The sequence below is a fragment of the Marinomonas sp. THO17 genome (genome assembly GCF_040436405.1).
In the GTDB taxonomy this organism is placed as follows: domain Bacteria; phylum Pseudomonadota; class Gammaproteobacteria; order Pseudomonadales; family Marinomonadaceae; genus Marinomonas.
On record NZ_AP031575.1, the window covers coordinates 2,830,920 to 3,061,605 of the forward strand.

At 44.2% G+C, this 230,686-nt stretch carries 223 protein-coding genes, 1 tRNA gene and 1 pseudogene (2 of these 225 only partly in view); 152 read left to right on the forward strand and 73 right to left on the reverse strand.

Features of this window, described 5'->3' with window-relative positions; all coding sequences use genetic code 11:
* Positions 1 to 439, forward strand: partial view of a hypothetical protein gene (locus ABXS85_RS13470; protein WP_353667037.1) — the 3' portion only. Its footprint begins 146 nt before the window's first position; only the last 439 of its 585 coding nucleotides appear in the window; its start codon lies beyond the left edge, outside the window; its stop codon occupies positions 437 to 439.
* A gap of 115 nt (positions 440 to 554) precedes the next feature.
* Here ABXS85_RS13470 and ABXS85_RS13475 read toward each other — a convergent pair whose 3' ends face one another.
* The 3 genes from ABXS85_RS13475 to ABXS85_RS13485 are packed head-to-tail and all read right to left on the reverse strand — an operon-like array spanning position 555 to position 3,425.
* Positions 555 to 1,463, reverse strand: coding sequence for a DMT family transporter (locus ABXS85_RS13475; protein WP_353667038.1), 909 nt, complete (start codon positions 1,461 to 1,463; stop codon positions 555 to 557).
* Complete coding sequence (locus ABXS85_RS13480) at positions 1,435 to 2,199, reverse strand: 2OG-Fe dioxygenase family protein (protein ID WP_353667039.1); 765 nt, start codon at positions 2,197 to 2,199, stop codon at positions 1,435 to 1,437. The genes ABXS85_RS13475 and ABXS85_RS13480 overlap by 29 nt, the downstream gene beginning before the upstream one ends.
* A gap of 17 nt (positions 2,200 to 2,216) precedes the next feature.
* Positions 2,217 to 3,425, reverse strand: a complete 1,209-nt coding sequence (locus ABXS85_RS13485; RefSeq protein WP_353667040.1) for an argininosuccinate synthase-related protein — start codon at positions 3,423 to 3,425, stop codon at positions 2,217 to 2,219.
* Positions 3,426 to 3,523: 98 nt separating this feature from the next.
* On the opposite strand from ABXS85_RS13485, the gene ABXS85_RS13490 reads away from it, so the two are divergent.
* The gene (locus tag ABXS85_RS13490) at positions 3,524 to 4,438 is read left to right on the forward strand and encodes a LysR family transcriptional regulator (RefSeq protein WP_353667041.1); all 915 of its coding nucleotides are present in this window, start codon (positions 3,524 to 3,526) and stop codon (positions 4,436 to 4,438) included.
* 96 nt (positions 4,439 to 4,534) lie between these two features.
* Here ABXS85_RS13490 and ABXS85_RS13495 read toward each other — a convergent pair whose 3' ends face one another.
* Positions 4,535 to 6,220, reverse strand: coding sequence for a reverse transcriptase domain-containing protein (locus ABXS85_RS13495; RefSeq protein ID WP_353667042.1), 1,686 nt, complete (start codon positions 6,218 to 6,220; stop codon positions 4,535 to 4,537).
* Positions 6,221 to 6,560: 340 nt separating this feature from the next.
* On the opposite strand from ABXS85_RS13495, the gene urtA reads away from it, so the two are divergent.
* The 15 genes from urtA to ABXS85_RS13570 all read left to right on the forward strand — a co-directional run bounded on the left by urtA (position 6,561) and on the right by ABXS85_RS13570 (position 22,393).
* Positions 6,561 to 7,844, forward strand: coding sequence for an urea ABC transporter substrate-binding protein (gene urtA / locus ABXS85_RS13500; RefSeq protein WP_353667043.1), 1,284 nt, complete (start codon positions 6,561 to 6,563; stop codon positions 7,842 to 7,844).
* Between the two features lie 129 nt (positions 7,845 to 7,973).
* Entirely contained in the window at positions 7,974 to 9,530 is a 1,557-nt protein-coding gene (urtB, locus tag ABXS85_RS13505) for an urea ABC transporter permease subunit UrtB (protein WP_353669779.1), read from the forward strand.
* Complete coding sequence (gene urtC, locus ABXS85_RS13510; protein WP_353667044.1) at positions 9,527 to 10,660, forward strand: urea ABC transporter permease subunit UrtC; 1,134 nt, start codon at positions 9,527 to 9,529, stop codon at positions 10,658 to 10,660. Before urtB ends, urtC begins: the two co-directional genes overlap by 4 nt.
* On the forward strand, positions 10,657 to 11,514 hold the full coding sequence (gene urtD / locus ABXS85_RS13515; RefSeq protein WP_353667045.1) for an urea ABC transporter ATP-binding protein UrtD: 858 nt from the start codon (positions 10,657 to 10,659) through the stop codon (positions 11,512 to 11,514). Before urtC ends, urtD begins: the two co-directional genes overlap by 4 nt.
* 4 nt (positions 11,515 to 11,518) lie before the next feature.
* A complete protein-coding gene (gene urtE, locus ABXS85_RS13520; RefSeq protein WP_113875315.1) occupies positions 11,519 to 12,208 on the forward strand; it encodes an urea ABC transporter ATP-binding subunit UrtE in 690 nt (229 codons plus the stop codon).
* Positions 12,205 to 13,077, forward strand: a complete 873-nt coding sequence (locus tag ABXS85_RS13525) for an urease accessory protein UreD (RefSeq protein ID WP_353667046.1) — start codon at positions 12,205 to 12,207, stop codon at positions 13,075 to 13,077. Before urtE ends, ABXS85_RS13525 begins: the two co-directional genes overlap by 4 nt.
* 19 nt (positions 13,078 to 13,096) lie before the next feature.
* Positions 13,097 to 13,399, forward strand: a complete 303-nt coding sequence (locus ABXS85_RS13530) for an urease subunit gamma (RefSeq protein ID WP_353667047.1) — start codon at positions 13,097 to 13,099, stop codon at positions 13,397 to 13,399.
* A 15-nt stretch (positions 13,400 to 13,414) separates the two neighbouring features.
* The gene (locus ABXS85_RS13535) at positions 13,415 to 13,738 is read left to right on the forward strand and encodes an urease subunit beta (RefSeq protein ID WP_353667048.1); all 324 of its coding nucleotides are present in this window, start codon (positions 13,415 to 13,417) and stop codon (positions 13,736 to 13,738) included.
* Positions 13,738 to 15,444 (forward strand): urease subunit alpha, encoded by a 1,707-nt coding sequence (gene ureC, locus ABXS85_RS13540; protein WP_353667049.1) that lies wholly within the window; start codon positions 13,738 to 13,740, stop codon positions 15,442 to 15,444. Before ABXS85_RS13535 ends, ureC begins: the two co-directional genes overlap by 1 nt.
* Before the next feature lie 89 nt (positions 15,445 to 15,533).
* Complete coding sequence (gene ureE / locus ABXS85_RS13545) at positions 15,534 to 15,974, forward strand: urease accessory protein UreE (protein ID WP_353667050.1); 441 nt, start codon at positions 15,534 to 15,536, stop codon at positions 15,972 to 15,974.
* On the forward strand, positions 15,955 to 16,632 hold the full coding sequence (locus ABXS85_RS13550; RefSeq protein ID WP_353667051.1) for an urease accessory UreF family protein: 678 nt from the start codon (positions 15,955 to 15,957) through the stop codon (positions 16,630 to 16,632). The genes ureE and ABXS85_RS13550 overlap by 20 nt, the downstream gene beginning before the upstream one ends.
* Positions 16,633 to 16,778: 146 nt before the next feature.
* Positions 16,779 to 17,426 (forward strand): urease accessory protein UreG, encoded by a 648-nt coding sequence (ureG, locus tag ABXS85_RS13555; protein WP_353667052.1) that lies wholly within the window; start codon positions 16,779 to 16,781, stop codon positions 17,424 to 17,426.
* Between the two features lie 13 nt (positions 17,427 to 17,439).
* Positions 17,440 to 18,024, forward strand: a complete 585-nt coding sequence (locus ABXS85_RS13560; protein WP_353667053.1) for a HupE/UreJ family protein — start codon at positions 17,440 to 17,442, stop codon at positions 18,022 to 18,024.
* A gap of 38 nt (positions 18,025 to 18,062) precedes the next feature.
* Positions 18,063 to 21,467: an ATP-binding protein gene (locus ABXS85_RS13565; RefSeq protein ID WP_353667054.1), complete on the forward strand. Its 3,405-nt coding sequence runs from the start codon at positions 18,063 to 18,065 to the stop codon at positions 21,465 to 21,467.
* 11 nt (positions 21,468 to 21,478) lie between these two features.
* The gene (locus ABXS85_RS13570; protein WP_353669780.1) at positions 21,479 to 22,393 is read left to right on the forward strand and encodes a response regulator transcription factor; all 915 of its coding nucleotides are present in this window, start codon (positions 21,479 to 21,481) and stop codon (positions 22,391 to 22,393) included.
* Positions 22,394 to 22,409: 16 nt separating this feature from the next.
* On the opposite strand, the gene ABXS85_RS13575 is transcribed toward ABXS85_RS13570, so the two are convergent.
* Entirely contained in the window at positions 22,410 to 23,495 is a 1,086-nt protein-coding gene (locus ABXS85_RS13575) for a PA0069 family radical SAM protein (protein ID WP_353667055.1), read from the reverse strand.
* A 72-nt stretch (positions 23,496 to 23,567) separates the two neighbouring features.
* Here ABXS85_RS13575 and ABXS85_RS13580 point away from each other — a divergent pair, with 72 nt between their 5' ends.
* Complete coding sequence (locus ABXS85_RS13580; protein WP_353667056.1) at positions 23,568 to 23,708, forward strand: hypothetical protein; 141 nt, start codon at positions 23,568 to 23,570, stop codon at positions 23,706 to 23,708.
* Positions 23,709 to 23,712: 4 nt separating this feature from the next.
* Here the strand turns inward: ABXS85_RS13580 and ABXS85_RS13585 are convergent, their stop codons facing one another.
* The 3 genes from ABXS85_RS13585 to ABXS85_RS13595 form a co-directional block, all read right to left on the reverse strand.
* Positions 23,713 to 25,332: a methyl-accepting chemotaxis protein gene (locus tag ABXS85_RS13585; protein WP_353667057.1), complete on the reverse strand. Its 1,620-nt coding sequence runs from the start codon at positions 25,330 to 25,332 to the stop codon at positions 23,713 to 23,715.
* 624 nt (positions 25,333 to 25,956) lie between these two features.
* Positions 25,957 to 27,576 carry a methyl-accepting chemotaxis protein gene (locus ABXS85_RS13590; RefSeq protein ID WP_353667058.1) on the reverse strand — a complete coding sequence of 540 codons (1,620 nt, stop codon included), beginning with the start codon at positions 27,574 to 27,576 and terminating at the stop codon, positions 25,957 to 25,959.
* A gap of 238 nt (positions 27,577 to 27,814) precedes the next feature.
* Entirely contained in the window at positions 27,815 to 28,345 is a 531-nt protein-coding gene (locus tag ABXS85_RS13595; protein WP_353667059.1) for a heme-binding protein, read from the reverse strand.
* 157 nt (positions 28,346 to 28,502) lie between these two features.
* On the opposite strand from ABXS85_RS13595, the gene ABXS85_RS13600 reads away from it, so the two are divergent.
* Both ABXS85_RS13600 and ABXS85_RS13605 read left to right on the forward strand, forming a co-directional pair.
* Complete coding sequence (locus tag ABXS85_RS13600) at positions 28,503 to 29,177, forward strand: response regulator transcription factor (protein ID WP_353667060.1); 675 nt, start codon at positions 28,503 to 28,505, stop codon at positions 29,175 to 29,177.
* Positions 29,158 to 30,741, forward strand: a complete 1,584-nt coding sequence (locus ABXS85_RS13605) for a HAMP domain-containing sensor histidine kinase (RefSeq protein ID WP_353667061.1) — start codon at positions 29,158 to 29,160, stop codon at positions 30,739 to 30,741. Before ABXS85_RS13600 ends, ABXS85_RS13605 begins: the two co-directional genes overlap by 20 nt.
* A 91-nt stretch (positions 30,742 to 30,832) precedes the next feature.
* On the opposite strand, the gene ABXS85_RS13610 is transcribed toward ABXS85_RS13605, so the two are convergent.
* Complete coding sequence (locus ABXS85_RS13610; RefSeq protein ID WP_353667062.1) at positions 30,833 to 31,444, reverse strand: glutathione S-transferase family protein; 612 nt, start codon at positions 31,442 to 31,444, stop codon at positions 30,833 to 30,835.
* A 142-nt stretch (positions 31,445 to 31,586) separates the two neighbouring features.
* Here ABXS85_RS13610 and ABXS85_RS13615 point away from each other — a divergent pair, with 142 nt between their 5' ends.
* Both ABXS85_RS13615 and ABXS85_RS13620 read left to right on the forward strand, forming a co-directional pair.
* A complete protein-coding gene (locus ABXS85_RS13615; RefSeq protein ID WP_353667063.1) occupies positions 31,587 to 32,429 on the forward strand; it encodes a LysR family transcriptional regulator in 843 nt (280 codons plus the stop codon).
* A gap of 21 nt (positions 32,430 to 32,450) precedes the next feature.
* On the forward strand, positions 32,451 to 33,044 hold the full coding sequence (locus ABXS85_RS13620) for a DJ-1/PfpI family protein (protein WP_353667064.1): 594 nt from the start codon (positions 32,451 to 32,453) through the stop codon (positions 33,042 to 33,044).
* 4 nt (positions 33,045 to 33,048) lie between these two features.
* Here the strand turns inward: ABXS85_RS13620 and ABXS85_RS13625 are convergent, their stop codons facing one another.
* On the reverse strand, positions 33,049 to 33,330 hold the full coding sequence (locus ABXS85_RS13625) for an antibiotic biosynthesis monooxygenase (RefSeq protein ID WP_353667065.1): 282 nt from the start codon (positions 33,328 to 33,330) through the stop codon (positions 33,049 to 33,051).
* Between the two features lie 105 nt (positions 33,331 to 33,435).
* On the opposite strand from ABXS85_RS13625, the gene ABXS85_RS13630 reads away from it, so the two are divergent.
* The gene (locus tag ABXS85_RS13630) at positions 33,436 to 33,870 is read left to right on the forward strand and encodes a MarR family transcriptional regulator (protein WP_353667066.1); all 435 of its coding nucleotides are present in this window, start codon (positions 33,436 to 33,438) and stop codon (positions 33,868 to 33,870) included.
* Between the two features lie 143 nt (positions 33,871 to 34,013).
* A complete protein-coding gene (locus ABXS85_RS13635) occupies positions 34,014 to 34,436 on the forward strand; it encodes an organic hydroperoxide resistance protein (protein ID WP_353667067.1) in 423 nt (140 codons plus the stop codon).
* A 68-nt stretch (positions 34,437 to 34,504) separates the two neighbouring features.
* Here ABXS85_RS13635 and ABXS85_RS13640 read toward each other — a convergent pair whose 3' ends face one another.
* Complete coding sequence (locus ABXS85_RS13640) at positions 34,505 to 35,278, reverse strand: helix-turn-helix transcriptional regulator (RefSeq protein ID WP_353667068.1); 774 nt, start codon at positions 35,276 to 35,278, stop codon at positions 34,505 to 34,507.
* Positions 35,279 to 35,481: 203 nt separating this feature from the next.
* On the opposite strand from ABXS85_RS13640, the gene ABXS85_RS13645 reads away from it, so the two are divergent.
* Entirely contained in the window at positions 35,482 to 36,495 is a 1,014-nt protein-coding gene (locus tag ABXS85_RS13645) for an alpha/beta fold hydrolase (protein WP_353667069.1), read from the forward strand.
* 16 nt (positions 36,496 to 36,511) lie between these two features.
* On the opposite strand, the gene ABXS85_RS13650 is transcribed toward ABXS85_RS13645, so the two are convergent.
* Positions 36,512 to 37,591 (reverse strand): helix-turn-helix domain-containing protein, encoded by a 1,080-nt coding sequence (locus tag ABXS85_RS13650; protein WP_353667070.1) that lies wholly within the window; start codon positions 37,589 to 37,591, stop codon positions 36,512 to 36,514.
* A gap of 190 nt (positions 37,592 to 37,781) precedes the next feature.
* On the opposite strand from ABXS85_RS13650, the gene ABXS85_RS13655 reads away from it, so the two are divergent.
* From ABXS85_RS13655 to ABXS85_RS13670, 4 genes are all read left to right on the forward strand, one after another.
* Entirely contained in the window at positions 37,782 to 38,147 is a 366-nt protein-coding gene (locus ABXS85_RS13655; protein ID WP_353667071.1) for a DUF805 domain-containing protein, read from the forward strand.
* 10 nt (positions 38,148 to 38,157) lie between these two features.
* The gene (locus ABXS85_RS13660; protein WP_353667072.1) at positions 38,158 to 38,706 is read left to right on the forward strand and encodes a hypothetical protein; all 549 of its coding nucleotides are present in this window, start codon (positions 38,158 to 38,160) and stop codon (positions 38,704 to 38,706) included.
* Positions 38,707 to 38,861: 155 nt separating this feature from the next.
* Entirely contained in the window at positions 38,862 to 39,854 is a 993-nt protein-coding gene (locus tag ABXS85_RS13665) for a helix-turn-helix transcriptional regulator (protein WP_353667073.1), read from the forward strand.
* A 61-nt stretch (positions 39,855 to 39,915) separates the two neighbouring features.
* Positions 39,916 to 41,040, forward strand: coding sequence for a class II histone deacetylase (locus ABXS85_RS13670; RefSeq protein ID WP_353667074.1), 1,125 nt, complete (start codon positions 39,916 to 39,918; stop codon positions 41,038 to 41,040).
* Between the two features lie 74 nt (positions 41,041 to 41,114).
* On the opposite strand, the pseudogene ABXS85_RS13675 reads toward ABXS85_RS13670, so the two are convergent.
* Positions 41,115 to 41,270 (reverse strand): annotated as a pseudogene (locus tag ABXS85_RS13675) (IS3 family transposase); the annotation flags it as partial.
* 335 nt (positions 41,271 to 41,605) lie between these two features.
* Here ABXS85_RS13675 and ABXS85_RS13680 point away from each other — a divergent pair.
* From ABXS85_RS13680 to ABXS85_RS13690, 3 genes are all read left to right on the forward strand, one after another.
* Positions 41,606 to 42,664 (forward strand): hypothetical protein, encoded by a 1,059-nt coding sequence (locus ABXS85_RS13680; protein WP_353667075.1) that lies wholly within the window; start codon positions 41,606 to 41,608, stop codon positions 42,662 to 42,664.
* 15 nt (positions 42,665 to 42,679) lie between these two features.
* Positions 42,680 to 43,114, forward strand: coding sequence for a phosphate ABC transporter substrate-binding protein (locus ABXS85_RS13685; RefSeq protein ID WP_353667076.1), 435 nt, complete (start codon positions 42,680 to 42,682; stop codon positions 43,112 to 43,114).
* 229 nt (positions 43,115 to 43,343) lie between these two features.
* A complete protein-coding gene (locus tag ABXS85_RS13690; RefSeq protein ID WP_353667077.1) occupies positions 43,344 to 44,963 on the forward strand; it encodes a methyl-accepting chemotaxis protein in 1,620 nt (539 codons plus the stop codon).
* Between the two features lie 91 nt (positions 44,964 to 45,054).
* Here ABXS85_RS13690 and ABXS85_RS13695 read toward each other — a convergent pair whose 3' ends face one another.
* The 4 genes from ABXS85_RS13695 to ABXS85_RS13710 are packed head-to-tail and all read right to left on the reverse strand — an operon-like array spanning position 45,055 to position 47,883.
* Positions 45,055 to 45,783, reverse strand: coding sequence for an amino acid ABC transporter ATP-binding protein (locus ABXS85_RS13695; RefSeq protein WP_353667078.1), 729 nt, complete (start codon positions 45,781 to 45,783; stop codon positions 45,055 to 45,057).
* Positions 45,770 to 46,420: an amino acid ABC transporter permease gene (locus ABXS85_RS13700; protein ID WP_353667079.1), complete on the reverse strand. Its 651-nt coding sequence runs from the start codon at positions 46,418 to 46,420 to the stop codon at positions 45,770 to 45,772. The genes ABXS85_RS13695 and ABXS85_RS13700 overlap by 14 nt, the downstream gene beginning before the upstream one ends.
* On the reverse strand, positions 46,417 to 47,079 hold the full coding sequence (locus ABXS85_RS13705; protein ID WP_353667080.1) for an amino acid ABC transporter permease: 663 nt from the start codon (positions 47,077 to 47,079) through the stop codon (positions 46,417 to 46,419). The genes ABXS85_RS13700 and ABXS85_RS13705 overlap by 4 nt, the downstream gene beginning before the upstream one ends.
* A 9-nt stretch (positions 47,080 to 47,088) precedes the next feature.
* Positions 47,089 to 47,883: a transporter substrate-binding domain-containing protein gene (locus ABXS85_RS13710; protein ID WP_353667081.1), complete on the reverse strand. Its 795-nt coding sequence runs from the start codon at positions 47,881 to 47,883 to the stop codon at positions 47,089 to 47,091.
* A 324-nt stretch (positions 47,884 to 48,207) separates the two neighbouring features.
* Between ABXS85_RS13710 and ABXS85_RS13715 the strand changes: the two genes are divergently transcribed.
* The 7 genes from ABXS85_RS13715 to ABXS85_RS13745 all read left to right on the forward strand — a co-directional run bounded on the left by ABXS85_RS13715 (position 48,208) and on the right by ABXS85_RS13745 (position 55,626).
* Complete coding sequence (locus ABXS85_RS13715) at positions 48,208 to 49,026, forward strand: MurR/RpiR family transcriptional regulator (protein WP_353667082.1); 819 nt, start codon at positions 48,208 to 48,210, stop codon at positions 49,024 to 49,026.
* Positions 49,027 to 49,128: 102 nt separating this feature from the next.
* Positions 49,129 to 50,328, forward strand: coding sequence for an amidase (locus tag ABXS85_RS13720; protein ID WP_353667083.1), 1,200 nt, complete (start codon positions 49,129 to 49,131; stop codon positions 50,326 to 50,328).
* Positions 50,329 to 50,330: 2 nt separating this feature from the next.
* Positions 50,331 to 51,908: a gamma-glutamyltransferase gene (locus ABXS85_RS13725; protein WP_353667084.1), complete on the forward strand. Its 1,578-nt coding sequence runs from the start codon at positions 50,331 to 50,333 to the stop codon at positions 51,906 to 51,908.
* 30 nt (positions 51,909 to 51,938) lie between these two features.
* Positions 51,939 to 52,757 carry a sulfite exporter TauE/SafE family protein gene (locus ABXS85_RS13730; RefSeq protein ID WP_353667085.1) on the forward strand — a complete coding sequence of 273 codons (819 nt, stop codon included), beginning with the start codon at positions 51,939 to 51,941 and terminating at the stop codon, positions 52,755 to 52,757.
* 9 nt (positions 52,758 to 52,766) lie between these two features.
* Positions 52,767 to 53,999 carry an alanine--glyoxylate aminotransferase family protein gene (locus ABXS85_RS13735; protein ID WP_353667086.1) on the forward strand — a complete coding sequence of 411 codons (1,233 nt, stop codon included), beginning with the start codon at positions 52,767 to 52,769 and terminating at the stop codon, positions 53,997 to 53,999.
* The gene (locus ABXS85_RS13740) at positions 53,999 to 55,231 is read left to right on the forward strand and encodes an allantoate amidohydrolase (protein WP_353667087.1); all 1,233 of its coding nucleotides are present in this window, start codon (positions 53,999 to 54,001) and stop codon (positions 55,229 to 55,231) included. Before ABXS85_RS13735 ends, ABXS85_RS13740 begins: the two co-directional genes overlap by 1 nt.
* A 26-nt stretch (positions 55,232 to 55,257) precedes the next feature.
* Positions 55,258 to 55,626 (forward strand): cupin domain-containing protein, encoded by a 369-nt coding sequence (locus ABXS85_RS13745; RefSeq protein WP_353667088.1) that lies wholly within the window; start codon positions 55,258 to 55,260, stop codon positions 55,624 to 55,626.
* 69 nt (positions 55,627 to 55,695) lie between these two features.
* Here the strand turns inward: ABXS85_RS13745 and ABXS85_RS13750 are convergent, their stop codons facing one another.
* From ABXS85_RS13750 to ABXS85_RS13770, 5 genes are all read right to left on the reverse strand, one after another.
* Positions 55,696 to 56,781: a methyl-accepting chemotaxis protein gene (locus ABXS85_RS13750; RefSeq protein WP_353667089.1), complete on the reverse strand. Its 1,086-nt coding sequence runs from the start codon at positions 56,779 to 56,781 to the stop codon at positions 55,696 to 55,698.
* Positions 56,782 to 56,879: 98 nt separating this feature from the next.
* Positions 56,880 to 58,277, reverse strand: coding sequence for an APC family permease (locus tag ABXS85_RS13755; RefSeq protein ID WP_353667090.1), 1,398 nt, complete (start codon positions 58,275 to 58,277; stop codon positions 56,880 to 56,882).
* 52 nt (positions 58,278 to 58,329) lie between these two features.
* A complete protein-coding gene (locus ABXS85_RS13760; protein ID WP_353667091.1) occupies positions 58,330 to 59,622 on the reverse strand; it encodes an FAD-binding oxidoreductase in 1,293 nt (430 codons plus the stop codon).
* A 50-nt stretch (positions 59,623 to 59,672) separates the two neighbouring features.
* Complete coding sequence (locus ABXS85_RS13765; RefSeq protein WP_353667092.1) at positions 59,673 to 60,089, reverse strand: Rid family hydrolase; 417 nt, start codon at positions 60,087 to 60,089, stop codon at positions 59,673 to 59,675.
* 61 nt (positions 60,090 to 60,150) lie between these two features.
* Complete coding sequence (locus ABXS85_RS13770) at positions 60,151 to 61,290, reverse strand: tyramine oxidase subunit B (RefSeq protein WP_353667093.1); 1,140 nt, start codon at positions 61,288 to 61,290, stop codon at positions 60,151 to 60,153.
* 241 nt (positions 61,291 to 61,531) lie between these two features.
* Between ABXS85_RS13770 and ABXS85_RS13775 the strand changes: the two genes are divergently transcribed.
* Positions 61,532 to 62,365: a helix-turn-helix domain-containing protein gene (locus tag ABXS85_RS13775; RefSeq protein ID WP_353667094.1), complete on the forward strand. Its 834-nt coding sequence runs from the start codon at positions 61,532 to 61,534 to the stop codon at positions 62,363 to 62,365.
* Positions 62,366 to 62,440: 75 nt separating this feature from the next.
* On the opposite strand, the gene puuE is transcribed toward ABXS85_RS13775, so the two are convergent.
* The 5 genes from puuE to ABXS85_RS13800 form a co-directional block, all read right to left on the reverse strand.
* Complete coding sequence (puuE, locus tag ABXS85_RS13780) at positions 62,441 to 63,376, reverse strand: allantoinase PuuE (protein ID WP_353667095.1); 936 nt, start codon at positions 63,374 to 63,376, stop codon at positions 62,441 to 62,443.
* A gap of 164 nt (positions 63,377 to 63,540) precedes the next feature.
* The gene (locus tag ABXS85_RS13785) at positions 63,541 to 63,705 is read right to left on the reverse strand and encodes a hypothetical protein (RefSeq protein WP_353667096.1); all 165 of its coding nucleotides are present in this window, start codon (positions 63,703 to 63,705) and stop codon (positions 63,541 to 63,543) included.
* Between the two features lie 2 nt (positions 63,706 to 63,707).
* Positions 63,708 to 65,066, reverse strand: a complete 1,359-nt coding sequence (locus tag ABXS85_RS13790) for an ammonium transporter (RefSeq protein ID WP_353667097.1) — start codon at positions 65,064 to 65,066, stop codon at positions 63,708 to 63,710.
* A gap of 161 nt (positions 65,067 to 65,227) precedes the next feature.
* Positions 65,228 to 66,082 (reverse strand): ethanolamine ammonia-lyase subunit EutC, encoded by an 855-nt coding sequence (gene eutC, locus ABXS85_RS13795; RefSeq protein WP_353667098.1) that lies wholly within the window; start codon positions 66,080 to 66,082, stop codon positions 65,228 to 65,230.
* A complete protein-coding gene (locus ABXS85_RS13800) occupies positions 66,082 to 67,500 on the reverse strand; it encodes an ethanolamine ammonia-lyase subunit EutB (RefSeq protein WP_353667099.1) in 1,419 nt (472 codons plus the stop codon). The genes eutC and ABXS85_RS13800 overlap by 1 nt, the downstream gene beginning before the upstream one ends.
* Before the next feature lie 203 nt (positions 67,501 to 67,703).
* Between ABXS85_RS13800 and ABXS85_RS13805 the strand changes: the two genes are divergently transcribed.
* The 8 genes from ABXS85_RS13805 to ABXS85_RS13840 all read left to right on the forward strand — a co-directional run bounded on the left by ABXS85_RS13805 (position 67,704) and on the right by ABXS85_RS13840 (position 76,008).
* The gene (locus tag ABXS85_RS13805) at positions 67,704 to 68,684 is read left to right on the forward strand and encodes a helix-turn-helix domain-containing protein (RefSeq protein WP_353667100.1); all 981 of its coding nucleotides are present in this window, start codon (positions 67,704 to 67,706) and stop codon (positions 68,682 to 68,684) included.
* 242 nt (positions 68,685 to 68,926) lie between these two features.
* Entirely contained in the window at positions 68,927 to 70,324 is a 1,398-nt protein-coding gene (locus ABXS85_RS13810; RefSeq protein ID WP_353667101.1) for a DUF4856 domain-containing protein, read from the forward strand.
* A gap of 73 nt (positions 70,325 to 70,397) precedes the next feature.
* Positions 70,398 to 71,405, forward strand: a complete 1,008-nt coding sequence (locus ABXS85_RS13815) for a sterol desaturase family protein (RefSeq protein WP_353667102.1) — start codon at positions 70,398 to 70,400, stop codon at positions 71,403 to 71,405.
* Positions 71,406 to 71,462: 57 nt separating this feature from the next.
* Positions 71,463 to 72,362: an EamA family transporter gene (locus tag ABXS85_RS13820; RefSeq protein ID WP_353667103.1), complete on the forward strand. Its 900-nt coding sequence runs from the start codon at positions 71,463 to 71,465 to the stop codon at positions 72,360 to 72,362.
* Positions 72,363 to 72,496: 134 nt separating this feature from the next.
* Positions 72,497 to 73,342 carry an arylamine N-acetyltransferase gene (locus tag ABXS85_RS13825; protein WP_353667104.1) on the forward strand — a complete coding sequence of 282 codons (846 nt, stop codon included), beginning with the start codon at positions 72,497 to 72,499 and terminating at the stop codon, positions 73,340 to 73,342.
* A gap of 23 nt (positions 73,343 to 73,365) precedes the next feature.
* Positions 73,366 to 74,295: a DMT family transporter gene (locus ABXS85_RS13830; RefSeq protein WP_353667105.1), complete on the forward strand. Its 930-nt coding sequence runs from the start codon at positions 73,366 to 73,368 to the stop codon at positions 74,293 to 74,295.
* Between the two features lie 52 nt (positions 74,296 to 74,347).
* A complete protein-coding gene (locus tag ABXS85_RS13835) occupies positions 74,348 to 74,947 on the forward strand; it encodes a Crp/Fnr family transcriptional regulator (protein WP_353667106.1) in 600 nt (199 codons plus the stop codon).
* A 293-nt stretch (positions 74,948 to 75,240) separates the two neighbouring features.
* Positions 75,241 to 76,008 carry a coniferyl-alcohol dehydrogenase gene (locus ABXS85_RS13840; protein WP_353667107.1) on the forward strand — a complete coding sequence of 256 codons (768 nt, stop codon included), beginning with the start codon at positions 75,241 to 75,243 and terminating at the stop codon, positions 76,006 to 76,008.
* Between the two features lie 112 nt (positions 76,009 to 76,120).
* On the opposite strand, the gene ABXS85_RS13845 is transcribed toward ABXS85_RS13840, so the two are convergent.
* On the reverse strand, positions 76,121 to 77,884 hold the full coding sequence (locus ABXS85_RS13845; protein ID WP_353667108.1) for a sigma-54-dependent Fis family transcriptional regulator: 1,764 nt from the start codon (positions 77,882 to 77,884) through the stop codon (positions 76,121 to 76,123).
* A 263-nt stretch (positions 77,885 to 78,147) separates the two neighbouring features.
* Here ABXS85_RS13845 and ABXS85_RS13850 point away from each other — a divergent pair, with 263 nt between their 5' ends.
* A complete protein-coding gene (locus ABXS85_RS13850; RefSeq protein WP_353667109.1) occupies positions 78,148 to 79,608 on the forward strand; it encodes a benzaldehyde dehydrogenase in 1,461 nt (486 codons plus the stop codon).
* A 100-nt stretch (positions 79,609 to 79,708) separates the two neighbouring features.
* On the opposite strand, the gene ABXS85_RS13855 is transcribed toward ABXS85_RS13850, so the two are convergent.
* From ABXS85_RS13855 to ABXS85_RS13865, 3 genes are all read right to left on the reverse strand, one after another.
* A complete protein-coding gene (locus ABXS85_RS13855; RefSeq protein ID WP_353667110.1) occupies positions 79,709 to 80,362 on the reverse strand; it encodes a DsbA family oxidoreductase in 654 nt (217 codons plus the stop codon).
* Between the two features lie 161 nt (positions 80,363 to 80,523).
* Positions 80,524 to 81,366 (reverse strand): 2OG-Fe(II) oxygenase family protein, encoded by an 843-nt coding sequence (locus ABXS85_RS13860; RefSeq protein WP_353667111.1) that lies wholly within the window; start codon positions 81,364 to 81,366, stop codon positions 80,524 to 80,526.
* 95 nt (positions 81,367 to 81,461) lie between these two features.
* Positions 81,462 to 81,617: a hypothetical protein gene (locus tag ABXS85_RS13865; protein WP_353667112.1), complete on the reverse strand. Its 156-nt coding sequence runs from the start codon at positions 81,615 to 81,617 to the stop codon at positions 81,462 to 81,464.
* A gap of 265 nt (positions 81,618 to 81,882) precedes the next feature.
* On the opposite strand from ABXS85_RS13865, the gene ABXS85_RS13870 reads away from it, so the two are divergent.
* The 11 genes from ABXS85_RS13870 to ABXS85_RS13920 all read left to right on the forward strand — a co-directional run bounded on the left by ABXS85_RS13870 (position 81,883) and on the right by ABXS85_RS13920 (position 90,429).
* Positions 81,883 to 82,446 carry a YqgE/AlgH family protein gene (locus tag ABXS85_RS13870; RefSeq protein WP_353667113.1) on the forward strand — a complete coding sequence of 188 codons (564 nt, stop codon included), beginning with the start codon at positions 81,883 to 81,885 and terminating at the stop codon, positions 82,444 to 82,446.
* Between the two features lie 2 nt (positions 82,447 to 82,448).
* On the forward strand, positions 82,449 to 82,907 hold the full coding sequence (gene ruvX / locus ABXS85_RS13875; protein WP_353667114.1) for a Holliday junction resolvase RuvX: 459 nt from the start codon (positions 82,449 to 82,451) through the stop codon (positions 82,905 to 82,907).
* A gap of 70 nt (positions 82,908 to 82,977) precedes the next feature.
* Positions 82,978 to 83,475 carry a bifunctional pyr operon transcriptional regulator/uracil phosphoribosyltransferase PyrR gene (gene pyrR / locus ABXS85_RS13880; RefSeq protein WP_353667115.1) on the forward strand — a complete coding sequence of 166 codons (498 nt, stop codon included), beginning with the start codon at positions 82,978 to 82,980 and terminating at the stop codon, positions 83,473 to 83,475.
* Between the two features lie 226 nt (positions 83,476 to 83,701).
* Positions 83,702 to 84,709 carry an aspartate carbamoyltransferase catalytic subunit gene (locus tag ABXS85_RS13885; protein ID WP_353667116.1) on the forward strand — a complete coding sequence of 336 codons (1,008 nt, stop codon included), beginning with the start codon at positions 83,702 to 83,704 and terminating at the stop codon, positions 84,707 to 84,709.
* 1 nt (position 84,710) lies between these two features.
* Entirely contained in the window at positions 84,711 to 85,988 is a 1,278-nt protein-coding gene (locus ABXS85_RS13890; protein ID WP_353667117.1) for a dihydroorotase, read from the forward strand.
* Between the two features lie 114 nt (positions 85,989 to 86,102).
* Complete coding sequence (locus ABXS85_RS13895) at positions 86,103 to 87,209, forward strand: diguanylate cyclase (protein ID WP_353667118.1); 1,107 nt, start codon at positions 86,103 to 86,105, stop codon at positions 87,207 to 87,209.
* 84 nt (positions 87,210 to 87,293) lie between these two features.
* Positions 87,294 to 88,025 (forward strand): YggS family pyridoxal phosphate-dependent enzyme, encoded by a 732-nt coding sequence (locus ABXS85_RS13900; RefSeq protein WP_353667119.1) that lies wholly within the window; start codon positions 87,294 to 87,296, stop codon positions 88,023 to 88,025.
* A 53-nt stretch (positions 88,026 to 88,078) separates the two neighbouring features.
* Positions 88,079 to 88,897: a pyrroline-5-carboxylate reductase gene (proC, locus tag ABXS85_RS13905; protein ID WP_353667120.1), complete on the forward strand. Its 819-nt coding sequence runs from the start codon at positions 88,079 to 88,081 to the stop codon at positions 88,895 to 88,897.
* 23 nt (positions 88,898 to 88,920) lie between these two features.
* Entirely contained in the window at positions 88,921 to 89,466 is a 546-nt protein-coding gene (locus ABXS85_RS13910; protein ID WP_353667121.1) for a YggT family protein, read from the forward strand.
* 169 nt (positions 89,467 to 89,635) lie between these two features.
* Positions 89,636 to 90,121: a pantetheine-phosphate adenylyltransferase gene (gene coaD, locus ABXS85_RS13915; protein WP_353667122.1), complete on the forward strand. Its 486-nt coding sequence runs from the start codon at positions 89,636 to 89,638 to the stop codon at positions 90,119 to 90,121.
* Between the two features lie 56 nt (positions 90,122 to 90,177).
* Complete coding sequence (locus ABXS85_RS13920) at positions 90,178 to 90,429, forward strand: YfhL family 4Fe-4S dicluster ferredoxin (protein ID WP_353667123.1); 252 nt, start codon at positions 90,178 to 90,180, stop codon at positions 90,427 to 90,429.
* A 98-nt stretch (positions 90,430 to 90,527) separates the two neighbouring features.
* Here the strand turns inward: ABXS85_RS13920 and ABXS85_RS13925 are convergent, their stop codons facing one another.
* Both ABXS85_RS13925 and trmL read right to left on the reverse strand, forming a co-directional pair.
* Entirely contained in the window at positions 90,528 to 91,649 is a 1,122-nt protein-coding gene (locus ABXS85_RS13925; RefSeq protein ID WP_353667124.1) for an ion channel, read from the reverse strand.
* A 7-nt stretch (positions 91,650 to 91,656) separates the two neighbouring features.
* Entirely contained in the window at positions 91,657 to 92,133 is a 477-nt protein-coding gene (gene trmL, locus ABXS85_RS13930; RefSeq protein WP_353667125.1) for a tRNA (uridine(34)/cytosine(34)/5-carboxymethylaminomethyluridine(34)-2'-O)-methyltransferase TrmL, read from the reverse strand.
* A gap of 121 nt (positions 92,134 to 92,254) precedes the next feature.
* On the opposite strand from trmL, the gene ABXS85_RS13935 reads away from it, so the two are divergent.
* Positions 92,255 to 92,330, forward strand: a tRNA-Phe gene (locus ABXS85_RS13935).
* Between the two features lie 205 nt (positions 92,331 to 92,535).
* Here ABXS85_RS13935 and ABXS85_RS13940 read toward each other — a convergent pair.
* Both ABXS85_RS13940 and ABXS85_RS13945 read right to left on the reverse strand, forming a co-directional pair.
* Entirely contained in the window at positions 92,536 to 93,582 is a 1,047-nt protein-coding gene (locus ABXS85_RS13940; RefSeq protein WP_353667126.1) for a tyrosine-type recombinase/integrase, read from the reverse strand.
* Positions 93,569 to 94,012 (reverse strand): helix-turn-helix transcriptional regulator, encoded by a 444-nt coding sequence (locus ABXS85_RS13945; RefSeq protein ID WP_353667127.1) that lies wholly within the window; start codon positions 94,010 to 94,012, stop codon positions 93,569 to 93,571. The genes ABXS85_RS13940 and ABXS85_RS13945 overlap by 14 nt, the downstream gene beginning before the upstream one ends.
* Before the next feature lie 138 nt (positions 94,013 to 94,150).
* Here ABXS85_RS13945 and ABXS85_RS13950 point away from each other — a divergent pair, with 138 nt between their 5' ends.
* The 6 genes from ABXS85_RS13950 to ABXS85_RS13975 all read left to right on the forward strand — a co-directional run bounded on the left by ABXS85_RS13950 (position 94,151) and on the right by ABXS85_RS13975 (position 98,895).
* Positions 94,151 to 94,441 carry a hypothetical protein gene (locus tag ABXS85_RS13950; RefSeq protein ID WP_353667128.1) on the forward strand — a complete coding sequence of 97 codons (291 nt, stop codon included), beginning with the start codon at positions 94,151 to 94,153 and terminating at the stop codon, positions 94,439 to 94,441.
* A 12-nt stretch (positions 94,442 to 94,453) separates the two neighbouring features.
* Complete coding sequence (locus ABXS85_RS13955) at positions 94,454 to 97,090, forward strand: toprim domain-containing protein (RefSeq protein ID WP_353667129.1); 2,637 nt, start codon at positions 94,454 to 94,456, stop codon at positions 97,088 to 97,090.
* 483 nt (positions 97,091 to 97,573) lie between these two features.
* Complete coding sequence (locus tag ABXS85_RS13960) at positions 97,574 to 97,780, forward strand: hypothetical protein (protein WP_353667130.1); 207 nt, start codon at positions 97,574 to 97,576, stop codon at positions 97,778 to 97,780.
* Positions 97,781 to 97,914: 134 nt separating this feature from the next.
* Complete coding sequence (locus ABXS85_RS13965; protein ID WP_353667131.1) at positions 97,915 to 98,178, forward strand: hypothetical protein; 264 nt, start codon at positions 97,915 to 97,917, stop codon at positions 98,176 to 98,178.
* Positions 98,179 to 98,243: 65 nt separating this feature from the next.
* Positions 98,244 to 98,507 carry an AbrB/MazE/SpoVT family DNA-binding domain-containing protein gene (locus ABXS85_RS13970; protein ID WP_353667132.1) on the forward strand — a complete coding sequence of 88 codons (264 nt, stop codon included), beginning with the start codon at positions 98,244 to 98,246 and terminating at the stop codon, positions 98,505 to 98,507.
* Between the two features lie 28 nt (positions 98,508 to 98,535).
* Complete coding sequence (locus tag ABXS85_RS13975; RefSeq protein ID WP_353667133.1) at positions 98,536 to 98,895, forward strand: type II toxin-antitoxin system PemK/MazF family toxin; 360 nt, start codon at positions 98,536 to 98,538, stop codon at positions 98,893 to 98,895.
* Between the two features lie 64 nt (positions 98,896 to 98,959).
* On the opposite strand, the gene ABXS85_RS13980 is transcribed toward ABXS85_RS13975, so the two are convergent.
* Both ABXS85_RS13980 and ABXS85_RS13985 read right to left on the reverse strand, forming a co-directional pair.
* Positions 98,960 to 99,703 carry a hypothetical protein gene (locus ABXS85_RS13980; protein ID WP_353667134.1) on the reverse strand — a complete coding sequence of 248 codons (744 nt, stop codon included), beginning with the start codon at positions 99,701 to 99,703 and terminating at the stop codon, positions 98,960 to 98,962.
* Positions 99,700 to 99,990, reverse strand: a complete 291-nt coding sequence (locus ABXS85_RS13985; protein ID WP_353667135.1) for an ogr/Delta-like zinc finger family protein — start codon at positions 99,988 to 99,990, stop codon at positions 99,700 to 99,702. Before ABXS85_RS13985 ends, ABXS85_RS13980 begins: the two co-directional genes overlap by 4 nt.
* Before the next feature lie 247 nt (positions 99,991 to 100,237).
* Between ABXS85_RS13985 and ABXS85_RS13990 the strand changes: the two genes are divergently transcribed.
* The 25 genes from ABXS85_RS13990 (at position 100,238) to ABXS85_RS14110 (ending at position 122,684) form a co-directional block, all read left to right on the forward strand.
* Entirely contained in the window at positions 100,238 to 100,708 is a 471-nt protein-coding gene (locus tag ABXS85_RS13990) for a phage tail protein (RefSeq protein WP_353667136.1), read from the forward strand.
* A complete protein-coding gene (locus tag ABXS85_RS13995; protein WP_353667137.1) occupies positions 100,705 to 101,439 on the forward strand; it encodes a hypothetical protein in 735 nt (244 codons plus the stop codon). The genes ABXS85_RS13990 and ABXS85_RS13995 overlap by 4 nt, the downstream gene beginning before the upstream one ends.
* Positions 101,440 to 101,459: 20 nt before the next feature.
* Complete coding sequence (locus ABXS85_RS14000; protein WP_353667138.1) at positions 101,460 to 102,569, forward strand: DUF2586 domain-containing protein; 1,110 nt, start codon at positions 101,460 to 101,462, stop codon at positions 102,567 to 102,569.
* A gap of 1 nt (position 102,570) precedes the next feature.
* Entirely contained in the window at positions 102,571 to 103,023 is a 453-nt protein-coding gene (locus ABXS85_RS14005; protein WP_353667139.1) for a phage protein, read from the forward strand.
* A gap of 21 nt (positions 103,024 to 103,044) precedes the next feature.
* A complete protein-coding gene (locus ABXS85_RS14010) occupies positions 103,045 to 103,584 on the forward strand; it encodes a glycosyl hydrolase 108 family protein (protein ID WP_353667140.1) in 540 nt (179 codons plus the stop codon).
* Complete coding sequence (locus ABXS85_RS14015; RefSeq protein WP_353667141.1) at positions 103,581 to 103,805, forward strand: hypothetical protein; 225 nt, start codon at positions 103,581 to 103,583, stop codon at positions 103,803 to 103,805. The genes ABXS85_RS14010 and ABXS85_RS14015 overlap by 4 nt, the downstream gene beginning before the upstream one ends.
* Before the next feature lie 11 nt (positions 103,806 to 103,816).
* Entirely contained in the window at positions 103,817 to 104,059 is a 243-nt protein-coding gene (locus tag ABXS85_RS14020) for a hypothetical protein (RefSeq protein ID WP_113872813.1), read from the forward strand.
* Positions 104,060 to 104,087: 28 nt separating this feature from the next.
* Complete coding sequence (locus ABXS85_RS14025) at positions 104,088 to 104,414, forward strand: putative phage tail assembly chaperone (protein ID WP_353667142.1); 327 nt, start codon at positions 104,088 to 104,090, stop codon at positions 104,412 to 104,414.
* 141 nt (positions 104,415 to 104,555) lie between these two features.
* Positions 104,556 to 106,022 carry a hypothetical protein gene (locus ABXS85_RS14030; RefSeq protein WP_353667143.1) on the forward strand — a complete coding sequence of 489 codons (1,467 nt, stop codon included), beginning with the start codon at positions 104,556 to 104,558 and terminating at the stop codon, positions 106,020 to 106,022.
* Positions 106,022 to 106,333: a DUF2590 family protein gene (locus tag ABXS85_RS14035; RefSeq protein ID WP_353667144.1), complete on the forward strand. Its 312-nt coding sequence runs from the start codon at positions 106,022 to 106,024 to the stop codon at positions 106,331 to 106,333. Before ABXS85_RS14030 ends, ABXS85_RS14035 begins: the two co-directional genes overlap by 1 nt.
* Complete coding sequence (locus ABXS85_RS14040) at positions 106,330 to 107,481, forward strand: baseplate J/gp47 family protein (protein WP_353667145.1); 1,152 nt, start codon at positions 106,330 to 106,332, stop codon at positions 107,479 to 107,481. Before ABXS85_RS14035 ends, ABXS85_RS14040 begins: the two co-directional genes overlap by 4 nt.
* A 2-nt stretch (positions 107,482 to 107,483) precedes the next feature.
* Positions 107,484 to 108,014 (forward strand): phage tail protein, encoded by a 531-nt coding sequence (locus ABXS85_RS14045; protein WP_353667146.1) that lies wholly within the window; start codon positions 107,484 to 107,486, stop codon positions 108,012 to 108,014.
* A 24-nt stretch (positions 108,015 to 108,038) separates the two neighbouring features.
* A complete protein-coding gene (locus tag ABXS85_RS14050; RefSeq protein WP_353667147.1) occupies positions 108,039 to 109,514 on the forward strand; it encodes a phage tail protein in 1,476 nt (491 codons plus the stop codon).
* Positions 109,515 to 109,526: 12 nt separating this feature from the next.
* Entirely contained in the window at positions 109,527 to 110,225 is a 699-nt protein-coding gene (locus tag ABXS85_RS14055; RefSeq protein WP_353667148.1) for a hypothetical protein, read from the forward strand.
* 2 nt (positions 110,226 to 110,227) lie between these two features.
* The gene (locus tag ABXS85_RS14060; RefSeq protein ID WP_353667149.1) at positions 110,228 to 111,922 is read left to right on the forward strand and encodes a phage tail protein; all 1,695 of its coding nucleotides are present in this window, start codon (positions 110,228 to 110,230) and stop codon (positions 111,920 to 111,922) included.
* Positions 111,922 to 112,455, forward strand: a complete 534-nt coding sequence (locus tag ABXS85_RS14065) for a phage tail assembly chaperone (protein WP_353667150.1) — start codon at positions 111,922 to 111,924, stop codon at positions 112,453 to 112,455. The genes ABXS85_RS14060 and ABXS85_RS14065 overlap by 1 nt, the downstream gene beginning before the upstream one ends.
* A 91-nt stretch (positions 112,456 to 112,546) precedes the next feature.
* Entirely contained in the window at positions 112,547 to 114,364 is a 1,818-nt protein-coding gene (locus ABXS85_RS14070) for a phage tail protein (RefSeq protein ID WP_353667151.1), read from the forward strand.
* 25 nt (positions 114,365 to 114,389) lie between these two features.
* The gene (locus tag ABXS85_RS14075; RefSeq protein ID WP_353667152.1) at positions 114,390 to 114,758 is read left to right on the forward strand and encodes a hypothetical protein; all 369 of its coding nucleotides are present in this window, start codon (positions 114,390 to 114,392) and stop codon (positions 114,756 to 114,758) included.
* A gap of 14 nt (positions 114,759 to 114,772) precedes the next feature.
* The gene (locus tag ABXS85_RS14080) at positions 114,773 to 116,605 is read left to right on the forward strand and encodes a phage tail protein (RefSeq protein ID WP_353667153.1); all 1,833 of its coding nucleotides are present in this window, start codon (positions 114,773 to 114,775) and stop codon (positions 116,603 to 116,605) included.
* Positions 116,606 to 116,622: 17 nt separating this feature from the next.
* Positions 116,623 to 116,976, forward strand: a complete 354-nt coding sequence (locus tag ABXS85_RS14085; RefSeq protein WP_353667154.1) for a hypothetical protein — start codon at positions 116,623 to 116,625, stop codon at positions 116,974 to 116,976.
* Positions 116,977 to 116,990: 14 nt separating this feature from the next.
* Positions 116,991 to 118,697, forward strand: a complete 1,707-nt coding sequence (locus ABXS85_RS14090) for a phage tail protein (protein WP_353667155.1) — start codon at positions 116,991 to 116,993, stop codon at positions 118,695 to 118,697.
* Between the two features lie 78 nt (positions 118,698 to 118,775).
* Positions 118,776 to 120,698 carry a phage tail protein gene (locus tag ABXS85_RS14095; protein WP_353667156.1) on the forward strand — a complete coding sequence of 641 codons (1,923 nt, stop codon included), beginning with the start codon at positions 118,776 to 118,778 and terminating at the stop codon, positions 120,696 to 120,698.
* Between the two features lie 36 nt (positions 120,699 to 120,734).
* Positions 120,735 to 121,268 carry a DNA-binding protein gene (locus ABXS85_RS14100; RefSeq protein ID WP_353667157.1) on the forward strand — a complete coding sequence of 178 codons (534 nt, stop codon included), beginning with the start codon at positions 120,735 to 120,737 and terminating at the stop codon, positions 121,266 to 121,268.
* A gap of 1 nt (position 121,269) precedes the next feature.
* Positions 121,270 to 121,959, forward strand: a complete 690-nt coding sequence (locus ABXS85_RS14105) for a hypothetical protein (RefSeq protein ID WP_353667158.1) — start codon at positions 121,270 to 121,272, stop codon at positions 121,957 to 121,959.
* Entirely contained in the window at positions 121,944 to 122,684 is a 741-nt protein-coding gene (locus ABXS85_RS14110) for a hypothetical protein (protein ID WP_353667159.1), read from the forward strand. The genes ABXS85_RS14105 and ABXS85_RS14110 overlap by 16 nt, the downstream gene beginning before the upstream one ends.
* A gap of 994 nt (positions 122,685 to 123,678) precedes the next feature.
* Here ABXS85_RS14110 and ABXS85_RS14115 read toward each other — a convergent pair.
* Both ABXS85_RS14115 and ABXS85_RS14120 read right to left on the reverse strand, forming a co-directional pair.
* Positions 123,679 to 124,743 (reverse strand): Fic family protein, encoded by a 1,065-nt coding sequence (locus ABXS85_RS14115; protein ID WP_353667160.1) that lies wholly within the window; start codon positions 124,741 to 124,743, stop codon positions 123,679 to 123,681.
* A 294-nt stretch (positions 124,744 to 125,037) separates the two neighbouring features.
* Positions 125,038 to 125,274, reverse strand: coding sequence for a hypothetical protein (locus ABXS85_RS14120; RefSeq protein WP_353667161.1), 237 nt, complete (start codon positions 125,272 to 125,274; stop codon positions 125,038 to 125,040).
* 56 nt (positions 125,275 to 125,330) lie between these two features.
* Between ABXS85_RS14120 and ABXS85_RS14125 the strand changes: the two genes are divergently transcribed.
* The 8 genes from ABXS85_RS14125 to ABXS85_RS14160 all read left to right on the forward strand — a co-directional run bounded on the left by ABXS85_RS14125 (position 125,331) and on the right by ABXS85_RS14160 (position 135,561).
* On the forward strand, positions 125,331 to 128,492 hold the full coding sequence (locus tag ABXS85_RS14125; protein ID WP_353667162.1) for a CHASE domain-containing protein: 3,162 nt from the start codon (positions 125,331 to 125,333) through the stop codon (positions 128,490 to 128,492).
* Positions 128,493 to 129,053: 561 nt separating this feature from the next.
* On the forward strand, positions 129,054 to 130,355 hold the full coding sequence (gene ugpB / locus ABXS85_RS14130; protein WP_353667163.1) for a sn-glycerol-3-phosphate ABC transporter substrate-binding protein UgpB: 1,302 nt from the start codon (positions 129,054 to 129,056) through the stop codon (positions 130,353 to 130,355).
* An 82-nt stretch (positions 130,356 to 130,437) separates the two neighbouring features.
* Positions 130,438 to 131,313, forward strand: coding sequence for a sn-glycerol-3-phosphate ABC transporter permease UgpA (gene ugpA / locus ABXS85_RS14135; protein WP_353667164.1), 876 nt, complete (start codon positions 130,438 to 130,440; stop codon positions 131,311 to 131,313).
* Complete coding sequence (ugpE, locus tag ABXS85_RS14140) at positions 131,313 to 132,161, forward strand: sn-glycerol-3-phosphate ABC transporter permease UgpE (protein WP_353667165.1); 849 nt, start codon at positions 131,313 to 131,315, stop codon at positions 132,159 to 132,161. The genes ugpA and ugpE overlap by 1 nt, the downstream gene beginning before the upstream one ends.
* 3 nt (positions 132,162 to 132,164) lie before the next feature.
* Positions 132,165 to 133,229, forward strand: a complete 1,065-nt coding sequence (ugpC, locus tag ABXS85_RS14145; RefSeq protein WP_353667166.1) for a sn-glycerol-3-phosphate ABC transporter ATP-binding protein UgpC — start codon at positions 132,165 to 132,167, stop codon at positions 133,227 to 133,229.
* Between the two features lie 7 nt (positions 133,230 to 133,236).
* The gene (locus ABXS85_RS14150) at positions 133,237 to 133,983 is read left to right on the forward strand and encodes a glycerophosphoryl diester phosphodiesterase (RefSeq protein WP_353667167.1); all 747 of its coding nucleotides are present in this window, start codon (positions 133,237 to 133,239) and stop codon (positions 133,981 to 133,983) included.
* A gap of 9 nt (positions 133,984 to 133,992) precedes the next feature.
* A complete protein-coding gene (locus tag ABXS85_RS14155; protein ID WP_353667168.1) occupies positions 133,993 to 134,751 on the forward strand; it encodes a DeoR/GlpR family DNA-binding transcription regulator in 759 nt (252 codons plus the stop codon).
* Positions 134,752 to 134,757: 6 nt separating this feature from the next.
* Positions 134,758 to 135,561 (forward strand): HAD-IIB family hydrolase, encoded by an 804-nt coding sequence (locus tag ABXS85_RS14160; RefSeq protein WP_353667169.1) that lies wholly within the window; start codon positions 134,758 to 134,760, stop codon positions 135,559 to 135,561.
* A gap of 4 nt (positions 135,562 to 135,565) precedes the next feature.
* Here ABXS85_RS14160 and ABXS85_RS14165 read toward each other — a convergent pair whose 3' ends face one another.
* The gene (locus ABXS85_RS14165) at positions 135,566 to 136,333 is read right to left on the reverse strand and encodes an IclR family transcriptional regulator (RefSeq protein WP_353667170.1); all 768 of its coding nucleotides are present in this window, start codon (positions 136,331 to 136,333) and stop codon (positions 135,566 to 135,568) included.
* A 125-nt stretch (positions 136,334 to 136,458) separates the two neighbouring features.
* Between ABXS85_RS14165 and ABXS85_RS14170 the strand changes: the two genes are divergently transcribed.
* From ABXS85_RS14170 to ABXS85_RS14185, 4 genes are all read left to right on the forward strand, one after another.
* Positions 136,459 to 137,643: a GAK system CofD-like protein gene (locus ABXS85_RS14170; RefSeq protein WP_353667171.1), complete on the forward strand. Its 1,185-nt coding sequence runs from the start codon at positions 136,459 to 136,461 to the stop codon at positions 137,641 to 137,643.
* A 137-nt stretch (positions 137,644 to 137,780) separates the two neighbouring features.
* Positions 137,781 to 138,800 carry a response regulator gene (locus tag ABXS85_RS14175; protein ID WP_353667172.1) on the forward strand — a complete coding sequence of 340 codons (1,020 nt, stop codon included), beginning with the start codon at positions 137,781 to 137,783 and terminating at the stop codon, positions 138,798 to 138,800.
* On the forward strand, positions 138,797 to 139,255 hold the full coding sequence (locus ABXS85_RS14180) for a hypothetical protein (protein WP_353667173.1): 459 nt from the start codon (positions 138,797 to 138,799) through the stop codon (positions 139,253 to 139,255). Before ABXS85_RS14175 ends, ABXS85_RS14180 begins: the two co-directional genes overlap by 4 nt.
* A 247-nt stretch (positions 139,256 to 139,502) precedes the next feature.
* The gene (locus tag ABXS85_RS14185) at positions 139,503 to 140,423 is read left to right on the forward strand and encodes a D-hexose-6-phosphate mutarotase (protein WP_353667174.1); all 921 of its coding nucleotides are present in this window, start codon (positions 139,503 to 139,505) and stop codon (positions 140,421 to 140,423) included.
* A 107-nt stretch (positions 140,424 to 140,530) separates the two neighbouring features.
* Here the strand turns inward: ABXS85_RS14185 and ABXS85_RS14190 are convergent, their stop codons facing one another.
* Positions 140,531 to 141,307, reverse strand: coding sequence for an exodeoxyribonuclease III (locus ABXS85_RS14190; protein ID WP_353667175.1), 777 nt, complete (start codon positions 141,305 to 141,307; stop codon positions 140,531 to 140,533).
* A gap of 117 nt (positions 141,308 to 141,424) precedes the next feature.
* On the opposite strand from ABXS85_RS14190, the gene pyrE reads away from it, so the two are divergent.
* A complete protein-coding gene (gene pyrE / locus ABXS85_RS14195; RefSeq protein WP_353667176.1) occupies positions 141,425 to 142,072 on the forward strand; it encodes an orotate phosphoribosyltransferase in 648 nt (215 codons plus the stop codon).
* Between the two features lie 32 nt (positions 142,073 to 142,104).
* Here the strand turns inward: pyrE and slmA are convergent, their stop codons facing one another.
* The 4 genes from slmA to coaBC all read right to left on the reverse strand — a co-directional run bounded on the left by slmA (position 142,105) and on the right by coaBC (position 145,698).
* Positions 142,105 to 142,698 carry a nucleoid occlusion factor SlmA gene (gene slmA, locus ABXS85_RS14200; RefSeq protein WP_353667177.1) on the reverse strand — a complete coding sequence of 198 codons (594 nt, stop codon included), beginning with the start codon at positions 142,696 to 142,698 and terminating at the stop codon, positions 142,105 to 142,107.
* Positions 142,699 to 142,756: 58 nt separating this feature from the next.
* Complete coding sequence (gene argB / locus ABXS85_RS14205) at positions 142,757 to 143,665, reverse strand: acetylglutamate kinase (RefSeq protein ID WP_353667178.1); 909 nt, start codon at positions 143,663 to 143,665, stop codon at positions 142,757 to 142,759.
* A 335-nt stretch (positions 143,666 to 144,000) separates the two neighbouring features.
* Positions 144,001 to 144,459 (reverse strand): dUTP diphosphatase, encoded by a 459-nt coding sequence (dut, locus tag ABXS85_RS14210; protein WP_353667179.1) that lies wholly within the window; start codon positions 144,457 to 144,459, stop codon positions 144,001 to 144,003.
* A gap of 18 nt (positions 144,460 to 144,477) precedes the next feature.
* Entirely contained in the window at positions 144,478 to 145,698 is a 1,221-nt protein-coding gene (coaBC, locus tag ABXS85_RS14215) for a bifunctional phosphopantothenoylcysteine decarboxylase/phosphopantothenate--cysteine ligase CoaBC (protein WP_353667180.1), read from the reverse strand.
* Between the two features lie 95 nt (positions 145,699 to 145,793).
* Between coaBC and radC the strand changes: the two genes are divergently transcribed.
* The 10 genes from radC (at position 145,794) to ABXS85_RS14265 (ending at position 154,666) form a co-directional block, all read left to right on the forward strand.
* Complete coding sequence (gene radC, locus ABXS85_RS14220) at positions 145,794 to 146,468, forward strand: DNA repair protein RadC (RefSeq protein ID WP_353667181.1); 675 nt, start codon at positions 145,794 to 145,796, stop codon at positions 146,466 to 146,468.
* 108 nt (positions 146,469 to 146,576) lie between these two features.
* Complete coding sequence (locus ABXS85_RS14225; RefSeq protein WP_353667182.1) at positions 146,577 to 147,650, forward strand: dienelactone hydrolase; 1,074 nt, start codon at positions 146,577 to 146,579, stop codon at positions 147,648 to 147,650.
* A gap of 189 nt (positions 147,651 to 147,839) precedes the next feature.
* A complete protein-coding gene (rpmB, locus tag ABXS85_RS14230) occupies positions 147,840 to 148,076 on the forward strand; it encodes a 50S ribosomal protein L28 (RefSeq protein WP_353667183.1) in 237 nt (78 codons plus the stop codon).
* Between the two features lie 11 nt (positions 148,077 to 148,087).
* On the forward strand, positions 148,088 to 148,258 hold the full coding sequence (gene rpmG / locus ABXS85_RS14235) for a 50S ribosomal protein L33 (protein ID WP_011978459.1): 171 nt from the start codon (positions 148,088 to 148,090) through the stop codon (positions 148,256 to 148,258).
* 112 nt (positions 148,259 to 148,370) lie between these two features.
* A complete protein-coding gene (gene mutM / locus ABXS85_RS14240; RefSeq protein WP_353667184.1) occupies positions 148,371 to 149,189 on the forward strand; it encodes a bifunctional DNA-formamidopyrimidine glycosylase/DNA-(apurinic or apyrimidinic site) lyase in 819 nt (272 codons plus the stop codon).
* A gap of 208 nt (positions 149,190 to 149,397) precedes the next feature.
* The gene (locus ABXS85_RS14245; RefSeq protein ID WP_353667185.1) at positions 149,398 to 150,387 is read left to right on the forward strand and encodes a BMP family ABC transporter substrate-binding protein; all 990 of its coding nucleotides are present in this window, start codon (positions 149,398 to 149,400) and stop codon (positions 150,385 to 150,387) included.
* A gap of 218 nt (positions 150,388 to 150,605) precedes the next feature.
* Positions 150,606 to 152,162 (forward strand): ABC transporter ATP-binding protein, encoded by a 1,557-nt coding sequence (locus tag ABXS85_RS14250; RefSeq protein ID WP_353667186.1) that lies wholly within the window; start codon positions 150,606 to 150,608, stop codon positions 152,160 to 152,162.
* Entirely contained in the window at positions 152,159 to 153,280 is a 1,122-nt protein-coding gene (locus ABXS85_RS14255) for an ABC transporter permease (protein ID WP_353667187.1), read from the forward strand. Before ABXS85_RS14250 ends, ABXS85_RS14255 begins: the two co-directional genes overlap by 4 nt.
* A gap of 12 nt (positions 153,281 to 153,292) precedes the next feature.
* Positions 153,293 to 154,261, forward strand: a complete 969-nt coding sequence (locus ABXS85_RS14260; RefSeq protein WP_353667188.1) for an ABC transporter permease — start codon at positions 153,293 to 153,295, stop codon at positions 154,259 to 154,261.
* Positions 154,262 to 154,666 (forward strand): cytidine deaminase, encoded by a 405-nt coding sequence (locus tag ABXS85_RS14265; protein WP_353667189.1) that lies wholly within the window; start codon positions 154,262 to 154,264, stop codon positions 154,664 to 154,666.
* A 79-nt stretch (positions 154,667 to 154,745) separates the two neighbouring features.
* Here the strand turns inward: ABXS85_RS14265 and ppk1 are convergent, their stop codons facing one another.
* The 3 genes from ppk1 to ABXS85_RS14280 form a co-directional block, all read right to left on the reverse strand.
* Positions 154,746 to 156,977: a polyphosphate kinase 1 gene (gene ppk1 / locus ABXS85_RS14270; protein ID WP_353667190.1), complete on the reverse strand. Its 2,232-nt coding sequence runs from the start codon at positions 156,975 to 156,977 to the stop codon at positions 154,746 to 154,748.
* 142 nt (positions 156,978 to 157,119) lie between these two features.
* Positions 157,120 to 158,109, reverse strand: coding sequence for a porphobilinogen synthase (gene hemB, locus ABXS85_RS14275; protein WP_353667191.1), 990 nt, complete (start codon positions 158,107 to 158,109; stop codon positions 157,120 to 157,122).
* 118 nt (positions 158,110 to 158,227) lie between these two features.
* Positions 158,228 to 160,162, reverse strand: a complete 1,935-nt coding sequence (locus ABXS85_RS14280; protein WP_353667192.1) for an ATP-binding cassette domain-containing protein — start codon at positions 160,160 to 160,162, stop codon at positions 158,228 to 158,230.
* Between the two features lie 200 nt (positions 160,163 to 160,362).
* Between ABXS85_RS14280 and hslO the strand changes: the two genes are divergently transcribed.
* Positions 160,363 to 161,238 (forward strand): Hsp33 family molecular chaperone HslO, encoded by an 876-nt coding sequence (gene hslO, locus ABXS85_RS14285; RefSeq protein WP_353667193.1) that lies wholly within the window; start codon positions 160,363 to 160,365, stop codon positions 161,236 to 161,238.
* Positions 161,239 to 161,281: 43 nt separating this feature from the next.
* Here the strand turns inward: hslO and ABXS85_RS14290 are convergent, their stop codons facing one another.
* Positions 161,282 to 161,686: a CBS domain-containing protein gene (locus ABXS85_RS14290; RefSeq protein WP_353667194.1), complete on the reverse strand. Its 405-nt coding sequence runs from the start codon at positions 161,684 to 161,686 to the stop codon at positions 161,282 to 161,284.
* A 422-nt stretch (positions 161,687 to 162,108) separates the two neighbouring features.
* Here ABXS85_RS14290 and mqo point away from each other — a divergent pair, with 422 nt between their 5' ends.
* Together mqo and ABXS85_RS14300 are read left to right on the forward strand one after the other, a co-directional pair.
* Positions 162,109 to 163,587, forward strand: coding sequence for a malate dehydrogenase (quinone) (mqo, locus tag ABXS85_RS14295; protein WP_353667195.1), 1,479 nt, complete (start codon positions 162,109 to 162,111; stop codon positions 163,585 to 163,587).
* A 74-nt stretch (positions 163,588 to 163,661) separates the two neighbouring features.
* Entirely contained in the window at positions 163,662 to 163,925 is a 264-nt protein-coding gene (locus tag ABXS85_RS14300; protein WP_353667196.1) for a hypothetical protein, read from the forward strand.
* Between the two features lie 76 nt (positions 163,926 to 164,001).
* On the opposite strand, the gene ABXS85_RS14305 is transcribed toward ABXS85_RS14300, so the two are convergent.
* Positions 164,002 to 164,730, reverse strand: a complete 729-nt coding sequence (locus ABXS85_RS14305) for an NAD(P)H-flavin reductase (protein WP_353667197.1) — start codon at positions 164,728 to 164,730, stop codon at positions 164,002 to 164,004.
* Positions 164,731 to 164,840: 110 nt separating this feature from the next.
* Positions 164,841 to 166,106, reverse strand: a complete 1,266-nt coding sequence (rho, locus tag ABXS85_RS14310; RefSeq protein ID WP_353667198.1) for a transcription termination factor Rho — start codon at positions 166,104 to 166,106, stop codon at positions 164,841 to 164,843.
* 490 nt (positions 166,107 to 166,596) lie between these two features.
* On the opposite strand from rho, the gene ABXS85_RS14315 reads away from it, so the two are divergent.
* Positions 166,597 to 168,114, forward strand: a complete 1,518-nt coding sequence (locus ABXS85_RS14315; protein ID WP_353667199.1) for a Ppx/GppA phosphatase family protein — start codon at positions 166,597 to 166,599, stop codon at positions 168,112 to 168,114.
* Positions 168,115 to 168,153: 39 nt separating this feature from the next.
* Here the strand turns inward: ABXS85_RS14315 and ABXS85_RS14320 are convergent, their stop codons facing one another.
* Positions 168,154 to 168,462, reverse strand: coding sequence for a hypothetical protein (locus ABXS85_RS14320; RefSeq protein WP_353667200.1), 309 nt, complete (start codon positions 168,460 to 168,462; stop codon positions 168,154 to 168,156).
* 363 nt (positions 168,463 to 168,825) lie between these two features.
* On the opposite strand from ABXS85_RS14320, the gene ABXS85_RS14325 reads away from it, so the two are divergent.
* The 9 genes from ABXS85_RS14325 (at position 168,826) to ABXS85_RS14365 (ending at position 180,842) form a co-directional block, all read left to right on the forward strand.
* The gene (locus ABXS85_RS14325) at positions 168,826 to 170,856 is read left to right on the forward strand and encodes a hypothetical protein (RefSeq protein ID WP_353667201.1); all 2,031 of its coding nucleotides are present in this window, start codon (positions 168,826 to 168,828) and stop codon (positions 170,854 to 170,856) included.
* A gap of 161 nt (positions 170,857 to 171,017) precedes the next feature.
* Entirely contained in the window at positions 171,018 to 171,254 is a 237-nt protein-coding gene (locus ABXS85_RS14330) for a Trp family transcriptional regulator (RefSeq protein WP_353667202.1), read from the forward strand.
* A complete protein-coding gene (locus ABXS85_RS14335; RefSeq protein WP_353667203.1) occupies positions 171,244 to 172,647 on the forward strand; it encodes a chorismate-binding protein in 1,404 nt (467 codons plus the stop codon). Before ABXS85_RS14330 ends, ABXS85_RS14335 begins: the two co-directional genes overlap by 11 nt.
* On the forward strand, positions 172,644 to 173,309 hold the full coding sequence (locus ABXS85_RS14340) for an aminodeoxychorismate/anthranilate synthase component II (RefSeq protein WP_353667204.1): 666 nt from the start codon (positions 172,644 to 172,646) through the stop codon (positions 173,307 to 173,309). The genes ABXS85_RS14335 and ABXS85_RS14340 overlap by 4 nt, the downstream gene beginning before the upstream one ends.
* Positions 173,310 to 173,582: 273 nt before the next feature.
* The gene (locus tag ABXS85_RS14345; RefSeq protein ID WP_353669781.1) at positions 173,583 to 175,100 is read left to right on the forward strand and encodes a methyl-accepting chemotaxis protein; all 1,518 of its coding nucleotides are present in this window, start codon (positions 173,583 to 173,585) and stop codon (positions 175,098 to 175,100) included.
* Between the two features lie 45 nt (positions 175,101 to 175,145).
* Positions 175,146 to 176,819 (forward strand): lipoxygenase family protein, encoded by a 1,674-nt coding sequence (locus tag ABXS85_RS14350; protein WP_353667205.1) that lies wholly within the window; start codon positions 175,146 to 175,148, stop codon positions 176,817 to 176,819.
* Positions 176,820 to 176,883: 64 nt separating this feature from the next.
* Positions 176,884 to 179,025 (forward strand): di-heme-cytochrome C peroxidase, encoded by a 2,142-nt coding sequence (locus tag ABXS85_RS14355; protein ID WP_353667206.1) that lies wholly within the window; start codon positions 176,884 to 176,886, stop codon positions 179,023 to 179,025.
* A gap of 74 nt (positions 179,026 to 179,099) precedes the next feature.
* On the forward strand, positions 179,100 to 179,948 hold the full coding sequence (gene dapF, locus ABXS85_RS14360) for a diaminopimelate epimerase (RefSeq protein ID WP_353667207.1): 849 nt from the start codon (positions 179,100 to 179,102) through the stop codon (positions 179,946 to 179,948).
* 30 nt (positions 179,949 to 179,978) lie between these two features.
* Positions 179,979 to 180,842: an AraC family transcriptional regulator gene (locus ABXS85_RS14365; protein WP_353667208.1), complete on the forward strand. Its 864-nt coding sequence runs from the start codon at positions 179,979 to 179,981 to the stop codon at positions 180,840 to 180,842.
* On the opposite strand, the gene ABXS85_RS14370 is transcribed toward ABXS85_RS14365, so the two are convergent.
* Positions 180,807 to 181,397, reverse strand: coding sequence for a LysE family transporter (locus ABXS85_RS14370; RefSeq protein WP_353667209.1), 591 nt, complete (start codon positions 181,395 to 181,397; stop codon positions 180,807 to 180,809). The genes ABXS85_RS14365 and ABXS85_RS14370 overlap by 36 nt on opposite strands.
* A 173-nt stretch (positions 181,398 to 181,570) precedes the next feature.
* Here ABXS85_RS14370 and ABXS85_RS14375 point away from each other — a divergent pair, with 173 nt between their 5' ends.
* The 4 genes from ABXS85_RS14375 to ABXS85_RS14390 all read left to right on the forward strand — a co-directional run bounded on the left by ABXS85_RS14375 (position 181,571) and on the right by ABXS85_RS14390 (position 185,292).
* Positions 181,571 to 181,891: a hypothetical protein gene (locus tag ABXS85_RS14375; RefSeq protein ID WP_353667210.1), complete on the forward strand. Its 321-nt coding sequence runs from the start codon at positions 181,571 to 181,573 to the stop codon at positions 181,889 to 181,891.
* 16 nt (positions 181,892 to 181,907) lie between these two features.
* Positions 181,908 to 182,483 (forward strand): cysteine hydrolase family protein, encoded by a 576-nt coding sequence (locus ABXS85_RS14380; protein WP_353667211.1) that lies wholly within the window; start codon positions 181,908 to 181,910, stop codon positions 182,481 to 182,483.
* A 281-nt stretch (positions 182,484 to 182,764) separates the two neighbouring features.
* Positions 182,765 to 184,630: a DUF294 nucleotidyltransferase-like domain-containing protein gene (locus tag ABXS85_RS14385; RefSeq protein WP_353667212.1), complete on the forward strand. Its 1,866-nt coding sequence runs from the start codon at positions 182,765 to 182,767 to the stop codon at positions 184,628 to 184,630.
* The gene (locus ABXS85_RS14390) at positions 184,630 to 185,292 is read left to right on the forward strand and encodes a 3'-5' exonuclease (RefSeq protein ID WP_353667213.1); all 663 of its coding nucleotides are present in this window, start codon (positions 184,630 to 184,632) and stop codon (positions 185,290 to 185,292) included. Before ABXS85_RS14385 ends, ABXS85_RS14390 begins: the two co-directional genes overlap by 1 nt.
* Positions 185,293 to 185,339: 47 nt before the next feature.
* Here the strand turns inward: ABXS85_RS14390 and ABXS85_RS14395 are convergent, their stop codons facing one another.
* The 4 genes from ABXS85_RS14395 to ABXS85_RS14410 all read right to left on the reverse strand — a co-directional run bounded on the left by ABXS85_RS14395 (position 185,340) and on the right by ABXS85_RS14410 (position 189,455).
* A complete protein-coding gene (locus ABXS85_RS14395; RefSeq protein ID WP_353667214.1) occupies positions 185,340 to 186,140 on the reverse strand; it encodes a UDP-2,3-diacylglucosamine diphosphatase in 801 nt (266 codons plus the stop codon).
* Positions 186,141 to 186,230: 90 nt separating this feature from the next.
* Positions 186,231 to 188,000: a GGDEF domain-containing protein gene (locus ABXS85_RS14400; protein WP_353667215.1), complete on the reverse strand. Its 1,770-nt coding sequence runs from the start codon at positions 187,998 to 188,000 to the stop codon at positions 186,231 to 186,233.
* A gap of 273 nt (positions 188,001 to 188,273) precedes the next feature.
* Positions 188,274 to 188,459, reverse strand: a complete 186-nt coding sequence (locus ABXS85_RS14405) for a hypothetical protein (RefSeq protein WP_353667216.1) — start codon at positions 188,457 to 188,459, stop codon at positions 188,274 to 188,276.
* Positions 188,460 to 188,561: 102 nt separating this feature from the next.
* A complete protein-coding gene (locus ABXS85_RS14410) occupies positions 188,562 to 189,455 on the reverse strand; it encodes a helix-turn-helix domain-containing protein (RefSeq protein WP_353667217.1) in 894 nt (297 codons plus the stop codon).
* 374 nt (positions 189,456 to 189,829) lie between these two features.
* On the opposite strand from ABXS85_RS14410, the gene pobA reads away from it, so the two are divergent.
* A complete protein-coding gene (pobA, locus tag ABXS85_RS14415; RefSeq protein WP_353667218.1) occupies positions 189,830 to 191,026 on the forward strand; it encodes a 4-hydroxybenzoate 3-monooxygenase in 1,197 nt (398 codons plus the stop codon).
* 72 nt (positions 191,027 to 191,098) lie between these two features.
* On the opposite strand, the gene ABXS85_RS14420 is transcribed toward pobA, so the two are convergent.
* The 8 genes from ABXS85_RS14420 to ABXS85_RS14455 all read right to left on the reverse strand — a co-directional run bounded on the left by ABXS85_RS14420 (position 191,099) and on the right by ABXS85_RS14455 (position 197,939).
* A complete protein-coding gene (locus ABXS85_RS14420; protein WP_353667219.1) occupies positions 191,099 to 192,118 on the reverse strand; it encodes an LPP20 family lipoprotein in 1,020 nt (339 codons plus the stop codon).
* Positions 192,118 to 192,744, reverse strand: coding sequence for a penicillin-binding protein activator LpoB (locus ABXS85_RS14425; RefSeq protein ID WP_353667220.1), 627 nt, complete (start codon positions 192,742 to 192,744; stop codon positions 192,118 to 192,120). Before ABXS85_RS14425 ends, ABXS85_RS14420 begins: the two co-directional genes overlap by 1 nt.
* A 71-nt stretch (positions 192,745 to 192,815) precedes the next feature.
* Positions 192,816 to 194,495, reverse strand: a complete 1,680-nt coding sequence (locus ABXS85_RS14430) for a hypothetical protein (protein WP_353667221.1) — start codon at positions 194,493 to 194,495, stop codon at positions 192,816 to 192,818.
* A 234-nt stretch (positions 194,496 to 194,729) separates the two neighbouring features.
* Complete coding sequence (secB, locus tag ABXS85_RS14435) at positions 194,730 to 195,194, reverse strand: protein-export chaperone SecB (RefSeq protein WP_353667222.1); 465 nt, start codon at positions 195,192 to 195,194, stop codon at positions 194,730 to 194,732.
* A gap of 67 nt (positions 195,195 to 195,261) precedes the next feature.
* Entirely contained in the window at positions 195,262 to 195,516 is a 255-nt protein-coding gene (gene grxC / locus ABXS85_RS14440; RefSeq protein ID WP_353667223.1) for a glutaredoxin 3, read from the reverse strand.
* An 8-nt stretch (positions 195,517 to 195,524) separates the two neighbouring features.
* Complete coding sequence (locus ABXS85_RS14445; RefSeq protein WP_353667224.1) at positions 195,525 to 195,944, reverse strand: rhodanese-like domain-containing protein; 420 nt, start codon at positions 195,942 to 195,944, stop codon at positions 195,525 to 195,527.
* A 132-nt stretch (positions 195,945 to 196,076) separates the two neighbouring features.
* On the reverse strand, positions 196,077 to 196,877 hold the full coding sequence (locus ABXS85_RS14450) for a DUF1338 domain-containing protein (protein WP_353667225.1): 801 nt from the start codon (positions 196,875 to 196,877) through the stop codon (positions 196,077 to 196,079).
* Between the two features lie 192 nt (positions 196,878 to 197,069).
* A complete protein-coding gene (locus ABXS85_RS14455; RefSeq protein ID WP_353667226.1) occupies positions 197,070 to 197,939 on the reverse strand; it encodes a LysR family transcriptional regulator in 870 nt (289 codons plus the stop codon).
* 176 nt (positions 197,940 to 198,115) lie between these two features.
* Between ABXS85_RS14455 and ABXS85_RS14460 the strand changes: the two genes are divergently transcribed.
* The 12 genes from ABXS85_RS14460 (at position 198,116) to ABXS85_RS14515 (ending at position 212,668) form a co-directional block, all read left to right on the forward strand.
* Positions 198,116 to 199,660 (forward strand): aldehyde dehydrogenase family protein, encoded by a 1,545-nt coding sequence (locus ABXS85_RS14460; protein WP_353667227.1) that lies wholly within the window; start codon positions 198,116 to 198,118, stop codon positions 199,658 to 199,660.
* 48 nt (positions 199,661 to 199,708) lie between these two features.
* A complete protein-coding gene (locus ABXS85_RS14465; protein WP_353667228.1) occupies positions 199,709 to 200,980 on the forward strand; it encodes an FAD-binding oxidoreductase in 1,272 nt (423 codons plus the stop codon).
* 145 nt (positions 200,981 to 201,125) lie between these two features.
* Entirely contained in the window at positions 201,126 to 202,034 is a 909-nt protein-coding gene (locus ABXS85_RS14470; RefSeq protein WP_353667229.1) for a LysR substrate-binding domain-containing protein, read from the forward strand.
* A gap of 91 nt (positions 202,035 to 202,125) precedes the next feature.
* Positions 202,126 to 203,652: a 2,3-bisphosphoglycerate-independent phosphoglycerate mutase gene (gpmI, locus tag ABXS85_RS14475; protein ID WP_353667230.1), complete on the forward strand. Its 1,527-nt coding sequence runs from the start codon at positions 202,126 to 202,128 to the stop codon at positions 203,650 to 203,652.
* 7 nt (positions 203,653 to 203,659) lie between these two features.
* On the forward strand, positions 203,660 to 204,793 hold the full coding sequence (locus ABXS85_RS14480) for a peptidoglycan DD-metalloendopeptidase family protein (RefSeq protein ID WP_353667231.1): 1,134 nt from the start codon (positions 203,660 to 203,662) through the stop codon (positions 204,791 to 204,793).
* Between the two features lie 21 nt (positions 204,794 to 204,814).
* Complete coding sequence (locus tag ABXS85_RS14485) at positions 204,815 to 206,086, forward strand: S41 family peptidase (protein ID WP_353667232.1); 1,272 nt, start codon at positions 204,815 to 204,817, stop codon at positions 206,084 to 206,086.
* A gap of 59 nt (positions 206,087 to 206,145) precedes the next feature.
* The gene (locus tag ABXS85_RS14490; RefSeq protein WP_353667233.1) at positions 206,146 to 207,243 is read left to right on the forward strand and encodes a divergent polysaccharide deacetylase family protein; all 1,098 of its coding nucleotides are present in this window, start codon (positions 206,146 to 206,148) and stop codon (positions 207,241 to 207,243) included.
* A gap of 444 nt (positions 207,244 to 207,687) precedes the next feature.
* The gene (locus tag ABXS85_RS14495; protein ID WP_353667234.1) at positions 207,688 to 208,803 is read left to right on the forward strand and encodes a branched-chain amino acid ABC transporter substrate-binding protein; all 1,116 of its coding nucleotides are present in this window, start codon (positions 207,688 to 207,690) and stop codon (positions 208,801 to 208,803) included.
* A gap of 85 nt (positions 208,804 to 208,888) precedes the next feature.
* Complete coding sequence (locus ABXS85_RS14500; protein WP_353667235.1) at positions 208,889 to 209,800, forward strand: branched-chain amino acid ABC transporter permease LivH; 912 nt, start codon at positions 208,889 to 208,891, stop codon at positions 209,798 to 209,800.
* On the forward strand, positions 209,800 to 211,080 hold the full coding sequence (gene livM / locus ABXS85_RS14505; protein WP_353667236.1) for a high-affinity branched-chain amino acid ABC transporter permease LivM: 1,281 nt from the start codon (positions 209,800 to 209,802) through the stop codon (positions 211,078 to 211,080). Before ABXS85_RS14500 ends, livM begins: the two co-directional genes overlap by 1 nt.
* On the forward strand, positions 211,077 to 211,958 hold the full coding sequence (locus ABXS85_RS14510) for an ATP-binding cassette domain-containing protein (RefSeq protein ID WP_353667237.1): 882 nt from the start codon (positions 211,077 to 211,079) through the stop codon (positions 211,956 to 211,958). Before livM ends, ABXS85_RS14510 begins: the two co-directional genes overlap by 4 nt.
* A complete protein-coding gene (locus tag ABXS85_RS14515; RefSeq protein WP_353667238.1) occupies positions 211,955 to 212,668 on the forward strand; it encodes an ABC transporter ATP-binding protein in 714 nt (237 codons plus the stop codon). The genes ABXS85_RS14510 and ABXS85_RS14515 overlap by 4 nt, the downstream gene beginning before the upstream one ends.
* Positions 212,669 to 212,798: 130 nt before the next feature.
* Here the strand turns inward: ABXS85_RS14515 and ABXS85_RS14520 are convergent, their stop codons facing one another.
* The 5 genes from ABXS85_RS14520 to glnA form a co-directional block, all read right to left on the reverse strand.
* Positions 212,799 to 213,356, reverse strand: coding sequence for a Sua5/YciO/YrdC/YwlC family protein (locus ABXS85_RS14520; protein WP_353667239.1), 558 nt, complete (start codon positions 213,354 to 213,356; stop codon positions 212,799 to 212,801).
* Between the two features lie 115 nt (positions 213,357 to 213,471).
* A complete protein-coding gene (locus ABXS85_RS14525; protein WP_353667240.1) occupies positions 213,472 to 213,852 on the reverse strand; it encodes a DUF3461 family protein in 381 nt (126 codons plus the stop codon).
* Between the two features lie 146 nt (positions 213,853 to 213,998).
* Positions 213,999 to 215,432 (reverse strand): nitrogen regulation protein NR(I), encoded by a 1,434-nt coding sequence (ntrC, locus tag ABXS85_RS14530; protein WP_353667241.1) that lies wholly within the window; start codon positions 215,430 to 215,432, stop codon positions 213,999 to 214,001.
* On the reverse strand, positions 215,429 to 216,514 hold the full coding sequence (glnL, locus tag ABXS85_RS14535; RefSeq protein WP_353667242.1) for a nitrogen regulation protein NR(II): 1,086 nt from the start codon (positions 216,512 to 216,514) through the stop codon (positions 215,429 to 215,431). The genes ntrC and glnL overlap by 4 nt, the downstream gene beginning before the upstream one ends.
* 202 nt (positions 216,515 to 216,716) lie before the next feature.
* Complete coding sequence (glnA, locus tag ABXS85_RS14540; RefSeq protein ID WP_353667243.1) at positions 216,717 to 218,123, reverse strand: glutamate--ammonia ligase; 1,407 nt, start codon at positions 218,121 to 218,123, stop codon at positions 216,717 to 216,719.
* Between the two features lie 335 nt (positions 218,124 to 218,458).
* Between glnA and thiI the strand changes: the two genes are divergently transcribed.
* The 5 genes from thiI (at position 218,459) to ABXS85_RS14565 (ending at position 225,009) form a co-directional block, all read left to right on the forward strand.
* Complete coding sequence (gene thiI, locus ABXS85_RS14545) at positions 218,459 to 219,910, forward strand: tRNA uracil 4-sulfurtransferase ThiI (RefSeq protein ID WP_353667244.1); 1,452 nt, start codon at positions 218,459 to 218,461, stop codon at positions 219,908 to 219,910.
* 325 nt (positions 219,911 to 220,235) lie between these two features.
* Positions 220,236 to 222,584 carry a hypothetical protein gene (locus ABXS85_RS14550; RefSeq protein ID WP_353667245.1) on the forward strand — a complete coding sequence of 783 codons (2,349 nt, stop codon included), beginning with the start codon at positions 220,236 to 220,238 and terminating at the stop codon, positions 222,582 to 222,584.
* Positions 222,585 to 222,960: 376 nt separating this feature from the next.
* Entirely contained in the window at positions 222,961 to 223,209 is a 249-nt protein-coding gene (locus tag ABXS85_RS14555) for a type II toxin-antitoxin system Phd/YefM family antitoxin (RefSeq protein WP_353667246.1), read from the forward strand.
* 85 nt (positions 223,210 to 223,294) lie between these two features.
* Complete coding sequence (locus ABXS85_RS14560; protein WP_353667247.1) at positions 223,295 to 224,419, forward strand: AAA family ATPase; 1,125 nt, start codon at positions 223,295 to 223,297, stop codon at positions 224,417 to 224,419.
* A complete protein-coding gene (locus ABXS85_RS14565; RefSeq protein WP_353667248.1) occupies positions 224,413 to 225,009 on the forward strand; it encodes a DUF4276 family protein in 597 nt (198 codons plus the stop codon). Before ABXS85_RS14560 ends, ABXS85_RS14565 begins: the two co-directional genes overlap by 7 nt.
* Before the next feature lie 67 nt (positions 225,010 to 225,076).
* Here the strand turns inward: ABXS85_RS14565 and modF are convergent, their stop codons facing one another.
* Positions 225,077 to 226,519 carry a molybdate ABC transporter ATP-binding protein ModF gene (modF, locus tag ABXS85_RS14570; protein WP_353667249.1) on the reverse strand — a complete coding sequence of 481 codons (1,443 nt, stop codon included), beginning with the start codon at positions 226,517 to 226,519 and terminating at the stop codon, positions 225,077 to 225,079.
* A 95-nt stretch (positions 226,520 to 226,614) separates the two neighbouring features.
* Positions 226,615 to 228,087: a ketol-acid reductoisomerase gene (gene ilvC, locus ABXS85_RS14575; RefSeq protein ID WP_353667250.1), complete on the reverse strand. Its 1,473-nt coding sequence runs from the start codon at positions 228,085 to 228,087 to the stop codon at positions 226,615 to 226,617.
* A gap of 215 nt (positions 228,088 to 228,302) precedes the next feature.
* On the opposite strand from ilvC, the gene ilvY reads away from it, so the two are divergent.
* Positions 228,303 to 229,199 carry an HTH-type transcriptional activator IlvY gene (gene ilvY, locus ABXS85_RS14580; RefSeq protein WP_353667251.1) on the forward strand — a complete coding sequence of 299 codons (897 nt, stop codon included), beginning with the start codon at positions 228,303 to 228,305 and terminating at the stop codon, positions 229,197 to 229,199.
* 143 nt (positions 229,200 to 229,342) lie between these two features.
* Positions 229,343 to 230,551 (forward strand): sugar transporter, encoded by a 1,209-nt coding sequence (locus ABXS85_RS14585; RefSeq protein WP_353667252.1) that lies wholly within the window; start codon positions 229,343 to 229,345, stop codon positions 230,549 to 230,551.
* On the opposite strand, the gene ABXS85_RS14590 is transcribed toward ABXS85_RS14585, so the two are convergent.
* Positions 230,548 to 230,686, reverse strand: the final stretch of a protein-coding gene (locus ABXS85_RS14590) for a GGDEF domain-containing protein (RefSeq protein WP_353667253.1). It continues 1,478 nt past the right edge of the window; only the last 139 of its 1,617 coding nucleotides appear in the window; the start codon falls outside the window, past its right edge; it ends in the stop codon at positions 230,548 to 230,550. The genes ABXS85_RS14585 and ABXS85_RS14590 overlap by 4 nt on opposite strands.

The window sequence follows — 230,686 nt, forward strand, 5'->3', positions numbered from 1 at the left end:
TGGCATTGATGGTGAAACCGATTTTTTCACTATCTTAACAAAAGTGCATAAATGCATAGGTAAATGTTGTAAAAGGAAGTGGGTGGTGTATGGGAGTAGTCCGAATATTCCCAGCAAGTATACCTTAGAAGTGTCTAAAAAAGTGCTGATTGGTGTTGGTCGAGTTCCTCACCCTGAAAACAAAGGTGACCTGCATTTCTACGTAGTCACCCAGATCAATGGTGATGGACAAAGTATCGATGCCATGAGTAATAGCATTCAAGCTTGTCAGTTGCACTTCAATAAGGACAAGCACCATTACGAACTTATTCAATATGTTGGCCGTCATTCTGATCACCCGGTCCATTATGAATTTCTTGGTTTCTTCACTACCGGACTTCTTCCGAGTGAAACTAGTATCGAAAAAGCGCAATATTACCCTGCTTATCAAATGTCCTAATCATATCAATTACAGCAAAAACACATGGTGATTGTGAGCTTGAATGTACAAACATAATCTAAAGCCACAATGAAAAGCGTGCAGGCGAAACAGTTGGCACGCTGCTTCGCCAACCCTAAGTACGCTGCAAAGATGTAACAATCACACTGAGTAAAATAAAGCCTGCCCCTATGATCTGAGTTAGGGAGAGAGATTCATTCAGCCAAACTAGGGCAAAGATAGCACCGAATAGTGGTTCGCTTCCCATCAATAGAGCAACCCGAGTTGGTGAGGTTCTTCTGACGGCATAATTCTGCACATAAAAAGCGAATAAGGTACAAAATAACACTAGGTAGATAAGGGTCAGCCAAAAGGCCAGTTCATCAGGAAGAGTCATCTTACTGTCCGGTAAGATGATGAGTAGTAGGATGGCCACGCTGGCAACAACGAATGATTGAATGGCCGTCAGTGTTGTGGTCGATATGGATTTATTCTCGGTAAAACGTTTTGTGAATGTAACCATGCCAGCACGCAGTAAAGCTGCCCCTAAAATAAAGTAATCTCCTTTATTGAGCGAAAAAATGTCGCTTTGCTTTCCTGTCAACAGGAAGACACCGAATACACTGATACTGCAAAGCAGCATTAACCACAGCCACTGCTTGAGTTTCTGTGGTGTCATTAAGGCTTCCAAAATCGCTGTGAAGAGTAACGACAAACTGATTAAAAATGCGGCGTTTGAAGCCGTTGTGTTGGCCACACCAAATACTTCACAAAAAAAGATGGCGGAAAGAATCAACCCTGTTGGCAGAGCAACTTGCCAATCCTTGTTTCGACCTAAACGAAAATCTCTTAGTACCATTGGCAGCAAGCACAAAAAGGTCATGGAAAAGCGAATGGAAATAAACACCAACACACTAGTGTAAAGCAAAGCGCTTTTGGTGAGCCCATAGCTGGTTCCCCAGAAAATGGCGACTAATAATAGCAAGCATTCTGTGATGGGGAAGGAGTGCTTGTGTTTATTGAATAGTTTGGCTGTCATTTCCATGTTGCGCTGCCTCCAGTTTTGTAAATGCAATGACTAACACATCCCGATAGGCTTTTGTGGCAGTGTCTTTGATGATGATAGGGGTTACCTTATGTAGGGTTTTTTCATCATCGGCAAGCAATAAATCGAACTTCTGTTCTAGGGTAGTTTGGATTAAATGGTGGCCATCGTTATTCACTAGAATGCTCTTGCCACCGACAATATTGACTCGATTAATTAACAAAGTGGCGATATAAGTAACACCATCACGATGCAGGCCTTCAGGGGTGGGTTTGCCCAATTCTTGACGATTGGCGAGGATGCGATAAGGGTGTAAACGAATGTTCCAGTCTGTGGCTTGCCCTTCCACTTCATCATAGATGTCACACATATATGTCAATAGCTTGGTCGTAATTGAGGATTCAATAAAGTCTTTGGTAAGAGGATCAAAATGACGCTCGATATCGCCATTAAGATAATTGATATGGGCCGGTTGAACGTAGGCCTCATGTGGTAATTGCGTTAACCTTTCATTCCCTTTGGATTTTAAAAACTGACCATAGCGACGATAGCGGTAAGTGCCGCCATCGCCCATATACTTATCAAGTGTTAGTAGATCCCAACAGGCGCAAAAATCCTCGATGACGTGACCATCCACCTGTAGGTCGTTGAGGACTTGCTCACCACTAATAAGCGCATAATGTTGCTTTTTTAAGGCTTCTGAAACAGACGGGTTAAGATTTTGCTTACGATGCATAAGGTGATTCCATGTCCCTAAATGGTTTCTATTATTTTGTTTTCATTACGAGGCAGGCTTCTCAAACTGCGTTGCTGAGCAATTTGAACTTCCCAATCATCACGATTGCAAAGGTATTTGGCATGACGCCCTACAATACGTTTTGCTATGGCATTTCCTCTGGAAAGCTGAAAGGTCACATGGCCGGTAATTTGGGTTGACGTGTGCTGAATAAAGGCATAGCTTGCCTCTTTTAAGACACTTTCCCATCTCCCTTCCACGGCTTCTTGAGTCCAAATGTCATTGTGTAGAGATTTTGTTCTTAGTACGTCGGTCGGCAAGATGGCGGTTTCGAGTAGTTTATAAGCTCGCATTAATAGGGTGGCAGCAGGCGCTTCCCTGATTTCCAGCACTTTTTCATCGTTATCAAGGTGGTCAAAACCCACATAACGTCCCATTTCATAAGCACCAGCTCGACTGTTAAGGGTAGATATGATTTGGATCAGATCCATAGGGTGGTTGTTGATGGTGACGGGGTAGCCTTTAAAAAAGCCAATATTGACCTGATGGTGATCGAAATGCTGTAGGGGATCCCATTTTGACCAAGTAAATAATGATTCAGGCAAATTAAAATTCTCTGGATCATCAAGAATGCCGGATTCAAATTCACGGCACCAAAGATTCTCATCACCACTAACATTACGTGATTTAAAAGACACTAATCCAGATGCCACTACGGCATTGCTTTTCTCTTCTCTGGTGAGGGCGGAGTATTCATAAGGCGAGCCATAAAAACCGTCAAAAGTACTGGATTCAATCGCGCCATTTAGACGTCGTAAGCTGTTTTGAGATTGATTGGCAGAATGAATAATGGCATCGCAGTTGAGTTCTTGCGCCACCTCTACGGCTTTTTTCACTATGCAGGGACGTGATAGGGAGGAGCTGACAGGATAGTCACCTAAATACAGTGCTTGTGACCGTATTGCTGCCACAATAGCGCCTTCTACCAAATCGTTTTTTGCATCCACTATGCGCAGGTCAATATCATAATGTTTGCTAATAAGCCCAAGGGAAGAAACATCGATTTCAGCACCAAGATCGACCACTAAGGCTGTGACTTTTACGTCTTTCTTGCTTAGAAGTTCCAGTATATAGGTGCTGTCTAAGCCACCACTGAATAAGGTGAGGACATGCTGTGCTGAGTCACAAACGGTATCCAGATCCTCAATACTTCTTAACTTCTTCATTATATTTCGTTTTTCCCTTTTAGAGAGGTTGACTCAAAGAGTATCTATAATTAGTTTCAGGTAAACAATATGGCTAATTCGCAAAGGATTTTTGCATTATGGATATGAATAGATTGATCCCTTTGTTATCGGAATTGGCGATTTTTGTCAGTGTGGTGGAGGCAGGTAGTTTTTCAAAAGCATCAATCAAATTGGGCATGGCGACGTCTTCTGTGAGTCGCTCTATGACGCGTTTGGAAAATACGTTAGAAGAGAAGTTACTGAAAAGAACCACCCGCAAGATGACGTTAACCGACACAGGTCAAGAGGTGTATTATCTGTGTCGAGATATGCTGCAATCTGCTCAGTTGGCTGTGTCAGCAGCACAGGTGGATAAAAGCCAAGTATCCGGGGTGTTGCGAGTGGCGGCTCCTAAAGCTTTGTCTAGGCAAATACTCATGCCTATGGTGCTGGAGTTTATGCAGACTTTCCCACAAGTGATGTTGCAGCTTAAAGTGGTTGATCATTATATTGATCCTATCAGTGATCAAGTGGATGTGATTATTCGTATTACAGATAACCCAGAGCAAGGTTTAATTGGTCAGGTGCTCGGACAATGCCGATTAATGGTTTGCGCTACACCAGACTATCTTGAAAAACATGGTGTACCAGCTCATCCTGATGAGCTGATTGGGCACAATTGCCTATGTCTTGGTGAAAGCCCACTCGATCAGGTGTGGCAATTTACCAAAGGGACGGTTAAGAAGTCAGTTCAAGTACAAGGCTCAATGAGTGTGAATCACTCTGAAATACGTCGTGAAGCGGTACTGCAAAACATGGGTATTTCGGTGTTTCCTGAATTTTCCATTCAACCGTATCTTGAGACAAACCAAGTTGTCGAACTCTTCAAAGACTGGCACATGAAGGGTAATTATCAAGGTGACATTATCGCTCAATATGTTCAGTCTAAATACATACCCATGCAGATTAAAACCTTCGTCGATTTTCTTAAACAGAGGTTCTATTCAGTTTGATGTTGTAAGTATTGATTCACTTGGTAAACAAACTGTTAATTCAGTTTTATACATAACGTTTCTTACTAAGGTTAGGCTGCTCGCTTCTGTCATATTTCATTTTAGTGGAGGTTTAGAGAAGAGTTCGCTAGTCACAGAGTTCAACTCAAGAAATGGGGTTTTAAAATGTCTAGCTGAGATGAAGGAATTTTCTCCATCAATGATAAATTCTTCCTCATCTTGCTCAACGGTTCTGCCTTGAAGAGCCATCCCAATAACCTCGCAATATGCATTTAACAATGGAGCTCCACTGGCTCCACCCTCTATATCTTTATCTACTCCCATATATTCTGCATGGTGACGTTTATAACTTGATTTAATAACTTTCATTTCTATGAGGCTTAGCTGCGCGTGGTAATCGGCGTATTTGGGAAAGCCTGCTAGCAGTAGTTCATAACCTGAGTTAATTGTCTTGAGTTTTTGGGAGATCGAAAGTGGTACAATCGTTTCTGTAGCGGGGGTGTTTGTTTCAAGGCGAAGAAAAGCGATATCGAATCGATCAATCCTACTAATTATCTTAGCATGAAATTTGTCGTGACCACTTGCAAACTTTAAGAAACATCCTTTCGTTGCACCAGATTTTTTGAATGTATGTGCTGCCGTGACGAAGATATTTTTTGCTATACAGAATGCGCTCCCTTGGACAAATTCGTCTATTTCATTGTTTTCTTGATAGCCTTCGAAACTTACTACTAAAATTGCTTTTTGTAGCAAGTTTATTTTCGATTTGTAAACTGTATTAAAGTTGATTTTTTGATCATTCTCTGTCGATAGTTTTATGCGTATATTTAGTCCAATAGTATTGAAGTTAGAGGCTAGGGTTCTGTATACACTGGAGTGTTTGCCTTTTACCATACCTATATACGTGATTCTGCCATGTACAACATTATCTAGGCTGGCTTTATGCTCTGGATATTTGGATCGAAATTTTTCCCTAGCATTGTCTAAATCTAGAGTCATTGAATGAACCATTGCTCTTGTGGTACGTATATATCGACGGTCAATATTGATCTTACGGTTAACTTTCAAGCCTGTTACAACTTGTCTTTCGTTTTTGTATTGCACGCGAGTCTTTTGCTGATTGATTTTAAAACCGTGTTGAGTAATCAAAGCTGTTAAATCTGAACTCGGATCTCTGTTTTCAGTAAAAATATTTTGCGACGATAAATGAGAGAATGAGAATGTTATATCATCGGCATATCTAGAATAGTAAGCGCTATTTTGCTTCGCTAAATGGCTCATATCTCGATCAAATGAACGACAAATTAAGTTTGATACTAATGGGGATGTAGGTGCACCTTGTGGGAGCTTTCGGTCATAGCAACATAGATTTGCTATGAGTCTAGCAGTTTCAGATTGAAGTGAATAAGGCGGAGCTATAAACATTCCGTATATTCGTCCAAAGTGAATTGAACCAAAAAAATCTTCTAAGTCGATATTAAATACGGCTGTTTTTTTTAAATGTTTTTTTGCGTTGAAAACTATACCTTTTTCTTTAATAAATGCTGTTGCCGCAGAATGGGGAGAGCTACTCTGCTCTAGTAGATCCACTAATTTGCGTTGAACTGCTTTTAGAGGTCTGTTAGGGGCAAGAATAGTTCTCGTTTCACCATTCTTTTTCTCGATTTCAAATGACTCGTAAGAATCTAATAATTGTTTTTTATAAACTATGAAATTTAGCCATTGAAGCTTTACATTAAGCAGGTTTGCTAATTCTTGGGGGGATGTCGAAGGTGTAATCAAAAGTGCTCGTCCCTAATTTCACATTGCGCCGTGTCACTATCGTCAACATTAAACAACTACCATATTGGCGATAAAGTCTAACCATATTGTCTTTTGGTAGCATTTTAAACCACCGAGATTAATTCCAAGGACGAGCCTAATCAAGATTAAACTCAGAATGATCTTAAGTAAAGTACTTAACTACGTCATTTAACCTAGGTCCATAGGGTAATTAGCGCATACCCTGTGAGGTGTTTTTTTTGAATACTGAATGGACTGCTCACTAGGTCATAACCATATGATAAAGCGCCTAAGTGATCAGTTTGTACGCATCAAAAAATCACAATAGGACGACTCAATCATGAAAATTAAGACGCTTGCTTCTGCGATTGCGCTGACCAGTGCGACGCTTATTGCTTTCCCTTCTCTGGCTGCTGACACCATTAAAGTCGGTGTTTTGCACTCTCTTTCAGGCACCATGGCTATTTCAGAAACGACTTTGAAAGACACAGTTCTGATGATGGTCGAAGAACAGAATAAAAAGGGCGGTTTGCTAGGTAAAAAACTTGAAGCAGTGGTGGTTGACCCTGCATCGAACTGGCCTTTGTTTGCGGAAAAAGCCCGTGAGTTATTAACGGAAGATGAAGTGGATGTCATTTTTGGTTGCTGGACGTCCGTATCGCGTAAGTCTGTCTTGCCAGTTATCGAAGAGCTCAACGGTTTAATGTTCTACCCAGTGCAATATGAAGGTGAAGAATCTTCTAAAAATGTATTCTACACAGGCGCTGCGCCAAACCAACAAGCCATTCCTGCGGTTAACTACTTAAAAGACGAGTTGGGTGTAGAGCGTTGGGTATTGGCAGGTACGGACTATGTTTATCCGCGTACCACTAACAAGATTCTAGAAGCCTACCTGAAAGACATGGGTGTCGCAGAAGAAGACATCATGATTAATTACACGCCATTTGGTCACTCTGATTGGCAGTCTATTGTTTCCGATATCAAAAAATTCGGTAGTGCAGGCAAGAAAACCGCTGTGGTATCGACCATCAATGGTGATGCAAACGTGCCTTTCTACAAAGAATTGGGCAACCAAGGTATTTCTTCAGAAGACATTCCAGTGGTGGCCTTCTCTGTGGGTGAAGAAGAGCTATCTGGTTTAGACACTGCGCCTCTAGTAGGGCACTTGGCCGCTTGGAACTACTTCCAAAGTGTAGAGAGTGATGAGAATGAAGAATTCATTACTCAGTGGCGCGCTTTCACTAAGAATCCTAAGCGCGTAACCAACGACCCAATGGAAGCGACTTACATTGGTTTCAACATGTGGGCCAATGCTGTGACTGAAGCCGGTACAACTGACGTAGACGCGGTTGAACAAGCCATGATAGGTCAGGAAACCCCTAACTTGACGGGCGGAACTGCAGTGATGAACAAAAACCACCACTTGAGTAAGCCAGTGTTAATCGGTGAAATCCAAGACGATGGTCAATTTGAAGTGGTCTGGGAAACTGACGGTGTGGTGCCAGGTGATGCTTGGTCTGACTTCTTGCCAGGTTCGAAAGACCTGATTGCTGATTGGACCGACCCAATTAACTGTGGCAACTACAACACTAAGACCAAAATGTGTTCTGGGCAAAATTACTAATTTGACCACCCCCAGGGTTGAAACTTGGCTTCCAGCAAGTGCTGGAAGCCTTTTTTGTCACTTATGTTCGACTGCTTCTGGAGATATTTCGTGAAACGTATTTTGCGTCTCTGCCTGATAGGGATTTTTATGGTTTCACCCACTTGGCTGATGGCGGTGGAAACCAAAGACTTGCTGTCTGAGCTTACCCAAACCAAGTTATCCAAAATGCCGGCTATGTTGGCGCAACTGGAAGCGCAGGGCGATGAGTCATTGCTGCCTGTGTTTAAAGCTTGGTTGGATGGCGATTTATATTACACCCGAGAAGGGCGTCAGCTAGTGGTGAAAACCAAGCTGGATGGTAAAACAGCCTATGTGGATGTGTTCAGTCTTGCGCCTCAGCTGGAACTTACCAGTAAAAAAGTGCGCAAAATAAAGGTCAATAATAAGTTACGTGGCATGTTAAGAGGCACCATTGCGGGTTTGCAATTAACCTCAAAAGACCCTGAATTACGAGAAAATGCGGTGCGTGAATTGTTAGCAGATCTGGATAGTGACACCTTTGCTACCCTAGAAGCACTGTATCCACAAGAAACCCATTCGAGGGTACAAGAGATGATGCAAACTGCCTTGTCTTTGTACACAGCAAAAGATGTTGAACAGAGTCAAAGTGCTCGTTTAGCGGCCATTGAGTTTTTGTCCAGTAGCTTGGAAAACGATGTGCGCAATGGTTTGGTAACCTTAAGCCAAGATGCGAATAATGTGATTGCGTCGGCAGCGACTCAGGCACTTGAGAAGATCAATCAAAGTATACAGAGATATGCGTTTGTTGATCAGTTGTTTTTTGGCTTGAGTTTAGGTTCCGTGTTGTTATTGGCGTCAATTGGTTTGGCCATCACCTTTGGGGTGATGGGGGTTATCAATATGGCGCACGGTGAAATGATAATGTTGGGTGCCTATACCACTTATGTAGTGCAATTGATCATGCCTAATTACATAGATTATTCCATCTGGGTGGCCATTCCAGCGGCCTTCTTAGTATCGGGTTTAATGGGTGTCTTGATTGAACGCTTGGTGATTTGTCGTTTGCACGGTCGACCATTGGAAACCCTGTTGGCCACCTTTGGTATCAGTCTGATTTTACAGCAGCTGGTACGTACTATTTTCTCTCCTTTGAATCGTCAAGTGTCCACCCCAAGTTGGATGAGTGGTTCATGGGAAATCAACCCCGTCTTGTCTTTGACGTTAAATCGTCTGTATATTTTAGCTTTTGCCTTATTGGTATTCATCGCCTTGGTGCTGATTTTAAAGAAAAGTTCACTGGGCTTGAACGTGCGTGCAGTATCGCAAAATCGCAACATGGCCAAAGCCATGGGGGTGAAAACCGAGTGGGTGGATGCCATGACCTTTGGGTTAGGGTCAGGCATTGCCGGCATTGCGGGCGTGGCGCTATCTCAGCTCACCAACGTAGGGCCAAACTTGGGTCAAGCTTACATTATTGATTCCTTTATGGTGGTGGTGTTTGGCGGTGTGGGCAATCTGTTGGGCACTTTAGTTGCCGCGTTCACCTTGGGTATTGCTAATAAGTTCTTAGAGCCGACCACGGGTGCTGTGTTAGCGGCGATTCTGGTGCTGGTGTTTATCATTCTCTTTATTCAGAAACGTCCTAAAGGACTCTTTCCACAAAAAGGTAGGGCTGCAGAATGAGTAAGTTATTGCATTGGTTTAGCGCAGGGCGCACGTCTGGCAAATACACCTTGCCCTTTGTGATTTTGTTATTGGGGATCACCTTATTGGCATCGGCCGCCAATTTACTCTTACCAGAAAGCTCGGCCCTGTATGTGAGTACTTACAGTATTACCTTATTGGGTAAGTATCTCTGCTATGCCATGTTGGCTTTGGCAGTGGATATCATTTGGGGTTACTGCGGTATTTTAAGCCTAGGGCATGGGGCATTTTTTGCCCTAGGTGGTTATGCCATGGGTATGTATTTGATGCGCCAAATAGGTGACCGTGGTGTCTATGGTCATCCCATTTTACCGGACTTTATGGTGTTCCTTGATTGGCAAGAGCTGCCTTGGTTCTGGTTGGGTATGGATCAATTTTGGTTCGCTATGATAATGGCCGTATTGGTGCCGGGCTTATTGGCTTTCGTGTTTGGTTGGCTGGCTTTTCGTTCCCGTGTTACCGGGGTGTATTTGTCAATCATGACACAAGCCTTAACCTATGCTTTGTTGTTGGCTTTCTTCCGCAATGAAATGGGTTTTGGTGGCAATAACGGACTAACCGATTTTAAGGAAATTTTAGGCTTTGATTTGCAGTCTGATGCCACAAGAGTGTCGCTGTTTATCATAACGGCCTTGTTGTTGGCTTTGGTCTTGTTGCTCAGTCAGCGCATTCTGTCTTCTCGCTTGGGTAAGGTGACTTTAGCAATACGAGATGCGGAGGCCCGTACCCGTTTTATTGGCTATCGCACGGAACGTTATAAGGTGTGGTTGTTTGTCTACTCGGCGGTGATCGCTGGGGTGGCAGGCGCCTTATATGTACCACAAGTGGGCATCATTAACCCAGGAGAGTTTTCTCCCATCAATTCTATTGAGATTGTTATTTGGGTCGCCGTTGGAGGCCGAGGTACTTTGATTGGTGCCATCATAGGCGCTTTATTGGTGAACTACGCTAAAACCCGTTTTACCGCCATTATGCCAGATGGTTGGTTATTTGCCTTAGGCGCGTTATTTGTCTTGGTGACCCTGTTCTTACCCAAAGGCTTGATTGGTCTATACGGACAGCTTAAATCGAAACGCCAAACCCTACCGACACAGGAGGCGTCATCATGAATGCCATAGATCAATCACTACAAAGTCTAAGGGACACCTTCCGTCGTGATCAGGTATGGCCATTTTTAGCGCCAGAACAAGGGACTAAAGTGGATGTTTCAAATCAGATGATTCTTTATGTAGAAGGCTTGAATTTAAGCTTTGATGGCTTCAAGGCGTTGAACGACTTAAATTTGTATGTGAAAGACGGAGAGCTGCGTTGCCTGATTGGTGCCAATGGCGCGGGCAAAACCACTTTGATGGATGTGATTACCGGCAAATCTCAGCCCGATTCTGGTTCGGTGTTTTTTGGTCAAACCCATAACTTGCTGAGCAAAGACGAAGCGGACATAGCCCAGTTGGGGATTGGACGTAAGTTCCAGAAACCTACGGTATTTGAAGAGCAAAGTGTGTTTGACAACTTAGAGTTGTCTTTGAAAACGGATAAGCGAGTACTACAGACTCTATTTTCTCGATTGTCACCCAGTGAAATTGATCGTATCGATGAGGTGCTGAAAATCATAGGTTTGAGTGAGCAGCGTTTTATGCAAGCTGGCGCTTTGTCTCATGGGCAGAAGCAATGGTTGGAAATAGGCATGCTTCTTGTATCCGATCCTAGACTTTTACTGATTGATGAACCCGTAGCTGGCATGACGGCTCAGGAAACGGAACGCACCGCGGAGTTGCTGACGTCCTTAGCCGGAGAACGTACCGTTATTGTGGTGGAGCATGATATGGAGTTTGTGCGCAGTATTGCTCGCACTGTGACTGTGCTGCATCAAGGCTCTGTGTTAGCAGAAGGCACCATGGATCAGATTCAGAACAATAAAGACGTCATTGAAGTCTATTTAGGCGAAGAAGCGGTGGAGGCCTAACCCTATGATCAGCATGAAAAAAGTCAGCCAATTGTATGGTGGAACACAAATTTTATGGGATCTGGATTTAGACATAGTACCAGGCTCCATTACATGCATTATGGGCCGCAACGGTGTGGGCAAGACCACCTTGATGAAAGCCATTATGGGTTTGTTGCCCATTAAAAGCGGTGAAATTTTACTGAACCAGCAAGCCTTGCATAAACAAAGTGCAGAACGACGTGCTTACGCAGGCATTGGCTATGTACCTCAAGGCCGTGATATTTTTCCCATGTTAACGGTGGAGGAAAATTTGCGTATTGGCCTGCCAGTACAAAAGAAAAAAGCCATACCGGAAAAAGTCTTTGAACTCTTTCCGGTATTGAAAGAAATGTTGCATCGTCGTGGTGGCGATTTGTCGGGTGGTCAGCAGCAGCAATTGGCCATTGGGCGGGCTTTGGTATTGGAGCCAAAAGTTTTAATCTTGGACGAACCAAATGAGGGGATCCAACCTAATATTGTTAAACAAATAGGCGATGTGATTCTTAAACTGAATGAGGAAGAAGGTTTAACCGTGATCCTAATCGAACAAAAATTGGGCTTTGCCCGTCGCGTGGGCAAGGAGTTTCGTCTCATGGAAAAAGGTCGAATTGTCGCCGCAGATAAGATGGAAAACTTGAACGATGATCTCATTAAACAGTATTTAGCCGTATGACCCTCGCTCTGAGTCGTCCCAGTAATGAGCAAACAGCCAGTCAATGGCAAGCCTATTTGCGCTTGGGGTTTGCATATGGCGCTCGTGGAACTGTACTGAAAACCTGTGATCATAAAGGGCCTTTGTATGTGCAAAAGCCTTTCTATCCTGAAGGCCAAGACACGGCACATGTGTATTTGCTGCACCCACCAGGCGGCTTGGTGTCGGGGGATGAATTGGTCATTGAATCACGTCAACAGCCGCATACTCATGTATTGATCACCACACCCGGAGCGGGTCGGGTTTACCGTGCTCGGCCAGACAAATTATTACAGCGTCAAACAACCCATTTGCACGTACCAAACCACGCCATCATGGAGTGGTTGCCACAAGAAACCATACTGTACCCCGATGCCAATACAGCGTTAGTGAATCAGATTCACCTTGACTCTGGGGCGCGTTTTATCGGTTGGGAAATCACCTGTTTTGGCTTGCCCGCTAATCAATTGGACTTTGCTCAAGGACGCGCTAACCAAAGTTTTCAGATCAATGTGGATGGTCGTATCAGGCTGCGCGAGCGGTTACGCATTGATAAAGATTCCGCAGCGGTAATGAATTCGGCGGCTGGCTTACAAGGACAAGCGGTAAATGGTTTGTTGGTGGCTGGGCCTGTTACGGATTTATCAGACGAGGCCTTAACTGTCATACGTGACTTATGTGCCGAATTTTCTGGATTAGCAGGCGTGTCTTTGGTGGATGAGTTTATTTTGGTGCGCGCTGTGCATGGTGACAGCGAGCAAATGAAACATTTGTTTATTCAGTGTTGGCAACAATTGCGACCTGAACTGATGCAGCGCAATGCCTGTGCGCCACGTATTTGGGCGACCTAATGATGAAGAGGCTTTGAATATGGAATTACTACCAAGAGAAAAAGACAAACTGCTGGTGTTTACCGCTGCCTTATTGGCTGAACGTCGCTTAAATCGCGGCTTAAAACTCAATTATCCTGAAGCCATGGCCTATCTCACTATGGAGATTATCGAAGGCGCGAGGGATGGTAAAAGTGTTGCAGAATTAATGGCTTACGGTAAAACCTTATTGAGCGCAGAGCAGGTTATGGATGGCGTAGCGGATTTGATTCATGAGGTTCAGGTTGAGGCAACCTTTCCTGATGGTACTAAGCTGGTAACGGTTCACAACCCGATCAATTAACTGGGGAGAAGCAAGATGATTCCAGGAGAAATACAGGTTAGCGAAGGCGACATTGTACTGAATCAAGGACGCAAAACCTTGAGAGTTCGAGTGGAAAACACGGGGGATCGCCCAGTGCAGATAGGTTCCCATTACCATTTTTATGAGGTGAATCCAGCGTTAGTCTTTGATCGACCTGCCACCAAAGGCTATCGCCTTAATATTGCTTCCGGGACGGCGGTGCGCTTCGAACCCGGTCAGGGACGAGAAGTAGAACTGGTGGCATACGCTGGCAGCAAAAGCATTTATGGTTTTCGTGGTGATGTGATGGGCAAACTGGCGACAGAGGAGACAGACTGATGGCAAGCATGGACCGACAAAGTTACGCACAAATGTTTGGCCCGACCACTGGCGACAGAGTGCGGTTAGGCGACACCGACTTATGGATTCAAGTGGAGCAGGATTTCACTACCTATGGGGATGAAGTGAAATTTGGCGGCGGCAAGGTCATTCGTGATGGTATGGGGCAAAGTCAGTTGACCAATGAGGTCGCCGTTGATTTGGTGATTACCAATGCCTTGGTACTGGATCATTGGGGCATAGTCAAAGGCGATGTTGGGGTCAAAAACGGCCGTATCTTCAAAGTGGGTAAAGCCGGTAACCCAGATGTACAAGATAATGTGGACATTGTCATTGGCCCAGGTACTGAAGTCATTGCTGGGGAAGGTTCTATTCTTACCGCGGGCGGTATCGACGCGCACATTCACTTCATTTGTCCACAACAGATTGAAGAAGCCCTTACCTCAGGTGTGACCACCATGATAGGTGGTGGTACGGGTCCGGCGACGGGCACCAATGCCACTACCTGTACGCCGGGGCCTTGGTATTTGGGCAAAATGCTGCAAGCCACCGACAGTATGCCAATGAATTTGGGCTTCTTAGGAAAGGGCAATGCCAGCTTACCTGAGGCCCTTGAGGAACAATTAGAGGCGGGTGCCTGTGGCTTGAAATTGCATGAAGATTGGGGCACCACACCTGCGTCTATCGATTGTTGTTTGTCGGTCGCGGAAAAATACGATGTACAGGTAGCGATTCATACCGATACCTTGAACGAATCAGGCTTTGTCGATAGCACCTTGAGCGCCTTTAAAGACAGAGTGATTCACACTTATCACACGGAAGGGGCGGGTGGCGGTCATGCGCCGGACATTATTCGTGCTGCTGGACGGGCTAATGTACTACCATCTTCGACCAATCCGACCCGTCCTTATACCCAAAATACCGTCGATGAACATCTGGACATGCTGATGGTATGTCATCATTTAGACAGTAATATCCCTGAAGACGTGGCCTTTGCCGACTCTCGTATCCGTAAGGAAACCATTGCCGCGGAAGACATTTTCCATGATCGTGGTGCTTTCTCCATGATCTCATCCGATTCACAAGCCATGGGACGAGTGGGTGAAGTGGTCACTCGAACTTGGCAGACTGCGCACAAAATGAAGCAGCAATTCGGCTTGTTACCAGAGGATACGGCATTAGGCGCGGACAATTTTCGCGCCAAACGCTATATCGCTAAATACACCATTAACCCTGCCATTGCGCATGGTGTCAGTCATGAAGTGGGCTCCATTGAAGCGGGTAAATTGGCGGACCTGGTATTGTGGAAGCCAGCGTTTTTTGCGGTTAAACCCTCTTTAATTATCAAGGGCGGCATGATTGCCAATGCGCCCATGGGGGACCCCAATGCATCGATACCCACACCGCAGCCTGTGCATTATCGTCCTATGTTTGGCTCCTTTGGCAAGGCCAGTGCGGCAACCTCGGTGACCTTTGTATCACAGGCCTCATTAGACAATGGGATTAAGCAAAGTTTGGGATTAGAACGCAGTTTAGTGGCCTGCAAAAACACCCGCAACATTGGTAAATCTGACATGGTCCACAATGACTGGATGCCGGAGATTACCGTGGATCCCCAGACTTATGAAGTCAGGGCGGATGGCGAGTTACTGACTTGTGAACCGGCCAAAGAGCTGCCTTTAGCGCAGCTTTATAACTTGTTTTAGCTTGTCCAGAGCAAGGTGAAAATTTTGAGTGTCTTTATAGCCTTTTATAAAACATCGCTAATAAAAAGGCGTGGAGAGGAGAAACGAATTTGGATATTTATACGCGTTTAGGAACCCATTGCCATGACCCTGTGTTTACTACAGTCACCTTGGATGCTGAGCAGCGTGAGCGTGGTCGCCTGAAGTTAACGGGTGCCAATGGTGACACGGTTCGAGTCTTTTTGGAGCGGGGTAAACCTTTATTGGTCGGGGAATTTTTGCGTTCTGAGTGTGGCAAGATCATTCAAGTAGAAGGTGCGTTAGAAGCTGTTGCCCATGCCAGTTGCGACAATTGGACGGTATTTTCTAAAGCCTGTTATCACTTGGGCAACCGTCATACCAAGGTAGAAGTGGGTGAACGTTGGTTACGCATTAAGCCGGATCATGTATTAGAAGACATGTTGCATTTATTGGGCTTAGTGGTTAGCCATGAAGAAGCGGTGTTTAATCCAGAATCTGGAGCTTACAGTCATGGTCATCACCACCACTGATCAGTCCTTGCTACGCTTGCTGCAGTTAAGCAGTGTCAGCTTGCCCGTGGGTGGTTACGCCTTTTCTCAAGGCTTGGAATACGCGATTGAGAAAGCTTGGCTGAGCAAACAAGCGGATGTGGCACAGTGGACGCAAGTGCAATTATTGCATGCTTTTGCTCGGGTGGATTTGCCTATTTTACGTTTGGCCATGGCCGCTTGGTATGAGCAAGATGACAGCAAGCTGGTGGCCTTGAACGACTTGGTATTGGCTTGTCGCGAGACCAAAGAACTGAGATTAAACGATACTGCCATGGGGGAAGCCTTAGCGCGTCTGATGCGCAGCTTGTCGATTGCAACCCCGTTTCAGCGCATTGAGCAAGTCAGTTTTGTGATCTTGTTTGCGGTGGCCGCCTGCCACTGGAAAATCGAGTTCGATACCGCGGCATTGGGTTTTACTTGGTCTTGGCTGGAAAACCAAATTGCGGCGGCTACTAAGTTAGTTCCTTTAGGGCAAACGCAAGCGCAACAATTGTTAGGTGAGTTACAACCCGTGATCTCAGAGGCGATTCAGATAGCAAAACACATAGAGGAAGATGACATAGGGGCAGGTTTACCCGCTTTGGCCATCGCCAGTAGTTTGCACGAAACCCAATACACAAGGTTGTTTCGTTCATGACTTAGGATTGGGCTGCGAAACTTAGCCATTTAAATAGATTAGCCGTTTAAATAGATTTAGCCGTTTAAATAGATGTAGTCGCTTAAATTGATAAAGCCGTTTAAATAAAAAGTGCTCAGATAAGCGCACAAAAGAGGACGTATTTTATGACAAAACCAAAACAAACTCTGCGGGTGGGTGTGGGTGGCCCTGTGGGGTCAGGAAAAACCGCCTTGTTACGCTCTTTGTGTTCTGCCATGCGTGAGCATTATCAGATCGCAGTGGTCACCAATGATATTTATACACAAGAAGACGCGAAATTTTTGACGCGCCATGAAGCCTTAGAGGCGGATCGTATTATTGGTGTGGAAACGGGAGGATGTCCACATACGGCCATTCGCGAAGATGCTTCTATGAATCTGGCGGCCATTGATGAATTGGTTGAACGTCACGGTGAGTTGGATGTGGTGTTTGTGGAATCGGGTGGGGACAACTTGAGTGCCACTTTCAGTCCTGAATTATCTGATTTAACCCTGTATGTGATCGATGTGTCAGCAGGCGATAAAATTCCCCGTAAAGGTGGCCCTGGCATTACCAAATCGGATCTTTTGATCATCAATAAGATAGATTTAGCGCCATTAGTCGGTGCCTCTTTAGAGGTGATGGACAAAGATGCCAAGGCGCAGCGCGGTGCTCGTCCTTTTGTCTTTTCAAACTTAAAAGCGGCTCAAGGTCTGGACGACATTATTCAATTCATTGTCTCAGAAGGCATGTTGGAAGCGAAAAGCTTGCCACCTGCCAAAGCGGTTGTGTAAGGGGAGAAACATTATGAAATATCTCATCTCGAAATCTTGTGTGGCCTTGGTTCTGGTTTTGTCGACAAACCTGACATTAGCGCATTCGGGGCATGGCGAAGGCATGCTTGGATTAGCTGGTTTTGTGCATCCTTTTACCGGCTTGGATCACTTATTGGCCATGTTTGCCGTGGGCGTTTGGGCGACAAATTTGGGTGGCCGTGCCTTGTGGGCGGTGCCTTTGTCTTTTATAGCAATGATGTTGGGCGGTGGAGTATTGGCTTTCATGGATGTGAATGTGCCTTTCATTGAGCAAGGCATTGTGATGTCGGTGATGGTATTCGGTATCTTGTTGCTTGCCGCTAAACATTTACCTTTATGGTGCAGTCTTCTACTTACCGCCAGTTTTGCCGTATGCCACGGTGCGGCACATGGTTTGGAAATGCCAGTGACGGCTTCTGCTGGCTCCTATACTTTGGGCTTTGTTTTAGCAACGGCTTTGATTCAGGCTGTTGGCCTAGGGGTTGGGCGCTGGTTTCAGCAACAGGGTATGCAGCGGCTTAATCAAGTATTAGGTGGCGTTATTGCGGGGACCGGTATGGCTTTGGCTATTATTTAACACAGTAATTATAACAGCTACCATTTTACACAGGGATTATGACAGCTACGCAGAAAATCTATAAGGTACGGCGACACTACAACAAGTGGGTCGCTGACCAAACATTGGAAGATTATGCTTTGCGTTATACTGCGAAGGGTGGTCATACCATGAGCATCGAAAGGGTGGGGCATACCGCATTGGGAGCCGCCGCCTTTTTGGCGTTAGAAGGATTGGCTGCGGTGATCACCCTAGGCTATGGCTTTACCAATGCGGTAGCGGCCATTTTGGTAGTGCTGGCGGTGTTTTTTGTTACCGGTTTTCCGATTGCCTATTATTCGGCAAAACATGGCTTAGACATTGACTTACTGACTCGCGGAGCGGGTTTTGGTTATCTTGGTTCCACCATCACCTCGCTTATTTATGCCACCTTTACCTTTATCTTCTTTGCCATTGAGGCGGCCATTTTGGCGTCGGCTTTGGAAGTGTTATTAGGGATTCCATTGGCTTTGGGTTATGCCTTGTCTGCCTTGTTTGTCATCCCCATTGTGACGCATGGTATTCGCGCCATCAGCCGTTTTCAGAATGGCACACAATGGATCTGGTTGGTGTTGCAAGTGGCTGCTATTGGTGTGGTGGTAAGTCAGGAGTACCAAAATTTTTCTGGCTGGTCTGAGTTTGTTCCGCAACATTTACCTCAATCGACCCAGTTTGATTGGGTACTGTTTGGTGCGGCGGCGTCGGTATTGTTTGCCTTGATGGCGCAAATAGGCGAACAAGTGGATTACCTGCGTTTTTTTCCGAAGAAGGACATAAGTAATCGTCGTCGTTGGTGGTTTTGGTTGATTTTGGCTGGCCCAGGTTGGGTGTTTATTGGCGCCATTAAAATGCTGTTGGGATCCTTCTTGGCGTATTTGGCCATTACCGATGGGGCCACTGCTGTGCAAGCCACCGACCCAACCTATCTGTATCAGCGCATCTTTTTGTTTCTTACCACGCCTTCTACGGCATTGATTCTCGCCGCTGTATTTGTGTTTATTTGTCAGATGAAGATCAATTTGACCAACGCTTATGCCGGTTCCATTGCTTGGTCGAATTTCTTTTCCCGATTAACTCATTCTCACCCCGGTCGAGTGGTTTGGCTGGTGTTTAATGTGACCATTGCTTTGTTATTAATGGAGCTGGGTATTTATCAAGCGCTTGGGGCTATTTTGAGCGTGTTTGCCATCAGTGCGGTGAGTTGGTTGTCGAGCTTGTCTGCGGATTTGCTGATTAACAAACCATTAGGTTTGAGCCCCAGTGATGTGGAATTCAAACGCGCCCATTTGTATGACATTAATCCTGTGGGTACTGGCTCTATGTTGGTGGCGACCAGCTTAGGCCTATTGTGCTATCTGGGCTTGTTTGGTGAGGTGGCGAAGAGCTTGTGTCATTTCATTTCCATTGCCACCTGCTTTGTATGTGTGCCACTGATTGCTTGGTTGACTAAGGGCAAGTATTACATTGCGCGACAGAGTCCAGAATTGGTGCCTTTGGTGGAAGCGGCAAAACCTCGTCACAGTTTAGTGTGCGGTATTTGTGAGAATGCCTTTGAAGTAGAAGACATGAGTTATTGTTCGGCTTATCAGCTACCCATTTGTTCTCTCTGTTGCTCTTTGGATGCTAGATGTTTGGACAGTTGTAAGCCGAAAGCCAATATTTCCCAGCAGAGTGATTATTTTCTCAAATTATTTTTACCTAGGCGTATGGCCAAGGCCATCAGTAGCCGTTTGGGACGTTTCGCTTCCTTGTTGATCATGATCAACATCATCAATGGTGCTTTGATGATGCTGATTTATCGCCAAATGTCGCCCACTAATGACAGCGAAGCCCTGTTGTTGCAAGAGACCATGTGGGCGTTGTTTTTTACCTTGTTGATTGTGTCTGGTGTATTGTCGTGGCTGTTTTTATTAGCCCATGAAAGTCGTGTGGTGGCGCAGAAAGAATCCAACCGTCAAACACGCAAACTGACACGAGAAATTGAGGCGCACCAAGAAACGGATCGAGCGTTACAAGGGGCGAAGGAACAAGCCGAGCAAGCGAATGAGGCCAAAAGTCGTTATCTGAGTGGGATCAGCCACGAATTACGCACGCCGTTACAGTCTATTATTGGTTATGCGCAATTGTTGTCAGACAAACAAGACACCCCATCTGGGCATCAAAATGGCTTGGATATTATTCAACGTAGTGGTTTGTATCTTGCTGATTTGATTGAAGGTTTACTGGATATATCGAAGATAGAAGCAGGCCGTTTTGATTTGTATCGTAATACGGTGAACCTGCCCAAACTGATTGATGAACTGAACAGTGTGTTTGCTATGCAGGCGCGCGCCAAAGGCATTCAATTCCAGTCGAAAATTCTTGCTCCATTACCCAATCACGTGGTGACGGATGAAAAACGACTCCGTCAAATACTGATTAATCTGCTTTCTAATGCAGTCAAATACACGCCGCAAGGCAGTGTGCAGTTTGAAGTGAATTATCGTAATCAGGTGGCGGAGTTTGTGATACGTGATACTGGGTTGGGCATTAAGCAAGAGCATTTGCAGCGGATTTTTGATCCTTTTGAGCGCGTTCGTGATTTGTCTACGGCTAACCTGCCGGGTACGGGCTTGGGTCTGACGATAGTGAAACTCTTATCAGAGATTATGGGCGGAGATTTGCAAGCCAAGTCGATACCGGGTGAAGGCAGTGAATTTAAAGTATCGCTGATGTTGCCTTGGGTCAGTGAAGGGGATGTCGGTTTGACTTCCAATCGTCGTATTGTGGGTTATCAGGGCTATCAACGCAGTATCTTGTTGGTGGACGATGATCCCGTTGTGCGTGGCTTATTGTCGGATATTTTGTCGCCATTAGGCTTTCATGTACAAGAAGCGCCGGACGCAGAAACCTGTTTGCGAGACTTAGCAAACACTTCACCAGACCTGTTTATTTTGGATGTTTCCATGCCGGGAATGGATGGACTCAGTCTGGCCAAGGAGTTGCGCCAGCAAGGGTATTTGGTGCCTATTATTATGCTGTCAGCGGATGTTCAGGAAAGTCAGCGTCAGCCTGATGAACAAAGGGTATTCAATCAATATTTAGTGAAACCGATTAAAAATACCGATTTGTTGGAGGCCATTCAAGATTGGCTAGCGGTTCAGTGGATTTATCAAGATACTGATCAATTATCGTCATTAACTGATACACTGAGTCAGCAGCAAACCATGGAAGTATCCAGTGAAACGCCCATTGAAGATCATGAAAGCATACGTGAACTGATCGCTTTTGCTCAAATGGGTTACAAAAAAGGCGTGCGCGAATGCCTTGATCAGATTACCACAGAGGACAGATTAGACGCCCACCATTTGGCGCAATTGGAACTGTTATATCAAGGCTTCCAGTTTGATGGCATTGCGCACTATATACAACAGCGAAGTATATGAGATAACAGTTGATGAAGAGTGAGAATCATAACAATGACATAGTGCTGGTCGTAGATGACTCGCCTGATGCATTAAGTTTGATACACGATACCCTCGAACAAGCTCATATGGATGTACTGGTTGCCCTAGAGGGAAAGCAAGCTTTAACAATCGCCAAGCGTATTCGTCCAGATATTATTTTAATGGATGCCATCATGCCAGTAATGGATGGTTTTACGGCCTGTAAAGCCCTCAAGCAAGATCCCGCCTTAGCGAATATCCCGGTGATCTTTATGACGGGCTTGAATCATACGGATGACATAGTGCGAGGCTTGGAAGCGGGTGGCGTAGATTATCTCACCAAGCCCATTCAGCCTAATGAATTGCTGGCGCGTATGAAGGTGCATTTATCGAACGCACGCTTAAGCAATAATGCCCAGTTTGCTTTAGACAGCATGGGTCAAAATTTGATGACTTTTGACCGTACCGGTGCCATTGCGTGGGCCACACCACAGACCCACGCCTTGATGGCCAAAGCTCGACTTACACCAGATTGGCAGCAGGATCAGCTGAGTCATCTGGTAAAAGATTGGTTGCTTCACTCACCACAAGAAGGCAATCGATTGCCTTTATCCCACCTCGATTACCCTTTGACACTGAAGTTTCTGGGTATGACGGAACAGGGTGAAGCGCTGGTGAAACTGGAAGATGGTGAGCGCTTATCGGGGGCGGAACTGTTGCGTAACCGTTTGTCGTTAACCGAGCGTGAATCGCAAGTATTACATTGGATCGCTAATGGCAAAACCAATCGTGAGATTGGCGAGATTCTGGCCATGAGCCCGCGTACGGTAAACAAGCATCTAGAACAAATTTTTCCCAAGCTTGGGGTAGAAAATCGAACTTCGGCAGCCGGAGTGGCGCTCCGTATTCAAGCTAACGCCGAATAAATTGAGCCGATTTCGCTCAAAACAAGCCAAGTTGATCGCCAGTTTTGGGCGGTAGGCTGAACCTAGAGCAATCTAAATAACCATGACGCTGATCACTCAAGCCGTGTTTGTTGCGAGCGATACGAAAGCGCTGGCGAATAATATCAGCAAATAAACCATCTCCTGTCATACGTTTGCCAAATCGACTGTCGTATAGCTTGCCACCGCGCATGTCCATAATACGTTGTAATACATGGTCTGCCCGTTGTGGAAAATGTTGCTGCAACCATTCCTCAAACAGCGGCGCCACTTCGTAAGGCAAACGCAGCATGATGTAATGAATAGAGTGAGCGCCAGCCTGCGCACTCGCGGCCACTATGCTTTCCAGCTCATGATCATTAATAAAGGGAATCACTGGTGCGGCCAGTACAGTAACAGGAATGCAAGCCTCGGTGAGTGCCCTAATGACGTCTAGGCGCTTACTGCCAGAGGCCGTTCTGGGCTCTAAAATCCGTTTCAAATCCTTATCTAAGGTAGTCACACTGATGGCAACATGAACCAGTCGGTGTTTTGCCATTGTCGCTAAGATGTCTATGTCGCGAAGAATCAAGGCGCTTTTGGTGATCAAGGAAATGGGTTGTTTGTGCGCTAAGGCCACTTCCAGCAAAGCACGGGTGAGTTTTAAGTCTTTTTCAATGGGTTGATAGGCATCGGTATTGATGCCCAAGGCAATGGGTTCACATTGATAGTTAGGGTGAGCTAACTCTTTTGCTAATAATTCAGCGGCGTTGGTTTTTGCCACCAATTTGGTTTCAAAGTCCAAGCCTGGAGACAAATCCAGATAGGCGTGAGTAGGTCGTGCAAAACAATAAATACAGCCATGTTCGCAACCTTGGTAAGGATTGATAGAAAGATTGAAAGGCACATCGGGTGAGTGGTTGCGACTGATGATGCTGTTGGCTTTGGAGAAGTGTACTTGAGTCTGCGGATGCCATGACTCACGAGCGATTAGCGTCTCCTCGTTAATGTCTTGACTAAGCTTTTGTTTGCTAAAGCGCCCGGCCATAAGATTACTGGTGCCGTAGCCTTTTAGAGGTGAATTTAATGGGTTTGAGGACGACATAGCAAAGCCTAAAATACTGTTTATATATACAGTATTTTAGGCTTTTTCAGTGTGTTTGCAAGGGATCATAAATTGATTGTTAACAGCAGTCATCTTGATCATGCAGACATCCGGCGTTGCGTTACGCTTCATCAGACTCTGGGTTATGCTAAGCCAACTGACGATCAGGAGTCGTCGGTTGGCGAATGGTCGAGCAGTAACTGTGTCGAGTAGAAGTTTAGACAGTAAAACGCTTCACTCTACCAGCCAGTTCGTTTGAATTGGATAAGGTCTCATTGACCGAGTGACTGATACGTCGCGATACTTGCATAACTTCTTTCGACATATCGGATAAGGCGGATAAATTTTCATTGATTTCATCGGTCACCTTACTTTGTTGTTCGGTCGCGCTGGCAGTCTGTGTGGTAAAGTCATAGATGCGATCGGCTGATTGTTTAACTGTATTGATGGCCGCCATGGTTTGATGGGACAGACTTGCGCTAGATCCCGCCATTTCAACACTTTCTCCAATGACTTTAACTGCATTGTTAACGCCTGATTGTAGATCGCTTATCATGCTTTGGATGTCTTCGGTAGAGGCTTGGGTCTTGCTAGCTAACTCACGAACTTCATCTGCTACAACGGCAAAGCCTCGTCCTTGTTCTCCTGCTCTGGCGGCTTCAATAGCGGCATTTAATGCCAATAGATTAGTCTGTTCTGAAATGCCCAGTATTACATCAAGCACAGAAGCAATGCGATCTGATCGCATAGACAGCTGATCAATTACTGAAGCTGCACCTTTGATTTGTTCTGCTAAGGAATCTAACTGTTGAATTGCTTGGTTCAATTGTGCAACGCCATGATCAGCAGACTTATTTAGGTCTTGTACTTCGGTGACCGTTTGGTTGGCATTTTGTGCCACATCACGAGTGGCGCCTCCCATTTCTTCCACCGCCGTGACGACAAAGTCCAGAGATTGATGTTGACGTTCACTGAGATCGGCTGATTCAGTTGCAGATTGACCAAGATGAGCCATTTCTTCACGAATGTGCTCACAACCAGAGCGAACTTCTCCTATAAGATTGCCAAGTTTGCCGACGAACATATCCAGTTCACGACTGAGTTCACCGGTTTCATCTTTTTTGTTGCTGTTGATGCGCCGGGTCAGGTCGCCATCACCAGCGCTGATTTCATGAACACCAATAGTGACACGTTTAATCGCATTGGAAATATTGCGGGGAGCAAACCAAGCTAAACCAATACTTAAGGTCAGAACAAAGATGGCAAGAATCGCGACAAAGAGTTTAAAATTTTCTACATAGACATGAATTTCTTGTTGTTCGATTGCCGAGATTTTGGAAATTAAGCTTTCAGATTCATCATAAAGGTTACGTAATACAGAGAAGCTTTGCTGATTTTCTCTCGTTAATTTTACACTAGCGGTTTCATACTGATATTGTTTGGTGAGCAGTATGATGAACTCAACTTGTTCAAACCATAGTTGATATTGTGCCTCGAAATTTGACAAGAGTTCGTTGACCTCATCAATCTCCATGGTCAGAGATTGAAATTTTTTCATTCTATCGTAGGCTTGCTGAGCATTTTCCATGACAGCTCTTTCTTTGTCTGCCACATCCACACCATGTTTTGCAAAAACCATGGAGGCCAAAGCCAATCTGGATTGATAAAGATCTCGGTCAGCGTTTTGTATGAGAGAAGCGCCATTGGCATATTTTCCCATATTGTTTTGTAGATAGTGCACTAGTCCTTCCGCTGTAATGACTACCATTAAAAAGGTGATGGCCAAGCCGCCAAAAGCACAGGTATAACGTCCACGAATTGTCTGGAATAGCATCATTGGATCATCCTTTAGTATAAAACTTAGATAAGTCAAAAGATTAAGGAAGGTGCGAATAAGTCTTCTGAACGACCCGAAGGAGACCTACATGGATGTAGGGGGAGCAACGCAGGAGCAGCTTGCCCTAGTCAGTGTACTTGTTCGTAACTTCCTTAACTTCCTTGCTATACAACTGTCTTTACATCTCGGGGCGAGATAATTAAAAACATTAGAGGATTTTATAAAGGTGGCTGGGGTTTTATGAATGTGCAGAAAAAGATTGTAACTTTTTTTTAACATAACTTTTCATAAGACGAGTTGATTGTCATAAATTAAACTTAAATCATTGTTTTAAATTGTAAAAATAAGTTCAATATGGCCAGCTTTATTGCAAACAGTTATTTTTGTAAAAAAGGAATAATGTGTTTTTTTGCTTGTATATTGCATGTTCAACAATAAATATGCGGATATTGTGTAAAGGAAGGTGCGAATAAATCTTCTGAACATCTTGGCAATATGCTTATTGGAAAGCAGGCCAATATCCGCAGATCTGATTGAGAAATTAAGAAGGGTATATAGCTATCAGCTAAGACTGATTGATGTGAGTATCCTATACTGTGATCAAATCAGTCTTTGGTCGATTTTTTATAGGGTAAAGCGCTTAACGAGATTAGACAGATCGTTGGAGTTGTTTAAGGTATTAGTGACGGAATCACTAATACGTTTGGATACGTCCATAACTTGTCGCGACATATTAGAAAGCGCAAATAAGTTTTCATTGATCTCATAGGTAACTTTATTTTGTTGTTCCGTCGCGCTGGCGGTTTGCGCAGCAAAATCGTAAATCTGGTTAGCAACTTGAGTGACGGAACGTATGTTTTTCATTGAGTCTTGAGTCAAATCAACGCTTGTATTTGCTATTTCTACCGTTTTATTAATGGCTTTAACTGCGTTTTTCACTCCGGATTGTAAGTCATTAATCATGACATGGATGTCTTCGGTTGAAGCTTGAGTTTTGTTTGCTAACTCACGAACTTCATCGGCGACAACAGCAAAACCTCGACCTTGCTCACCAGCTCTGGCAGCTTCAATAGCAGCATTTAAGGCCAATAAATTGGTTTGTTCTGAAATGCCCAAAATCACATCCAGTACTGAAGTAATTTGCTCAGAATGAGTTGATACTTGGTTGATAGTGGAAGCCGCTCCTTGGATTTGCTCTGTCAGTAACTGCAATTGTTCAATGGAGAGGATGAGTTGGTCTGAGCCATGCTTTGCGGTTTGATTCAAGTTTTGTACTTCATTTACCGTTAGTGCAGCATTTTGTGCCACTTCTTTGGTTGACCCTCCCATTTCTTCCACGGCTGATACCACAAAGTTGAGCGCTTGGTTTTGATCTTCACTTAATTGGGCTGATTCGGTTGCGGAAGAACCAAGCTCTGTCATCTCTTTTTTTATATCTTCGCTGCCAGAGCGAATTTCACCGATTAGACTGGCAAGTTTGTCGACAAAATGATCTAGCTCTCGACTCAGTTCACCCGTTTCATCTTTTTTAGGGCTATTGATACGACGGGTTAAATCACCGTCTCCTGCACTGATTTCATGGACACCTGAAGTGACAAGCTTGATGGCGCGAGAAATATTACGTGGAGCAAACCAAGCAAGTGACACACTGAGCAAGATAACAACAATAGCAAAAATCAAGGTGGCTAATTTAAAGTTCTCGGTAAAGTTATGAATATCTTGTTGTTCTTGTGAAGAATACTTATTAATAAGTTCTTCAGAATGGTCGTATAGGCTTCTTAATTCAACAAAGTCAGTGTGATTTTGAGCAGATAATTCTGCGCTTGCTAGATCGAGCTTATCTTGCTCAACCAATTTAATAATGTTTAAGGTTTGTTGGTACCAATGCTGATATTCGCTCTCATAGTTTTTAAGTAAGGTATTAACTTCCTGAATGTCTGAGGCGATCTTTTGAAAACCCTTCATTCGATCATACGCTTGTTGTGCATTTTCTAAGATTGCCGATTTAAGCTCTGCTGGTGATCCGTTTTGGGGTAGTAAGACAAAAGAAATTAATGCGATACGAGACTGGTATAAATCTCGATCTGCATTCTGTATTAAGGAAATGCCTGGTGAGTATTTTCCCAAGTGATTTTGCAGGTAATTAATCAGTCTTTCGGAGCTTATTATAACAGCGATAAAAGTAAGGGCTAATGCGCTAAAGGTAAAGGTATACCGTCCTCTTATGGTCTTAAAAAATGCCATAATCTTAATCCTTTGTAGTTTTGTAATTTTTTGTAATTTAGTTCGGATTTTATACATTGACCTGCTTTTATCTCAATAGATAATGTGTAAACAAGATGAAATGAAATGAGTATAATTTTTAACGGAATACAAAGGACAATGAACTAGGGCAACGCAGGAGCACGTTGCCCTAGTCAGTGGACTTGTTCGTACCTTTCCTAGGACAACGCAGTAGCACCTTGCCCAACTTGCTTGTAGCTTATTTAACTTTTTTCTTCTTTATCACTTTTTGAATTGCTGCTTCTGCGCATGCTACATCTAGGTGACCGCCTGGGGCGCCACCAATACCAATACCACCGACAATTTGGCCATCAATTGTGATTGGCAGACCGCCTGCTAGGAACAATAAGTTTTCATCCATATTTTGTAATGGTGCAAGGACTAGCTGATCTTGAATTAACTTGGCTAGATTTTCTGTCGTACGCTTCATACTAACGGCGGTAAAGGCTTTTTGGCGAGAGCTTTCAAGACTGTGTGTGGTCGCATTATTGTCTCTAAGTTGAACCAGTACACGGCCTGATAAATCGACCACAGTGGTTGTCACGTTATAGCCATCTCGGGCGCATTCCTCCACAGCGGCAACTGCTAGATCCTTGGCCGTCAAATAGGATATCTGGGTGAAAGTGTGAGTGTATTTTGACGTAGGAGTGTATTGTGACTCTTGCCCTATGGTTAGACCTGACATGAGAGCGAGAGACACGCCTGTAATTTGCTTGATGATTGATTTCATATGACACATTTCCTCTTAAAGTGTGTATTGCTTTGACCTCGGTACCCAGTCTATCTGGCTCAACTTGCAACCACCTTGCAGTAAGATTGCAGCTTTGTAATGCAGGGATTGGCTTGAGGCGTGTTAGTCTTAGAGGTTGCTGAGAAAGAGAGAATCTATGCGAATTTTAGTGATTGAAGATAACCCACATATCAGGAATTTTTTACAACTCGGCTTCGAAGAGCTCAACTACCAAGTAACCGTGTGCGCTGATGGTTATGAAGGTTACCAGTTAGCAAATAGTGAAGAGTATGATTTGCTCATTTTAGATTTAATGGTGCCAACTTGGAGTGGTGAGAAAGTATTGAGGTATTTAAGAGGAGAAGGTCATGACATTCCTATTATCATTCTCAGCGCAAAACATACAGTTGAAGAGAGAGTAAAAGGCTTAGAGTCTGGTGCTGATGACTATCTCATCAAACCTTTTGCGTTTGCCGAATTAGTCGCCCGTTGCCACATCTTATTGACCCGACAAAAAAAAGGACAAGTGACCAATCAGCTTGTTTATCATGGGCTTAGGCTAGATCTTTTGAGTCGTAAAGTATATCGAGATGAGAAGGAAATTGTTCTCAAGCAAAGAGAGTTTGCTTTGATGCAGTTATTTTTACAGCAACCAGAGCGAGTATTTTCAAAAACTATGATTTTAGAAAGCATATGGGGGTATCGATTTGACCCTCAAACCAATGTAGTGGATGTGCTGGTTTGTAGGCTCAGAGCTCAGTTAGATAAAGATTTTGACTCTTCTATGATTCATACCATTAGAGGCGTGGGTTATGTCCTTAAAAAAAACTAGGGGTGAGGATGTAAACCAAGGTGGCATTGAAACAACGACTCGTCTCGCCCAAAGACAATTATTCTCACGTTTTGTACTCACTATGATATTTTGCTTTGTTGTTATTCAGGGATTAGTGATGGCGCTATTAATCTATCAACAAAACGTCCAAGCTAATCAAATGATGACAAGTCTTAAAGCTGAGTATCAAAGATTTTTGATTTTTGAATCCAGCGATGAACTTGAACAGGTCCTGTTAAGTTATCCGGAAAAGCTGATCGACAATGGCTTAAGCGTCATTAAGCGGACTGGCCAAGCTAACCAAGACTTTATTGCAGGTTTGGCTGTTGATCAAACGCCTGTTTCTCTCGACGAGTTTCTTTTATCTGATTCCAGTTGGTTAGATTTTCTGCTTGCTCAACCTTATTTGTCGATGAAATTAAGTCCCGAAAAAGCGTCATTTGAAGAAGGCAAGCAACAGCTAAATGATGCTGAATACTGGTTGGTTTTAAATGTGCCCGCTAAGCTTTCAGCCTTAATTGAAAAGTGGGTGTTTGTCGGCTTGATACTAGCGTTACTATCCATTTTTATTAGCTTTATTGTGTGGCGTTTAATTGGCGATACTTTACAACCTCTACATGCTTTAGCCAAAGGCTTGGATAATCATAAAGTAGGGCAAGGCATATCAGAACAAGAAGTAGAACAAGAAGTAGAGCAAGAAGCGCTTTTAGATAGGTCCGTTTTTTCTGATGAGGTTAAATTAGAAGCGAAACAACGTCACCATACTAACAAAGGATTGGAGGCGCTAAACCAAGGGGTTAACCAAGTTATGTATAGCTTAAAGGAGGCAAACTTAAGTATGTCTCATACTTTAGACGCGATCGCACATGACTTAAGGACGCCACTGTCTAGGATATTACTGAGCACGGAAAAAGCCTTAGCTGCTCCTCTTTCCGATCTTTCAGATGAAACTGAGTATCACAAAGAGGAGATTTCACGGCTGGTTACTGCTTTATCTGATTGCGCTGAATCGGCATCACAAGCAACTGGGTTGCTAACGACTTTGATGAAAATTAACGATGAAGCCATAGGTCGGCATGAGATAGTAAAAGAAAACATCTCTTTAAAAGAGCTAAGCTTAAATGTTATCTCCTGGTATCAAGAAATAGCAGAAGAAAAGGGCATTGGACTAGGTGCTCATCAATCGCCTGATATTGTTTGTTTTACAGATCCAAAACGCTTAACGCAAATACTGGTTAACCTGGTCGATAATAGTATTAAGTACAGTGAAAAAGGCGATGAGATTCAATTGTGCTGGGGTATGACAGGCCATGATTGTTTTATTAGCGTGAAAGACACAGGTATCGGCATTGAAGCTGATAAACAAGCAGCGATATTTGAGCGCTTGTATCGAGTAGACCACAGCCGTTCACAGGCGGGTTATGGTCTTGGGCTGGCCATGGTTAAGGTTATGCTGGATAGCTTAAATGCCAGTATTAGCGTTTCATCAGAGTTGGGGAAAGGGAGTGAGTTTTGCGTTTTGCTTACTCAGCCAGCCAGCCAGCCAGCCTCACTCACTAGCTAGCTAGCTTATAGAAAGACAAAGATAAAACGAGAGCTAAAAAAAACCGCCAAAACGTAGAAAGTTTGCGCGGTTTTTAGACCATTGCAATGGTTTATCTTTGAGAAATAGGAATAAACCATTCTTGCTTCTGAATGCTTTCTATCCAGCGCTGGATGTTTGGGTAATGGGATAGTTGATAAGCGCCGCCTTCTTCTGCGACATGGGTATAGGCAAACAGACAAATATCCGCCAGTGTTAGTTGGTCACCCGCTAAAAAAGTGTGTTTTGCAAGCTGTTCATCCATGAGTTTGAGTGCGGCGTTACCTTGTGCAATGCGTTCTGGCAACATACTTTCTTTCAACTTTGTCATGGCGTTATGGGTCAACCAAAAACGTACGGCTGCAATATTGGGCTCATGGCTGTATTGCTCCCAAAATAGCCATTTATACACTTCTGCTTTCTGTAAGGGGTCTGATGGCAAAAGGTCGCTATGATATGTTTCCGCTAAATATAAGATGATGGCATTACTTTCACTTAAGCTGTGACCACTATCCAATTGCAAAAAGGGAATTTTACCGTTTGGGTTGAGTGCTAGAAATGCCTCGGTACGAGTTTCACCTTTAGTAATGTCGTATTCTTTTAATTCGTAACTGAGTCCCAGATGAGCGCAGGTAAGGCGAATCTTATAACCGTTCCCAGATGGTAAAAAATCGTGCAATATCATACTAATACTCCATAAAGTGAAACTGTAAGCTGGCTTCATGATGGCGTGAGCCGAGATGAATGAAAAGCGAATTTTATTGATGCTACAGTTAAGTCATTTTGATGTGTTGTTGGTGACAATAAGGCGTAAATAGAGGTAAATAGTGGATACGGAATTACTCAAAACCTTAGTGGCGATTGTCGATCATGGCAGTTTTCAGCGTGCAGCCATGCAGACTTTTCGAACGCCTTCTGCCATCAGTATGCAAATGAAGCGTTTGGAAGAGCAAGCGGGTACGCCTTTGTTTATCAAACAAGGTCGTGAGCAAGTACTGACAGAAGATGGACAGCGTTTAGTGCATTACGCAAGGCGCATTTTGCAGCTTCAGGAGCAGGCCTTACTGTCACTCAAAGGCCCACAACAAGGTGTATTGATTAACCTTGGTTGTCCAAATGATTATGTGGCGAATTTATTGCCTTTGATCATGGCGACCATGGAAGAGATGGTACCAAAACTCAGATTTCGTATTCGCACTGGTACTTCCATTGAGTTGCGAGACATGATGGACAAGGGAGAAGTGGATCTGGCTTTGGTGACGCGCACCCCAGGCAGTGATGAAGGGTTATCCTTGTATCAAGATACGGGGGTATGGGTGGCCAAAAAAGGCTTTGATTGGCAAAAACATCTGTCGCCATTGAGTTTGGCCTTGTACGAGCCAGGGTGTAAATTTCACTCCAGTGCCATCGATGGTTTGCAAAAGAAAGGTGTTGATTATCACCTGTATTGTGTCACTTCTAATCTGGCGTTAATCGAAAGTTTATTGGTCGCTGAAAAAGCCATTTCCGCCATTGCGAGTGTCAGTGTTAGCGATCAGCTAGAAATCATTGATAGCGATGTATTACCGCATTTACCTGCCATTGAAATCGCTTTCAGTCGCTCGGCAGCGGCACCAGAGTGGCTCACCATCAAATGGATTGAAGAAGTCATCGTCAAGATACAATCTTAATATTGAGGCAAAAGGGTTACTGTGAAGAGCATTAAAGTAGGCATTTATCTGTATGAATGGGCTGAGGTGTTGGACTTTTCTGGCCCATTCGAGGTGTTCACCACCGCATCCAGAGTCAGTAAAGAGACGCCTTTTGAGGTGTATCTTATTAGTGAAGATGGGCAAAGGGTTTCTGCCCGAGCAGGTTACAAGGTGCTAGCGGATTATAGTATTGAAAATCATCCTGAGCTGGATGTACTGATCGTCGTGGGAGGGGATCATACTCAGGAAATGCATAAAACCCCTGTGCTGGAATGGATAGCACAGCAAGCATCGCAAGTGACTTGGCTAGCTTCTGTGTGTACGGGGGCGTTTCTATTGGCCAATGCGGGGGCGTTACGGGATAACAAGGTTACCACCCATTGGGATGATATTGCGGACTTACGCAAATTGCATCCACAGCTTGAGGTAATAGAAGGTGTGCGTTGGGTGCAGCAGGGCAAACAGCTAACCTCAGCGGGCATTTCCGCTGGTATCGACATGAGTTTGCAGATGGTTAGCTTGTTACACAGTGAAGCATTGGCCGAAAAAACCGCTCGAGTGATGGACTTTGACTGGACAAAAAATGCTCGCTAATGAATTACTCACTGTGTGAAACACTATAAAAACGTTCCACATTACGGGCAACGTCTCCCCAGTGAGATTCTTTGACGCGGGCCTGATGAAGGTCAAAAGCGGCCTGATCAATAAATTCTTCATAGACCTCGTAACGCAACGGATTATGTTGATTAGGGGTGACCTTAAACGTCAGGCAGCCAGCTTCTTCTCTTGTTAGCTTAATGTGTTCTTCTAAGGCTTGTTGTACATCTGCTAAATCTTGTTGTGGCACTAAGATGTGCCCTGATAATGTAATTTTTGTCATTTTGATACCTATTTATTCTTACTCTTCATTCTAATGCGTCGACATGAAAGTTTCGTTAAACTTACTATTCTTATTGCAATAACTGACGATAAAATTTGAGTATCAATGAAATCAGATAACCCATTATTACTGGATAATCAGCTGTGTTTCGCCTTGTATTCTACGTCTCTGGCGATGACTCAGTTCTATAAAGAGCCCTTGGCTAAGATAGGATTAACCTATCCACAATACACCATAATGCTGATTTTGTGGGAACAAGATGGTGTTAGCTTGAAACACATTGGGCAAGCATTAGGACAGAAATCTGGTGCGCTGACTCCCGTGATTAAGCGTATGGAAGCCGATGGCTTGGTAAAGCGTTTACGTGGTGTTGAGGACGATCGCAGCCTGAGTATCGCCCTTACAGAAAAAGGTATTGCCTTACGTGAACAAGGTTTGGAAGTGAATCGATGTGTCGCAGAAGCTTGCGGCATTGAAATGCGTGAAGTGATTGCCTTGCGAGAGCAGTTAAATCGATTAAAAGCACAATTAATAAAATAAAGGTTGTGTGATTATGATTATCGCGATAACATAAATCCATTAGCTCAACTTTTGAGCTTTTATTTTACACTTATTATTATCGCGATAACTATTTTTGAGATAACCATTTCTAGATAGTTTTTTCTTAATTAAGGAGTCATGTTATGCAAGCAGTATATAAAGCAACAGCTGTTACTACCGGTGGTCGTGATGGCCGTTCGGTCTCTTCTGATAACCGTCTTGATGTCGCCTTGAGCACACCAAAAGAATTGGGTGGTGCTGGTGGTGAGGGTACTAATCCAGAGCAATTGTTTGCGGCGGGTTACTCAGCTTGTTTTATTGGGGCATTAAAGTTAGTTGCCGGTCAGCAAAAAGTGGCATTGCCAGCAGATTTAACGGTGACAGCCACCATTGGTATTGGTCCAAATACCAAAGGCGAAGGTTTTAGCATCAGTGCTGATATGGAAGTTAATCTTCCCGGCATCGCAAAAGACCTTGCTGAGCAATTAGTGGAATCGGCTCATAAAGTATGTCCTTACTCTAACGCGACACGTGGCAACATTGATGTGAATTTTGACATCAAATAAGACTTCGATGTCTTTAACATCCCTCTTAAAATCCCCTAAGAACTCACCTTCTTAGGGGATTTTAGCGATCATTTTTGATTTAAAATGGCTTTTAAATCGTCACTGGAGGTCGGAACTAAAGACACTTTGAGCTGAAACGGTTTAAACATCTTATTGATGATTTCCGCTGTATAGTTGCCTTTATCGTTTTCCACTTCTGATAGGGTCTTACGTGAGACACCGGTTAATTCAGTGTAGGCTTCTTGTCTTAAACCTAAGACTTTAACGCGCAATTCTCTTAAGGCTTTACCTTGGCTGATATCACCTGTGAGTAAACGCCTTACTATATCTTGTGTGGCAATGCTTTGTTCTTGCTCTGTTAAGGCGGCTAAATTTTTGGAAGCCCGTTGGCGATTGGCATTGTCCACCAAGGCTTGAATATCCTCGACCGTTGGCTTGCGACGAGAACGGCGGACGGTTCGACGAGGTGAGCTTGTTTCATTAGTAGAGGTGGTCTCATTCGCAGAGGTAGCCAAGTTTTTATCCACTTGAATGGGTTCCGCGGTATGATCGACCACCTCGATAGCAGGTGCATCCTTGTCGTTTATTACTGGTGTGTTTGTGGTGGTCAGGAGCGGTTTGTCTTGTGGTGTAGCTTGGCTTGGCTTGGCTTTTTTGTTTTTTTTATGGGATGCCGTGGTATTTTTTACCGCTGACTTTTTTTCTTTATCCGCCTTTTTAGCCTTTTCTTCTTTTTTGGCTTTCAGCTTGGCTTGTTTCTTTTTCTTCACTTCTGCCTTTTTGCTTTTGACTTTTGGCTTTTTCATCGGCTGAGGGCTATCGAGTTGATCTTTCATTTTCATACTTGCTGCACTCCATTCAGATGGTTTAATTACCTAAGGCTAAAAGAATAAGATGACAAATAAGTAACAAAACAAAGTATATATCATGAAAAAAATCTTGCTCATTACGTCCTTGATCCTGATTTAGGACGTCAGATAGGATTTTTCACATCATATTCCTCCTATTCATGAAGAGTTTGGTGATGTTTTTAAGAGGGCATGTGATGAAAACGATAACCTGTGTAATTGCAATTTTAATCTCGAGTCTGGCTTTTGCTAAGGGCTCAATAGCCGTTGGATTTGATCAGATCATTTTGTATGCAGACAGTGATAGACCATTAAAAACCAGCCTTTGGTATCCAACCACTGAGTCCTTTCCAAAGGACTTGATTGCGGATAATAGAGCGTTTGCTGGTACTAGGGTGGTGCGTATTGGTCAACCAGCGAATGGCTCTTATCCTTTGGTGGTCATGTCACATGGTTATCGGGGCAATTGGCGCAATCAGAACTGGTTGGCTATGAAGTTGGTGCAAGCGGGTTATATCGTTGCGGCAGTAGACCATCCGGGCACGACATCCTTTAATCATGATCCCAACTTGGCTAAGCAATGGTGGGCAAGACCCGGTGATATCTCGCGCTTGTTGGATTGGTTATTAGAGCGTTCGGATTTAAGGCGTCATCTTGATCCTCAACGTATTTCAGCTATTGGGCATTCATTAGGCGGTTGGACCGTGATGGCATTAGCGGGGGCTAAAGTTGATATTGAGCAACTTGCTGAGGCTTGTCGGCCAACTCCAAATTCTCGTGTTTGTGGTTTGCGTGGCGAGTTTGGCATGTTGGAAGCTTCAGAGTCGGCTCATAATAACTTGAAAGACTCGCGCATAAAAAAACTTGTGTCGCTGGATTTGGGCTTAGCAAAAAGCTTTTCTTTACAAAGTTTGTCCGAGCTAACAAGACCAACGCTTATTTTGGCCGCGGGTATCGACATAGGGGATTTGCCCCAGCAGCAAGAATCGGGTTTTTTGGCCCAGTACTTACCACAACAAACGACCCAATATAAGGTGTATTCAAACGCCTCGCATTTTAGTTTTATGCAGTTGTGTAAACCCGGTGCGATTGAGTTACTGGAAGAGGAAGTGCCCGGTGACGGTATTATTTGTTTAAATGAGCCGAATACCTCGCGTGAGGCGTTACACGATACTATTTTCCAAGACATATTGGCCTTCCTGTCTTCTTGATCATCCTTTTACCTGATTAGTTTGGGCTTGCCTCATCATCCAGTGAACATGAGCGTCGAAAGGCGCTTGGTGTTTGCTGAGTCACCCGAGCAAATTCCCGATTAAAGTTGGATTTGGTTTGAAAGCCAGAGTCCAGATAAACCTGAGTAATGCTCTTATCGCTTTCCAGTAATAATTGCTTGGCTCGTTCAATGCGATATTCATTGACTACCTGCGAGACATTGCGGCCATGTATTTGATTCACCGCCATGGAAATCTGTCGCGCAGGTATCACCATCTTTCGTGCCAACCTATCCAGTGTTAAATCAGGATCCAGAAAACTTTGTTGAGAGGCAAAAAGAGCATCGAGCTGATCAACTATCTTTTGTGCCTCTGCTGAGGTCAAACTCAACGCGGTTTTTTCTTTCTCATTAGCTTGACCTGTTTCCGTATTGGGTGCTGACTTGACGTCCTGCTCATTGGTGTTGGTTACCATACTTTGGCTGAATAAAATCACTGAACAGGCCAAAATAGGCAGCAAGGTAGCGTGACCAATGGAGAGAATAACAATGGCATGCTGGCCTTGAAACAGGACGAAATCGAGTGCCAAGGCGGCGTCGATGCAGGCCGATATTAATAGCATGATACCTGCTGCACGTTCTGCCCCTATGGCTTTACTCATATCGGAAAAGCGCACTTGTTGCGGGAGGTCATTTGATGACAGCGACCTTCTTAATAAAGCAATGCCATAGACACAATATAAAAAGGTTAGAAATGGGTCGATCGGTACGTGCCAAGCGGGATAACCAAATGATGCCATTGATACTAACACTGGAGGTAGTAAATGTAGCCATGTTGTAAAACGAGGCGGGTTCTGTCCAAAGCGACGAAAACAAAACCAGGCTGTCATGGGAATACAAGCTGCCAAAATGGGTTGCAGTAGACGAAAAATTGGCCATTCGAAGGTCCATCGTAAACCGACGATTGTGGTGGTGACGGCACACAAGCTGACAAAGATAAAAGCCAACCCAGTGGTGTCTTCCCGTCGAATAAACAGCAAGATGGCCAGTATGCCCAGCAAAAGAGCAACAACAAAGGGTAATGGTATCGCAATCATCTCTTATTTCCCAGGTGACATCAGATGATGGCCATTATGACCTAAAACCTGATTCAGTACGTCCTAAATCCTGATCTAGGACGCCTAACGCACTCTGTCTCCTTATCTTTTAGTGACACCAGCAAGCCAAAGCGTGTTTGTCACCAAGGTGTTGCTGATGATTCTACTTTGTTTGTTAAGGAGAAGAAAAATGCTGTCTTTTTATTTTGATGCTTGGGTTAAATACTGTGACTTTTCTGGCAAAGCATCACGTCAGGCGTTTTGGATGTTTGTCTTAGTAAATCTAATGATTTCTGCTGTGCTGAGTTTGTTGGAATGGACTTGGCCATCCGCTTGGCGATTAGAGGCGCTTTATGGTCTGGCTATTTTTCTGCCTATGTTGGCCATTACCGTTAGAAGATTAAGAGATACCCAACGTTCGGCTTGGTGGTTGGCCGTGATCATGATACCTGCATTTGGCATGCTCATATTGTGGATACTTCTGGCCATGCCCGGTCAGTCTGACTCAGCAAAGCCTAAGCAAGATACTTTTCCACAAAATTCGTCTGTTCAGTAAGGAGGCTATTATGTTTTATGTGAACAAAAGTGCCCACTTATCCACTCGGTTATTCTCTATTTTTCTATTAATTGGGCTAACGGCTTGCCAAGCTGAGAGTGACACGGCATTGGTAGAAAAAACATTTCAAAATCCACAACTGCAAGCTGTGATTCATATTCCTGAACCTAAGATGGGCAGCTTGTTCAACTTACGAGGTATGGCCGGAAAAGGGGAGTTAATTGCCAGAAGCATTTCACAGACGTGTGTAGCCATGCCAGTGCGATTTGCCGCTGGAGATTTTGGCGGTAACACTGTGTCCGTTGCACAGGGACAAAATTTAGAACTGCACATTTACGATAGAGAATTGGTTGCTAAACTGTTGGCGGGCAATAAAATCACCAGTGAAGATTATCACCTGACCGCAGCAAGCGATCCTCATAGTATACAAACAGGAATGCAGATAGAAGCAGGCATAAGCAGAGATTTTGGCTTTGTCATTAACCCTAGGAAATGGTCTTGGACTGGCTTATTTGGCATTAATAAGCGATCAGTCTCCTGTGAGCAATTATCGTTTTAACTCAATTATCGTCTTAAGTCTGGTAAATAGGCGTTGAACATAAGCCATTATGATTGATGGCTTATTTATCATAATCTCCCCGCCCATATGTACGGTGCTTTTCTTTGGTTGCTTGGGTATGCTGGAAGGGAATTTCTTAGTCATTAGGTGACAAGATGTCCACAAATCAAGACAACAAAACCCTATCCGCTGAGCATTTGTCTGCGTTCAGTACGTGTGTGTTTGATTTCTATCAGATTGCCAGACAAGTGCCATGCGATGAGTTTCAACATGTGGTGTTGCAACGATTATCCAAATTAGTAAATTTCAGTTCCGCATGGTGGGGAAGAAGTAATGTCTTGATGGATCGACCTCGTTATTTACACAGTGCTTTTCTTTATGCGCTACCGGATTCTTACCTAGATGATTGGGAGAGGATTCAGCAGTATGACGCGACGATTGACCGTGCATTTGAACAGCCTGAGAAAGCGATTTTCATTGATTTAGCAAACGACACGTCTATCTCATCGGAATTGGTTGCATTAGGGAAATGTCATGGTTTTGATCAGATTGCTTGCGTTATGCAATTTGAGGAATTGATGTTGAATACCCGTCATTTAAGTTTATATCGAAAGGGAGATGCTTTCTCGACAGAAGAATTAGGCTTGATTGAAAACCTTATGCCTCATTTGATCTTAGCCTTAGAGATGAATCAGATACGAAGCACTTATATGTCGGTATTAAGTGCCAATCAGCGTTCGCCTGTGGCCCTAGCAGTCACTTCCCCAGAAGGTCTGCTACAAAGCGCAGAACCTTCTTTTATACAAGCACTTCGAGGCGAATGGCCAAATTGGCGTGGGCCAAGATTGCCATTTTCCATTGAGTTAACCAAGTACCGTGGCAACACTTTATCTATTGATATTAAGCATACAGAAGAGCATTGCTTATTGCTTATTCGAATACATGAGATGGTAGAAAGGTTGAGCCAGCGAGAATTAGATGTGGCGCGTCTTTTTTCGTCGGGACGGACTTATAAAGAGATTGCTTCAGTACTGAGTTTGTCACCACATACTGTGCGTTACTACCTAAGGAATATATACAGCAAATTAAATGTGAATGGCAAAGCGGATCTGGTTCGTTTGATGGTGACTAAGGACGCTCTGCAGTAAAGGGTCTTACTAATTTATGGTTTTTTATTAACAATTAAAAAAGTAAAAGGAATCGATAGACATGTCTACAGAAACGGGTTTTTTTAGTGATGAAAAATGTTTTTGGCACATTGGCGGAAATTTTGTTGAAGTGTTACCTGTTGGTGGTTGGGTGCAACCTTCGTCGGGAAGCGGTTTGGCTGAGGCGCCAGAGACAAAACGTCGTTTTCGTAATCTATTGGAAACCAGTGGTTTACTAGAAAAGCTTGTTACAGGAAAAGCGGCTCCTTTGAATCAAGAAGATTTATTACGAGTACATACCAAACGATACTTAGATGAATTTAAAACATTAAGTGATCAAGGCGGTGGTGTACTTGATCCAACGGCTCCGATGGGGCCGGGAAGTTTTGAGATTGCAAAAACGTCAGCAGGATTGGTTTATGCGGCTGTTGAGTCTGTTATGAGAGGACAGTTAGCGAATGCTTACGCACTGTCGAGGCCCCCAGGTCATCACTGTTTACCGGATCAAGCAATGGGTTTTTGCTTTTTATCAAATATTGCCGTAGCAATTGAGAAAGCCAAAGCAGACTTAGGGCTACAAAAGGTCGCTGTTATAGATTGGGATGTGCATCATGGAAATGGTACACAAGCAGCTTTTTATGAGCGTGCGGATGTGTTCACTGTTTCCATTCATCAAGATGCTTGTTTCCCACCAGGTTACAGTGGTGATAAGGAATTTGGGGAAGGAGCTGGCAAGGGTTATAACCTGAATATTCCGCTTCAGCCTGGTGCAGGTCATGAGGTTTATCAATACGCATTTGAAACTATGATACTGCCTGCTTTGCGTGAGTATAAGCCAGATTTGATTTTGGTTGCTTCTGGTTTTGATGCCAGTGGTTTGGATCCATTAGCAAGAATGTTATTGCACAGTGAATCTTATCGCTGGATGACTGAAGCAGTAAAATCAGTTGCTGAGGAAGTGTGTAACGGACGCTTAGTGATCGCTCATGAAGGTGGCTATTCTGAAGCCTACGTGCCTTTTTGTGGATTGTCTGTTGTAGAAACATTAGCGAACACAAAAACACAAGTAGAAGACCCGGCTTTAGCATTGCTGAAATTGCAACAGCCGAGTGACCGTTTTAATCGCTTTCAAAAAGACTTGCTTGATGAGCAAGTAAAACATTGGCAGGCGGTTAAATTCGGTTAAAGACGAAAGAAGGCGCGAACAAGGTCATCAGACTTGTTCGCGTAATCCTGCCCTTTTTTAATGCATCTCAAAAGAGCCATTAGAGGTGGCTTACCTGTGTTGGCTGTATGTGGCTTTTCTTATGGTAAAACCATAGCCATTTTGTTGCAGAGTCTTGTACTCCTTCAAGGGAATCAAACAACCCATCCATATCTTGCCGTTCGATTATATTGCTGAGCATTTTGCTGAGGATTATCTGCCTGAATAAGACAAAGGGTAGCTGAATTTTTATGTTTCTTTAATGAATTTACACCGAATTTTAAGTGAAAAAATTAATTTACTTTATATTGTGAATTAAAAAATTCAGTACTGATCAAATAAATAATGAGAATGATTGATATTAAATTTGTTTTAACTTCATGGTTTACTTATGTTTTTAACTTTTAGCCATTAAAAATTTCAAATTATTATATTAATGAACATAACCTAATATAAAAATTACATTTATTATCCATGTTTTTGCACTATCTATACTAAACTCAAAGTGGAAATTATCAAAAACCATTATAGCTTAGGAGTTAAGCTCATGGATAAAAGAAACTTGAAAAGACTGGTTACACTTTTGAGCGTCCCTCTCGTATGCAGTCTTCCAATTAATGTTACTGCTTCAGATAAAATAATTTGGGGTGGCTACTTTTCTGCTGGTGTTGGTAAAACAAATAAAGAGGATACTTCTTATAATACTCCCGTCGGTGGTACCGATTTTGATGACAGTGTGTCATTTGAACCGCTCACCAGAATAGGTTTACAAGGCATTATACCTATCGATGATAATATGAGAGGAACTTTTCAGATAACGGGTCGTAACGACAGTGTTACCAGTACTTCTAGCACGAATGGCAAGAAATTTAATGCGGAGTTTGAGTGGGCAAATATCACATATGATGTTTCTGATGAATTATCTCTCCAAGCGGGTAAGTTTGTCTTGCCAGTTTATTACTATTCCGATTTCTATAATGTGGGCTTGGCTTACGATTGGGTTGCACCACCTGCAGAAGTGTATGTAGCTCCCAGTGCAACGGAAGGTGTATTAGCTCGTTACAGCACTTATGTGGGGGATTATGAACTCACTGCACAGGCCTGGAGCAGTGCTTACACAGGTGTCGGTATTCAAGAGAGAGATGTCCTTGGTATGGCTTTATCCTTTGGGAAAGAGGAGTTGTTATTCAGATTTATGACGCTTGAGGGCGAACTGAAATTTAACGCTGCCGGTGATTATACTGATTTTCAATATACAGCATTTGCTCTTGTATCAGAAATCGGCAATTTTAGATTTGTGAGTGAACTTGCAACGGCTGATGTTGATAATAATACAGACGCAAGAGACAGTTGGTATGCATCCGTAGCTTATCGTTTGGGTAAATTTACCCCTGTCCTAACTTACAGCACTAATGAAGATAATCCTTTCTTAAGCTCTCAATCACCTTCTTATTTTTATGCTAAAGAGGCTTACACTTATGGTTTATCTTATGAGTTATCAATACAGTCCAAGCTTAAGCTAGAGTACAAAGATATTAAGATGGATGATGAATCGGAAAATGCATCGCATAATTTGATTTCAGCTTCTATTGATACAGTATTTTAAAGGGAGGGGGGAAAAATGAATAAGTTTAAATTAAGCTGTTATTCAATAGTAGTCAGCGCTGCACTTACTGTTTTTTCAACATTTAGCTTTGCTGAGGTTGTGGTGATTGTAAATCAAAATAACGCCAATACCCTAAGTGAATCTGATGTTGAAAAACTATTTTTAGGTAAAACAAAGAGATACCCAAGTGGTGACACAGCTATTCCAATTAACCTTCCTGAAGGCAGTGCTAACAGAAGCTTTTTTAACAATAAGCTTATTGGCAAATCGGATAGTCAAATGAAGTCATATTGGTCAAAAATGGTATTTTCAGGTAAGGCCGTTCCACTCACAGAAGTGGACACGGATAAAGAAGTTGTTGATCTTGTCCAGTCTAATCCAAATGCTATTGGTTACATTGATTCTGCTAGTGTGACGGACGGTGTTAAAGTTGTCTTATCACTAGAATAACAGAATGTTAAAGAAAGGTGCGCATAAGTCGTCTAAGCTCGTTTTATTCTTTGTTAAGTGACTCGTAAATATGTTCAATATTTACGAGTCACTTGCTTCGAATAAAACAAATTATCCACACGCTGCAGAAAGAGGCTTATTCTCACCTTCCTAAATATGAAAGCGAAGGGATTTGCCAAGCACTTATGGATTTATCAAGTGCCCAAGGAATATTGTATAAGGTTACGATATGTTGTTATTTAATAAGTTATCAATATCAAAGAAATTGTTGATTATCCCATTGTTAGGTTCATTAACATTTTTGATTTATCTTGGTGTGATTACTCAAAGTTCGCTAGCAAATATTGCGCTTTTAAAAAACGTAGCCGATGTCGAGTATCCAGCATTAATGGATAGTAAAAATGTACTCTTTCAATTGGAGAAGGTGAGAGATAATTTAAGTAATGCGGCGATTACTGGAGATGAAGATACATTAGCCACAGCGGCGGAACAAGCCGAACAGATTCGATCCATGCTAAGTGGTATAAAACAGATTAACCCGTCATTAGTATCAGGGGCAGATTTGTTGCTAGAAGACTTTGCCAAGTATTACGACTTAGCATATGGCGTGTCTGACGCTATGGTACAAAACACGTTTGACTTTGCCGAAGGCCAACAGCAAATTCAAGCCATGAATCAGAACTATGACTCGATTTATCAGGCTGTACAGGCATTTCAGGATGAACGCTTGAATTCGTTTCAGTCCTCCATTGCTGCCACTGAAAAGGCCAGTGAACGAATGATCATAGTCGGAGTCATTATGGCCGTCATAACCATGGCGATCATGTTTGGTGCCTCTATACCCATAGTTGCTAGTCTGAAAACCAATCTCAATAAATTGGTTAAATCCCTCAAAGATATTGCCCAAGAAGATGGTGATTTAACGGTTCGGTTAAAAACACGCAGTAAAGATGAACTTGGGGATCTTGTTTATTGGTTCAATCAGTTTATGGGGAAATTACAGGGCGTTGTTAAAGATATTGTGGATACGACCGCGCCGCTTTCTAACCTAGCTGCTAATCTGCATTCATTAACTCGTTCCGCTCAACAGACAGTGGATATTCAACGAGAGTCTACTCGTAATGCGAAAAAAGCGGTCGATGACATGAATGAAAGTGTGGCCAGTATTGCTGAAAATGCGAATATTGCGACTCAGGCAACAGGTGATGCTTCTAAAGCGACGGATGAAGGACAACAAACGGTTAAAAAAACCATCGATCAAATTTTAGAATTGGATAAAAATATTACGGAAACAGAAGCAACGGTAAAACAACTTGAAGCGGGTTCAAACCAAGTTGGGGACGTGTTAGATGTGATTAAAAGCATTGCTGAGCAAACCAATTTGCTGGCGCTAAATGCTGCCATTGAAGCTGCCAGAGCGGGTGAGTCTGGTCGTGGTTTTGCAGTTGTTGCCGATGAGGTGAGAAATTTAGCCTCAAAAACACAGGAATCAACGGATCAAATACAAGATACCATTCAGCAACTCCAGTCAGCCGCAATGACAGCAACAAATGGAATTACACAAAGCTCTAAGTACGCAAGTTCAAGTGTCGAAACCGTTAATATGGCGGGCGACAGTCTTGAACAGATTACAGAGTATATGGGCAAAGTAGCTTCTGTTAACAAACAGATATTTACATTGACTGCTCAGCAGCAGAATGTTGCAAAACTGATTAATGACAGTGTGGATGATATTGACAGTCGTACCAAAGAAACCTCGCGCAGTTCAAGCGAATTGTCGTCATTAGGGGCGGAACTTGCTGAATATGCGAAACACTTAGACCATGTTGCTGGCCAATTCAAAGTATAGGGTTTGATCTAATAAAGTGGGCTCAACCCATCTGCGTGAGACTGAAACCAACATCTAGTTTATTGGTTTCAGTCTCACCGTTTTTGGTTAGTTACAAAACCGCGCCAATAAATTGTTTTAGCTCATCCGTTTGTGGACTAGACAATAATTGCTTGGAATCGCCTTCTTCCCATACTTTACCTTGATGCATAAAGACGACTCGGTTGCCCACATCACGTGCAAAGTTCATTTCATGGGTGACCAAAATCAGCGTCATACCCTCTTCAGCCAGTTGTTCCAATACCTTTAATACTTCACCAACTAATTCAGGATCAAGGGCTGAAGTGATCTCATCACACAGTAAGACTTTGGGAGACATGGCAAGCGCCCGAGCGATGGCAACACGTTGCTGTTGACCCCCAGACAGCTTCTCTGGATAGCTGTCGAACTTCTCGGCTAAGCCCACTTTTTCAAGCATGGCTTTAGCGATTGCAGCGGCTTGTGTTTTACTTTTCTTCAAGACAATGGTTGGCGCTAACATAATGTTCTCACCGACTGTCATATGTGGAAAAAGGTTAAAGTTTTGGAAGATCATCCCCACACTCAAGGCCAAACGACGAACTTGAATGTCTTCGCTGGTGACTTCATTGCCATCAAGGGTGATGCCACCTTGTTGGTATTCTTCTAGCCCATTGATGCAGCGTAATAAGGTGCTTTTGCCGGAGCCGCTTTTGCCTATGATGGACACCACTTCACCCGCTTGAATATCGAGATCAATGCCTTTAAGAACATGGTTGTCACCATAATATTTATGGACCTGGTGCAAATTAACGAGAGACATGGAATTTTTTCTCCAAATGCTTGCTGTACAGAGAAAGTGGGTAGCAAAGGGCAAAATAAATCAGTGCCACAAGAGCAAACACTTTAAAAGGTTCGAAGGTCGCATTATTGAGCATGGTACCAACCTTGGTGAGCTCAACGAAACCGATAATGGACGCCAAGGCTGTGCCTTTTATGACCTGCACAGAAAAGCCAACTGTAGGCGCTAAAGCCACACGAATGGCTTGTGGTAAGATAATAAAACGCAAGGTTTGTAAGAAACTCAATCCTAAACAGCGACTGGCTTCCCATTGACCTTTGGGTAAGGTATCGATGCATCCTCGCCATATCTCCACCAAAAAGGCGCTGGTGAAGAGGGTTAAAGAAAGAATCGCTGCGCTCCAAGCAGATATTTCGTAGCCCAGCATAGATAAGCCGAAGAAGCAGAGAAACATCTGCATCAATAGAGGCGTGCCTTGGAATAGCTCGACATACAGGTGAACGCACTTTTGTACCAGTGAGTTACGCGTTAATCGTGCGGCAGTGAGTGCTAGGGCCACACTGGTGCCACCCACAAAGGCCGCTAATGACAGCAAGATGGTCCATTGGGTTGCGAACAACAAATTGCTAATGATGTCGTAATTCGAGAACTGAATCATTTCACCTCCCGATACGCAAACAAGCGTTTGCCAATTTGATTGAAGATAAAACGTAGAGCAATGGCGAGCACCAAATACAGCAGGGCGGTGACTAAATAGCTTTCGAAAGCTCGAAAGTTACGCGATTGCACCAAATTGGCTGCGTAAGTTAGATCTTCTACCGAAATTTGTGAAATGACCGCGGAACCTAGCATCACAATGATGCATTGACTGGTGAGAGCAGGGTAAATTTTCTCAAACGCGGGAGTGAAAATAACCCGAGTCAGGGTTTGTCGAAAATTCATGCCCAACACCTTAGCGGCTTCGATTTGGCCTTTAGGAATACTACTCAGGCCAGCACGAATAATTTCTGTGCTGTAAGCCCCGAGATTGATGGTCAAGGCGATCATACTGGCTTGCCAAGGGGTCAATTTTAGACCAATGGCGGGTAAACCAAAGAAAATAAAGAAAAGTTGTACAATAAAAGGTGTATTACGAATTAATTCAACGTAAACGGCAACAGTACGCTGGCTGACTTTGTGGCCGTATTGGCGAATGGCTGCGCAGCCCGTACCGAGTGCAATGCCTAACGCTGTGGTTAAAATGGTGAGTTCAACAGTGGTCAAAAGACCACTGAGGAACACGTCTGTGTATTGCAATAGGTCAGAAAAATGCAACATGTCTGAACCTTAAGCACCAAAACCTTTTGGCAGTGGGGCTTTAAGCCATTTCATGGAGATTTTATCCAATTCACCTGAGACTAGGGCTTGTTGAATCAGTTCATTCACTTTCGCTTGTAGAGCGGTTTCACCTTCGGCCATACCGATATAGCAAGGAGAATCTTTCAACATGAATTTGGCTTCAGGGGCTTTGCTTGGTTGACGTTTTGCGATTTCTGTTGCAACCAAGTTGCCCGTGGCAATCAGGCTTACCTGACCGGATAAGTAGGCGGTTAGGGTTGTGTTGTTGTCCTCAAAACGACGAATGTTTACCGACTTAGGTGCATTTTTTTCCAATTCCAAGTCTTCAACTGAGCCGCGCGTTACGCCCACCGTTTTCCCTGCTAGGCCGGCCATGTTGTCGACCATTACCTTTTTGTCACCAAATACGCCTAGGAAGAAAGGGGCATAAGGAGTAGAGAAGTCGATGGCTTTTTCACGTTCAGGGTTTTTGCCTAAACTGGAAATCACCAAATCCACTTTTTTAGTTTGTAGATAAGGGATACGGTTCGCACTGGTGACGGGAATAATTTCCAGTTTCACATCAAGTTGGTCGGCAATGTAGTTTGCCATGTCTACATCTATGCCTTGTGGTTTTAGGTCCGTACCAATGGAGCCAAATGGCGGAAAGTCTTGTGGTACGGCAATACGAATGGTGTTGCGCTCTTGAATATCTTGCAGCACATCTGCATTCGCAATAATAGCGGTGCTAAAACAAGCGGTTAGAAAAAAGGTTTTACTAAGTAATTTAACAATGCGTTTCATGGATTAGGGGTCCTTATTTAGTTTTGTTTCAGTTGATTGAATGCCTGAAACGCAATTTGCAACACTTGTGCCAAAGTGAAACAAAAGTTTCTTAAAACTTGGTTTCTGTAACAACATCATCATTTTTGTTTTTAACAAAACCAATAAAGTGCGGTCTCATGGTCTGATTTGAGCCCTTAATAGGTGGTTTTTGAGTTTTATTGGTGCGCATGGCTTTAAAATGGTGCAGATTCTTTTAAGGCGATTTAAAGTCTGTCTTGTTGTTGGCAGTCAAACGAGAATCGATTAACTTATTGGCAATATTGATAAGATTGAGGTGTCCAAGTGACCACAAAGCAGGATGTATTATCCCTGATCGAAAAGAATTATCCTTCGTTATCATCGTCGGCTCGTGCCATTGCCAATTACCTTCAACAAAATCCCTTGGCAATTGTGAGTCAAACCTCTGCCGAGATTGCGGACAATACCAACACCTCAAAAGCCACCGTCAGTCGTTTCTTTCGTCAGCTTGGTTATGATTCACATCAAAGTGCCAAGCAGGCGCAATTGGCTTTGCGTGAAAGTGGCGTCCCCATTTTTACCCAAGGCTCGTCGCTGGATCAGACGGAACAAGAGCTGAAAAATTTGTCTTTGACCTTTGAGGGGTTGCGTTCGGAAAGCTTAAACGAGATTTGTCATCGTCTTGCGCATGCCAGTCGCGTTACCTTGATTGGTTTTCGAAATGCTTATCCACTGGCGCTGCATTTTCGTCAGCAACTGCAGCAAGTACGTCAATCGGTACGTTTATTGCCTCAGCCTGGACAAACCTTGGGTGAAGATCTGCAAGACATTCTTGATGATGAAGTCATTGTGTTGCTTGGTTTTCGTCGTCGAACCCGTCAGTTCAAACAGATAGTCGATGCATTAGAAGGTCGAACAACGCTTTTGATTACGGATCCGACTGGGCAAATTTATAATCAGCAGGTGACGCATGTGTTGGTGTGTCATTTGGGTAATGAGAGTCCGTTCGACAGCTATGCGGCGCCCATGAGCTTGATTTCCATGCTGTGCAATCGGGTGTATGCCAGTTTAGGCGATCATGCCCGTAAACAGACTAAAGACATTTCTGCCTTATATGAAAAGCTCGATGAACTGGAGCCTTAATTCTTTGCTGACGAAACAGTAAAAGTGATTAAGAGGTTTTCGTTTCAGTTGACAAATCTCTGAAACGATTGTTTCATAGATTCTATAGTTAAGAGGAAAGCTATGAAACATTTCATTGTACCAAATCCATTTCTAGACCTAGACGAAAGTGCTTTTGTCGCGCCTGAAAACAGAGTCGGTCAAGGTATTTTGTCGGGTCTGAAGCTGGCTGTGAAAGACTTGTTTCATATGCAAGGATTGCCGACTACGGCAGGCAATCCGACTTGGCTGGCAACTCATCCTATTGCCGATAAAACCGCTTCCAGTGTGAGTCAATTATTAGCTCATGGCGCGCAATTTGTCGGCAAAACCATTACTGACGAATTGGCATACAGTCTCAATGGACAAAATATTCATTACGGTACGCCAGAAAATCCGCTGAGTCCTAATCGTTTACCCGGAGGTTCCAGTTCTGGTTCGGCGGTTGCCGTGAGTCTAGGTTTGGCCGACATAGGTTTGGGGACGGATACTGGCGGATCCATTCGAGTTCCAGCCAGCTATCAAGGTTTGTTTGGTTTACGACCAACGCATGGTGTGATTGCGGCGGATAACATGGTCGCCTTAGCGCCCTCGTTTGATACTGTGGGTTGGGTGTGCAAGTCTTTGAATGTTATGATAAAAACAACCCAAGTCTTGCTGCCAAAAAGTGCTCAAACTCTCACCGATAAATCCGCCTTTAAAGGCATCTTGATCGCCGATAATTTGCTGCAACAAGCGGCTCATCATGACGCGTTACAAACCTGTCTACAAACTTGGCGCGATGCGGGTAAATTACCCACCGAAGACAATATTGAAATTGACACGCAAACTTGGCAAGCCAGCGCTACCTTTCGCACCTTGCAAGGGGCGGAAATTCGTCAAGAGCACAGCCAATGGATTGACGATGTAAAACCTGTGTTTGCCCCGGATGTGGCAGGGCGTTTTGCATGGTGTGACACCTTATCTGAGAAAGAAATTGAACAAGCTAACAAGCAACGAACCGCGTTTTCTGAGTGCTTGTGTCAGCAGCTAGAAAATAAGGTGTTGATGCTTCCCACAACGCCGGGTCTGGCGCCATTATTTTCCGCTTCAGATCAAGAGCTTGCAGATTACCGTAATCAATTAATGGATCTGACTGCCATTGCAGGGTTAGCGGGTTTACCGCAATTGCATTTGCCGGTATGTGAACTGGATGGTGCACCTTGTGGCTTGTCTTTAGTTGGCCCGAAAGGTAGTGAGCTTGCTCTTATCGACATGGCACAGTATTTATTGGAGACACAATAACAATGACAAGATCTCAAGTTGCCTTTACCGCCCCGCATTTTAAAGCGGCTCAGGCAGGTCAAAATATTCTTCAGCAAGGCGGCACAGCAATCGAAGCCATGGTCGCCGCTGCCGCTACGATAGCTGTGGTCTACCCTCACATGAATGGTTTAGGCGGTGATGGTTTCTGGTTAATCAGTGAACCAGGTAAAGAGCCCATTGCCATTGATGCGGCCGGCGTATCGGCGCAGCTGGCAACAAGAGACTTTTATCAAGGTGAGCATGTTATTCCAAGTCGAGGGGGTAAAGCGGCTTTGACTATGGCTGGTGCTGTGGCAGGTTGGCAAGAAGCCTTAACCATGAGTGCTAATTGGCAAGCGAGTTTGCCCTTAGAGGCTTTGTTGGCGGATGCCATTCATTGGGCTAAAGCGGGCAGTGAGGTCACTGAGAGTTATGTGGCCGCTGGTAATAAAACCCATGCCGATTTATCACCTTTTGCAGATTTTGCTGCTTTTTTAAAGCAAGGTGAAAAGTATGAAGTGGGCGATTTGTTATGCATGCCCAAACTGGCTGAAACCTTAGAAACCTTGGCAGCAAAAGGTTTAAGCGATTTTTATCAAGGAGAGATTGCAGCGTCTTTGGCGAAAGACCTAGAAGCAGCGGGTTCTCCAATTCGTTTGGCCGATTTTCACCAATACCGCGCTCAGCGAGTGACACCTTTGAGCGTAACGACCAGTCAAGGTAAGTTATACAACTTACCTGCACCCACCCAAGGCATTGCCTCGCTGTTAATTCTCGCCTTGTATGATCGTTTGTATGAGCAAGCCAATGACGATGTTGATATGGCGCATTTGCTGATCGAAGCCACCAAACAAGCCTTTATCGCTCGTAATAATAATGTGACCGATGTAACGCGCGTACCTACTGACTTAGCCACAATGTTAAGCGAAGCGTCATTAGAGACCATGTTACAGGAAATCGCTTTAAACAAAGCGCAAGCTTGGCCCCATGTAGCCAAACCGGGTGACACCATTTGGATGGGCGCATGCGACAGTGAAGGACGCATGGTGAGTTACATCCAAAGTTTGTATTGGGAATTTGGCAGCGGGGTAGTAAGCCCTGCCACGGGGATTGTTTGGAATAATCGTGGCTCATCTTTTTCTTTAGACGCAAATTCGTTGCAAGCTCTTGGCCCTAATTTGAAACCTTTCCATACATTGAACCCTGCTTTTGCTGAGTTGAAGGATGGTCGTCGTATTAGCTATGGCACCATGGGAGGAGAGGGGCAACCACAAACCCAAGCGGCCTTGTTTAGTCGCTATGTGTATCATCATTTGCCTTTGGAGCAGGCCATTAGCCAAGGTCGCTGGTTGTTAGGGCGCACTTGGGGAGACGAAAGTCATAACTTAAAACTAGAACAGGATTTTGCTAACCGTGCTGCCAGTATCTTAGAAGATCGCGGTCATGATCTGGTTGTGGTGGAATCTTGTAATGAATTAATGGGGCACGCTGGTGCCGTGGTATTACACCCAAGTGGTGATGCTGAAGCCGCGACAGACCCAAGAAGTGATGGCCGCGCCATTGTTAGTAATTTAGCTTAGTAATTATTTGATTTAGGAGTAAAGAGCAAAATGTCATTCATAATGGAAAACTATGCCATGATTCTCGCCATGATGGCCACGGGTGTAGTGGGCGGAATTTTAGCCGGTCTACTGGGGGTTGGTGGCGGTATTGTCATAGTGCCGGTGTTGTTCTTTCTCTATCAAGGGTTAGGTGTCAGCGCTGATACAGCTATGTTGGTCGCTACCGCCACCTCCTTGGCCACCATTATTCCGACTTCCATCAGTTCGATTCGCGCTCACAAAGCAAAAGGTAATGTGGATTTTGATCTGTTAAAACGCTGGGGATTCTTTATTTTTGCCGGTGTTATGGTGGGCAGTTTCTTAGTGACTCGTGTCGAGGGGGAATGGTTAACCCTCTTGTTTGGCGTGATCGCCACCTTGTCAGCGTTGAACATGCTATTGGGCAAAAAAGACAGCCTGTTTAAATCCTTGCCGGGTACGGCAGGTCAAAGTGTCATGGCCACCTGTGTTGGCTTTTTCAGTTCTATGGTAGGGATTGGCGGCGGTACGCTTACTGTGCCTATGCTGACGTTTTGTAATTACCCTGCGCATCGTGCGGTTGGTACGGCGGCAGCAGTGGGTTTGATTATTTCCTTGCCAGCCGCATTAACCATGTTGATCTTTGGCCAAACGCCTATCGACTCGCCGTTCGGTACCGTGGGATTGGTAAATCTTATTGGTGCGGCTTGTATCATTCCGCTGACTGTCTTGTTCGCGCCTGTTGGTGCTGGTTTGGCCCATCGTTTGGACGCCGCTAAATTGAAGAAAGTATTCGCCATCGTGCTGATTTTTACTGGCATCAAGATGCTTTACCAAGTTTTGGTGTAGGAGTTTATTATGCAACCTTTGACGCTTCCTCCTAGATTGTTAATGGGCCCAGGCCCAATCAATTGTTATCCGCAAGTCTTGTCGGCGATGTCGACGCAACTGGTTGGTCAGTACGATCCGACCATGACTCGCTATATGAATGAAGTCATGTCCTTGTATCGTCAGGTTTTTAACACGCAAAATGAGCAGACTTTTTTGATTGATGGTACGTCTCGCGCAGGGATTGAAGCGGCTTTGGTGTCTTGTCTTGAACCGGGCGATAAGGTGTTGATTCCGATTTTTGGCCGCTTTGGACATTTATTGGCGGAAATCGCAGAGCGCGCCGATGCGCAAGTGCACACCATTGAAGTACCTTGGGGGCAGGTATTTGACCCTCAACACATTGAAGATGCCATTAAGCGAGTGAAGCCTAAGCTGTTGGCCATAGTGCAAGGTGATACTTCCACGACAATGTTGCAGCCTTTGGAAGAACTGGGTGCGATTTGTCGTGCCCACGATGTGTTGTTTTATACGGATGCCACCGCGTCTATTGCAGGCAATCCATTTGAGACCGATGCTTGGCAAGTGGATGCGGTCACCGTGGGTTTGCAGAAATGCCTGGGCGGCCCTTCTGGCAGTGCGCCAATCTCCATGAGTGAGCGCTTTGTGGATGTGGTGCGTAAGCGTCATCATGTGGAAGCGGGCATTCGAGACAGTCACCATCAAGATGCGCAAGGCCCGCGCATCCGATCTAACTACTTTGATCTCTCTATGATTATGGATTATTGGGGTGAAGAGCGTCTTAATCATCATACCGAAGCGGCAACCATGCTGTTTGGTTCCCGCCAATGTGCCATTGAGTTGCTGCGTGAGGGGCAAGATGCTGTGTTGAAACGCCATCAAGTGGCAGGCGATGCTATGTTGCAAGGCATTCAAGCTATGGGGTTGCAAGCTTATGGGGATTTGCAGCACAAGATGAGTAACGTGGTTGGGGTTCATATTCCTGAAAAAGTCGATGGGGAACGCATCCGTCATGACATGTTGCAGATTTTCAACATCGAAATTGGCACCAGCTTTGGCCCGCTAAAAGGCAAGGTATGGCGCATTGGCACCATGGGTTATAACGCCCGCCAAGACGCTGTATTGCATACCTTGCAGTCTTTGGAGACCGCATTGCGTCGCGCTGGCTTTGGTCTTGTTGCTGGCGCGGGTGTGGATGCAGCCATGGCCGTTTATGCCGCGCAAACTCATGGAGAAGCGTGATGATGGATTATGCCAAAATCGCTGAGCAAGTGATGTTGCGTTGCGATGAACTTGGTAAGATCAGTCAATCGGATGAGTATTTGGATCGTCGTTATCTGACGACTCAACACCAGCAAGCGAATGATTTGGTGGCGAGCTGGATGCAGCAAGCTGGCATGAGTACTTGGCAAGATGCGGCGGGTAATTTGTGTGGTCGATTGGCATCGAAACAGCCAGATGCCCCTACTTACTTGTTAGGCAGTCATTTGGACACGGTTCCCAATGGTGGTAAGTACGATGGCATGTTGGGGGTGTTGGCACCACTTTGTTTGCTGCAGGCTTGGCATCAAGCGGGTGTAGAGCTGCCTTTTCATTTGGACTTAGTCGGTTTTGGTGACGAAGAGGGCACGCGTTTTCGTTCTACCCTGTTGGGCAGTCGTGCTTTAACTGGCCAATGGCCTGAGAGTTGGGCTGAGTTGACCGATCAAGATGGCATTAGTCTGCGTCAGGCCATGCAAGCGTTTGGCTTGGCGTTTGATCAGGTACATCAAGCCAAGATCGACACAACATCTTTATTAGGCTACTTGGAATTACATATTGAACAAGGCCCTGTGTTGGAAGACAAAAATCTGCCTGTTGGCGTGGTAACCGCCATTGCTGGTGCCAAGCGTTATGCGTTAACTGTCACTGGGATGGCGGGACATGCAGGCACAGTCCCTATGGCCTTGCGTCAAGATTCTTTGTGTGCGGTCAGTGAAATGATCTTGACGGTAGAAAAAATTGCTCTGCAACATGGCATAGTGGCGACGGTCGGACAAATTAACAATCGCCCTAATGGTGTTAATGTTATCTCAGGTTCGACGCAGTTTTCCCTCGATATCCGCAGTGAATTTGATGATCAGCGTGATGCAGCTCTACAGCAGATTATGACAGCAATGGAAGCCATTGCGGCACGACGTAAAGTGCAACTCAGTATGGAGCAAACTCATGCGGCCAACGCCGTACATTGTGATCCAAGATTACAAGATGTTTTGTCGAACGCTATTCAAGCAACAGGCTACGAGGCGCTTACTTTGCCTTCAGGCGCTGGGCATGATGCCATGGCCATTGCGGATATTTGCCCGGTCGCTATGTTGTTCATGCGTTGCGATAAAGGGATCAGCCATCATCCGGCTGAAGCCGTTTTAGAGGAAGACGTGGCCGTGACCCTTGCCGTCTTAGATAAGGCTATTCGACAATTACCCATTGAGTAAATTGGCTTTTTTAAATAGGAGTTTTTATGAAGATCACGCGAATTTTTCATCAAGACGATGGTAAAAGTGAGTTTGCTGAATTGGCTATTGCCTTGCAAGACGGCGGCCCAATCGGTTTCCTGTCCGAGCGCTTTCCTGCGGGTGAGATTTTATTTCGTGAAACCCCCGGTGATTATGATTTTAAATGGCACCCCGCTCCGCAAAGACAATTACTCTTCATTATCAAAGGGCGTTGCGAGTTCATGGTTTCATCGGGTGAAACCCGCCAATTTGGCGCGGGAGATGTCTTGTTATTAGAGGATACGCAAGGACAAGGGCATTGCAGTAAGGCCCTTAATAATGAAGTTAGACACTCCATTTTCGTGACCTTGCCGGACGATATTGAACTGGTTTGAGTCATGAAATATGACCATGTCTATTTAGGATAGAAACACCAAAGGTTTTCTATCCTATTCCTAGAATGGTTATGTAATCTGACTCAAAATATAATTCTGTGTAGTCTCTAAACTCCTTTCAATGCTTTGCATTTGTGTTGCAAAGCTTTCTTCTAAAGCCATGATCTTATCTTTATCTTGCGATGGCTCAGTCATTTCTTTCATCAAACTATTTATGTGTGAAAGTTGGTCGCCAAGTTCAATAAAACTGGTGTGTTGACGAAAGTTAAATTCGTTGTCTGTGCCATTATAATACCAATCCCCTAGATACGTGGTTTTAATATCAATAACCTGATCCCTTGATGACTGCTGCCAAGCGCCGATGAACATTTGGTTATGCCATAAGGTTAAGTCCAATATACTGGTGGCAAGGTGTGCATGCGCCATGGATTGATAGCCAGAACTCATCAATTTTTGCGAATGTTGAGCGGTATGTTGAAACGACTCACTTAATTTTTCACATGATTGATTGGTGGCTAAGCTATCCGTATACAGTGCATCAATTTGTTGTCCGACTAGGTTGGTATGAGAATCAATTTTTTGCACTAGGGTAGAGATGTGTTCACTGGACTCACGTGCCTTATTGGCCAAAGTCCGAACTTCATCGGCAACTACGGCAAAACCTCGGCCATGTTCACCAGCTCTTGCTGCTTCAATGGCCGCATTTAATGCTAACAGATTGGTTTGTTCTGAGATGCTTTGAATGATATCGGTGAAGCTTTTGATCTCATTAGCGGTATGACGTAAGCCATTTACATCATCTAAGCTTTTTTGCGTCTTTTCAGCAATATGACTAATTGACGTTTTGAGCTGATGAATATCAGAGGTGTTTTGCTGTATTAATTTATCAGTACCTTCCGATTCGCTCATAGGTTCAAATAGCAGATCCAATATTTTGTTGTTCGCTTGTAATACAAAAGAAAAGCTTGGTTGAAGGTTTTTAAGTAGTCGAGGTGCTTCATCTGGCTGGGGTTTTTCAGCGCGAAGCGTGTGATTTTTTAGACGGCTAAGCTCAGTCTTGAGCTCGTTTAACTGTATTTCTAAGTGGTATTTTTCTGAATCGGATTTGGCTAGGGCATCTTCAAGTGCAAGCTGTTTTTTCTTTCCAAACATCATAGGAATAATGTCTCCATTTTGGGATGACGAGAAAATTAAAACTAAAACAGCACCTACATTGAGGTGCTGTTAACCATGAGGCTAAACTTAAACTTGAGTTAGTTCATATCGGCTTCAAATAGACCGCGTTTCATAAAGAACTTCACCCAAATGGCACCAATAATGGCGAGCAAAAGCAAGATACCTCCGGTAATGCTGTATACCATTTGTGTCATTTCAGGCGTCGGTGAGTTATTCAGAGCAATGTAAAGCATGCCTAATACACCGAGTATCTGTGGCAAGGGATAGAAAGGAGTGCGATAGGGGCGATTGTGATTAGGTAAACGTTTACGCAACACCATCACATTGATGTGTGCAACGCAGTACGCGAGAAGCCAGCTGGTGGTGGCTGCGATGACTAAAACAATCAGAGAGTCAATGCCAAATACAAAGAAAGGAATACTCGCTCCAATGGCAAGCATCAAAATGGCTACCCAAGGTGCATCAAATTTGTTTGTTGCTTTAAGCTGAGGGAATGCCTGACCTTGCTCGGCCATACCTTGAAGCATACGCGGCACTGCAGCAAGAACTGTATTCATGGTACTGCAAGTGGCGGCCAGTGCCATGATGGTGGCGATGATTAGTCCTGCTTGACCAAACACTGCATTAGCATAGTCAAGGTAAGGCAGCGGTGATTCTAAAAGACTGGGTATATCAAGATATAAACTTGCGCCATAAGTAAAGGCGAGGAAAATGAAAAAGATCATGAACAAAGATAAATGCATGGCGCGCGGGATATTTTTGTTCGGGCTTTTAACATCCTTTATCAATGGACAAATAAATTCCACACCAACCATAGTCCATAGGGCTAAGCCAACCAGACCAATAAAACTGCCATCCAGTACACCGCCAAAGCTCCAATCGACACTGGGCCCTGTTAGGGATGGTTGGGGCTCTCCAGTACCTGTAATGGCTACTAAGCCAATTAAAATCAGCGCACTGATCAGAACGAATGCGAGTAAATTTTGTACCTTCGCGAAGACGTCTGTACCAATCAAATTGGTAATGGTAAACAATCCTAATATCAGCAAAGGAGCTACTTTTTCAGGCAACAGTCCCGGCAATAACTGACCTAACATGGCGTCGACCAGAAACATTTCTACCGGCAGAGCTAAAATAGCAACCACAACGTAACCTGCGAATACAGAAACAATTGCAGGAAAGTGGCCGATGGCTTTTTGAGTGTAGGTGGCTAATGTGCCTTTCTCAGGAAACATCAAAGACAGTTCGGCAAAGCTCATGGCATTAAATTGCGCGAGAATCAAGGCAGTGATCATGGCGGCAATGAAGGCCATGCCACCAATTCCTGTGCCTTGTAAAGCCGAAATCATAGCACCTTGCACTATGACCAAACCAACACAAATCCCCATCATTGTTGGTAGGCCGAGTTTTTTTACTGAGTGAGTGGCGGCCGAAGCCGCGCTACTAACCGTTTGAGATTGAGAGAGATCTGACATTTTTTGTTCCTCTTATGGTTAAGCGTTTAAACGCTTTTTTTAGATATATTGTTTACAATCGATCAAATCGATAGGGTTTCGGGTCTATCAGGGGCGTAGCATTGGTGACTAAGTCCGCAGCAACCTGCCCGGCGGCTGGACCAGTACCAAATCCATGACCGGAAAAACCTGTTGCTATGGTTAAGCCTGGAAGAGCGTCAATACGATCAATAACTGGGTTTGAGTCTGGTGTGACGTCAATCAGTCCTGCCCAGGCTTCTTCTACTTCTGCTTCGGCAAATGCAGGCCATGCTTTGGTTAAATTATCCAAAGCATCTTGGTTGAGTTTGGGATTAAACTTGGGATTTCTGGTTCGAATTTTTTCGAAAGGCGATACTTGATTTGCTTTCCAGTGTTTTGGAAGCATTAATTCTTTGAAAAAATCTTTGCCAAAGGACACATTTAAAAAGCCGCCTTGGGCTTTTAATTGCTCCAAGTATTTGTGCCCAATAAGCAAGTGATCAAAGGTGATAGGCGCATCTAATTTGCCACGCTGGGTAATGATAAAGCCGCCATCTTTGTGTTTGCGAAAGGAAAAGTCTGGGCCGCCCACCGCGATATCGGTTGGCCCTTCCATAGGCTTGGTACGTAAGACGGAACAGATTAATGGTAAAGTCGGCAGAGCAATGCCATGATTACCAAGGAAACGACGAGACCAAGCGCCACCTGTGAGTAATACTTGGTCGCATTGTATTTCACCATGTTCAGTCACGACACCACTCACTTTTCCTGTGCTGGTGATCAAACTGCGGACCGCGCATTGTTGGATTAAGATTGCGCCTTTTTCAATGGCAGCTTTGGCCATAGCGCTTGTTGCAATGGCTGGTTCAGCACGACCATCGGAAGGCGTATAAATGCCACCTTGCCAATCGGCTTGCCCACCTGGTACATGTTGATCAATCTCTTTTGCGCTGAGCATTTTAGAGTCGAGATCTAAATGCTCAACAGATTTTAGCCAGCCTTCATGCATAGCGACTTGTTCTTCAGTTTTAGCAAGAAATAAAATACCGGATTGTTTATAACCTACTTCTTGCCCGATACGTTCAGGCATTTCTGCCCAAAGTTTGTCTGCGGCTGAGGCAAGAGGAACATCCGCTGCATGGCGACTGGTTTTACGAATCCAGCCTAAATTTCGAGACGATTGCTCTCCTGCAATGTGACCTTTTTCCAGCAGAACAACAGGAATATTGCGTTCTGCCAATGTCAGTGCGGCACTGATACCAACGATGCCGCCACCGATAATCACCACGGAGGTAGATTTAGGGATCTTGACTCCAGTGACAACAGTATCGAGAAGTTTTGTCATATGTGTTTACCTTGCAATGACGAGGCTGTCAGGTAATCCCTCATCAGAGATTAAAGAGAAATTCTTTGGGTTGGCGCTTTATCGGCACCGCGATAAGCCGTTACTTCCAGTTCAACCTTGTATTGTGTTGAGCCGAGTGGCGGGCAAGTTACCGTGGTCGCTGGATCAATGCCTTGAAATTTAGAGCCTACGAACTCCATGACTTTGTGCGTGTCGGCTGGGTCTTGAATAAAAACGCGCGACATGACAACGTCAGCAAGACAGGAATCAACCGCTTCGAGTGCTGTTTCTATGTTGTTAAAAACTTGCTCAGCTTGCTCTAATACGTCGACTGGGATTTCTTTAGTAATAGGATTTCGTCCCGCGGAGTTAGAGACAAATATCCAATTGTCGACGGCGACAACACGTGAATAACTGCCGATTTCTTCGAACTTGGAACCTGTTTTTAGCTTGATGATGTTTGCCATTGTATTGCCTCAATATCGAAAAAGTGCTTCCTTGGCATGGGTTTGCCAAGGAAGGTAAAAATTATCTAAGTACTGGGGTATCCCAAAGATTGAGTTTGACGCCGATGCCTTTTTCTAAAGCGTTACGATAGATTTTGGTTGCCCAAGCAACGTCTTCTACAGGCATGCCGCCGACAGATAGAATGATGATTTCTTCATCGTTTTGGCGGCCCTGAGTGTCCCCTGCGACGATAGCGCCAAGGTCTTCAAGATCGTCTTTAGTGATTAATCCTTGCTCTACCATGTCCATAAAACGCACACCAGGTAGAGGAATGTGGTTGTGGGCAGGTTTGGGAACTTCTTCAAACCAAGCTTCATAAAGACCGGTATTGTCTAGTACTTTGCGCACGTCTTTACGTTCCATGTCTTCATCTAGGCTGCAGTAAGCTGGCATGGCTAAATAGGTGCCAGGTTTCACCCATTCACGCTTAACAAGAGGGTATTTAGATGGGTCACCGGTTTCACCAGAGTTGCAGTAAGTGACGATGTCAGAACCGCGTACCACTTCTTCTATGGTGTCTACCACTTCAATCTTGGTGACTTGTGGGTAGTTTTCTTGTGCCCAAGTAATGAAGTCGTCAATGCTTTTCTGACTGCGCCCTTTTACTTTGATGGTGTCAATTAGTGGGCAGGCGGCGATAAAGGCGGCTACTGATGTTTTACCCATCACACCTGGGCCAAGTAAACCCACTACTTTGGAATCTTTGCGCGCCAAATGGCGAGCGCCCACACCCGGAATGGCACCAGTACGGTAAGCGGAAAGCAAGTTGGCTGACATGTAGGCAAGAGGAGCACCAGTGTCTATGTCGTTCAAGATCATCATAAGAATTGAACGTGGTAGACCTTTTTCACGGTTAGCAATATTAGAGCCGTACCATTTGACACCACAGGTTTGAAAGTCTCCACCAAGGTAAGCTGGCATGGCCATCAAGCGGCGGTCAGCAGTTGGTTTAGGCATATTTGGAAAAGGAGATTCTTCTGGAAAGGTGATCATGGCACCGTGAGAATCACTGTTTGGGCCTGCCATGCGGTAATCACCTGTATGCAGCAGTGCAAACATTTCTTCCATGGTGTCTACGCATTTTGGCATGTCCGTTACGCCAGCTTTAATCATGTCTTGTTCAGAAAGATAGATAAAATCAATTTTAGTATTGTCTGACATTAAAGATGCCTCGGTTGAAAAAGTGTTGTATTGATATCGCTCAGGCTAGTTTTAATAAGCGAATAGGCCGCTATTAATGACCTAAGAGGTAAAAAAGACAGCGGATTCTTTTAATGTAAATTCATATTTGTCATTCGTATTGAACTTTTGCGACATTATCATTACATTCCTTTTCAACTGAATATTGGCGTTATTTTTGCTTTACATTTAGACTGACTTACCTTCAACAGAGGTCTGAATTGTGCCGCCAACTTCTATTATTGATCGAGTTTCATGTATCCATTCGAAACAGCCTTGGTTTGTCTTGAGTGCTGCGCAGGATTTTTCTGTCAGTCCTTCTATGCGCCCTGAAATTTCTCATTACTACAGTTTTGAGGCCGATAAATCAGCCGAGTCCGCTTTTGCGATTCCAGATGGGTGTGTTGATATTGTGTTCGATTGCGATGAGTCAAACCCTGTTGCGAATGTTTGTGGTACCGCATTGGAAGCTACTAACCCATGTTTTATTCATCGCCATAAATATTTTGGCGTGCGTTTTGCGACGGGAGTGATTTCAGAGTTGTTTGATGTGTGCGCGGAGGATTTGGTTCAGCATCAATATAATTTGTTGGATATGGCACCTAAAGCAAAACAAATGTTTGAGCAAGTTGTTGATGAGCAATGTTTTTCTAAGCAGGTATCCATTGCTGAGAGATTTTTTACTGGTCAAGGAGCGCGTGAATTTTCTGCATTGACGGCTATGGTTGTTCAGCATATCTGTGAGCAAAAAGGTAATTTAAGAATGGAAGAACTGGAGTGTTTGACCGGTTATACCTTACGTACGATACAGCGTATATTTCGTGATGAAGTTGGTATGTCACCAAAAATGTTTTGTCGCATTGTGCGCTGCCAATCGGCGATCTACGATATTAACCATAATGATGATGTCACTTTTTCAGATCTAGCGTGTGATCTAGGGTTTAGTGATCAATCTCATTTCCTGCGCGAATTTAAAAGATTGGTAACAGCGACGCCGTTAAATTACCAGCATCAAGTCAAAAGCGACTCTTACCAGAATCGCATTCGTTATTATTAAAACAGTTTTCGTGATCCAAAAAAGGGCAAAATGTCATTTTTAAAGCCCTTTTTTGATGCTCAAAAGGTGAGAATACTAGTTCTTTTGCGGTGGGTGGTGTTCGATCCAATGGTTGGCAATGTCACAGCGGCGGGTGATCCAGACCTTGTCATGAGACTGAACATAATCAAGGAATTTCTTTAGGGCCATAAAACGACTGGGCTTACCAAGTGTACGACAGTGCATACCAATGGACATCATTTTAGGGGTTGTTTGGCCTTCTTCGTAAAGACAATCAAAGTTGTCTTTTAAGTATTGGAAAAATTCCTCTCCATGACTGAAACCATAAGGTGACGAAAAGCGCATGTCGTTGCAATCTAATGTGTAAGGCACAATAAGATGCGGTTTCGTCTGACTGGCGTCTTCATGGTGTGGGACTTTGACCCAATAGGGCAGATCGTCACCATAATTGTCGGAGTCGTATTTTAGCTGTGTATGTTCGGCAACCAGTGCACGGGTATTGGGCGAATCTCGTCCTGTATACCAACCCATTGGTTTGACGCCTGTGAGGTTTTCGATCAGCGCTAAGGCTTCCTGCATATGGCGTCTTTCTTCTTCGATTGGCATCTCTTGATAATGAATCCATTTTAATCCATGACAGACAATCTCATGATTGGCATCGACAATGGCTTGTGCCACTTCAGGATTACGTTGCAGAGCGGTGGAAACCGCAAAGATGGTGAGTGGTAGGTCACGGCGTCTAAACTCATTGAGAATCCGCCAAACCCCAGCACGAGAGCCGTACTCGTACAGAGATTCCATACTCATGTGCCTGTCTTTATAGGCTTGAGCGCCAAACATTTCAGATAAGAAGGTTTCAGAATGCTCGTCACCATGCGCCACACAGTTTTCACCGCCTTCTTCAAAATTTAGTACAAACTGAACGGCAATACGGGCGTCATTTGGCCAATTGACCTTGGGTAACTGATCGCGACCGTAACCTGCAAAATCTCTTTCTAAATAATGTTTCATGTGTTGTGAGCTACCTAAATGAATCAGTTAATAGAGGATACTTAGATTGTATGCAAAAACTTTGCTAATTTTGACCTTTCGGTTGAATTTTTAGCAGACAAACAAAAACGCCCCCATGACATTCGTCATGGGGGCGTTTATTTACCTTAGCTAATCAGTCAATGTTATTTATGATTATCAAAGGCTTTTGTTTCATGCTTCATAATGAAACGAATAAGACCAACAACAATGCCAGCCACGCCTAGGCTGAATAGCATTAACAAAATTGGGCTATCAGCAAAAGTAAAGTAAGCTGATACGTTTTCCCATGAAGTAATTGATGTACCCATAATTAAGCTCCTTTCGCTTCTAGATCACCAGATTCAGTTGTGTTGCCTTTAGCAGGTACGCTCTCTGGATAAGGGTGAGCTAAGATTTCAACTTCGTCCAGACCCAATACTTCTACATTTTCTGGCACACGTAGTACGTTGAATTTCTTCAAGATGTAAGACACAAGGTAACCAGGAACAAAACCAAGTACCGCCATCACAATGGCACATACTGTTTGGCCGTATAGGCTGATTGCTGGGTTGCCACCAACGTTTGGCGTACCGCCTGCAAATACCCCTACTAGGATGACCGCAACCACACCAGTTACACCGTGAACGGAAACGGCGCCAACAGCATCATCAATGCCTTTTTTCTCAAGGAATTTGGCTGCACCAACCGCAATGAAGCTTACGCAAGTTGCGATGATGAAGGCCAAACCTGGATCGTATAGATCAAGACCTGCGGCAACAGAAATGATACCAACCAGACCACCAGACATGGTCCAGAAAGGATCGCGAGTTGCGATGTAACAACCGATTACGCCACCTGCAAAGCCCATTAGAGTATTGAACGCAAAAGCAGACAAGTTAGTTGGGTTGTTGTAGATGGTTGTCCAGCCAGTGTCGCCACCGTTGAAGATGATACAACCGCCTAGGAAACCGAAGAAACCAAAGATGATCATCATCAAACCAATCAGGGTCATTGGTAGGTTATGAGCACGGATTTGTTGTGGTACACCATTGATGAATTTGCCCACACGAGGTCCTAGATTGATTAGAACACCCAAAGTAAAGAAGCCGGCAATAGCGTGTACAACACCAGATGCACCTACGTCATGGTAACCCATTTCTGTCAGCATCCAGCCGTCTGGGTGCCAGCCCCAAGCGCCAGCAAGAATCCACACAGCACTACCAAGGATAACGGTTAGGATAAGGAAAGCACTAACGCGAATACGCTCGATTACTGCACCAGACATGATAGAGCCAGTCGTTGCACCAAATAGTGCGAAGGCAGCCCAGAAGATACCTGTGCCCATGTCTTGAACGTCAGGCCCCATGCTTTGTGACCAAGGCAAAGCGCCAGACGCTTCTGCTGGAATGATACCACCAGGGAAAGCATTGTAGATCCACCAGCCAAATAGGTAGAAAGTTGGGATGATAACGGCCAAGGCTAAGATGTTTTTGACACCAGCTGCAAGGGCGTTTTTACTACGAGACGCACCCATTTCGTAGGCTAGGAAGCCTGCGTGAATCATTACCATGATGGCGGTACACCACCAGTAGAAAACTTCTACATTCATGGATTGGTGCATATTAAAGATCGCTTGCTGAGCATCGAGAGACGCTTGCAAGGACTCCAGAGTTGGGGTTTCTGTTGCCATAGTTTTCTTCCTTTTAGTGAAGTAGTTAGCTTTATAAGTGACCAAAGTCATTATTTATACAACGTCTTAGTGCGCTGCTTTTTTATATGTCAATCCATGATATTTCGGTTTGTCTAAGACAAACTTCTACTGTTTTACCAGTAGAGTCCTTGGACGTTTCTTTATGAAACTAAAAAGTTCTCCGTTGATTGGGCGTTATGCTCAAGTAAATCGTCATCCGATCTGTCTTTTAGTTTGACGCCGGATAATTTTAGTGTGCGTGCTTCGTTTAACAGATAAAAAGCTTTCCGTGCTGCTTCTGCATAAATCAGGCCAGCTGGACGAATATTAGAAATACAGTTGCGGTAAGCGTCTGTGTAACCCACTTTTCCACCCCAGGTTAAATACAGGCCTAAACTGTCTGGAGAGCTTAATCCAGGGCGTTCACCAATGAGCACGATGACGCACTTAGCATTCAGCCTTTCGCATATGTCATCGCCGATGGCAACACGGCCTTGTTCTACAAAACAAAGGGGGGCAATTGACCAGTCTTGCTGATTAAGTGGATTTTGAGGCGATAAATAACCAAATAATGCTTCTAAAAAGGGCATGGTATTTTGTTCGACTGCTAAAGATGACAATCCATCCACGACGGCAATAGCCAAATCGTATTCTGTTTTTGCTGTTTGAAAGTGTTGATCTAAGCGCTCAGCTGACGCTTGATCTAAGCGACGACCAAAATCGGGTCGCTGTAAATAAGTAGCGCGGTCCATCGCGCGACTGTGCAAGAATAGGGGGGCACAGTTTGGGGCCCAATCCTGAGCCATAATTTTTTGCGCGAGCTGTGGTGCATTAAGTTGGGTATGCACTGCATCAATGGCTTGTGCATGAGCCAGTTGAAAGGCCAATAAATGCTGGGTTGGTGTACTGACTCCTGAGCGGCCAAGGCCAACACGCGCATCGGTAAAGGTCTTAAGCTTTTGCCAGCTGTTTTCCGTCACGGCGCTTTCTTGTTGAGGTGATTTATCTTGCGCCATTACAGACCTCCTATTAAGCGTTGAAGGGAAGGCTGGAAGGCTGATGGTAATGTTGAATTCAAAGTGAACTGTTCGTTATTCTTGAAGATTTCCATCTTGGCTAACCATGCATCGAACTCAGGTGCGGGCTTTAGGCCTAAGGCGCGTCTTGCATAAAGGGCATCATGAAAAGAGGTGGTTTGATAGTTGAGCATGATGTCGTCAGAACCGGGAATGCCCATAATAAAAGTACAGCCTGAAACCCCTAATAACGTCAGCAAGTTATCCATGTCATTTTGATCGGCTTCGGCATGATTGGTGTAGCAAACATCGCAGCCCATTGGTAGACCTAGTAATTTTCCACAAAAATGATCTTCTAGGCCGGCACGAGTGATTTCTTTACCATCATATAAATATTCAGGGCCGATAAAGCCAACCACAGTGTTCACTAATAAAGGATCAAATTTACGTGCTACAGCGTAGGCACGGACTTCGCAGGTTTGTTGGTCTAAGCCATGATTCGCGTTAGCGGACAAGGCGCTGCCTTGGCCGGTTTCAAAATACATGACGTTGTTGCCAACCGTGCCTCGTTTTAAGGACAGGGCGGCGTCCTGAGCTTCGGCTAAGGTGGCGAGATTGAAGCCAAAACTGTCGTTAGTGGCTTGCGTACCGCCAATGGATTGAAACACCAGATCCACGGGCGCATCTTGTTCAATGCACTCAATAGTATTGGTGACGTGAGTCAGTACGCAGGATTGTGTCGGAATGTCATAATGCTGGATGACCTCATCCATCATCTTGATTAATCTTGTGGCTTGTTGAACATTGTCTGTCGCTGGGTTTATGCCAATTACTGCATCACCGTTAGCGTACAATAAACCGTCTAACATGCTGGCGGCGATGCCGGTTAAGTCATCGGTTGGATGGTTGGGCTGCAAGCGGGTAGAAAGGTGGCCCGGTAAGCCTATGGTATTGCGAAAAGCCGTACGCACATGACACTTCTTCGCCACTATAATGAGATCCTGATTACGCATGATTTTGCTTACCGCGGCGGCCATTTCTGGTGTTACGCCAGCCCGAATCGTTTTCAGCATCTCTGGGCTGGCCAAGTCACTTAATAACCAATCACGAAAACCGCCAACGGTAAGATGGGAGATAGGTGCAAAGGCTGTTTTGTCATGCTCGTCTATAATTAAGCGTGTGATTTCGTCGTCTTCGTAGGGAATCAAGGGTTGTTCAAGAAACAGTGTTAATGGCACGTCAGCCAAGGTCATTTGTGCGACGGCGCGTTGTTCAGCGGTTTCTGCACTGACCCCAGCCAAACGATCACCTGAACGTGCAGGTGTTGCTTTGGCCATAAGGTCTGCAAGATCAGCGAAGGTGAAGGTGCGCTCACCCAAAATATGACGAAATTGCGGTGCTTTGCGGTTTGGGCTCATGTATCGGCTCTTTAAACGGGTTTACTCACTGCTAAAAAACATAACACTGCTTTATTACGATGACGTGTAGAAAAGGCACAGGTTTTGCTCTTATCTACTTTATGGAAATTGCCGAAAAGGCGTTATCAAATAATGGCAAAATTAAATAACTATTAAAAATCAAATAGTTATTGGTTTTTCTGGATATGGAAGATGAGGTCGATATGTTAACCACAAACCCAATTGCACCAAATTGGAGCGGAAAAGTCCGGGTTTCTGAAGCGTATGATGCCGATTTGCATGCCAGTAACCTGACTGATTGGCAGCAAGAATACGATCAAACCAGTCGTGGTAACTTTTATGGCAGTATTGTCGAGTTGCCTTTTGATGGTTTGCAAGTATTTCGTGAGCATACCAGCCAAGCATTACAGCAAAAGTGTGTTGTCTGGCCGGACTCTGTTTGGTTAGGTATTCCTTTTGAAGCTCAGAAGGTCAGCCGTATCAATGGGTTAACCATTCATCCTAATACTATTATGTGTCGACCTGGTGACTGTGAGTTCCAGCTTTCAACGCCAGAAGAATATGATTTGTTTGGTTTGGTTGTGGATCAAGGTGTTTTAATGAAAGTCGCAGACATTCATGGCCTGGACTTGAATTGGAAGGAACTTACCGAGCATGGTCGTCTTGGTGTGCCAAACAAAACCTTAGAAGAAGTGCGTTTTTTACTGCAACGTTTGTTGTCGGTGGAGCAAAATGAAACCCCATCACGTCTGCAAAAAGATGTCGTCTTAATGGCCTTGCTGGAAGTGTTGAAGGTTGAGACCCCGCAACCTGCGCGAACACAAAGTTATCATAATCGTAAAAAAGTTGTGGATTGCGCCCGCAGTTTTTTGGATCAGCATATGGATGCACCGGTTACCGTTACGCAACTTTGTGAAGTAGCAAATGTAAGCCGCCGTACTTTGCAATACAGTTTTGAAAGTATTCTTGGAATGAGTCCAATTCAATATCTGCGTTTGTCACGCTTAAATGGTGTCCGTCGTGATCTTGTAAAAACCAGTTTGGCGAGCACAACGCAAAGGGTCAATATTAGTCAGGTAGCCGCGCAATGGGGATTTTGGCATCTTAGTCAATTTGCTAAAGACTATAAGCAACTGTTTGGAGAACAGCCTTCCCAAACACTGAACTGGCGGCACATAAGCTAAGCAGATTGATCTTGGCGAAAATTATACTTGTCTATACATTTTACACCCTTCTTAAGTTCATCAAATCACTTCATATATCTTATTTAAATTTTCATATGAGTTATAAATAAAAGTTATCGCATTATAGCTTTTTTTCATTAAGTAAAAATAAGAATCAATAGTATCTTTGTTGTCTCTTTGCGATTTTTTTGCATTTTTTATAATAACAAAATACTCAGCGTGAGTATGACTAGAGGTTCAATATGAAAAATAAATGGGTTTCATCTTTGCTGATGTTAAGTATGGCAGGAGCCGCACAGGCAGCAAAACCAACCTATGAATTTGGCATTACTTTAAAGGACTATCAGGGCGATAAAACAAGCTCAGTGTCATATGGCGGACAAATTGCGCGTCACGCATTGCATAACTCAATCAAGGTATTGAGTAAGCAAGGCAATGGGAAAGAGAATCAAGCTTTGCTGGATAACTTGAATCTGTATTTTTCAGGTACAGCGGCAGGTCGTGACATTATCGATCCTGTTACTAAGAAAGGTTTTGCGATCAAACAAAGCAAAATTGATGAATTGTCCTCCGGTAAAGACTTAGCAACCAGTGCCTATAAAGGTGTGGTCACTGGTTGGCCAGGTAATATGACGGCGGCGGAAGTACTGAACAGTATGATAGTACAAGCGGCGAAAACCAAAGGGGGCTTTGATCCAGTTAATGGCTATGACTATATCCAATTGATCTCGAAATTCTCTATGGGTGCTGTTTTCTATAATAAAGCGGTTAACCATTACTTGGATGAGAAATTAGGTGCCGATGTTCACCCTAATGATCAAGCCTATAAAGATGGCGTTGCTTACACAGGTAAAGAGCATGTTTGGGATGAAGCTTTTGGTTACTTTGGCGCGCCGATTCACGCTTTGAATTTAACGCCGCAAGAGGTTGTCGACATCACTAAAATGAAGCCAGAGGTGTTTGCTAAGGCGGATTACAACAAGGATGGCGTGATAGATCTTAAATCTGAGATGGCATTTGCTCACGCCTATTATGCCGCCAGTGTGGATGCGTCAGGTGGTACTCAATACTTCCAGACCATTATGCAAGCTTTCTATGATGGTCGTAAGCTGATACAAGATGCACAAGGAGAGAAACTCTCTACTGCTGAGCGTCAAAAGTTGCAGGCCTATGCTAAGGTCATTGCCGACAACTGGCAGAAAGTCATTGCAGAAGCGGCGTTTAAATACGCGGGCAGTGTCTACAAAGATATTGAAGCACTGCAACAAGCGGAAAAATCCAATGGTGATATTGCTAAGCCTTACCGTAACTATGTGAAACATTGGGGGGAGTTGAAAGGCTTCACCTTGTCATTGCAAGCGGCAGGCCGCGAATTGGGTGAAACGCAAGTTCAGTTGAATCGTTTGACGGGGTTCAGCCCAGTATTGTTTGGTGATTCACAAGTGGTTGCCGTAGGTGCTGATGGTGCATTCATTCAGGGTAAGAGTATTTCCATGAATGAGTACAAATTGAACATGCTGAAACTGCAAGTGCACTTGGCTGAGAAATTTGCGCTTAAAGCCAAGCTGAGTGACCGTACGGCAGGTATTTCCGATCTGATGGAAAACCTAAATACAGGCGTGAGTGCTGAAAACGACTAAGGTCGAACCATGATAAGAGAAGGCATTTTGCTTTCTCTTATCGTCATTTTTTTTCGTTTTTTCTTATGTTTTTATGACCTATCTTGATTGGTTGTTGAGTGTGTTGCTGCAGACGTTTGCCGATTTGCAAAGCGTGCAGAAGCGGGTATCTATTTGGTATTTGATGTCAGCTTTATTGGTGGCAATGGTGTTTTTTGGGTGGCGTTATCCCGGTCAAGTAAAAGCACGTCTACAACAATGCCTTTCGCCGACGATTTGGTGGCATAAATCCGCGCAAACAGATTACATAGTGTTTTTGATCAATCGCTTTTTAATGGCTCTGTTAACGCCTAGATTACCATCAAGTGTGTTATTAACGACTTGGGTCTACTACCAATGTCAATCCTTTATGCTGGAGATGTCTCCAATCAGACTGTCGACCAGTCTTGTGGTGGCGTTATTTACCGTGAGTTATTTTTTGCTCGACGACTTTAGTCGTTTTTATCTCCATCGCCTGTTGCATAAATGGCCCATTCTTTGGGCTTTTCATCGAGTTCACCACAGTGCCAAAGTGCTTACCCCCATGACGGTGTTTCGTACGCACCCAGTAGAAGGCATGCTGTTTTTCTTACGTGCCTCTTTGGTTCAAGCGGTTTGTATTGGCGTTTTTGTTGTGCTGTTTCCTGATCAGGTTTCCCTTTACACGGTTTGGGGAGTGTCTATTTTTACCTTTTTATTCAATCTGTTTGGCGCAAACTTGAGACATTCGCCTGTGGTATTAAGTTATGGAAAATGGGAGAAGTGGCTTATATCACCTGCTCAGCATCAGCGTCACCATTCTTCCAATATTGAGGATTATGACTGTAACTTTGGCGTGGTTTTAGCGGTTTGGGACAGGATGCTTGGGTCTTGGAAACAGGCCAGTAGTGATCAGACATTGTCCTTTGGAACCAATACTGCATTCGATCAACATCGTTTTGTTGGTCTATATCTTATACCTTGTTATCAGGTTTTGATGAGCCTTATGATAACAGGCAAAAGGATTGTACATCGCTTTCATTGGGTTATATTGTCAGTTGCATCGTTTTTATACGCGGCTTAAATGAGCTGCTGAGCAGTGAATGCTCTGTGTGTTTTAAGCCAATAAGGAACCGGTTTTATGCAATTGCTCTCCATATCAAGAACACAATTTGCGTCGGCGGTTGTGTTTATTGCCGCCTCTTTTTGGGGAATTTACTGGATGCCATTGAGATATTTAGAATCTCGAGGGGTAGATGGTATGACGGCTGTCGCCTTGTTAAATCTTCCTGCTATTTTGCCCTTGCTGTTATTGGTTGGGCTGACTTGGCGACAGTACCGCCCCTATTGGCGTCAAACTCTGTTGGTCGGTTTTTGCACTGGAATGGGTATTGCCTTGTATTCATCCGGTGTTATTTACTCCTCAGTCGTTCGGGCCACTTTGTTATTTTATTTAACCCCTGTTTGGGCCACTTTAATCGAAATTGTTTGGTTAAAAGAGCGGGTTGTATGGTCCCGTTGGTTGGCGGTTTTTATCGGCCTTTCAGGTATGGTCTTGTTGCTTTCGGAAGGTGATCTTGGTTCGCAGGGGAAAGGCGATTTACTGGCGTTTTTATCTGGTATCTTTTGGGCATTGGGTGCCTCAATGGTTCGACGTTATGATCAGATACCGATAGCAGGTATGGCATTGGGACAATTTTCTTTCACCGCATTAGGAGCCTTAGTCATTGGTTATCTGTTTGCCCCTCTCGCTCTGCTGCATCTTGAACTCACGCCTTCTATTGTTTTGGTGACCTGCTTGGTCTCCTTGTTGATTTTTATGCCGGTCGTAACCGCTATTTTTTGGGGGCAGAAGTTAATTAATCCAGGCCGAGCAGGTTTGCTTATGATGTCGGAGGTGGTGGTGGCGGTGACTTCCGCGAGCATCATTTTACCTGAAGAACGTATGGGAGTAATTGAATATATGGGGGCTCTCTTTATTATTAGTGCCTGTATTATAGAGGTTTTTTTGGCGATTCAGCCTAAACCCCGTCTTGTCTAAAAATGAGAGAAGGTTTGAATCAGTCCGTCGTTTTGCCTGCGTAGAAAAATTTGCGCCTTCTTAACCTAGGTTAATTCTTCTATTTTTCTTTCTCTGTATGATCCACTTTATTGCGAAATACAAAGGGAATCACCATGTCAGATTTACAGGCTTATTTAGACGATTTACAACTTACTGTTCCGACTAGCCAATCTTTGGACTTTGTTTGCTCCTTACAATCTCATCATATTGCACAGTACAGCTTTAATAATTTGGCCGTGTTATTGGGTGAGGACATTTCTTTAAATCTATCCCATATTCTCGACAAGATAGTCATCCAGGGGTTTGGTGGATATTGTTTTGAGCACAATAAATTGGCTTTTGAATTCTTGTCCCATCTTGGTTATGACGTACGATTGGTGATGGCGCGGGTATTAAATGGTCAATTATTAGATCGTCCGCGTACTCACAGAATTACTTTGGTCAGCATACAAGATGATGTGTATCTGGTTGACATGGGATTTGGAGCAGATTGTCCTACGCAACCATTGCGCTTAGAGCCAGACATAGAACAAACCATTGCAACGGATACCTACCGTATTGTGAAGAGTGCGGATGGGGAATTCGATTTGCAAATTTGGAAGCCGCAATCTAAGCAGTTTTATACCCTATATCGCTTTGATTTGGCCCATTACACAGATGAAGATTGTGTCTTGGGAAACTTCTATTCTTCAAAACATCCTAAAGCTGTCTTCGTGAATAATTTGGTAGCCAGTATTAAGGATGATAAGCGTACGGCGGGGATTCGTAATCATGTGTACTTTATCCGTCAAAACGGTACTGAAACCGAGTGTCTGATAGAGTCCGCTGAAGCATTACATAAGCTATTGGCTGAGGCCTTTCATATTCATGTAGAAAGCGTCATTGCAGAACATTTATTTGATCGTTTTATCGCTCCGAAACTAGCAGAAGTACATGCTTGTAATGCCATCAATCCATAGTCACTAAGACAAGGACCTTTGTTATGAACCCGCTGATTATGCTCTTTGTATGGGCCTTATTGATGGCATCATCTTTTGTGGTGTCGGGCAATATGGTGATGTACGCCAGCCCGATTGCGACAGCATTTTTTCGTTTTGTTTTTGCTCTAGTGTTGATGGCAGGTATCTTGTTCTTTAAGAAATATCTTGTTAAGACCGAGCATCATTTTCTGTTGCAGATGAAAGCCTTGTTTAAAGGGCCAACGATGTGGCATTACGCAATGATTAGTGGTTCTTTGGTTGGCTTTTTTATTGGTATGTTTATCGCTTTGCAATCGACAACGCCATTGCATACGTCCGTGCTTTATACTCTGGTCCCTTTAATGGGCGTGTTGATCGCTAAGTTCTGGTTAGATGAAGCAATGTCACCCGTTAAGGTATTTGGTTTTGTGCTGGGCTCTTTTGGGGCTATTTTAGTGTTGTTGGCGACACAAGGAAGTGGACCGTTTGTTTGGCACAAAGGTGACTATATTTTTCTTGCAGCCTCTGTTTTATTGGCCTTTCATGTGGTGTCGGTACAAAAATGGGGGAAATCCGTCGAGGCATTTGAAGGCGCCTTTCTGATCATGTTGTTTGGTTCTATATGGTTATTGCCCATTGTCTTGTGGTGGGGCGATCTGGCTAATGTGGCTTGGGGACAGCTAGGCTTTTGGCTAAACGCTTTATATCTCACGATTTTCACCACTCTGTTTACCTTTATGCTGCAACAGATATTGGTGCGTCGTGTGGGAGCGAATCGCATACTGGCTGCGTCTTATACTATTCCTGTTTGGGTTGCAGTTTATTTAGTCTTGACGACTTGGAACTGGTCTTTGCTACTGAATATGGGGTTTGCATTGGGGCTGGTGTGTTTGCTAGTGGCTTTGTATTTGATTGATCAACAAACTAAAATCAAACCATTGGTAGAAGGGTAAACTTTTATCTAATCATATTAGCCTAATGATATTTAGACGCAGTGGAAAGGGTATGGACAAGGCGCAACTAGAGATCGAGTTTCAACGTCACTTTACTGAGCAGGGTTTTGAGATCGATTGGCAAAGACTGTCTTTGCCGATGAGCTTTCATGCTGTGGCAAAAGGGGATTTTCTGTTTCGCCAAGGGGACTATGCTCAACGACTTTTCTTTTTGCATAAAGGTCTGGTGCGTTATGTGAAGATTTCCCAAGATGGCAAAGAATTTACTAAGGCCTTTGTACGAGCACCTAAGATTATTGGTTCCACTCGTGCAATGGTTGAAAACTCGGTGACCTTATTTGGTATACAAGCCTTACAGGATTGCGTAATTAGCTCTTATGATTGGCAAGAGTTTTATACTCAGATGCATCAAGACTTAGGTTTTTTGACCTATTACAGTCATTTCATGGAACAAATTTTTCTCACCAAAGACACGCGAGAAAGTGCCTTTGTTGAACACTCAGCAGAACGTCGTTATTTGGATTTTTGTGTTGAATATCCAGATTTAAAAGACACCATTCCTCAACAACAAATTGCCTCTTATTTAGGCATTACCCCTGTGGCATTAAGTCGTATTCGGCAGCGTCTGAAATTACAAGCACAAAGTGAATGACTAAGAGCGGTTGTCTTTTTCTTTTCTATATGATGAAGATCGACTGTCGATACTTTGATGGTTTTTCATCATATCGTTAAATTTTAATGACTATGTCCTTTCAGTATTCCGTGATTAATCAATTAAGTCGCTTAGATAAAATCAATTAAATCAATAATATAGTTTTTCATTTATGTCTCGCTCAGCATTTTTAGTCTTGTGGGCATGGTCCGTGCAATTCCTTTTCATCTATGACGGCGTTAGGTCGTGTCATTGATTTGCGATTTGAACAATAAAAATAAGGAGAAATCTATATGTCATTAGCCAACAAAACGATTGTGATTACTGGTGTGTCTTCTGGTATCGGCGCTGATGTTGCCAAGTTTGCTCGCCATCAAGGGGCGAGAGTGATTGGTATGGATAGAAACCCTGCTAGTTTGTCTTTGGACGATTTCATTCAGGTTGATCTGGGCGACATTAGCGCTATTGATCAAGCCATTGCGCACTTGCCTGAACAAATTGACGCTTTGTGCAATATTGCTGGTGTTCCGGGTACTGCAGAAGCAGAATTGGTAGGACGAGTTAATTATCTTGGCTTACGTTATTTGACTGAGTCCCTATTACCGCGTTTTAGCCAAGGAGCCAGTGTCGTCAACGTGGCGTCTATTTTAGGGGCGGAATGGCCAGAGCGTTTAACAGAACATAAAGCCTTGGCTGCGACCAAAGACTATCATGCAGGTGCCGAATGGTTAGCACAGCATCCTGTAGAGCAAGACACTTGCTATCAGTATTTTAAAGAAGCGCTTATTGTTTGGACCACACAACAAGCTCTGCCTTGGTTTAGAGATCATGGCGTGCGTATGAATTGTGTGGCGCCAGGCCCTGTTATGACTCCCATTTTAGGGGATTTTGTCAGCATGTTAGGGGAAGAAAGAGTACAAGCCGATGCTGATCGAATGTTGCGTCCTGCTTTTTCTGATGAAGTGGCGGATGTCATTACCTTTCTATGTTCGGAGCAAGCTCGATGGATTTGTGGTGCGAATATTCCTGTTGATGGAGGCTTGGCGTCTACCTACATTTAACTGCACACCTGGGTCTATGTTGAATAACAGCACACTTGGGTCTATGTTGAATAACAGCACACTTGGGTCTATGTTGAATAACAGCAAACTTGGGTCTATGTTGAAGAAGAAATCAGGGAGCGGATTTCTTCTTCAAACGATAGGCCAGTTGCGGTCTAGTCAGGCCAACCTTTCGTGCGGCTTCAGATAAGTTGCCTTGCGCCAATTCCACTGCCGTCTGTAGCAAATGATTTTCCAATTCTTCTAATGCTAGGTTACCTTGTCCCTCGGCAAATTGCTTAATCTGTTCTCCTAAATTGTCATTGGATACAGGTTTATTTGTTTGGCTAAGAGTGCCTTTTTGATTAACAGAATAAATGACTTCCTCTGGTATGCTTTCATTGCGAAACACATGATGAAGCTCGATTAGCTCATTTTCTTCTGCGGCAATCACGCCTCGTTCGATGAGATTTTGCAATTCGCGAATGTTACCCGGGAAGTCATAGTTGAATAAGCCACGTCGTGCATTCTGAGTGAAGCCTGTGGGGGATTTGTTATGTTGTTGGCAAAAGTAGCGATAAAAATGATTTACCAGCAAGGGGATGTCTGCTTTACGTTCTCGTAATGGTGGCAAATGAATAGGGAAGACATTTAGGCGAAAGAATAAATCTTCCCTAAATTCACCACGTTTGACCGCCTCTCGCAGATCGACATTGGTGGCAGCCACAACACGAACATTGACTTTTATAGGTGCTATGCCGCCCACCCGTTCAATTTCCTTTTCTTGTAAAGCGCGCAGTAATTTACTCTGCCCAGCAAGATTTAAGGTGCCGATTTCGTCGAGAAATAAGGTGCCATTGTTGGCTCTTTCGAAACGTCCTGGGCGGCTGTGCGAGGCTCCAGTATAAGCGCCTTTTTCTACGCCAAATAGCTCGGATTCTAATAAGTTTTCAGGTAGCGCCGCGCAGTTAAAGGCAACAAAGGGACCTTCTCTTTTGCTGAATTTGTGTAGCATACTGGCGAACAGTTCTTTACCGACGCCTGATTCCCCTGTAAATAACACAGTTGCGTTGGTGGGAGCCACTTTTTGTAAGGCATGATTGGCTGCGGTGAAGGTGGCTGATACGCCTATCATTGACGTTTCCTGACTTTCTTCTAGGTTGTCATCTGGTGAGGCTGTGTCAGCAGAAGCGGGATTTTTATTTGTCGTTGCTCTTGTATTGAGAAAGCGGATGTCTTCATCGACACTGTCCCATAGTTCAACGGATTTTCCAACAACACGACATACAGAATGCCCCATACACTGACATTCGACCTCACGAAAGACAACCAGTGAGCCGACTAAGCCAGATACATATCCGATAGCGTAACCAAGTTCCATCCAGCATACCGGCGAACTGCCGAAGCCATATGTGGCAATGTGCTCTTCTACTTCAGCACTGTGATGCCAGATAAATTCCCCATCATATAAACCTTTTTCGGTATCGAATTCAAAATGTAGGGTTTCTACTTTCACCAATCCTTCTAAACCATGAAGATGGGTGCCTGCTTCAAAGATGGCAGCTGCTTGTGCATCTGGCCAACGTTGGCGGATTAATTCAGCATCTCTAATGCCGGAAAGGTAACCTGTTCTGGTTAAAATATCGCGAGACTTGTCTAACCCAAGAGAATCAATCAGTTCTTGGCGTAACAAGCCAAATGAAGAGGTATGCAGGAGAATCATACGTTCTTCTTCTAGCCATATGCGTCCATCTCCAGGGGAAAAATACAGACATTCTGTTAGATCATCTATAGAAGGATATTGATGCGACGCCAATTCCTTTGAACTGCCTTTGAGTAAAACAGTATCGTCGTTTTTTGCCATGTCGGCCAATGAAATGCGAGAAGGATGCGTCATACTATGCTGTCTCAATTTGCCCTGATGAAATGGTTAAGCGTTTTTCTTAGTCTGAATGTTTTTTCATCATATGGTCAACTGTTTGCTTCATCCATTTTTTGCGACACCCCATTCGATTTTTGATTTTTAAGAGAAAAATTATTGAGAATCAGTTAATTATGTAAATAGCAATCAAGGAATTGAGTAAGCGGCATGAGGATTGCTCTGTCAGGCTAATCCATTTATTGGAGATCAAATAAAAATAAGACTTAGGAGAACATTTTATGTCTAACTCTGTATTAACATCACAAAAATGGTCAGGTCACTTTTTTAATGGTGATTGGGTTGCGGCGAAACAATCACAAGATGTCATTGAACCTGCAACTGGTGAGGCAATGAGCCAAGTGGGCATGGCGACAGCAGACGATATTTATCTAGCTTGCCAGCAAGCCAGCAAAGCCCAAAAAGAATGGCTGTCTGTACCACCAAGAGATAAGTCGGCAATGTTTCACAAGGCGGCGCAATTCCTACAGGAAAATTTCGATGATTTAGCCTTATATATTGCACGTGAAACGGGTGGTATTGTTCCTAAAGGTATGCATGAAGTGAAAGAAGCGATTGTCATTCTTCAGCTTGCAGCCAACATGACGTTGGAACCAAACGGTCTTACCTTACCTTCGACACCAGAACGCCAATCTTATGCGAAGCGTCAACCTTTAGGTGTCGTGGGGGTTATTTCTCCTTTTAATTTCCCACTTATCTTGTCTATTCGTTCTATTGCTCCAGCGTTAGCTACAGGTAATGCTGTGGTCACTAAGCCAGACCCACAAACACCAGTGACAGGCGGATTTATCTTAGCAATGGCTTTGGAAGCAGCAGGCTTTCCTAAAGGATTGTTGCAAGTTTTGCCAGGTGGTGTGGAAGCGGGTGAAGCACTTTGTGCCGCTCCTGAAGTGCAAATGGTGGCCTTTACTGGTTCCACAGCAGCGGGTCGTAAAGTGGGTGAAGCTTGTGGTCGTAACCTGAAAAAAGTTTCTTTAGAGTTGGGCGGTAAAAGCTCGCTAATCGTGTTGGAAGATGCGGATCTTGATGTGGCTGCGAGTAATATTGCATGGGGAGCTTACTTCCATCAAGGCCAAATCTGTATGGCATCTGGACGTATTCTTGTTCAGCAAAGTGTGGCTGAAGCATTGACGGCAAAAATTGTCGAGAAAGCCAAGCATTTGCCAGTGGGGAATCCTGCTACCAGTGAAGTGGCAATTGGACCTATTATCAATCCTCGTCAGTTAGAGAGGGTACATGCCATAGTGCAAGATACAGTGGCGGCAGGTGCGAAGCTAGAAGCTGGTGGTACCCATGAAGGGCCATTTTACCAGCCAACGGTATTGAGTGGTGTAAAACCTGGCATGCGCTCATTCGATGAAGAAATTTTTGGTCCAGTTGTGAATATCGTGACGTTTGACAAAGATGAGGACGCCATTGAGTTAGCCAATAACACAGAATATGGCTTAGCTGGTGCCGTGATTTCGAATAACTTGTCTCGTGCTCAGGCGATTGGTGCGCAATTGCATGTTGGTCTGTTGCATATTAACGACCAAACCGTGAACGATGAGTGCATTAACCCATTTGGTGGCTGTGGTGCTTCAGGTAATGGCAGCGCAGTGTGTGGCCCTGCAGACTGGGATTTGTATACTCACTGGCAGTGGATGACGGTAAAAGCCAGTGCGACGCCTTATCCATTCTAGGATGCCTTAACCATGTTAAATAGTTACTGAGCTGATAGACTTGTTCTGGTAACAAAATGCCCCGCACCTGCGGGGCATTTTTATGTCTTTGCCAAGTGTTTTATACGCTTTCTTTTGCCATGATTTCTTCTAATGCGTCTTTAAATATCTCTGCCGGCTGTCCGCCGGAAATCGCGTATTTATTATTGATGATTAGGGTTGGAACAGATTGAACGCCATTTTGTTGCCAGAAGGTTTCTTGTTCACGTACTTCGCTGGCATACAACTGACCTTCTAATACGGCTTTGGCTTCCGTTAAATCTAAATCCACACTGGCAGCTAGATTGGCTAGCACAGTGTAATCACTCACGTCTTGGTTGTGAGTAAAGTGTGCCTTAAACAGCGCTGCTTTTAGCTCCGCTTGCTTGCCTTGAATGCCTGCCCAATGAAGTAGGCGATGCGCATCAAACGAATTATACATGCGGCTGTCGTTGGTAAAATTGAAATCAAAGTCCACTTCTTGACCACGGGCTTTGATCATGGCGCGGTTTTGGTCGGATTCTTGTTCAGTGATGCCATATTTTTCAATAATATGTTCTTGGATATTTTGTCCTTCTGGCGGCATATTGGGATTCAATTCAAATGGCTGGAAGGAAATATCTACCGTTACAGAATCATCAAGCTGCGCTAGAGCTTTGTTTAAATTACCCAAACCCACTACGCACCAAGGACACATGATGTCTGAGACAAATTGGATATTAAGATTGCTGCTCATAATTGGATACCTAAAAAATGAATATTAAGAAGGTGCTATGGGCATTTTTAATAAATTAAAGGTAACTCGCTTAAAGAACGGATAATATGCGCAGAATTTGCACCCTTTTACAAAAAGAAAAGGACTTGTTCCTTGTCTGTTATGGAACAAGCCCTCATGGTTTAAATGACACCCAACTCTACAAGGCGTTCATGTAAGTAGCTTTGTGCCGTATAGCGATCGGATAATACGACTTCCGGTTTCGGGTGAAGGAATAGTGGTAAAGAAATACGTGATTTGGTTTTATCCGATCCTTCTGGATTGATTACTCGATGAGACGTGGAAGGAAAGTAACCGCCTGAAGCTTCTTGCAACATATCCCCTATATTGATGATTAGAGTGCCAAAATCACAGGGTACGTCCATCCAAGAGCCATCTTTGGCTTTGACTTGAAGGCCAGGCTCATTTGCCGATGGTAGAACAGTCAATAAGTTAATGTCTTCGTGGGCGCCAGCACGAATGGCACCGAGCTCTTCATCACCTTTCAAAGGAGGATAATGTAAGACACGTAGCAGGGTTTGATCGCTGTTTTCCACCATGCTGGAAAGAGACTGGGTGTAGTTTTTCGCAACGTCCGCAGGGGTGTGCGACTCGACCCATGACAGTAGTTCCGCAGCTAAGCTATTGGCTTCACTGTAATATTGGGCGAGCAAGGCTTTTTTGTCCGCTGGGCATTGACCCCAAGGGTAATAATGGAAATACTCCTTGATGTCTTTTTTAGTATGGCCTTTGGCCGTTTCAGAAACGTCAGCAGGGAAGAATCCGTCTTGAGTGCCTTTGTTATAAACAAAGTTTTGCTTGTCTTCACTGTTAAAAAAAGCTTGCCATTCTTGGTAGATCGCGCTGACAAGGGATTGTTGGATTGGGTGGTTTTTCAGTACCCCGAAGCCTGTTTCGTGCAGAGATTTAACGAAGTCTTGTTGTGCAGTAGGGCTAGTGTAGTCGATTGCTTTTAATGTCGTCATTGTGTTCTTTCACCATAAGTATTGAGTTGTTTGTTATTGTAGGCTGACACCAAAGTGGGGCAGCATTGAACAAAAAAATCGCAATATGGTAGGGACTAGGAAGACCAACCACTATGGAAAAAGTAGCGTAAATCTATGCTTTCCGCTTGATAATGTAATGACCAATTCATCAAACTTGCCGTTTTTAAACAAAGGTATGCCGGCTCATGTTCAGCAATAACCTGTTCAAAATGTGATGATGGCAATGACATTTGTTTTGAACCTATTAAGAAAACTTCATTAACAAAAGTGTTTGTGCCAACTAGTGTACTAACTGAGCGGGCAGTTTTGAAGGGATTTGGTAACAAAATGTGACTAACTCTAGGTAAATTCGAACTTTGTCCTATACTGACTGAAAGCAGCGACTGAATTTTGCCCGTTTTCTTTGCTCTTCTGTTTGTGTTCTTTTGCCAGGCTGGCGCAGGTTTTTTTTATTTTTAAATTGCGATTTCATTCCAGTTATAGAGGGCTATTGTTATGACTTTATTCGATTCATTTAAAAACCATTTTTTGATCTCAATGCCGCATCTCGATGACCCGCATTTTGAACATACTGTCGTGTACCTTTGTGAACATACGCCAGTTGGTGCTATGGGGATTATCATAAATCGACCTTCGAATATTGAGTTTCGGGAATTGGCAAAGCATTTAGCAATGACAATTGAAGATCCCAAGTTAATTACTGAGCCGATTTACACAGGTGGGCCAGTGGAAGCCGAGCGTGGTTTCATTTTGCACACAGCGGATAAAGAATGGGGTAATACGCTTAAGGTAACATCACAGGTGTCTTTATCGGCTTCGTTGAAAGCTTTGGAAGACATTGCTAAAGGCAAAGGTCCAAACGCCTTTTTGGTCACCTTGGGATGTGCTGGCTGGGATGCTGGACAGTTAGAGGCTGAGATTGCGAATAATGATTGGCTGGTATGTGAGGCGGATTTAGACGTATTATTTAATACCCCAAGTGAGTTGCAGTTTAGCGCGGCAACCAAAGTGCTGGGTATTGATATGACAAAGCTTTCACCAGATATAGGGCACAGTTAAAAATGACACAACAGTCGTCATCAGGAGAAACAGTAAAGCCCAATACGACACAGTCCGTATTGGGCTTTGATTTTGGTACCACACGAATTGGTGTGGCAATTGGGCAAAGTCTGACCGGTACTGCTCAGCCATTGTCACCAGTTAAAGCACAAGACGGTATACCAAATTGGCAAACGATAGAAAAAATTTTTACAGAATGGCAGCCTGATGCTGTAGTGGTTGGTTTGCCTTTGGATATGGACGGTACGGAAAATGAGATGTGTCTAAGAGCGCGTAAATTTGCCAGACGACTTCATGGTCGTTTTAATTTGCCTTATCACATGATGGATGAAAGATTGTCTTCTTATGAAGCAAAAGGTCAGGTCATTGCCGACGGCGGCAAGCGTAATTTTAAAGAGAACTCTGTGGACGGCTTGGCCGCTAAGATGATTTTGGAAACCTGGTTTGCTGAACAGTATTAACGTCTGTCAGACAGAGGTATGATAAGTCCAGACAATTAATCTAGGTAAATTTAAGCAGGTTAAACAAACAATGAAATTAGAGCTAGAGTCGTCACTTGCTAGGATGAGAACACAGTTGGCAAGCTATTGTCAGGAGAAAAGCATCAGCGATGCTATTGTGGTAGGTATTCACACTGGTGGCGTATGGGTTGCTGAGCAAATTATGTCGGCTGTACCGACAAAAGAGCCGCTGGCAACATTAGACATTACTTTCTATCGAGACGATTTTACTCGCGCAGGTCTCAATCCCAAGGTGAATCAAACATCCTTGCCCGCTATTGAAGACCGCCATGTGATTTTAGTGGACGATGTGCTGATGTCAGGGCGTACCATTCGTGCTGCGATGAATGAGATATTCGATTTTGGTCGTCCAGCCAGCATTAGTTTGGCTATCTTGTATGATCTTGGTCAACATGAGTTACCGATTGCGGCGGATATTGTGGGAGAAAACTTGACGCTTAATCCTGAGCAAAGGGTTAAGTTAATTGGCCCACAACCGCTTGCAGTTTCTGTGATTGAGACGGATTAATCTGCTTTTAAGGCTTTATTTTTTGGTGAACAAATACGACAATTAGTGTATGGATAAGTTTTATGAAAAAGTAACCAGCCGTATCTTGTGTCATCGAATCACAGGCGGTCTTGTTATTTGAAGTTATTAATGCCCGGTTACAGTCATTGTACCGGGCATTTTCTTATCAACCTAATTGATTCAAAGAGAAAGACATAAGGTCTTTGTAGCTTAAGGAAAGCAAACCATGATGCGATCCGAACCACGGGCATTACAATTAAACGATGACGGTCAGTTAAAGCACTTTCTAACACTAGACGGTCTCGATAAAACCATTCTTACGGAAATTCTTGACCGCGCCGACTCTTTTTTGACCATGGGGGAACAGTCCGTTAAAAAAGTACCTCTATTGCGAGGACGTACAGTGGTCAACCTGTTCTTCGAAAATTCTACTCGTACACGTACTACCTTTGAACTTGCCGCCAAGCGTTTGTCAGCAGACGTGATTAACCTCAATATTGAAACCTCCGCAACCTCAAAAGGTGAGTCTCTTCTGGATACCTTACAAAACCTAGAAGCCATGCAGAGTGATATGTTTGTGGTACGTCATTCCGATAGCGGTGCGGCACATTTTATTGCCGAGCATTGTACTCCTAATGTGGCCATTATTAATGCGGGTGATGGCCGTCATGCTCACCCGACACAAGCTATGCTAGATATGCTGACCATACGTCGTCACAAAGGCCAATTTACTGGTTTAAAGGTGGCTATTGTTGGTGATATTTTGCATTCTCGTGTCGCTCGTTCTCAATTACAAGCCTTAACTACCTTAGGGGTGGAGGAGGTGCGTTTGGTTGGACCTAAGACCCTAGTGCCGAGTTTCTTTGCTGAGATGGGGGCGCAAATTTGTCATGATTTAGAAGCAGGCATTCAAGACGTTGATGTGGTCATCATGTTACGCCTACAAAAAGAGCGTATGAAAGGTGCTTTATTGCCCAGTGAAAGTGAATTTTATCGCTTGTATGGTCTTACCGAAGAATCCCTGTCATGGGCAAAGCCTGATGCCATTGTTATGCATCCAGGACCAATTAATCGAGGTGTTGAAATTTCTTCAGAAGTGGCTGATGGAGAGCGCTCGGTAATATTGAATCAGGTGACTAATGGCATTGCTGTGCGTATGGCTGTGATGTCAATGGCCATGAGTGGTCAGTTGCAACAGGTGGACACGGCACAGGCAGGTGAGGGCGAGGCATAAAATGAAGTTGATAGTACAAAATGGACGTTTGATTGATCCGAGCCAAAATCTAGATGCTACGCTGGATCTATTTGTTGAGAACCAAAAAATTGTTGCTATAGGTGAGGCTCCAGCAGGCTTTGAAGATGCTGAACTGGTTGATGCCAGCGGTAAATGGGTATTGCCTGGTTTGGTGGATTTAGCGGTTGCCTTACGTGAACCTGGGCAAACACAAAAAGGCAGCATTGCCTCCGAAGGTCGTGCCGCAGTGGCCGGAGGAGTGACCACCTTGGTATGTCCTCCTGACACGAGTCCTATAGTGGATACTCCAGCCGTGGCGGCGTTAATTCAGGATAAAGCGGACGAAGCTGGTATGGCTAATGTGTTTCCGACTGGTGCTTTGACGCAAGGTCTGGCCGGTGAGCAATTGAGCAATATGGTGGCTTTGACAGAAGCTGGCTGCGTAGCGGTGTCCAATGGTCGTTATGAGATGAAGAACAATAAAGTCCTATCTAGAGCTTTGGAATACGCGGCGACTCATGATTTATTGGTGGTTTTTCATCCTGAAGACACTAGTTTAGCTGATGGTGGCTGTGCTCATGAAGGCTTGTATTCCACTATGCACGGTTTGACGGGTATTCCTGATACAGCGGAAACCGTTGCTTTAATGCGAGATCTATTGTTGGTTGAGAAAACGGGCGTGCGAGCTCACTTTGCGCGGTTATCTTGCGCTAAATCGGTTGAAATGATTGCCGATGCGAAGGCCACTGGTTTAGATGTGACGGCAGACGTGGCATTGCATAATATTTTGTTGAGTGATGACATTCTCAATCAATTTGACGGTCGTTTTCATGTTCGCCCCCCATTGCGCGGTGAGGGCGATCGTTTGACCTTGATCGAAGGCCTCAAACAGGGGGTGATTTCAGCCATTTGTTCTGATCATCAGCCCCATGAAAAAATGGCTAAGATAGCGCCATTTGCTGCCACAGAACCAGGAATGGCGAACGTAGAGGTATTGTTACCACTGGCGATGACCTTATTGGACGAAGGCGATTTGGATTTTGCTACTTTGTTGTCTTGTTTAACCTCTGGTCCTGCGGCGTGTTTTGGTTTGGAAGCGGGTTCTCTTGCTGTGGGCAGTTTTGCCGACTTTATTTTGTTCGACAGTACCGCAAGATGGTATTGGGATAGCTCAAAACGCAAAACCAAGGGCCATAATTCACCCTATTTTGGTGATGAATTCATTGGCCAGGTGACTGATACATACATATCAGGACAGCGTATTTACCAGTTATCCTAGTTAATTAGTATGATAAGTTGGTTTTTTTCCCAACTTATCTATACAAATTCTTTACTTTTTTTGTTTGGTGGTTAATCTAGCTAAACAAGGATTTGCTACTGGTTGTATTGTTTTATGTCTATTGAATCTACAAAATCCCTGCTGGATGAGCAGCAAATGTTGAGATCTCGTGTATCTTTTCTTGAAAAAGAGCGCGATTTCATCAAAAGCTTATACGTTGATATGGCCCAGATAGTTCAGGTCATTTCTAAGGGTGCTCCGCTCAGTTCGTTACTAACGCTTTTTCGTGAGAAAATAAAATCTCAGTTGGCGCAGTCGTATTGTTTGTTTCTTGAATGTGACAAAGATTGCCTGCAATGGCGTTTGCAATACTCGGATCTTATTAGTGAATCCTTGTTGAATGACAAAGGTTTATTAACAAATGTGCCCCAGTCTTTGATTGCGTTTGCCGCGGCCCCGTCTGCTCAGAAGCGTCATGAATCTGAAATTCAAGACGCAGCAAACTGGTTGACGTGGAAAGATTTTTTGCTCACCAATAATTTTTCTGATGTGTCTATGGTCAGTAATTCTGATGAACATGGCACTGTTTACATCATGCTTGCTTTCCAAAAACGTCATCAGCTTTTGGAAAGTGAGTTGATGGAAGTGGCTTTGGACACTTATCATTCCTGGTTGGATGCATTGTTTTTACGTGAAAAAGCGGATCATCAATTATTAGAAGATAATCACCGCGAACCTCTTACGGGATTATTGCGACGTTTTAGTTTTGAGAATAGCTTTGGCATAGTGTTGAAGGACTCTCGTCGCCACTTTCAACGGGCTGCCTTGTTTTCTATTCAGTTATTATCAAAAAACAGCATTGCAGAAGCCGAACTTAAGGTGTTTGCTGAATTGCTATGTGATACGGTTCGTGAAAACGATTTGGTGGCACATTATGATGAGCGTGAATTAGTAATGGGCATTCGCATCCAAAACTTGTCAGATGCAGAAGTCGTAGCTAACAAATTGTTGGAATCCATTCAGCACGAATCTTATGCTAATAACCAATTGATTCGTGCTGGTGTGTCCATTGGTATTGCATTTTATCCGGAGCATTCCAGCTTAGATGCTTTGTATCAGGCAGCGCACTTTGCGGCCAATTCCTTGAAAAACACCTCTGGTTATCAGATTGAGTTCCATGGTGCCCTGTATGATTCCAGCAGTGAGTTTTATTCTTTATAAGTGAATTTCTATTAGTGCTATTATGTACCTCACATAGCGGATGGGCTGGTACCTGTTCGCCCAATGTACAGAACAGAGGCACATATGACACATGATACGAATCGCACTTATGCCGAACAGGTAAAACACAAGCTCCAACAGGTTAGGCAAGAAATACAGTCTCACATTAGCGATGCTCAGCGTAAAACGAACAGTGTGAGTTTGTTGGCGGTCAGTAAAACCAAGCCGATCGAAGCAATCCAAGCCGCTTATCAGGCAGGACAAAGGAAGTTTGGTGAAAATTACGTACAAGAAGCGGTTGATAAGCAGCAAACATTAAGAGAACTTAGCGAAATCGAATGGCATTTTATTGGGCCATTGCAATCCAACAAATCCCGTCAAATTGCTCAAACCATGGCATGGGTTCATTCTGTCGATCGTGAAAAAATTGCGCGTCGATTGAGTGAACAACGACCTGCTGATATGCCACCTTTGCAAGTCTGTATCCAAGTCAATATCAGTGGTGAAGAGAGTAAGTCTGGTATTGATCTGTCGCAGCTTCCGGCGATGGTGCAATTGATTAAAAGTCTGCCGAATTTACAACTTCGCGGTCTTATGGCGATTCCTGCGCCACAGCAAAGCTTTGAGCAACAGTGCCAAGTTTATAAGCCATTGCAGACTGCTTTTCTTGAATTATCTAAAACTGACAGCATGATAGATACATTATCCATTGGCATGTCTGGGGATTTGGCCGCAGCCATTGCTTCAGGCAGTACCATGGTGCGAGTCGGCACTGCTATTTTTGGTGCTCGTGATTATACTAAGACTAGCGAATAGTGAGCATCATTAAAGGCCAGCACGCTGTTTAAAACGATTTATTAGGACACAAAATGACACCAAGTATTGCCTTTATTGGCGTAGGAAATATGGCAAGATCCATTTTTAGTGGCTTGTTGAGCAGTGGATACCCAGCCGATAAGATTCTGGGCACCTCCCGTACGACTGAAAAACGCGCATTTTATGAAGCGGAATACGGCATAAAAATGTTGGCGGATAACCAGCAAGCTGTGCAACAAGCGGATGTCGTTGTGCTTTGTGTGAAACCAGCACAAATGCAAGCTGTGGTTGAGAATTTCGCAGCACAAGTGAATGCAGATCAATTGTTTATATCGGTTGCTGCTGGTGTTGAATTAGGGGCTTTGTCTCACTGGTTGAATGCTCCTGTGGCCGTAGTTCGTTGTATGCCAAATACGCCTTCGCAAATTGGCGCTGGTATGACTGGCTTGATTGCCAATGAGCGGATCACGGATGAGCAAAAAGGTTGGGTCAGTGAATTGTTCGCCAATGTCGGTGATTCTGTCTGGATTGAGGAAGAATCACAAATGCACGCAGTAACGGCTTTATCGGGAAGTGCTCCAGCGTATTTTTATCGTTTCGTTGAGGCCATGATAAAGGTAGGGTTAGAGCAAGGTTTAGATGAACAAAGTTGCCGTAAATTAGCCAGTCAAACCATGTTAGGCGCAGCTCGCATGATTGCGGAAGTGGATGAACCGATTGCGCAATTGCGTAACAATATCACTTCACCAAATGGCACAACAGAGCAAGCCTTACTGTCTTTTGAAGCCTCCCACATTGATCAGATTGTTGCCCAAGCAATGATGGCCTGTATGGAACGTTCAAAAGTGATGGCGCAAGAGTTTTCTGCTTAGCAAAATGAATTGAGGAAGAGTTGATGTATTCAAACCCATTTGAGATGTTGATTCAGGTATTAGGTAACCTGTATTTATTTATAGTGTTGCTGCGTATGGTGCTGCAGCTGACACGAGCGGATTTTTATAATCCCATTAGTCAAGCAGTCGTCAAGGCAACTAATCCTTTTGTTATTCCATTGAGAAAAGTCATTCCAGCAATAGGTCGTTTAGATACCTCTTCATTAGTGTTGGCTCTAGTAGTGCAATTTTTAACATTACTATTAATTAATATTGTTCTTGGTATAAGTGAGCCGCCTATGAAATACATTGTGACGAGTGGGGTTGGTGTTTTGTACCACTTGTTGGATTTGTATTTTTGGGCCATGTTAATCTCGGTGATTATAAGCTGGGTTGCGCCGGGGGCGAGCCATCCTGGAGCCCTCTTAATTGGACAGATTACCGCGCCATTATATCAGGCTTGTCAGCGAGTCATTCCCCCCTTAGGAGGCTTAGATTTGTCGCCTATTTTTATTTTCTTGGCGATTTCCTTTTTAAAACAAGCGTTGGCCTTTTATGGTTTAGGATAGACAATATTGATATGGGGCATCACGCTTATAAATAGCAATGGGAAGCGTGTGAATTGAGAAGATTGACATATTCCTATATGATGCGACCCCTAAATGGGAGTGAACATAGGCGAAATATCTTAATTTTGTCTTAGCTCCTTCTCCCTTGTTAATTTTTTGGATGAAAGCTATGAGTACGATTGCGGTTTATCCGGGGACTTTTGATCCTATCACAAACGGCCATACAGATTTGGTTGATCGCGCATCAAAACTATTCCCGAAGGTGATAGTGGCGGTGGCGGCGAGTCCAAAGAAGCGTCCGGCATTGTCCCATGAAATGCGTATTTCATTGGCGAAAAAAGTGTTGGCGCATTTACCGAATGTGGAAGTATTGGGTTTTGATAACTTGCTAACGGAATTTACGCGTTCGGTAAATGGCAAGGTGGTCATTCGTGGTTTACGCGCAGTATCGGATTTTGAGTATGAATTCCAGTTGGCAAATATGAACCGTGTTATCGCGCCAGACGTAGAAAGTATTTTCTTAACCCCATCTGAAAAGCACTCTTACATTTCTTCCACTTTAGTGCGAGAAATTGCCTCTTTGGATGGTGATTTTGGTCAGTTTGTAAATCCAGAGGTCGAAAAAGTACTTCGTGAGCATTATCAAACTCGATAAGCGCATGTTGGCTTGGGTAAGTGCTTTGTTAATGATAGTGATTTTGGAGAGAGTGAATGTCTCTAATTATTACCGATGATTGTATAAATTGTGATGTTTGTGAGCCGGAATGTCCAAATGAAGCGATTTTCCAAGGCGAAGAAATTTACGTGATTGAACCATCAAAATGCACAGAGTGTGTCGGTCACTTTGATGAACCACAATGTCAGCAAGTTTGTCCTGTTGACTGTATTCCGTTGGATCCAAATCATAAGGAAACGGAAGAAGAGTTAATGGAGAAATATCTCGTGCTAACAGGGCAACTTTAAGACTTAGATCCTTGTTCACTGCGATAAAAATGAATGAGCTTTTTAGCGGGCACTTTGTTGTTAATTGGCAAAGTGCCCGTTTTGTGTTCTGGCCTCATTCAAACGATAGAATTGAATTGGTTTGAGAAGAGTTGACGTATTCTGCTGCTTCCTGGAGTCGCTTGATTGTCGTTCACCAGAATGATCAAACCTTTTGCCTGAATTGTTTCTTTTGCGTTAGGGTGCGTCACAATGTCATTGTTTAGAGTGATGTAACCTAATGCTGTCCCCACGTCTTGTTGAATCAAGGTGGTCACTATGTCAGCCCAGACTAAATTTTCCAATTCAACGTCTAATCTGATGGTATGGTCTCCTTGATGACGAAATAAGTCTTCCAACACTTGCTCAGTTCCTGGCGCGATAAGTGAACGTACCAGCATTTCAGGATAAGCTCGAATAGGGCGAATCACAGCCTGCGCACCGGCGGATTTAAAGCGTAGACGATTATTGTCATTGATGGCTTCGGCTAGGATAAAGGCATTACTACCAATTTGTTTGATACGATGTAAAAGATCAAAAATCAAACTGTCACCGTGTGCATTACGGCTGTCGGGGGTTAATGCAATGATGTACTTGGCTTTATGAGCACCTGCAGATTCCAACATGCCGTCTTCTAAAGCGTCTCCTGTGTGATGTACCACTCCCTGAGAACGTAAGTTGACTGGTAAGCCTTCTGGAAAAGCTGTGGTTAAAATCTGAATGGGGGTGTCGGTTAATTCTGGTGTTTGGTTGATCTGATTAATCAGACGCTCAAGATAGCGTTCGGTATCGTATTTTGGTGTATTAATAATAAGAACATGATCTTGCATTTGATCCCACCTCATGCGGCCTTTTATGCGCATTTCTTTGCGCATTAGTCTAAGTTCAACGTAATCACTGGCAATTTGGGCTAACAAGGTAATGCCCATGCCATAAATCAGTACAATGGTACAGAATTGTCCCCAAAAGCTGGCGGCTGATAAGTCACCATAGCCTGTAGTACTGGCCGACGTCATCGTCAGCCAAAAAGCTTGCCACCAATTTAAGTCTTCAAAGAACACCATAGCAATGCTATGCACAGCTATGACGATTGCCAATAGCAGCAAACGTGTATTCAAATCATGGGTTTCATGAAGATGCACTTGCTGACGAAAACGACGGCGACTGTTTTTGCGTTTTAATAAAAGTCCGAGAGAGTTCATGTAAGTCCTATTCAATCACTTGATCTGACATAGCGTAGCCAAGTTGACGCCATGATTCGTACACCATTACAGCGACTGTATTGGATAAGTTTAAACTGCGTGAATTAGCTTGCATAGGTAAGCGCAAACGTTGTGCTGGTGGTAAGGCTTCAATAAATTCTATGGGTAGGCCTCGAGTTTCTGGGCCAAACACCAAAACATCATTTGGTGCAAACTCAGCTTCACTATGGGTATGACTTCCGCGGGTTGTCAGCGCGTAGACTGTGGCCGTCTTGTTTTGGTCTAAAAAGGCTTGAAAATCAGGGTAACGTTTTAGGCGAGTAAACTCATGATAATCCAAACCAGCACGACGCAGTTTTTTATCTTCTAACTCAAAACCAAGTGGCTCAATCAGATGAAGTTGATAACCCGTATTGGCACAAAGACGGATGACATTGCCAGTGTTGGGTGGAATTTCAGGTTGGTAAAGCACAATGTGTAACATGAATTTATCTCCTTGATATTTAGAGATAATACCAGACAATCATGGCAAACTAAGTTTTTATCGTATTTTTCAAAAAAAAGTATTGACCATCAAAAAGGTTTCTCTATAATACGCCCCACTTGCCCAGATAGCTCAGTCGGTAGAGCAGAGGATTGAAAATCCTCGTGTCGGTGGTTCGATTCCGCCTCTGGGCACCATGTTTAAGAAAGCCCGCTAGTTCACTAGCGGGCTTTTTTTATGCTTGGATGCTGTGGGGGGGTTGTTTTTAATTCTTTGATTTTATTGGTTTATTTTCTAATTTTTTGATCCTTTCGTATTCTTCCTTGAGACAATGTTGTCTTTCTTCTTTTTTTATCGATTTTTCTTTTTTGTCATTTTTGCTTTTTGCAGGTGAACAAAAGTTTAACTATTTTTTTTGTGTTGTATTTGTGCAATTGGGTTTTTAACTTTGGCGTCGGCCAGGTAGTCGGGGTGAAACTGTGCATAGCGCAGTGTCATGGCGAGGGTTTTGTGGCCGAGGATTTTTTGTAGGTCGAGGATGCTGCCTTTGGCGCGCATGAAGTGCACCGAGAAGGAGTGGCGCATGATGTGTGTGGCTTGGCCTTTGGGAAGGTCGATGTGGGCGTTGTTGCAGGCGGTTTTGAAGGCTTTGGTGATGCTGGCGCCAAACAGTTTGCCGCGGCGAGGACGATCTTGTTTGATGAGTTGATCGAGTTCTTGACTGATCGGCACGGCACGGGATTCGGAGTTTTTGGTGCGAGCAAATTGAATGACGCCGCCTTTGACTTGACTGTTTCTAAGGGTTTGCGCTTCGTTGATACGACAGCCTGTTTCCAAACAAATACGGCTGACTATATAGGCATCACGACTGGTACTTTGTTGCAGCTCTCTGAGAAAGCGATGGATTTCGCTCAGTTCCAGATAGCGTATTTCAGATTGTTCTAGGGTAAAAAGTTCTACTTCTTTGAGCGGATTGTCAGTGAGCTCTTTGAGTTTTACCAGTTTGTTAAACATGGCTTTGAGGTAGGCCAGGTCGTGGTTGACGGTATTGAGACTCAAACCGTTATCGAGGCGGCGTTGGCGAAATTCCATAAAACTGCGTGCACTGATGTTGTGGTATTCCGGGTTGCCCCACTCTTGGCAAAGAAAACGCAGTTTGGAGGTGCGTTTTACGCCGTCTTTGAGTTCCCGAGCAAACAGCATTTCCCAGGTGTCGATGAGGCTGGATAGGGTGCGTTTGTCGCGCTTTTTATGTGGGTTGAAGTCCGCATCGGCGGCTTTTTTGGCAAACAGTCCATCACGATAAATTTTAGCGGCTCTTAGGGTATCGTGGATTTTGCGGTGTAGCTTGCCATAACCCCCATCCAGTCTAAGTTCGACCAGATAGCGGTTGTCTTCCAGACGCCAGATGTGGTTGTCGGCTTTGGCGTTTTTTTTAGGGTATGCCATGTCGGTTTAGGCTCTCCTTAGCAGCGTTGGTGATGTCTTCCAAGACTTTTTGGGCGACGCCAAAGTCAGCGGGTTGGTGACTTTGGTAGTTATCCAGTTGTTGCTTGACTTGTTCGTCCGTCACTTCTTGGTATTTGTTGAAATCCGGGTTGCTTTTCTTCAATTCTTGCTTGATGTCTAACATGATGTCTGGGCTGATCTGACCAATACTGGGATAGCTGTTGCCTTGGAAAAACCACATCAGGTAGCGGGCGAAGCGGGGTTGTTGGAATATTTTGTGCAGTTGCGCGAAAGAGACGGTACCGTTTTGCTCAACATTACGGCAGGTGCCGACCGGAATATTTACTAGGTTCGCAAATTCATCTTGGGTCAGCCCTTCGGTTTTTCTCATCCATTTCAGTCGTTCTTTTACGAGGTCGTTTGAGGTCATAAATCACCATTTTTGGTTAATTTAATAAAATTACTTGTTTTTGGATAATTTTATAGGTTAGGGTTTTAAAAATATCTAGATTTGGCTAGATATTATATCACTATCCTAAACTGGTCAATTAATCGTAAGGAGATGACGATGACTGATAAACTTTTGGTGAATGAATCCAAGGCCACAGTAACCCTACCGATTGAGGCGTATAACGCTATGGTGCAAAGCCGCGAGGTATCGATTCCGCTGGTGACCTTGGAGAAATTTAGTGATTTAACCGGGTTAACCAACCGTGGCCGTGAAGGCTCTAAGCATCAATATGGGGTGGTCGAGGGCTTACGCCGCAATGGCTATTTGCCGACCATTAAGTTGGGCCGTCATGTGATGGTGAATTTATTTGCACTGCAAGAAGAGCTTTCGGAAAAAGATCGACTTTAAGAAGGCTCTGTTATGTCTGAACAACAATTGATTGATGATATTCATGCACGCTTAGCGTCTGAATTTGGTTTTAAAGTGTCTGGGCAGCATGTGCGAGGACGTTGCCCAAGTTGTGGAGAAAAGGAGGCATGGACCAGTGTGGCGGCGCCTTGGGTGGTTTTTTGTGGGCGTGCTAACAAATGCGGTGAAACCCATACCGCAAGAGCCTTGTTTGGCGATTTATTTGAGCATTTTTCAGCGCGTTTTCCGACCACGCCGGATGACCCCAATGCCACGGCAAGGGCGTATTTAACGCAAGAACGTCGCTTTGATTTGGCGGTGATTAAAGATGCCTGGCAACAGGGCTATTTGCCCTTAAAAGACGGTTCTCTGACGCCGACCGTACGGTTTCCCTTGTGGGGAAATGCCTATTGGGAGCGGGTGATTGATCGTTCGGCCATGAGCTTGTTACCCGCCAGCTGTCAGGGCAAAACCCATTTTAGTGCTGGCGCACGGTATCGCGGCAAAGGTTGGGCGGTGCCTGGGCAAGTATTGGAAAAGGGCGATCAGGTACTGATTGTGGAAGGAATTTTCCATGCGATTGCCTTGGCTATGGTGGGCGTCAAGGCGATTGCGGCGTTTTCTTGTCAAAATTTTCCTAGTGAATGGGTAGCGCAATATGCGCATTTGAAGCTCACTTGGGTGCTGGCTTATGACCATGATGACGCGGGCATCAAAGCTATTAAGAAGTGGCGACAAGTGTTGCAAGAACAAGGGTTGAAAACCAAGGTGATGCTCACCCCCAATAAGCATCTGGATTGGGATGACTGTTTGCGTAATCAGGCGTTTGAACAGGAAAAGTTTTGGTTAGATTGTGAATACCGCGGGCATTTGGCGGTGGCGGAAACGGCAATGGATTATGCTTTTCATCGTTATCGCAGAGGTCGCCAGAATTATATGTTGTTTGCTTTTGAGCACGCCTATTGGGTGTGTTACGCCGATGAGGTGCAAAAGGCTTTAGGAGAAACAGACATCCACAGCGCCAGTGGTCAAAGGGTGTTTGTGCAGGCCGCCAATGTGAAGAAGGTGTCCAACTGTTTGCCGCAGTTTCTGTATCAAGAAAGAGACGATGTAATGGGCGATAAGTGGTATGTCTTTAAGGTGTCCTATCAGAACAATCACGCGGATGAGCTGATCAGTCTGGAAGGCTCTAATCTGGAAAGTCCCTCGGCCTTTAATAAGAGTTTATTGAATAAGGCCGCCGGCGGGGTATTTAACGGCAGTAAAGCGGAGATGGACATCTTGCTGGACCGTTGGTTTAAGCAAATTAAGACCATTCATTCTATGCCTTATGTGGGTTATAACGCGGAGTTTTCTGTGTACGTGTATCAGTCGTTTGCGATTCACAAAGGACGAGAGATTCCGCTTAATGGAGAAGGCTATTTTGACCTGGGTTCCTTGGGGGTAAAAACCTCGATGAAGTCGCCAGCCATTGTATACGGCGAGCCCTTTACCGGAGAGTGGTTTGCGGATTTACAAGCGGCGTTTGGGGAAAATGGTTTAGTGGTGTTGGGGTTTTGGACGGCCACCTTATTTGTCCAGCAGATTCGTAAGCAGCATAAGTCCTTTCCTTTTTTGGAAATGACAGGGGAGCCCGGCGCTGGCAAATCGACCTTGATTGAAACCTTGTGGCATCTGTTGGGACGAGATTATGAAGGTTTTGATCCACAAAAAGCCACCAAAGCCGGGATTCGACGGGCCTTTAATCAGGTGTCGAATTTGCCTGTGGTGTTGATTGAAGGGGATCACATGGCGCAGGTGGATCATAAACAGCGGGGCTTTACCTTTGATTCCATTAAGCCTTTGTACGATGGTCGCGGCACCGGCACCTTGGGCATTGCCAAGCGTGGTAACGATACGGATGAACCCATGTTTAATGGTGCTTTGGTGATAGCACAAAATGCCTCAGTCACTGGCGAAGAAGCCTTGATGGAACGTATTGTACACCTTTTTTTCCGCACCGCGCCCTTGTCCACTCGGGCGCAAGCCATGCGTTTGCGAAATGCGTCTTTAAAGGAAATGGCGGGCTATTTGCCGCATGTATTGAAGCAAGAGCAGGCGTATTTGGCAGCCTTTTTTGCTTATACCGAGCGCTATGATGCGGCATTTCGCGCTGAGGAGGGCGTGGATCAAATCAAGCAGCGTTTGATTTTTAATCATGCACAGGTGATGGCATCGGTGGCGGCGCTGGGGTTGTTTTTTCCTCAATTAGAAACGGCCTTATCTCAGGTGTATGACTTGTTGTTGTCGCGTTTGCGTCAACGTCATCAAAGGCTCGCCGGAGACAGTGCATTATTGGAGCAGTTTTGGGAGATATTTCATTATATTGACGAGGGCGTGGCCACGGCGGACAGTCGTTTTGTGGCTGAACAGGCGACACGGCTCAATCATCATCGTCAGCCAGAACGCTATATTGCCATCAATTTGAATGACTTTTATGAGCAGTGTCGCAAGCACAATCAGCCTTTGCTGGAATTGCAGGAGTTAAAGCGTCAATTGCCCAGCTCACGGACTTATAAGTTTATCGAGCGCAAAAAGTACCGTTCAGCCTTAACGGAGAAGGTATCAAATTGTTGGTTATTTGCACGACAAACCTCGTCAGCAGGATGAATGCTGACCGAATTTGTCGGCTAGCTTCGGATCAGGGTAACTAGGGTAACATTTTGATAGGTAATTGATTTTCAATGGTTTTATGGATAAATAAGATAGCAACATGGTGGTAACTCAGTTACCCCAAAAACAAAGAAAATGTTACCTTTTGTTACCTAGGTGTTACCCAATTTTTAGTGTTAGTTACAAGCTAACTAATTGATAAATATGATTTTTTATTTTTGTTTCTAAGGTTACCCTCGACGCAGATATGGGATAAGGTTTTCTTAGGGCAAAGTAGATAGTTTGAAGGGCTTTATTTAGAAAACTAAATTGTTAGAATGCTGCTTGATGTTCTTATAAAAATGAATATTATCAATTAGTTAATTGGTTATAAGAGATATTCAATAAGTGATAATTATGGATAAAATGATAAAATCCATTGAAAGTTTATTAAAACGAACAAATAATCTAGACACAGCATAAATAAGTAAGGAAGTAGGCATGGATATGATTGATATTAAAGATAAAATCTCGGTGGCAGACGATCAATTGGCATTTTTAACGAAAGCCTTTAGCTATGGCATTGAGGTAAGTGAAAATGAAAGCCGTGGAGTAAGTCATTTTCTCAGCGCAGTGCGTGATGCGTTGCCGAAACAAGAATCAGCAGACGTTTTTCACCTAGAGACATCGAAGTCTTATTCTTCTTAATGGATAGCTTGGTGACGAGACAAGATCATTCTTTTTTTAAACGGTAAATCAGTTAGCGCCATAGTGCGTCTAACTGATTTTTTAATCTTCTCGTAGGCTTGTCGTAGAATCAGGCATTTATGTGAGTATTTGCTATGAAACAGTCCTATTCAGAACCCGTTGATCTATTAACCCATAACACGACAAAGGCTTTTCAAATAGAAGACGTTAATGCCCATTTAACTTCGGTAGCGGCCGCTTATGACATGCTGAGTTTTTTGCGCTCCAGTACCTATGAATTGTCCTATCAAAGAGAAGATCGTTCCGCTTCTTTTTATCGTGGTTTGAGTCTGTGTATTGAAGTCGTGCAGAACCAATTAGGTCAAGGCTTAGCGCCGTCAGAGGAGCAACAAGACTAAGCATTTTGCAATATGTATATCCAATGTATATACTTAGCTGATATTGTTAATATTGAGGTGAAGGTATGAACATTGATGCTGAAGTAAAAAAATGGGGTAACAGCCTGGCATTGCGCATCAATGCGGTAACGGCTGAAGCACTGAACCTACATCAAGGCAGTAAAGTGACCTATGAAATTTTGCCAGATGGTTTGTTGATCAAACCCGTGGTAGACACAAGCGCCAACACATGGCCTTATTCTGAGTCACAATTATTGGCTGGCATAGACAAAAGTAATGCTCACACGGATGAATTGGCAGCCCTTGATGATAGTGAATGGCTTGATTAATCCTATGAAGCGATAAAAGGAAACGAGAATGATGCAGAGCCATTATGTACCGGATCGAAAGGACATTATTTGGTTGGATTTTGAGCCAAAGAAAGGAAGAGAAATCGGTAAGTTACGGCCCGCATTGGTGTTGTCTTCACAGGTCTTAAATCGTCAGACAGGGATGATTATCTGTTTGCCGATCAGCACCAGTATTCGGGGTGGTATGTTGGAGGTCTCGCTTGGCGATGCCTTGAACAAACCTTCTGTGGTGGTTTCAAATGGTGTGCAAACATTGGATTGGAAACAACGCAAAGCCCAGTTTATTACTAAAGCAGAGGACCATGTCTATAAGGAAGCGGTATTAAAATTGGCCACTTTGATGGGTGTGGATCAGCTCTTGAGCTAACCCTGTTGAATAAAAAAACCGCCATATGAGTCTGCCGTTTGGCTTGCTCAAATGGCGGTTTTTTTTAGGCTTGTTTTAAGATGTTTGCCAACACAGTTTTTAACTCCGCGGTGGCGATTTTTTCAATCCAGACCAATAAACTTGCATCTTGTATCATGAGTTGCGCACTGACGGCGTTGGAGAATTGTTTGAAATCAAGGTACATCTGACTTAAGGCGGCTAATTCTTGTGCAATAGCCCCTTTGACCATCGAGATATAAGGGGTCAGTTGATCAAAAGCTTGTTGCAGTAAGGAATTCAGTTGTGCCAAGCTGTCTAGGGTGACGCTGGCTATATCAAAGGCTTGGATTTCAGCAATGATCTGTTCGAGCAATTGTTGCGCTTGATCCAAACTTTCATCCAATGTGCCGAAGGCACTGCCGACCATCTGTCGTATACCGCTGTCAAGGTCCTGATAAGCCCCTAATGAACGAATGGCAGAGGCCACACTGAGTTCATCCAAAAACTGATCCAACCTTTCTTCCACATGACTTCTCAATGCAGCGAGCTGTTGTTTGAACTCAAGCAGCAGTTTGCTGCCTGTGTCGAGCAAGAGTTGACTGGTGGTTTGACGAGCAGTTTCTAATTCGGTTAACACCTGGGTTTCATCTACTATCACGGGCGCCAACTCTGTGCCTAGTGCATTAAATTCGGTGTTGAGCTGGGTAATTTTCTGTTCAAGCTGATTAATTTTGTCTTGACAGCTACTGTGAAAACCATTGCCAGCCGCCAAGATGGCAAACAGTTGTTCATTGAGCAATGACGTCATAAGGGTTCTCCTAAAGGTAAGTTTTGTTGCTGTTCTTGTTTCAATAATTGTTTGGCCATGTCTAGTACATGACGACGAGGGGGCTGTACATAATGGCTGTGTGACACCCTAACCACCGAAGTGGCAAGGCATTCTGGGTTGCGACATTGGCAATACAAGTCCTTGGCAAAAATGCCATCCATGTCTTTGGTGATTTCGTTGCTGTACAGAATAACGGTAGGGGTATTGCAGTTTGGGCAGTGAACACGAAAGGCCATAGTTTGCGGATCCTGTGAATAAGTTGGCATTTATACATACTTTATCAACAATTAAGCATATATGCTTAATTTTCACTTTAGCAAAGTCTATTTTTGTTGTCACACCTTAAGATCCATTCCCACTCCTAGCTAGATAAATACCTATCTCCCCTGTGCAGAAAAATGCCGATTTTTGCCAAATCAGGTGTGGTCAAAATCACCCTGCTTGTTCCTTGTTTGGCCTCAGCTTATTGTCAAATCATCAACACCAAAACGAATTGATAAGAGCGACATCAAGATGGAAAAAATGACACAGCTGGCGAACTACCTAGCGTCACAAGATTTGTTTTCATCCGACCAGTTAAGCAACTGGATGGAAGAAGTCACGCTAAAAATTGGTGCCAAAGACGAAGGTGATCGCGTGTTGCTATATCGAATGCAATATCGTGCTGTGCTCTTGATTGAAAGCTACGACTACAACGCCAACTCCTTGGAAACCTTTCACGCTTATGTGGCCATTTGGCTGGCGGAAAATGATACAAGAAGTGATCTCAGTAGCCCACATCCCAATGTCGCGATTGATCTGTTAAGTGATCGTGAAGCCGATTTAGAACTGACTTTGTCCTTTGAAGAAGACATTTACATCAGTCGTTCTGATCAAGGTAGTTTGACTTATCAGAACGAAAATTGGTCGTTACAAAAAAGTGATTATGACGTTGCGGAATCCGCCACAGTGGAAGCCAGCGTTGCCGATGAGAGTTCGGCATGACAATCATGTTCAGTGCGTATTGGGGGAGTCAAGAGGCGCGTGAAATTGATCTTCACATGATGGCGCTGACTCCCCATCGTAAGCGACGCGCTATGGCGCAATTGAGCCGTGAAATCACCAAATTGGCCAGCCAAGGAGTACGGGTGAGAAATGCCTCAGAGCGTAATTTCAATTGGCGTGTTCGTAGATGGTCATGGCATCGAACATACAAGATTAGTAAAGGCTATTTACCTTATCGATACGATACGCAACGCAATAATTATCATGGAATTTTGACTCATTTCGGTGATAACCAATTGGCTGCTTTGGCGGAGAGTAATGACACTCAAACGAGCACGGATGGGTGGGATTGGAGAGACAGATGGGATCCCAGAAGAGGGAATCGCAAAAGTCGATCACAAAATTATAAAACCCGTGTTTTTGTGGGGCAACAAGCGTCCACAGTACAACAAAAGCAATGGTCATCCGAACCAACAAAACGCATACAAGCGCGACGCATGCAGCAGTTAGGGCTGCGCCGTGACCCAACAACACAAGACAAACGACCTGTTAGTCAAACATGGATCAGGCAACACATTAGTCAATTGCATGGCTTGAGCCTCTTGCTGGAACTGAATGACAGGGATAACGGAGCGCAAAGCGTGCTAAGCAATTGGTTACAGCGAGAGCGCTTTAGCAATGATCCGCAATGGGTGCGGGCAATAGCGGCAGCAGTAGTTGCCATTAATTAACAAACTAAGGCAGGTAAAACATGGCATTAGGTACAGTAAGCGTCAGCAGCCTTGATACTGGAAAGGGTGATTTTTCGACGCCTGAGCGTCAGTTTCTCTTCATCGGGTATGCAGGCAAAAACTCAGGCAGCACTTTGTACATTGACCAATCTTCGGATTTGGACGAGGTATTGGGTGTCAACAATAGCAAAATGAAAACGGCGATTGCCGCCGCGCGCAGTAATGCGGGCACAAACTGGACATGCGTGGCGATGCCGCGTGGTGCAGCGGGTGAATGGAAAACCGCGTTTGAAGAAGCAATGAACAACAATCTGTTGTGTGAAGCCGTGGTCATTACTGACGCCGTGGCCGAACAAGCGGAATTGGACGCTATGACAGCAGCGGCCAAAGACGTGGAAAACGAATACGGTCGTGCAGTGTTCTTCTTGGCAGCCTCTGAAGCGATGGATGGTTCAGCCACTTGGGCTACCTTCATTTCAGAATTCGATTCTCTACAAGACGGCGTGGCAGCAGAAAATGTCATGCTGGTGCCAGAAGTCTTCTCCGGCTGGTTAGGCACACTTTGTGGTCGTTTATGTAATGAAAGCGTGTCCATTGCGGATACTCCAATGCGCGTTAAAACCGGCGCTTTGGTCGGTATTTCAACCCTACCTTCTGATCAAGAGGGTGTGCAATTCAACATGAGTCACGCCAAAGCGTTAAACGATGCGCGCGGCACAGTGCCACAAGTGTACCCAGATTATGACGGTATTTACTGTTCAGATGGTATGACGTTGGCAGCCGAAGGCAGTGACTATGCGGTGATTGAAAACCTACGTGTGGTCAATCGTGTAAAACGCGAAGTGCGTTTATTGGCGATCAAACAAGTGGGCAACCGTGAAATGAACAGCACACCGGCGTCGATTGTTGCCAATCAAACTTACTTCATGCGTCCCATGATAGACATGAGCAAAAGCGTCGTGTCCAACGGTATTTACATGCCGGGTGACGTGAAGCGTCCTGAAGAAGGCGATGTCACCATTTCCTGGGCATCTCGAACCAGCGTCACTATTGCGCTTTTGGTACGTCCTTACAACAGTCCAAAGGCGATCCAAGCCTACATCGGACTTAACTTGAGCAACGAGGTATAACATGCAGCACATTACAGGTCTTGACGTTGATGTCATGTTTGGCACACAGCTTATCAACGTAAAGCAATTTACGGTCAATATTGAAGACGGTTCTAAGCCAGTTTCTACTCGCGGTGTGACGCATGGTTGGGTACGCGGTGCGGTAACTGCCAGCGGCGAAATGACGTTGGACACAGATAACTTCAAACTGATTTTGGATGAAGCGAAAAAGGCGGGTTCTTTCCAAGCCTTAGGAACCACCGACATTTCCGGCGTGGGTCGCACGGCGGATCGGGAATTCGAAGTTAAGATTTACGGCTGCAAATTGCGCATCAACAAGCTATTGGAAGTCGGCGGCGAAGGCGGTGAAAAACTGGAGCATACCATTCCATTTGACGTAACGGATTCTCGTTTCGTGGAAATCAATGGCGTGCCATACCTTGATAAAGATCACGTCGAAAGAATTGGCGTGTAACCCCGGTTGAGAGGAGCCACCATGGACCACTTTAATGCGGCACTGGCGGATGTACTAAAACACGAAGGCGGCTATGTCGATCACAAAGCGGACCTTGGTGGCGCCACTCACTTTGGCATTTCGTTACGCTTTATCAAACAGTTACCCGCTTTAGCGGGAGACGTTAATGGCGATGGACACATCAATGTGCTGGACATTCAACAGCTTAGCAAAGCCGATGCGGCGCAGATTTATCGTCAATATTTTTGGCTGCATTATCGTCTGGAGCAAGTGCAGAGCGAAAAAATTGCCATTAAATTACTGAATTTGTTCGTCAACATGCGTGGTAAAACCGCCGCGTTAATTGTGCAGCGAGCGGTGAACGACTTGTTGACCGAATCTCATCTGGTAGAAGACGGCATATTGGGCAATCAGAGCCTAGCAGCACTCAATCAAGTGTCTTCAGACGCCTTGTACGCTTGCTTGCAATACCAAGCTTGGCGAGTCTACCGGGCGATTGTGCAACATAACCCCAGTCAAAGTGTGTTTCTTAATGGTTGGCAGAGAAGGGCCTTTTCATGAACAGCATCATACTTGGTATTTTGAGCAATCTCGGCGCGACTTTATTGACCAAGACCTTTGGTATTTGGCTCGCCAAATTGGCGGCAAAAGCCACCAATACCATGGTGGATGACAATCTAGTATTGCTGCTCGAAGGCGGCCTAGAAAACGACGCGCAGAAAATAGAACAAGCGGCCAAAGACATTCTTAAAGAAGTGTCTGGACGCTTTACGCAAGATTAATAGGAGAGGAAATGGAATTGTCGCAAGCGACCATGACTGTCGTCATGTTTTTGTTGTCCTCGGTGACGGCAGGGTTGGCTACCTTTTTGACCTTCCTCTTTAAACGTACCGCGGCGAATGAGCGCGCCTTGATGCAGCACAAATTGGATGCGGCAGAAAAATACGCTCACAAAAATGAAATCAATGACCTTGGATTGCGCTTAGAAAGCAAAATCGAAGAGTTATTTAAAAAAGTCTACGAATCAAAACACTGAATAAACAACTTCCTTAAGGAGATATGACATGGCGCAAGTGATCGCATTGGGTGTGGGTACAGAAGCCTTTGAATTCAAAGTGACCAATGGAGAATACAACAAGTTTGTTGACCGTATGGCCAGCGGTAAGAGCGTACAAAGCGCGTTTAACTTGTTAACGGCAACGGTCGACATTAAACAACGTGCGACCTTAAAAGACCTCTTGGTGGATGAAGAAAATCAACCGCAAGCTAAGTTGGTGATGGACTTAGTGGGGGAATTAACAGACGCCTTTACCAGTGACTTGCCTGAAGTGGTAAAGCTGCAAACGAGCAGCTCGAATTCTGCCGACGCAATGGCTACGAGCAACTCGTAACACTCCGCCAACGCTGGTTGCCCTTCGCGGACGATCAGCCTGAACACCTCGGCCGCGCTCTTTGGTTAGAAGAGCGCGAGCTGGAACGAACCAGTGCCGCGATTGCGCGTGGCATCTCCAAAGCCTTTACGGGTAAATAATATGAACTCACTGGAAGAAATACAGCAAACCTTGGCGCTGTTGCAGCGCATTCAAGGTGTGACCAGCGCGTTACAGAAGCGCGTCCAAGCGGTGTCTTCACTTGCCCGTGGGGCATTGGATTCCGTAAAAACTCAAGGTCAGCAATTGTCTGTTGCAATGGACGAGGTACTAGACAAACTGAAGAGCGAGGTACAAGTCACCTGGCGGATCTTGGTTGAGCCCACATGGCAACCTTTGCCAAAGATGGCGATGAGTACACAGCTTGACGTCACCGCTCAAGTGAATCTCACACCTAAGCTGAATGTGTCTCCAGAGCTAAACATCACCCCCAAGGTCAATGTGGCGCCAGAGCTAAACATCACACCTAAGGTTAATGTGGCCCCTGAACTTAATATCGTGCCTAAGCTAAACATCGCGCCTAAGCTGAATGTGTCTCCAGAGCTGAACATCGCGCCTAAGCTGAATGTGTCTCCAGAGCTGAACATCGCACCTAAGCTCAATGTGTCTCCAGAGCTGAACATCGCGCCTAAGCTGAATGTGTCTCCAGAGCTGAACATCGCACCTAAGCTCAATGTGTCTCCAGAGCTAAACATCGCCCCTAAGCTTAATGTGTCCCCAGAGCTAAACATCACGCCTAAGATGAACATAAAGCCTGAGCTCAATATCGTTCCTAAGATGAACATAAAGCCTGAGCTCAATATCGTGCCTAAGGTGAATGTGAAACCTGAGCTGAACTTCGCCCCGACCTTAAACTTTAAACCGACCCTCAACATCGAACCTAAGATTCAGATTAAACCAAAGGTTTCGGGTGTTTCTTCTGTTCTGGATGGCCTGAAAAAATCCTTTAGCGGGTTGTTTGCTGTATTACGCGCTAGCGTGGTGGGCTTTTTTGGCATCTTACGTGTCGCCGTGATGTCGACCTTACCAGCCTTGTTTGCTTTCAGTGCGGCCTTGCTCGCTAACCCAATTACTTGGGTGGTGTTGGGCATAGTGGCTTTGGTGGCCGCCATTGTTGGTCTGATTGTCTATTGGGACCAAGTGACAGCCGCCGTGGGGCGCTTCTTTGAGGGATTATCGAATTTCGCCAGTGCCAACATCTTTGAGCCATTACGAACTTGGTGGGAGGAATTTATTGCTTGGTTGAGTTCGCTTAACCCATTTGCCTCCATCAGCAAAGGCATCAAAAAGTTTGCGGGTCTCTTCGGTTTCTCTTTTGGAGACGAAGATGAGTCCACAAAAGCCATTGAAAAATCCGTTATCGAACAAGAAGCCATGAATAAACAAGTGGCTTTGCCGGGCAATAAAACCGCGATGGAGCCCGGTCAGGACAACGTGATGCAGAGCATCAGTCAACAATTCGGTGGGCAGCAGAAGTCCACCAAGGTAGACAAGATTGAAGTGCACAATCACAGCAATGGTGTGCGTGGTGACGACCTGATGTATGAACTTGAGATGGTGGCAAGCTAATGGCAAGTATCGATCTATTAATTCAAAACGATGACCTAGTGCTGTCTGGCTTAGGCGAACCGGAATTGGTGTCTCTGTCCGACTGTGTTGCGCAGGACTTACGCCATATGATGCGTGAAAAAGGCTTCACCATCTTGATGGTGGGTGAGCGTAACCGCGTGTCTTTGACGGCCGCCGCCAAGGTCATTGAATTAGAAATTGAAAATGATTCCCGTATTTATCCTGGCACCGCCAGTGTGGAATTAAACGACGATGTGCTGACCTGTGTCGCACAAACCATTGACGGTGAATACATAGAGGTTTCCCTATGAGTGATTTTAAACAAGTACTGATTGACGCGGGTGTGCCCACCACGGAAGACGAGTTAAACAGCGAATTTAGCAAAACGGTCACCGAATCCGGCTCCACCATTTATAACAACTCAATTTACAGCCCGTTTTGGCGTGTGATCAGCAGCATTGCCACCAAGCCCGTGAATTGGTTGGTAGAGGCCTTGGCCAACCATGTGATGCCACAATTTTTCTTATCCACGGTTAGCGAAGCCTTTATTGAGTTATGGGGTGATCGCTACAACTGTACGCGGAAAGAAGCGCAGTTTCTTAAGGGCCGAGTGGTGTTTAGCCGGGCCGGACTTGACGGCGAAATTGTGATTCCGGCTGGCACAGTGGTGTACACGGATTTGATCAACAACACTGTGTATCGTGTGGTCACCGATGCCGAAGCCATGATCGAAGCAGACGAGTCTGGTGTTATCGTCGCGGTGACCTCAGAGCAAGCGGCCACGGCATACAACTTGGAAAGAAATTACTATAACCATTGTGATCTAGAGGGCGTCACAGTGACCAATCCGGAAAACTGGATTGACCAAGTGGGTGCGGATCTAGAAGACGTGGAATCCTATCGTCTGCGCATCCGTAACTCATTTAATACCTTAAGTCATTACCATACGGACGGTGTGTACAAGTATTTGATCTCCTCTTGGGCAGGGGTAAAAACCGACCAAATTTGGCTGGAGCACAATGCCCCACGTGGCCCAGGAACGGCCAATGCCTTTATCCTGTTTGACCTAAATGCACCGGCAGAAAGTTATTTGGAAACCATTAATCGTCAGTTATCGGAAGAAGGCTATCACGGCCATGGTGACGACATTGTGGCTTACGCCATGCCGGAAACCAAACACGATGTGACGGCGACCTTGTATTTCTCCGATACCTTGTTGGACGTGGAAAAAGAAACTATCAGCAAAGGCGTTTACAACGCTATTTATGCGGCGTTTCGTGGTAATTCCGCCTACGACATGACGAAAACTCAGCCCTATTCGCGCTTCTCTTTCACCCAGTTGGCGGGGGAGATTTTTGACCTGTTTGATGGTTTAGAAGACGTGGAGTTTAACCTCAACAGCATTGTTTCTGAGTTGTCCATTCCAACCCTGAACAGTATCACCATTGTGGAGGGCTAAGCATGGCACCAAGGTATCAATTGCCCGTCTGGATTCGTCGTGGCGAACAAGTGCAGAAGCTGCAAAACGCCCTTGCCACTTGGTGGAACAAGACGGAAAGCTGGATCAAAACGCCACTGGATCAAATGAATCCTGAAACCTGTAGCCCTTTATTGCTCAAGTACTACGCCTACCAAGCAGACATTGATCGTTTTACCGATGAACCAGACGACATGTTTCGTCGGCGCGTCATGTACGCCGAGAAAAACGCCATGGAAGCAGGTTCAACCACAGGCTTGGTGGAAGTGTTTGAGCGTCTCGGTATCGGTGAGATGCAGGTGGTGGAACGTGAAGACGAGGTCAATTGGGATGCCATTGCCTTGCTGCTCACCGACTCACAAATCGCCAGTAACACAGACCTACTTAACTACATTATTCAAACCTATGGTCGCACTTGTCGCCGTTACCAATTGACCGTGGTGAATGACATAGATATCGACATTCACCTAGGGGAATTTGGTTGTCAATGGGCGTTGGATGTGGCCAGTGCTTAAGCTGCAAAAAAAGGAAGTATTCGGATGTCATTTTTAACCCGCGCTGGTGAAGCGCAAATTGCCAACAAACAGGCTAATGGTGGCCATGTCAATATTACTCACTTTGTGTTCGCTTATTTGCCCGAACTCGGGGCAGAGCCAGAAGACAGAGTAGAGGATTTGCCAGCGTCCGAATTCATAGTGGATCGCCATCCTTATTTAAAAGTCGCTTATGTGAACGACAACCAAGTGGTGTATTCCGTGGTGTTGGATTCCACCATAGGGGATTACTCGTTTAACTGGATCGGCTTGGTGGATGAGGAAGAGGTATTAATCGCCACGGCCTACATTACCCCCATTGAAAAGCGTAAGACCAAAGGCAATAAGCGTGGCAACACCATTTCTCGTAACTTCTTATTAAAGTACGCTGGCATTCAAAAAGTGACAGCCGCTACCGTGCCGGCCGAAACCTGGCAGTTGGATTTTACTGAACGTTTTTTGGGCGTGGATGAACGAGAGCGTCAGGCCAATGTTGACCTGTATGCCCACGCCAGCTTTCTTGGTGAGGCTTGGTCCGTGCTAAAGCAAGAACAAGAGGCAGAGTATCTAGTGTCTTCCGGTGTCGGTTATCTAGGTGGGATACGTGTACAAAACCACGCCGCTGAGCCTCTTGCAGTGGACAGCTTACCGACCAGCGTCTGGTTAGAGGCCAGTCTGCAAGGCGACATCGCGGACAGACAGCCTGTGACTTCCTTGCGCTTGCAAACGGATACCCTTGATGCAGAGACACAAGATGCCAATGGCGTGACTTACTATCGCACCAAATTGGCCGACATCTCGGCGGACGGGGTCATCACAGACGCTCGGGTGATCTATGAAAACGTGGCCCAGCATGAAGCCAAAGCCGACCCGCATCCGCAATACATAGCCTACACCGACAGCAAAACCGCAACCACCTTAACCACGGCCAAAAGCGATGCCACGCGCAAAAGCAACGCGGCGCTGGCGTCGGCGAAAGACTATACCGATGAGCAAGTGGCGGACACCTTGGCGACAGCGCAAGCCTTTGTTGGCGACTTTGTGGGCAGCATTCATTTTTTCGCCACTTCGTCCGCCCCAGCAGGCTTTATTAAGGCCAATGGCGCGGCCATTTCCCGTACCACCTACGCCGCCTTGTTTAGCAAGATAGGCACTATGTATGGGGCGGGTAATGGCTCGACCACCTTCAATGTACCGGATTTGCGCGGTGAGTTTATCCGTGGTTGGGATGAAGGTCGAGGCGTGGATTCTGGAAGGGGATTGGGAAGCTGGCAGGGGGATGAGTTTAGGTCTCATACGCATAACCTGAGTATGGCTGGATCGACAAGTTCTCAATTTGGTGTCTCTCAAGGTGGAGAGGGTTGGAGATTAACCTTTCGTTTAGGGGGAACCACGCGTTCAGGTAATGTACATATTACTCATAATGGGTCAAATGAAACTCGCCCTCGCAACCGTGCCTTCGCCGCTTACATCAAATACTAAAGGATGAACACCATGACAGAGCAAACAACAGACAAAGTCGCTTACGCATACGATCCGCAAACCGGCGAATACCTTGGCGAAGTCTATGCAGACCCAGATCCCTTAACCCCAGACCACTGGTTATTACCTGCTCACGCCACCTTTGACGCGCCGATTGAAGTGGACGAAGACCAAGTGGCGGTATGGCAACAAGAGGGGCAAAAGCAAACTTGGCAAAGCTGTGTGGATTTGCGCGGCACCGCTTATTGGGACGAGGAAGGAAGCGCCTACGAAATCAGCGAGCTAGGGGAAAATTTACCCGATTGGGCCTTATTAAGCGAGCCAGAAGCACCAGCGACCTTAGAAACCCAAACCGCACTCGCCAATGATGAATGCACAAGGCGCATTGAGAGTAAATGGGATCAATTCGGCCAAATGAATGTGTCATTGGGCTTGTACACAGCGGAAGAACAGTTGGCTTGCAAACAATGGATCGCGGCCCACTTGGCGGCATTGGAGGTCCTATTGGCCCGTGAAGATTTACTGGATATTGATGTCACTGACGACGCCTATTGGCAATTGAATTTGGAGGCCTATTCTGAGCCTGCTGAAACGGAACAGGAAAGCGAGCAGGAAACGGAAAACGAAACAGAACAAGAGGCTAAGCAAGAAAGCGCAAGCGCAACCAGCGAAGAAACAGACAGCGAAGAAACAGACAGCGAGGCGACTTAATCATGTCTTTTCTCACACAAGCCGGCGAAGCACAAATCGCCAACAAACAAGGTAACGCCAGTCGCATGACGATGAGCCATTTCGTGCTGGCCAATGTGCCAGATCTGGGTTCAGAGCCCAGTGATCGCGTTGCCGAATTGCCAAGTGACGAACAGATAGTACAGACCTTGCCTTATACCAAACACAGCTATGTGAACCCCAATCAGGTGGTCTATTCCTTGATCATGGATTCCACCATAGGGGACTTCACTTTTAACTGGATCGGCTTGGTGGACGAAGAAGAGGTGCTGATCGCCGTGGCGCACATTACGCCCATTGAAAAACGCAAAAGCACCGAAGGAGTAGAAGGTAACACCATTGCCCGTAACTTCTTACTTAAGTACTCCGGTATTCAAAATGTCACTGGCGCTAATGTGCCGGCAGAGACGTGGCAGTTGGACTTTTCCGCGCGCTTTAACGGTATGGACGAGCGGGAACGCTTGTCCAATCTAGACTTGTACGGTCAAGCCAGTTTCTTGGATAGCGCTTACCAAGTCATAAAAGAAGGTGATCAATACCAATTGCAAGCAGGCGTGGGTTACGTGGGTGGCATTCGCAGCAAGTTGGCGGAACAAGAAACGTTAACTGTCAGCGACTTGCCTTGCTCAATTTGGCTCGATGTCAGCTTGCAAGGAGACGTGTCGGACAAAGCCACAGTCTGCCAAATACAAGTACAAACGGCTGCTATGAGTGGTTATGTCAGTGGTTTTGTCGGCAGTGATTATGTGGACGCCAATGGCGTAGCCCATTATGTTGTCAAACTCGCTAACATCACGGCCAATGGCGACATCATTGACCACAGGCTGAGCTATGACAATGTTGCCCAACATGAAGCCAAGGTCAATCCGCATCCTCAGTACTCAACCTTGACGGACAACCAAGCCTTGCTGGAACAATTCAAGCGCATTCCTATTTATCCGCACGTCATGACTGACACCAATCGATTGGCCATGTCTTTAGCAGGCAGTCAATTAAGCATAGAAGCAGGGCAAGTGATTCGTCTCTTTGGTTGGTTGGACATTAATACGTCCGATTACCCAGAGAGGTCTTTTACGCTGGATTTAAGCAAAACCTACCACCTGCGTTTTGATTTAACTCATGGCTTTCGTCTATTGAATTTGGCCAGCACAGAATATAACCCGGAGCAGCGAGAACAACATGACGAAAGTTTTGATGCCACGTATGACGATGTGCTGTTAGCCGCGGTGGTAAATGGCGAATTGACTTCGTATCGCAATCTGCAACATCTGCCAAAAGGTCAGTTAGCCTATTTTGAAACAATAGAATCTTACCCATTAACGGCTTCACAAGTGGTGATGAGCTTAGATTTTAGTAACGATTACAGCCGTTCATTCGATTATGTCAGTTCATATCAGGCCTTATTATGTTTTCACCAAGGTTATGCTTATGGCTATCTTATTTATTCTTTAAATGGTTTGGAAATTTACAAAACTCGTCGGATTCATGTGGGTAATACACCAGGCTATGTATATAGCGATTTGGCGAATGGCAGGCTGGCTGGTCGGGCAAATCGAACGGATTACAAATACGAAGTGATGTTTGTCTACGAATACAACAATATTTCATTCAATATGACCAGTGGTACGTCAGGTTGGACTACGACAGACCCTTCTTATATAGCAGTGGAGGTATATTGATGTACGCCATTATTAAAGACGATTTGGTGGTGGGTCGCACGACCCAAGTTCAATCCCATCATCTCATACTCAATACGGCACAATTTGCCCATCTAAGATTTAATGGCAGCACACTGGTGGACGCTAATCAGTTGGGGTACACCACCTTCTATGTGGATGGTGCTGGCATTAAACACATTACCCCGGCCGATGATCGCCAAGCTGTGTATTGTCACTTTAGCGACATTTTAACCTCTGAAGATGGGGTTTGGATAACACCCGCTGTCGAAACAGAATCAGCAGTAGAAGCAGAAACAGCTGCAAAAACGAGCCTAACAGAGACCATGCAAGCTCAGTGTCAGGCCTTATCGGAGCGCATTCTTGAGGAAATGGATCGTCGAATGGATGAACTGGCTGAGTGGCGAGCTTATCGTCAGTTCGTGAGCAAGATTCCGCAGCAAGAGGGCTTTCCCAACCAAATTGATTGGGGCACACCACCAAGCCAATTAACGCAAGCGCAAGACCAGAAGTCGATTGACCAAGCGGTTAAATAAGCCAGTTAAATAACCCAGCTGCGAAATGCAGCGACAAGATGCACCTATAACATAGCCAAGGCATAAATTAATGACACCATAGGAAACCAAGATGTCTTTTCTCACGCAAGCCGGCGAAGCGCAAATCGCCAACAAACAAGGCAACGCCAGTCGCATGACCATAAGCCATTTTGTGCTGGCCAATGTGCCAGATCTGGGCGCGGAGCCCAGTGATCGCGTGGCCGAATTGCCAAGGGACGAGCAGATAGTACAGACCTTGCCTTATACCAAACACAGTTACGTGAACCCCAATCAGGTGGTTTATTCCTTGATCATGGATTCCACCATAGGGGACTTCACTTTTAACTGGATCGGCTTGGTGGACGAAGAAAATGTGCTCATTGCCGTGGCGCACATTACGCCTATTGAAAAACGCAAAAGCACCGAAGGGGTGGAAGGCAACACCATCGCCCGTAACTTCTTGCTTAAGTACTCAGGTATTCAAAATGTCACGGGGGCCAATGTACCCGCAGAGACCTGGCAATTGGACTTTGCCGCGCGCTTTAACGGCATGGACGAGCGGGAACGCTTGTCCAACTTGGACTTATACGGTCAAGCCAGTTTCTTGGATAGCGCCTACCAAGTCATAAAAGAAGGCGATCAATACCAATTGCAAGCGGGTGTGGGTTACGTGGGCGGCATTCGCACCAAGTTGGCGGAACAAGAAATGTTAACTGTCAGCGACTTGCCTTGCTCTATCTGGCTCGATGTGAGCTTACAAGGGGATGTGTCGGACAAGACCACAGTCAGCCAAGCACAGGTGCAAACGGAGGCCACAAGTGATGTTGTGAGCAGCGATTATCTCGACAATAATGGCATCGCCCATTATGTCAGCAAGCTTGCATCCATTGACGCCAATGGCGAGGTCACCGACCACAGAGTGATTTATGACAATGTGGCCAAGCATGAAGCCAAGGCCAACCCCCATCCACAGTATGTTGAGTACACAGATGAACAATGTGCGGCGACCTTGACCTTTGCGCAACAAGCCTTGAGCGAACATGAAGCCAAAGCGGATCCGCATCCGCAATACCAGAGTAAACAAAGCTTTAGTGTCAGTGGTTCAGCCAATGAGATTGTGTTGACCAGTGTGGCGGGCACCAACCCTGTCTCTCATTTAGCAGATCATCAGTGCTTTTCCTTTGTCTTGTCGGCGACCAACACTGCCGCTGTGACGATTCAAGTAGATGACTTAGAGGCCTTGAGTCTGGTTGGTGTCAGTGCGGCTAACCAGTTGCTAGCGGGGGCTTGTTTGACCCTGCGTTATCTGGCGGGGGCCTTTTACCTAGAGTCGCAAATCAACCCAAAAACCGGTAATACGATTACGGACATTGGCAAGCTGTGGATAGACACCTTAGACATACTTCGCCCCGGCGAATACCTACTGGATGGCAGTAGCATCAACAGCAAAAACCACCCCATTGCGGTGAGTTTGATTCGTGCCTCCTCCAACTGCATTGCCCAAGCGAGTAAAGAGGCTGACATTCAAACCTATGCGGGTTTTTATGGTTATACGGACGAAAGCGATGGTTCCACCAGTATTTCTTTGCCCATAGTGGGGGGCGAGTTTATTCGTATGCACGACGGTGGCAGAGGTGTGGATGATGGAAGAGCGTTTGGTAGTTGGCAGGAATCAGCTAATAAATCACATGGTCATTATGTCGGGATGGAGAACGATGGATTTGGGATAGTCCATTCAAGACAAGATGTTAATTCAACAGGCAATAATGGTGTTTATTCTCATTATAGATATGGTACTGGCAATACTTATAGCAAGTATACAGACTCGGATGCAGTACGTGCTATTGCAAATGGCGAAAAAGAATCTCGCCCCCGCAACCTCGCTTATTACGGCAAAACCCGTCTTTAAACACCGTCTTTAACTAGGAGTCATTATGCACTTACACAAATTTCAACTGGGGGCAGAGTTTCCCCTTTATCAAGGTGACATAGAAGCGCGCCAAGACCCGGTCACGGGCGACTATTTGGTGCCCGCGTTCGCCACCGATGTGCCTTTGATCGAGGAAAAACCAGATCATCAACGCTATTTCAAACAGGGTCAATGGCATTACGTCATCGACAAGGTTGGCACCCAGTATTGGTTGGCCGATGGCAGTCAGCACACCATTGTCTCCCTCGGGGAAGACTTGCCGCAAGACGCTTTGTTGGAAGAACCTGTTTTAGAAGATGAACCCACGCCGACCAAATCCCAGCAAGTACTGGGACAACTGAAAAAGCTGGTCGGTCGAACATCAGCCTCATAAATTAGGAAGGGAAGATGTCTTTTCTCACGCAAGCCGGCGAAGCACAAATCGCCAATAAACAAGGCAACGCCAGTCGCATGACGATTAGTCATTTTGTGCTGGCCAATGTGCCAGATCTGGGTTCAGAGCCCAGTGATCGCGTTGCCGAATTGCCAAGTGACGAACAGATAGTACAGACCTTGCCTTATACCAAACACAGCTATGTGAACCCCAATCAGGTGGTCTATTCCTTGATCATGGATTCCACCATAGGGGACTTCACTTTTAACTGGATCGGCTTGGTGGACGAAGAAGAGGTGCTGATCGCCGTGGCGCACATTACGCCCATTGAAAAACGCAAAAGCACCGAAGGAGTAGAAGGTAACACCATTGCCCGTAACTTCTTACTTAAGTACTCCGGTATTCAAAATGTCACTGGCGCTAATGTGCCGGCAGAGACGTGGCAGTTGGACTTTTCCGCGCGCTTTAACGGTATGGACGAGCGGGAACGCTTGTCCAATCTAGACTTGTACGGTCAAGCCAGTTTCTTGGATAGCGCTTACCAAGTCATAAAAGAAGGTGATCAATACCAATTGCAAGCAGGCGTGGGTTACGTGGGTGGCATTCGCAGCAAGTTGGCGGAACAAGAAACGTTAACTGTCAGCGACTTGCCTTGCTCAATTTGGCTCGATGTGAGCTTACAAGGGGATGTGTCAGACAAAGCCACAGTCAGCCAAATACAAGTGCAAACCGAGGCCACAAGTGATTTTGTGGACAGCGATTATGTGGACAGCGATTATGTGGACAGCAATGGCATCGCCCATTATGTCAGCAAGCTTGCAGATATAGATGCTAACGGCGAGATAACAGATACCCGTTCCCTAGCCTTTGCTCAGTCTATGATCAATACCTTGGCTGCCCAATTGTCAACCTCATTTAACAAGCGGATTCGTCATCAAGCACAGTTTCAATTGGACGCGGGTCAGTTAAAAAACGCGGCGGATGTCGACGTGGCCCTCAGCGGACATTTTTATCGCTACCCAGAAGGGCTCGAAATACTGTTACCAGACAGCCTGTCTTTAGGCACAGATTACGCTATTTACGCCACGCCAGACGGTTTGCTGGTCTCAGCAAACTTTACAATGCCCGAGGGATACACGGCGGAAACCTCCCGTCGGGTGGGGGGCTTTCACTACCAAGACGGTTTTATCAACGAATATTCATTGTATGACCTGAACTACAGACCAAATGTGCGCGATCCGCGGGGTATGGTCCGCTCACCTCAGGGCATTTGGTCAGACATTTATCTGTTAAACACCACACCGGATTTACTGGGCACCAGCGCCTACGGAGCGCAAATCGCCGACGGCGACAGCGCACCGAAAGTGCCTGTTGTGTGGGGCGGTGACGGAACAGCTCAATATGATGATTTTAGTCGCTACACTGCTGCGCGTGTGCTGGCGGCGTTCGGCAAGCGTTTGCCGTTTGGTCATGAGTTTGAGCAATTGGCTTTTGGCTCAACCACAGGCTACAAGCGCGGCACTGATCCGGTAACTACCGAGTTTAATGCTGCCGCCCGCTCTATGATCGGCTGCGAAGGGGTTTCAGGCGTAATCTGGCAGTGGGGGGCGGAAATGTGGGATCGCGGTAACGGATCAAGTGGCTATGAGTGGTATGCAGGTGACACAAATGGTGAGGGTCAAATTTACAGCGGGGCTGGAAGCTCCGGAGTTGGCGCTTCGCTTTTTGGCGGCGGCTGGGACTTCCAAGAGTCTGGGCCTCGTTGCTCGGCCTGGAGTAACACGCCGTGGCACTCGGTCAGTCATATTGCCGCCCGCGGTGTTTGTGATCATGTCGAATGTTATTAACTGACGAGGAGACCCGTATGCGCGGTAACACACACATTATGAATAGCGCTGACGATTTTCAACAGGCGTCTATGACAAGGGAAGAGGCCATTGCCGCGGCAACAGTGGTGGTGCAACAAGACATGGCCACCTACCCAGAAGAGTATGACCACAGTTTAAGCAAGGGCAAAAAGGGTTATATCGCCCCAGAGTATCGTGCAGTGGCTGTGATGGATCAGGCCGTACTAGAGCGATTTGGCATACGTTTAACGGAGCAAGAAAGTGAGCAATCTGAGCAGACAGTGCCAGTGACAACACCGTCATTAAGCAAATCCCAGCAAGTGTTGGGGCAGTTAAAAAAATTCATTAGGCGATCAACGACAGCCTCATAAATTAGGAAAATAACATGTCTTTTCTCACGCAAGCCGGCGAAGCGCAAATCGCCAACAAACAAGGCAACGCCAGTCGCATGACGATGAGCCATTTCGTGCTGGCCAATGTGCCGGATCTGGGCGCGGAACCCAGTGATCGCGTGGCCGAGTTGCCAAGGAACGAGCAGATAGTACAGACCTTGCCTTATACCAAACACAGCTATGTGAACCCGAATCAGGTGGTTTATTCCTTGATCATGGATGCCACCGTGGGAGACTTCACCTTTAACTGGATCGGCTTGGTGGACGAGGAAAATGTGCTCATTGCTGTGGCGCACATTACGCCTATCGATAAGCGCAAAAGCACCGAAGGGGTGGAAGGCAACACCATTGCCCGTAACTTCTTACTTAAGTACTCAGGTATTCAAATTGTTACTGGCGCCAATGTGCCGGCAGAGACTTGGCAGTTGGACTTTTCTACCCGCTTTAACGGCATGGACGAGCGGGAACGCTTGTCTAATTTGGACTTGTACGGTCAAGCCAGTTTCTTGGATAGCGCCTACCAAGTCATAAAAGAAGGCGATCAATACCAATTGCAAGTGGGTGTGGGTTACGTAGGCGGCATTCGCACCAAGTTGGTGGAACAAGAAACGTTAACTGTCAGTGACTTATCTTGCTCTGTTTGGCTCGATGTGAGCTTGCAAGGAGACGTGTCAGACAAGGCCACGGTCAGCCAAATACAAGTGCAAACCGAGGCCACAAGTGATGTTGTGGGCAGTGATTATGTGGACAGCAATGGCATTGCCCATTATGTCAGCAAGCTTGCAGACATAGACGCCAATGGCGAGGTCACCGACCACAGAGTTATTTATGACAATGTGGCCAAGCACGAAGCCAAGGCTAACCCCCATCCGCAATATCAGTTGAAGCGAGGTTTTGCGGTGTCGGGAACGGATAATGCAATAGTGTTGACCAGTCTAGACAGCCGCAATCCAATAACGGCCTTGGGCCAATATGAAGAATTTACCTTTGCAGTGGCCAGTACCAATAGTGGCTCAGTGACCATTCAAATCGATGGTTTAGCGCCCTTGCCCTTACGTGGCGTCACCACGGGCCAGCAAGTCTTCGCCTCAGCCCTCTTGACCGTGCGTTACCTTAACGAGGCTTTTTACATTGCCAAACAGGTCAACCCTTTGACCGGCAATGATGTATTGGACATCACTAAATTATGGATAGATACCGTGGACGTATTACGCCCCGGCGAATACGCCTTGGACGGCTCGACTTTAAGTCGCACCAGTCATCCGATTGCCTTTGCCATTGCGCAAGCTTCCTCCAACTTCATTGGTCAAGCGGAAAAAGACGCGGACCCAGTGACCTATGGCGGCTATTACGGCGATGGAGATGGTTCAACTAGCTTCACCTTGCCTATAGTCGGCGGCGAGTTTATTCGTATGCACGACGGTGGCAGAGGGGTGGATGAGGGAAGAGTGTTTGGCGGCTGGCAGGAGGACGCTATTCGAAACATTTTTGGTCGAATAAACACTAACTATAATGTTTTTACTGAAGGTGTAGCAGGAGCATTTACATATGTAAATGAAGATCTTGAACATACAATTGCTACTTCAGGAACCACTAGTACCACTAAAGGATCTACGACCTTTGATGCATCGTTAGTTGTTCCAACCGCCAATGAAAACCGCCCCCGCAACCTCGCCTATTACGGCAAAACCCGGCTTTAAAGGCAGTGTTTATGTCACGGTATTGGTTATTCAGTTCGCCAAATGTTAAGCAACTCAATCACGGATTAGGAAAATAACATGTCTTTTCTCACGCAAGCCGGCGAAGCGCAAATCGCCAACAAACAAGGCAACGCCAGTCGCATGACGATGAGTCATTTCGTGCTGGCCAATGTGCCGGATCTGGGCGCGGAACCGAGTGATCGCGTGGCCGAGTTGCCAAGGGATGAGCAGATAGTACAGACCTTGCCTTATACCAAACACAGTTACTTGAACCCGAATCAGGTGGTCTATTCCTTGATCATGGATTCCACCATAGGGGATTTTACCTTTAACTGGATTGGCTTGGTGGACGAGGAAGAGGTGCTCATTGCCGTGGCACACATTACGCCTATCGATAAGCGCAAAAGCACCGAAGGGATGGAAGGCAACACCATTGCCCGTAACTTCTTGCTTAAGTACTCCGGTATTCAAAATGTCACTGGGGCCAATGTGCCGGCGGAGACGTGGCAGTTGGACTTTTCTACCCGCTTTAATGGTATGGACGAGCGGGAACGCTTGTCCAATTTGGACTTGTACGGTCAAGCCAGTTTCTTGGATAGCGCTTACCAAGTCATAAAAGAAGGCGATCAATACCAGCTGCAAGCGGGTGTGGGCTACGTGGGTGGCATTCGCACCAAGTTGGCGGAACAAGAAACGTTAACTGTCAGCGACTTGCCTTGCTCAATTTGGCTCGATGTGAGCTTGCAAGGGGATGTGTCGGACAAGACCACAGTCAGCCAAATACAAGTGCAAACCGAGGCCACAAGTGATTTTGTGGACAGGGACTTTGTAAACAGTGATTATGTGGACAGCAATGGCCTTGCCCACTATGTCAGCAAACTAGCGGACATAAATACGGATGGCGAGATCACTGACCACAGAGTGATTTATGACAATGTGGCCAAGCATGAAGCCAAGGCCAACCCCCATCCACAGTATGTTGAGTACACAGATGAACAATGTGCGGCGACCTTGTCTTCTGCGCAACAAGCCTTGAGCGAACATGAAGCCAAAGCGGATCCGCATCCTCAGTATTATCAGTATAGCGACACTCAAGACGCGACCACCTTGGCGCAAGCCAATGGCTTTACTGAGCAGCAAATTGCTCAACATGAAGCCAAGCCAAACCCGCACGCACAATATTATCAAAGACAAACCTTTACCCTGAGTGGTGATGAAAACCAACTCATCTTAAGCAGTCAAAACGGCGATGGGACCATTAGTCAACTCAAGGATTGGGATGAATTTCGTTTTCAGGTGGCGGCCACTAACACCGCCGCCGTGACCATTCAAATTGATGACCTGGCGCCTTTACCCTTGCGTGGCGTGGCCGCTCATCAGGTGTTTGCTTCGGCCTTCTTGACGGTACGTTATTTCAACGAAGGTTTTTACATTGCCAAACAGATCAACCCTTTAACCGGTAACGATGTGCTGGACATCACCAAATTATGGATAGATACCGTGGACGTATTACGCCCCGGCGAATACGCCTTGGACGGCTCGACCCTAAGTCGCACCAGTCATCCGATTGCCTTTGCTATTGCGCAAGCTTCCACCAACTTCATTGGCCAAGCGGTAAAAGACGCGGACCCAGTGACCTATGGCGGCTATTACGGTGATGGGGATGGTTCAACTACCTTCACCTTGCCTATAGTGGGCGGCGAGTTTATCCGTATGCACGACGGTGGTAGAGGGGCGGATGCAGGGCGTGGTTTTGCGAGTTGGCAGGGGGATGCTATTAGGAATATTGTCGGTGAGTTTGGATCTGGGTTGTCTAATTCAGAAAACAGACAGCGTGTGTCGGGCGCGATGTATTTTAAGAGTCAGGATGTGGGTGATCTCGGCGTGTCTCAGGATTCAGGTCTAGTTGATGCGATTGGGTTTAATGCGTCATTAGTTGTCCCAACTGCCAATGAAAATCGCCCCCGCAACCTCGCCTATTACGGCAAAACTCGGCTCTAAAAACGATTTAATAGGACAAAGCAAAGAGGAATTTTTATGATTGCACTGATTCTCAACAACACCACCATCACAGGATATGGCCTCAAAGTCTCCTGTGAACTGCCTTTGCCTGAAGAAGACCTGTCGGGACAAAGCTCATCCACCGCGACCGCCGAAAAAGGCTTCAAGCCAAAGCGCCTGAAAGTGTCGTTAAACATCAAATACGAAGACGCCGATGTGCTGTCGACCATACTACTGCTCAGCAGCGCGACGGATTCAGGCACGGGAAAACGTACCGTGTACAACATAGACAACCAAACCGCCAGCGCCTTTGGGGTGCGTCAGGTGCGCTTTACCGATCGCGTTTCCGCACAAGAGATGGATGGCAGTCACGCTTGGAGTGTGAGCTTTACCTTGCTGGAACACCTTTCCACCTCGGAAAAAATCGAAAGCCAACGCCTCGCACAAAGCGACACCAAACTGGCCGCAGCGGATCAAGCCGCTGCTGAAGAAGCGCAAGGCAATCGTTCTTGGTTGGACAAATTAATTGACAAACTGGACAGCGCTTTATCCAACGAAAACGGATCATAATATGAAATACGACTTTCAATTGACCATTAACGCAGAGCGAGTGCCACTGGTATCTCATGATATTTGTCTCGATGATTCGCGACCTGGTCGCGCCAGCTTCGTGGTACAGAGCGACAAGGCCTTAAGTGGCATAGTGTACTTTTCTTTTTCCATTAACGGTAAGCAACAGCATGGTCATTTCTATGGCTACATAGAAAATTGCGTGACCGCCAGCCAAACTACCCAGACCTTATTTTGTCGGGAAAAAGCCAACCTCATGGAAATGTCCGTGCCCATGGCCTTACGCCATGCCACCTTAGGGGACGTACTAAACGCAGTGAGCGAGCAAACAAGCTTAAACTTTACTTGGCCTGAGCAAGCCTCATACAGCCAACAGCAAGTGCCTCACTTTGTTAATACGGGAACGGGCTTTCACTTGCTGAACAGTCTAGAAAAAGTGTTTGCTATCCCTGATTTTACTTGGATACAAAGGCGCGATGGCTCAGTCTTTGTTGGTGCTTGGCAAGATGGTCATTGGGCAAATAGCCCGATCAGCGTACCGGCAGACATACTGGACAAACAGCTTGCAACTAAAAGTGCTGAACTGCTCGCCATTCCCGGTCTGAGAGCAGGCTATCAAGTGAATGGTAACCGCCTTTATCAGGTTCGACTAACCGACTCAAAAATGGTGATCTCATGGAAAAAACCCTAACCCGCATACTGCAAAGGAAATACCCAGAACTGGCCAGCGGTTGGCATCTCCCTATCTGGGCGAGTGTCACCGATATTGGCAGCCCACTCGCCGGCGAAACCGCCAGCGAAGACACACCGGTTTATGCCGTCTCGGTACAAGTTCTCAAACAAAATGGCGAACCCGACAAGGACATTCCCGTGATTAGCGATGTGCTCTTACCTGTGCCAGCAGGCGGTATGCAACGTGGCCTGTGGGCCAAACCCAGTGTCGGCACCTTAGTGGAAATTGCCTTTGCTTATGGTTCTCCAGCCCATCCTTTCATACGCTCAGTGTTACCACATGGCCTGACTTTGCCCAACATGGCGGAAACCGACCAACGCTGGCAGCAATCTGAAAACGCCTACCTACAAGTTGATCAAAACAACGACTGGCAAAGCAAAGGGCAAAACGTCTCTGCCGACATCGCCGAAAACCTAACACAGCGCATTGGCAAGCTAAGAGAAATCATTGCCGAAAAACATCACGTCGGTGACGAATCAACCAACATCTACCAACTCCTGCTGGATCTGATGAACACCGTCTATGAACTGGCCAACGTCGCCTCGGCCCATACCCACAACTACACTTGGACAGATCCCGGTGGCGCCAGCGTGACCTCGCCTCCTTTACAAGCGTCCAACTACACCCAAAGCGCAACCAAGGCCCAAGAACAAGCCAACAGCCTACAACCTTTACTCAAATAAAGACCCTAAATAAGTGAACATGTAATTGAACGAAGTGAACAAAAGGTTAACAAAAAACTATCCACAACTGCTCACTTTAAAAAAGTTAACCGGCATTTAATCTTAATAAATTGAGCACTTTTGATTACTGATAAACTGATTCAATAATTGAAAATCCTCGTGTCGGTGGTTCGATTCCGCCTCTGGGCACCAATACTGCAATTTATTGATTTAAAATGATTTCATTAAAAAATAGAGCCGCTTAATTTTGCTTTAAATTATCTTTATCTAAATGATTTATAAAGATTTTAAAGGATTTGATTCCCGTTCTGTCCATTGTCTCCATAAAATAAAGAGAAAAATTCTGCAAAAATAAGCTAAGATCTATAAAAATTCTATTGAACATCATGAGTGAGATACCGCGCTTCACTGTGGCCAATACCTAGGCTACAGAAAAAGAGGTGAAATATTCTTCGATCACGTTATCAATTCATCCATTGTACCCAGAAAAATAAAAGAAAAAGTCTTAGAGTTTAATAGTGCTTCTAGCCGTGCACTGTGTGAAGTATTACTGGAAAAAGCAGGGTATGAACCTAAGGAATGGTATGCTTATGTTCGTAGTTTAGATGCATCTAAGCCAGACTAATTTTCCTGGTATCTTATTCTTTTTATAGCTTTTCTTTCTAAAACAAGAGGCAGTTACCCTATGGAAGCATTCATCATCATTTGAATAATTATATTTATTATAGTCGTTCTAGAGGCAGTAAAAAGTCAAAGTCCTAACACAAAGGAACCTCCAAAGAAAAAAGAAAGAACTATGATCTGCAACATTTGCCATGGCGCTCGAATGATCAAAAAGGATGCGGGATACACCGTAATATGTTGGGCATGTGAGGGTAAAGGCAAGACAAAATACTAATACAAAGATTTCCTAACGGTCAAAAGCGGACTTAAAAAATGAACCCGTCAAGATTCTTACTAGTTCGATATATTGTTTCTAAGCTCAAAAAAGCACCTACTCAATCGGTGGGAGCTCAAATAGCAGCGCCACTAGCGCATCATTCACGTAATAGCTCTCGCGGCCGAGCTTATGTTTGCTTAATGTGCCTTCGCAAAGTGCATCAAGGTAGCGTGTAGCGGTTGCTCTTGAAACACCTAAAGCTTCCTCGATAAATGCCACTTTAGTATAAGGGTGGCTGAATAAGCTATTCATTAGATCTTGGCTATAAAATTTATGCTGAGCACGTATATGCCGCTTTTGCTCAATCAATAAATCGCCGATGGCTTCCACCACAGCTGTTGTGTGCTCAGCTGTCACTGAGACGGCTTTTAATATATACAATATCCACGCTTCCCATTCCCCCGTATCTCTCACAACCTGCAATAAGCTGTAATACTGATCTTTGGTATGATTGATATAGCGGCTGAGATATAAAATCGGCGTATCTAATAAGCCATTCAGCACCAAGTGCAAAATATTAATAATACGCCCTGTACGGCCATTACCATCATAGAAAGGGTGTATTGTTTCAAACTGATGATGAATAAGCGCCATACAAACGAGAGGATCTAGAGCTTGCATAGTATTTATGAATTGCTCTAAATCAGCCATATAGCCAATGAGCTTATCGGGTGATGGCGGTTGAAAAACTACTTCTCCTGTGAGTTCATTTTTCAAGATAGTGCCTGGTGTTTTACGAAATCCTGCGCGATTGCCTTCCAGCACCTCTTGCATCTCAATAATGGTATTCAGCGTAAGCGCTTCAGCATTCAACACCTCGTGATAACCAAGATGTAATGCCTGCGCATAGAACGCCACTTCTTTCGTGACCGGATCAGCCTTGTCATTATGCAGTTGATATTTATAAAGCTGATCTTGCGTGGTAATGATGTTCTCAATCGCTGAACTACTTTGTGCTTCCTGTAACGCGAGCGTTGAGATCAACATACCTTCATTCGGGATTGTTTTGGCTACGCCCTTGAGCTCAGCCAAGTGACGATGCGCTGATATGAGCGCCTTCAATACGGCAGGCGTTTCTAAATCAGATTCTGGTGGCAGCGGTGCTAGCGTTGTTTCCATTGTTCAGTATCTTTGTTTTTTGAGCATAAGACGATTTACTTTCTCAAAAATCGCATTTTTTGAGCATACTGTCACTTACTTTCTCAAAAACCGCATTTTTTGAGCATATTGCCACTTACTTTCTCAAAAATAATCGACTTTGAGCATGTCATCGTCAAAGTCACGCTTCAGACAATGATCAGCTAGCGTCAAAACTACTCACTAAAACCTGGACTGAATTATAGGGGGGCAGGTAATCGTATCACCATGCTATAACTTATTTGACTCAGCCGTTTATCTGCCAAGTTGATCATATCAATATTCCTTGTCTGAACTTAGCTCTACAAAACTATTAACTGATGGCTTTTCCAAACACTCGTTCCATTTATCTAACTCTTTAAACAACGAGTCACATTGATCAAAAACCATCTCCTGAAGTGATGAATGAATAACTTTACTATCTCCTTCTATGTCTTCTATTTGGTTTAATTGCTTTCCATAACTTGGCACCATGTTTAAGAAAGCCATTACACCATAGAAACCATATCTCATTTAGTGTCTTACTGACTTTAGTCTATGCTCAAATAATCAACAAATGGGAACTGACTATGTTGAAAAGCGCAAAGGTAATCGTGCTGGTGAGTTTGGGATATGCTCTGCTTGGTGCCATGGGTCTCATGGTCGCTGTCTCTCCTGGTTATTCTACTATTATTTGGCCTGCGTCTGGTTTGGCGTTGGTGTCTGTTATCTTTTTCCCTAGAGCAGCGTCTATTGGCGTTTTGTTAGGTTCATTGGTAACGAATGTTTTCATCACTTGGCTGCATTATGATGTGTTTGCTTTCGCGATACCGGCTTGTATTGCCTTGGGTTCCACCTTGCAGTCTTTGGTGGGAGCTTGGTTGATTCGTCGTTATGTGAACATTAGCCGCTTGTTTCATCGCAGCCGAGAAGCACTTCGCTTTATCTTTATAGGCGGCCTTGTGACTACTGTGATAGGAGCGAGTGTGGGTAGCTTGTCATTGTGGTTGTTTGGCTTCATGTCCTTGTCTGATTTCTGGGTGAATTGGTTGGTCTGGTGGGCAGGTGATGCCATTGGTGTCATTTTTATGGTGCCTTGGATGGCGCTTTTCCTACCTAAGTTATTGGCTCCACACTTTGAAAATCGGTTGCGATTGTGGGTTGGTTTGGGGGCGGCATTATTATTGATTGGGGCGTTCTCGTGGGGAGGCAGTTATGAAGAATGGCAGCGTCAGCAAAAGGAATTTCGTGCCAATGCTGAATTGCTTGAGATCTCTTTATCAAATCGTATTAAAAACACCGTAGACATGTTGCATAGTTTAGTGGCTTTTATTGAGAATAGTGATGAGATTACGGCAACAGAGTTTAAGTATTTTGCGGATAGGGTAATGCAACGAGATGCGTCAATTGTTGGTGTGTCATTAAATTTAGTCTTGTCTGGTGAAGATATTAAGACCTTTGAACAGCAGATACAGGCCTATTATCCCAATCAAATTTTTCAGATTCGTGAGCGCTCGGAGAGTGGCAACCTAGTACCCGTTCAGCCAAGAGAAAAGCACATAGTGGTAACCTATATTGAGCCTCTAGAACCTAATGCCGCCGCTCTTGGTTATGATGTTTACTCTCAGGAAGATCGTCAGTCTGCTTTGGATAGGGCGATGTTATCAAGACAAGCCTTTCCAACAGCCCCCTTAAGTCTGGTGCAAAATACACAAGGTGTGTTGCTGTTTTTGCCTTTTTACGATGCTAATACGAACGATTTCTCAGGCGTGGCCACAGCGGTCATTTCACTCTCCACATTAACCGACGCTATCGTTGCGAGAGGGCGTTTACCTAATACCGATTTGTATCTGGTTGATGGCCAGGGAAATGCTGGCAAGCCAGTGATTGTGGCGAAAAATAGGGAAGCCAGTTTGACAGTAGGTAAGCTATTTGAGCGTCTAACAGAAAAGGACTTTTATCACTTCGAGCGCATTAATATTGGTGTTGGCGGGAAAAACTGGCAGCTTTATCAAGTTAGCGACAGTTACTTTTTTAAACAACCCTGGATAGTGCAGTTTATTTTAGCGTCGGGATTGTTAGTGGCAGGGTTGTTTGGCTGGTTTTTGTTAATTGTGCACAGTCAAGCCTCGGAGGTTGAGCATAAAGTACGTTTACGAACCAAAGACCTTCAGCAGGCTAATGATAATCTGGTGTTATTAGAGTTTAAACAGAGCAAAGCAAAAGAAGAGGCGGAACAGGCGAATCAGGCTAAAAGCGAGTTTTTGGCGAACATGAGTCATGAAATACGAACTCCGTTGAATGGTGTGATTGGTATTCTAACCTTATTAGAAAACAGTGCTTTGAATTTAGAACAAGGTCGTCTGGTCAAATTATCTAAGCTGAGTGCGGAATCATTGTTGGATATTATTAACGATATTCTGGATCTTTCTAAGATAGAAGCGGGTGAATTGGTGATTGAAAATGCGCCTTTTGCACTCACTGAGTTAGTGGAAGAAGTTGCTAATATTGCGGTGTTTAAAGCAGAAGAAAAAGGCATTGCTTTTAATGTACCTGCTTTACCTGTGCCAAATGTCCTTATTAATTCTGATAAGTTGCGTCTGAAGCAAGTGGTGATGAACTTGCTTGGTAACGCGGTCAAATTTACTCTACGAGGCGAAGTGAATCTACTGATTAGTCTTCAATCAGGGAAAAATGGAAAACACATTTTGTCTATACAGGTACAGGATACGGGAATTGGTATTTCGCCACAGCAACAACCCCAGTTATTTGAACGCTTCAAGCAAGCGGACGGCTCTACAACTCGACGTTTTGGTGGCACAGGTTTAGGGTTGGCAATCAGTAAAGACATAGTAACGGCAATGGGAGGAGAAATATCGGTTCAGTCTCAGCTTGATATAGGATCGAGTTTTTTTGTAGTGTTACCGATTGAAGTCAGCGCTGTCAAAGAGAATCCGCCATTGAGTTATAAGCCAGATGTTATGGTCATTTACAAGAATGATACAGGGCGAGAATATCTTGCAAAATTACTTGTTTCAATTGGAGTGAAATGCCAAAAATACGACTGTATCAGTCGTGTTATACTCGATGAATCTTGGGCTGCTGATGTGATCTTGCTTGACTCTGATAGCTTGATGGATGCGGATTCTAGTCAGCTGGAAGCGCTTGATAAACGATGTCAAGAACAGGCTATTAAACAAGTTATGCTGCAGCCACGTTCAGCCTTTGAGTACGGCGATAAATTAAGCAAAATGGTCATGAATAAACCCGTTGTGCTCGAAGAATTATTAAATGTATTAGAGGCTTTAAAGTCATCTACATCAGGAGACGTTATGGTTGTAAGTGGTCAGGATTCAGAATCAGCAAGTCGTCCTGTTTTTAACGTAAAAGTATTATTGGCAGAGGATAATCTGACCAATCAGATTGTCGCTCGTGGTTTACTTACTCTTTATGGTGTGGATGTCACCATTGCGGACAATGGTGAACGTGCTGTTGAACTTGCTAAAACGACAGCATTTGATTTGGTTTTGATGGACTGTCAAATGCCAGTCATGGATGGTTATCAGGCGACGCGAGAAATTCGTCGTTTTACCCAAGCTGCTACGGCAGCAGATGTGCCTATTTTGGCGTTAAGTGCGAACGCTATGAAAGGGGATGAAGACGAGTGTTTTGCGGCTGGTATGAATGATCATATTGCCAAGCCTGTTTCGCAAGATAAGTTAATTGCCGCCTTGACGAAATGGCTAAATTAGATGGAAGTAGGTTATGTTGGCCCCTTAGTCTTTGATAACTTGGACTTTAAAAAGTCGCCTAGCTCGTAATGAAGACTTGATGACGCTGCTGACAGTTGAGTTCATAAAAGAAGCAGCGGAATTGCTCAATGAGCTAAAAGTCCAAGTAATGGAGAGAGATTGGGAGAAGCTTGCCATTGTAACTAACAGCTTGAGAAGGGGCTGCTTTGGAAGTTTCTGGTGATCAGTTTTGTTCGCAATTGAATATCATGGAAGGTTTGATTAAAGAGGTAACTTTTGACTCTCTTGAATCGGCTTTACTGAATTGCAATCATGAGTTCAATCGCCTTTCTGTGGCGTTGAAACAGGATGTTTTAAAGTGAACCCTTTATCCCTTGGGTCACTTTTTGTTGTAGTTTGCTAAGTGTTTTTCCTTTCCTTTTTGCTGTTTTTTCTGCTAAAAAATTTCAAGTGAATGGTTTTTGTATTTCAAATGAAACTTAAACATCATCAAATTGCAATATTTAGTTTCTATATTCGTTCCTTCTTTTCTAAAAACAACTCATTGTGAGGAACATGGAAATGCATAAATTGAAATTGGCGTCAGTGGTAATGGGTTTGTCTATTGCGAGCTCTGGTTTTGCGGCAACAGACATTGAGTGGTGGCACGCAATGGGTGGTGCCAATGGTGAAAAAGTGAATGAAATCGCCAAAGCCTTTAACGATTCTCAAGATGCCTACACAGTTAAGCCTGTTTATAAGGGTAACTATACGGAAACCATGACGTCAGCGATTGCTGCATTTCGTGCGAAAAAACAACCCCACATAGTGCAGGTTTTTGAAGTGGGTACGGCTAGCATGATGGCGGCTAAAGGGGCGATTTATCCTGTTTACAAATTGATGCGCGAGTCCGGTGAGTCTTTTGATCAAACTGGCTTTTTAAGTGCCGTAACGGGTTACTATACGGATCAAGACGGCAATATGTTGTCTATGCCATTCAACAGTTCTACGCCAGTCTTGTATTACAACAAAGACTTATTCGCTAAAGCGGGCATTCAGAACCCACCTAAAACTTGGGAAGAAATGGAAAGCGTTTCGCAGAAACTATTGGCGAATGGCGTAAAGTGTGGCTTTACCACTGCTTGGCAATCTTGGATTCAGTTAGAAAACTTCAGTGCTCGTCATAATATTCCTTTTGCCAGCGAAGCGAATGGTTTTGGTGGGTTGGACACGAAATTAGAGTTCAATGGCCCATTGCAAGTGGCACACATCGAGAAAATGGGTGAGTGGCAGCAGAACGGTATTTTCAACTACGGCGGTCGTCGCAGTGATTCCGCGCCTAAGTTTTACAGTGAAGAGTGCGCCATGTTCATGAACTCTTCAGCAGGTTATGCGGGCATTAAGAAAAACGCCAAGTTTGACTTTGGCGTGTCTCAATTACCTTATCAAGCTAGCGCTATTTCAACACCTAAAAATACCATCATAGGTGGGGCGTCACTTTGGGTGTTGCAAGGTCATAAAAAAGAAGAATACCAAGGTGTGGCTTCTTTCTTAAGCTTCCTGTCTCGTGCTGAAGTGCAAGCGGATTGGCACCAATTTTCTGGATATCTACCTATTACCCACGCGGCATACGACTTAACTAAAGGTCAAGGTTTCTATGCCAAAAATGTCGGAACAGAGACAGGCGTGTTGCAAATGACGTCGGGTACCCCAACAGAAAACTCAAAAGGTCTTCGCCTTGGTAACTTTGTTCAGATTCGTGACATCATCAATGAGGAATTAGAGTCTGTTTGGAGCGGTGAAAAATCGGCTCAAGCAGCGCTAGATGAAGCGGTTAAACGTGGCAATGCGTTATTGCGTAAGTTTGAACGTGCTAACAAGTAACTCATGTTAATTGTTTAGCCTGTTGCCCTCGCTCTGGTGAGCGAGGGCTTTGTATTTCAATCTAGGGCAAGGCGCTGTTTCTATGTCTGTGTATTTTCCTCACAAAAAATTGCCGTATCTGCTGGTGATGCCGCAGCTCGTCATTACTTTTATTTTCTTTTTATGGCCGGCAGAGCAAGCCTTCGAACAAGCCTTTTATCAAGAAGACGCGTTTGGTTTGAGTCGAGAGTTTGTCGGTTTAGATAATTTTTTATATTTATTTAATGACCCTCAGTACTATAAATCCATTTGGGTAACCTTAGTGTTCAGTTTTTCTGTTGCCTTTTTCGGCTTGGCGATTGCCTTGTGGCTGGCGGTGATGGCGGATAGAGTGATTCGTGGCAAGCTGACCTATCAAACCCTATTGATTTGGCCTTACGCGGTTGCGCCCGTTTTAGCTGGTGTGCTTTGGTGGTTATTGTTTGACCCGAGTATGGGGCCAGTTGCTCTATGGCTACAGCACTTTGGCGTGGATTGGAACCATTTTCTAAAAGGTGATCAAGCCATGACCTTGGTGGTCATCTCGGCCACTTGGAAGCAAATCAGTTACAACTTTTTGTTCTTTTTAGCAGGCTTACAAGCCGTGCCGCGCTCTTTAATTGAAGCTGCATCCATTGACGGTGCCAGTCCTTTCAAACGTTTCTGGACCATAGTTTTTCCATTGTTGTCACCGACGACCTTTTTCTTATTGGTGATCAATCTGGTGTATGCCTATTTTGATACTTTCGGTGTCATAGATGCCACCACTCAAGGTGGCCCAGGTGTGAGCACGGCAACCATGGTGTACAAGGTGTTTAATGATGGCTTTATTGGCTTGGACATGGGCAGTTCAGCAGCTCAGTCTGTGATCTTAATGTTTTTGGTTGGCATTATGACCGTGATTCAATTCCGCTATATTGAGCGTAAGGTGGAATACTAATGATAGAAAATCGTCCTTGGCTTACCTTGGTAAGTCACTTCTCATTATTGCTTGGTATTGGCGTGGTGGCTTTGCCGGTTTGGGTTGCTCTAGTGGCATCGACGCATCCAAGTTCTGCTTTTGCTGCTGGAGAAATTCCCTTGTGGTTTGGCGATCAGGCGTTGGAAAACTGGCGTTCTGTGTTTCTGGGAGAAGCCAGTTCTGGTGTCGATGTGCCTGTGTGGAAGATGATGATTAACTCTTTTGTGATGGCGCTTGGTATCACCATAGGTAAGTTGTTTATTTCATTGTTATCGGCTTATGCCATAGTGTTTTTTCGCTTTCCTTTCAGAGGTTTATGTTTCTGGGTAATCTTCATTACGCTGATGCTTCCAGTGGAGGTACGTATTGTACCGACCTACGAAGTGGTGGCGAATTTGGATATGTTAAACAGTTATTCGGGCTTGATTTTACCCTTGATAGCCAGTGCCACTGCGACCTTTTTGTTTCGTCAATGTTTTATGAGCATGCCGGGAGAATTGATCGAAGCCGCCCGCATGGATGGGGCGGGGCCAGTGCGTTTCTTCTTTGATATCTTGTTGCCTATGACACGCACTAATATCGCTGCTTTGTTTGTGATTATGTTTATTTATGGTTGGAATCAGTATTTGTGGCCCGTCATTATCACTACGGATGATGCTTATTACACCTTAGTGATGAGTATCAAGCGTATGTTGGCGGTGGATCAGGGTGATATTGAATGGAATCACGTTATGGTCACCACCTTGTTGGCCATGTTGCCGCCAGTTGCTGTGGTAATTGGTATGCAGAAGTTGTTTGTGAAGGGCTTAGTGGACGCGGAGAAATAATAAATGTCGGACGTTATATTAAAAAACATTGGCAAGACTTACCCAAATGGTTATCACGCGATCCCAAGCATTGATCTGACCATTGAAGAAGGCGAGTTTATCGTTTTAGTTGGGCCATCAGGTTGTGGTAAATCGACCTTGTTACGCATGGTGGCAGGGTTAGAAAGCATTACGCAAGGTGATCTCATGATCAAAGGCGCTAAGGTAAATGAGAAGGAACCTGCCGATCGTGACATTGCTATGGTGTTTCAAAATTACGCCCTTTACCCTCATATGACTGTCTATGCCAATATGGCGTATGGTCTTAAAAATCGTGGTACCAGTAAGGAAGTGATTGCTGAAAAAGTCCATGCGGTTGCCAATATGCTGGGCTTGGAGGAATTATTAGAACGTAAACCCAAACAATTGTCTGGTGGACAGCGACAGCGAGTAGCAATGGGGCGTGCTATGGTGCGTGATCCCAAAGTGTTTTTATTCGACGAACCTTTGTCGAATTTGGATGCCAAATTAAGGGTGCAAATGCGTGTGGAAATACGCCAATTACAGCGCAAATTAGGTACCACTACTTTGTATGTTACGCATGATCAGGTTGAAGCCATGACACTGGCCGATCGACTGGTGGTGCTGAACAAAGGCAAAGCAGAGCAAATTGGCACGCCGATGGACTTGTACAATAAGCCTGCCACGCCCTTTGTCGCTGCCTTTATTGGCTCACCTGCAATGAATTTGATTACTACCAATTTGGACGAACAAGGCATTCGTTTATCACCGGACTTGAGTTTGCCTTTGGTGCATCAGCATAGAGGAAGTGTCATATGGGGTATTCGTCCTGAGCATTTGGAAGTCGTGGATGAGCAAAATGCGGATTTCGCTTTGCGCATTCAAGCGGTAGAATCTCTTGGCGCGGAAACCCTAGTGCATGGCACTTTGGATTTGGGCGTAACACAAGAGTCAATGGTGGTGCGTTTGTCTGGCCCTCATTGGCCAGAAATAAATTCGTTACTGTGGCTGAAAGCGCCGCTGGCACATTGGCATGTTTTTGATGCAGTGACTCAACAACGTTTGTGAGAAAAGTATGACGACTAATACCGTCTTAGACACCAAAGTTATGGGGCATCGTGGCGCGGCTTTATTGGCACCAGAGAATACCTTGTCTTCTATTCGTGCAGCGGCTAAAGCGGGTGCAACTTGGGTCGAGATAGATGTGTATCTGATTGCTGAGGGTGGTTTGGTGATTTTCCATGACGATACCTTAGAGCGTTGCACCAACGGCGCTGGCGAGACTCGTTTGGCCTTGCCAACAGAGGTGGCAAAATTGGATGCAGGCGGTTATTTCTCCGCGGAATTTGCAGGTGAAAAAGTGCCAACTTTGATTGAAGCCTTAGCATGCGTTCAGTCATTGGGCCTTGGCTTAAATCTGGAAATCAAACATGATGGGGCTGATGTTGAAAACATTGTCCCGGCTGTGATGGCAGTGTTGCGAGAGCATTGGCAAGACAATAATAAACTCATTATTTCGAGTTTTAACCACTCGGCCTTGTTGTTGTGTTATGAGATTGCAGATGGGCGTCATCTGGCACAACTGTATGAAGCCATTCCAGATAATTGGCAAACAGAATTAGAAAATATTCAAGCCTACAGTTTGAACTGTGATTACTCTTTATTAACTAAAGAGCAAGCACAGGCGGTAAAGGCAGCGGGTTATAAGTTGTTGTGCTATACCGCGAATGATGCTGATTCTGTTGCTGACCATTGGGATTGGGGAATGGATGCTGTAATTACGGATGACCCAAATAAATTTGCCGCCATGATGGCAGTATAAGGGCAGTTTGTGGTGTTAAGTGATCGTCAAAATCAGATTCTTAATTGGGTACAACAAGAAGATGCTTTGTTGGTGGATGAGATGGTGGCGCATTTTAATGTGTCATCACAGACCATTCGTAAGGACATCAACTTACTGGCGGAACGTCATCTAGTTCGTCGTACTCATGGTGGGATCGCACCTTTATCCAGTTCAGAGAATTTGCCATTTGACCATCGACAGCTGCTAAATGGCGATGCTAAGGGCAAGATAGCCGCCGCAGTGACAGACGTTATTCCAGACGGTGCTTCTGTCTTCTTGGGGATAGGCACAACCGTAGAGTATGTGGCGAAAGCACTTATGCAACATCAAAACCTACAGGTATTTACCAATAACCTAACCGTCGCCAGCATTTTTGGTGGGCAGCCAAATATTCGTGTGCGCGTGCTTGCTGGTAAATTACGTCATCAACATTACGATCTAGTGGGGGAAGAAACCCTTGCAGGCCTAAGGCAATATTATTTTGATTATGGCGTGCTGGGCTGCGGTGGCTTGGACGAAGCGCAAGGCATATTAGATTTTGATCCAGAAGAAGCTGCCGTGAGTCGCGTGCTGGTGGAACAAAGTCGACATACTTTGTTGGTGGTGGATAAACACAAGTGGGGACGCAAGGCTTCTGCAAGAGTGCACAATTTTTCTTCGATTGATCAAATATACACAGATGAACTGACAGAAAAACAAAGTCAATTACTCAAGCTTCACGGGGTGAAGATAACACTTTGTCATTAGGAGGCCATGCCTATTTCTTCTCTTTCAGCGCTGACAAAGCAGGATTGTCAGCAGATACGTTTTATTCTAACCGATTTTGATGACACACTGACGTGGCAAGGGCAATTGCCTGTTGCTACTTTACAAGCCTTGTCTGAATTGTCTGAACAAGGCATAAAAGTCATACCCGTTACCGGTGGCTGTGCGGGTTGGTCTGACATGATTGCCCGCGCTTTGCCGGTGGAAGGCGTGATTACCGAAGGTGGGGCTTGTTTTATTGGTCGTGATGAAAACCTTGGTTTGAACTATCAATTTTGGCGTGATGAAGCGCTAATGAAGACCAATAAAGAAGAGATTTTACAACAGGTTGAAGAAGTGCTGACGGCGTTTCCAACATTACGTTTGGCGCGGGATCAGGCGTATCGCTTAACCGATGTGGCAATTGATTATGCGCAAGATGTACAGCCCCCAGCGTTAGCAGAAAAAGAGCAATGTCTTAGTAAACTGCTTGAGCTTGGCTTAAACGCTCGGGCCAGTTCGATTCATATTAATGTGTGTTCACCCGGCTATGATAAGTTTTCGATGGCACAACGGGTTCTCAAAAACATCTATGGTTTGAGTCAATCAGAACAGCAACAACAAGTATTGTATGTGGGGGACGCACCAAATGATGAAAGCATGTTTGCGCGTTTTCCATTGAGCGTAGGAGTGGCAAATATTGCCCATCATCTTGCGCAAATGACACATCATCCTAAGTTTCAAACGAGCCAACCTGGAGGCTTAGGTTTTGCTGAATTGGCGGCAAGGATTTTAGTTTCTCGGCGTGAGTAACTATTTAATCGCAAGCCCCTAGACGTTTTGAAATGTCATCGGCAGCACTTTTCACCAGCCCTTTCATCGTCTCATAGCTTGCATCGTCGGTACGAAAAGCCGGTGCGGTAACACTGATGGCGGCAACTACTTGGTGTCGAGCGTTGAATATGGGGGCAGCCACACATTTAATACCTATTTCATGCTCTTCAAGGTCCAGTGAAATGCCAGTGTCTTTTATTTGCTGTAAATTGCCTTCCAGGGCCTGTGGTGTTGTCAGTGTGTGCTCGGTATGACGAATAAAATTTTGCTGATGAATAATATCTTGTTGTTTTGCTTCAGGCAGATAGGCCAAAATGGCTTTGCCGACACCAGTACAGTAGACGGGGCCTTTTTTACCTACGGCGGAATATAGGCGCAGACTCTTAGGGCTTTCTAGTTTGTCTATGTAGATGACTTCGGCATCGTCCAGAACCGCTAAATGTATGGTTTCTTGCGTACTGGACCAGAGGTCTCGCATAGGCGCTGCGGCGACATCACGAATGTCTAAGTTGGCCCAAGTACGATGAGCAAGCGCCAGTAAACCATAGCCCGGGTAATAGGCTTGCTTGTGTTCATCAAATCGCACTAGACCATGCTCAAGTAGGGTATTCAGCTGGCGATGAGCAGTGGCTTTAGGCAATTCAGATAAGTCGACAAGCTCAGCAAAGCGTAGTGGGACAGGAGAAGTGCAAACATGATTCAACATGGTCAATGCCTTACTTAGGGAAGAGCCAGCTGGTTTTTTTTCCATCATCATTCCTGTCTGTAAACGTGTTATTGTAAGTATGGTGTTATCTTAACTTAACACTGTCGGATGAGAGAAGGTATTTTAAAACCCTTGTGCGTTTCTTGGGGTAATTGAATGGAGTGGTTAATATGGCAGATGCTTTACGTGTCTGGCGACGCATGGTGATGCCAGACTTGGTGCGTGTGCATCGTTATAAAAGCTTGCCTGAGCAAGGTCCTAAAGTTCTGTTTTTTAGTGGTGGTTCGGCGCTCAATAAAATCAGTCGAGTGTTTAAAGAATACACCCACCATTCTATCCATTTGGTCACACCGTTTGATTCAGGCGGTAGCTCTGCTCGCCTTCGTGATGCGTTTGACATTCCTGCTGTTGGGGATTTGCGCAGTCGTTTGATGGCACTGGCGGATGAAACCGTAATGGGACAACCGGAAGTGTATGCCTTGTTTACACATCGTTTAAGCAGTGCGCAAAGTGCTGCGGAATTAAGGCTGCAATTAAACGCCTTAGTGGCAGGTGAACACGAGTTAATCGCTTGTATTCCCAATCCGATGAAGGCCTTGATTCAAACGCAACTGGCAGTGACACAGCAGAGCATTGACGATACTTTTGATTTGCGCGGTGCCAGTATAGGCAATTTGATTATGGCTGGTGGTTATCTCAATAATCAATATCAGCTGGATCCAATTGTATTTTTATTTTCTAGGCTTATCAAAGCATTGGGTGAAGTAAAAACAACCATAGATGCAGACCTGCATCTGGGAGTAGAATTAGAGAATGGCGATGTTGTCTTAGGGCAGCATAATATTACGGGTAAAGAGACTTCATTATTATCCAGTCCAATTAAACGCATGTGGTTGAATAAGGGGCTCAAAAAAGCCTCTCCTACTACTTGCCATATCGCTGATGATCGCATTGATGCAATTGCAAGTGCGGACTTGATTTGTTATCCACCGGGAAGTTTTTATAGCAGCTTGTTGGCGAACCTCATGCCACAAGGTGTGGGACGAGCTATTTGTCAAAATCCTAACCCGAAAGTGTATTTGCCAAATTTAGGAACAGACCCAGAGCAATTGGGTTTATCGTTAAACGAGCAAGTGGAGCGACTGATTGCGATTGTGTTAAACGATGTTCCTGAACTGGCCAGTTATGCTGCCTTGGATTACTTACTGCTGGATGATCGTTATGATTATGGTGATGTGGATTTTGATAAATTAGTTCGTTTGAATGTTGCGGTGATTAAAACGCCATTAATTACTCATAAGCCTGAAAAATATGACGAGGGATTAGTTACAAAAGCTTTGTTGTCCTTGGTATGAAGCAGATGTTTTGAATAAGGTGTGCTACTTTTTTTAGTGAAAGGGATAAAAAAAATTACGTGACGTAACACTTTTGTGTTATTCGAAACATCACTTTAGCTGTCATAGTAGTGATACTTGATTATAAGAGAGCTGTCATGAGTACAAAAGTACTGATATGTGATGATTCAAGGATTGCAAGGAAGCAGCTGGCAAAGGTATTGCCAAATGACTGGAACGTCGAAATTGAATTTGCTGAAAATGGACAAGACGCGCTGCAGCAGATAGCAGCGGCGTCTTTTGATATATTGTTTTTAGATTTGAATATGCCGGTTAAAGACGGCTATGAAACCCTCGAAGCTTTGCAAGGTGTGGCTGGTGCGCCTGTGGTCATTGTAGTGTCTGGTGATGTTCAGCCAAAAGCCATTGAGCGAGTAAAAGCAATGGGGGCGGCGGCTTTTCATAAAAAGCCTGCATCGTCTGAGGATATTCGTGAGTTGCTTTTGGATCTGGATTTGCTAACGCAGCAAAACCAATTGACGCAACCCGTATCGCGACCGCATGAAACAGCAGCGGAAAGTTTCAGTCTGCAAGACACCCTACAAGAAGTGTCTAATATTGCTATGGGGCGCGCTGCCAGCGCTCTGGCAGAAATGCTTAATGTGTTTATTAAGTTGCCTGTGCCGCAAGTCAATATTTTAGAAGTGAGCGAGTTGCAAATGGCGCTGGAATACAGTGTTAAAGAAGACAGTTGCTCAGCGGTCGCTCAAGGTTTTGTCGGGTCTGGCATCGCCTTTGAAGCTTTGCTCATTTTTAATGACTCCAGTTTCCCTGATATGGCTCAGTTGCTCGGTATGTCTCAAGACTATTCGCGTGAGTCTGAGACAGAGTTGCTGATGGATGTTTCATCGGTTTTGGTCGGGCCATTTATGTCGGCGGTGGGTAAACAGCTTAATATTGATTTTAGTCATGGTCACCCCACCTTGCTGGGACAACATGTCAAAATTTCTGACCTAATTAATGTGAAAAAGACCACGTGGAAACGTACCTTAGCGGTGGAAATTGTTTATGAGGTGGAAAACTATCAAATTAATTGTGATTTGATGTTGCTGTTCACCGAAGATTCTGTGCCTACCCTAGAGCATTTGTTGTCATTTTTGGCTGAGGACGAAGAATGAGTAATCAAGCCGATGGATTAGCCGATTTTCATTGGATGTTTGATCTTTTGCATCATATCGATGTGGGGTTGGTGGTGTTGGACCAAGAATACAGGGTGCAGTTGTGGAACAGTTTTATGGAGAATCACAGTGGTGTGAGTTCTTCTATTGCTAAACAACAGTCCATCTTTAGTATTTTTTCTGATCTTGATGCAGATTGGCTAAAGCAAAAAATAGATAATGTATTTGGTTTAAAAACACCCATCTACATTTCTTGGGAGCAGCGACCCTATTTGTTTGAGTTTAAATGCTATCGTCCTTTGACGAGTATTGCTGACAACATGTATCAAAATGTGGCAATTCGCCCTATTTCTGGACCGGATGGTAGGATTAAGCAAGTGTGTTTGGTGGTGTACGATGTGACTGATGTGGCCACTAATAAAATGGCCTTTGATGCGGTGCGACAACAATCTTAACTAGTATCTTTTATAAGCTTTTTATAAGACTGCTTCACTTTTAAGTGATTTTTTAGGAGCGGTTTTGGTCTAAAAGTCTTTGATATGGCTATGATTATTTTGTTGGTTTAGGTTTTCTGTGCTGATCATATGTTTTCACTTTAACTATGAACTTTTTTCTCCGAATTTTCGACATAAGCACAAACTATTGTAATCGTCATTTGTGGGGTTACTATGTGCGTATGAGAAATAGCATCTGGAGTGATAAATGAACGGCCAACTGATGAATGAGTTGGAAGAGTTAGGGGGAGAGATACGTCCCGCAAGCTTAAAAAAATGCGATGAAATCATCGTAGATCAACCTGGCTTTACCGCCGTTATCGCCTTATGGGGTGGTCATCTGGTTAGCTTTATTCCCTCTGGGCAGCCCGACCTTTTGTTTCAATCAGACAATCAAGGTGGCGAAGGCCGTTTTGGACGTCGTCATTTTGGTGTGCCTGTTTGCTGGCCCTGGTTTGGTGCAAATGAAGACGAAGAAGATTATCCAGCCCACGGTTTGGCACGATACTTCCGCTGGCAGTTCATTGAAGCAGGGCGTTTCAAAAATGGCGATGTGAAAATTGTTATTCGTTTGGCGTCCGAAGATCATCCTTTGATTGAAGAAATGTGGCCCCAAGCGTTTGAACTGCGTCAGGTATTTCGCTTTTCCAGTAAAGGCTTTCGCATTAACTTTACTGCTGCAAACCTATCTGATAAGCCCATGCCAGTGAGTGAAGCCTTACACACTTATTTTCATGTAGGTAATAATAAAACAGCGCAAGTGCATGGCTTAGATCAAATCACTTACGTGGATAAATTTAACAGTGGTCAAACAGTGGTGCAACAAGGGGAGGTTTCACCTTGTCATTATATGGATCGAGTCTATTTAGATGCTCCACAGGAATGTGAAATTCATGACCCTGATTTAGGGCGACGTTTGCAGATTCAAACCGAAGGCAGTGCCAGCACCATTTTATGGAATCCAGGTGATGAATTGGCAAAACAACGCATTGACATGGAAGATGCGGATTACCAGCGTTTTGTTTGTGTGGAAGCGGGTAATGCCTTGTCTAATGCTTATAAAATTGCACCAGGTGACATTCATCAGTTAAAACTTAAGGTAAAACACAAGCCGCTGAAAGAAGACTAAATTGTCAATTAAAGTGTTTTCTGTTTTATCCATAAGGCTTCACCTGCAATAAAAAACCGCTGTCAGTATTAAGCTGACAGCGGTTTTTTTACGCATCGATAAATTTCTTAGTCGATGTTGTATTCCATTATCAAAGGCGCGTGATCCGAGAAACGCTGACCTTTGTAAATGGTGCCACCTTGGATCAGGTTCTTAAGACCAGGCGTGGCGATTTGGTAGTCCAAACGTCCGCCTTCGTCCAATTTCCAAGCTCGTTCGTAATCCGGCCACCAAGTGTATTGTTTATCTTGTTTGTTGACCTGACGGAAAGCGTCAATGTATTCCAATTCATTGAAAATTTCATTAATCCATTTACGCTCTTCTGGTAAAAAACCAGAATTACGCTGATTAACGAACCAGCTACTCACATCAATCGGTGAACGAGCCACATTGGCGGTGCCACAAAAGATGAATTCACGACGTTTACGGCGCGTTTTTACTAAGTGATTTTTGAAGCCTTCCATGAAGCGATATTTATGCTCTTGCAATGCTTCTTCATGATTTGAGCCATGTGGCGTTAAAAAAGCACCTATACTGACTTTATCAAAATCAGCTTGGATAAAGCGGCCTTCAAAATCGCATTCAGGAAAGCCCATACCTGTCATTATGGCCTTTGGCATGCTTTTACAGTAGATGGCTACGCCTGCTTGATCAGGTGTTTCCATTGAATCAAAAAAATAGGTGTTGTACTCGGGTGGAAAGAAAACACTGTCGTTTAGACTGCGTTCATCCGCCTGTATATCTTGCAGACATACAACATCCGGGTTCTGACGAACCATCCATTCAAAAAAGCCGCGATCGGCTGCTTGCTTTATACCGTTTACATTAAGGCTGATGACCTTCATTTCTGGTCCCTACAATTCCTAGCCGTGTGTTATATTAGCGCCTATCCTAAGTTAGCATGGCTTTTTAAACCACTTTGGTGAGGCTATGTTGTGAATTTTTATCTTTCTGGAGTCGGCATGAAACCTTACCAAAGAGACTTTATTGAATTCGCCATCGAACAAAATGTATTGCGTTTTGGCGAATTCACACTTAAATCAGGCCGCGTAAGCCCATACTTTTTTAATGCTGGCTTATTCAATTCTGGCCAAGCATTGGCCAAGTTAGGCCGTTTTTACGCTGCCTCTCTCATGGAAGCAAATGTTCCATTCGATGTTTTGTTCGGCCCTGCGTATAAGGGCATTCCATTGGCAACCACGACAGCTGTCGCCTTGTATGATCACCATAATTTAGATACACCATACGTATTCAACCGCAAAGAAGCAAAAACTCACGGTGAAGGTGGTTCTCTTGTGGGTGCGGCATTGCAAGGTAACGTCATGATAATTGACGACGTTATTACTGCCGGCACCGCCATTCGAGAAGTTATGGCCATTATCCAGCAGGCCAACGCGGCGCCTGCTGGTGTGCTGATTGCCCTGGATCGTCAAGAACGAGGCCAAGGAGACTTATCGGCCATCCAAGAAGTCGAACGTGACTTTGGAATGCCAGTCATCAGCATTGTTTCTTTAAATGACATCATGACCTACTTGGCTGAACAGGATTCCCCCGAATTTGCTCAGCATTTGGACGCGGTGAAAGCCTATCGCGACCAGTACGGTATTTAATCACTTTGCTAAGGTTCGAAGTTGGTCGGGCCTTAGCGATTTTCCATCAAGTTATGTGCCAGTAATGGCCATTGTTCTTGCCAAGCTTCCATTGGCTTAGTTTTAAATTCACTGCGCACGTAATGACGAATTTTACCTTCAATCACGGCGATTAAAAAATCTGCGCTTGGTGCCACACCTATTTTACTGCGCAAGCCTTGTTTTAAATCTGCCTCGCGAATCACTTGTTTAAGTTGGGTTTCCACACGATCAAATAATTGAGCAATGCGCACGCGTAAGCGTTCGGTTTCGCCCGACAGTGCATCTGCCGTCAGCAAACGGCACATGCCAGGATTTTGCTGGGCAAAATGCAATATCAGCGTCATGATCATGTCAATGCGTACCACTACATCTGATTCATCTTGAACAATGCGATTAATGCGGGAAAATAGGGTTTCCTCAATAAATTCGATCAAACCTTCAAACATTTTGGCTTTACTTGGGAAGTGACGATACAAAGCCGCTTCTGAAACGCCCACTTGTTTGGCCAGTGCCGCCGTTGTAATACGAGCACCTGGGCTGCTTTCCAGCATTAGCGCCAATGCTTGTAAAATTTGTGTGCGGCGATCGATTTTTTTATTGCTCATGGTCTTTTACCCATTTATAAGCTGATATCTTTTTGTATCTTATAGACAGGGAGAGTGACTAATCACTCGCCTTATTATTGGTTATCAATGTGCCTACGCCCGTGTCGGTAAAGATTTCCAATAGGGTCGCATGTGGCACTCGACCATCAATGATATGCGCGCTAGTGACGCCTGCATTGACTGCGGACAAGGCACAACTGATTTTCGGTAGCATGCCGCCATAGATGGTGCCATCGGCAATCAGTGCGTCAACTTGAGCTGTGCTGAGGCCAGTTAATACTTTACCTTCTTTATCTTGTACGCCGGAAATGTTGGTCAATAACATCAATTTTTCTGCACCTACGGCTTCGGCAACTTTGCCCGCAACTAAATCTGCATTGATGTTATAAGCATTGCCTTCGTCATCGACACCAATAGGAGCTATCACAGGAATCAGATCACTGCTTTCAAACAGCTTAAGGAAATTAGTATCTACGTTCGCTACTTCGCCAACATGACCAATGTCGACTTGTTCTGGTACGCTTGCGCCTTCTGCTTGTTGTTTCACAAAGAGTTTTTTTGCTTTGATAAAACGACTGTCTTTACCTGTTACCCCAATGGCACGACCACCAGCTTCACAAATCAGGTTAACGATTTCTTTGTTAACCTGACCGCCAAGGATCATTTCCACCACGTCCATAGTCGCGGTGTCGGTAACGCGCATACCATTGATAAACTTTGATTCAATGTTCAACTTAGTCAACATGTGGCCAATTTGTGGGCCACCACCGTGTACCACAATTGGATTGATACCTATGGCTTTCATTAACACTATATCGCGCGCGAATCCAGCTTGCAGGGTTTCATCTGTCATGGCGTTACCACCATATTTGATGACTAATGTTTTGCCTGCAAAGCGTTGAATGTAGGGGAGAGACTCACTTAGCACCTTGGCAACGTCTAAAGCAGATTCACGGGAAAAAGCCACGTTTTCATTACTCCTGTTAAACTCATCAAAAGGTATGTCTTAGACTCTGGCTTAGGCTGAGCACACACTGTGAACCTAGTGTGCGTTGCGCTTTATAGATGAAGGCTTGTGTGATTAAGCTAATGACACACAAGGCGGCCAACGAGTGTAAGCAACCACTTAGGGTTGAAATGATAACGTGATCTTAGCGGATTAACTACAGAAAAATGTATGAAAATTACGAACTTCTGACTTATGAAAGTAAAATTACAGGCAGGAATGGGCGATAGTTGAGCTAGGCTGATTAGCAAGAGAGAAAGGGTGAAATTTATTCACCCTTTTTTTACAGCCGCCTATTATTTTGTGCCAGTGTGGCCGAAACCGCCAGCGCCTCGTTCGGTTTCTTCAAACTCCTTCACTATATCGAATTCTGCCTGCACTACTGGCAGCAATACCAGTTGTGCAACACGTTCCCCAGGTTCGATCACAAAACTGGAATTGCCACGGTTCCAGCAAGATACCATGAGCTCACCTTGGTAATCTGAATCGATCAGTCCAACCAGATTGCCTAATACAATGCCATGTTTATGACCAAGTCCTGAGCGCGGCAAAATGGTTGCTGCAAGATTTGGATCTTGAATGTATATCGCTAACCCAGTCGGTATTAGGGTGGTTTCACCTGGCGCTAGCTCAATGGCTTGATCAAGGCAAGCTCGCAAATCTAAACCGGCTGAGCCTTCTGTGGCATAAGTTGGCAGAGGAATGTCTTGGCCAATTTTGTCGTTAACGATTTTTAATTGAATAGCTTGTTTCATGTGTGTCTCTTAATCTGCTTACAAGGATTGAGTGTATTGATAAATATGTTCCACCAGTTGCACTGCCAATTGTTGCTTACTGGCTTTTTCGGGGAACCATGTCTGTTCTTTGCTAATAACAGTGACTTGGTTTTCATCTTGATTAAAACCTATGTCACTGCGTGATACGTCATTTGCAATGATGATGTCTAAACCTTTGCGTTCTAGTTTGCTCTTAGCGTAAGTGATGACGTCTTGTGTTTCGGCGGCAAAGCCCACCATGCATTTTGCGCCTTGTTGTTTAGCAATAGTGGCAATGATGTCTGGGTTTTTAACGAGAGTAAGCTGCAGCTCATCATTGTCAGTTTGTTTCTTCATTTTTTGACTGCTTTGGGACTTCATTTTGAAATCCGCTACCGCAGCAGCACCAATAAAGACATCCGCTTTTTGAATCGTAGCTTGTTGACAAGCTAACAGCATGTCATCTGCGCTCTTTACCTTAATTAAGGTTACACCTTGAGGTGTCTCGAGGGTGACAGGTCCAGAAATCAGGGTCACTTTAGCACCACCTTGTTGTGCTGCTTGTGCCAATGCATAGCCCATTTTGCCGGAGCTGTGGTTGCTGATATAACGAACGGGATCGATCGCTTCCATAGTGGGGCCGGCTGTAATGACCCAATGCTGCCCGGTTAAATTCTGTGGTTTGGAATCTGCCGCCAAATAGTCATTTAAATAGACAAAGATATCCGCAGCTTCGCTCATACGACCGGGACCAATGTCACCACAGGCTTGCGAGCCGTCTGCAGGGCCAATACTGAGTACGCCGCGTTCGGCAAGTAACTTGGCATTGGTTTGAGTAGCAGGGTGTCGCCACATGGCTTGGTTCATCGCTGGGGCCAGTATGATAGGGGCTTCAGTTGCCAAACAAAGTGTCGTTAATAAGTCGTTGGCCATGCCTTGTGCGTAGCGCGCCATAAAATCAGCTGACGCAGGTGCAATGACAATCAAATCCGCCCATTTGGCCAGCTCTATGTGTCCCATGCCAGCCTCTGCCGCTGGATCGAGCAAAGTACTTCTGACTGGATTGGTTGAGATGGCCTGCAATGTCATTTCTGTTACAAAGGCTTTAGCACCTTCTGTCAAAACAACCTGTACTTCTGCTCCGGCTTTGGTGAGCAAACGAATGAGCTCAATACTTTTATAGGCGGCTATGCCACCAGTAATGCCTAATAAAATACGTTTGCTCGTTAGGTTTGACATAAATAACTTCTCAAGTCTTGCTCTGATCTATATTGTTAGTTGTATTGGCAGGAAGCCAATTTGAACTAAGGTTATCACGGATCAGGGAGTAGATCATGAGTATTAAACATTGGCCAGAACAAGATAGGCCACGAGAAAAGTTGATTCAGTATGGTGCATCAACCTTATCGGATTCCGAGTTACTGGCAATATTTTTGCGTACCGGAACACATGGCTTGAGTGCAGTAGAGTTGGCTCGACAATTATTACAACATTTTGGTGGTCTGCGAGCTTTGTTGTCTGCTAGTAAAGAAGAATTTTGCCAAGGCTTTGGTTTGGGGGATGCGAAATACTCCCAGCTACAGGCGGTATTGGAAATGTCTAAACGTCATCTGCAAGAGCATTTAATGCATGAAGCCGTGTTTTCTAGTGCTGAACAGGTGCGTACTTATCTATCCTCTCAATTACGTCATGTGCAAAGGGAAGTGTTTGCCGTGTTATTTTTGGATTCCCAGCACAGATTGATTCGTTATCAAGAGCTGTTTCTAGGCACGATTGATGCGGCAGCAGTGTATCCACGTGAAGTGGTGAAAGCTGCTCTTCAGTTCAATGCCGCTGCGATAATCGTAGCTCATAATCATCCTAGTGGCGTTGCTGAGCCCAGTCAGGCGGATATATTTATTACTTCTCGTATTAAGTCGGCTTTAGATTTGATTGATGTGAGGTTACTTGATCACTTTGTGGTAGGAGATGGAATACCTGTGTCTCTGGCTGAGCGGGGTTTGATTTGAGTTTTTCCTTAATCTAAATGAAGTAGGTCCTTGATCGTGAAAGAGGACGTATTTTTTCATAACTTTTCTAGAATCCCATCATCTTTAGATAGTGCTATAGGTGATGTAATGAAAATTCATAAACTGGTGACTTTGTTTTGTGCAATATTAGTGGGTAGCTCAGGTGTTGTTTTAGCGAATGAATATCGTCTTGTTGGTCTGCAAAATGTTGAAGTGTATTCACCTTCCAGACAGGAAAAAGTCTCGATTAAAGTGTGGTATCCGTCTGCGAGCGTTGGCAAGCCGACTTTGCTTGAATCCAGTCGTATCTTCAAAGGAAGCTTAGTATTAAAAGAGGGAAGGGTTGCCCCTGGTCATTATCCTCTTGTGATTATGTCTCATGGATCAGGCGCCAATAACGACAGTATGGCTTGGTTGGCAATCGCATTGTCACGCTCAGGTTTTATTGTCGCGGCACCGAATCATCCGGGTTCAAGCACAGGGGATTCAACGCCAGTTGATACGCCTAAGTTATGGCAGCGCACCGACGACCTTGCTTTGGTGATGACCTTCTTAACTGAAACATGGTCGGCACGACACAACCTCGATACTACCAAAATTGGCGTCCTAGGTTTTTCCTTAGGCGGCGCTGCCGCTATGTCATTGGTTGGGGCAAAGGTACATCTTGATAAATATGTTGATTATTGTGATAAGTATCCATCTATGGCGGATTGTCACTGGTTTGATTCGCTAATAGGGTATGTGGATGGAAAACAAGTTGCTATGGCACCGTTTGATCTTAGGTTAACTGATAAGCGCAAGTTCGAACAATCGAATTTAGATGATAGGGTTAGAGCCGCGGTGTTGGTGGATCCATCTATGGCATTAGCATTTGAGATGAATCAATTGCGGCATATTGATGTGCCTATGCATTTTATTAACCTTGGGCACCCGAATAAGGTGCCAGTATCTGTTGATGCTAGCTTACTAGCATCAAGCGTTTCTAATGGACAGTTAAATAATGTGTTAGAGGCAACACATTTTAGTTTTTTACCTGAATGTAAGAAAGGCGCAAAAGCCTTTCTAGAAGCAATTGGAGAGGAAGATCGACTTTGTGATGAAGTAGGCATCAGATCGAGAGAGGATTTACATACTGAACTAATATACTTGATAAGACGTGCTTTCAAACGCTCTTTGCTTTAGGGATAGTCAATGAAAAAAGATCGAACTGATCATTTTTTAACAAAAGATTTGCTCTACAGGCTTGGTTATGGGAAAATGCGCGCCGCTATACCTTTGGTATGGGATTTTTTTGAATCATAGGGATTCATGCTCCGCCTGAGGAAGTGAAGCACACTTCCAATAATTTCTGGATAGCAAAAGGGTTTTAATATGTCTCGCGTATGTCAAGTTACAGGGAAGCGTCCTGTTACAGGTAACAACGTTTCTCACTCAAAGCGTCGCACTAAGCGCCGTTTTCTTCCTAACCTTCACTGGCACCGTTTTTGGGTAGACAGTGAAAACCGTTACGTTCGTATCCGTGTATCTTCTAAAGGTATGCGTATTATCGATAAAAAAGGCATTGATGCAGTTCTTGCTGAAATGCGTGCTAACGGCGAAAAAGTATAAGGAACTGAATTATGGCTTCTAAAGGCGCTCGCGATTTAATTCGCATGGTATCTTCTGCTGGTACTGGTCATTTCTACACAACTGACAAGAACAAGCGAAATACTCCAGACAAACTTGAAATGAAAAAGTTTGATCCTGTTGTACGTAAGCACGTTATGTACAAAGAAGCGAAAATTAAATAATTTTTGTTTCTTAAAAAGAGAACCGACTCCATGAGTCGGTTTTTTTGTATCTAGTAGATATACTTTGTTCATTTGGTCAACATTTTGTCTGTTCTAGTTTATGGGGTGATGCATGCCTGAATTACCAGAAGTGGAAACCACTATGCGTGGTATTGAGTCCCATTTGGTGAGTCATAAAATCGCGCAAATAGACATTCGTCAGCCACAATTACGTTGGCTGATTCCCTCCGAATTAAGCCAGCAAGTCGTGGGACAAGAGATTAGCCACTTATCACGTCGTGGCAAATATATAGGTGTTCATACAGATAAGGGCACCATGATTATTCATTTAGGGATGTCGGGCAGTTTGTATTTTGTGCCTGCTAATACGCCACCTTTGTTTCATGATCATGTGGATTTTCGCATTGCAGATGCCGATCATTGGCTGCGATACACAGACCCTCGTCGTTTTGGTGCCATCTTATGGACAACTGAAGATTGGCAGCAGCATGATTTGTTGCGTCATCTAGGGCCTGAGCCTTTGTCCGATGAGTTTGACCTGGATTACTTTTACGCTAAAGCCAAAGGTCGTAAAGTGCCAATCAAAACCTTTGTGATGGACAGTAAAACAGTAGTGGGAGTAGGTAACATTTATGCGAATGAGGCGCTGTTTATGGCAGGCATTCGTCCAACGCGGATGGCAGGAAATATTTCCAAAGTTAGAATGCGTAAATTGCTAGAGTGCATTAAAATAGTGCTTGAGAATGCCATCAAGCAAGGCGGCACCACATTGAAAGATTTTGTGGGTGGTGACGGTAAACCAGGATATTTTAAACAGGAGTTAGCCGTATACGGACGTGCAGGTAAGCCTTGTGTCAGGTGTCAGAAGGTATTGATTGAAGTACGTCAAGCTCAACGCAGTACGGTTTACTGTACCCAATGCCAAACTTGACCTCTTGTTCAATTTAGGCACAAGAATTGCTGTAAATTAGTTTGATTTAGTCAATCAAGTGGAAGTTTTTCGGGTGCCACTCGATGTTTGCGCAAAAACCATGGTTAAAATGTGCATATTTCGTTGCGGTATTGTTTGAATGGGTTTATTTTGACCAGTTAGGCAAGTTTGTATTGCCTAGATTAATTACATAAAAAGAGGAATAGGAATGAAAGGTGTCTTTATTGCGTCAGTTACGGCGTTGGCCATCTCTGCAAGCATGGCTCAAGCAGCTGATCCAGCTGTGGTATATGACCAAGCGGGTAAATTCGATAAGTCTTTTAATGAAGGCGTATACAATGGCGTGAAAAAGTACACGTCTGAATCAGGTATACAAGTTCGTGAATTTGAGCCAAAGAACGAAGCGCAGGTTGAACAAGGTCTTCGTCGTTTAGCAAAACGTGGTTATTCTCCTATCGTTGCGGTTGGTTTTAACATGACATCTGCGGTAGAAAAAGTGGCTAAAGACTTCCCGAACATTCAATTCAGCATCATTGATAGTGTGATCGATTTGCCAAACGTTCAGTCTATTGTTTTCAAAGAACACGAAGGTTCATTCCTAGTGGGTGCTTTGGCGGCCATGGCGTCTAAAACTGATACCGTAGGCTTTGTCGGAGGTATGGATATTCCTCTTATCCGTAAATTTGGCTGTGGTTACGAGCAAGGTGTGAAATACGTTGCTGCTGACGCCACGGTTCTACAGAATATGACAGGTTCGACTGGTGCGGCGTTTAATGATCCAACAAAAGGGTCTGAACTTGCTAAGAGCCAGTTCTCTCAAGGTGTAGACGTTGTCTTTGCGGCGGCGGGCGGTACAGGTATCGGTGTTTACCAAGCGGCGAAAGACGAAGGTAAATTGGCGATCGGTGTAGACTCAAACCAAAATTACTTGCAACCAGGAACCATGCTAACTTCTATGGTTAAGCGTGTTGACCTAGCGGCATACAACACTTACCAGAGCGCTGCTGACGGTTCTTGGAAGCCAGGCGTTGTAGTACTTGGTTTGGCAGAGGGTGGTGTTGACTGGGCGCTTGATGATAATAACGCTAGTTTAGTAACCGCCGATATGAAGTCTAAAATCCAAGATATTCGCAGTAAAATCATCAGCGGTGATATCAAGGTTCATGACTACATGTCAGACAATACTTGTAACTATTAAGTTATAAGAGAAGGCAGTTGTTCGTTTTGGCGGACAACTGTTTTTTTATGCAAAGGACGGCATTCATAATACCTTATTGATTGAGTGTGTAATTGGCAAAGCTTTGTACATAATGTTTTGTTGATGATAAGAGAGACAGGTAAAAGCACATATAGAGTGCTCTCGCTTTAGAGTCGTTCTCTAAGGGTTCCAATTTAAGCAGATGAATAACTTTTGATATGACGAATAATACAGAGCCATTCGCAATTGAATTGCGAGATATCAGCAAACGTTTTGGTGCCGTGCAAGCTAATAAAGACATTAGTTTACAAGTTCCGGCTGGTACTGTTCATGGCATTATCGGTGAAAATGGTGCTGGTAAATCCACTTTGATGAGCATCATTTATGGCTTTTATGAGGCGGATACTGGTTTTATCGAAGTGGGTGGTAAACGAGTTGATATTCGAAGTTCACAAGATGCGATTGACGCTGGCATTGGCATGGTGCATCAGCACTTTATGCTGGTGGAAAACTTCAGTGTACTAGAAAATGTGGTATTGGGTGCAGAGGGCGGTGCTTTATTAAAAGGCGGTTTGGCTGCTGCCAGAGTTGAGTTGCAGCGTCTTGCCAAAGAGTACAGCTTAGACATTGATGTTGATGCCATTGTGGAAGACCTGCCAGTTGGTTTACAACAACGAGTCGAGATTCTAAAAGCACTTTATCGTGGCGCACGCATTCTTATTTTGGATGAGCCTACTGGTGTATTAACACCGCAAGAAGCGGATCATCTGTTTCGTATCCTCAAATCCCTCAAAGAGCAGGGCGTAACTGTATTGCTTATTACTCACAAATTGCGTGAAATTATGGCGTCTACTGACAATGTGTCTGTGATGCGCCAGGGGGAAATGGTGGCTCACCGTGAAACGGCACAGACGAATCCGGAAGAATTAGCTGAGCTGATGGTGGGTAAAAAAGTGCGTCTAAAAGTCAATAAAGATGACGCAAAATCTGGCAATGTGTTCTTATCTGCAAAGAACTTAACTCAGTTTGATAACCAAGGCGTGAAACGTCTAAAAGAAGTGAGTTTAGAATTACGTGCAGGCGAGATTTTGGGTATTGCTGGTGTGTCGGGTAACGGTCAAAGCGAGTTGCTAGACGTATTGTCTGGGATTATGCCAATGGATGAAGGCGAAATTCAGTTTGCTGGCCAAACCATTACGGCAAAAGCCCCGAAAGATGCTGCACAAATGCGTGATTTAAAAATGGCTCACGTACCAGAAGACCGTCATAAAATGGGGTTGGTAACCGGTTTTGAGGCTTATGAAGCGGCGGTATTGGGGTACCACAACTCTTCTTCGTACAATGGCAAGATTTTAATGGATCGCAAAGCCATGTTGGATGAATGTCATGTTCGTATGGCGGATTGGGATGTACGCCCACCTAATCCACATTTAAAAACCGCTAATTTCTCTGGCGGTAATCAGCAAAAAATCGTGATTGCTCGTGAAGTGGAGCAGAATCCGGACGTATTGTTGATTGGTCAACCAACTCGTGGTGTCGATATCGGTGCGATCGAAAACATACACGAACAAATTGTTAAACTAAGAGACTCAGGCAAAGCCATTTTGCTTGTGTCGGTAGAACTGGATGAAATTATGGCACTGAGTGATCGCATCATTGTGATGTTTGATGGGGCTGTGGTCGGTGAGCTTGATGCAAAAGATGCTGACGAACGTACTTTGGGCTTGATGATGGCTAATGCTCATGACAAAGAACAAGAAGGAGCATCAGCATGAGTGAAGCAAAAGTGCCAGCTTGGGTCAATATTGCCCTGATTCCTTTTTTGAACATTTTTTTGGCCTTTATCGTATCGGGTTTAGTAATTTTAGCGATTGGAGAAAACCCACTCGAAGCCGCAGGATATTTGATTTACGGTGCTTTCGGTTATAACGAAGGTATAGGTTACACCCTTTATTATGCAACCAATTTAATTTTCACCGGTTTGGCTGTATCGGTCGCTTTTAAAGGTGGTTTGTTCAACATTGGTGGTGAAGGTCAAGCTTACATTGGTGGTGAAGGTCAAGCTTACATTGGTGGTTTAGGTGTTGGTTTAGTCTGTCTTGCATTGGATCACACCATGCCATTATACGTGATTGCACCTCTGGCGATTTTGGGAGCAGGAGCTTTTGGTGCGGCTTGGGCTTATATTCCAGCTTATCTGCAAGCACGTCGTGGTAGTCATATCGTGATTACGACCATCATGTTTAACTTTATTGCTTCTTCTTTGATGGTTTATTTGATTGTGAACTGGCTAAGAGAAGATGGCCGCATGGTGCCAAATAGTCGTACCTTTGAAGAGAGTGCTTGGTTGCCTTATCTGCATCAATTGCTATCGCCTTTAGGAATCGATATCGGTGATTCCCCTTTAAACTTGGCCTTTTTGCTTGCCTTGATTTGCTGTGTGTTTGTATGGGGTTTAATTTGGCACACTCGTTGGGGATACCAATTGCGTACTTTGGGAACTAATCCAACAGCGGCGCGCTATGCTGGTATTGATACCGCCAAGGTGACTATCTGGGCGATGTTAATCTCTGGTGGCTTAGCAGGTTTTGTTGGTGTTAATGAAATCATGGGGGTAAACCATAACCTATTGCTGAATTTCACAGCGGGTTATGGTTTTGCTGGTATAGCGGTTTCTTTGATGGGACGCAATCACCCTATTGGTATTGTACTTGCCGCGGTTCTGTTTGGTGCTTTGTATCAAGGTGGAGCAGAACTGGCGTTCGAAATTCCAACCATCACACCGGAAATTGTGGTTGTGATTCAAGGTTTGGTCATTTTATTCTCTGGTGCGCTTGAGCATATGTTCAAAGACCGTATCGAAGGTTTCTTCATTCGCAGAGCGTTAGCCTAGGGGACTCACAATATGTTTGAAACATTAATACTCATGTTAGACGCTACCATGCGAGTGTCTACACCGCTTATTTTTGCAGCTTTGGCTGGTTTGTATTCAGAGCGTGCTGGTATTGTTGACATCGGCCTAGAAGGAAAAATTTTAGGTAGCGCTTTTGCAGCGGCAGCCGGCGCGGCTATCTTTGGTTCCGCTTTGATTGGTCTGTGCTTCGGCATCATTGCGTCAGTGTCTTTGGCTATGATCCACGGTTTTGCTTGTATCACACACCGTGGTGATCATATCGTGTCGGGTGTGGCGATCAACACCATAGTAGCCGGTTTAACCGTTACCTTATCAATGGACTGGTTCGGTATGGGTGGCCAAACGCCTACTCTGTCTGGTGACTCTCGCTTCATGTCGATTACTTTGCCGTTTGCTGACAGCTTGGCGAATGTGCCTGTGATTGGTCTGATCTATTCAGAATTGCTCAGTGGTCACAATATTCTAGTGTATCTATCCTTCGTTATGGTGCCAGTGACCTTCTGGGTGGTTTATAAAACACGTTTTGGTTTGCGTTTACGTGCAGTGGGAGAAAACCCTCATGCGGTGGATGCTGCGGGTATTTCTGTTGCCTTTCTTCGTTACCGAGCTCTGATTGTCTGTGGCATTTTGTGTGGTTTGGCGGGGGCTTACTTGTCGACAGCGCACAATGCTGGTTTCTTGAGGGATATGAGTGCAGGTAAAGGTTATATGGCACTTGCAGCCCTAATCTTTGGTAAATGGCGTCCAGTGCCAGTGTTGTTTGCTTGCCTGCTATTTGGTTTCTTAGATGCGGTTGCTGTGCGCATGCAAGGGGTGGTAGTACCTGGTATTGGTGAAGTACCAGTGCAGGCAATTGAAGTATTGCCTTATGTGTTGACCATACTCTTGCTAGCAGGCTTTATCGGTAAAGCGGTCGGGCCAAAAGCCGTTGGTCAACCTTATGTGAAAGAGCGTGGTTAGATGTCAGATGCAAAGCAAAATGAGCTAATAGCGCTAGCAAAAGAAGCGATGAGTAAGGCTTATGTGCCCTACTCTCATTTCACGGTAGGCGCCGCTATTCTTACTGCTTCAGGTGAGCAATATTCGGGTTGTAACGTGGAAAATGCTTCTTATCCAGAAGGTACTTGTGCTGAAGCGGGAGCTATTGCCGCTATGGTGCGTGACGGTCAAACGCAGATTCGTGAAATCTATGTAATGGGAAAAGGGGAAGAATTGGTTACCCCATGTGGTGGTTGTCGTCAGCGTATTCGCGAGTTTTCTTCTACAGACACCATGATTCATATCTGTGGCCCAGAGGGCATTCGTAAATCTTTGTCGATAAACGAATTATTACCTTTTTCGTTTGGTCCAGAAAATTTGGCCTAAGTCACATACTAGTGTGAATCAGACAATAAAAAACCAGTTCATTCAGAACTGGTTTTTTTGTGTCAGTAGAAAACTAGGTTTAGCTTTCCCTTGTATTGTCTGCCAGTTCGCTTAGCAAGGCTCGCTGTGCGCTACGGTACTCGCCTTTGCGTGGTTTGGATAATTGGTAGGAACCATCACTTTGCAAAATCCAACTTTGGGTATTATCGGTAAGATAATACTCCAGTTCCTTCTTCACACGACGAGTTTGCTTGTAATCTTGTAGTGGAAAAGCCACTTCAATTCGATTATTCAAGTTACGGTCCATGCCATCCGCACTGGACAAATAGACCTCTGGGTTGCGATCGTTGTAGAAGTAGTAAACTCGTGTGTGCTCAAGAAAGCGGCCAATGATACTGCGTACTCGGATATTGGAGGAGATACCTTTAATACCAGGTCTGAGTGTACAGATACCACGAACAATCAGGTCAATTTTTACGCCAGCCTGAGAAGCTTTGTACAAAGCCTGAACCAGCTTCTGTTCTGTTAGGGAGTTAACCTTGATGATGATGCGAGAAGGTTCGCCTGATTTCGCATTTTGTGCTTCTCTGTCGATCATTTCCAGTAAGCGATCTCGAAGCGTGAAGGGCGCGTGCAGTAATTTTTTTACTTTTAGTTCTTTACTCATGCCAGTCAATTGCTGGAAGACTCGATGGACATCGTCACCAATGTCTTTACTGCAGGTCATATAACTGTAGTCTGTATATAGGCGCGCATTACCTGCGTGGTAGTTACCTGTACCTAAGTGAACATATCGGGTTAAATTATTGCCTTCTCGACGCACGATCAAGATCATCTTAGCGTGGGTTTTGTGGCGCACGACACCATAAACCACAATGGCGCCAGCGTCTTGTAAACGACTGGCTAACGCCAAGTTTTCGGCCTCATCAAAACGTGCTCTCAATTCGATAACTACCGTCACTTCTTTTCCGTTACGAGCCGCTTCTACTAAAGCGTTGGCGATAGGTGAACGCGCCCCGGTACGATATAAGGTTTGACGAATTGCCACCACGTTCGGGTCTTTGGCCGCTTCACTGAGTAGGTCAATGACGGGCGAAAAACTCTCAAACGGGTGCATTAACAAGTAGTCGCGCTGACGAATTGCTTCAAATAGTCCACCTGCACTGGCCAGTTTCCTCGGTAGGCCTGGCGAGAATGGGGAGTACATCAGATCAGGGCGATCCACTAGCTCTAATACGGCCATCAGTCGACTTAGGTTCACAGGTCCATCAATACGGTATAAATCTTGTTGTTCTAAGTCGAATTGTTTCAGCAATGAATCGACAACATGGTCAGGGCAGTTGTCGGCAATCTCAAGTCGTACAGAGCTTCCGTAATGGCGGCTTTGTAATTCGGTGCGCAATGCACCAGCAAGGTCGACACCTATGTCATCTGAATCGACTTCCAAGTCTGCGTTACGGGTCAGGCGGAATTGATAGCAGCCTTTGACCGTCATGCCTGGGAACAATTGGTCCGCATGGGCGTGAATAATAGAGGACAGAAATACCATGTTGTCGCCGCCTTCACAGACGTCGTCAGGTAATTTTACTAAGCGTGGTAGTGAGCTTGGTGCTGGTACGATAGCGAGACCATTTTCACGGCCAAAGGCATCACGCCCTTCTAATTCGACCACAAAGTTAAAGGTCTTATTGGCCAATCTAGGAAAAGGGTGAGCAGGGTCTAACCCAACTGGACTGATAATGGGTAATACGTTGTCACGGAAATAGCGACGTACCCAGTTAGATTGCTTGTCTGTCCATAGGGAACGGCGGATGAAGCGTACATTTTCGTCCGCAAGCTTGGGAAAAATAATGTCATTCAGAATACGGTATTGTCGGCGTACTAATTTGTGTGCGTGCTCACTGATTAGGCCAAGTACTTTTTTCGGGTGCATGCCATCTGGGCCGTTTTTTTCACGACTGTATTCCAGCTGGCTTTTTAAACCCGCAACACGAATTTCGAAAAATTCGTCCATATTAGAGCTAAAAATGCATAAGAACATCAAGCGGTTAAGGATGGGGTGGTTTTCATCCATCGCCTGTTCAAGTACGCGTGCATTGAATTGCAAATGGCTCAATTCTCGATTGAAGTAGAGTTCAGGGTCGGCCAAGTCAATTTCTTCGGGCAGGCGTTCTTCGATCGCTATTTTGGTTGGATCTTGTGGCTGCTCAGGGATAGGCTCAAGCACCAGCTCAGCATCAATCTCAGTGTGCATTTCAGCTGGTGGCGCGATTTCTTTCTTTTCTACTTCAATAACAGGCTGCTCAGACATTTGCTTCTATTCTCTCCAAATACCGTTCATCTATGGTTGGTATCTTTATTAATGCTACTTTTACGTAAATAAAAGCAACTCTTAACAAATTACACCAATGCAGCCTGCTGGTCACCAGATTATCTGGCTTTATTTCATTTATTCAAGCTTTAAGCAGGCGTGCCGCGTCTTTTGCGAAATAGGTTAAGATGCCGTCTGCGCCAGCACGCTTAAACGCCAGCAAAGATTCCATCATGACACTGTCTTTATCTAGCCAACCTTTTTCAAAGGCGGCCATGTGCATAGCATACTCACCACTAACTTGGTAAGCGAAAGTAGGCACTTCTAATTCTGATTTTACACGGCGCACTATGTCCAAATAAGGCATACCTGGTTTCACCATGACCATGTCGGCACCTTCATCCAAATCCAACATGACTTCACGAATGGCTTCATTGGAGTTCGCAGGGTCAATCTGATAAGTGAATTTATTGCCTTTACCTAGATTGCTACTGGAACCAATTGCATCGCGAAAGGGGCCGTAATAAGCGGAAGCATATTTGGCCGCATACGCCATGATTAAGGTGTTCACAAAACCTTCGGTTTCTAATTCGTCGCGAATTTCCCCAATACGACCGTCCATCATATCTGATGGTGCGACCACATCAGCACCTGCTTGAGCATGAGATAAGGCCTGTTTGACCAAGGTATCCACAGTCACATCATTTAACACATAGCCTTCATCGTCAATGATGCCGTCTTGACCATGAGTGGTATAAGGGTCAAGAGCCACATCGGTCAGTACGCCAAGTTCAGGGAACTTAGCTTTTAATGCGCGTACCGCTCTTTGCACAAGACCTTCCGGATTGTAAGCCTCTTCTGCCAATAAGGATTTTTGATCGGCTTCGATCACTGGGAAGAGGGCGACAGTAGGAATGCCAAGCGCAACCAATTCTTTGGCTTCTTCTAACAACAGGTCGATGGAGACTCGTTCAATGTTTGGCATGGAAGGCACGGCTTGGCGTACTTGAGTCCCTTCTATAATAAACATTGGATAGATTAAATCGTCGACAGTGAGATGATGTTCACGCATTAGGCGACGAGAAAAATCATGTTTACGCATGCGGCGCATACGAGTGTATGGAAAGGTCATCCACATATCTCCTTTTCGCAGTGTAGGAATGTACGTTAGTAATGTGACAATAATAAGTCAGACGCTTTAGAAAAGCCTTGTGATAAGGCAATTCTCAGCCCTTTGTCCCATTTATTACTCAGTTAGCAGCTTCGTTTAGTACAGCTTCGGCTTCTTCCAGTGCTTCTTGCGCCAAAAACCAAGCTTCTTCACTTTCTTCTAGAGTCTTTTTCCATTTGGCTTCGTCACTGAGTAAGGCTTGCAATTGGGCTTTTTGCTCGGCTTCATAAAGGTTGGGGTCAGCCATTTTTTCGGCAATCTTATCCAACTCTGTTTGGGCTTTGCTGACGGCTTTTTCGTGTTGTTCAATTTGTTTTCGTAACGGGCGAAGCTTTTCACGCAATTCAGCAGCTTTGCGGCGCTCTTCTTTTCGATCCACTTTTACTGCATTGGCGTTTACCTGTGCTTTGTCTTTGCGATTGGCCTGTAGTTGGCGTTCTTGCAGCCAAGCATGGTAGGTTGTCAAATCGCCGTCAAAATCTGAAATTTGGTGGTCTGCTACTAAAAAAAATTCATCCACCGTACTATTGAGTAAGTGACGATCATGCGACACCAATAAAATAGCGCCGGGGAAGGCTTGTAAAGCTTCTGTTAGGGCTTGGCGCATTTCCAAATCCAAGTGGTTGGTCGGTTCGTCCAAGACCAAGAGGTTAGGTTTAGTCCAAGTAATGAGTGCCAAGGCCAAACGTGCTTTCTCACCTCCAGAAAACCCTTTTACCGGGCGCAAGGCATCGTCGTCAATAAAGCCAAAACCGCCAAGGTAACGTCGAACATCATTTTCTAATGCGGTAGGCGTCAAGCGTTGGATGTGAAGCACTGGAGAAGCGTCTAAATCCAAAGCACTAAGCTGATGTTGGGAGAAGTAGCCAATGGCAAGGTTTTCACCACAGATTTTCTCTCCTTTTAATAATGGGATTTCACCAACGATGGATTTTATCAAAGTCGATTTACCCGCACCGTTCGGGCCTAATAAGCCAAGACGCTGACCATCGCGAATGGAGAAGTTAGTGTTGGCTAATTGTACCGAGGGGTCATTGTTCTCTGTTTGATAACCCAAGTCGGCCTGAATTAAATTGACCAATTGAGCAGAGGTTTTGTCCGCCACAGGGATGCTGAACTCGAATTGTGAATCAATGTGCGCAGGGCCAATCAATTCCATTTTTTCCAGCATTTTTAAGCGACTTTGTGCTTGCTTGGCTTTGTCGGCTTTATAACGAAAGCGATCAACGTATTGTTGTAAATGAGCACGCTTTTGTTGTTGTTTCTCGAAATTGGCTTGTTGTTGGGCTAAGTGTTCGGCACGTTGGCGTTCGTAATCCGAATAGTTGCCTTTGTAGAGGGTCAGCTTCTTCTGATACAAATGAACGATGTGAGTACAAATACCATCGATAAAGTCCCTATCATGGGAAATCAGCAATAGGGTTCCCGGGTATTGTCGTAACCAGTTTTCTAGCCACAGAATGGCGTCTAAGTCTAAGTGGTTAGTTGGCTCGTCCAATAGCAAAACATCGGAAGGGCACATCAAGGCTTTGGCAAGATTGAGACGAATGCGCCACCCACCTGAAAAGTCGGCTACCGCTTTGTGCATGTCCGCCATTGTGAAGCCCAAGCCTTGTAGCAAGGTTTCAGCCCGCGATTGAGCACTGTAACCATGCGCATTATCGTATTCAACCAGCCAATTCGCGTGCTCATTATCATCGCCAGCGGCTTGTGCCGCGGCAATGTTGGCTTCTATTTTTCGTAACTTATCATCGCCGTCCAAACAATAGTCCAAAGCCGAGCGTTGGCTTTCTTCTACCTCTTGCGCCATAAAGGCAATGCGACGTTGCCCTGGCAAGACAATTTCTCCCGTGTCGGCCTGTAGGTCTCCTCGAATCATGGCGAATAAAGAAGACTTACCAGCACCATTGGCACCAATAAGACCCACTTTTTGACCTTCAAAAATGGTGAGATCGGCTTCTTCTAATAAAAACTGTGTGCCACGTTGTAAACTGACTTCGGTGAACTGGATCATAAAAGGGTTTTGTCTCTTACCTCAAATTGAGGGTCGCATTGAATGTGGGACTATTTTAGAGCGACCTAATAAGAAACGAAATAGCAAAGCGTGCTCTTACTGGGTTTTACAGTGGATGATTGTACAATGCGAGGGTAAAATGGCGCGCATCTGTATTAAGAATGTATTTACTCAGCTTAGGGTTGAGAAGGTGTTATTTAGTGAATAATTTATCGGTTAATGAAATACAACGATTTTCTTTTGATCACACTAATGTTCGCGGTGAACGTGTTTTGTTGAGCAGCGCTTATCAAGAGATTATTCGTCGTAAAGATTACCCCTTAGGGTTAGAAAAACTATTAGGGGAGTTTGTCGCTGCCATTGCGTTATTGCGTGACATTATCAAAATCGATGGTGTGTTATCTATGCAGGCAAAAGGCAATGGCTTTTTGTCGACCTTGATGACGGAATGTGACGAGTTCCAAAACCTGCGTGGCATTATTCAATGGGATGAGTCTCAAACTGTGCCTGAAGAGCTGTCGTTAAAAGACGTATTAGCCGGCGGTTATTTGGTGATTACCATTCAGCCGCGAAATGGTCAGCGTTACCAAGGTATTGTTGAGCTTGTTGGTGACACCTTAGCTGAGTGTCTGGAACAATATTTTTTACAGTCTGAGCAATTGCCAAGCCGTGTTTGGTTGGCGGCTAATGGATCACAATGTGGCGGCTTATTCTTACAGCGTTTGCCACAAGAGCAAGCCAAAGCGGGTGATGAAGATGCTTGGGATCGTTTTACGCACCTTGCTTCTACCGTGACAGATGAAGAGTTGTTGGGGTTAGAAACGGAAACATTATTACACCGTCTTTACCATGAAGAAGCATTGCGCTTGTACGATTCTAAACAAATGCAATTTGCTTGTTCTTGTTCTCGTCAACGTATGATGGATGCTGTGATGTCATTGGGTGCGGAGGAAATTCGCGAGCTGTTGATCGAGCAGGGCGCTATCAAAGTTGATTGTCAGTTCTGTGCTGAAAAGTATGAGTTTAATGAAGCCGATCTTAACGATATGCTAGGCGACCAAGCGCAAACACACTAAGCTTGTCTTGTTTCTAAGTGGCTAGTTTATTAAGTTAGGCTGCTTATGAAAACTTGGCGTGATGGATTAGGTCGCGCCAAGTGATGATGCCAATCACATAATCTTCGTCGTCTACTACAGGCAAGCAGGAAATATCTACCTTTCTCAACCATTCTAGAATGTCATTAATTGGTGTGTTAGCTTTCACTCGAATGGGTTGGCGCGTCATGACTTGATGAGCAGCACGATTCAAAGTGTCTAAATCTCTTGCTTGTTCCGATACGCTGTCTATGAAAGGACTGACTAAACGTAAAATATCTCTATCTGAGATGATACCGACCAATTTATCTTGATCTGTTACCGGCAAATGATGAAATTTGTGCTGTTGGAGCAGTGCTATGATTTGCGGAACTCTTTCATCCATGTCGACACAAATGACATTTTTTACCATGATATCTTGTGCTTTCATTATTTGAATCTCCATGCTCTTTGCGTTGCAATTTCGTCTGGTGATAGCGAATATTACGAATTAAATATAGAAGCAAAATCGAAGCAAGATTTTTGTTAATGTCTTAAACATCGTATTTCTTGCCGCTAAAGTCAATAATTTTGCAGGGAACTGGTTTTGCAAATTGTGAATATATCAACAAACTTATACTAAGGTCTCAAGACATTGCCAGCAAAATCCGTATAATTATCCTCAATCTACTTAGAATAAACGATAGCTTGTAGGTTATTTGATCAGTTTTCCTTAGTAAGAGCGTAAGTATTCTAAGAAACCGAGAAGAAAGTTATGCAGTACCTCCTCTAATAATAATTAACTGCTGGCCAAAAGCCCTCTTTCTAACATCAGTCTCAACTTTACAATTGGGTATGACACGGCGAAATTTTATGAACTCAAATTCTGTAGACGTTTTACTCGTCGGCGGCGGTGCCATGAGCACCACATTAGGCGTATTGTTAAAACAACTTGATCCACACATGTCCATTATGATGGTGGAACGATTAGATAGCGTCGCAAAAGAAAGTACGGATGGCTGGAATAATGCGGGCACGGGGCACGCAGCTTATTGTGAGCTTAATTACACATTAGAAAATGAAGACGGTACAGTCAATATAGACAAGGCTGTAAACATAAACGCCGCTTTTGAGGTGAGTCTACAGTTTTGGTCATATCTTGTTGAGCAAGGATTATTGCCTGCTCCTCAAGAATTTATTAATCGTGTACCGCACCAGAGTTTTGTGTGGGGTGAGCGTAATGTGAAAAGTTTGAAAGCACGTTATGAAGCCATGAGCGCACATCCAGCTTTTAAAGAGATGCAGTACACAGAAGATCGTGAGCAAATGGTGCAGTGGATGCCCTTGATCATGCAAAATCGCGGTACAGATGAGCCCTTGGCGGCAACTCGCATTGAGCATGGCTCGGACGTTAACTTTGGTGCCATCGCACGTAACATGAGTAAGCTTTTGGAAAGCACGGATAACTTTGAGCTAAGTCTGAAGAGTGAAGTAACCGATTTAGAAAAAAACTCTGAGGGTGGCTGGAAAGTGACCTTGGATGTAAATGGTAAAGAGCGTGAAGTAGATGCTAAGTTTGTCTTCTTAGGCGCTGGCGGTGGTGCTTTGCCCTTGTTACAGAAGTCTGGCATTAAAGAGAGTGATGGTTACGGTGGTTTTCCTGTTAGCGGTCAATGGCTAGTATGTGAAAAACCGGAATTAGTCGAGCAACACTTTGCAAAAGTGTACGGTGCAGCGCCCATTGGTGCGCCACCTATGTCTGTACCGCATCTGGATACGCGTATTATTGATGGTAAAAAGGCTATTTTATTTGGCCCATTTGCGGGTTTCACGACCAAGTTCCTTAAAACGGGCTCTTTCTTGGATTTACCAAAAAGTGTTCGCTTTAATAACATCAAGCCTATGTTGAGTGTGGGTAAAAACAACATGGACTTGACGCGTTATTTGATCAGTGAAGTGATGCAATCACACAAAGATCGTTGTGACTCTTTACGTCAGTTTTTTCCTGATGCGAAAGATGAAGATTGGACTCTGGCATACGCGGGGCAGCGTGTTCAGATTATCAAGAAGGACGAAAATGGCGCAGGTAAGCTGGAGTTTGGTACCGAGGCGATTACTTCTGAGGATGGTTCTTTGGCTGCTTTGCTGGGGGCATCTCCGGGGGCGTCAACAACAGTAAATACTATGATAGATATTCTTGAGCGTTGTTTCCCTGAGCGCTTAAACGACGGTGATTGGCAGGCCAAAATGAAAGAGATGGTGCCATCTTATGGTGAGTCTTTGATTGAAAATACCGATTTGTTGTTGTCGATTCGTCAGCGTACTTTGGATACCTTAAAACTAAAACCATAAGGTGTAATTGTGTTGTTTTAAAAAGCTGGGCTTTGGCCCAGCTTTTTTATACCAGTCAAATTAAGAGAAGAAAAATGGCAATAACTTTTGCAGAACGTGCAGATCAATTGTGTGATAAATTGCGCGACTTAGAACACCAAGCTCAGGAAGGTGATGAGCTTTTCTTTTGTGCTTACCTGCTTGGGTTGCTTGGTTTGCACAGCAATGCTGATGGAGAAGGCGCAGACGATTTCGACCATGCATTTCATGGAACTCTGCTTGATACCTTAGAGGCAGAAGGCATGACAGAGGAAGATCAGCAACAGATTCTGTCCCTATGGCAATCCATTACCCAGTGATCTTTGTTCCCTAGCTAAAAAGAGAAGCGTTTTGCTGCTCTTTTTAGTTTGGTATCTTGTCGGACTTAAGATAGAACTATAGGTTTGGTTTTTCTGGTCTTGGTGCATAGGCAAACACATCGGAAAAACAGTGAGACTCTTTTAAACCTTGTTTCTCAAGTTGCTCAAGTGTGCCGTAAACCATGCCGACTGAGCCGCTGATGAAAGCGTATGCATTCGATAGGTCTGAATGATCAGCTAAAATGGCTTGATATAACCAGCCAGTTCGCCCTTGCCATTGTTCAGAGGCTTCATTAACAACCACATCAAGCGTAAAGTTAGCCTTTTTTTGTGCTTCTTCGAGCCAAGCTTGTGCAAAAGTATCTTGAGCGGTGCGAACACCCCAATAGAAGGATACCTTACCTTTAAATTTACGCGCCACTAAATCGTTAAACAGACTTTTAACTTGGGCAAACCCCGTCCCGCCAGCTATGAGCAAAATATGTTCTGAAGACAGAGGCAGTTTGCCATTTTCTAAATGGCAATCACCACCAGGTGCTTTCAATGTCACGTTACTAGACTGACTTAGGTGTTGAATCACTTTGCCTGCTAAAGAATCAGGATCAGAAACTAAGATATATAAGATGAGTTCAGGCAGCTCATGAGGAGCACTACCAATGGAGTAGGGTACTTGTTCGCCAGTAGGGAGTTTAATCATCACATACTGACCAGCGATAAAACGAAAGTTGTCGAGCTCTAAGTTAACTTGATAAACATCTTTGTTAATAAGCTCTACGGCTTTCACTTTAGCGGTTACTTCATTCATCTTATATCTCCATAGCAGACTGGCATTATTCAGTCGCCAATGCTTTTTAGGCTGAGTTCAATGGAAAAAAAACCACTTGTAAAAAGTGGTTTTTAATTCAACTTATGGGCTTACTTATTCTTGCCCTTCATGGATTCAAAGAACTCATCATTCGTTTTAGTCACACGCAGTCGATCAATGAGGAACTCCGTCGCCGCGATGTCTTCCATTGGGTTCAACAGCTTACGTAAGATCCACATGCGTTGTAGTTCATCTTCTGAAGTCAGCAAATCTTCGCGACGAGTACCAGAACGACGAATGTTAATCGCAGGGAAGGTGCGCTTTTCAGCAATTTTACGATCAAGGTGAAGTTCTGAGTTACCAGTACCTTTAAACTCTTCGAAAATAACTTCGTCCATTTTCGAACCTGTGTCGACCAATGCTGTTGCAATAATGGTTAAGCTACCACCTTCTTCAACATTACGTGCCGCACCAAAGAAACGTTTTGGACGTTCAAGTGCGTTAGCATCCACACCACCTGTTAGTACTTTACCAGAGGAAGGAATGACAGTGTTGTAGGCTCGTGCAAGACGAGTGATAGAGTCTAACAAGATAACAACGTCTTTTTTGTGTTCAACCAAGCGTTTGGCTTTTTCAATGACCATTTCTGCGACTTGAACGTGGCGTGCTGGTGGCTCGTCAAAGGTCGATGCGACAACTTCACCGCGCACGGTGCGCGACATTTCAGTTACTTCCTCAGGACGTTCATCAATGAGCAATACAATCAAATGACATTCAGGGTTATTGCGAGTAATGGAATTAGCAATATTTTGCAACATGAAGGTTTTACCCGCTTTTGGTGGCGATACCACCAAGGCGCGCTGACCTTTACCCATAGGAGCAACCAAATCAATGATGCGGGAAGTGACATCTTCTGTAGAGCCATTACCCGCTTCCATTATTAAGCGTTCGTCGGCAAATAATGGTGTTAAGTTCTCAAATAAGATCTTGTTACGAACACTGTCAGGCTTATCGAAGTTGATTTCATTGACTTTTAGCAGAGCAAAATAACGCTCACCGTCTTTGGGCGGGCGAATTTTACCAGCAATAGTGTCACCAGTTCGCAGGTTAAAGCGACGGATTTGGCTAGGTGATACGTAAATATCATCAGGTCCTGCCAAATAAGAAGAATCTGGTGAACGTAAAAAGCCGAAGCCATCTTGTAATATTTCTAGAATACCATCGCCATAGATGTCTTCACCACTCTTAGCATGGCGCTTAAGAATCGAGAAGATAACATCTTGTTTGCGAGAACGAGCCATATTATCTAGGCCCATTTCTGAAGCGATTTCTAAAAGTTCGTGTACTGATTTCTGTTTTAATTCGGTAAGGTTCATAAACGGGTTTGTATTAGCTCATTTGAGGAAAATTGACAGGATTAAGTGATTCCACCTTATTTGGAGCAGTTAATCTGTGTCTGGAAGTATCTAACAATGTATCAGCTACTCGGCACCGAAGAAATGAGCAAATAATGACACAGCTTGCTCTATTTGTAAGGGCCCAGAAAGGGCTAAGCCAATACAGCGCGAAACAATTTGATTGGAATTTTAAAGTGAATCAACATCTAAGCTTCACTTTAAAACCATCCATACTATAGATCGACTTGGCGATGAGGTCTATAGAGAAAAACAGTAAAAAAGCAATTTTTGGTAATTTTTTGATCAAAATCTATTGTTTCGTCTGTTTGACGCAGAAAATAATGCGTCAGCTTTCTATCAACGACCAATTGAATAGAGATAATATGCTGATACTTGCTCGTACCTTTCTATTCAACTTAGGTGATATACTCTAGCGACTTTTTGATGTCAGCAGGATAAGGTTTTCTGAATGCAGTCACTCTTTTTGCAACAAACTCATGATTTTCCGTTTGAAAAAATTGCTGCCATTGATCTTGGTTCTAACAGTTTTCATATGGTGGTTGCGCAAGTGACTCATGGACAGTTGCGCATCACCAGTGAATTTGGAGAAAAAGTCCAGCTAGCAGCCGGTTTGGTAAAAGGTCACTTGGATGAGGCGTCACAACAGCGAGGATTGGAGTGTTTAGCACAATTTGCTCAAGTCATTGAGGATATGCCACCTGGTTCTGTGCGTGTGGTGGGTACTAATGCTTTACGTGTCGCGAAAAATCGTTATGACTTTATCGGCAATGCCATGGATATTATCAGTCATCCGGTGGAAATTATTGCCGGGCGTGAAGAGGCACGACTCATTTATGTGGGAGTGTCCAATACCATGGATCACGGTGAAGCCAAGCGGTTGGTTGTGGACATTGGAGGCGGTAGTACTGAGTTCATCATAGGTAAGCAATTGGAGCCCATTCTTACCGAAAGTCTGCATATGGGGTGTGTGAGTTTTGCTAAGCGTTTCTTTGACAATGGCATTATCACCAAGTCCAATTTTCAAAAAGCCGTTACCGCAGCGCGACTCGAATTATTAAGCATCCAAGACGATTATCTTGATGAGGCGTGGGATATCTCGATTGGTTCATCTGGTACCATCAAAGCAGCTTTCAATATTGTCAAAGAAAATAATTGGAGTAAGAAAGGCATTACTCCAAAAACCATCAAGCAAATTCAAAAGGCGTTGTTTCAAGCAGGGCATGCTGACCAAATTGATTTGGTGGGGTTAAAGCCAGAACGTAAGCCGACTTTTGCTGCAGGTATGGCGATTTTGACGGCGGTCTTTGAGTGCTTTGATATCAAACAAATGGACTTTTCAAACGGCGCCCTGAGAGAAGGTGTGTTATATGACATCATGGGACGTTATGCGGAAACGGATATTCGAGAGCGCACGGTTAACTATATGTTGAATCAATATCATATTGATACTGAGCAAGCCAAACTGGTGACTAAAACGGCTTTGTCTGCATTAGAGCAGGTCAAAGAGGCTTGGGGGTTAAGTAATATTTCCAGTGAAGACTTGCTGCGCTGGGCAGGCTTATTACATGAAGTGGGTGTCGGAATCTCCCATAGTCGTTATCACAAACACGGCGCTTACATTATCAGTGAATCGGATATGCCCGGTTTTTCTCAACAGGAACAACAGGCTTTAGCTAACCTAATTCTGCGTCATCGAAGAAAATTTAGTCAGTCATTGGGCTTTCGTTTCACCAAAAGTGATCAGCAAGATCTAGACCGTTTGTCCATTTTGCTACGACTATCCATTTTATTGCACCAGGATAGAAAGGAAGGGGATATGCCTATTTTTACGCTAAAAGCCGACGGTAAGAATTTGCATGCGGAATTTTTATCTGGATGGTTAGATAGTCGCCCTCTAACCTTGGCAAATCTACAAAGAGAAGCCGAAATGTTGGTCTCTAGTGGTTATGACTTTACTTTCGAGTAGCACTGACTTGATGTTAAAACTAGAGCACTAATTTCTTGTTTAGCTGAGTTTTTCAATGGTACGGTAAAGCTCAGCGACTTCGTCACGTTGTAATCCGCTTACCCTTTTTGTACGACCAATGCTTGAGGAGACCTGAATAGATTCGTTGCCTTCCTCTTCGTTGGCTTTTTTGTCTTCTTGAAGCTTGTTTAATTGAGATTGGGACGAAGAGAGCAATTGTTTAGCTTGTTCTGATAAATCGACACTTGGCTCACTGTTTTGTCTGGATTGAGACTGCGAGCGGGTTTCTACCGTTGGCTGAATTGTCGGTATGGTTAATCGATTTAGCGGTATAGATGAAATAGACATAGCAGTACCTCGTAAGACACAACTCTGCTATAAGAATAGTACAAAAGTTAACTTTCTGTCGAAAATGTTGTAACTTTTTGTTATTGGACTGTAATTGCTAATTTTCGTCAAGTCAAAATTTAATCATGTGCTTTCTTGATTGGATAAGGCGGGTTTGAAGAAATATTGATGAAAACTAATAATTATTTTGCATTCTTACTCATCATATTAGTGCCTTTGTTATATAAGGATGATATTGTTTGAGTACAGATATTGAAAAAAACGTGCATTTAACAGAGCAAAACTTCTGCTTTCTTAATGCCTTGATTGCGATGAATAAGCAGATCGCCTGTTGTAAGTAAATTGCTTGAAAAAGGATGCCACATGAGTCAAGACAACCTACCAATTGAACACCTCTATTTTACAGAGTCGAATTTGGAGCAAATCCTAGAAAACTTGGATGTTGTACGAAATCACATTCATCCACAAGTAGTAACAGAAGGCGCGCCTAATGTTGAACAAATTTTTCCGTCTGTTTGTCTTATTGGTTTAGGTCGTTGTGGCTCTAACATTGCGTTAGATGTAGCATCATTAGTATACGATGCACGTGCCAATTATATGCGCGAAGTTGAAAATCAAGAGTTACTGGATTCAGAGCGAGAATTTCGTCCAATGCGTTGGATTCGAAAGCATCTGCCCATTGAAGGTAAAGACGGTTTTAAACCCGTATTTTTAATTGAGCCGATTGTGCTGCTAGGTGACTTGGATAAAGACATAGAGGGTCGTATACGTTTCTCTAATCAGGAAGGACGTGAGCAGTTTCTGGAAGAGTACAAAAAACTGCAAATCATGGACTTGTCTGAAGTGCATGCTGGTGGTGCTGGTAATGCTCCAATTTTGGGGCAATATCTGGCGAAGATTATTCTTAACAAAGATACCTCAACTTTCCGCAATGAGAACTGGAAGCACATGCATTCCTATCTAGTGGATTCTTGTGGTATTAAAGCCAACCAATCGCGTCTGTACTTCTACATCTTTAGTGCTGGCGGTGGTACAGGGTCGGGTATGGCTTCTGAATTTGGTCTGGCGCAGCAATTTTCTTACTTAAGCAAAACTTTTGATTATCGCTCTGATCAATCGCAATTGGTCGATAAGCGTCACAGTTTTGTATTTGAGCCTATCTTTACTTCTGGTATCTGTATTCTGCCAAATATCTCAGGTAAGAATGTTGAAATCTCGGAAGCCTTGCACATTAACGCTGGTCGTTTGTTGACCAAATACATCTCTGAAGAGTGGAACTTCTCTTACAACGAGGAGCGTGAGGACGACGAAGTGCCTGCGGATGTCATGGAGCGTATTCGTCCTTGGAACTCTATGATGTTGATTTCTAACGATATCATGCGTTATGCAGAGGAAGAAGATGGTGGCGATGCGGATAGCATTGATGTGAACACTATGGAGAAATATGCGAACCAATATATTTCTCAACAGATTTTCAACATATTGACTGCTCAGGCGGTGACAACTGATTACGATGAAGAGTATTTCCGTCGTGCGGGTATCGATATTTCTGAAACCATTCGTCTTGATGCAAATGATTTGTTTATGAGTCTGGCTGGTCCTGTTGCTGTCGCTTATGCAGAGAGTGTTGTAGGGCCAGGTGTACATCAAGATATGGTTGATATTGATGACTTGTTCTGCCGTTCTATTGAATTGCCTCACTTTAATGAAGATACCTCTGCAATTGAGGGGGTGAGTGTGTTGCCAGTAGAATCTGAGCGTTATCGTCAAGCAATAAAAGATTTTCGTAAGAGCGGTTACGATGTGAGTAAGTTGAGTGACTTACACTTCTTCAAAAACTGTTCTTCTATTGTGTCTATTATTTCCTTACCACGTGACTTCAAGCTGTCTTTCACGGCCTTGAATCGCTTGAAAATGCACCTTAATCGTTTGTGCCCTAATACCACATTGAAGCGTTATGCTTTGGTAATAGGAGCGTCGGCTAACTTGTCCTTAACCACCTTGATTGCCAAGAGTCCATGTTTGAGCGATGACTTCTTGACCTTGATGGTTGCTTACATGAAGCGCTGTTTTGCCACAGACGATTATCGTTACACGGATGAAGTGGATCATGCCATCATTGATATGATTCAAACGGAAGAGTTTGATGAAAGTTTGATTGAAAAGTACTTCATGACGCATGAAAACCCAGCGAAAATTTTGGATACTAACTGGTATGCGATCAAGCCAATGTATGAGAAGAAATACCGTGAGTTGATTGATGATACTCAACAGTTTGTTTCCATTAATGATATTCGTTTGGACATCAGTAATGTGAAAAACGCGATCAAGTATCTACGCGAAATTTACCGTCATCGTATCAGTAAGACTAACGTGCTTACACTTAACGGTTAAATTGAGCAGAAGACAAAAAAACGCCTGTGAGGTTTCTCCTCACAGGCGTTTTTTTTGTTTGAAAATTATCGATATTTTGCAGTAGGACGACTTGATTGTCATGACTTTTGTCTATATTGTACTAGTACATGAATACGTTTTCTGAGTGATAAGATTCGCCTATGCAACAACTCATTGAATTTCTTAGCCAAGTAGATGATCAATCTTTGTTAGAGAAGCGTTTGCGAGCCTTGTTAACGCCGAATGAAATTAACGAGATGTTGCACCGTTTGCAGATCTTTTCCCTGTTAGAACAGGGGGTGCCACAACGAGATATAGCGAAACAGTTAGGGGTTGGTATTGCCACAGTGACGCGTGGTTCCCGAGCATTGAAGGAATTGAAAAAGAATGAGTCCTGAACAAAATAAACAACCGCCTCGCATCGAGCTACCACGTAAGCCGCAATACGTTACCATCAGTTCCGATTGCGATTTTTTTGGTTTATTTAAGAAGATAGAAAAGCGTTTTGAAAATTGCTTTATGCTGGAGTCTTTAGGGGAAGAGAGTTTTATTTCTCGTCATTCCATCATTGGCTTTGATCCAGAAAAGCTTTTATGGGCGGAGGGTAAACAGCTTTTCATTGAAGAGCGCGATGGGACGAATCAAGCCTATGAGTCGGACAATCCTTATTACTTATTGCGTAGTATCGTGCCACAAAATATTTTGTCACGAGGTTTTGCTGGTGGCTTGACGGGCTACATAGGCTACGACAGCATGAACTATTTTGAGCCGAGTTTGGATCTGCAAGCCAGTGACATGTTCGATGCATTTCGCTTTGGCTTATATACAGACGGATTGATTCTAGACAAGATGACGGGCGAGGTTTTCTACTTTTACTACGAAGACAATCGCCTGGATTTGGTTAATGACATGATGGCGGAAATCACACCTGAAAACGGACCTTTGGTGGTTCGACCATTAGGTGAATCTATGACCAAAGTCGATCACGCCGAGGCGGTCGCTAAGGTAAAGCAAGACATCATTGAGGGTAAGATTTTTCAATGTGAAGTGGGCTTTAAGAAATGGTTTGAGCTGGAAGGAGACACCATCAATCTGTATGAAGAATTGCGTGAGGTTAATCCTTCGCCGCAGATGTATTACCTCAAATTTGCGCAACAGAAAGTCATAGGTGCCAGTCCTGAGTTATTGTTCCGTGTACGTCAGGGGGAAATGGAAACTTTCCCATTAGCAGGAACGGCGAAGCGTGGTGCGGATGAAAAAGAAGACACGGCGCTGGCGCGCGCTTTGCTGAACGACCCGAAAGAAATTGCTGAACATAATATGATAGTCGACTTGCATCGTAATGACATTGGGCGTGTGGCGCGTTTTGGTACGGTAAAAGTACGCTCGCTAATGGACATTAAACGCTTTAGTCATGTACAACATATTTCCAGTGAAATCGTCGGTATTATGGCGGAAGAGCATGATATGTTTTCTGCTTTAGCCAGTAACTTCCCTGCCGGTACCCTAACAGGTGCACCTAAAATTGAGGCCATGAAAATCATCGATGATTTAGAAAGTGATGGTCGTGGTCCATACGGTGGTGCCGTTGGTCAGTTTTCTTTTAATGGAGACTGTATGTTTGCGATTCCAATTCGTACTGTGTTCGCAAAGGGGAATAAAGCCTACGTACAAACCTGCGGCGGTAATGTGTATGACTCGAATGCTGAAGACGAGTATGAAGAAATACAACGTAAGTTTGCTGGAACTAAACGTGTATTGGACAATTTCAGTGAAGGAGCAAACAGATGAAAATTTATATCATAGACAATTATGATTCCTTCACTTATAACCTTTATCAATTTATCGGCGAAGTGCTGCAAACAGAACAAAGTCAGGGACGTATCGAACAGTTTGAGGTGATTGTTAAGCGTAACGATGAGGTGACGCTAGATGATATTCGACAAGCTTCACCAGATCGTATTATTATCTCCCCAGGCCCAGGTTCACCTGACGACAAAGCCTATTTTGGTGTGTGTGCTGATGTGATTTTAGAGTTCGGTAGAAGCACACCTTTAATGGGCGTTTGTTTAGGCATGCAGGGGATTTGTCATGTATTTGGTGGTAAGGTGGTCAAAGCGTCATTGCCTATGCATGGTAAAACCAGTCCAATTCAGCACAATGGCCAAGGCATTTTTCATGATATTCCTGATCAGTTGGAAGTCATGCGTTATCACTCTCTCATCGCAGAGGCGGAAAGCTTTCCAGAGGTATTGGAGGTGACCGCTGCGGTAGGCAGTTTGCATGCCGAAAAGTTTGATGATCTCAATGGTATTCGTCAAGGTGGTGAGTTTGAGATCATGGGAGTGCGCCATAAGGATTATCCGATTCAAGGTATACAATTTCATCCTGAGTCGTTTGCAACGGAAGGAGGTAAGGATTTGATTAAAAATTTCTTATTCAATGCTGTGTAAAGAATAGCCCTATGTTGATCTCAGAAAGATCAGCACGAGACCTACATGGATGTAGCGAATTAGTTAGGGAAACGCAGGAGCAAATTGCTCTTGTCATTAGATATGTTCGTATCATCCCATAATGAAGTCACTTCATTTTTTTAATTAGTATTTAGCTTAGACCTAAATAAAATAAGGAAAAAACTTTCAAATTCCTTGCATATTATCTATAAAGTACTGATTAGAAATAAAAAAGACCGCTTAGAAATAGAAAAGACCGAGAGATAAAGTGTGATGAAGGATCTACCACTTAAGAAAAAACTGGTTATTGTTATTATTGCTACTGCCGTTGCTTTGTTCATAGCAATGTATGGAATCAGATTGATGGGAAAGGTAATCGATTTTGCTTACCTTGAACGTGAGCATATCCTAGCAGTTACTGGTGCTGAACATGATTTAGCACAGCCGAATCCTAAGATTGACCCCTTAGTAAGTCATCTTCAATACGCTAAAGAACAAGCGATAGCGGTTGGTGAGTCGATTTTTTTAGTCGAAAAGCTCTTATTTCGCCTGTTAGGTCAGGGAATGTTGCTGGATCTCGCCATTGAAGACATTAAGCGCATTGATCTGATTTTAGCGGAATTGGACAGCATAAACTCTGACACTTTGTCAGCAGAACAGGTTAAAAAAGTAACCGAACTAATGGAGTGGTCGGTTACCAATTCAGCTGTATTTGGTTCAGGCTTACGGGATGCAGGAAAGTTTGTTACCTTGCTTGTATACGTTTTAGTCATTTTGGTGATTGGTTTTATTATTGCTCTGTTACGTTTCATCATAGTGACTTCTATTCCTCCACTGGAGAAAACAACGGAAGTTACCAAAGAAATTGCTAAAGGCAATCTGAATATTAATTTAAACGCTAATCATATTGAAACCTCTACAGCTGAAATGGTTGGCGGCCTACGCGATATGATTCTCGCGATAAAAGCCGTTATGTTGGAGTTATCGGATGCGGCCACCTCTAATGGTGTCATTTCAGAGCAAACCTTAAAAGGTGTTAACCGGCAACACGATGAAGTCCGTCGCTTGGTTGAGTCAATGCAAGAAATGAATTTAACGATTCAAGCGGTTGCTGACTCTGCTCAGCATGCGAGTGAAGCGACCAAAGAAGGACATCAAGATTCGTCAGAGAGTGTAAGCGTTGTTAATGGGGCGGTTTCTTCTATTATCCAACTTGCGGATGAAGTTCGTAATTCCACGACTGCAATTAAGAAAATCGAGTCAGATAGTCAGAATATACTTTCCATTGTCGGCATGATAAATGAGTTAACAGAGCAAACCAATTTACTTGCATTGAACGCAGCAATTGAAGCAGCTCGTGCTGGTGAAGCTGGAAGAGGTTTTGCTGTGGTGGCTGACGAAGTACGTTCTTTAGCACAAAAAACACAAGACTCAACGGGCCAAATTCAAGGCACAATTGACCAGTTAAAGAGTAGCACACTAGGGGCAGTTGATATTATGGATAAATGCTGTGATATCGCTGAAGAGTCCGTTAATAAAGCGAATGCTGCTGGGGAAGTTATACAAAATATAGCGGAAAAAATGTCGCATATATTGACTTTAAACCAGCAAATATCCAGTAAGACAAAAGAACAAGAGTCCGTCACTCAAAAAATTACCAGTAGTTCAGGAGCCATTAATTCTGTTGCTGATGAGGCTGCCAGTGGTGCTAAGCAGACATCTAAGTCGAGTTCTCATTTGTTAGAGTTAGTGAATCAGATGGATAAGGTGGTCAGTAAATTTAGTGTGTAAACTATTTATTCTTGAATGGTGAAGTTCATTGCCAGGGAGAGGAGTATGAAACAAGTTTTAGCGTTGCCGCAAGTTGACGTTCAAAATTCGCAATCTAGGAAAGACTATTTACAGAAAATGCAAAAGCTCTATGCTTTTACTTTGACGTATGATGGGCAAATTGCAACCATTAACAGTTTGCCAGATCGAGAAAAGACGACTTTCTATTATAAGTTGAAATCCATACTCAATTTAGCTGGTTTGCTGCCGAGCCTTCCCTCGTTTTTAATAAACCGTATTAAGTTTAAATATCTTAAACGTCCTTTCACGCGTTTTGATGATTACTTTTTTTATTCCAAATCTCCTTTCCCTAACCCTGAGATGCGTGAAAATTTTTTAGATAATAAGTATTTAGGTTATCAAAGAGTAGCGGGAATGAACCCTGTTGTTTTAGAAGGGGTTAATAAAGAAAATCCGCTACCTGAGTGCTTTAAAGTAAAGCCTAAACACTTGGGTATGACACAGCAAGCATTTGATGATGTCTTTGAGGATGGGCGCTTCTACATGACAAATTATGCCATGTTGGAGCCCTTGTTTGAAAATCCAGGTTATGTGGACAATGTACGAAAATACATAATGCCTGCGATTGCTTTATATTCACTGAATCAAGACGGCACGTTAAAAATTGAAGCCATTCAATTGGATGCAACTAAAGATACGGATGAAGAGTTCAATCCTATCATTACACCTGAAGACGATCGCTGGAATATGGCGCGCACTTATATTCAAGCAGCTGATGGAACGCATCAAGAGCTGTGGACTCATGCCACAAGAATTCATTATGTACTTGAGTCTGTCATCATGGTCAGTTGGCGACAATTAGCGGAAAATCATCCTTTACTTGCTTTGTTAAGACCTCACCTTAAATTCACGTTAAGTGTCAATGTAAATCCCCTATTTCAGAAAGAGCCTGATGGAACCCTTCCTTCGTTTGGAAAGATGTTTGGTTGTGATAATGACACTCTAGTGGCTTTCATGGGAGAGGGGATGAACCACTATAGTTTTAAAGAGTTTTTGCTGCCAAATGACTTAGCAAGACGACATGTTAATGATCCTAGATTGCTTTACCCCTATCGTGACGACGGAATATTGCTTTGGGATGAAACGCTTCGCTATGTTACTGAGTATCTCGATGCTTGGTATGAAAATGATCAGATGGTGGCGGACGATTTTGAATTGCAAAATTGGGCGCAAGAGCTTGGTGGTGACAAAAAACAAAATAATTGTGGCCTAACGGATTTCCCCACGTCTTTTGCTGATAAAGAGTCACTTATTAAGATAGTGGCGCACATTATTTTTATAGCTACAGCGCATCATTCGTCCGTGCATTATCCTCAATATGAGTGTGCAGGTTATGCTCCTAACTTGCCTTTTTCTGCCTATCAACCGCCATTAACACCGGCTGATGACTATCAGTCCGAGCAAGGTTTGGTGTCGTTTTTTCCACCTTATGATCAGGCCTTAGAGCAAAGTTTTATTTTTTATCTGACGAATTTCAAAGTAAATCGTATGGGTCAATTTGATGATAGTTTTATTGATTCTAAGATTCGCCCCATTATTCGTAAACATCAATCGAATTTAGAGAAAATTCATCAAGAGATCGAAGCGCGCAATGCGACTCGAATTTATCCATATAAGTATATGGATCCAAAAAACATTCCTAATAGCGTGACAGTGTAAGGAAGTAAATGTCTGCTGTTGTATAGGCGCTTTAAAGTAGATATCAGTAAAGCAGGAGAGGCTTATGCTGTATTTTAGATATTTTCGCCAGCACAAAAAGAAAGTAATTGCTGTTCTATTATTACTTATCCTAATTGTTGTTGTCATTCGAAGTGATAAGGTTCAAGCGATTATTGGACAGTTAACACCGCAACCTATGCCAGAATTAATCGTTAAGCAAAATGGCAAATGGATTGATCAAGTTTGGTTAGATCAAAATTGGGGTGATAAGCTTAATAATCCGAGTGCAAATACTAGGAAGTATCATCATATTAGTCAGGGTACCAGAACCATTCCGTTACCTTACGAGTGGTTTGTTAATATTGAACAGCCGAGTTCGTCATTATGGCTGATGCCTTTCAGTTCAAAGAAAAAATTTGTTGATAATGACTATTTATTGCGTATTGGTTTTATTCGCAGTAAGGAAGATCTGGTATCAAACCCTGATGGCTTACCGATTGGCTTTGCTCGTACCTTTTCTCAAAATATGACAGGTATTAATGGTCAAACTGCAACGGTCGGTTTTACTTGTGCAGCCTGTCATACCAGCCATTTTGTCTATGATAATGGGTTGACAGGGCCGCGTGAATACATAGTAGAGGGAGGCCCTGCAACCACGGATTTCGGTTTATTACAAAGTAATTTAACTGCAGCAATTGGGCAGTTAGTTATTTCTGCAAAGGTACCTTTTCTAGGAGGGCGTTTTGATCGTTTTGCCCATAATGTATTGGGCAATGAATATAGCCCCAGTACTAAGGAAGCCTTGTCGAACGACCTAGTGGCTTTTGCAAAAGCCCAGCTAGGTGGGGGAGACCAAATACGAGTGACAGAAGGCTTTACGCGTTTGGATGCGCTTAATCGCATTGGGAATGCGGTTTTTTCCGAAAATATTGGTCGTCCGGAAAACAAAACGGCTATCGATGCACCAGTCAATTATCCACATATTTGGACAACCTCTTGGTTCGATTGGGTACAGTATGATGCATCCGTAATGGGGCCACTGATTCGAAATGTTGGAGAAGCTTTGGGTGTAAAAGCTTTTCAAGATGTCGTGTCACCTATGGAGGATAATCGATTTAGCTCTTCTATTCCGATTGGTAATCTGGTCTGGATAGAACGCTTTTTGGCAGGGCCCCAACCAACAGAAGAACAAGGATTTCAAGGTCTACAGGCTCCCAAGTGGAGTATGACAGACATTGATCAACAACTTGTGGATAAAGGTCGTGTTTTATATCAAATGAATTGTCAGGGATGTCACTTACCCCCTATAGACAGCAAAGAAATTTGGGATAAGGATAAGGGGTATATAGGTCCTATTGTTTGGTACGCAAACGGTGTAAAACAGGAAACCAAGGATGTTTTAAAACTAAAAATCTTACCATTAGAACGTATTGGTACCGATCGCAGTCAGGCTAAAGTCATGGTCAATCGCACTATGAATACCAGTGGTAACGCAAATGGCACCATTCTTGATAAAGAATCAGGTATGCAGATTGATAGTAATATTTGCGCGCGTGACTTTAATGCGGCTACCGCCGCACAAATTGCCTATATGGATTCAACCCTAGGAGATCAATCTAGCTTGTTTGAGGCCGATGATTTCGTGCCTTTGACTGAGCGTTGGGTGACGGATGGGGCGAATGTCAGCTTTGGTTATGCTTTGGCGGCGACAGTCGAGCAAACAATCAATGCATGGTTCAATGATAACGGTTTGAGTAACCCGAGATTGCAAGAAGAATTGAAAGAAGGGCGCCCGAATTGTATTCAAGCCGGAATGGGTTATAAAGCGAGACCATTGAATGGGGTTTGGGCAACGCCACCATTCTTGCATAATGGGTCAGTGGCTACCATTCGAGATTTATTATGTCCTGTAGATGGTAAACGTCTTGAGTATATTCAGTTAGGAAATATTCGCTACGACACGGATAACCTAGGCGTTCTGCAGCCTGATGGTTATGTGGCAGAAGCGAAAAAGCTAATCGGAAAAGGAAAGAACTATGATTCGGATGGCTTTTTTATTCTTGATACCAATATAGAAGGGAATCGTAATACGGGACACCATTTTAGCGATAGTTATGATGCACAAAACCCCGTACCTGGTGTCATTGGGCCAAAATTATCACCAGCCCAGTGTGATGCTTTGCTAGAATATTTGAAAGTGCTTTAAGTTTGAAAGCATTTTAAGAAAGCTAAAAGAAATTTTTAGTGGAAAGGGTATGTTAAGTATTATTGAGGCTGTACGTGAAATTCCGCAAGTATCATGCGTTAGGGAATGTGTATTTGGTGATTCCGGCTGAGGCGTTTCCCAATGAACCTGCGACACTGAAGATTAAGAATATTTGTCATCCTCATTATGGTGTTGCTTCAGATGGGGTATTGATCGGCCCTTCTAAGTCTCAAGTGGCGGATTTTGGACTGCGCATCTTTAACCCGGACGCTAGTGAAGCAGAAAAAAGCGGTAATGGCTTACGGATATTTTGTCGTGCTTTGTGGGACATGGGCTTGGTTAAAGACAAACCCTTTACGATAGAAACCTTAGGCGGTGTGGTTACAGCGCAAGTTCAGGATGCTGGGGCTCGTGTGGACGTAGACATGGGACAGGTGTCTTTTAATAGTCAGGACATTCCTATTTGGGGGGAACCAAGGGAAGTCTTACTAGAAGAAATTAATGTTATGGGTATGCAGCATTTCTATAGCGGCGTTACCATCGGCAATCCCCATTGTGTGATATTGACCGAAGACGCCACGGAAACACGAGCCAGAGAATTTGGTCCATTAATTGAGCGTCACCCGAATTTTCCCAATCGCACCAATGTACAGTTTTTGCAGGTGATTGATCGTGGTCGTATTGCGATTCAAATCTGGGAGCGAGGTGCGGGTTTTACCTTGGCATCTGGAAGTAGCAGCTGTGCCGCCGCCGCAGTGGCCCATAAGTTGGGTTTATGTGATGCCAATATAGAAGTCATGATGCCGGGTGGACAGATCAATATTTACATCAGCGAGGATTACCGGGTGAGCATGAGTGGCCCGGTAACCTTTGTATGTCAAGGTGAGATAGCGCAAGAGTGTTTGTCTCAAGTATTTCATTAAACTGATAGGGTATTTGCTAGGAGTCTTGATATGAAACCAACGACACATCCTTTGTTCTGGCGTGATGAGGGTTTACCCTTTGTAGAATTGCGTCAGGTGTTGGATGGTCGCCTCGTCAGTTACGCACCACATTCCCATGAAACTTGGTCGATCGGTGCGATTTTAAATGGACAGAGTGAATTTGTTTGCGCTGATAGATTGCATGCAGTTGAACAAGGCCATTTGGTGGTGATGAATCCTCAGGTGGTTCATGCTTGCAACCCTAAACAAGATTCACCTTGGGCTTACTATATGATGCACCTTGATAAGGATTGGCTTGCGGCTCAATTGTTTGCTGAAGGTCACATCCCCAGTCCTGAGTGGCATGACAGCCAAGCAGATACCTTGCTTGCCCCTGAGTATTTTTCAAGCTTTGTCGAGCTTTGTCAGCAGCTGATGTCAAATAGGCTTAGTGTGACAGAGAAAGTTGATCTTACCCGTTTAACCTTATTAAGGATTTGGTCAGAATTGCAGTCGACAAAAATGGCGAGCTGCCCAACGCAACTGCAAGCAAATCCACTATATGACGTTGCTGATTACCTTAATCTTAATTGTTTCGATGACACGCCAATTGCTCAGATCAGTGCACAATTTGGCTATAGTACTGGGTATTTAATGCGGGCTTTTAGGCGCCATTTTAATCTGACGCCTCACGCTTATCGGCTGAATCGTCGTATTCAGCTAGGGCAAACTGCGTTAAAGCAAGGCCGAAGTATCGTGGACGTGGCCCATGAAGTGGGTTTTAATGATCAGGCGCATTTTCAACGTACTTTTAAGCAAAGAGTGGCGGCCACGCCAGATCAATACCGTCGTGCTGTGTTAAAACCATATAGCCAGACTGCTGGCAGCCAATAAACCGCCAAGTGTACGATTAAGTAAACGCATTTTGGCTGGGCTTTGAAAATACTGGCCAAGTAAGATGCCTATAACCACCCACACCCCTAAAGACAGCCAGCAAATTGGTAAGTATAAGCTTGCGAAGATCAGTACTTGTTCAAACTCTGCTGAGGGAATGTAAACAGCGATGCCTGAAACCGAGGCTAGCCAAGCTTTGGGGTTTAGCCATTGAATAACTGCGCCCATCATAAAATTAGGCGTAGAATCATCACCCTCTACCTTTAATTCTCCCTTGTCGTGCCACAGTTGCCAGCTCAAATAGAGTAAAAATAGGGTGCCTAATCCTCTTAGTAGTAAGGTTAAATGTGGTAATAAAGAGAGAATTTGTTGTAGTGCCAAGCCGATAAGCAAAAACAACAGAATGAATCCCAATGTGGCACCGGTAATGTAGTTGATTCCCGCTTTAGCGCCAAAACGAGCGCTGCAGCTGAGTGATACTAAATTAACTGGGCCTGGTGAAAGTGAGGCCACTAAGGCAAACAGTGACATGGATACAAGTAAAGAGAGAGTCATGAGAAAATTCCGTTATTGAACCAATGGAATCCCTATTATTGAAATTGTTTTGCATGACGTATTGCACAAAATTCACCTCTTGGTTTTCAAGATAAAGAGAGGAGAGTATGCTCAGAGTGAGTGATGCAATTTATGCATCATGACGATGGAGTGAAAAAAGTCTGGAACAAAAGATGTTGAAACAAATGATGGTAATCTTGTTGGTGGCTTTCTCAGGAAAGGTAATGGCGCAAGCCATTCTTTCAGAGCAAGAAGTATCAGTAGAACCAAAGGAAATGAAAGAGTTCAAACAAGATATTTTTGAGTTAGAACGTAGTTTGGCTATTTTACAACTGGCAAAGGCGTCAACGGAAGAAGTGGCTGAGTTACGCCAAACCCTTCTTACACAACAAGAACGACTAGATATTCTAATGAATGTGATGTTTTTATTGTTGGTGAGTCTCATCTTGATGGCGTGGAAGCTCGGTGCCCTAAAGAAACGGCAACTTCCTTAAGCAAAGAGGTTAGAGCATGAATCACATTGCTTTAATGATTATTGATATGCAGCAGGGAATGTCTTGGCCGCAAGCAGGAGAGCGCAATAATCCACAGGCGGAACATAATATCGCTGAACTTTTAGCCCATTGGCGTGCTTGCCAGGCGCCTGTTATTCATGTTCGTCATCTGTCGACAGAGCCGGAATCTTTGTTTTGGCCCGAGCAAGATGGTGTCTTATTTCAAGAAGCTTTCGAACCTTGGAACGATGAAAAAGTGATTGAGAAAAGTGTGCCAGATGCGTTTGTTCATAATGATCTGATCGATTGGTTGGCTGAGCAGGGTATAAATTCTTTAGTGATAGTGGGTGTCAGTACCAATAATTCGGTGGAATCCAGTGTGCGCTCAGCAGGCAACTTGGGCTTAAGAGTGTATGTGGTGGAAAGTGCTTGTTTTGCGTTTGAAAAAGAAGATTTCTATGGCTTGTTACGCAGTGCTGATGAAGTGCATGCCATGTCATTGGCAAACCTGCATGGTGAGTACGCCACTGTGATTAGTCAAGATGAAGCGTTCGCTTTATTGTCAAAAGACAAAGCAGAACTAGGCGGTTGATCATACGACCCCGTTATTCCACAACACACATTGGTGTTGTGGCGATGGGGTCTTGATGGCTTGGCGTTCGCAAAGAAAAAGCGTGATCACAAAGGAAAAGAAACGTTTCATGGTAAAGCCTTAGAGGAAGGACAAAACATGGTAACAATAACACTTCTCAATAATACTTAACGTGGTTGTTATGTCTGTTTAGACATTGGTCTAAACAGAGTGTCCCTTTGCTGAGGAAAAGCGCACAATAAAATGAAGCAATAAAGTCGCATAATAAGAAGACAAAGATTATGGCTGCTATTGATATCCCTGAAGTGCATAAATTCATTGATGTAACACCGCCTTTCGCCAATTTATCTACTGCTGAACGAAAGCAAATATTGGTGGGTGTGGCTATGGTGTATGTTCGTCAAGGGCAAACTATGTTACTTGAGGGGGACAGTGCAACCGTGCATTTGATTCGCCGCGGCGCCTGTGAGATTCGTACTCCAAAAGGCGGCTTAGTTGATCAAATCGCTGACGGGGAATGTTTTGGTGTGTCCAGCGTCATGGCACAAAATCCAGATGGTTTACAGGTTGTGGCGATGGAAGACAGCCTAGTATATCGTTTCGATAAAGCCTGTTTTAAGGAGATGCTTACTCAAAATGAAGCCTTTGGGCTTTTCTTTGAGCACACTCAGCATCATAGAAGACGTAAATTATCTCGTAGTCAGGACAAAGAGTTAGCATCACCGGCGTTGCAATTATCTACTTCGGTTGAACATATCATGACGCGCCAACTGATCACCGCCCAAGCTAGTGAGACAGTGCAAACCATTGCGATGCGCATGACTGAAGCACGAGTCAGTTCCATTCTTGTGGTCGAGCAAGAAAAACTCATTGGTATCGTTACCGATCGTGATTTGCGTTCGCGTATTTTGGCCTTAGGTGGTTCTGCTCAAAGTCTTGTTGCGGAGGTGATGACGACCACTCCGATCACTTTGACTCCGTCAGCATTAGTGATGCAAGCACAGACCTTGATGAGTGAAAGCAATATTCATCATTTGCCCATTGTGGAAGCGGATAACAAGGTAATTGGCATGTTAACTGCGGCCGATTTGCTGCGTCATCAAGAGTTAAGTCCACTGTTATTCATCAATCAAATTCATCGTCAAAACTCCGTTGAAAGTCTGGCCAGAATTTGTCAGCAATGGCCAACATTGATCATTAACCTGATTGTGACAGACATGAAACCAGCGGATATTGGCAAGGTGTTAGCGACAGTCAGTGATAATTTGACCAAACGCTTGATTGAATTAGCTTTGCTTGAGCTAGGAGAAGCGCCTATGGCGTTTCAGTTCTTAGTATTTGGTTCACAAGCGCGACGAGATCAGTCTCTTGGCAGTGATCAGGATAATGGCCTGATGTTGGCGAGAGAGCCCAATGCTGAGGAAGCGGAATACTTTGCACATCTGGCTGATTTTGTCTGTCAAGGCTTAGCGCAATGTGGTATTCGCTTATGTCCTGGCAATATTATGGCGAGTAATGCGCAGTGGCGTAAAACACGGCAAGGTTGGCAACAAGTATTTGAAAAGTGGATTAAAAGTGCGGCCCCTAGTGCGTTACTGAATGCCAGCATATTTTTTGATTTGCGTTGTGTGTATGGCGATGATCAGCCGCTGCAAATCTTGATTGAAAATATGCAAAAAGAAGTGGCGAAAAACAGCATGTTTTTGGCAACGTTGACACGCACTGCTATTGCTAACAAACCACCTTTGGGTTTTTTCCGCTCTTTTTTGTTGGAATCGTCCGGTGAACATAAACATCAACTGGATTTGAAACATCAGGGATTGGCATTGATTAATGATTTGGCACGTCTATATGGTTTGTCTTGCAAAGAGTACCGAGAAGGCACGGTAGAACGCTTGGAGCAAGCCATTCGTGAACGCCTGATCAGCGTAGATACTGCTCGAAATCTGATGGACGCTTGGGATCATTTGAATGGTCTGCGTTTAGAAGCACAAAGCCTTCATTGGCAAGCGACAGGAACGGCCAGTGCGTATCTTGATCCGAAAAAGCTCAGTTCATTGGAAAGAAAGCATTTAAAAACCACCTTTAGCATCATTAATGATGTTCAAGAAGTGGCTCAGCAAAGGTTTATGCGAGGCTACAGTTAATGTGGTGCCGCATACTAGAAGTGTTCAAACATTGGCGACAACAACGATACTCCATTCGCCGAACTTGGTCTGATTGGGAGTATTTGGTATTGGATATCGAGACTTCTGGCCTAGATCCTAAGCAAGATCATATTGTGAGTATCGGATGGGTGTGCATAAAACAAGGTGCAATAGATCTAGACAGTGCGCGCCATCTTATTCTGGAAGAAGCACAAGCTGGAGAAAATGTAGGCATTCACATGATCACGGATTCAGACATTCAGCAATACGGTAAAAAACAAGAAAGTGCGTTACGTTATTTGCGGCACTTTTTACGAGGGCGGGTGTTGGTCATGCATCATGCGCCATTGGAAATCGGTTTTTTGAAAGCCGCTTGGAAACAACATGTATTACCCAACTTTGGCCTCATTTGGTTGGATACTTTAATGTTGGAAAAAGCCAAGGCGGAGCGTGCCCAACAACCGATTCAGGAAGGCGGTTTTCGGTTGAATCAGTGCCGAGAACGTTATCATCTTCCTGATTATCAAGGACATGATGCCCTTACCGATGCGCTCGCTACTGCTGAATTGTTGTTGGCGCAAATTGCCTATCAGGGGAAAGGTTGTCGCTTATACGATTTGAGTGTCATGGCGGGTGGTAAGAGCCGGCTGGCACCACGTTGATACCAGCCGCTGCTGTTTTGTCTTGCTGTACCATTCTTTAGTGCGAATTAACGCGAATAGTTTGGTACTAATTCCCATTCTTCCGGTTTGGGTTCTGTGGCCAGTATTTTTGGGTTTTCTGACCAATGCAATAAGCTCAATTCGCCGCTTGCCGATTCCGTTAGGGCAGTGCAATGTTCTACCCAATCACCATCGTTACAATAGAGTGTTTGCTCTTTGAGTTGAAAAGAAGCGAAGTGAATATGGCCGCAAATATAGCCATCTAGCTTGTGGCTTTTGGCCGATTTTAATGCTGCTGTTTCAAAGCGCGCAATAAAGTCTTTGGCTTTACCAATATGGCTTTTTACATAGCCAGCCAGTGACCAATAAGGTAAGCCTAAAAAGCGTCTTGCACCATTAATCCACTGATTGAGTGATAGCATCAAGCCATGTGCTTTATCGCCAATGGCCAGCATTAAAGGGCTAATTTTCACCATCTGATCAAACTCGTCACCATGGCTGACGTAAAAGTGGCGGCCATCAGCGGTTTGATGTCGCGCATGCAGTTCAATCTTTACACCTGATAAAGTTTGTCCCGCAAATTGACGAAAAAAAGCGTCGTGATTGCCCGGAATGTAAGTTACCTCAGTGCCGGATTTCGCCATGGCTAAAACTTGTTCTACAACGGCATGGTGCGTGTCAATAAAGTAAGCTTTATTACGCATGGCTTGCAGATCAATGATATCTCCCACTAAATACAAATGCTCCGTTTCAATATGCTGTAAAAAGTCGAGCAAATGTTTGGCCTGACAAGCTTTGGTGCCTAAGTGCACATCGGAAATGAATACGGATCGGTATCTGCTTTGCATAGTGCCTCCTTAAGTGGGAATAGCCTCTTTATTAAGTATCAGAGTAAAGAGGCTATGTGACAGACTTGTGAGGACTTTATGACAGTTAGATCACAATTCACCTATCATTTCTTTGCGTTCTTCCTTCGGGATTGGTTGCAAATAGATATGATTGCCACCGGTTTCTTTGGCGTGTTTTTTGGCTTGCGCTGCCCGTTCAGCCACTTGATGGTGATTACGGCACTGATAAGGATGAACCACGCCAATGGCCAGGCTTAAGATAGGATGAAATTGATGCTCACCATGACGGTTTTTGGTCCAGACGCCGCCTTCTGCTAGGGTATCAGCAGGGTAAAAGTCACGTACTTTGATGGCAAATTCATCGAGTATGTTCTGACATTGTTGCCGCCAGTCTTGATCACCAAAAATGACCACAAAATCATCACCACCAATGTGACCAATAAAATTGTTATGACCTATTAAATCTTTGATGAGAGAACCGACCAATTGTATTACCGCGTCGCCCTTGGAATAACCGAAAAAGTCATTAAAGGGTTTGAAATCGTTTAAATCAAAATAGGCAACATGGAAATCTTCACCAGATTCTAAACGCCGGCTGACTTCACGATGAATGGGAACATTACCTGGTAACATGGTCAGTGGGTTGGAATAGGTGGCGTTTTGAATTTTTAGCTCAGTAATACGTTTTAGAAGATCTCGCAGATGCCCCGTTCCTATGTACTTTCCTTCTCGAGTGACGATGATTTCATTGTTAAGTGTGTCCGCTTCTTGATTGGTCATCATATTGGAAACACGTGACAAACTGACGTTACTTTCCACCATCAAGACATCTTCAGACAATAGATTTGTGACTGGTTTGTGCTCGTATAAAGCGCGTCCATAGGGGGTAGAGAAGAGTTCATGCAACTGATGTCTACGGATAATGCCAAGCGGAGTGCCTAGTTCATCTAATATGGGTAAGGCAATCAAATCTGTGTGCTTTTTAAAGATCAAAGAGGCTTCGTCCAATAAGCAACTTGCTTCTAAACTGGGTGTTGGACGACATAAGGTTTGAACTGTTTCAGCGTGGTCAATTCTAAATTGAGAGCGGCGTTGCGCTTGCTTAACCAAATAGGGGTGTGCACTAAAAGCAGGTGTTTCAGTTGGGCGGCCTAGAAAGTAGCCTTGTCCATAATCAAGGCCTATTTCAATCAGCTGATCAAGTTCTTGTTGTGTTTCAATGCCTTCAGCAATCAGAATACAATTAAGTCGTTGCGCTATGGTTAAAATAGAGCGCACAAACTCTCGTTTTATTTCGTCTTTATCTATACCTTGAATAAAGTGTTTATCCACTTTGACAATGTCGGGTTGCAATTCTGACCAAAGGCGCAATCCCGAATAGCCAACACCCAAATCATCAATGGCTACTTGAAAGCCCATTTTACGGTAATGGTCAACACTGCTTCTGGGCAAACCATTGTGGTCGTATGGATGTTGTTCCGACAGTTCTATGACAATATCTTGTTGATCAAGTCCGAGTTCTTTCAAAATGGCTAATGTCATGCCAGATTGATGTTCGGGAGATCCTAACAGAGATGCACTAACATTGAGAAATAAGCGCCCTGATAAATCAAGTTTGGCAAATTTTGAAATCGCCTTTTCACGACATAGTAACTCCAGTTTGTGAAGTAGCCCTTTGTTTTGCGCTAAGGTAAAAAGCGCATCGGGAGAAAACAGACTGGAGTTTTTCGGCCCCCGAGATAAAGCTTCATGCCCGTAAATTTCACCACTGTTTAAATCATAGATAGGCTGAAAGTAAGGTGTGACCAAACCTTTGTTGAGTATCTTATGGAAGAGCGTGGTGTCATCAAGCTGAATCATAATCTCAAATACATCTTAGTTAAGAAGACGATCAAGATTTTATGTCATATTTGTGACGCTTTAATGACTGCTAATTAGGGGTAAATGGGCGTTTTATCTTACATAAAAGGGCAGTAACTGAGAAAGTTAACGCTAGAATAGATCAAGGGAAAGGTAAGCAAATGATATGAAAACTGCCTGTTGCCGGATCGATTTGTTATTTTAGCCTTTCGATCATCGGAAACATCAGGTCTAACGTTACTCAATAAATAACTATTTAGTATTAAATACCTATTAGTGTTGAGAGGCAGACTTCATTGAATGATTGTGCATTAGGTTGGTAAAAAAAGCTTTAATGCGTGTTTTGGCACTATTAATAGCTTGAGCATAGTAAGCACGACGTAATTCATATGCTTTTTCAACGTAGAAATCTGTGTCTAAGTTGCCAAAATGATCGTATCGATAATCGTTTTTCATCATGTATCTCCTTAAAAAGTGCAATCGTTTCACATTATGAATAATAAAATTTGTTCAATTATTCGACAAACGATCAATTTTCAGCAGATAGATTAGAAAAACTCATCAAATAAAACTTTGATTACTCAGCAAGCGAAATTTGCCTGGTGGCATACCGGTAGAGCGTTTGAAAAAACGTGAAAAATAGCCTGGATCTTTGAAGCCAAGATCATAGCTGATTTCATCTACCGAGCGCGCTGTGTAGATTAAGCTGCGTTTGGCCTCAATGAGCAGTCTATCGTGTACCAATTCCAATACGCTTTTATTAAAGGCAGCCTTGCTTAGACGATTCAAGCGACTAGTAGAAACACTCAATGCGGTGGCATATTGCTGAGTTGTCCAATGTTCTCGGTAATGTTTTTCGATGAGTTCTTTGAGTAATTGAAGGCGGCTACTTTCGGTGATGTCATTGCTGTCTGCAACGCCGTTTAACTGTTGCTGGCGATGTAAAATTAACAGCACAGCTTTGATTAAGTATTCGCTCATTAAGCCTCTGTCCTCACGAATGTAGGATGACTCACTTTCTAATTGTTGCAGTAACGGCCATAGCTCAGAAAAATGATTACGGTGACCATTGAAATTAATTTGGCTGGCTTGGCTGAGGAGTGGCTTGATAAATTTAGCCGCTTTTTCTTGATAAGCATCTTCTAGCAAAGGCTCGGCAATGCTAATAACGCGTCCATCTGTATCGGGTGCGAAATGAAAGCTGTGGACGACACCAGCAGGTACTATGATGGCCCAAGCCCCTAGTAGATTTTGTTGTTGCTCATCCAATTGCACTTTTGCTTGACCTGATTTTAATATGAGAATTTGAAAGAGCTGGGCATGTCGATGAGGGCTGATTTTCCAACCTAAATTGCTGCTACGATCTTCAATGTCCTCAATATGAAAAAATTCCGGGTCATTGATCCAGCTGGATTCACCATAAAGGCCAAAATGTGGTATTTGATCTGCTTTCATAAGATGATTTTTTACATTTTTAATTGTTGTTTTTATTAGGCTCAAATCCCTACAACTCTCTTAATCGCAAGAAAAATCAAGTCATTTAGTTGGAATGCCGATTTTTAACTCTATTCATAAATGATCAAAAAGTACAATTTTTTGATCATAATTCACCTAACTAAGTCGGTTCACGGCTCCTATTATGTAGGCATAGTGAAACATGACTTAAGAAAGGCGCGAATAAGTACGCAGGCTAGGTAGCTGCTTCGATGTTGCTCTAAACCATGCTATCCATATAGAGGACAGTGTGGATAAGGTTCAATGATTCGTAGATTTTCTTAATGGTCAAATTTCAACCAACTGACAAAAAAAATAAAGCAAGGTGAGAGAATATGAAAACACAAGTTGCCATTATTGGAGCGGGGCCATCGGGTCTTTTGCTGGGTCAATTGTTATCTAAGCAAGGCATTGATAACGTCATTATAGAACGTGCATCGGGTGAATACATTCTTGGCCGAATTCGTGCTGGTGTATTAGAACAGGGTATGACGGACCTGCTGCGTGAAGCTGGCGTTGGTGAGCGCATGGATCGTGAAGGTCAGGTGCACACAGGTGTGGAATTGGCTTTTAACAATAAGCGAGTGCAAATTGAGCTTGAAAAGCTCACTGGCGGTAGCACAGTAATGGTGTATGGCCAAACAGAAGTGACTCGTGACCTTATGGATGCTCGTGCTGCGGCGGGTTTAACTACCTATTACGAATCCAGTAATGTCGAATTGCATGATGTAAAGTCCGCTTCTCCTTATGTCACATTTGAGCAGGATGGTCAGCAACATCGTTTGGACTGTGATTATATAGCCGGTTGTGATGGTTTCCATGGCGTGTCTCGTCAAACTATTCCAGAGTCGTCGCGTAAAGAATTTGAGCGTGTTTACCCCTTTGGTTGGCTTGGTATCTTGTCTGATACACCACCGGTAAATGAAGAATTAATTTACTGTAAAACTGATCGCGGTTTTGCCATGACCAGTATGCGTTCTGCCACTCGTTCACGTTATTACATTCAAGTGCCTTTGACCGATAAGGTAGAAAACTGGAGTGATGATGATTTCTGGGCTGAGTTAAAACGTCGTTTGCCAGATGATGTGGCCGAAAAATTGGTCACAGGGCCAAGCATTGAAAAGAGCATTGCGCCATTGCGTTCATTTGTGTGTGAACCCATGCAGTACGGCAATCTTTTCTTAGTGGGAGACGCTGCGCATATTGTTCCTCCAACTGGTGCGAAGGGGTTGAATCTAGCCGCTTCGGATGTGGCGACTCTGTACAAAATCATGACGCGTGTTTATAAAGAAGGCGATAAAGAATGCATTAATCAGTATTCGGATATTTGTTTACGTCGAGTCTGGAACGGTGAACGTTTCTCTTGGTGGATGACCAATATGTTGCATGATTTTGGTGATGAGGCTGGAGAAGACACAGAAACTCATGAGCGCTTTATGAGCTCAGAGTTGAATTTTTATACCGATAACGAAGCTGGGCGTCGCGTGATTGCCATGCAATATGTCGGTTTACCTTACGAAGATTTGCAATAATCTATAAAAAAAACGACCTCAGAATATCTCTATGAAGACTATTCTGAGGTCTTTTTTTATGACTGAGCTGTATTATTCGATACGCGTTAGCCAGGTAAACATAGCGTTGATTGCTTGTTTTGACCAATTATTAGTGGCCATTTCTGTGGCTCTTTTCTGGTCTTTAGCAATGCCGCGGGCACTGACTGTCCAAGACGCCAAAGGAGTATTGTCTGGGCCATATAAGGCAAGCGTGCCTTCCTCAAATACGTAAGATCGCCCAGACTGAATTTCACTGTGTTGAGAGGTTTGGCTACTAAGGCGAAACACCGCAGGGGATTTGGCAGTAAAACCATACTCAGATAAGGCGCTGGCCAGTGCATTGGCCTGATTGGTTTGAGATGCGTCCATACCGTAATACTGTAATGCCTGACTCAATTGTATTTCAATTTGCTCAACCTGATCACTGGCACGACCCGCAAGCTGGCGCTCGGTCGAGTAGAGTTGCAATTCTTCTACATAGGATTGACGTTGTGCAAAAGCTGGAATCAAGCGCATATAGATAGGCCAATCTTGAGTTGCAGCTGTTTGACTGGCATCTGTGGTCAGCCCTGCGGCCAGTTTTTTTATCGAACTGTCTTGTGCTGCAATAGCTTGCTTTAAGCGAGTGACAATACGCGCTCTATCAATGGACTGTAAGGCGTAAACATATTTTTCACCAGCGAAGCGTTGTTCGTTAACTGCTTGTTCCAACTCAATTGGCGCTGTGGCGATTTGAGTGTAAGCGGTTTGAATTTTAGCAACTTGCTCATTGCCATTGTTCGAGGTGACTTGTGTATTTTGTGTACTCACCTGACTGACTTGGGTCTTCAGCTGTTGGGCTATTTGTGCATTACCATTTTGCTCAGCTTGAGCAAAAGCTAGGGCCAGATTGTCTATTTTAGGAGCACTACCAACTCCATAGATATGAGTTGAGCTTTTAGGTGGTGAGCTTACCCAATCTGGCAACACCTTAGTGGCTTTACTAGTTTGGCTAAAACTGCCAAAACACCCACTCAGGCTGGCAGCAATACCAGCCCATAATAAACACTGAGTTGTGCGCGATACAGTCATTAGAAGAAGCCTTTATCGGCTAACTTTTTGATTTTCTTTTGACCATTCCAGACTTCGCGATTGGTGGTCATGTCAATCAATTTTAGATCCACCTGGTAGAAGCTGACACGCTGATCGCCATTGGAATCAACAATGGAATTAATGGTACCTGATAAAGCAAATCCGGCGCCTTGTTCCAAACCAAATTGAGCAGCTGTACCCGGCGCCGCATTCAATTCTTGGTCTTCGCGTTCGCTGCGAATGTCATCACGTTCTGCCCCTGACACGACGAAGTCCACTTTTCCGGCACGCAATAAACTACGCTTAATATCATTGATGAAGGTATCTACCGGAATGTGTTCAGAAGATTTATTACGAATCGTTTGAATGATGACAGTAGGTTTACCTTTTTGTGTGAAATTGAAGTCACGGAACCAAGGAAACGTTAGCATATCATTCATCATCTCCTCGGCCACGAGACGTGAGTCGGTATCGTTCCAACGATCAGATAAAGCCACTTCTTCATTGTCTCCGAGGCGTTTTACACTGCCGCTGCAAGCTGTCAGCATCAATGCCAACATCAGGGTCAGTAGTTTATGCCATGAAAAAGCTTGCCAATGTACTGTGGATGTCAGTTGGTTTTTCATCGTCTTTTCCTTATGTCACCTTGTGAACAGTGCGTCAACAACCCTAAATAATCTGGGTTAGTGTAATCAATTTAGTATGGGTTACGTAAGTTCCATACTTTAATTTCATTATTCTTGAGCTGTGTTTTGCCCAATGTAAAGCTTTTGCCATTGGTTTCATACTCAGGGCTATACTCTCCGGCGCTCAGAGCTTGGCGCGTTAATCTTACTTGTGCGGGTAAGGTTAGCCAATTGCGAGTATCCGCAGCAGAAGAGGCCACGACTGTGACTTGGCCGATCAAATTGAGCAGTAAGGATGCGCTGTCGTCTTGAATTTCTGACGAGACTCGGTAAGCCAGCCAAGTACGAATGAATTCACGTATCATGCTTTCATAAATATCTCGTTGCGCATTGGCAAGTTGATCTTGGAAAGCAATGTCGGCTAACGACGTCATACGCAAACTGTCGAAGCTTTGCAAAGAAGAGTGCTGAGGGAAAACGAGCTTGGTCGGGTGAGAATCTAAGGTGAAGCGACGATAGTAGGGCACGGTAACTCGGATGGCTTGTGAGGTCAGCATTTCATCGATCTTCGCTTGTTTGAGTTGCCCCCAAACACCTGATCCTAAGATGACGCGTTTAGTAAACACACCAGAAAATGCGTTCCAAGCACCGCCCACTTTATAATTGGCAATCATATTAAGTGGATTGATGTCAGCATACACCATAGTAAACCAACGAAACGCATCGTTGTCTTCCATGCGGCCACCACCATGAAGCGGTTCAAGTACCAAGCTGGTTGATAAAGGGTCTGCATAGAGTGATAAAGAAAGCTCACTTTTATCTGGCATAAAGCCCTGATGTTCCAAAATAACCAATTCAGCGTCTTTGTCTTGATAGGTTTTCAGTACCTTTTGCATGGATGCAGAAAGATGTTGCTGAATGGCTGAATCGATTTCGGCACTGCTGAAACCGCCTTTTTGCATCATACGAATGGTGTCTAACCAAGCTCGTTCCGCCGTCATTGGGCTGAGTTCGTATTGTTTGGCGTAACCCGCTTCATAAAGTTCTGCCGATTTCTGATAGCTAATGCGGGCATCATCGTATTCGCCACTGATTTCGTATTGCAGCCCCGTCATGTAGCGCGCCCAGGCGTCATCACGATATAGGAAGTTATCACGGTTTAAACGGCCTGTGTAAAAGCTGCTTAACCAGCGCATGGCCTTTTCATAAAATGCGCTGTTTTTTTGAGCATCTAACTCTTGATAGCTAGGTGTTTGAGCTGCAATTTCGTTGAGTTTTATATCAATTCGGCGTACTTCAACGAGAGCAGCATCTAATAATTGTTGTCTGGCTTGGCGAGAGGTGGCTTTTTCTGATAAGGCCAGATAATTGAGAGATTTTAAATAACTGATGTAGACTCTTTCGATACCATTACCGCGGTAATTGCTTTGTCTTGGGTTGCTTAATAAGGCCCAAGAGCGGTTTGTTAAACTTTCTTGTAGAAAAGTATCGCTGAGCCTTTCCGCCTGTTCTAAGAGCTGGTTGCTGCGCTGGTAGTCCCCCTGATTTTGCGCCAGAGTACCTATCTCCAGGTAATACAAGAGTTTGTCTTGGCTATTATCCAGAGCGTCACGAAGAGGCGCTTCAGCGGCTTGCCATTCTCCTTGTTTGGCCAAGATTAAACCATCGTCTATGTCTTCTCGGTAGGTTGCACAGCCTGATAATAGGATGATGTGTAGGCCAAGCAATAGCCAGTAGTTTATCTTGCTCACTCTAGTATCCTTTTGCTAGAAATTGATTCACTATCAGTAGGCCAAATAAGGCAAAACAACAGAGATACAAAAGTAGCCAGCGGGCTTTGAGACAATTAGGGCAAGGTTTTTTCTTTTTTCTCATCACAGCATCCATTTGAGATACACATCACACCTTGTTAGTGTGAACTCTTCTTATGCTATAAAAAAAGGAGGCCGAAGGCCTCCTTTTTTTACACAAATTTGTTTCAATTCTTACTGTGCTGTTTCAGTCTTCTGTTTTTGCAAGCTTTCAACATATAAAGCGTCAAAGTTGATTGGAGCAAGCATGATGGCTGGGAAGCTGCCTTTTACAACAATCGCATCGATGTTTTCTCGTGCGTATGGGAACAGAGTGGCAGGACAAAAAGCGCCTAGTGCATGATGTAATTGTTGGTCGTCCAAGCCAGAAATAACGAATAAACCACCTTGTTGAATCTGCACTAAATAACCTGTTTCACCGCCATTTTTTACTGTCACCGTGATTTCTAGTACGACTTCGTACACGTTCTCACCAACCTGGCGGCTTTTGGTATTAAGTTCAAGACCAACTTCTGGTTTCCATTCTTCTTGGAAAATCATAGGGGCACGTGGTGACTCGAAAGAAATGTCTTTCAAAAAGACACGTTGAAGAGACAATTGTGGTGTTGGAGCTTCTTGAGTTGCAGCGCTATCAGACATGCTAGTTCCTTGTTTGAATCGTTAAATGTGTTATTTCTATTGTTTATTGTGCGATAGGGAGAAGGCTTTACTGAGTCAGTAAAGTGTCTAACTTTTGTTCACGCTCCAGCGCGTAAAGATCATCGCATCCACCAATGTGTTGTTCGCCAATCCAGATTTGTGGAACGGTATGACGGCCACTTTTTTCCATCATTTCCTGACGAAGTTCCCGTTGACCATCCACACGAATTTCATTAAAGGCCACATTTTTTGCACTTAACAGTTGTTTCGCTCTGACGCAAAATGGGCAGTAGTCGCTTGAATAGATAGTTACCGTGGCCATAATTCACATTAACCTTTCACTAATGGGAGGTTTGACGATTGCCATTCGGCAATGCCGCCTTGCATCTTGTATACCTTGCCAAAGCCCTCTTTTTTTAGATCTTTAGCACTTGGGCCGGCAGTGATGCCAGACTTACAAACCAAAATGATGGGGGTATCTTTGTATTTCTCAAGACGATGTAAACTTTCTTTCATTTTGGTGGCTGGGATGTTTAAGGCACCAGTGATATGGCCAGCGTTGAATTCTTTTTCCGTACGGATATCCACCACAAGGGCATCTTGTGTGTTCATCATATTGGTTGCTGTGGAAGGCGTCACGCCCTGAGCGCCACCTTTTCGTTCGACGAAAATTAAGGTGATCAGAATAGCGAAGAAGACAGCCACCATCTCCCAGTGGTTGATCGAAAATTCAATAAGTTGATTCATCATAATTGTATAGCCTATTTTTAAACTGGGTGCATTATACACGGCAAGATGAATCGGTACATACTCAGACTAGGTGGTAGGCTAAAAATTCAGTCACAGCTTTTCATACTGTGACTGAATGAAGTTAAAACTAATCTATGAGTTGGTAGAGTCAAAAATTTTATCGGCATTACCTTCAATAAAACTGTCGAACAAGTTACCGTCTGGCATGGCATGACGATGTGCAAATTCGTAGAAACAGCTGGGTATACTGACTTTTTGGTTATCACAAAAATGGTACTGAATCTTATCTGCCATGGTGGAAGATTGCTCTAAAAAGAGGTCAGCGGAGCCTTTTACTAAACCGCCTACTTGGTTCAAGGAATAGCCTTGTTCCAATAACAGTTGATTAACAGATTCTATGTTATTGAGTTTGTTTAGATGGTTAATACTGACCGTGAAATGATTGGCTTGTAATCCCATGCTGGTTAACCAAGCTGCGTATTCGCTGTGTTTGGCAAGGGTCTGATAATCTGCGTGACTAGGTGTTGACCACAGAAGACCCGCGTAAAAAATGCTTGGATCCTGTACTGCGTCAGCAGGAATTTGAGCGATGTACTTGTGTAATATCTCCTGACAAGAAGTCGGTAATTCTTCTATTAATAATTCTGAGAGAAATATTTTAGGTGCGTCTTGATCTTTTGTATGACGATAGCAACGCGCTTTTAAATGTTTGTTTTCAAAACGAAAAGCCCCGTACGCTTGGTAGCCTAGAGCGAGCAGTTGTGGCTCTAGTTTGTCTAAAGAAATAGGAGAGTTATTAAAGGTGCGAAATGCCACATGGTCATTCACAACTTTTTCTCCCATATTGAGGAATAAGTTTTGAATGCTCAAGGCCTGTGGGGTGACCTTGATGTATTGTTGCCACAAAGCGTTGAAAAAATCCTGATACGCCATGCAAAGACTCCAAATAAGGTGATGTTAATAAATAAGAATTATCTCACTCTACTGTAAAAGCCAACACAATCACAAAAGCAAAAAAGGCATTTGATGATGCAAAAATGTTTTATGAAAGCATATGTGAAAAGTCTTCATGGGGCTAACAGTGTTGAGAAAATTCGCAACTCTAATAGCCGTTTTTTTTGTACTTTAGCTGACAGTGTCTCTTTTTGCTCTTTGAGGAGTAAATAGCTGCTGTTTGGCTGCCAATATGGTGTTGATTAAGTGAGCAGGAAAACTGCGATTTTTAGGGTGAGCCAAACCAACGACACGTTTTAGCTTTACGTCATTTAAAGGGCGCAAACACAAGTCGGCGCGTCCTCTTGAAGAATGTTCAGGAATCAGCGAGATACCTAAACCTGCAGCCACCAAGTCCAATGCGTATTCTTCGGTTTTGACCTGCGCGCGAACATCCGTTGTCAATTCTTGCTTTTGCATTAAATAGTTCCAAGATTCAAGAATGTCGCAGGGTGTTCTTGAAATGAAAGGTTGTTTATCAATTTGCTTAAGTGACACGGAAGGAAAGTCCGCCAACCAATGATCTAAAGGCATGGCGATCACATAATCGTCCTCCCACAAGGGATAAAATACATCCTCCTCAGTGGTGTATCTGTGGCAGGTAAAGCGTAAGTCTGCGGTTTCCGACTCGTCTACCAATTTCAACGTTAATCCTGTTACCTCATCCAACATGGTTTTAATAACTTGACTGATGAGAGCCCCAGAGAGAAAAGGTGCCAATGAAATAGACAAAGAGAGGGGGGTGGGCGACTGACTGAATAACTGCTTCATGGTGCTCATGTCACTGACCATTTTGCATGCATGAGGGTACAACTGGCTGCCGCTGTCGGTTGCCGAAACGCCTTTGGAATGTCGTACGAAGAGCTTGGTGCCCAAGTCCTCTTCCAATTGCACCAAGGTATTGGATATAGAGGGTTGCGCAACAAAGCAGCGCTTGGCGGCGGCGCTTAGACTGCCTTCTTCGTACACGGCGATGAAATAACGTAGCGATCGAATGTCCATGTTAGCCCCTGCTGATCAAGTCCTTTAAATATACCTATAGCCATCTATGTTTGCTATAGGAGAAAACTAGACCCTTACCAGTAAAAGCATATTTCTCATTATTGGCGTGAGTGCGATAAGGTGATGACAACGTATTTTTAAACCTTACCGATCAAATTATTATTTAGGGGTTAATCATGTCACTGTCTTGCTTGGAAACCTTGGGCGTTACTTCTCTTGTCTCTGGTGATACTTACTTTAGTGTCTTAACGGGAAACCAAAAGGTGTTAGGGGAAGGGGACAAGTTTTCAGTTCGAAGTCCAATCGATGGCAGCACTTTATCTAGCTTTGCCAATGCCACTCCACAACAATTACAAAGCGTAAATCAAGATCTGCAAGAGGCTTTTAAAGCCTTGCGTGTTATACCGGCACCACGTCGCGGTGAATTAGTACGTCGTATTGGTGAAGAAGCGCGTAAGTATAAACAGGAATTGGCGCAAGTCATCTCGCTGGAAGCGGGTAAAATCATGCCGGAAGCTCTTGGTGAAGTGCAAGAATGGATCGATGTATGTGACTTTGCTGTAGGTCAGTCGCGCATGCTACACGGTTTGTCGATTGTTTCCGAGCGTCCAGGCCATCGCATGATGGAACAGTGGCAACCACTTGGGCCAGTAGCTGTCATTACCGCTTTTAATTTCCCAATGGCAGTCTGGTCTTGGAATGCTATGTTGGGACTCATTTGTGGCGATCCAATTTTGCTAAAACCTTCTGAAAAAGCTCCATTGTGTGCTTTGGCCATGTACCAGATTGCACAGAATGTTTTGGCGGATATGCCAGATATCCCCAAAGCTGCTGTGTCTGTGATGATAGGTGGGCGCGATTTGGGTGAAGCCATTGCCGCCAGTGATACTTTCCCTTTGGTATCGGCAACAGGTTCAACGGCTATGGGGCGTGCTGTGGCGCAAACTGTGGCGGCTCGCTTGGGACGTTCTTTATTGGAGCTAGGGGGCAATAACGCCATGATAGTGTCTGATACAGCAGACTTGGAGTTGGCTTTGCGTGCTATTGTCTTTTCCGCGGCGGGTACGGCAGGTCAGCGTTGTACCACTTTGCGTCGTTTGATATGTCATGAATCTGTTGTGGATGGATTGGTGTCTCGTTTGGCAAAATCTTACTCCTCTTTGCCCATTGGCAATCCTTTGACAGAGGGCACTCTGGTTGGTCCGCTGATTGATGAAAACAGTTTTAACAAGATGCAGTCTGCATTAGAAGCGGCCAAAGCCCAAGGCGGTGAGTTGGTGTGTGGTGGTCAACGAGTGACGCAAGGTGTGCCAGAAGGCGGCTTTTATGTGCAGCCAGCCATAGTACGAATTGCTCACGATGCGCCTATTGTTCATGAAGAAACCTTTGCGCCTATTTTGTATGTGCTGACTTACTCAGACTTCGCAGACGCCATTGATATTCAGAATGAAGTGCCGCAGGGCTTATCCTCTGCAGTGTTCACTGAAAGTATGCGAGAAGCTGAGCTATTTATGTCTCCAGCAGGTTCTGACTGTGGTATTGCCAACGTTAATATTGGTACCTCAGGTGCCGAAATTGGCGGTGCATTTGGTGGTGAAAAAGACACTGGCGGTGGTCGTGAGTCTGGGTCGGATGCGTGGCGTAACTACATGCGTCGTACCACCAATACGGTCAATTATGGGGGTGACTTACCCTTGGCTCAGGGCATTGTTTTTGAGTAAAGCTGCTTAAGCTAGGTTCGTAATTCTTTGGCTTTGAGGTGAATGAAAATGACGCAATCTCCTTGTCGATCATTGTGGCGTGACAGTGCGCCTGCGGCGCCTGACTTACCTTCCTTACAAGGCCATCATCAAGTTGAGGTGGTGATTGTAGGTGGTGGTTTTACCGGGCTTTCTACAGCGTTACATCTTGCTAAAGAGGGAGTGTCTGTTGCTGTAGTGGAAGCCAATGAAATCGGCTTTGGCGGTTCGGGTCGTAACGTTGGCTTGGTGAATGCAGGCGTTTGGCTGGAACCGGATTCTTTAGACAAAACCCTTGGTAATGTCGCGGGCAGGCGTATGTATGACGCACTTGCTGTGGCACCAGATTATGTTTTTGATTTGATCGCTGAATATGACATTGCTTGTGAAGCAACGCGTCATGGTACCTTGCATGCCTCGGTGGGCAAATCAGGCTTGGCGCAATTGCAGCGCCGCTGCCAACAGATGCAAGAGCGCGGTGCCCCTGTGTCTTTGCTAAGTGACCAAGAGGCTAAACAACGCATTGGATCAAACAAATTTAATGCCGCCTTGTTTGATCCGAGGGCAGGTACCATTCAACCCTTGGCTTATGTGCGAGGCTTGGCGCGTGCTGCGTTACAAGAAGGCGCGAATATCTTTGAGCAATCCCCTGTAACGGCTATCGAAAAGAGCCATAATGCCTGGCGAGTGTGTTCTGAATTGGGAGCGATACAAGCAGACAAGGTGATTTTGGCAACCAATGCTTATTGTCAGCATGGCGTTGCTAATCAAGCCAGTAAGTTTGTACCCATTGCCTACTCACAACTGGCGAGTAAGCCATTAACGGAACAACAACTTGCCCAGATTTTGCCCAACAAAGAAGGGGTTTGGGATACTTGTACTGTAATGAGTTCGTTTCGCTTGGATCAAGCGGGGCGTTTGATTTTTGGTGGTATGGGGGCTGAAGGGCGAGCTTTATCAAATTGGGCGAGTCAACGTGTTGTTGAGATCTTTCCAATACTTGAAAAAGTAGAATGGGAGTTTTGTTGGACTGGAAACATCGCCTACAGTGCCGATCATTTACCTCATTGTCAGCAGTTACAACAAGGCTTGTTGTCTATCTCGGGTTACAGTGGGCGCGGTATCGGCCCTGGTACGGTATTGGGTGCTGAGTTGGCCGATTGGGTGATGGGTAAACGTGATGAGCTATCTGTGCCTACTTCGACGCTGAAAGACATTCCTTTTCGGGAAATTCAACGACTTTTTTACGAACTGGGGGCACAAACTTATCATTTAGGTCAACAGGCCCATGCATTAAGCTGATTCATGAAAAGAGGTGACTTGGTACTTTTGAGTTGCCTCTTTTTGGTGCATTTTTACGTTATTTTTGCCTTTTATCAGTTGGGAAATGGTGCGTTATAGGATACAGTTGTTGACTTATGTTTTTCACTGATGAGTAACGCTTGGCATGCGTCGTTATATCCCTTCTTCTACGGCTTTAAAATGTTTTGAAGCCTCGGTCAGACATTTGAGTTTTACCAAAGCGGCTGAAGAGTTGCACCTTACCCAGAGCGCGGTCAGTAGACAGATTCGTAATCTCGAAGAATTTCTGTCACGGGATCTCTTTATTCGACTCAATAAGCGTTTGATCCTCACTGGAACGGGAGCGGCTTATTACAGAGAAGTGGTGCCTTTACTGGACAGGATGGAAAACGCTTCTTTACGCATGCTGCACCGAGAAGATGAAAAAACCACTCTGACCATTTCGGCCTTGCCAACCTTGGTGTCTTACTGGTTGATGCCCTTATTGGCCGAGTTTCAGGCGACGCATCCACAATTCCAAATTAAAGTTCGCTCTTTAGATGATGCTGCTAAAATTGATCCTGATGCAGTGGATGTGATTCTGCATTATGGAGGGGATCATTGGCCGCGAGCTATGTCGCATCAGTTGATGCGCGAGGAGGTGGTAGCCGTATGTTCACCCGATTTACTAGAGAAAGTCATGCCTCACAAAATGGATTGGCAAGTTGAAGATGTGGTGAATTTCCCATTTTTACACCTTTCTTCACGCATTAATGCATGGCCGGATTGGATGATGGCTCAGGGGTTAGAAAGTGGCTCTTTTGCTGGTGCTTCTTTTGCTCACTTTCATATGTTGATGGAAGCGGCGAAAAACAGCATGGGGATAGCGATTTTACCCTGTATTTTGGCGCAAAAAAGTTTGCTCAATGGAGAATTGCAAGCACCTTTTGGTGGCCCAGTGACAACGCCTCATGAATATTTGTTGTCCTATCCGGTGGATAAAGCCGATTTGGAACAAGTCATGGTATTTCGTGACTGGTTATTGGCGCGTTTAGCGGCTCATAAGCAAAACTAATGGTCTGAATAGAGAAGGCAGTCTGTAATTAAATTACATGCCTGTGATAGTATCAAATAATAATCATGATCAAGCTTCGGGATAGATTACCATGAATAAAAAGACCACAGCCCTTTTCATCCTTGATGGTTGGGGTTACAGCGAAACCTCAACCTCTAATGCTATTGAAGCAGCCAATACCCCAAATTGGGATAAACTTTGGGCGAATTACCCTCATTCTTTGATCAAAACCTCTGGTCTTGCTGTAGGCCTGCCAGATGGTCAAATGGGTAACTCGGAAGTCGGTCACATGAACATAGGGGCTGGCCGAATTGTTTATCAAAATTTCACGCGCATTGGCAAAGCCATTGAAGATGGCTCGTTTTTCGAAAACGCTGCTTTAGTAGGCGCGGTCGATAAAGCGGTTTCTGCAGGCAAAGCAGTGCACGTATTGGGATTACTTTCAAACGGTGGTGTACACAGTCATCACGAACAAATTATGGCAATGTGTGAACTTGCGGTGAAGCGTGGTGCGCAAAAAGTCTATGTACATGGTTTCACCGACGGCCGTGACACACCACCTCGTTCTGCAAAAGCACCGGTTGCTGAATTAGAAGCAAAATTAGCTGAATTGGGCGTGGGTAAAATTGCTACCCTTACCGGTCGCTATTACGCCATGGATCGAGACAATCGTTGGGAGCGTGTTCAAACCGCTTATAATGCGATTGTGTTAGGGCAAGGTGAAGTGGCACAAAGTGCTGAACAAGCGATCCAAGCCGCTTACGATAGAGATGAAACCGATGAGTTTGTTAAAGCCTCTGTGATAGGTGAAGCCGTGACTGTGGAAGATGGTGATGCAGTGGTATTTGCCAACTTCCGACCAGATCGGGCCCGCCAGTTAACTCGCGCTTTCACTGATGCGGGTTTTGATGGTTTTGAACGTGCCACAGTGCCTGCGCTGTCGGCCTTTGTTACCTTTACAGAATACGCATCTGACATTGTTGCTGATGTGGCTTTCCCCCCAGAAGCCTTGAAAAATACCTTGGGCGAAGTCTTGGCTGGCAGTGGTAAGAAACAATTGCGTATTGCTGAGACAGAGAAATACGCCCATGTCACTTTCTTCTTTAATGGTGGTGAAGAAGCCTTGTTTGATGGCGAAGAGCGAGAGCTGATTCCATCACCTAATGTTGCGACTTACGATTTACAACCTGAAATGAGTGCCCCAGAAGTGACGGATAAGCTGGTGGAAGTGATTGAAGCTGGCAAGTACGACACCATCATTTGTAACTTTGCCAATGGTGATATGGTAGGTCACAGTGGTGTATTCGATGCCGCGGTAAAAGCCGTTGAAGCGGTGGATGCTTGTTTGGGACGTATTATGACAGCCTTAGATCACAATGGTGGTCAGTGTTTGATTACCGCAGACCATGGTAATGTGGAGCAAATGTTGAGTGATGATGGTTCACAACCTTTGACCTCCCACACGAATGGACCTGTGCCTTTGGTGTTGTATTCTGCGGATAAGCGTTTGGCGCTGAAAGACGGTGCTTTATGTGATCTTGCCCCAACCTTGTTGGACATGATGGGCATGGACATACCTGCGGAAATGACAGGTATGAGCATACTAACGCGTTCTTGAGGATAACATGATCGGAATAATACGTTCTTGTTTCGTTTGTCTTTTGCTGCTGCCAAGTGTGATTTTGGCAGTGGGAGAACCGCAAACCCCAGAAGAAGCCAAGCAGCAGATTGAGGCCTTGCAGAAGGATCTTAAAAAGCTCAATACTTGGCTTAAAGAGGTAAAATCAGAACGTTCCGATGTTGAAAAGCAGCTGGAAAGCAAAGAAAGAGACATCCAAGAGCTCCTCAAAAAGATTCAAAGTATTCAGGACGGTCTACAAAAAAGCGAAAAGCAATTAAGTCAATTGCGTATTCAGCAAAAGTCTTTGCAATTAAGTATTCAACAGCAGAACGATCAAATAGCCGCCCAATTAAGGGCGGTTTATCGTTCAGGCAAAGAAGAAAGTATTAAGCTCTTTTTAAATGGTGATAACACCGAAGATTCACAGCGTTTGGTGCAATATAATCGTTACTTTTCTAATGCGCGACAATCCTTGATCAACGGGTTTATTACCGAAGTAAATGATCTGAATCTGGTGGAAAAAAGCATTCGTAGTCATCGTGCACAGCAAGCCAGAGAAGAAGTCGAGTTAAAACAACAACGTCAGGCTTTATTAGGCCAACAAACCGAGCGTCGTAATCTCTTGGTTAAGTTAGACAAAGAGTTGGCTCAAGGCGGTCGAAGAGCACGTCAGATTCAGCAAGATCAACAAGATTTAAAAGACTTGTTGCTGCGACTGGAAGAGGCATTAGCGGATATTCAGATCCCTGATCCAGAAGTGCCATTTGCTTCTTTACGGGGTAAATTAATTAAACCACTCACTAGGTTGTCTGAATTGCGCACCACAGGAATTGATTTAGGTGGCGTAACATTAAAGGCACGAGAAGGTGAGCCAGTTCATGCTATTTCACAAGGACGAGTGGTATTTGCGGATTGGATGCGAGGTTTCGGTTTTTTACTGATTCTCGATCATGGCGATGGTTATATGTCTATGTATGGCTACAATCAAAGTTTATTAAAAGAAGTTGGCGAATGGGTAGGGGCCAATGATATTGTAGCCATGGCAGGCAGTACTGGTGGTCAGCCTGACAGCGCCTTGTTCTTTGCCATTCGCCATAATGGCGCACCCTTAAATCCATTAGCTTGGGTGGCGGGTTAGCATGCTTCTATAGGAATAACTATGATCAAATTGTTTAGTTGTGGTTTGACACTTTCCGTGTTGATGGCCATGACGTCTTTTTCTTTTGCCGCAGATTCACAAGATGGCTCAGTTTTGCCAACCGCACAAATTCAATCTTTTGTTGAAGCCTTTGAGACGATTCGTGAAGGTTATGTGGAAGAGCTCTCTGATGAGGACATTCTCCATAAAGCATTAAAAGGTATGGCTACAGCCTTAGATCCACATTCAGAGTATTTTACCAAAACTGAGTTGTCTGAATTCAATGAGCTCACTTCGGGGAATTATGCCGGTATCGGTGTGGAAGTCGAAATGAAAGACAAACGCCTTACTGTAGTGACGCCCATTGATGGTTCAGCGGCAGCAGAGGCAGGAATTTTACCGGGTGATGTCATAGTGCGTATTGATAATACCCTAATCACGGATTTGGGCATGCAGGACATCGTCACTCTCATGAGGGGAGAAGTGGGTACACAAGTGACTCTAGATATTGAACGTAACGGTAGTATTCAAGAATTTGTGTTGACGCGTCGTATTGTTGAAGACGCCAGTGTGACTTATAAATGGCTAGATGATTCGATTGCGTATTTTCGCATCAGTCAGTTCCAAAGTGATACCTCGAGAGAGTTTGTAAAAGCCATTGAAACACTCAAAGAAGAAAGTGCCATTCAAGGTGTGGTGTTGGATTTACGCAATAATCCGGGTGGTGTTTTGCAAAGTGCGGTTGGTGTGGTCAATGCCTTTATTAATGATGGCATGATTGTTTACACAGATGGTCGTCATAACATGTCGAAAAGTCAGTTTGTTGCGGATCGTGCCAGCACCTTATTAGCGCAAGTACCTGTGGTGGTGCTAGTGAACGATGGCTCTGCCTCTGCGTCTGAAATTGTCGCTGGGGCTTTGCAGGATCATAAACGTGCGGTCATTTTGGGCACCGAAACCTTTGGTAAAGGTTCTGTACAAACCGTGGTGCCTTTGTCGAATGGTGATGCTGTTAAATTAACTACCGCCTTGTATTTTACGCCAAATGGTCGTTCCATTCAGGCACAAGGTATTCAGCCTGATTTGATCATTCCGCAGGCTAAATTGAGCTTTGATGAAGGGCAGTTTTTTATAAAAGAAGCGGAATTAAAAGGGCATCTGGGTAATGGTACTGGCGGAGAAGAACGTACCAGTGCGGATGTAGAAACAGAGATTGCCGACCTTGCTAAGACGGATTTTCAATTGTTTCAAGCTGTTACTATCTTAAAGACGCTACCGAAGCTGATTCAATAGTTGTGATGTACCCACTGAAAAAAAATGCTTTTGATTTGTGCTCAAAGGCAATTGTTGTAATGTTATTGAGCTTGCAGATAGGCTTTTCTCAAGTTGTGATTGCGGGTGACAATAATGCGGAGGAGCAAGCTTCGACGATGTCTTCTCCTGCTCCTATTGAAGACTATTTGGATTGGTCAGAATTGTTACCAATTGAACAAGCTGAGCCAATTTCTCCTCAATGGTTGGGTCCTGTGTTGCCCAAGGCGCAAGATATCCCTCTCATTTTTCCGCTGCAGAAGCCTGTTCAAGATGCTGGGTCTGCGGTTGGTACTGAGCCTAAACCTATTATTGATGCTGAAAAAGCTTGGGAGCCAGTGGTTGCACCGATTTTGCAAGCGCCAGATACGACTCTGAATCAGCAGATTCATGCGCAGGAATGGTTAGATGAATTGACAGATGAGCAGGCTTATCCATTACGTAAACAGGCGGTGGATGAGCATCCAAAACCTTCAAAAATAGCCATTTTGATTGATGACTTAGGTTATAACCGTCGTGGCATGGAAGGATCTTTGGCATTACCCACTGAAGTGGCTCTAGCAATTTTACCTGAAACGCCTTATGCGCAACAAACTGCGAGCAAGGCTCAACAGCAATCTCGTATCACCTTATTGCATGCGCCAATGGAGAATGAGCGCGAGTTAAAATTAGGGCCGGGGGGCTTGTATGCCAAGATGTCTGAGCAGGAACTCAAAGCGGTACTAATAAAAGATTTAGATGGCCTGCCTGGGATTCAAGGTGCTAATAATCACATGGGCAGTTTACTGACCACCAAACCTGAAGCCATGAAATGGGTAATGGAAGTGTTGCAGGAACGCTCTATGTTCTTCATTGACAGCTTAACCAGTCCAAAAAGTGTTGCAGAGCAAACAGCGAAACTGCATGGCTTAAAAACCGTTCGCCGTGATGTTTTTTTGGATAATATCCGTACCCACCAGGCTATCGATAAGCAATTTAATCGTTTGCTTAAATTAGCACGTCGACATGGCAGTGCATTAGCCATAGGCCATCCTTATCCAGAAACATTGGACTATCTTAAACAGAGACTTGCTCAGTTGGAAAAAGATGGCGTTTTACTTGTCCCTTTATCCGCTTTGCTAGAATTGCCTAAAAAATAATATTTTGGACTTTTTTGATATAAAAGCGGACTTTTTTGCAATTATTTTTTTGCTTTTTGTACTAGATTATTAATAGCTTCTCAATGAAATTCATTGAACCCAGTCTTTATCCTCAGATTTCTCTTTATCCTTTATATTCAAAGGATGAAACGAATTTTTATTGTCAGTATAAAATTCTACAAAAAGTCATTTTTTAAGTGATTAAATCTTTATTTTTTCTGCATTCTGGATTTTTGTTTTCCATATTTGCTTTTTTTTAGTGCACTACTATTGACCAAGTAATGTGCAAATATTATTGTTTAGCTTTATTCTAGTGCACATTTCTTGAATAATTGTAGTGAAAGTTCTTTCCAAAATACTATTTTTAGGGGAGTAGTTTTGGTTGGAACGCTTCTTGCTTTTGGATAACAACGATAAAACACAAAACGAGTAGAGGCTCTTCTTATGTCAAATGCGGTAATTAGAAAAACATTGGTATCTCTTGCTGTTGCTGGTGCAGTAACGGTCGCACAAGCGGATGTTGTCATCGGTGTTGCGGGTCCTCATACGGGCGCCTACGCAGCCTTTGGTGCGCAGCTATGGAATGGTGCTTCTGCAGCAGCCCAAGCGATTAACGACGCAGGTGGTATCGATGGTGAAATGATTAAATTGGTTAAAGCTGACGATGCTTGTGAGCCAAAACAAGCAGTATCTGTCGCCAACCGTTTGGTGGATTCTGATGAAGCAATAGCTGTGGTTGGCCACTTCTGTTCATCTTCTTCTATACCCGCTTCTAACATTTATGAAGAAGCAGGTGTTCTTCAAGTAACTCCAGCGTCAACAAACCCAGGCTTCACTGATCGTGGTCTGCCAAATGTCTTCCGTGTTTGTGGTCGTGATGACCAGCAGGGTGACGTAGCTGCCAGCTATATTGTTGATACCTTAGCTGCGAAGAGAGTAGCCGTGATTCACGATAAAGATACATACGGCAAAGGCTTGGCGGACGCTATGAAGAAAACACTAAACTCATACGGTGTAAAAGAAGTGCTGTATGAAGGTTTGACCCGTGGCGAGAAAGACTTTAATGCCTTGGTGACGAAAATCCGTTCAGTAGACGCAGATGTAGTTTATTTCGGTGGTTTGCATTCTGAAGCAGGTCCATTAGTTCGTCAGCTTCGTGAGCAAGGTTCAAAAGCCGTATTTATCTCAGGTGACGGTATCGTATCTGATGAATTTGTATCGGTAGCTGGTTCGCCTAAGTACGTTGATGGCGTATTGATGACATTTGGTGCAGATCCAACCTCTTATGCCGCGGGCAAAAGCGTTGTTGAAAAGTTCCGTGCTGAGGGTATCGAGCCAGAAGGTTACGTAATGTATTCTTACGCAGCGATGCAAGTTGTTGCAGAAGCACTTAAACAGACTGATCTTGATCCTGTAAAAGCGGCTGACTGGTTGCATGGTAACAAGGTTGAAACGGTAATGGGAACCAAGTCTTTCGATGAGAAAGGGGATTTGTTGGTGTCTGATTATGTAATGTACGAGTGGGACGATAAAGGCAAATACAGCATGCTAGACATGTAATATAATTCCACTTTCTAAAAAATCATGGACTGGCTAACATCGCCGGTCCATGTGCCTTTCTGTTTATGTTCCCAAGAGGTTTTTGATGGATATCATTCTCCAGCAACTGGTCAATGGACTTTCCCTTGGCTCTGTTTACGGGCTAATTGCAATTGGGTACACCATGGTTTATGGGATCATTGGTATGATCAACTTCGCTCACGGCGATGTGTACATGGTGTCCGCTTATGTTACGGCAATTGCGATTGCTTTACTTTCTTTCTTCGGTATTGAGTCTTTCCCAGTTGTAATTCTAGGTACACTCATTTTCACTATTTTTGTCACAGGCGTTTACGGCTGGGTGATTGAGCGCGTTGCTTATCGTCCTTTGCGTGGCTCCAGTCGTTTATCTATTCTGATTTCTGCAATTGGTATGTCCTTGATCTTGCAGAACTATGTACAGCTAAGCCAAGGCGCGAAACAGCAAGGTGTGCCGACCTTGTTGTCTGGTGCTATCCGTTTCGAAGTGGGTGATGGTTTTGTACAGTTAACCTACATGAAGTTGTTTATTTTATGTGCTTCCTTTATTGGTATGGGAGTACTTACTTACATCATTCAAAAAACTAAGTTGGGGCGCATGTGTCGTGCGACACAACAAGATCCGAAAATGGCGTCGATATTGGGTATTGATACCGACAAAATTATTTCAACGGTATTTGTTATCGGTGCCACCATGGCTGCACTAGCGGGCGTTTTAGTGACGCTTGATTACGGTGGTTTCGATTTTTATGTTGGTTTTATTATTGGTATTAAAGCCTTCACTGCTGCAGTATTAGGTGGTATTGGTTCACTTCCAGGAGCCATGTTAGGGGGTATTATTTTAGGTCTGTCGGAAGCTTTATTCGCAGGCTTAATTAGCTCAGATTATAAAGATGTGTTCTCTTTCTCTTTGTTGGTGATCATTCTGATCTTCCGCCCAAGTGGTCTGTTGGGCAAACCTGAAGTGGAGAAAGTGTGATGAGCCAAACAATGACGAACATTGATTATAAAAAAAGCATCATTGATGCCGTGATTGCTGGTCTGTTGGCACTCATTGTGTTCGGCCCAATCGTTGGTATTGTGTTAGATGGATATGATTTTAATGCTGAACCGCAACGCCTGATCGGCATTATTGCCGTGGTAATGGCAGGGCGTTTTGTGGCATCTGTGTTTTTTCAGACGCCTAAAGGAGCGGCCTTCCTCTATAAGCACAGCTCGAAAGATGATGGTGTTCACGTTTTAGCTGCGGATCATAAGTCTAAGCTGCGTTGGATTATTCCTCTCACTATAGTGATTGCTCTATTAGTGCCATTTGTTGCGTCAAAATACATTTTGACCGTGGTGATTCTGGGACTTATTTATGTCTTGTTGGGGCTGGGCCTTAACATAGTGGTTGGTCTTGCTGGCCTATTGGATTTGGGTTTTGTTGGCTTTTACGCCATTGGTGCTTATGGCTTGGCCTTAGGTTATGAGTATTTGGGCTTAGGCTTTTGGTCTATGTTGCCCATTGCTGCCATCATTGCCGCAATATTTGGTGCTATCTTGGGTTTCCCAGTATTGCGTATGCATGGTGATTATTTGGCGATTGTCACCTTAGGCTTTGGTGAGATCATACGTTTAGTATTAACCAACTGGACGGAAGTCACTCAAGGGCCTAATGGTATGAACGCACCATTGCCTTCTTTCTTTGGTATGGAATTTAAGCGTCGTGCTAGTGAAGGTCATGTGCCATTCCATGAATTTTTCGGCATTCCTTACAGCTCAGCTTATAAATACATTTTCATTTATTTGGTCTTGCTGCTCGTTGTGCTAGGCGTTCTGTATGTGAAAAAACGTTTAACCAAAATGCCAATTGGTCGTGCATGGGAAGCTTTACGTGAAGACGAAATTGCGTGTCGCTCATTGGGGTTAAACCATGTATTGGTAAAACTGTCAGCCTTCATGATAGGGGCATCTACTGGTGGTTTAGCCGGCGTATTTTTTGCGACTTATCAGGGCTTTGTTAACCCTTCTTCCTTCACTTTCTTTGAGTCGGCATTGATACTGGCAATTGTGGTATTGGGAGGTATGGGCTCGACTTTAGGTGTGGTGATTGCAGCCTTTGTTTTGACTGTTGCACCCGAGCTGTTACGAGAGTTTGCGGACTACCGAGTATTGGCTTTCGGTATGCTAATGGTATTAATGATGATTTGGAAACCTCGTGGTCTTGTACGTATGACTCGTACTGGTGTAGAGCAGCGTGAGGGGAATGTGAAATGAGCCAAGACAGTATCTTAAAAGTAGACAATTTGGTCATGCATTTTGGTGGTATTAAGGCCCTAAATGACATTGACTTTGAAATTAAACGTGGCTCGGTTTCGGCATTGATTGGTCCAAATGGCGCAGGTAAAACCACAGTATTTAACTGCTTAACCGGCTTCTATAAAGCGACTGGTGGCAGCATAATGTTGAACGCTGGTGGCAAGACAACCAGTGTGATTCAAGTCTTGGGTGAACCCTTCCAGGGATCTGACTTTATTAACCCTATTGCGTTTGTAAAACGTCTTAAATATAAGATGTTTGGTGGTTCGCACTTGGTGAATCGTGCAGGTTTATCGCGTACCTTCCAGAACATCCGCTTGTTTAAAGAAATGTCAGTGGTTGAGAACCTATTGGTTGCACAGCATATGCGTGTTAATCGCAGTTTGATCGCTGGTATTTTTAACACTAAAGCATTTAAAGAGTCTGAAGAAGAAGCTTTGGAGCGCGCTTTTTATTGGCTTGGTGTGGTGGATCTAAAAGACTTTGCTAACCGTTTGGCAGGCGAGTTGTCATACGGCCAGCAGCGACGTTTGGAAATTGCTCGGGCGATGTGTACTAATCCAGAGATTGTTTGTTTGGATGAGCCTGCGGCCGGCCTAAACCCTTCTGAAACGGAAGCCTTGACCAAGATGATTCGAGTCTTGCGTGATGAGCACAATACAACCGTATTGCTCATTGAGCACGATATGGGCATGGTCATGAACATCTCTGACTACATTGTGGTATTAGACCACGGTGAAGTAATTGCAAAAGGCGGTCCTGATGACATTAAGTCGAATCCAAAAGTGATTGCGGCTTACTTGGGAGCGGAAGAAGGTGAAGAGGTGACGTTATGAGCAGCTTAATGGAATTTAAAGAGGTTGATGTTCATTACGGTCCCATTCAAGCTCTAAAAAAAGTCTCTTTGTCGGTGAATGAAGGGGAAATAGTGACTCTGATTGGCGCAAATGGGGCGGGTAAATCGACCTTGCTGATGTCGATCTTTGGTCAGCCTAGAATATCATCGGGTGAGATTATTTATCGTGGTGAAGACATTTCTAAGAAATCGGCTCACTATGTAGCGTCCCATGGTTTGGCACAATCGCCAGAAGGCCGTCGTATCTTTCCTGGTATGACAGTAGAAGAGAACCTGTTAATGGGCACCATTCCAATTGGAATGGAGCACGCAGAAGAAGACATGCGTAAGATGTTTGATCTCTTTCCTCGACTAGAGGAACGTCGCAACCAGCGAGCTTCTACTATGTCAGGTGGTGAGCAACAAATGCTTGCCATTGCCCGCGCTTTAATGAGTCGCCCTAAGCTTTTGCTGCTGGATGAGCCAAGTTTGGGTCTGGCACCTATTATTGTTAAGCAGATCTTTGAGATTCTAAAAGATGTGGCCAGCACTGGTATGACCATTTTCCTAGTAGAGCAAAATGCAAACCACGCATTGAAGCTTGCTGATCGAGGTTATGTGATGGTCAATGGTGAGATTCGTATGACGGGTACTGGCGATGAGTTACTAGTGAACCCAGAAGTTCGTGATGCTTACCTAGGTGGTCATTAAACTGCTTATCTTATATTAGGGTTTTAAATAAAAACGCAACGGCGACTTGTTATTCACAACTCGCCGTTTTTTTATCTTTGTGCATAAGTTTTTGAGTTTTCAACAGAAATATCAATATATAGCTTTATTATCAAGCGCGAAACAATTCGCCTGTTAGTATGTCTTTCACTTGAGAAGGTTGAGCAGCTTCACCTAATGGTGCGTTATAAATGGCGTCAAGCTGATCACCAAAGTAGTTTATAACTTGCTCTGCGCTTAGGGCAGGATCAAGGCCTGCAGGGTTCGCAGAAGTGGAAACAATGGCGTCACCAAATGCCTGACATAATGCTTTAACCGGCGGATGTTGGCTAAGACGAATAGCCACGCTGGCATGTTGTCCTCGTACCCAACTTGGTGTGATGTCGGTATCCGGTACTACCCAAGAAGTAGGACGCTTGGTTTTATTGAGTAAACGTTGGGCAGCTTCTGTGGGTAATGTATCTGCCCATGTTTGTAAATGATCCGCTTGACCGGTAATTAAGATAAGTCCTTTGGCTTCAGGACGAGATTTGAGTGTCAAAATTCGTTTTACCGCCATTTCATTGAATGGGTCGCAACCTAATCCCCACACTGCTTCTGTAGGGTAGGCAATAACACCACCATTGTGCAAAATAATGGCAAGTTCATTTGTGGAGCTAATGAATTTCATAGCAGGCCAAAATACCATGTAGGGTTGAACAAAAAATAGGCCGGCAATTGTAGCGAGAAAAATGGCAAGGAACCAGTGTTGGCTGACACAGGTGTGTCAGCCAACGGCAGAGAAATTATGGCATAGCGTCGATTTTTTCTTTGATTTCGCTGATCTTGCTGTTAACGACTTTTTCTAAGTGCTCAAGTTCTTTGATCAGATCTTCTTTGGTGGCTTTGCTTTGATGTTGTTTGCCGACGATTTGCTCTAGTTCTTCCATGGCTCTTAATACAATCAGTGAAGGTTCTTGCACTTGGCGATAGGTTTGTTGTCCGCCATCAGCCAATACCGTTTTAGTAGAGCGACCGAACTTGAATTTCTTACTCTTTGGTAGTAAAGATCCTTTTTCGCGACGGTAATAAATTTTCAGTACGTCATGGCCAGATTCATATCGTAGAGTGAATTTCTCAATGTCTTGAAAGCTGGTAACGCCCATTGACTGAAGAGTTGGATACATAAGTGTGTTCCCTTTATTAGTGTTCGAATCTCATCCGTAATTAGTAGGGGATTGACGCAGGAAAAGCAAGTCAAAAATGCACAGATAAACAGAAGATGCCAGTTACCTTGATGTAACCGGCAGTTTTTTGCGACAGGATTGATCCTTTATTCTTCGTCTTGTTCTGCGTGATCGATGTTGAGCTCTTTTATTTTGCGTGTCAGGGTGTTGCGTCCCCAACCCAGTAGTAAAGAAGCATCGCGACGGCGACCGCCAGTATGCGCCAAAGCAGTTTCAATCATAATGCGTTCAAACTTGGGCACGGCTTGATCGAGAATGCCTTTTTGTCCCGTTGCCAGGGTGCTGTCTACCCAGTTTTTTAACGCTTCTTCCCAAGATGAGAAAGGTTGTTCATTTGGCACTGCGGTTAATAGCTCAGGCGGCAGATCCTCTACCAATACTTCACGGCCAGAGGCCATGACAATTAGCCAGCGGCAAGTATTTTCTAATTGACGTACGTTACCTGGCCAATCTAGCTGAGTTAGGTAGTTTTCTGTTTCTTTAGTAAGTTGTTTGGGCTCTACAGACAATTCTTCTGCAGCACGATTTAAGAAATGACGTGCTAGTTTTGGAATGTCTTCGCGACGTTCAGACAGCTTGGGTAAGTGGATACGAATGACGTTTAAACGGTGAAATAAATCCTCACGGAACGAACCTTTTTGCACCAGACTTTCCAAATCTTGGTGGGTTGCCGCTATGATGCGTACGTCGACTTTTACAGGCGTGTGACCACCAACACGATAAAATTCACCATCGGCTAATACACGTAATAGACGAGTTTGTGTCTCCGCAGGCATATCACCTATCTCGTCTAGAAAAAGCGTACCACCATTGGCTTGTTCAAAACGACCACGGCGTTGCGTATTGGCACCAGTAAAGGCGCCTTTTTCATGACCGAATAACTCAGACTCGATTAAGTCGTGGGGAATCGCTGCCATATTAAGGGCAATGAAAGGATTTGCGGCCCGCGGACTGTGAGTATGCAATGCCTGCGCGACCAGTTCTTTACCCGTTCCAGATTCACCATTAATAAGCACGGTAATGTTCGAGTTGGCAAGGCGGCCAATAGCGCGAAAAACTTCCTGCATCGCAGGGGCTTCACCGATGATTTCTTTATCGACTTGCTGCTCCACTTCTTGTTCCATGTCGTCGGTACTGGGCATGGCATTTTTATGGTGCAGCATGGCGCGTTTTACTAAGCTTACCGCTTCCTCAACGTCAAAAGGTTTGGGCAAATATTCAAAGGCACCACCTTGATATGATGCCACCGCACTTTCTAAGTCGGAATGGGCGGTCATAATGATGACAGGCAAATAAGGGTAGTCGTTTTGCAATTTTTCTAATAATTTTAAACCGTCCATACCTGGCATTCGGATATCACTGATAATGGCGTTGGGCTGCTCTTTATCTATCATGTGTACTAGGTTTTCAGCGGAATCAAACAAGCGGCACTGAATGCCTTCTTGTTCCAGGGTTTTTTCTAGAACCCAGCGAATGGAACGGTCATCGTCGACAATCCATACGGTTTCTTCAGTTGTCATAACGCTTTCTCCTGTTCTAGGACTGTCGTCTCAATGGGAATCAAAATATTGAATTCTGTGTGTTTTGGCTCACTGTTACATTCCACTATGCCTTGATGTTGGTTAATAACAGATTGTGCAATAGAAAGGCCAAGTCCAGTGCCATCGGCACGGCCGCTGACCATAGGATAAAATAGGGTGTTTAAAATGTGCTCGGGAATGCCTGGGCCATTATCCACTATACTGATTTTACATACTAAGCGGTGACGCTTTGAACCAATGGTAAATTGACGAAGTGTACGTGTAACAATGTGAATGGTTTTGTCTTGATTGTTTTCATCTGCCATCAGTGCTTGCATGGCATTTCGGGTAATATTAAGTAAGGCCTGAATAAGCTGTGATTCATCACCGATAAGATCGGGGATACTTGGATCATAGTCGCGAATGAGATGAATTTGATTGTCGGTTTCGACGGAAATCAATTGTCGAACCCGTTCAATGACTTTGTGAATATTCAGTGCTTTATTTTTGGGCAATTGACGTGGACCAAGTAATCGATCGACTAAGTCTCGCAGGCGATCCGATTCTTCAATGATGACTTGAGTATAATCTTTTAAAGCTTCATCGCTAAAGGCACGACTAATTAGCTGAGCTGCACCACGAATGCCACCTAATGGGTTTTTAATTTCATGAGCCAAACCACGCACTAACTCCTTGCTGCTTTCGTGGTTGGCAATGATCTCATCTTCTTTTGAAATACGCTTCATTCGATCTCTTGGGTAGAGTTCAATAATCAGGCTTTCGGTAAAGTTTGAAGAGCCCATCACCGGAGTCACTGTATAGTCACAGAAGAGCTTTTTGCCATTGCTGCACTCAATTTCAGCTTCACGTTTGGTAAAAGGATGGCCGGACTCAATGGCAGAATGAAGTGCTTCAATGCTTTCTTCACCTTCGCGGAATGCGGCACTTAAATCATTGCCATAAATTCGACGGCGACTGACTGCCAAAAGCATTTCCGCCGCTGGATTTAGATATTCGATTTCTAATGTATTGTTAAGCTCAACAACGGCAGTTGATAAGTGATCTATAAGTAGGTTGTACACTGCATTCGCCTCTCTTCTGACGTTTAATTAACTGCAAAAAACGAACCAACATTGGGCAAATTAAAAGCGCTTGTTTTTCAAGAGTCTCATTTTTTTATGAAAAGTGTTTTGCACTATTATAGCGCATGAAAAAAGTGTTGTTTTTTTTAGTGCAAAAAAAAGCCCCGAACTGTGTCGGGGCTTTTTTGATGTTTAGTATGACTTAAACACTGTAGTAAAGATCGAACTCTACTGGGTGAGTGGTCATGTTCACACGCTCAACTTCTTCAGACTTAAGATCGATGTAAGCGTCGATCATCTCATCAGAGAATACACCGCCTTCTGTTAGGAATGCGCGGTCATCAGATAGACACTGAAGCGCTTCTTCTAGGCTACCAGCAACGGTTGGGATGGCAGCAGCTTCTTCAGCAGGAAGATCGTAAAGGTCTTTGTCTGCAGCGTCACCAGGGTGAATTTTGTTTTTGATACCGTCAAGGCCAGCCATCAACATAGCAGCGAAAGCTAGGTATGGGTTCGCAGTTGGATCAGGGAAACGTGCTTCGATACGTTTTGCTTTCGGGCTTGCTACGTATGGAATACGGATAGAAGCAGAACGGTTACGAGCAGAGTAAGCTAGCATTACAGGTGCTTCGAAACCTGGAACAAGACGCTTGTAAGAGTTGGTAGAAGCGTTAGCAAAAGCATTGATTGCTTTAGCGTGCTTGATGATACCACCAATGTAGAATAAAGCTGTCTCAGATAGACCAGCGTACTGATCGCCAGAGAATTGGTTTACACCGTCTTTCCAGAAAGATTGGTGAACGTGCATACCAGAACCGTTATCACCTACGATTGGTTTAGGCATGAAGGTCGCTGTTTTGCCGAAAGCGTGAGCAACATTATGTACACAGTACTTCAATACTTGTACTTCGTCAGCTTTCTTAACAAGTGTGTTGAACTTAACACCGATTTCATTTTGACCAGAAGTGGCTACTTCGTGGTGGTGAACTTCCACTTCAAGCCCCATAGTTTCCATTGCGCCACACATTGCAGAGCGAAGGTCATGATGAGAATCAACTGGAGGTACTGGGAAGTAACCGCCTTTAACACGAGGACGGTGACCCATGTTGCCACCTTCAATTTTTTTGCCAGAAGACCAAGCAGCTTCTTCTGCATTGATTTCAACTGAACAACCTGACATGTCTGCTTTCCAGCGAACATCGTCAAATACGAAGAATTCTGGCTCAGGACCGAAGAAAGCTGTGTCACCCAAACCAGTCGATTTTAGATATTCTTCTGCACGTAGGGCAACAGAACGAGGATCACGATCATAACCTTGCATTGTAGAAGGCTCGATGATGTTACAACGGATGATAACAGTTGGCTCTTCAGTGAAAGGATCAATCAAAGCGGTATCATCTTGTGGCATCATGATCATGTCTGATTCGTTAATGCCTTTCCAGCCAGCGATGGAAGAACCATCAAACATCTGACCATTTTCAAAAAACTCTTCATCTACAGAAGATGCTGGAATAGATACGTGTTGCTCTTTACCTTTAAAGTCAGTAAAACGAAGGTCAACCCACTTCGCGTCATGCTCGGCAATCAAGGCAAGGGTCTTGTTTGACATAGTTTTTCTCCAGTCGTAGTTTTAAAGCTTTCATAGCTTTTCGTTTGATAGTGCTTCAAAGCAAAGCACAATTTCCCCAATATAAAGCACAACTTGTGCCAGAAGTTTGTGCGATCAAAAAAAATCATAAAAAACATAGGGATAAACAAACTGTATAAAAATTGTGCACAGAAGTGTGACCCATAAAAACACACAAAAATGACAAAATGCACCAATTAGTTTCAATATTCCTTTCTATGTTTCTTTTTGGTGCAAATATTAAATTTTCGTATCTGGATGCTTTTCTTTATAATGCGCTCTCTTTTTAACCAGCTAATACGAAACGCACATTTTTTATGAAATTTATTGTTAAGTTCTTCCCCGAAATCACCATCAAAAGCCGTCCTGTTCGAAAAGCTTTTATTAAACAACTTCGTCATAATCTCAAGCTGGTGTTAAAGAAACATGACACAGATGTTGTAGTGGCAGGTAACTGGGATTTCATTGAAGTTTTATCCGAAAAAGATGAACTACGAGAAGACTTTACCTATGTGCTTTCCCGTGTGGCTGGTATTGCACATTTTCAGTACGTACGTGAGTTTCCGCTTACCACTCTTGATGCCATTGTTGATCAAGCCTTAGAGTCCTATGGCGATGTATTAAAAGACGCTATTTTTGCTGTGCGTGTTAAGCGCGTTGGTCAGCATGAGTTTTCATCTGTAGAGGCGGAGCGTTATATTGGCGGTTGCTTGAAAGCCAAAAGTGGTGCTCAAGCAGTGCGTTTGAAGAAGCCTGACGTGTTAGTGCCCATCGATATTCGTGACGATCGAGTCTGGTTGATAGAGCAACGTGTTGAAGGTCTAGGAGGCTATCCTTTAGGCTCTCAAGATTCTGTATTGTCTTTAATTTCAGGTGGTTATGATTCAACCGTGAGTTCGTATTTGACCATGAGTCGTGGTTTAAAGACACATTTTTGTTTCTTTAACTTAGGTGGCGATGCTCATGAAATTGGTGTTAAGCAAGTATCCAACTTTATTTGGGAAAAATACGGCTCAGCATTGAATGTGAAATTCATCACCATTCCATTTGAAGCTGTGGTGGGTGAAATACTGACCAAAGTCGATAACTCTGAAATGGGTGTTATTCTAAAACGTATGATGTTAAGAGCCGCTTCTCAAATAATGGAAGGCGTTGGCGCAAAAGCATTAGTAACCGGGGAGAGTATCGCACAGGTGTCCAGTCAAACCCTGGTTAATTTAAAAGTGATTGATCAGGTGACAGACGAGTTGGTCATTCGACCATTGATGACCACCAATAAACAAGAAATCATAGATAAAGCCATTGAAATAGGCACGGCACCATTCGCCGCTAGCATGCCAGAATTTTGTGGTGTGATTTCTGTGAAGCCGACCACGCGTGCCAAAATGCATCGTATTGAGCGTGAAGAAGCCAAATTTGACTTCGCCGTGTTAGAAAAGGCCATTGAAGACGCTAAGGTGATATCGATCCAAAATGTGATGGACGATGTAGAGAAGCAATATCAAGGTGAAGTGCCAGTCGTGCGTATGCCGGTTGGTGATGAAGTCATCATCGACATTCGTCACCCTGATGAGGCCGAACGAAAACCCCTTAAAGTAAGTGGTCGTCCTGTCAAAGCCATTCCTTTCTTTGCTTTAGAATCGGGTTGGGCCGACATGCCAGCCGAAACCACGCATTTGTTGTATTGTGGTAAAGGTGTGATGAGCCGAATCCATGCCTCTTATTTGTTAGGTAAAGGCTACAGCAATGTAGGAATTTACTTGCCTTAACCTTATTTTAGGCAAAGTCTGTATGAGGCAAAAAGCCAACTCTTTTGAGTTGGCTTTTTTGTTGGCATGAACTTAATGATTCTTTTGCAGGGTGAGGTGATTTGCTATGCCGTTAATCTTGTCCTCGGCATGATGGTTCACGTAAAGCGCAGTGGTGTGTTGGCTGACGCATATTTTTTCGATTAAGGCCAATTCAAGATACTGGGTACAAATCACTTTCCTAAATCCTCCTTTAATTCTCGCGTTTTTCCCTGAGTTTAGCGCCATGAAAAGCGATACGCTTTTTAACTACTGGAAAAAAGCCAACCATTAAAGGAGCAATCTGATGCCAAATAATCCCCTTCAAGGCAGGGCAGATCCGAGTGATAAGTCGTCTGCAAATCCTATCACTGCTGTCAGACAAATTGCCAAAGGAGCCTCATCAGGACAACTATTGGGTGAACAACTATTAATTCGTTATGGTAAGGCCAATAATATTGACAATCCAACAAGCATTACTCAACAGCAAATCCTTGATACTTTTATCGTTACTGGCTTGGATTTTGTCGGCCAGACCTCTCATGGATACGGTGCCAAAGGCGTGGGTGTTGGTATCGATTTTGGTGTCGATATTGGCAAAGCGGTACTGCCCGGATTCGTCACTGCCGGTGCTAATGTTAATTTGACTGCATCGGGTGCGAGCGAAGTGTTGGTCGCTTTGACCCGTCAACCTTGTGAACTGAATGTCCATCCCATCTGTTTGATGACTGCCAAAGGCAAACTATGGGAAGGAGAATTGGGTATTGGCGCATCGATTGGATTGATAGCTTCCGCCTCAATCAATGCTTCGGGCCAGTCCAGTACTATGATGACTAGTGATGAGGAAGGTGACCGACAAAAAAAAGATGCACAGCAGCAGTTTGGTACTTATGGCACGTTAGCATTAGAGCAAATTGCTTTAGAGGCTTCCGCTAGTATTGGGGCAGAAGCTAATGCCAAGTATCACGGCGAATTAATGATGCTACGAGACCCTTACCCTTCTTGGTATAACAGTGTAAGAGATCCTGCGCTAGAGGAAATTTTCTATGAACTGGTTGACTATGGTAGTAAAAAAGGCAGCAAGTCGAGGATCAAACAATTTTTTGAGCGAGAAAGTAAAACGATAGGGCCATTGTTTAAAGAGTTAAGTTTCTGGCAAAACATTCAAAAATCCATCACAGGTGGCGATATTTCGTTTAATCAACTACTAGAGAGTTTATCCGATGCCAGCGAATGGCTACTGCGCATTCAGGCTATCAACGCACGTGATAAGCAGGAAATCATCTCGACGTTAAACCAACTATCCAGCCAAATAAAAGAACAAAAGGAAAAAAACTGGTTTGTGCGGCGTTTTGATAAGACTGAAAAGCGCGAAGTAAAAATAGCCGCGCTGCAGTATTTTGAGGATCAAGGCTTTAACCTCTTGTTGCCCGAAAAAGGATTAAGTGGCTATCCGAGTTTAGTAAGCTGGCAAAAAGCCATTTCCTGGATACAAGAAGCTTTAGCTTTAGATGCATCAAAACTTAATGAATTACTTGGTGAAGTTATTCATCACCAAAAAGTCATCGCCTACTTCAAAAATAAGCCAGCATCCTCAACGACGGTGCCAGTCCCAGCTTATTCATTCAGGCGTAATCATCTATGTTTTGTTAATCTATGGGGGCATGCTGCAGCGGCAGGAGCGGGGGCTAAAATAGCACTTTCTGGTACGGCTACCCCAGCTTTGTCGCTGGCCAGCAATGCAGGAGTAAGTGTCAGCGGCGAGAAAAAATGGACGAGCTATCGCCTTCAACAATTTGAAGTGTCTCCTACTAAAAACGAAGAGCAGATCGATGAGCGTATTTTTACTCAGGACAGCTGCATTACTTATTCTCAAGCAGCCATCAAAGGAGAGGCGGCATTAAAAATTTCTTTGGTGGGTATGGACCCGGTGAAGAAACTCTCTGGTAAATCGGCTGAAGTTTCCAAAGATAAAGTCTTGGTCAATACCTTGGGATATCATTCTGCACAGTTCACTTGGCAGCCAGTACTAAAAGCGACAGAAGTCAATTTGGAAGAGGGGACAGGACTAACATACGGCTATTCCATTACAGTGGCAAACCTAAACAAGATCATTGCGAACGCACCTGGTAGTGACAAGTTGTTGAATACCCTTGCTGACTTATTGCGCGTATCGACAACCGATTTGCTTACTGTTATCACAGCTGGAAAATGGATTACAAAAAGCGAGCTACCAGCTCCAGTATTATTGTTAGAAAGCACGTTTGCGGTAGGTGAAGGTTCAAGTGCTCGTGTTAACTGGGGTGAACATCTTGAACCACAGCTTTGTGAACACGCGCGTAGCCAACTAATTGAACGCACGAGCGCGGCAATTGAAGCGGATAAGAGTTTGTCTGCTGACGAGAAAAAATGCCTACAAACGATTCGCTTCCGCTATAGAATTGCGGATGTTTTAGACGACAGTAACTCCTTCAAATTAGGTATTCCAGTCGGTATATTCAATGTGGGAATAGAGCTTAATGCGGTTGCACGAGCTGGCGCTTTCGGTATCGTCGATTTACACACTCATTGGTTTGGAAAAGATTCGGAATCCTTAAACCGTAAAGCCAATTATCCGGCTAAAAGCGTTCCAACTACAACATTATTGCATCAATAATAAAAAGAGAGTTTAAGTAAGTTACTTGTTAAGTAAGTTGTTGAGAGTTCCACCTATTCTTCTTAAGTATTGGCTCTCAATATCACCTTATAATCGTTAAGTTTAATTTTGTGCTTGAAGCCAACTCTTTTGAGTTGGCTTTTTGGTTTTATAAGGTAAGGTTAGCTAATGCCAAATAATTGTCTATTCCTGTGATTTTGTCTTTCGTGTGATGGTAAACATACCGATATAAATCTTTATTAAACCCTCTTTGCAGAAGACACTTTAGCTACCACGGAGAATGAATCTTTTGAGGCAGTTAAAAATGATTTGCTTGATAAATGATCAGCTGAAAATTAAAATGACCTTTTATTAGGTCGATTAAAGGTGCTTTAAAATGACTTCTAGAATTCTTTCCGACGTGGCTGCAAGCATTACGGAATTTAAAGCCAATCCGATGAAAGTTGCCGCAAGTGCTCATGGTAAAGCCGTTGCGGTATTAAATCGAAATGAACCTGCGTTTTACTGTGTCCCTGCTGAAACTTATGAAGCCTTAATGGATAAATTGGAAGATATGGAACTGGTTGCAATCACGAAGGAACGCGCAGATGAAGAAAGTATTTCAGTCAGCATTACTGACTTATAATTTTAGTCCTAGCTCAATTGAATCGTGTCAGTCATGATCTCTTGGTATACTGTGGCTTATATTGAATGCAGTTTGTAGGTGTACAATGACGGATAACCAGAGCACACACTTAGAGCGTGTCGTGATTAAAGGTTTCAAATCTATCAAAGAGATGGATTTAGAAATGAAGCCCATCAATATTGTCATTGGAGCGAATGGCTCGGGCAAGTCTAATTTTATTTCCTTATTTACTTTCTTACGAACTTTGTCAGAAGGGAAATTACAGACTTATGTTGAAAAAAATGGTTTCGCAAATGCATTTTTCCACTTTGGCTCTAAAACCACACCTCAAATCGAAATTGATATAAATGTCGGGCAAAATGGATATCATGCAAAATTCAGCCACGGAACAAATGATGACAATTTAGTTTTTCAGAAAGAGTTTTGTACTTACATTGGGTCAGGTAAGCACTTTGATATTAAAGGCCAAAAGGGAGAAAGTGGTCTTCTACCTGGGTCTGCTGCTGATAGCTCATATGTTAGAAAGTATACTCGTCAATATTTGGACAGATGCCGTGTTTATCATTTCCACGATACAAGCCCAACAGCTTCATTCAAAAAAGCATCCTCTTTAGAATCTATAGATTACTTACATCATGATGCTGGTAATTTAGCCGCATTCTTATATGAGTTGAAAAATAGTGATGAGAGTCATGATTTCTACAAAAGCTATCGGGATATAGTGGATGCTATACAAACGGTAGCGCCTTATTTCCACGATTTTTATCTTGAGCCGCGGGGCAACGAAGGAGAAGAAAAAGTGTTGTTACGGTGGATTCATCGTGATCATGATGAACCTTTTTCTGCGAATCAACTTTCTGATGGTACTGCGCGTTTTATTTGTATGGCTACTCTCTTTCTACAACCTAAGGTACTTAGGCCTGAGTCTATTATTCTCGATGAGCCAGAGCTTGGCTTGCATCCTGCTGCTTTAGAGGTATTAGCCGATATAGTTAAAGCAACGGCGAAAGAAAACCAAGTTATCTGCTCAACTCAGTCAGTCACCTTTGCTAACCAGTTTAATCCAGAAGATTTTATTGTGGTAGATCAGGAAAAGGGCGCATCAACGTTTAAACGGGTTGATGAGGCGGCTCTAAAAGATTGGTTAGAAGATTACTCCATGGGAGATATTTGGTCTAAAAATATTATTGGAGGGCGACCTGAATGGTAAGAATAGGGATATCAGTTGAAGGCTCCACGGAAGAACGATTTGTAAAAAGGGTTTTAGGTCAATATTTAGCAACGAAAGGTATCTATATGACGCCGATCTCAATGGGTGGAGATGTAAATGTTGAACGTGCTAAAAATGAGTTGAAAAAGATTGCTAATAATTTTGATTTTGTTACTACGCTGTATGATTTTTATGGATTCAAAAAAAGATTAGATGGTGAAAGTAAAGAAGACTTAGAGAACAGACTAATGGACTCTGCCCATGAAGCTATAAGATCTAAATTTATTCCATATGTACAAATGTATGAATTTGAAGGTCTTTTATTTTCCTGTCCAGAATCTATGGAAAGAGGTTTAAATGAAAGCGGTGTTCAACAATGGTGTCAGAATGTTTTAGCCGAGTTTAATGATAATCCAGAAAGTATCAATAACTCTGTAGAAACCGCGCCTTCTAAGCGTTTGTTAAAACATACAAAATATAGAAAAACGACACATGGACCCAATATCGCGGCTGAAATCGGCATTCCTAAAATGAGAGAAATGTGCATAGGCTTCCATGAATGGCTATGTAAAATCGAGAATCTTGTATAATGAATGCTGATAAAAAAGCCAACTCATTGGTGTTGGGTTAGCTTTTGTGTTTCTGGGAGACGTAAACCTAGTTATTCTTCTTCAATTCTAAATAGTTCTCTATCCCTTTGATCTTATCTTCCGCATGATGGTTCACGTAGAGCACAGTGGTGTGTTGGCTGGCGCATATTTTTTCGATCAAGGCCAATACCAGTTGGCGATTCATCTCATCCAGCCCTAAACAAGGTTCGTCGAGAATTAAAAGCGGTGGGTGTTTGACCATAGCGCGTGCGATCAATAACAAGCGTTGATCACCATAGGACAATTTATTGAAGGGGTGATCGCCTCTATCGCTCATACCCATTAAGGCCAACCACTGGTCGGCAATGGCTTTTTGTTTGTCACTCGGTTTGCTGTACATACCGATGCTGTCGTAAAAGCCCGAAATAATCACATTGCGACAACTGGTACTAACACGGTATTCCCACTGTAGAGCGGTCGATACATAACCAATAAACTGCTTGATTTGCCAAATGCTTTCGCCATTACCGCGCTGGAAACCAAATACAAAGATATCATTCACATAACATTGCGGATGGTCGCCAGTGATAAGCGATAACAAGCCCGTTTTGCCACTGCCATTTGGACCGCTTAATTGCCAATGTTGCCCAGCTTCGATGATCCAATTGAGGTTCTCCAAGATACCGATATCACCATAGCGAATGTTAACTTGCTTTAGGCGTACCAGAGGATCTTGCGGGTTCAGGGCGGGTATGTCTAAGCTTGGGTCGGTTGGGGGAATGGTAAGTTCCGTGGTTTTTAGATGAATCAATTGTTGCAGTTCGGTTAATGCAGTTTCATCACGGCGGTCTAAGGTCAAGCTGAGCTGACCTTGATGCTGATCTTGTTTGCTCATGTAAGCTACATGAGTAATAAAGTCGGGCATTTCATCAAAACGATTCAATACCAGTACCATAGGTGTGCTGTCGACAATGGACGTCAGGTGCGCTTGCAGCAGGGTGAGTGTAGCGGCGTCTAAACCATCAAACGGCTCGTCTAATATCAATAGATCTGGCTTGCTGCATAGGGCGCGAATCAGCAGGACTTTGCGGGTCTCCCCAGTGGAAAGTTTGCGAAAAGCCCGATCTTGTAAATGATTTAGAGCAAACTTATCGATCAGCTCTTTTGCCAAGGTCTCATCCTGGCAATCTTCAAAGAGGATCTCATGCACGGGAGTACCTTCTGAGATCACGTCCATGATGTCGGCATCGTCTTTTTTTAATTCGCGGGCAATGAGTTCGGCTTGTGCTTCAAAAGAGACTAAGGCAGGACGTTTCGGACGACCCTCCAATTGGCCGCTTTTTACCTCACCCATACCTGCAAGCAAGGCCGCCAAAGCGGATTTACCCGAGCCGTTGGCTCCCGTGATGACCCAATGCTGGTCACTAGAGAGTTGCCAGTTGAGCTTGTTCAGGGTAAAGCTTTCATCGAAATCCACGGTCAATTGGGTGAGACGAATGTCCGTCGCCATAGTAATCTTCCTCAAGTATCAAGGCTCATGCTAAAAACAAAAAAGCCGAGATGTTTTTCTATCTCGGCTTTTGATTAGAAGTTGCCTAATATGAATTAAACGATTTTCTTCATATCAGCCATGTGGCCACGTAGAACTTTACCTATGGCTTCTACTGGGTGGCTACGCAATGCTTCGTTTACCTCGATTAGACGAGCGTTGTCTACGCCATTGTCGTCAGACTCAAGACCTTTACCTATTACGTCAGTCTTAATGCCTTTCATGAAATCACCTAGTAGCGGTAGGCAAGCGTGGTTGTATAGGTAACAACCGTATTCCGCAGTATCAGAGATAGTCGCGTTCATTTCGTAAAGTTTCTTACGAGCGATGGTGTTGGCGATCAGCGGCGTTTCGTGTAGAGACTCGTAGTAAGCAGACTCAGCGATGATACCAGCAGCCGTCATGGTTTCGAATGCCAGCTCAACACCTGCTTTCACCATAGCAACCATTAAGATACCTTTATCGAAGAACTCTTGCTCAGAGATTTCAACGTCACCCGCTGGCGTTTTTTCGAAGTTAGTCTCAGCGGTTTCTGCACGCCAACCTAGTAGGTTTTTGTCGTCGTTGGCCCAGTCTTCCATCATCACACGAGAGAATGTACCGTTGATGATGTCGTCTTGGTGCTTGTTGTAAAGCGGACGCATGATGACTTTAAGCTCTTCAGAAAGATCGAATGCTTTGATCTTAGCTGGGTTAGATAGACGATCTAGCATGTTCGTCACGCCGCCATATTTAAGAGCTTCTGTGATGGTTTCCCAACCGTATTGGATCAACTTAGAGGCGTAGCCTGGGTCGATACCTTCTTCAACCATTTTGTCGAAGCAAAGGATAGAACCCGTTTGCAACATACCACAAAGGATAGTTTGCTCACCCATAAGGTCAGATTTCACTTCAGCGATGAAAGAAGACATTAGAACGCCTGCTTTGTGACCGCCAGTACCCACAGCGTAAGCTTTTGCTAGGGCAAGACCTTCGCCTTTAGGATCGTTGTCTTCGTGAACCGCGATAAGCGTTGGTACACCGAAACCACGCACGTATTCAGCACGTACCTCAGAACCTGGGCATTTAGGTGCAACCATGATGACAGTTAGGTCGTCACGGATCTGCATGCCTTCTTCAACTATGTTGAAACCGTGAGAGTAAGATAGGCAAGCACCTTGTTTCATAAGCGGCATAACGGCCTTCACTACAGAGGTGTGTTGCTTATCTGGGGTCAGGTTCAATACCACATCAGCGGTTGGAATTAGCTCTTCGTAAGTACCTACAACGAAGCCGTTTTCAGTGGCATTTTTCCAAGACTGGCGCTTTTCAGCGATAGCTGCTTCGCGTAGTGCATAAGAGACATCTAGTCCAGAATCGCGTAGGTTCAAGCCTTGGTTAAGACCTTGAGCACCACAACCTATGACAACCAGTTTTTTGCCTTTAAGGGCTTCAACACCGTCTGCAAATTCAGAACGGTCCATGAAACGACATTTGCCTAGTTGTTCTAGTTGCTCGCGTAGCGGCAAGGTATTGAAGTAGTTGGCCATGATAAGCATTTCCTAATTTTGAAAGTGGAATCAATGATAAAAACACATTGAATAGATTGTTCGTGTTACCCGAGTCATTATCTCTTGGTAACCAATGGGGGCTACTTTAGTGAAGTTTTTTTCTTTCGTAAATTGATATATTTGCAAAACAATGTCCCATTTTTTGCAACGAAAGAGTATGATGCCTATGTCTATGAAAAAGCTTGGTCCTTGTTTTGAATAGTAAAGCCATTAAACACTTTTTAGCACTGGCAGAAAGCCTGCATTTTGGCCGTGCCAGTGAAGAGTGTCACATCAGTATTTCTGCTTTGTCGCGCAACATTCGCCAATTAGAAGAAGAGGTGGGTGTGGCTTTGTTTGCCCGAGATAATCGCACCGTGACTTTGACGCAAGAAGGCAAAAAGTTCTTAGTGTATGCCCGCGAAGCCAGCAGCCAATGGCGTTTAATTCGTCATGAGTTGTCAGACAATTCTGATCAGTTGCACGGTGAAATCAGTATTTATTGTTCGGTCACCGCAAGCTATAGCTTTTTGTTTGATTTGTTGAATCGTTTTCGACAAGTTCACCCAGGTATTGAAATTAAGCTGCACACAGGGGACCCTGATGATGCTATTAGCCGCATATTGGACGGTAAAGAAGATCTTACTATTGCGGCGCGTCCTGACAATATGCATCCTAGCTTAGCGTTTAAACCCATTACCTTTTCGCCCTTGGTGTTTATTGCGCCTAATGAACAGCATTTACCCAGTGTGCCGACTGTGCCGCCAGGATCGTTTGAGGCTTGGGCACAAGTGCCTATGATAGTGTCCGAAGCTGGAGTGTCACGAAATCGTGTTGATAATTGGTTTTATCAGCACAACATCAGTCCGAAAATATACGCGCAAGTGGCAGGCAATGAAGCCATTGTAAGTATGGTGAGTTTGGGGTTTGGTATTGGTGTGGTGCCAAAAATCGTATTAGACAATAGCCCTTTGCAAGATAGGGTAAAAATTTGGCCAGTGCTACCGGAATTAGCGCCTTATGATATTGGTTTGTTTACTCTGCAGAAAAACCTAAAAAACCCTATGATTTCAGCCTTCTGGGAATTGATGGTGGAGCGACGAGCCACTTAAATTTGGCTTTTGTTTCTATAATTCATCTTAAATCAAGATTTGCCAAAAAAATCCATAATTTACCTATTTCTTTATTGGTGAAAAAATGGACAATGTGCGCCTCGTTTGATCTTCTCTCTTCAATGGGTTTTTCTTAAGTAATCATGACAGCTATACCTCCTTTAGAGGAAACGGTTTCGCGCCGTGTCCAATACCTTCGTGTGTTTATTTTGGGTTTTAGTGCCTTTATTTTTAACACCACGGAATTTGTGCCTGTGGGTTTATTGACGGATATTGCCGAGAGCTTTGCCATTGCGCCTGCTCAAGTGGGTTGGATGCTGACCATATACGCTTGGATTGTCGCCCTCATGTCTTTGCCTATGATGCTACTGACACGCAACATGGAGCGTAAGACCTTACTGCTCGCTTTGTTCACGCTCTTTATCGTCAGTCACTTATTAACGGTATTTGCTTGGAATTATGGTGCCTTGCTAGTGAGTCGTATTGGTATCGCCTTTGCTCACGCGGTGTTTTGGTCGATTACGGCGTCCATTGCCATTCGTGTTGCGCCACCGGGCAAAGAAACCTTTGCCTTGAGTGTGTTAGCAACTGGTACTGGATTGGCTATGGTGCTTGGTGTTCCTGCTGGACGAATCATAGGTCAGTTACTTGGTTGGCGAGCCACTTTCGCTGTTATCACCTTGGTTGCCCTTGTGGTCGCTGTGATTCTACTCAGTTTGTTGCCTAAATTGCCGAGTTTGTTTTCCGGTTCGTTAAGTAAGGTACCAGAGGTGTTCCGAAATCGTATTTTGTTGGGAATGTATCTGTTTATATTTGTGATTTTTTCTGCCCACTACACAGCATACAGTTATATTGAACCTTTCTTACAGCAAGTTGGCGCTGTGAGTGAGCACTTTACCACACTTATCTTATTGTTATTTGGCGTCGCAGGGATTGGCGGCAGTATCTTGTTTAGTCAGTTTGGTGATCGTGCTAATACACTTATGTTAGTCATCAGTGCTGTCATGGCCTCTGTTTGCATGTTAGCACTGTATTTTGTGGCCCAGCATGCCAACGGCTTGATCTTTACTATTTTGCTTTGGGGCGCGGCCATGATGATCATTGGTTTGAGTATGCAGATTAAGGTACTCAGTGTCGATAGCAGTGCTGCGGACATTATTATGTCTCTGTACTCAGGCATCATTAACCTAGGGATTGGGGCAGGTGCTTTGCTCGGTGGGCAAGCCATATTACTCATTGGCTTGCCAAGTGTGGGCTTTAGCGGGGCATTTTTGGGGGCACTAGCACTGGTTATACTTGTTCTGCTGTTAAAAGCGATTCAAGTTCGACAGGTTTCATTGAACGGCCATTAGACCGCTTTGATGTCATCAAAATGTGTCGCTTGATTACGTCCTTGTGCTTTTGAGTAGTAAAGGGCTTGATCGGCAAATCTCATTAAGGTGTCAGCATCAGTCTGTTGATTTGCTTGACGTGTCACCAAACCAAGG

Coding starts and splice junctions, on each gene's coding strand:
- ABXS85_RS13745 (WP_353667088.1), top strand. CDS start 55,258: ATGAAGATCACGCGAATTTTTCATCAAGACGATGGTAAAAGTGAGTTT.
- ABXS85_RS13860 (WP_353667111.1), bottom strand. CDS start 81,366: ATGACGACATTAAAAGCAATCGACTACACTAGCCCTACTGCACAACAA.
- ABXS85_RS14555 (WP_353667246.1), top strand. CDS start 222,961: ATGACTTCTAGAATTCTTTCCGACGTGGCTGCAAGCATTACGGAATTT.
- pyrR (WP_353667115.1), top strand. CDS start 82,978: ATGAAATTAGAGCTAGAGTCGTCACTTGCTAGGATGAGAACACAGTTG.
- ppk1 (WP_353667190.1), bottom strand. CDS start 156,977: ATGTCTGAGCAGCCTGTTATTGAAGTAGAAAAGAAAGAAATCGCGCCA.
- ABXS85_RS13950 (WP_353667128.1), top strand. CDS start 94,151: ATGACTGATAAACTTTTGGTGAATGAATCCAAGGCCACAGTAACCCTA.
- ABXS85_RS13945 (WP_353667127.1), bottom strand. CDS start 94,012: ATGACCTCAAACGACCTCGTAAAAGAACGACTGAAATGGATGAGAAAA.
- ABXS85_RS13885 (WP_353667116.1), top strand. CDS start 83,702: ATGATGCGATCCGAACCACGGGCATTACAATTAAACGATGACGGTCAG.
- rpmG (WP_011978459.1), top strand. CDS start 148,088: ATGGCTTCTAAAGGCGCTCGCGATTTAATTCGCATGGTATCTTCTGCT.
- ABXS85_RS14330 (WP_353667202.1), top strand. CDS start 171,018: ATGCAACAACTCATTGAATTTCTTAGCCAAGTAGATGATCAATCTTTG.
- ABXS85_RS14115 (WP_353667160.1), bottom strand. CDS start 124,743: ATGGAAACAACGCTAGCACCGCTGCCACCAGAATCTGATTTAGAAACG.
- urtA (WP_353667043.1), top strand. CDS start 6,561: ATGAAAATTAAGACGCTTGCTTCTGCGATTGCGCTGACCAGTGCGACG.
- ABXS85_RS14045 (WP_353667146.1), top strand. CDS start 107,484: ATGGCACCAAGGTATCAATTGCCCGTCTGGATTCGTCGTGGCGAACAA.
- ABXS85_RS13735 (WP_353667086.1), top strand. CDS start 52,767: ATGCAACCTTTGACGCTTCCTCCTAGATTGTTAATGGGCCCAGGCCCA.
- ABXS85_RS13890 (WP_353667117.1), top strand. CDS start 84,711: ATGAAGTTGATAGTACAAAATGGACGTTTGATTGATCCGAGCCAAAAT.
- ABXS85_RS13575 (WP_353667055.1), bottom strand. CDS start 23,495: ATGTCGTCCTCAAACCCATTAAATTCACCTCTAAAAGGCTACGGCACC.
- ABXS85_RS13895 (WP_353667118.1), top strand. CDS start 86,103: ATGTCTATTGAATCTACAAAATCCCTGCTGGATGAGCAGCAAATGTTG.
- ABXS85_RS14025 (WP_353667142.1), top strand. CDS start 104,088: ATGGCGCAAGTGATCGCATTGGGTGTGGGTACAGAAGCCTTTGAATTC.
- ABXS85_RS13600 (WP_353667060.1), top strand. CDS start 28,503: ATGCGAATTTTAGTGATTGAAGATAACCCACATATCAGGAATTTTTTA.
- ABXS85_RS14160 (WP_353667169.1), top strand. CDS start 134,758: ATGCCTATTTCTTCTCTTTCAGCGCTGACAAAGCAGGATTGTCAGCAG.
- ABXS85_RS14100 (WP_353667157.1), top strand. CDS start 120,735: ATGATTGCACTGATTCTCAACAACACCACCATCACAGGATATGGCCTC.
- ABXS85_RS13990 (WP_353667136.1), top strand. CDS start 100,238: ATGGAAAAAATGACACAGCTGGCGAACTACCTAGCGTCACAAGATTTG.
- ABXS85_RS13595 (WP_353667059.1), bottom strand. CDS start 28,345: ATGAAATCAATCATCAAGCAAATTACAGGCGTGTCTCTCGCTCTCATG.
- ABXS85_RS13725 (WP_353667084.1), top strand. CDS start 50,331: ATGACAAGATCTCAAGTTGCCTTTACCGCCCCGCATTTTAAAGCGGCT.
- ABXS85_RS14450 (WP_353667225.1), bottom strand. CDS start 196,877: ATGGCGTATCAGGATTTTTTCAACGCTTTGTGGCAACAATACATCAAG.
- ABXS85_RS13695 (WP_353667078.1), bottom strand. CDS start 45,783: ATGTCTCTCGTTAATTTGCACCAGGTCCATAAATATTATGGTGACAAC.
- ABXS85_RS14090 (WP_353667155.1), top strand. CDS start 116,991: ATGTCTTTTCTCACGCAAGCCGGCGAAGCGCAAATCGCCAACAAACAA.
- ABXS85_RS14335 (WP_353667203.1), top strand. CDS start 171,244: ATGAGTCCTGAACAAAATAAACAACCGCCTCGCATCGAGCTACCACGT.
- ABXS85_RS14250 (WP_353667186.1), top strand. CDS start 150,606: ATGACGAATAATACAGAGCCATTCGCAATTGAATTGCGAGATATCAGC.
- ABXS85_RS14305 (WP_353667197.1), bottom strand. CDS start 164,730: ATGAATGAAGTAACCGCTAAAGTGAAAGCCGTAGAGCTTATTAACAAA.
- urtD (WP_353667045.1), top strand. CDS start 10,657: ATGAATGCCATAGATCAATCACTACAAAGTCTAAGGGACACCTTCCGT.
- ugpA (WP_353667164.1), top strand. CDS start 130,438: ATGTCTGTGTATTTTCCTCACAAAAAATTGCCGTATCTGCTGGTGATG.
- ABXS85_RS14265 (WP_353667189.1), top strand. CDS start 154,262: ATGTCAGATGCAAAGCAAAATGAGCTAATAGCGCTAGCAAAAGAAGCG.
- ABXS85_RS13710 (WP_353667081.1), bottom strand. CDS start 47,883: ATGAAACGCATTGTTAAATTACTTAGTAAAACCTTTTTTCTAACCGCT.
- ABXS85_RS13535 (WP_353667048.1), top strand. CDS start 13,415: ATGATTCCAGGAGAAATACAGGTTAGCGAAGGCGACATTGTACTGAAT.
- ABXS85_RS14120 (WP_353667161.1), bottom strand. CDS start 125,274: ATGAGATATGGTTTCTATGGTGTAATGGCTTTCTTAAACATGGTGCCA.
- secB (WP_353667222.1), bottom strand. CDS start 195,194: ATGTCTGATAGCGCTGCAACTCAAGAAGCTCCAACACCACAATTGTCT.
- coaD (WP_353667122.1), top strand. CDS start 89,636: ATGAGTACGATTGCGGTTTATCCGGGGACTTTTGATCCTATCACAAAC.
- ABXS85_RS14410 (WP_353667217.1), bottom strand. CDS start 189,455: ATGAAAGCAGATCAAATACCACATTTTGGCCTTTATGGTGAATCCAGC.
- modF (WP_353667249.1), bottom strand. CDS start 226,519: ATGGCGACGGACATTCGTCTCACCCAATTGACCGTGGATTTCGATGAA.
- ABXS85_RS13660 (WP_353667072.1), top strand. CDS start 38,158: ATGTTTTATGTGAACAAAAGTGCCCACTTATCCACTCGGTTATTCTCT.
- ABXS85_RS13560 (WP_353667053.1), top strand. CDS start 17,440: ATGAAATATCTCATCTCGAAATCTTGTGTGGCCTTGGTTCTGGTTTTG.
- coaBC (WP_353667180.1), bottom strand. CDS start 145,698: ATGTCAAACCTAACGAGCAAACGTATTTTATTAGGCATTACTGGTGGC.
- proC (WP_353667120.1), top strand. CDS start 88,079: ATGACACCAAGTATTGCCTTTATTGGCGTAGGAAATATGGCAAGATCC.
- ABXS85_RS14260 (WP_353667188.1), top strand. CDS start 153,293: ATGTTTGAAACATTAATACTCATGTTAGACGCTACCATGCGAGTGTCT.
- ABXS85_RS14525 (WP_353667240.1), bottom strand. CDS start 213,852: ATGTATCCAACTCTTCAGTCAATGGGCGTTACCAGCTTTCAAGACATT.
- ABXS85_RS14180 (WP_353667173.1), top strand. CDS start 138,797: ATGAGTAATCAAGCCGATGGATTAGCCGATTTTCATTGGATGTTTGAT.
- ABXS85_RS13645 (WP_353667069.1), top strand. CDS start 35,482: ATGAAAACGATAACCTGTGTAATTGCAATTTTAATCTCGAGTCTGGCT.
- ABXS85_RS13630 (WP_353667066.1), top strand. CDS start 33,436: ATGAAATCAGATAACCCATTATTACTGGATAATCAGCTGTGTTTCGCC.
- ABXS85_RS14340 (WP_353667204.1), top strand. CDS start 172,644: ATGAAAATTTATATCATAGACAATTATGATTCCTTCACTTATAACCTT.
- ABXS85_RS13910 (WP_353667121.1), top strand. CDS start 88,921: ATGTATTCAAACCCATTTGAGATGTTGATTCAGGTATTAGGTAACCTG.
- ABXS85_RS13480 (WP_353667039.1), bottom strand. CDS start 2,199: ATGCATCGTAAGCAAAATCTTAACCCGTCTGTTTCAGAAGCCTTAAAA.
- ABXS85_RS14005 (WP_353667139.1), top strand. CDS start 102,571: ATGCAGCACATTACAGGTCTTGACGTTGATGTCATGTTTGGCACACAG.
- mqo (WP_353667195.1), top strand. CDS start 162,109: ATGAACTCAAATTCTGTAGACGTTTTACTCGTCGGCGGCGGTGCCATG.
- ABXS85_RS13985 (WP_353667135.1), bottom strand. CDS start 99,990: ATGCCAACTTATTCACAGGATCCGCAAACTATGGCCTTTCGTGTTCAC.
- grxC (WP_353667223.1), bottom strand. CDS start 195,516: ATGGCCACGGTAACTATCTATTCAAGCGACTACTGCCCATTTTGCGTC.
- ABXS85_RS14225 (WP_353667182.1), top strand. CDS start 146,577: ATGAAAATTCATAAACTGGTGACTTTGTTTTGTGCAATATTAGTGGGT.
- ABXS85_RS13650 (WP_353667070.1), bottom strand. CDS start 37,591: ATGATTGCGATACCATTACCCTTTGTTGTTGCTCTTTTGCTGGGCATA.
- ABXS85_RS14290 (WP_353667194.1), bottom strand. CDS start 161,686: ATGAAAGCACAAGATATCATGGTAAAAAATGTCATTTGTGTCGACATG.
- ABXS85_RS14565 (WP_353667248.1), top strand. CDS start 224,413: ATGGTAAGAATAGGGATATCAGTTGAAGGCTCCACGGAAGAACGATTT.
- ABXS85_RS14425 (WP_353667220.1), bottom strand. CDS start 192,744: ATGAAAAACCAACTGACATCCACAGTACATTGGCAAGCTTTTTCATGG.
- ABXS85_RS13845 (WP_353667108.1), bottom strand. CDS start 77,884: ATGACGCATCCTTCTCGCATTTCATTGGCCGACATGGCAAAAAACGAC.
- ABXS85_RS14510 (WP_353667237.1), top strand. CDS start 211,077: ATGAGCCAAGACAGTATCTTAAAAGTAGACAATTTGGTCATGCATTTT.
- ABXS85_RS14075 (WP_353667152.1), top strand. CDS start 114,390: ATGCACTTACACAAATTTCAACTGGGGGCAGAGTTTCCCCTTTATCAA.
- ABXS85_RS13640 (WP_353667068.1), bottom strand. CDS start 35,278: ATGAAAATGAAAGATCAACTCGATAGCCCTCAGCCGATGAAAAAGCCA.
- ABXS85_RS14105 (WP_353667158.1), top strand. CDS start 121,270: ATGAAATACGACTTTCAATTGACCATTAACGCAGAGCGAGTGCCACTG.
- ABXS85_RS14315 (WP_353667199.1), top strand. CDS start 166,597: ATGCAGTCACTCTTTTTGCAACAAACTCATGATTTTCCGTTTGAAAAA.
- gpmI (WP_353667230.1), top strand. CDS start 202,126: ATGAATAAAAAGACCACAGCCCTTTTCATCCTTGATGGTTGGGGTTAC.
- ABXS85_RS14400 (WP_353667215.1), bottom strand. CDS start 188,000: ATGATTCAGCTTGATGACACCACGCTCTTCCATAAGATACTCAACAAA.
- ABXS85_RS13700 (WP_353667079.1), bottom strand. CDS start 46,420: ATGATTCAGTTCTCGAATTACGACATCATTAGCAATTTGTTGTTCGCA.
- ABXS85_RS14395 (WP_353667214.1), bottom strand. CDS start 186,140: ATGCAAAGCAGATACCGATCCGTATTCATTTCCGATGTGCACTTAGGC.
- ureG (WP_353667052.1), top strand. CDS start 16,779: ATGACAAAACCAAAACAAACTCTGCGGGTGGGTGTGGGTGGCCCTGTG.
- radC (WP_353667181.1), top strand. CDS start 145,794: ATGAGTATTAAACATTGGCCAGAACAAGATAGGCCACGAGAAAAGTTG.
- ABXS85_RS13610 (WP_353667062.1), bottom strand. CDS start 31,444: ATGATATTGCACGATTTTTTACCATCTGGGAACGGTTATAAGATTCGC.
- livM (WP_353667236.1), top strand. CDS start 209,800: ATGAGCCAAACAATGACGAACATTGATTATAAAAAAAGCATCATTGAT.
- ABXS85_RS13900 (WP_353667119.1), top strand. CDS start 87,294: ATGACACATGATACGAATCGCACTTATGCCGAACAGGTAAAACACAAG.
- ABXS85_RS13670 (WP_353667074.1), top strand. CDS start 39,916: ATGTCTACAGAAACGGGTTTTTTTAGTGATGAAAAATGTTTTTGGCAC.
- ABXS85_RS14470 (WP_353667229.1), top strand. CDS start 201,126: ATGCGTCGTTATATCCCTTCTTCTACGGCTTTAAAATGTTTTGAAGCC.
- ABXS85_RS13960 (WP_353667130.1), top strand. CDS start 97,574: ATGGATATGATTGATATTAAAGATAAAATCTCGGTGGCAGACGATCAA.
- ABXS85_RS13635 (WP_353667067.1), top strand. CDS start 34,014: ATGCAAGCAGTATATAAAGCAACAGCTGTTACTACCGGTGGTCGTGAT.
- pyrE (WP_353667176.1), top strand. CDS start 141,425: ATGAAACCTTACCAAAGAGACTTTATTGAATTCGCCATCGAACAAAAT.
- ureC (WP_353667049.1), top strand. CDS start 13,738: ATGGCAAGCATGGACCGACAAAGTTACGCACAAATGTTTGGCCCGACC.
- ABXS85_RS13800 (WP_353667099.1), bottom strand. CDS start 67,500: ATGAGCCCAAACCGCAAAGCACCGCAATTTCGTCATATTTTGGGTGAG.
- ABXS85_RS14380 (WP_353667211.1), top strand. CDS start 181,908: ATGAATCACATTGCTTTAATGATTATTGATATGCAGCAGGGAATGTCT.
- ruvX (WP_353667114.1), top strand. CDS start 82,449: ATGACACAACAGTCGTCATCAGGAGAAACAGTAAAGCCCAATACGACA.
- slmA (WP_353667177.1), bottom strand. CDS start 142,698: ATGAGCAATAAAAAAATCGATCGCCGCACACAAATTTTACAAGCATTG.
- ABXS85_RS13815 (WP_353667102.1), top strand. CDS start 70,398: ATGACCTATCTTGATTGGTTGTTGAGTGTGTTGCTGCAGACGTTTGCC.
- ABXS85_RS13785 (WP_353667096.1), bottom strand. CDS start 63,705: ATGGGTACATCAATTACTTCATGGGAAAACGTATCAGCTTACTTTACT.
- ABXS85_RS14050 (WP_353667147.1), top strand. CDS start 108,039: ATGTCATTTTTAACCCGCGCTGGTGAAGCGCAAATTGCCAACAAACAG.
- ABXS85_RS14300 (WP_353667196.1), top strand. CDS start 163,662: ATGGCAATAACTTTTGCAGAACGTGCAGATCAATTGTGTGATAAATTG.
- ABXS85_RS13565 (WP_353667054.1), top strand. CDS start 18,063: ATGACAGCTACGCAGAAAATCTATAAGGTACGGCGACACTACAACAAG.
- ABXS85_RS13975 (WP_353667133.1), top strand. CDS start 98,536: ATGATGCAGAGCCATTATGTACCGGATCGAAAGGACATTATTTGGTTG.
- ABXS85_RS13485 (WP_353667040.1), bottom strand. CDS start 3,425: ATGAAGAAGTTAAGAAGTATTGAGGATCTGGATACCGTTTGTGACTCA.
- hemB (WP_353667191.1), bottom strand. CDS start 158,109: ATGACCTTTCCATACACTCGTATGCGCCGCATGCGTAAACATGATTTT.
- ABXS85_RS13995 (WP_353667137.1), top strand. CDS start 100,705: ATGACAATCATGTTCAGTGCGTATTGGGGGAGTCAAGAGGCGCGTGAA.
- ABXS85_RS14345 (WP_353669781.1), top strand. CDS start 173,583: ATGAAGGATCTACCACTTAAGAAAAAACTGGTTATTGTTATTATTGCT.
- ABXS85_RS14030 (WP_353667143.1), top strand. CDS start 104,556: ATGAACTCACTGGAAGAAATACAGCAAACCTTGGCGCTGTTGCAGCGC.
- ugpE (WP_353667165.1), top strand. CDS start 131,313: ATGATAGAAAATCGTCCTTGGCTTACCTTGGTAAGTCACTTCTCATTA.
- ABXS85_RS14485 (WP_353667232.1), top strand. CDS start 204,815: ATGATCAAATTGTTTAGTTGTGGTTTGACACTTTCCGTGTTGATGGCC.
- ABXS85_RS13790 (WP_353667097.1), bottom strand. CDS start 65,066: ATGGCAACAGAAACCCCAACTCTGGAGTCCTTGCAAGCGTCTCTCGAT.
- ABXS85_RS13525 (WP_353667046.1), top strand. CDS start 12,205: ATGACCCTCGCTCTGAGTCGTCCCAGTAATGAGCAAACAGCCAGTCAA.
- ABXS85_RS14480 (WP_353667231.1), top strand. CDS start 203,660: ATGATCGGAATAATACGTTCTTGTTTCGTTTGTCTTTTGCTGCTGCCA.
- ABXS85_RS13955 (WP_353667129.1), top strand. CDS start 94,454: ATGTCTGAACAACAATTGATTGATGATATTCATGCACGCTTAGCGTCT.
- ABXS85_RS14280 (WP_353667192.1), bottom strand. CDS start 160,162: ATGATCCAGTTCACCGAAGTCAGTTTACAACGTGGCACACAGTTTTTA.
- ABXS85_RS14375 (WP_353667210.1), top strand. CDS start 181,571: ATGTTGAAACAAATGATGGTAATCTTGTTGGTGGCTTTCTCAGGAAAG.
- ABXS85_RS13705 (WP_353667080.1), bottom strand. CDS start 47,079: ATGTTGCATTTTTCTGACCTATTGCAATACACAGACGTGTTCCTCAGT.
- ABXS85_RS13760 (WP_353667091.1), bottom strand. CDS start 59,622: ATGACAAAACTTCTCGATACTGTTGTCACTGGAGTCAAGATCCCTAAA.
- ABXS85_RS14080 (WP_353667153.1), top strand. CDS start 114,773: ATGTCTTTTCTCACGCAAGCCGGCGAAGCACAAATCGCCAATAAACAA.
- ABXS85_RS14365 (WP_353667208.1), top strand. CDS start 179,979: ATGAAACCAACGACACATCCTTTGTTCTGGCGTGATGAGGGTTTACCC.
- ABXS85_RS14385 (WP_353667212.1), top strand. CDS start 182,765: ATGGCTGCTATTGATATCCCTGAAGTGCATAAATTCATTGATGTAACA.
- ABXS85_RS13730 (WP_353667085.1), top strand. CDS start 51,939: ATGTCATTCATAATGGAAAACTATGCCATGATTCTCGCCATGATGGCC.
- ABXS85_RS14170 (WP_353667171.1), top strand. CDS start 136,459: ATGGCAGATGCTTTACGTGTCTGGCGACGCATGGTGATGCCAGACTTG.
- urtE (WP_113875315.1), top strand. CDS start 11,519: ATGATCAGCATGAAAAAAGTCAGCCAATTGTATGGTGGAACACAAATT.
- urtB (WP_353669779.1), top strand. CDS start 7,974: ATGGTTTCACCCACTTGGCTGATGGCGGTGGAAACCAAAGACTTGCTG.
- trmL (WP_353667125.1), bottom strand. CDS start 92,133: ATGTTACACATTGTGCTTTACCAACCTGAAATTCCACCCAACACTGGC.
- ABXS85_RS14490 (WP_353667233.1), top strand. CDS start 206,146: ATGTTATTGAGCTTGCAGATAGGCTTTTCTCAAGTTGTGATTGCGGGT.
- ABXS85_RS14515 (WP_353667238.1), top strand. CDS start 211,955: ATGAGCAGCTTAATGGAATTTAAAGAGGTTGATGTTCATTACGGTCCC.
- ABXS85_RS13970 (WP_353667132.1), top strand. CDS start 98,244: ATGAACATTGATGCTGAAGTAAAAAAATGGGGTAACAGCCTGGCATTG.
- ABXS85_RS14185 (WP_353667174.1), top strand. CDS start 139,503: ATGAACGGCCAACTGATGAATGAGTTGGAAGAGTTAGGGGGAGAGATA.
- ABXS85_RS13490 (WP_353667041.1), top strand. CDS start 3,524: ATGGATATGAATAGATTGATCCCTTTGTTATCGGAATTGGCGATTTTT.
- ABXS85_RS13570 (WP_353669780.1), top strand. CDS start 21,479: ATGAAGAGTGAGAATCATAACAATGACATAGTGCTGGTCGTAGATGAC.
- ABXS85_RS13765 (WP_353667092.1), bottom strand. CDS start 60,089: ATGGCAAACATCATCAAGCTAAAAACAGGTTCCAAGTTCGAAGAAATC.
- ABXS85_RS14560 (WP_353667247.1), top strand. CDS start 223,295: ATGACGGATAACCAGAGCACACACTTAGAGCGTGTCGTGATTAAAGGT.
- ABXS85_RS13940 (WP_353667126.1), bottom strand. CDS start 93,582: ATGGCATACCCTAAAAAAAACGCCAAAGCCGACAACCACATCTGGCGT.
- mutM (WP_353667184.1), top strand. CDS start 148,371: ATGCCTGAATTACCAGAAGTGGAAACCACTATGCGTGGTATTGAGTCC.
- ABXS85_RS13740 (WP_353667087.1), top strand. CDS start 53,999: ATGATGGATTATGCCAAAATCGCTGAGCAAGTGATGTTGCGTTGCGAT.
- ABXS85_RS14325 (WP_353667201.1), top strand. CDS start 168,826: ATGAGTCAAGACAACCTACCAATTGAACACCTCTATTTTACAGAGTCG.
- ABXS85_RS13820 (WP_353667103.1), top strand. CDS start 71,463: ATGCAATTGCTCTCCATATCAAGAACACAATTTGCGTCGGCGGTTGTG.
- ABXS85_RS14020 (WP_113872813.1), top strand. CDS start 103,817: ATGGAATTGTCGCAAGCGACCATGACTGTCGTCATGTTTTTGTTGTCC.
- ABXS85_RS14455 (WP_353667226.1), bottom strand. CDS start 197,939: ATGGACATTCGATCGCTACGTTATTTCATCGCCGTGTACGAAGAAGGC.
- ABXS85_RS14500 (WP_353667235.1), top strand. CDS start 208,889: ATGGATATCATTCTCCAGCAACTGGTCAATGGACTTTCCCTTGGCTCT.
- ABXS85_RS14110 (WP_353667159.1), top strand. CDS start 121,944: ATGGAAAAAACCCTAACCCGCATACTGCAAAGGAAATACCCAGAACTG.
- ABXS85_RS13965 (WP_353667131.1), top strand. CDS start 97,915: ATGAAACAGTCCTATTCAGAACCCGTTGATCTATTAACCCATAACACG.
- ABXS85_RS14460 (WP_353667227.1), top strand. CDS start 198,116: ATGTCACTGTCTTGCTTGGAAACCTTGGGCGTTACTTCTCTTGTCTCT.
- ABXS85_RS14035 (WP_353667144.1), top strand. CDS start 106,022: ATGGCAAGTATCGATCTATTAATTCAAAACGATGACCTAGTGCTGTCT.
- ABXS85_RS13920 (WP_353667123.1), top strand. CDS start 90,178: ATGTCTCTAATTATTACCGATGATTGTATAAATTGTGATGTTTGTGAG.
- ABXS85_RS13835 (WP_353667106.1), top strand. CDS start 74,348: ATGGACAAGGCGCAACTAGAGATCGAGTTTCAACGTCACTTTACTGAG.
- ABXS85_RS13770 (WP_353667093.1), bottom strand. CDS start 61,290: ATGTCAGACAATACTAAAATTGATTTTATCTATCTTTCTGAACAAGAC.
- ABXS85_RS13805 (WP_353667100.1), top strand. CDS start 67,704: ATGTTAACCACAAACCCAATTGCACCAAATTGGAGCGGAAAAGTCCGG.
- ABXS85_RS13475 (WP_353667038.1), bottom strand. CDS start 1,463: ATGGAAATGACAGCCAAACTATTCAATAAACACAAGCACTCCTTCCCC.
- ABXS85_RS13870 (WP_353667113.1), top strand. CDS start 81,883: ATGACTTTATTCGATTCATTTAAAAACCATTTTTTGATCTCAATGCCG.
- puuE (WP_353667095.1), bottom strand. CDS start 63,376: ATGAAACATTATTTAGAAAGAGATTTTGCAGGTTACGGTCGCGATCAG.
- ugpC (WP_353667166.1), top strand. CDS start 132,165: ATGTCGGACGTTATATTAAAAAACATTGGCAAGACTTACCCAAATGGT.
- ABXS85_RS14445 (WP_353667224.1), bottom strand. CDS start 195,944: ATGATGAATCAACTTATTGAATTTTCGATCAACCACTGGGAGATGGTG.
- ABXS85_RS14255 (WP_353667187.1), top strand. CDS start 152,159: ATGAGTGAAGCAAAAGTGCCAGCTTGGGTCAATATTGCCCTGATTCCT.
- ABXS85_RS13750 (WP_353667089.1), bottom strand. CDS start 56,781: ATGATGTTTGGAAAGAAAAAACAGCTTGCACTTGAAGATGCCCTAGCC.
- dut (WP_353667179.1), bottom strand. CDS start 144,459: ATGAAACAAGCTATTCAATTAAAAATCGTTAACGACAAAATTGGCCAA.
- ABXS85_RS13865 (WP_353667112.1), bottom strand. CDS start 81,617: ATGTCATTGCCATCATCACATTTTGAACAGGTTATTGCTGAACATGAG.
- ABXS85_RS14070 (WP_353667151.1), top strand. CDS start 112,547: ATGTCTTTTCTCACGCAAGCCGGCGAAGCGCAAATCGCCAACAAACAA.
- ABXS85_RS14095 (WP_353667156.1), top strand. CDS start 118,776: ATGTCTTTTCTCACGCAAGCCGGCGAAGCGCAAATCGCCAACAAACAA.
- ABXS85_RS14040 (WP_353667145.1), top strand. CDS start 106,330: ATGAGTGATTTTAAACAAGTACTGATTGACGCGGGTGTGCCCACCACG.
- ABXS85_RS13590 (WP_353667058.1), bottom strand. CDS start 27,576: ATGGCATTTTTTAAGACCATAAGAGGACGGTATACCTTTACCTTTAGC.
- glnA (WP_353667243.1), bottom strand. CDS start 218,123: ATGTCAAACAAGACCCTTGCCTTGATTGCCGAGCATGACGCGAAGTGG.
- ABXS85_RS14000 (WP_353667138.1), top strand. CDS start 101,460: ATGGCATTAGGTACAGTAAGCGTCAGCAGCCTTGATACTGGAAAGGGT.
- ABXS85_RS13690 (WP_353667077.1), top strand. CDS start 43,344: ATGTTGTTATTTAATAAGTTATCAATATCAAAGAAATTGTTGATTATC.
- ABXS85_RS14350 (WP_353667205.1), top strand. CDS start 175,146: ATGAAACAAGTTTTAGCGTTGCCGCAAGTTGACGTTCAAAATTCGCAA.
- ilvC (WP_353667250.1), bottom strand. CDS start 228,087: ATGGCCAACTACTTCAATACCTTGCCGCTACGCGAGCAACTAGAACAA.
- ABXS85_RS13665 (WP_353667073.1), top strand. CDS start 38,862: ATGTCCACAAATCAAGACAACAAAACCCTATCCGCTGAGCATTTGTCT.
- ABXS85_RS14060 (WP_353667149.1), top strand. CDS start 110,228: ATGTCTTTTCTCACACAAGCCGGCGAAGCACAAATCGCCAACAAACAA.
- ABXS85_RS13810 (WP_353667101.1), top strand. CDS start 68,927: ATGAAAAATAAATGGGTTTCATCTTTGCTGATGTTAAGTATGGCAGGA.
- ABXS85_RS14175 (WP_353667172.1), top strand. CDS start 137,781: ATGAGTACAAAAGTACTGATATGTGATGATTCAAGGATTGCAAGGAAG.
- ABXS85_RS13655 (WP_353667071.1), top strand. CDS start 37,782: ATGCTGTCTTTTTATTTTGATGCTTGGGTTAAATACTGTGACTTTTCT.
- eutC (WP_353667098.1), bottom strand. CDS start 66,082: ATGGCGCAAGATAAATCACCTCAACAAGAAAGCGCCGTGACGGAAAAC.
- ABXS85_RS14320 (WP_353667200.1), bottom strand. CDS start 168,462: ATGTCTATTTCATCTATACCGCTAAATCGATTAACCATACCGACAATT.
- ABXS85_RS13830 (WP_353667105.1), top strand. CDS start 73,366: ATGAACCCGCTGATTATGCTCTTTGTATGGGCCTTATTGATGGCATCA.
- ugpB (WP_353667163.1), top strand. CDS start 129,054: ATGCATAAATTGAAATTGGCGTCAGTGGTAATGGGTTTGTCTATTGCG.
- ABXS85_RS14465 (WP_353667228.1), top strand. CDS start 199,709: ATGACGCAATCTCCTTGTCGATCATTGTGGCGTGACAGTGCGCCTGCG.
- ABXS85_RS13855 (WP_353667110.1), bottom strand. CDS start 80,362: ATGAGCAGCAATCTTAATATCCAATTTGTCTCAGACATCATGTGTCCT.
- ABXS85_RS14520 (WP_353667239.1), bottom strand. CDS start 213,356: ATGAAATTCATTAGCTCCACAAATGAACTTGCCATTATTTTGCACAAT.
- ABXS85_RS13720 (WP_353667083.1), top strand. CDS start 49,129: ATGAAACATTTCATTGTACCAAATCCATTTCTAGACCTAGACGAAAGT.
- urtC (WP_353667044.1), top strand. CDS start 9,527: ATGAGTAAGTTATTGCATTGGTTTAGCGCAGGGCGCACGTCTGGCAAA.
- ABXS85_RS13840 (WP_353667107.1), top strand. CDS start 75,241: ATGTCATTAGCCAACAAAACGATTGTGATTACTGGTGTGTCTTCTGGT.
- ABXS85_RS14190 (WP_353667175.1), bottom strand. CDS start 141,307: ATGAAGGTCATCAGCCTTAATGTAAACGGTATAAAGCAAGCAGCCGAT.
- ABXS85_RS14405 (WP_353667216.1), bottom strand. CDS start 188,459: ATGATGAAAAACGATTATCGATACGATCATTTTGGCAACTTAGACACA.
- ABXS85_RS13680 (WP_353667075.1), top strand. CDS start 41,606: ATGGATAAAAGAAACTTGAAAAGACTGGTTACACTTTTGAGCGTCCCT.
- ABXS85_RS14370 (WP_353667209.1), bottom strand. CDS start 181,397: ATGACTCTCTCTTTACTTGTATCCATGTCACTGTTTGCCTTAGTGGCC.
- ABXS85_RS14165 (WP_353667170.1), bottom strand. CDS start 136,333: ATGGAAAAAAAACCAGCTGGCTCTTCCCTAAGTAAGGCATTGACCATG.
- ABXS85_RS14495 (WP_353667234.1), top strand. CDS start 207,688: ATGTCAAATGCGGTAATTAGAAAAACATTGGTATCTCTTGCTGTTGCT.
- ABXS85_RS13585 (WP_353667057.1), bottom strand. CDS start 25,332: ATGATGCTATTCCAGACAATTCGTGGACGTTATACCTGTGCTTTTGGC.
- ABXS85_RS14390 (WP_353667213.1), top strand. CDS start 184,630: ATGTGGTGCCGCATACTAGAAGTGTTCAAACATTGGCGACAACAACGA.
- ABXS85_RS14085 (WP_353667154.1), top strand. CDS start 116,623: ATGCGCGGTAACACACACATTATGAATAGCGCTGACGATTTTCAACAG.
- ABXS85_RS13625 (WP_353667065.1), bottom strand. CDS start 33,330: ATGACAAAAATTACATTATCAGGGCACATCTTAGTGCCACAACAAGAT.
- ABXS85_RS14065 (WP_353667150.1), top strand. CDS start 111,922: ATGTACGCCATTATTAAAGACGATTTGGTGGTGGGTCGCACGACCCAA.
- ABXS85_RS14420 (WP_353667219.1), bottom strand. CDS start 192,118: ATGACTGTATCGCGCACAACTCAGTGTTTATTATGGGCTGGTATTGCT.
- ABXS85_RS14055 (WP_353667148.1), top strand. CDS start 109,527: ATGACAGAGCAAACAACAGACAAAGTCGCTTACGCATACGATCCGCAA.
- ABXS85_RS14150 (WP_353667167.1), top strand. CDS start 133,237: ATGACGACTAATACCGTCTTAGACACCAAAGTTATGGGGCATCGTGGC.
- ABXS85_RS13980 (WP_353667134.1), bottom strand. CDS start 99,703: ATGACGTCATTGCTCAATGAACAACTGTTTGCCATCTTGGCGGCTGGC.
- rho (WP_353667198.1), bottom strand. CDS start 166,106: ATGAACCTTACCGAATTAAAACAGAAATCAGTACACGAACTTTTAGAA.
- ntrC (WP_353667241.1), bottom strand. CDS start 215,432: ATGACAACTGAAGAAACCGTATGGATTGTCGACGATGACCGTTCCATT.
- ABXS85_RS14010 (WP_353667140.1), top strand. CDS start 103,045: ATGGACCACTTTAATGCGGCACTGGCGGATGTACTAAAACACGAAGGC.
- ABXS85_RS13550 (WP_353667051.1), top strand. CDS start 15,955: ATGGTCATCACCACCACTGATCAGTCCTTGCTACGCTTGCTGCAGTTA.
- ABXS85_RS13925 (WP_353667124.1), bottom strand. CDS start 91,649: ATGAACTCTCTCGGACTTTTATTAAAACGCAAAAACAGTCGCCGTCGT.
- ABXS85_RS13685 (WP_353667076.1), top strand. CDS start 42,680: ATGAATAAGTTTAAATTAAGCTGTTATTCAATAGTAGTCAGCGCTGCA.
- ABXS85_RS13825 (WP_353667104.1), top strand. CDS start 72,497: ATGTCAGATTTACAGGCTTATTTAGACGATTTACAACTTACTGTTCCG.
- ABXS85_RS13755 (WP_353667090.1), bottom strand. CDS start 58,277: ATGTCAGATCTCTCTCAATCTCAAACGGTTAGTAGCGCGGCTTCGGCC.
- ABXS85_RS14585 (WP_353667252.1), top strand. CDS start 229,343: ATGACAGCTATACCTCCTTTAGAGGAAACGGTTTCGCGCCGTGTCCAA.
- pobA (WP_353667218.1), top strand. CDS start 189,830: ATGAAAACACAAGTTGCCATTATTGGAGCGGGGCCATCGGGTCTTTTG.
- ABXS85_RS14355 (WP_353667206.1), top strand. CDS start 176,884: ATGCTGTATTTTAGATATTTTCGCCAGCACAAAAAGAAAGTAATTGCT.
- ABXS85_RS13605 (WP_353667061.1), top strand. CDS start 29,158: ATGTCCTTAAAAAAAACTAGGGGTGAGGATGTAAACCAAGGTGGCATT.
- ABXS85_RS14550 (WP_353667245.1), top strand. CDS start 220,236: ATGCCAAATAATCCCCTTCAAGGCAGGGCAGATCCGAGTGATAAGTCG.
- rpmB (WP_353667183.1), top strand. CDS start 147,840: ATGTCTCGCGTATGTCAAGTTACAGGGAAGCGTCCTGTTACAGGTAAC.
- ABXS85_RS14015 (WP_353667141.1), top strand. CDS start 103,581: ATGAACAGCATCATACTTGGTATTTTGAGCAATCTCGGCGCGACTTTA.
- ABXS85_RS13850 (WP_353667109.1), top strand. CDS start 78,148: ATGTCTAACTCTGTATTAACATCACAAAAATGGTCAGGTCACTTTTTT.
- ABXS85_RS13530 (WP_353667047.1), top strand. CDS start 13,097: ATGGAATTACTACCAAGAGAAAAAGACAAACTGCTGGTGTTTACCGCT.
- ABXS85_RS14125 (WP_353667162.1), top strand. CDS start 125,331: ATGTTGAAAAGCGCAAAGGTAATCGTGCTGGTGAGTTTGGGATATGCT.
- thiI (WP_353667244.1), top strand. CDS start 218,459: ATGAAATTTATTGTTAAGTTCTTCCCCGAAATCACCATCAAAAGCCGT.
- ABXS85_RS14245 (WP_353667185.1), top strand. CDS start 149,398: ATGAAAGGTGTCTTTATTGCGTCAGTTACGGCGTTGGCCATCTCTGCA.